General features: G+C 64.3%; 214 protein-coding genes, 7 tRNA genes and 3 pseudogenes (2 of these 224 only partly in view). 73 read left to right on the forward strand and 151 right to left on the reverse strand.

Annotated elements, in window-relative coordinates:
• Positions 1-990, forward strand: partial view of a DNA mismatch repair protein MutS gene (mutS, locus tag NG900_RS07775; RefSeq protein ID WP_252678822.1) — the 3' portion only. The gene continues 1659 nt to the left of window position 1, outside the view; 990 of the gene's 2649 nt are visible here — the last part of the coding sequence; its start codon lies off the left edge, out of view; it ends in the stop codon at positions 988-990.
• Positions 991-994: 4 nt separating this feature from the next.
• Positions 995-2056: a metallophosphoesterase family protein gene (locus tag NG900_RS07780; RefSeq protein ID WP_252678824.1), complete on the forward strand. Its 1062-nt coding sequence runs from the start codon at positions 995-997 to the stop codon at positions 2054-2056.
• Between the two features lie 50 nt (positions 2057-2106).
• On the opposite strand, the gene NG900_RS07785 is transcribed toward NG900_RS07780, so the two are convergent.
• A complete protein-coding gene (locus NG900_RS07785) occupies positions 2107-2634 on the reverse strand; it encodes an FKBP-type peptidyl-prolyl cis-trans isomerase (protein ID WP_252678826.1) in 528 nt (175 codons plus the stop codon).
• A gap of 11 nt (positions 2635-2645) precedes the next feature.
• Here NG900_RS07785 and NG900_RS07790 point away from each other — a divergent pair, with 11 nt between their 5' ends.
• Complete coding sequence (locus NG900_RS07790) at positions 2646-3875, forward strand: ribosomal protein uL16 3-hydroxylase (RefSeq protein WP_252678828.1); 1230 nt, start codon at positions 2646-2648, stop codon at positions 3873-3875.
• Positions 3876-4112: 237 nt separating this feature from the next.
• Positions 4113-4337, forward strand: coding sequence for a hypothetical protein (locus NG900_RS07795; protein WP_252678830.1), 225 nt, complete (start codon positions 4113-4115; stop codon positions 4335-4337).
• A gap of 137 nt (positions 4338-4474) precedes the next feature.
• On the opposite strand, the gene NG900_RS07800 is transcribed toward NG900_RS07795, so the two are convergent.
• From NG900_RS07800 to NG900_RS07835, 8 genes are all read right to left on the reverse strand, one after another.
• Positions 4475-5260 carry an MBL fold metallo-hydrolase gene (locus NG900_RS07800; RefSeq protein ID WP_252678832.1) on the reverse strand — a complete coding sequence of 262 codons (786 nt, stop codon included), beginning with the start codon at positions 5258-5260 and terminating at the stop codon, positions 4475-4477.
• Positions 5261-5294: 34 nt separating this feature from the next.
• Positions 5295-6503 (reverse strand): outer membrane protein assembly factor BamC, encoded by a 1209-nt coding sequence (gene bamC, locus NG900_RS07805; protein WP_252678834.1) that lies wholly within the window; start codon positions 6501-6503, stop codon positions 5295-5297.
• A gap of 70 nt (positions 6504-6573) precedes the next feature.
• Positions 6574-7458, reverse strand: a complete 885-nt coding sequence (gene dapA, locus NG900_RS07810) for a 4-hydroxy-tetrahydrodipicolinate synthase (RefSeq protein ID WP_252678836.1) — start codon at positions 7456-7458, stop codon at positions 6574-6576.
• 118 nt (positions 7459-7576) lie between these two features.
• The gene (locus NG900_RS07815; protein WP_252678838.1) at positions 7577-8140 is read right to left on the reverse strand and encodes a class I SAM-dependent methyltransferase; all 564 of its coding nucleotides are present in this window, start codon (positions 8138-8140) and stop codon (positions 7577-7579) included.
• Positions 8141-8150: 10 nt separating this feature from the next.
• Positions 8151-9353 carry a tryptophan--tRNA ligase gene (locus tag NG900_RS07820; protein ID WP_252678840.1) on the reverse strand — a complete coding sequence of 401 codons (1203 nt, stop codon included), beginning with the start codon at positions 9351-9353 and terminating at the stop codon, positions 8151-8153.
• A gap of 21 nt (positions 9354-9374) precedes the next feature.
• On the reverse strand, positions 9375-10040 hold the full coding sequence (locus NG900_RS07825) for a site-2 protease family protein (protein ID WP_252678842.1): 666 nt from the start codon (positions 10038-10040) through the stop codon (positions 9375-9377).
• A gap of 52 nt (positions 10041-10092) precedes the next feature.
• Complete coding sequence (locus tag NG900_RS07830; protein ID WP_252678844.1) at positions 10093-10716, reverse strand: L-threonylcarbamoyladenylate synthase; 624 nt, start codon at positions 10714-10716, stop codon at positions 10093-10095.
• A gap of 19 nt (positions 10717-10735) precedes the next feature.
• On the reverse strand, positions 10736-11608 hold the full coding sequence (locus NG900_RS07835) for a 3',5'-nucleoside bisphosphate phosphatase (RefSeq protein WP_252678846.1): 873 nt from the start codon (positions 11606-11608) through the stop codon (positions 10736-10738).
• Between the two features lie 150 nt (positions 11609-11758).
• On the opposite strand from NG900_RS07835, the gene NG900_RS07840 reads away from it, so the two are divergent.
• Entirely contained in the window at positions 11759-12832 is a 1074-nt protein-coding gene (locus NG900_RS07840) for an NAD(P)/FAD-dependent oxidoreductase (RefSeq protein ID WP_252678848.1), read from the forward strand.
• A gap of 8 nt (positions 12833-12840) precedes the next feature.
• Here NG900_RS07840 and NG900_RS07845 read toward each other — a convergent pair whose 3' ends face one another.
• Positions 12841-13758: an alpha/beta fold hydrolase gene (locus tag NG900_RS07845; protein WP_252678850.1), complete on the reverse strand. Its 918-nt coding sequence runs from the start codon at positions 13756-13758 to the stop codon at positions 12841-12843.
• A gap of 79 nt (positions 13759-13837) precedes the next feature.
• Positions 13838-14668, reverse strand: a complete 831-nt coding sequence (locus tag NG900_RS07850) for a ferritin-like domain-containing protein (RefSeq protein ID WP_252679821.1) — start codon at positions 14666-14668, stop codon at positions 13838-13840.
• Positions 14669-14783: 115 nt separating this feature from the next.
• Between NG900_RS07850 and NG900_RS07855 the strand changes: the two genes are divergently transcribed.
• The 3 genes from NG900_RS07855 to NG900_RS07865 all read left to right on the forward strand — a co-directional run bounded on the left by NG900_RS07855 (position 14784) and on the right by NG900_RS07865 (position 16830).
• Positions 14784-15311, forward strand: a complete 528-nt coding sequence (locus NG900_RS07855; protein WP_252678852.1) for a gamma carbonic anhydrase family protein — start codon at positions 14784-14786, stop codon at positions 15309-15311.
• Complete coding sequence (gene hslO, locus NG900_RS07860; RefSeq protein ID WP_252678853.1) at positions 15308-16321, forward strand: Hsp33 family molecular chaperone HslO; 1014 nt, start codon at positions 15308-15310, stop codon at positions 16319-16321. The genes NG900_RS07855 and hslO overlap by 4 nt, the downstream gene beginning before the upstream one ends.
• Before the next feature lie 104 nt (positions 16322-16425).
• The gene (locus NG900_RS07865) at positions 16426-16830 is read left to right on the forward strand and encodes a hypothetical protein (RefSeq protein WP_252678855.1); all 405 of its coding nucleotides are present in this window, start codon (positions 16426-16428) and stop codon (positions 16828-16830) included.
• 64 nt (positions 16831-16894) lie between these two features.
• Here NG900_RS07865 and ftsB read toward each other — a convergent pair whose 3' ends face one another.
• The 14 genes from ftsB to NG900_RS07935 all read right to left on the reverse strand — a co-directional run bounded on the left by ftsB (position 16895) and on the right by NG900_RS07935 (position 32397).
• Positions 16895-17230, reverse strand: a complete 336-nt coding sequence (ftsB, locus tag NG900_RS07870; protein WP_252678857.1) for a cell division protein FtsB — start codon at positions 17228-17230, stop codon at positions 16895-16897.
• A 91-nt stretch (positions 17231-17321) separates the two neighbouring features.
• The gene (gene eno / locus NG900_RS07875) at positions 17322-18605 is read right to left on the reverse strand and encodes a phosphopyruvate hydratase (RefSeq protein WP_252678859.1); all 1284 of its coding nucleotides are present in this window, start codon (positions 18603-18605) and stop codon (positions 17322-17324) included.
• A gap of 49 nt (positions 18606-18654) precedes the next feature.
• Positions 18655-18945, reverse strand: coding sequence for a DUF1330 domain-containing protein (locus NG900_RS07880; RefSeq protein ID WP_252678860.1), 291 nt, complete (start codon positions 18943-18945; stop codon positions 18655-18657).
• A 70-nt stretch (positions 18946-19015) separates the two neighbouring features.
• Positions 19016-19870: a 3-deoxy-8-phosphooctulonate synthase gene (gene kdsA, locus NG900_RS07885; RefSeq protein ID WP_252678861.1), complete on the reverse strand. Its 855-nt coding sequence runs from the start codon at positions 19868-19870 to the stop codon at positions 19016-19018.
• 21 nt (positions 19871-19891) lie between these two features.
• The gene (locus NG900_RS07890) at positions 19892-21553 is read right to left on the reverse strand and encodes a CTP synthase (RefSeq protein ID WP_252678862.1); all 1662 of its coding nucleotides are present in this window, start codon (positions 21551-21553) and stop codon (positions 19892-19894) included.
• A gap of 91 nt (positions 21554-21644) precedes the next feature.
• Positions 21645-22466 carry an alpha/beta fold hydrolase gene (locus NG900_RS07895; protein ID WP_252678863.1) on the reverse strand — a complete coding sequence of 274 codons (822 nt, stop codon included), beginning with the start codon at positions 22464-22466 and terminating at the stop codon, positions 21645-21647.
• Positions 22467-22488: 22 nt separating this feature from the next.
• Positions 22489-23391 (reverse strand): proteasome-type protease, encoded by a 903-nt coding sequence (locus NG900_RS07900; protein ID WP_252678864.1) that lies wholly within the window; start codon positions 23389-23391, stop codon positions 22489-22491.
• A gap of 92 nt (positions 23392-23483) precedes the next feature.
• The gene (locus NG900_RS07905; RefSeq protein ID WP_252678867.1) at positions 23484-24320 is read right to left on the reverse strand and encodes a transglutaminase family protein; all 837 of its coding nucleotides are present in this window, start codon (positions 24318-24320) and stop codon (positions 23484-23486) included.
• Positions 24321-24389: 69 nt separating this feature from the next.
• Complete coding sequence (locus tag NG900_RS07910) at positions 24390-25340, reverse strand: alpha-E domain-containing protein (RefSeq protein ID WP_252678869.1); 951 nt, start codon at positions 25338-25340, stop codon at positions 24390-24392.
• Between the two features lie 47 nt (positions 25341-25387).
• Positions 25388-26869 (reverse strand): circularly permuted type 2 ATP-grasp protein, encoded by a 1482-nt coding sequence (locus tag NG900_RS07915; RefSeq protein ID WP_252678871.1) that lies wholly within the window; start codon positions 26867-26869, stop codon positions 25388-25390.
• A gap of 106 nt (positions 26870-26975) precedes the next feature.
• Complete coding sequence (locus tag NG900_RS07920) at positions 26976-29507, reverse strand: DNA internalization-related competence protein ComEC/Rec2 (protein WP_252678873.1); 2532 nt, start codon at positions 29505-29507, stop codon at positions 26976-26978.
• A 9-nt stretch (positions 29508-29516) separates the two neighbouring features.
• Complete coding sequence (locus tag NG900_RS07925; RefSeq protein WP_252678875.1) at positions 29517-30329, reverse strand: TatD family hydrolase; 813 nt, start codon at positions 30327-30329, stop codon at positions 29517-29519.
• A gap of 84 nt (positions 30330-30413) precedes the next feature.
• The gene (lolD, locus tag NG900_RS07930; protein WP_252679823.1) at positions 30414-31142 is read right to left on the reverse strand and encodes a lipoprotein-releasing ABC transporter ATP-binding protein LolD; all 729 of its coding nucleotides are present in this window, start codon (positions 31140-31142) and stop codon (positions 30414-30416) included.
• A gap of 4 nt (positions 31143-31146) precedes the next feature.
• The gene (locus tag NG900_RS07935) at positions 31147-32397 is read right to left on the reverse strand and encodes a lipoprotein-releasing ABC transporter permease subunit (protein WP_252678883.1); all 1251 of its coding nucleotides are present in this window, start codon (positions 32395-32397) and stop codon (positions 31147-31149) included.
• 72 nt (positions 32398-32469) lie between these two features.
• Between NG900_RS07935 and NG900_RS07940 the strand changes: the two genes are divergently transcribed.
• From NG900_RS07940 to NG900_RS07960, 5 genes are all read left to right on the forward strand, one after another.
• Positions 32470-33537, forward strand: coding sequence for a hypothetical protein (locus NG900_RS07940; RefSeq protein WP_252678885.1), 1068 nt, complete (start codon positions 32470-32472; stop codon positions 33535-33537).
• The gene (recJ, locus tag NG900_RS07945) at positions 33538-35232 is read left to right on the forward strand and encodes a single-stranded-DNA-specific exonuclease RecJ (RefSeq protein ID WP_252678887.1); all 1695 of its coding nucleotides are present in this window, start codon (positions 33538-33540) and stop codon (positions 35230-35232) included.
• 169 nt (positions 35233-35401) lie between these two features.
• Complete coding sequence (gene fdxA / locus NG900_RS07950; protein ID WP_252678889.1) at positions 35402-35728, forward strand: ferredoxin FdxA; 327 nt, start codon at positions 35402-35404, stop codon at positions 35726-35728.
• Positions 35729-35827: 99 nt separating this feature from the next.
• A tRNA-Asn gene (locus NG900_RS07955) sits at positions 35828-35903 on the forward strand.
• Positions 35904-35984: 81 nt separating this feature from the next.
• Positions 35985-36075 (forward strand) — tRNA-Leu (locus NG900_RS07960).
• Positions 36076-36572: 497 nt separating this feature from the next.
• On the opposite strand, the gene NG900_RS07965 is transcribed toward NG900_RS07960, so the two are convergent.
• Positions 36573-37676, reverse strand: a complete 1104-nt coding sequence (locus tag NG900_RS07965; protein ID WP_252678891.1) for a YeiH family protein — start codon at positions 37674-37676, stop codon at positions 36573-36575.
• A gap of 92 nt (positions 37677-37768) precedes the next feature.
• On the opposite strand from NG900_RS07965, the gene NG900_RS07970 reads away from it, so the two are divergent.
• Together NG900_RS07970 and NG900_RS07975 are read left to right on the forward strand one after the other, a co-directional pair.
• Positions 37769-38695: a LysR family transcriptional regulator gene (locus NG900_RS07970; protein WP_252678893.1), complete on the forward strand. Its 927-nt coding sequence runs from the start codon at positions 37769-37771 to the stop codon at positions 38693-38695.
• Between the two features lie 39 nt (positions 38696-38734).
• Positions 38735-38810: transfer RNA gene (locus NG900_RS07975), tRNA-Lys, on the forward strand.
• Between the two features lie 136 nt (positions 38811-38946).
• On the opposite strand, the gene NG900_RS07980 is transcribed toward NG900_RS07975, so the two are convergent.
• The 5 genes from NG900_RS07980 to gudD all read right to left on the reverse strand — a co-directional run bounded on the left by NG900_RS07980 (position 38947) and on the right by gudD (position 46326).
• Positions 38947-39885 (reverse strand): aldose 1-epimerase, encoded by a 939-nt coding sequence (locus NG900_RS07980; RefSeq protein ID WP_252678895.1) that lies wholly within the window; start codon positions 39883-39885, stop codon positions 38947-38949.
• Complete coding sequence (locus NG900_RS07985; protein ID WP_252678897.1) at positions 39885-41069, reverse strand: porin; 1185 nt, start codon at positions 41067-41069, stop codon at positions 39885-39887. The genes NG900_RS07980 and NG900_RS07985 overlap by 1 nt, the downstream gene beginning before the upstream one ends.
• Positions 41070-41166: 97 nt before the next feature.
• A complete protein-coding gene (locus NG900_RS07990) occupies positions 41167-43578 on the reverse strand; it encodes a glycoside hydrolase family 31 protein (RefSeq protein ID WP_252678899.1) in 2412 nt (803 codons plus the stop codon).
• Positions 43579-43588: 10 nt separating this feature from the next.
• On the reverse strand, positions 43589-44884 hold the full coding sequence (locus tag NG900_RS07995) for an MFS transporter (RefSeq protein WP_252678901.1): 1296 nt from the start codon (positions 44882-44884) through the stop codon (positions 43589-43591).
• Between the two features lie 71 nt (positions 44885-44955).
• Positions 44956-46326: a glucarate dehydratase gene (gudD, locus tag NG900_RS08000; protein ID WP_252678910.1), complete on the reverse strand. Its 1371-nt coding sequence runs from the start codon at positions 46324-46326 to the stop codon at positions 44956-44958.
• A gap of 86 nt (positions 46327-46412) precedes the next feature.
• On the opposite strand from gudD, the gene NG900_RS08005 reads away from it, so the two are divergent.
• Entirely contained in the window at positions 46413-47168 is a 756-nt protein-coding gene (locus NG900_RS08005; protein WP_252678912.1) for a FadR/GntR family transcriptional regulator, read from the forward strand.
• A gap of 305 nt (positions 47169-47473) precedes the next feature.
• Here NG900_RS08005 and NG900_RS08010 read toward each other — a convergent pair whose 3' ends face one another.
• From NG900_RS08010 to uvrC, 11 genes are all read right to left on the reverse strand, one after another.
• Positions 47474-47725, reverse strand: coding sequence for a GlsB/YeaQ/YmgE family stress response membrane protein (locus tag NG900_RS08010; protein ID WP_252678913.1), 252 nt, complete (start codon positions 47723-47725; stop codon positions 47474-47476).
• Between the two features lie 42 nt (positions 47726-47767).
• Positions 47768-48475, reverse strand: coding sequence for a response regulator transcription factor (locus tag NG900_RS08015; RefSeq protein WP_252678920.1), 708 nt, complete (start codon positions 48473-48475; stop codon positions 47768-47770).
• A 34-nt stretch (positions 48476-48509) separates the two neighbouring features.
• Positions 48510-48710: a hypothetical protein gene (locus NG900_RS08020; RefSeq protein ID WP_252678922.1), complete on the reverse strand. Its 201-nt coding sequence runs from the start codon at positions 48708-48710 to the stop codon at positions 48510-48512.
• Positions 48711-48908: 198 nt separating this feature from the next.
• On the reverse strand, positions 48909-51242 hold the full coding sequence (locus NG900_RS08025) for a CHASE2 domain-containing protein (protein WP_252678924.1): 2334 nt from the start codon (positions 51240-51242) through the stop codon (positions 48909-48911).
• Positions 51235-52914 carry a FecR domain-containing protein gene (locus NG900_RS08030; protein ID WP_252678926.1) on the reverse strand — a complete coding sequence of 560 codons (1680 nt, stop codon included), beginning with the start codon at positions 52912-52914 and terminating at the stop codon, positions 51235-51237. The genes NG900_RS08025 and NG900_RS08030 overlap by 8 nt, the downstream gene beginning before the upstream one ends.
• Positions 52898-53611: a response regulator transcription factor gene (locus NG900_RS08035; RefSeq protein ID WP_252678928.1), complete on the reverse strand. Its 714-nt coding sequence runs from the start codon at positions 53609-53611 to the stop codon at positions 52898-52900. The genes NG900_RS08030 and NG900_RS08035 overlap by 17 nt, the downstream gene beginning before the upstream one ends.
• Before the next feature lie 496 nt (positions 53612-54107).
• Positions 54108-54181: transfer RNA gene (locus NG900_RS08040), tRNA-Cys, on the reverse strand.
• Positions 54182-54273: 92 nt separating this feature from the next.
• Positions 54274-54349 (reverse strand) — tRNA-Gly (locus NG900_RS08045).
• 53 nt (positions 54350-54402) lie between these two features.
• Positions 54403-54478: transfer RNA gene (locus NG900_RS08050), tRNA-Gly, on the reverse strand.
• A 133-nt stretch (positions 54479-54611) separates the two neighbouring features.
• Complete coding sequence (pgsA, locus tag NG900_RS08055; protein ID WP_252678930.1) at positions 54612-55187, reverse strand: CDP-diacylglycerol--glycerol-3-phosphate 3-phosphatidyltransferase; 576 nt, start codon at positions 55185-55187, stop codon at positions 54612-54614.
• A gap of 67 nt (positions 55188-55254) precedes the next feature.
• Complete coding sequence (uvrC, locus tag NG900_RS08060; protein ID WP_252678932.1) at positions 55255-57216, reverse strand: excinuclease ABC subunit UvrC; 1962 nt, start codon at positions 57214-57216, stop codon at positions 55255-55257.
• Between the two features lie 82 nt (positions 57217-57298).
• Here uvrC and earP point away from each other — a divergent pair, with 82 nt between their 5' ends.
• On the forward strand, positions 57299-58492 hold the full coding sequence (gene earP, locus NG900_RS08065) for an elongation factor P maturation arginine rhamnosyltransferase EarP (protein WP_252679825.1): 1194 nt from the start codon (positions 57299-57301) through the stop codon (positions 58490-58492).
• Positions 58493-58614: 122 nt separating this feature from the next.
• Complete coding sequence (efp, locus tag NG900_RS08070) at positions 58615-59181, forward strand: elongation factor P (RefSeq protein WP_252679827.1); 567 nt, start codon at positions 58615-58617, stop codon at positions 59179-59181.
• Positions 59182-59246: 65 nt separating this feature from the next.
• Here efp and nagZ read toward each other — a convergent pair whose 3' ends face one another.
• From nagZ to NG900_RS08185, 23 genes are all read right to left on the reverse strand, one after another.
• Positions 59247-60296 carry a beta-N-acetylhexosaminidase gene (gene nagZ, locus NG900_RS08075; protein ID WP_252678934.1) on the reverse strand — a complete coding sequence of 350 codons (1050 nt, stop codon included), beginning with the start codon at positions 60294-60296 and terminating at the stop codon, positions 59247-59249.
• A complete protein-coding gene (acpS, locus tag NG900_RS08080) occupies positions 60293-60736 on the reverse strand; it encodes a holo-ACP synthase (protein ID WP_252678936.1) in 444 nt (147 codons plus the stop codon). The genes nagZ and acpS overlap by 4 nt, the downstream gene beginning before the upstream one ends.
• Positions 60733-61524: a pyridoxine 5'-phosphate synthase gene (gene pdxJ, locus NG900_RS08085; protein WP_252678938.1), complete on the reverse strand. Its 792-nt coding sequence runs from the start codon at positions 61522-61524 to the stop codon at positions 60733-60735. The genes acpS and pdxJ overlap by 4 nt, the downstream gene beginning before the upstream one ends.
• A complete protein-coding gene (gene recO, locus NG900_RS08090) occupies positions 61521-62342 on the reverse strand; it encodes a DNA repair protein RecO (protein ID WP_252678940.1) in 822 nt (273 codons plus the stop codon). Before recO ends, pdxJ begins: the two co-directional genes overlap by 4 nt.
• A gap of 31 nt (positions 62343-62373) precedes the next feature.
• Positions 62374-63312 carry a GTPase Era gene (gene era / locus NG900_RS08095; RefSeq protein ID WP_252678943.1) on the reverse strand — a complete coding sequence of 313 codons (939 nt, stop codon included), beginning with the start codon at positions 63310-63312 and terminating at the stop codon, positions 62374-62376.
• 8 nt (positions 63313-63320) lie between these two features.
• A complete protein-coding gene (gene rnc, locus NG900_RS08100; RefSeq protein ID WP_252678945.1) occupies positions 63321-64091 on the reverse strand; it encodes a ribonuclease III in 771 nt (256 codons plus the stop codon).
• 1 nt (position 64092) lies between these two features.
• A complete protein-coding gene (locus NG900_RS08105; RefSeq protein ID WP_252678947.1) occupies positions 64093-64461 on the reverse strand; it encodes a DUF4845 domain-containing protein in 369 nt (122 codons plus the stop codon).
• A gap of 62 nt (positions 64462-64523) precedes the next feature.
• Positions 64524-65417: a signal peptidase I gene (gene lepB, locus NG900_RS08110; protein WP_252678949.1), complete on the reverse strand. Its 894-nt coding sequence runs from the start codon at positions 65415-65417 to the stop codon at positions 64524-64526.
• A 35-nt stretch (positions 65418-65452) separates the two neighbouring features.
• Positions 65453-67252 carry a translation elongation factor 4 gene (gene lepA / locus NG900_RS08115; RefSeq protein ID WP_252678958.1) on the reverse strand — a complete coding sequence of 600 codons (1800 nt, stop codon included), beginning with the start codon at positions 67250-67252 and terminating at the stop codon, positions 65453-65455.
• 217 nt (positions 67253-67469) lie between these two features.
• A complete protein-coding gene (locus NG900_RS08120) occupies positions 67470-67745 on the reverse strand; it encodes a glutaredoxin family protein (protein WP_252678960.1) in 276 nt (91 codons plus the stop codon).
• Between the two features lie 14 nt (positions 67746-67759).
• Positions 67760-69253: a DegQ family serine endoprotease gene (locus NG900_RS08125; protein WP_252678962.1), complete on the reverse strand. Its 1494-nt coding sequence runs from the start codon at positions 69251-69253 to the stop codon at positions 67760-67762.
• An 83-nt stretch (positions 69254-69336) separates the two neighbouring features.
• Positions 69337-70443, reverse strand: a complete 1107-nt coding sequence (locus NG900_RS08130) for a MucB/RseB C-terminal domain-containing protein (RefSeq protein ID WP_252678964.1) — start codon at positions 70441-70443, stop codon at positions 69337-69339.
• 11 nt (positions 70444-70454) lie between these two features.
• Complete coding sequence (locus tag NG900_RS08135) at positions 70455-71087, reverse strand: sigma-E factor negative regulatory protein (protein ID WP_252678968.1); 633 nt, start codon at positions 71085-71087, stop codon at positions 70455-70457.
• Positions 71088-71205: 118 nt separating this feature from the next.
• Complete coding sequence (gene rpoE, locus NG900_RS08140) at positions 71206-71805, reverse strand: RNA polymerase sigma factor RpoE (RefSeq protein ID WP_021195369.1); 600 nt, start codon at positions 71803-71805, stop codon at positions 71206-71208.
• Between the two features lie 61 nt (positions 71806-71866).
• Positions 71867-72379 carry a hypothetical protein gene (locus tag NG900_RS08145; protein WP_252678975.1) on the reverse strand — a complete coding sequence of 171 codons (513 nt, stop codon included), beginning with the start codon at positions 72377-72379 and terminating at the stop codon, positions 71867-71869.
• A gap of 30 nt (positions 72380-72409) precedes the next feature.
• Positions 72410-73642 (reverse strand): beta-ketoacyl-ACP synthase II, encoded by a 1233-nt coding sequence (gene fabF / locus NG900_RS08150; RefSeq protein WP_252678977.1) that lies wholly within the window; start codon positions 73640-73642, stop codon positions 72410-72412.
• Between the two features lie 113 nt (positions 73643-73755).
• The gene (gene acpP / locus NG900_RS08155; RefSeq protein WP_021195372.1) at positions 73756-73995 is read right to left on the reverse strand and encodes an acyl carrier protein; all 240 of its coding nucleotides are present in this window, start codon (positions 73993-73995) and stop codon (positions 73756-73758) included.
• Between the two features lie 186 nt (positions 73996-74181).
• Positions 74182-74931 (reverse strand): 3-oxoacyl-ACP reductase FabG, encoded by a 750-nt coding sequence (gene fabG / locus NG900_RS08160; RefSeq protein WP_252678979.1) that lies wholly within the window; start codon positions 74929-74931, stop codon positions 74182-74184.
• Between the two features lie 14 nt (positions 74932-74945).
• The gene (gene fabD, locus NG900_RS08165) at positions 74946-75875 is read right to left on the reverse strand and encodes an ACP S-malonyltransferase (RefSeq protein ID WP_252678981.1); all 930 of its coding nucleotides are present in this window, start codon (positions 75873-75875) and stop codon (positions 74946-74948) included.
• A 31-nt stretch (positions 75876-75906) separates the two neighbouring features.
• Positions 75907-76887: a beta-ketoacyl-ACP synthase III gene (locus NG900_RS08170; protein WP_252678983.1), complete on the reverse strand. Its 981-nt coding sequence runs from the start codon at positions 76885-76887 to the stop codon at positions 75907-75909.
• 37 nt (positions 76888-76924) lie between these two features.
• The gene (gene plsX / locus NG900_RS08175) at positions 76925-77986 is read right to left on the reverse strand and encodes a phosphate acyltransferase PlsX (protein WP_252678985.1); all 1062 of its coding nucleotides are present in this window, start codon (positions 77984-77986) and stop codon (positions 76925-76927) included.
• Positions 77987-78176: 190 nt separating this feature from the next.
• Complete coding sequence (gene rpmF, locus NG900_RS08180) at positions 78177-78356, reverse strand: 50S ribosomal protein L32 (protein WP_009238536.1); 180 nt, start codon at positions 78354-78356, stop codon at positions 78177-78179.
• Positions 78357-78483: 127 nt separating this feature from the next.
• On the reverse strand, positions 78484-79014 hold the full coding sequence (locus NG900_RS08185; RefSeq protein WP_252679829.1) for a YceD family protein: 531 nt from the start codon (positions 79012-79014) through the stop codon (positions 78484-78486).
• A gap of 210 nt (positions 79015-79224) precedes the next feature.
• Here NG900_RS08185 and NG900_RS08190 point away from each other — a divergent pair, with 210 nt between their 5' ends.
• Positions 79225-79821, forward strand: coding sequence for a Maf-like protein (locus NG900_RS08190; protein WP_252678987.1), 597 nt, complete (start codon positions 79225-79227; stop codon positions 79819-79821).
• Positions 79822-79824: 3 nt separating this feature from the next.
• Positions 79825-80556 carry an SAM-dependent methyltransferase gene (locus NG900_RS08195; RefSeq protein WP_252678989.1) on the forward strand — a complete coding sequence of 244 codons (732 nt, stop codon included), beginning with the start codon at positions 79825-79827 and terminating at the stop codon, positions 80554-80556.
• 9 nt (positions 80557-80565) lie between these two features.
• Here NG900_RS08195 and NG900_RS08200 read toward each other — a convergent pair whose 3' ends face one another.
• Genes NG900_RS08200 through NG900_RS08215 form a run of 4 tightly spaced genes read right to left on the reverse strand, consistent with a single transcriptional unit; the run spans position 80566 to position 83787 of the window.
• Complete coding sequence (locus tag NG900_RS08200) at positions 80566-81678, reverse strand: S49 family peptidase (RefSeq protein ID WP_252678998.1); 1113 nt, start codon at positions 81676-81678, stop codon at positions 80566-80568.
• Positions 81679-81724: 46 nt separating this feature from the next.
• Complete coding sequence (locus NG900_RS08205) at positions 81725-82126, reverse strand: Rieske (2Fe-2S) protein (RefSeq protein WP_252679007.1); 402 nt, start codon at positions 82124-82126, stop codon at positions 81725-81727.
• Entirely contained in the window at positions 82119-82778 is a 660-nt protein-coding gene (locus tag NG900_RS08210; protein ID WP_252679010.1) for an HAD-IA family hydrolase, read from the reverse strand. The genes NG900_RS08205 and NG900_RS08210 overlap by 8 nt, the downstream gene beginning before the upstream one ends.
• Entirely contained in the window at positions 82759-83787 is a 1029-nt protein-coding gene (locus tag NG900_RS08215; protein ID WP_252679830.1) for an RluA family pseudouridine synthase, read from the reverse strand. Before NG900_RS08215 ends, NG900_RS08210 begins: the two co-directional genes overlap by 20 nt.
• A 736-nt stretch (positions 83788-84523) precedes the next feature.
• On the opposite strand from NG900_RS08215, the gene NG900_RS08220 reads away from it, so the two are divergent.
• From NG900_RS08220 to NG900_RS08240, 5 genes are all read left to right on the forward strand, one after another.
• The gene (locus tag NG900_RS08220) at positions 84524-87508 is read left to right on the forward strand and encodes an Rne/Rng family ribonuclease (RefSeq protein ID WP_252679012.1); all 2985 of its coding nucleotides are present in this window, start codon (positions 84524-84526) and stop codon (positions 87506-87508) included.
• 192 nt (positions 87509-87700) lie between these two features.
• Entirely contained in the window at positions 87701-88831 is a 1131-nt protein-coding gene (moaA, locus tag NG900_RS08225; RefSeq protein ID WP_252679015.1) for a GTP 3',8-cyclase MoaA, read from the forward strand.
• Positions 88832-88851: 20 nt separating this feature from the next.
• Positions 88852-89466, forward strand: a complete 615-nt coding sequence (gene mobA / locus NG900_RS08230) for a molybdenum cofactor guanylyltransferase MobA (protein WP_252679018.1) — start codon at positions 88852-88854, stop codon at positions 89464-89466.
• Between the two features lie 44 nt (positions 89467-89510).
• Complete coding sequence (gene moeA / locus NG900_RS08235) at positions 89511-90800, forward strand: molybdopterin molybdotransferase MoeA (RefSeq protein ID WP_252679020.1); 1290 nt, start codon at positions 89511-89513, stop codon at positions 90798-90800.
• A 154-nt stretch (positions 90801-90954) separates the two neighbouring features.
• Entirely contained in the window at positions 90955-91239 is a 285-nt protein-coding gene (locus NG900_RS08240) for a hypothetical protein (protein ID WP_252679022.1), read from the forward strand.
• 74 nt (positions 91240-91313) lie between these two features.
• Here the strand turns inward: NG900_RS08240 and NG900_RS08245 are convergent, their stop codons facing one another.
• From NG900_RS08245 to pncB, 5 genes are all read right to left on the reverse strand, one after another.
• Entirely contained in the window at positions 91314-92798 is a 1485-nt protein-coding gene (locus tag NG900_RS08245; RefSeq protein ID WP_252679025.1) for a DNA recombination protein RmuC, read from the reverse strand.
• Positions 92799-92810: 12 nt separating this feature from the next.
• Positions 92811-93812: a 2-hydroxyacid dehydrogenase gene (locus NG900_RS08250; protein ID WP_252679028.1), complete on the reverse strand. Its 1002-nt coding sequence runs from the start codon at positions 93810-93812 to the stop codon at positions 92811-92813.
• A gap of 19 nt (positions 93813-93831) precedes the next feature.
• Positions 93832-95241: a sodium:proton antiporter gene (locus tag NG900_RS08255; protein ID WP_252679030.1), complete on the reverse strand. Its 1410-nt coding sequence runs from the start codon at positions 95239-95241 to the stop codon at positions 93832-93834.
• 155 nt (positions 95242-95396) lie between these two features.
• Positions 95397-96116 carry a LutC/YkgG family protein gene (locus NG900_RS08260; protein WP_252679032.1) on the reverse strand — a complete coding sequence of 240 codons (720 nt, stop codon included), beginning with the start codon at positions 96114-96116 and terminating at the stop codon, positions 95397-95399.
• A 101-nt stretch (positions 96117-96217) separates the two neighbouring features.
• Positions 96218-97387, reverse strand: a complete 1170-nt coding sequence (gene pncB, locus NG900_RS08265) for a nicotinate phosphoribosyltransferase (RefSeq protein WP_252679034.1) — start codon at positions 97385-97387, stop codon at positions 96218-96220.
• Between the two features lie 171 nt (positions 97388-97558).
• Between pncB and prfB the strand changes: the two genes are divergently transcribed.
• The 4 genes from prfB (at position 97559) to NG900_RS08285 (ending at position 101997) form a co-directional block, all read left to right on the forward strand.
• Positions 97559-98663, forward strand: a protein-coding gene (prfB, locus tag NG900_RS08270; RefSeq protein WP_252679046.1) for a peptide chain release factor 2 whose coding sequence is annotated in 2 segments (ribosomal slippage) — positions 97559-97639 and positions 97641-98663 — 1104 coding nt in all. Because the reading frame shifts where the segments join, the coding sequence is not laid out codon by codon here.
• Between the two features lie 22 nt (positions 98664-98685).
• Positions 98686-99426 carry an SDR family oxidoreductase gene (locus NG900_RS08275; RefSeq protein ID WP_252679049.1) on the forward strand — a complete coding sequence of 247 codons (741 nt, stop codon included), beginning with the start codon at positions 98686-98688 and terminating at the stop codon, positions 99424-99426.
• A gap of 24 nt (positions 99427-99450) precedes the next feature.
• Positions 99451-100989, forward strand: coding sequence for a lysine--tRNA ligase (gene lysS / locus NG900_RS08280; protein ID WP_252679051.1), 1539 nt, complete (start codon positions 99451-99453; stop codon positions 100987-100989).
• A 261-nt stretch (positions 100990-101250) separates the two neighbouring features.
• On the forward strand, positions 101251-101997 hold the full coding sequence (locus NG900_RS08285; protein ID WP_252679054.1) for a glycine zipper 2TM domain-containing protein: 747 nt from the start codon (positions 101251-101253) through the stop codon (positions 101995-101997).
• 79 nt (positions 101998-102076) lie between these two features.
• Here the strand turns inward: NG900_RS08285 and iscX are convergent, their stop codons facing one another.
• The 9 genes from iscX to iscR all read right to left on the reverse strand — a co-directional run bounded on the left by iscX (position 102077) and on the right by iscR (position 108030).
• On the reverse strand, positions 102077-102271 hold the full coding sequence (gene iscX / locus NG900_RS08290; protein WP_021195398.1) for a Fe-S cluster assembly protein IscX: 195 nt from the start codon (positions 102269-102271) through the stop codon (positions 102077-102079).
• A 3-nt stretch (positions 102272-102274) separates the two neighbouring features.
• Entirely contained in the window at positions 102275-102613 is a 339-nt protein-coding gene (gene fdx, locus NG900_RS08295; RefSeq protein WP_252679057.1) for an ISC system 2Fe-2S type ferredoxin, read from the reverse strand.
• A 43-nt stretch (positions 102614-102656) separates the two neighbouring features.
• Positions 102657-104522, reverse strand: coding sequence for a Fe-S protein assembly chaperone HscA (gene hscA / locus NG900_RS08300; protein ID WP_252679060.1), 1866 nt, complete (start codon positions 104520-104522; stop codon positions 102657-102659).
• Between the two features lie 19 nt (positions 104523-104541).
• Positions 104542-105069, reverse strand: coding sequence for a Fe-S protein assembly co-chaperone HscB (hscB, locus tag NG900_RS08305; protein ID WP_252679062.1), 528 nt, complete (start codon positions 105067-105069; stop codon positions 104542-104544).
• 47 nt (positions 105070-105116) lie between these two features.
• On the reverse strand, positions 105117-105317 hold the full coding sequence (locus NG900_RS08310; protein ID WP_252679065.1) for a DUF3565 domain-containing protein: 201 nt from the start codon (positions 105315-105317) through the stop codon (positions 105117-105119).
• Positions 105318-105327: 10 nt separating this feature from the next.
• On the reverse strand, positions 105328-105648 hold the full coding sequence (gene iscA, locus NG900_RS08315; RefSeq protein ID WP_252679068.1) for an iron-sulfur cluster assembly protein IscA: 321 nt from the start codon (positions 105646-105648) through the stop codon (positions 105328-105330).
• A gap of 37 nt (positions 105649-105685) precedes the next feature.
• Positions 105686-106087, reverse strand: a complete 402-nt coding sequence (gene iscU, locus NG900_RS08320; protein ID WP_252679075.1) for a Fe-S cluster assembly scaffold IscU — start codon at positions 106085-106087, stop codon at positions 105686-105688.
• A gap of 61 nt (positions 106088-106148) precedes the next feature.
• Positions 106149-107366, reverse strand: a complete 1218-nt coding sequence (locus NG900_RS08325; RefSeq protein ID WP_252679077.1) for an IscS subfamily cysteine desulfurase — start codon at positions 107364-107366, stop codon at positions 106149-106151.
• A 79-nt stretch (positions 107367-107445) separates the two neighbouring features.
• A complete protein-coding gene (gene iscR, locus NG900_RS08330) occupies positions 107446-108030 on the reverse strand; it encodes a Fe-S cluster assembly transcriptional regulator IscR (protein ID WP_252679088.1) in 585 nt (194 codons plus the stop codon).
• A gap of 426 nt (positions 108031-108456) precedes the next feature.
• Here iscR and NG900_RS08335 point away from each other — a divergent pair, with 426 nt between their 5' ends.
• The 5 genes from NG900_RS08335 to rbsK are packed head-to-tail and all read left to right on the forward strand — an operon-like array spanning position 108457 to position 114088.
• Entirely contained in the window at positions 108457-109416 is a 960-nt protein-coding gene (locus tag NG900_RS08335) for a sugar ABC transporter substrate-binding protein (RefSeq protein WP_252679097.1), read from the forward strand.
• Positions 109417-109445: 29 nt separating this feature from the next.
• Positions 109446-111026, forward strand: coding sequence for a sugar ABC transporter ATP-binding protein (locus tag NG900_RS08340; protein WP_252679098.1), 1581 nt, complete (start codon positions 109446-109448; stop codon positions 111024-111026).
• Entirely contained in the window at positions 111016-112014 is a 999-nt protein-coding gene (locus NG900_RS08345) for an ABC transporter permease (RefSeq protein ID WP_252679100.1), read from the forward strand. The genes NG900_RS08340 and NG900_RS08345 overlap by 11 nt, the downstream gene beginning before the upstream one ends.
• Before the next feature lie 18 nt (positions 112015-112032).
• Positions 112033-113073: a LacI family DNA-binding transcriptional regulator gene (locus NG900_RS08350; RefSeq protein WP_252679102.1), complete on the forward strand. Its 1041-nt coding sequence runs from the start codon at positions 112033-112035 to the stop codon at positions 113071-113073.
• Between the two features lie 43 nt (positions 113074-113116).
• The gene (gene rbsK / locus NG900_RS08355; protein WP_252679117.1) at positions 113117-114088 is read left to right on the forward strand and encodes a ribokinase; all 972 of its coding nucleotides are present in this window, start codon (positions 113117-113119) and stop codon (positions 114086-114088) included.
• A 553-nt stretch (positions 114089-114641) separates the two neighbouring features.
• Here the strand turns inward: rbsK and NG900_RS08360 are convergent.
• Entirely contained in the window at positions 114642-116744 is a 2103-nt protein-coding gene (locus NG900_RS08360) for a site-specific recombinase (RefSeq protein ID WP_252679118.1), read from the reverse strand.
• Between the two features lie 168 nt (positions 116745-116912).
• On the reverse strand, positions 116913-119018 hold the full coding sequence (gene uvrB / locus NG900_RS08365) for an excinuclease ABC subunit UvrB (protein ID WP_252679123.1): 2106 nt from the start codon (positions 119016-119018) through the stop codon (positions 116913-116915).
• 344 nt (positions 119019-119362) lie between these two features.
• Between uvrB and NG900_RS08370 the strand changes: the two genes are divergently transcribed.
• On the forward strand, positions 119363-120559 hold the full coding sequence (locus NG900_RS08370; protein WP_252679125.1) for an amino acid aminotransferase: 1197 nt from the start codon (positions 119363-119365) through the stop codon (positions 120557-120559).
• Positions 120560-120775: 216 nt separating this feature from the next.
• Positions 120776-122047, forward strand: a complete 1272-nt coding sequence (locus NG900_RS08375) for a polyhydroxyalkanoate depolymerase (protein WP_252679126.1) — start codon at positions 120776-120778, stop codon at positions 122045-122047.
• Positions 122048-122114: 67 nt separating this feature from the next.
• Here the strand turns inward: NG900_RS08375 and NG900_RS08380 are convergent, their stop codons facing one another.
• Positions 122115-122810, reverse strand: a complete 696-nt coding sequence (locus NG900_RS08380) for a TetR/AcrR family transcriptional regulator (RefSeq protein WP_252679128.1) — start codon at positions 122808-122810, stop codon at positions 122115-122117.
• Positions 122811-122950: 140 nt separating this feature from the next.
• On the opposite strand from NG900_RS08380, the gene rsxB reads away from it, so the two are divergent.
• Positions 122951-123769: an electron transport complex subunit RsxB gene (gene rsxB, locus NG900_RS08385; RefSeq protein WP_252679135.1), complete on the forward strand. Its 819-nt coding sequence runs from the start codon at positions 122951-122953 to the stop codon at positions 123767-123769.
• Positions 123770-123782: 13 nt separating this feature from the next.
• A complete protein-coding gene (gene nth / locus NG900_RS08390) occupies positions 123783-124427 on the forward strand; it encodes an endonuclease III (RefSeq protein WP_252679137.1) in 645 nt (214 codons plus the stop codon).
• A gap of 63 nt (positions 124428-124490) precedes the next feature.
• Here nth and NG900_RS08395 read toward each other — a convergent pair whose 3' ends face one another.
• Both NG900_RS08395 and NG900_RS08400 read right to left on the reverse strand, forming a co-directional pair.
• A complete protein-coding gene (locus NG900_RS08395) occupies positions 124491-125078 on the reverse strand; it encodes a malonic semialdehyde reductase (RefSeq protein WP_252679140.1) in 588 nt (195 codons plus the stop codon).
• Positions 125079-125148: 70 nt separating this feature from the next.
• Positions 125149-126084, reverse strand: coding sequence for a DMT family transporter (locus NG900_RS08400; protein ID WP_252679142.1), 936 nt, complete (start codon positions 126082-126084; stop codon positions 125149-125151).
• A gap of 114 nt (positions 126085-126198) precedes the next feature.
• Between NG900_RS08400 and NG900_RS08405 the strand changes: the two genes are divergently transcribed.
• On the forward strand, positions 126199-126633 hold the full coding sequence (locus NG900_RS08405) for a DUF1841 family protein (protein ID WP_252679157.1): 435 nt from the start codon (positions 126199-126201) through the stop codon (positions 126631-126633).
• A gap of 66 nt (positions 126634-126699) precedes the next feature.
• Here NG900_RS08405 and NG900_RS08410 read toward each other — a convergent pair whose 3' ends face one another.
• Together NG900_RS08410 and NG900_RS08415 are read right to left on the reverse strand one after the other, a co-directional pair.
• Positions 126700-127098 carry a c-type cytochrome gene (locus NG900_RS08410; RefSeq protein ID WP_252679160.1) on the reverse strand — a complete coding sequence of 133 codons (399 nt, stop codon included), beginning with the start codon at positions 127096-127098 and terminating at the stop codon, positions 126700-126702.
• Positions 127099-127109: 11 nt separating this feature from the next.
• Complete coding sequence (locus tag NG900_RS08415; protein ID WP_252679162.1) at positions 127110-127469, reverse strand: c-type cytochrome; 360 nt, start codon at positions 127467-127469, stop codon at positions 127110-127112.
• 300 nt (positions 127470-127769) lie between these two features.
• On the opposite strand from NG900_RS08415, the gene NG900_RS08420 reads away from it, so the two are divergent.
• From NG900_RS08420 to NG900_RS08430, 3 genes are read left to right on the forward strand one after another with little or no spacing between them, the layout of a single operon-like run.
• Positions 127770-128642, forward strand: a complete 873-nt coding sequence (locus NG900_RS08420) for an AAA family ATPase (protein ID WP_252679163.1) — start codon at positions 127770-127772, stop codon at positions 128640-128642.
• A 12-nt stretch (positions 128643-128654) separates the two neighbouring features.
• Positions 128655-129263, forward strand: coding sequence for a GNAT family N-acetyltransferase (locus NG900_RS08425; RefSeq protein WP_252679165.1), 609 nt, complete (start codon positions 128655-128657; stop codon positions 129261-129263).
• A gap of 16 nt (positions 129264-129279) precedes the next feature.
• Positions 129280-130455: a vWA domain-containing protein gene (locus NG900_RS08430; protein ID WP_252679167.1), complete on the forward strand. Its 1176-nt coding sequence runs from the start codon at positions 129280-129282 to the stop codon at positions 130453-130455.
• A 142-nt stretch (positions 130456-130597) separates the two neighbouring features.
• Here NG900_RS08430 and NG900_RS08435 read toward each other — a convergent pair whose 3' ends face one another.
• From NG900_RS08435 to NG900_RS08445, 3 genes are all read right to left on the reverse strand, one after another.
• Positions 130598-131482, reverse strand: a complete 885-nt coding sequence (locus NG900_RS08435; protein WP_252679168.1) for a class I SAM-dependent methyltransferase — start codon at positions 131480-131482, stop codon at positions 130598-130600.
• A gap of 8 nt (positions 131483-131490) precedes the next feature.
• Positions 131491-132249 carry a tetratricopeptide repeat protein gene (locus NG900_RS08440; RefSeq protein ID WP_252679169.1) on the reverse strand — a complete coding sequence of 253 codons (759 nt, stop codon included), beginning with the start codon at positions 132247-132249 and terminating at the stop codon, positions 131491-131493.
• 184 nt (positions 132250-132433) lie between these two features.
• Positions 132434-132943 carry a DUF1993 domain-containing protein gene (locus tag NG900_RS08445; protein ID WP_252679171.1) on the reverse strand — a complete coding sequence of 170 codons (510 nt, stop codon included), beginning with the start codon at positions 132941-132943 and terminating at the stop codon, positions 132434-132436.
• Positions 132944-133166: 223 nt separating this feature from the next.
• Between NG900_RS08445 and NG900_RS08450 the strand changes: the two genes are divergently transcribed.
• Entirely contained in the window at positions 133167-133355 is a 189-nt protein-coding gene (locus NG900_RS08450) for a hypothetical protein (protein ID WP_252679174.1), read from the forward strand.
• A gap of 50 nt (positions 133356-133405) precedes the next feature.
• On the opposite strand, the gene NG900_RS08455 is transcribed toward NG900_RS08450, so the two are convergent.
• The 3 genes from NG900_RS08455 to NG900_RS08465 form a co-directional block, all read right to left on the reverse strand.
• Positions 133406-134287: a PDZ domain-containing protein gene (locus NG900_RS08455; protein ID WP_252679175.1), complete on the reverse strand. Its 882-nt coding sequence runs from the start codon at positions 134285-134287 to the stop codon at positions 133406-133408.
• A gap of 90 nt (positions 134288-134377) precedes the next feature.
• Positions 134378-135646, reverse strand: a complete 1269-nt coding sequence (locus tag NG900_RS08460) for a hypothetical protein (RefSeq protein WP_252679177.1) — start codon at positions 135644-135646, stop codon at positions 134378-134380.
• 290 nt (positions 135647-135936) lie between these two features.
• On the reverse strand, positions 135937-137586 hold the full coding sequence (locus NG900_RS08465; RefSeq protein WP_252679178.1) for a hypothetical protein: 1650 nt from the start codon (positions 137584-137586) through the stop codon (positions 135937-135939).
• A 429-nt stretch (positions 137587-138015) separates the two neighbouring features.
• Between NG900_RS08465 and NG900_RS08470 the strand changes: the two genes are divergently transcribed.
• The gene (locus NG900_RS08470; protein ID WP_252679180.1) at positions 138016-141243 is read left to right on the forward strand and encodes an AfsR/SARP family transcriptional regulator; all 3228 of its coding nucleotides are present in this window, start codon (positions 138016-138018) and stop codon (positions 141241-141243) included.
• Positions 141244-141341: 98 nt separating this feature from the next.
• Here the strand turns inward: NG900_RS08470 and NG900_RS08475 are convergent, their stop codons facing one another.
• Both NG900_RS08475 and NG900_RS08480 read right to left on the reverse strand, forming a co-directional pair.
• The gene (locus NG900_RS08475) at positions 141342-143504 is read right to left on the reverse strand and encodes a hypothetical protein (RefSeq protein WP_252679181.1); all 2163 of its coding nucleotides are present in this window, start codon (positions 143502-143504) and stop codon (positions 141342-141344) included.
• A 347-nt stretch (positions 143505-143851) separates the two neighbouring features.
• Positions 143852-144319: an Lrp/AsnC family transcriptional regulator gene (locus tag NG900_RS08480; RefSeq protein WP_252679183.1), complete on the reverse strand. Its 468-nt coding sequence runs from the start codon at positions 144317-144319 to the stop codon at positions 143852-143854.
• Positions 144320-144463: 144 nt separating this feature from the next.
• Here NG900_RS08480 and NG900_RS08485 point away from each other — a divergent pair, with 144 nt between their 5' ends.
• Positions 144464-145942: an aminotransferase class V-fold PLP-dependent enzyme gene (locus tag NG900_RS08485; protein WP_252679185.1), complete on the forward strand. Its 1479-nt coding sequence runs from the start codon at positions 144464-144466 to the stop codon at positions 145940-145942.
• 33 nt (positions 145943-145975) lie between these two features.
• On the opposite strand, the gene NG900_RS08490 is transcribed toward NG900_RS08485, so the two are convergent.
• Both NG900_RS08490 and NG900_RS08495 read right to left on the reverse strand, forming a co-directional pair.
• Entirely contained in the window at positions 145976-146419 is a 444-nt protein-coding gene (locus NG900_RS08490) for a thioesterase family protein (RefSeq protein WP_252679186.1), read from the reverse strand.
• Between the two features lie 122 nt (positions 146420-146541).
• Positions 146542-146892, reverse strand: coding sequence for an avidin/streptavidin family protein (locus tag NG900_RS08495; RefSeq protein ID WP_252679189.1), 351 nt, complete (start codon positions 146890-146892; stop codon positions 146542-146544).
• A 233-nt stretch (positions 146893-147125) separates the two neighbouring features.
• Between NG900_RS08495 and NG900_RS08500 the strand changes: the two genes are divergently transcribed.
• A complete protein-coding gene (locus NG900_RS08500; RefSeq protein WP_252679192.1) occupies positions 147126-147578 on the forward strand; it encodes a lipocalin-like domain-containing protein in 453 nt (150 codons plus the stop codon).
• Positions 147579-148457: 879 nt separating this feature from the next.
• Here the strand turns inward: NG900_RS08500 and NG900_RS08505 are convergent.
• The 4 genes from NG900_RS08505 to nthA are packed head-to-tail and all read right to left on the reverse strand — an operon-like array spanning position 148458 to position 150677.
• Positions 148458-148925: a DNA-deoxyinosine glycosylase gene (locus NG900_RS08505; protein WP_252679193.1), complete on the reverse strand. Its 468-nt coding sequence runs from the start codon at positions 148923-148925 to the stop codon at positions 148458-148460.
• 18 nt (positions 148926-148943) lie between these two features.
• Positions 148944-149312, reverse strand: a complete 369-nt coding sequence (locus NG900_RS08510) for a nitrile hydratase accessory protein (RefSeq protein WP_252679195.1) — start codon at positions 149310-149312, stop codon at positions 148944-148946.
• A gap of 1 nt (position 149313) precedes the next feature.
• Entirely contained in the window at positions 149314-150009 is a 696-nt protein-coding gene (gene nthB, locus NG900_RS08515) for a nitrile hydratase subunit beta (RefSeq protein WP_252679200.1), read from the reverse strand.
• Positions 150006-150677 (reverse strand): nitrile hydratase subunit alpha, encoded by a 672-nt coding sequence (gene nthA, locus NG900_RS08520; protein WP_252679203.1) that lies wholly within the window; start codon positions 150675-150677, stop codon positions 150006-150008. The genes nthB and nthA overlap by 4 nt, the downstream gene beginning before the upstream one ends.
• Positions 150678-150967: 290 nt before the next feature.
• Between nthA and NG900_RS08525 the strand changes: the two genes are divergently transcribed.
• Positions 150968-151759: a substrate-binding periplasmic protein gene (locus tag NG900_RS08525; RefSeq protein ID WP_252679206.1), complete on the forward strand. Its 792-nt coding sequence runs from the start codon at positions 150968-150970 to the stop codon at positions 151757-151759.
• A gap of 37 nt (positions 151760-151796) precedes the next feature.
• On the opposite strand, the gene NG900_RS08530 is transcribed toward NG900_RS08525, so the two are convergent.
• The 8 genes and pseudogenes from NG900_RS08530 to NG900_RS08565 form a co-directional block, all read right to left on the reverse strand.
• Positions 151797-152780 (reverse strand): MBL fold metallo-hydrolase, encoded by a 984-nt coding sequence (locus NG900_RS08530; protein WP_252679208.1) that lies wholly within the window; start codon positions 152778-152780, stop codon positions 151797-151799.
• Between the two features lie 248 nt (positions 152781-153028).
• Positions 153029-153223: pseudogene (locus tag NG900_RS08535) on the reverse strand (DNA-deoxyinosine glycosylase); the annotation flags it as partial.
• A gap of 139 nt (positions 153224-153362) precedes the next feature.
• Entirely contained in the window at positions 153363-153725 is a 363-nt protein-coding gene (locus NG900_RS08540; RefSeq protein ID WP_252679215.1) for a DUF2726 domain-containing protein, read from the reverse strand.
• Between the two features lie 882 nt (positions 153726-154607).
• Positions 154608-155120, reverse strand: coding sequence for a dirigent protein (locus tag NG900_RS08545; RefSeq protein ID WP_252679217.1), 513 nt, complete (start codon positions 155118-155120; stop codon positions 154608-154610).
• 196 nt (positions 155121-155316) lie between these two features.
• Positions 155317-155610 carry a putative quinol monooxygenase gene (locus NG900_RS08550; protein WP_252679219.1) on the reverse strand — a complete coding sequence of 98 codons (294 nt, stop codon included), beginning with the start codon at positions 155608-155610 and terminating at the stop codon, positions 155317-155319.
• Between the two features lie 521 nt (positions 155611-156131).
• Positions 156132-156635: a DNA-deoxyinosine glycosylase gene (locus NG900_RS08555; RefSeq protein ID WP_252679831.1), complete on the reverse strand. Its 504-nt coding sequence runs from the start codon at positions 156633-156635 to the stop codon at positions 156132-156134.
• A 20-nt stretch (positions 156636-156655) separates the two neighbouring features.
• Positions 156656-158578: a molecular chaperone HtpG gene (htpG, locus tag NG900_RS08560; RefSeq protein ID WP_252679222.1), complete on the reverse strand. Its 1923-nt coding sequence runs from the start codon at positions 158576-158578 to the stop codon at positions 156656-156658.
• Positions 158579-158680: 102 nt separating this feature from the next.
• Positions 158681-160156: an aminotransferase-like domain-containing protein gene (locus tag NG900_RS08565; protein ID WP_420804131.1), complete on the reverse strand. Its 1476-nt coding sequence runs from the start codon at positions 160154-160156 to the stop codon at positions 158681-158683.
• A gap of 131 nt (positions 160157-160287) precedes the next feature.
• Between NG900_RS08565 and NG900_RS08570 the strand changes: the two genes are divergently transcribed.
• The 7 genes from NG900_RS08570 to NG900_RS08600 all read left to right on the forward strand — a co-directional run bounded on the left by NG900_RS08570 (position 160288) and on the right by NG900_RS08600 (position 166670).
• On the forward strand, positions 160288-161007 hold the full coding sequence (locus NG900_RS08570) for an alanyl-tRNA editing protein (protein WP_252679231.1): 720 nt from the start codon (positions 160288-160290) through the stop codon (positions 161005-161007).
• 13 nt (positions 161008-161020) lie between these two features.
• Positions 161021-161962, forward strand: a complete 942-nt coding sequence (locus NG900_RS08575; protein WP_252679233.1) for a DMT family transporter — start codon at positions 161021-161023, stop codon at positions 161960-161962.
• Between the two features lie 41 nt (positions 161963-162003).
• Positions 162004-162474: a RidA family protein gene (locus NG900_RS08580; protein WP_252679235.1), complete on the forward strand. Its 471-nt coding sequence runs from the start codon at positions 162004-162006 to the stop codon at positions 162472-162474.
• A 121-nt stretch (positions 162475-162595) separates the two neighbouring features.
• The gene (locus NG900_RS08585) at positions 162596-163786 is read left to right on the forward strand and encodes an aminotransferase-like domain-containing protein (RefSeq protein WP_252679237.1); all 1191 of its coding nucleotides are present in this window, start codon (positions 162596-162598) and stop codon (positions 163784-163786) included.
• A 46-nt stretch (positions 163787-163832) separates the two neighbouring features.
• Entirely contained in the window at positions 163833-164474 is a 642-nt protein-coding gene (locus NG900_RS08590; RefSeq protein ID WP_252679238.1) for a glutathione S-transferase family protein, read from the forward strand.
• Positions 164475-164565: 91 nt separating this feature from the next.
• Positions 164566-165852, forward strand: a complete 1287-nt coding sequence (locus NG900_RS08595) for an MASE1 domain-containing protein (protein WP_252679239.1) — start codon at positions 164566-164568, stop codon at positions 165850-165852.
• On the forward strand, positions 165849-166670 hold the full coding sequence (locus NG900_RS08600) for an alpha/beta hydrolase (RefSeq protein ID WP_252679241.1): 822 nt from the start codon (positions 165849-165851) through the stop codon (positions 166668-166670). Before NG900_RS08595 ends, NG900_RS08600 begins: the two co-directional genes overlap by 4 nt.
• A gap of 42 nt (positions 166671-166712) precedes the next feature.
• Here NG900_RS08600 and NG900_RS08605 read toward each other — a convergent pair whose 3' ends face one another.
• On the reverse strand, positions 166713-169079 hold the full coding sequence (locus NG900_RS08605; RefSeq protein ID WP_252679243.1) for a patatin-like phospholipase family protein: 2367 nt from the start codon (positions 169077-169079) through the stop codon (positions 166713-166715).
• 272 nt (positions 169080-169351) lie between these two features.
• Here NG900_RS08605 and NG900_RS08610 point away from each other — a divergent pair, with 272 nt between their 5' ends.
• Positions 169352-171028: an L-lactate permease gene (locus tag NG900_RS08610; protein ID WP_252679245.1), complete on the forward strand. Its 1677-nt coding sequence runs from the start codon at positions 169352-169354 to the stop codon at positions 171026-171028.
• 720 nt (positions 171029-171748) lie between these two features.
• The gene (locus NG900_RS08615; RefSeq protein ID WP_252679248.1) at positions 171749-173581 is read left to right on the forward strand and encodes an ABC transporter ATP-binding protein; all 1833 of its coding nucleotides are present in this window, start codon (positions 171749-171751) and stop codon (positions 173579-173581) included.
• Positions 173582-173584: 3 nt separating this feature from the next.
• Here the strand turns inward: NG900_RS08615 and NG900_RS08620 are convergent, their stop codons facing one another.
• The 10 genes and pseudogenes from NG900_RS08620 to NG900_RS26740 form a co-directional block, all read right to left on the reverse strand.
• A complete protein-coding gene (locus NG900_RS08620; RefSeq protein WP_252679251.1) occupies positions 173585-174904 on the reverse strand; it encodes an MFS transporter in 1320 nt (439 codons plus the stop codon).
• 112 nt (positions 174905-175016) lie between these two features.
• Positions 175017-176399 (reverse strand): amino acid permease, encoded by a 1383-nt coding sequence (locus NG900_RS08625; protein ID WP_252679254.1) that lies wholly within the window; start codon positions 176397-176399, stop codon positions 175017-175019.
• A gap of 352 nt (positions 176400-176751) precedes the next feature.
• Complete coding sequence (locus NG900_RS08630; protein ID WP_420804132.1) at positions 176752-177282, reverse strand: chromate transporter; 531 nt, start codon at positions 177280-177282, stop codon at positions 176752-176754.
• Positions 177279-177857 carry a chromate transporter gene (locus tag NG900_RS08635; RefSeq protein WP_252679258.1) on the reverse strand — a complete coding sequence of 193 codons (579 nt, stop codon included), beginning with the start codon at positions 177855-177857 and terminating at the stop codon, positions 177279-177281. Before NG900_RS08635 ends, NG900_RS08630 begins: the two co-directional genes overlap by 4 nt.
• Positions 177858-177874: 17 nt before the next feature.
• The gene (parC, locus tag NG900_RS08640) at positions 177875-180217 is read right to left on the reverse strand and encodes a DNA topoisomerase IV subunit A (RefSeq protein WP_252679260.1); all 2343 of its coding nucleotides are present in this window, start codon (positions 180215-180217) and stop codon (positions 177875-177877) included.
• Positions 180218-180266: 49 nt separating this feature from the next.
• Complete coding sequence (locus NG900_RS08645) at positions 180267-181172, reverse strand: lytic transglycosylase domain-containing protein (protein ID WP_252679262.1); 906 nt, start codon at positions 181170-181172, stop codon at positions 180267-180269.
• 11 nt (positions 181173-181183) lie between these two features.
• The gene (locus NG900_RS08650; protein WP_252679265.1) at positions 181184-183169 is read right to left on the reverse strand and encodes a DNA topoisomerase IV subunit B; all 1986 of its coding nucleotides are present in this window, start codon (positions 183167-183169) and stop codon (positions 181184-181186) included.
• A 148-nt stretch (positions 183170-183317) separates the two neighbouring features.
• Positions 183318-183848 carry an ATP-binding cassette domain-containing protein gene (locus tag NG900_RS26730; RefSeq protein ID WP_420804137.1) on the reverse strand — a complete coding sequence of 177 codons (531 nt, stop codon included), beginning with the start codon at positions 183846-183848 and terminating at the stop codon, positions 183318-183320.
• Between the two features lie 33 nt (positions 183849-183881).
• A pseudogene (locus NG900_RS26735) lies at positions 183882-184193 on the reverse strand (ATP-binding cassette domain-containing protein); the annotation flags it as partial.
• Between the two features lie 201 nt (positions 184194-184394).
• Positions 184395-185297: pseudogene (locus tag NG900_RS26740) on the reverse strand (ABC-F family ATP-binding cassette domain-containing protein); the annotation flags it as partial.
• 115 nt (positions 185298-185412) lie between these two features.
• Between NG900_RS26740 and NG900_RS08660 the strand changes: the two are divergent.
• Complete coding sequence (locus NG900_RS08660; RefSeq protein WP_252679273.1) at positions 185413-185619, forward strand: hypothetical protein; 207 nt, start codon at positions 185413-185415, stop codon at positions 185617-185619.
• A gap of 465 nt (positions 185620-186084) precedes the next feature.
• Positions 186085-186996 (forward strand): amino acid ABC transporter substrate-binding protein, encoded by a 912-nt coding sequence (locus NG900_RS08665; protein ID WP_252679276.1) that lies wholly within the window; start codon positions 186085-186087, stop codon positions 186994-186996.
• A 62-nt stretch (positions 186997-187058) separates the two neighbouring features.
• Here the strand turns inward: NG900_RS08665 and NG900_RS08670 are convergent, their stop codons facing one another.
• Positions 187059-188030: a Kdo hydroxylase KdoO gene (locus NG900_RS08670; protein WP_252679278.1), complete on the reverse strand. Its 972-nt coding sequence runs from the start codon at positions 188028-188030 to the stop codon at positions 187059-187061.
• 141 nt (positions 188031-188171) lie between these two features.
• Positions 188172-188387 (reverse strand): hypothetical protein, encoded by a 216-nt coding sequence (locus NG900_RS08675; protein ID WP_252679279.1) that lies wholly within the window; start codon positions 188385-188387, stop codon positions 188172-188174.
• A gap of 310 nt (positions 188388-188697) precedes the next feature.
• Between NG900_RS08675 and NG900_RS08680 the strand changes: the two genes are divergently transcribed.
• Positions 188698-188772, forward strand: a tRNA-Arg gene (locus NG900_RS08680).
• A gap of 112 nt (positions 188773-188884) precedes the next feature.
• Here NG900_RS08680 and NG900_RS08685 read toward each other — a convergent pair.
• Entirely contained in the window at positions 188885-189073 is a 189-nt protein-coding gene (locus NG900_RS08685; protein ID WP_012435166.1) for a hypothetical protein, read from the reverse strand.
• A gap of 487 nt (positions 189074-189560) precedes the next feature.
• Between NG900_RS08685 and NG900_RS08690 the strand changes: the two genes are divergently transcribed.
• Complete coding sequence (locus NG900_RS08690; RefSeq protein ID WP_252679286.1) at positions 189561-191423, forward strand: DEAD/DEAH box helicase; 1863 nt, start codon at positions 189561-189563, stop codon at positions 191421-191423.
• Positions 191424-191490: 67 nt separating this feature from the next.
• On the opposite strand, the gene NG900_RS08695 is transcribed toward NG900_RS08690, so the two are convergent.
• Both NG900_RS08695 and egtD read right to left on the reverse strand, forming a co-directional pair.
• Positions 191491-192789 (reverse strand): ergothioneine biosynthesis protein EgtB, encoded by a 1299-nt coding sequence (locus NG900_RS08695; protein ID WP_252679288.1) that lies wholly within the window; start codon positions 192787-192789, stop codon positions 191491-191493.
• A gap of 64 nt (positions 192790-192853) precedes the next feature.
• Positions 192854-193900 (reverse strand): L-histidine N(alpha)-methyltransferase, encoded by a 1047-nt coding sequence (gene egtD, locus NG900_RS08700; RefSeq protein WP_252679290.1) that lies wholly within the window; start codon positions 193898-193900, stop codon positions 192854-192856.
• A 498-nt stretch (positions 193901-194398) separates the two neighbouring features.
• On the opposite strand from egtD, the gene NG900_RS08705 reads away from it, so the two are divergent.
• Positions 194399-195091 carry a TerC family protein gene (locus NG900_RS08705; protein WP_252679301.1) on the forward strand — a complete coding sequence of 231 codons (693 nt, stop codon included), beginning with the start codon at positions 194399-194401 and terminating at the stop codon, positions 195089-195091.
• Positions 195092-195097: 6 nt separating this feature from the next.
• Here NG900_RS08705 and NG900_RS08710 read toward each other — a convergent pair whose 3' ends face one another.
• The gene (locus NG900_RS08710) at positions 195098-196099 is read right to left on the reverse strand and encodes a threonine dehydratase (protein ID WP_252679832.1); all 1002 of its coding nucleotides are present in this window, start codon (positions 196097-196099) and stop codon (positions 195098-195100) included.
• 259 nt (positions 196100-196358) lie between these two features.
• Between NG900_RS08710 and NG900_RS08715 the strand changes: the two genes are divergently transcribed.
• Entirely contained in the window at positions 196359-197153 is a 795-nt protein-coding gene (locus NG900_RS08715) for a thymidylate synthase (protein WP_252679303.1), read from the forward strand.
• On the forward strand, positions 197150-197653 hold the full coding sequence (locus NG900_RS08720; protein WP_252679306.1) for a dihydrofolate reductase: 504 nt from the start codon (positions 197150-197152) through the stop codon (positions 197651-197653). The genes NG900_RS08715 and NG900_RS08720 overlap by 4 nt, the downstream gene beginning before the upstream one ends.
• 64 nt (positions 197654-197717) lie before the next feature.
• Here the strand turns inward: NG900_RS08720 and pmbA are convergent, their stop codons facing one another.
• Positions 197718-199091 carry a metalloprotease PmbA gene (pmbA, locus tag NG900_RS08725; protein WP_252679309.1) on the reverse strand — a complete coding sequence of 458 codons (1374 nt, stop codon included), beginning with the start codon at positions 199089-199091 and terminating at the stop codon, positions 197718-197720.
• A gap of 94 nt (positions 199092-199185) precedes the next feature.
• Here pmbA and yjgA point away from each other — a divergent pair, with 94 nt between their 5' ends.
• Both yjgA and mog read left to right on the forward strand, forming a co-directional pair.
• Complete coding sequence (yjgA, locus tag NG900_RS08730; RefSeq protein WP_289813719.1) at positions 199186-199800, forward strand: ribosome biogenesis factor YjgA; 615 nt, start codon at positions 199186-199188, stop codon at positions 199798-199800.
• The gene (gene mog, locus NG900_RS08735) at positions 199797-200444 is read left to right on the forward strand and encodes a molybdopterin adenylyltransferase (RefSeq protein WP_252679312.1); all 648 of its coding nucleotides are present in this window, start codon (positions 199797-199799) and stop codon (positions 200442-200444) included. Before yjgA ends, mog begins: the two co-directional genes overlap by 4 nt.
• Here mog and orn read toward each other — a convergent pair.
• Entirely contained in the window at positions 200441-201088 is a 648-nt protein-coding gene (orn, locus tag NG900_RS08740) for an oligoribonuclease (RefSeq protein ID WP_252679314.1), read from the reverse strand. The two genes, mog and orn, sit on opposite strands and share 4 nt — an antisense overlap.
• A gap of 63 nt (positions 201089-201151) precedes the next feature.
• Between orn and NG900_RS08745 the strand changes: the two genes are divergently transcribed.
• Genes NG900_RS08745 through NG900_RS08755 form a run of 3 tightly spaced genes read left to right on the forward strand, consistent with a single transcriptional unit; the run spans position 201152 to position 203706 of the window.
• Positions 201152-202417, forward strand: coding sequence for a M48 family metallopeptidase (locus NG900_RS08745; RefSeq protein WP_252679316.1), 1266 nt, complete (start codon positions 201152-201154; stop codon positions 202415-202417).
• Complete coding sequence (rsgA, locus tag NG900_RS08750) at positions 202414-203361, forward strand: ribosome small subunit-dependent GTPase A (protein WP_252679320.1); 948 nt, start codon at positions 202414-202416, stop codon at positions 203359-203361. Before NG900_RS08745 ends, rsgA begins: the two co-directional genes overlap by 4 nt.
• 30 nt (positions 203362-203391) lie before the next feature.
• Complete coding sequence (locus tag NG900_RS08755; protein ID WP_252679321.1) at positions 203392-203706, forward strand: DUF2007 domain-containing protein; 315 nt, start codon at positions 203392-203394, stop codon at positions 203704-203706.
• A gap of 23 nt (positions 203707-203729) precedes the next feature.
• Here NG900_RS08755 and NG900_RS08760 read toward each other — a convergent pair whose 3' ends face one another.
• The 6 genes from NG900_RS08760 to rpsP all read right to left on the reverse strand — a co-directional run bounded on the left by NG900_RS08760 (position 203730) and on the right by rpsP (position 207781).
• A complete protein-coding gene (locus tag NG900_RS08760; RefSeq protein WP_252679323.1) occupies positions 203730-204671 on the reverse strand; it encodes a CobD/CbiB family protein in 942 nt (313 codons plus the stop codon).
• 95 nt (positions 204672-204766) lie between these two features.
• Positions 204767-205459 (reverse strand): CoA pyrophosphatase, encoded by a 693-nt coding sequence (locus NG900_RS08765; RefSeq protein WP_252679325.1) that lies wholly within the window; start codon positions 205457-205459, stop codon positions 204767-204769.
• A 107-nt stretch (positions 205460-205566) separates the two neighbouring features.
• Complete coding sequence (gene rplS / locus NG900_RS08770) at positions 205567-205953, reverse strand: 50S ribosomal protein L19 (protein WP_045786360.1); 387 nt, start codon at positions 205951-205953, stop codon at positions 205567-205569.
• A 73-nt stretch (positions 205954-206026) separates the two neighbouring features.
• Positions 206027-206815 (reverse strand): tRNA (guanosine(37)-N1)-methyltransferase TrmD, encoded by a 789-nt coding sequence (gene trmD / locus NG900_RS08775; RefSeq protein ID WP_252679327.1) that lies wholly within the window; start codon positions 206813-206815, stop codon positions 206027-206029.
• A 23-nt stretch (positions 206816-206838) separates the two neighbouring features.
• On the reverse strand, positions 206839-207480 hold the full coding sequence (gene rimM / locus NG900_RS08780) for a ribosome maturation factor RimM (protein ID WP_420804133.1): 642 nt from the start codon (positions 207478-207480) through the stop codon (positions 206839-206841).
• Between the two features lie 46 nt (positions 207481-207526).
• Positions 207527-207781 carry a 30S ribosomal protein S16 gene (gene rpsP, locus NG900_RS08785; protein WP_004629147.1) on the reverse strand — a complete coding sequence of 85 codons (255 nt, stop codon included), beginning with the start codon at positions 207779-207781 and terminating at the stop codon, positions 207527-207529.
• A 145-nt stretch (positions 207782-207926) separates the two neighbouring features.
• On the opposite strand from rpsP, the gene NG900_RS08790 reads away from it, so the two are divergent.
• From NG900_RS08790 to NG900_RS08800, 3 genes are all read left to right on the forward strand, one after another.
• Positions 207927-209000 (forward strand): PQQ-dependent sugar dehydrogenase, encoded by a 1074-nt coding sequence (locus NG900_RS08790; protein ID WP_252679329.1) that lies wholly within the window; start codon positions 207927-207929, stop codon positions 208998-209000.
• Between the two features lie 193 nt (positions 209001-209193).
• Positions 209194-209586: a hypothetical protein gene (locus tag NG900_RS08795; RefSeq protein WP_252679331.1), complete on the forward strand. Its 393-nt coding sequence runs from the start codon at positions 209194-209196 to the stop codon at positions 209584-209586.
• Between the two features lie 164 nt (positions 209587-209750).
• Positions 209751-210206, forward strand: coding sequence for an NINE protein (locus NG900_RS08800; RefSeq protein WP_252679333.1), 456 nt, complete (start codon positions 209751-209753; stop codon positions 210204-210206).
• On the opposite strand, the gene NG900_RS08805 is transcribed toward NG900_RS08800, so the two are convergent.
• The 3 genes from NG900_RS08805 to NG900_RS08815 form a co-directional block, all read right to left on the reverse strand.
• Positions 210207-211331, reverse strand: coding sequence for a PA0069 family radical SAM protein (locus NG900_RS08805; RefSeq protein ID WP_252679335.1), 1125 nt, complete (start codon positions 211329-211331; stop codon positions 210207-210209). It abuts the gene before it with no gap.
• A gap of 82 nt (positions 211332-211413) precedes the next feature.
• The gene (locus NG900_RS08810; RefSeq protein ID WP_252679337.1) at positions 211414-213033 is read right to left on the reverse strand and encodes an alkaline phosphatase D family protein; all 1620 of its coding nucleotides are present in this window, start codon (positions 213031-213033) and stop codon (positions 211414-211416) included.
• Between the two features lie 76 nt (positions 213034-213109).
• Positions 213110-213607, reverse strand: a complete 498-nt coding sequence (locus tag NG900_RS08815) for an Lrp/AsnC ligand binding domain-containing protein (protein WP_252679338.1) — start codon at positions 213605-213607, stop codon at positions 213110-213112.
• Between the two features lie 121 nt (positions 213608-213728).
• Here NG900_RS08815 and NG900_RS08820 point away from each other — a divergent pair, with 121 nt between their 5' ends.
• Positions 213729-215018: a D-amino acid dehydrogenase gene (locus tag NG900_RS08820; RefSeq protein WP_252679340.1), complete on the forward strand. Its 1290-nt coding sequence runs from the start codon at positions 213729-213731 to the stop codon at positions 215016-215018.
• Positions 215019-215088: 70 nt separating this feature from the next.
• On the opposite strand, the gene NG900_RS08825 is transcribed toward NG900_RS08820, so the two are convergent.
• The 7 genes from NG900_RS08825 to NG900_RS08855 form a co-directional block, all read right to left on the reverse strand.
• Entirely contained in the window at positions 215089-216873 is a 1785-nt protein-coding gene (locus NG900_RS08825; RefSeq protein ID WP_252679342.1) for an acyl-CoA dehydrogenase, read from the reverse strand.
• A gap of 178 nt (positions 216874-217051) precedes the next feature.
• Positions 217052-217987, reverse strand: a complete 936-nt coding sequence (locus NG900_RS08830; protein ID WP_252679344.1) for an electron transfer flavoprotein subunit alpha/FixB family protein — start codon at positions 217985-217987, stop codon at positions 217052-217054.
• A 17-nt stretch (positions 217988-218004) separates the two neighbouring features.
• On the reverse strand, positions 218005-218754 hold the full coding sequence (locus NG900_RS08835) for an electron transfer flavoprotein subunit beta/FixA family protein (protein WP_252679346.1): 750 nt from the start codon (positions 218752-218754) through the stop codon (positions 218005-218007).
• 179 nt (positions 218755-218933) lie between these two features.
• On the reverse strand, positions 218934-219734 hold the full coding sequence (locus NG900_RS08840; RefSeq protein WP_252679348.1) for a MetQ/NlpA family ABC transporter substrate-binding protein: 801 nt from the start codon (positions 219732-219734) through the stop codon (positions 218934-218936).
• A 31-nt stretch (positions 219735-219765) separates the two neighbouring features.
• Positions 219766-220419: a methionine ABC transporter permease gene (locus NG900_RS08845; protein ID WP_252679350.1), complete on the reverse strand. Its 654-nt coding sequence runs from the start codon at positions 220417-220419 to the stop codon at positions 219766-219768.
• Positions 220409-221458: a methionine ABC transporter ATP-binding protein gene (locus NG900_RS08850; RefSeq protein ID WP_252679352.1), complete on the reverse strand. Its 1050-nt coding sequence runs from the start codon at positions 221456-221458 to the stop codon at positions 220409-220411. Before NG900_RS08850 ends, NG900_RS08845 begins: the two co-directional genes overlap by 11 nt.
• 167 nt (positions 221459-221625) lie before the next feature.
• Positions 221626-222549 (reverse strand): histone deacetylase family protein, encoded by a 924-nt coding sequence (locus NG900_RS08855; protein WP_252679353.1) that lies wholly within the window; start codon positions 222547-222549, stop codon positions 221626-221628.
• Positions 222550-222681: 132 nt separating this feature from the next.
• Between NG900_RS08855 and mltB the strand changes: the two genes are divergently transcribed.
• On the forward strand, positions 222682-223806 hold the full coding sequence (gene mltB / locus NG900_RS08860; protein WP_252679354.1) for a lytic murein transglycosylase B: 1125 nt from the start codon (positions 222682-222684) through the stop codon (positions 223804-223806).
• Between the two features lie 67 nt (positions 223807-223873).
• Here the strand turns inward: mltB and cysM are convergent, their stop codons facing one another.
• The 4 genes from cysM to rfaE1 all read right to left on the reverse strand — a co-directional run.
• Positions 223874-224776 (reverse strand): cysteine synthase CysM, encoded by a 903-nt coding sequence (gene cysM, locus NG900_RS08865; protein ID WP_252679356.1) that lies wholly within the window; start codon positions 224774-224776, stop codon positions 223874-223876.
• Between the two features lie 109 nt (positions 224777-224885).
• Positions 224886-225203: a ComEA family DNA-binding protein gene (locus NG900_RS08870; protein ID WP_252679357.1), complete on the reverse strand. Its 318-nt coding sequence runs from the start codon at positions 225201-225203 to the stop codon at positions 224886-224888.
• 132 nt (positions 225204-225335) lie between these two features.
• Complete coding sequence (rfaD, locus tag NG900_RS08875) at positions 225336-226331, reverse strand: ADP-glyceromanno-heptose 6-epimerase (RefSeq protein ID WP_252679358.1); 996 nt, start codon at positions 226329-226331, stop codon at positions 225336-225338.
• Positions 226328-227175, reverse strand: the 3' portion of a protein-coding gene (gene rfaE1, locus NG900_RS08880; protein ID WP_252679360.1) for a D-glycero-beta-D-manno-heptose-7-phosphate kinase. The gene runs 94 nt beyond the window's last position; 848 of the gene's 942 nt are visible here — the last part of the coding sequence; its start codon lies beyond the right edge, outside the window — the gene reads right to left on this strand; it ends in the stop codon at positions 226328-226330. Before rfaE1 ends, rfaD begins: the two co-directional genes overlap by 4 nt.

Genomic DNA, 227175 nt, shown 5'->3' on the forward strand with positions numbered 1-227175 from the left:
CACCTGGCCGAGTTCAAGCGCATTGCCGCCGCGCTGGCGCAGGCCGACGTGCTGGCCACGCTGGCCGAGCGCGCGCATGCACTGTCGTGGTCGCGCCCGATGCTCACGGATGCCCCCGGCATCGAGTTGACGCGTGCGCGGCATCCGGTCGTGGAACAGCAGGTCGAACAGTTCGTCGCCAACGACTGCGTGTTGCAGGACGCGCGCAAGCTGCTGCTCATCACCGGCCCGAACATGGGCGGTAAATCGACCTTCATGCGCCAGACCGCGCTGGTCGTGCTGCTGGCGTACGTGGGCGCATTCGTGCCGGCGGAGGCCGCCACCATCGGCCCGATCGATCGCATCTTTACGCGCATCGGCGCGGCCGACGATCTGGCGGGCGGGCGTTCGACCTTCATGGTCGAGATGACCGAAGCCGCCGCCATCCTGCACCGCGCCACGCCCAACAGCCTGGTGCTGATGGACGAGATCGGCCGCGGCACCAGCACATTCGATGGTCTCGCACTCGCCTGGGCGATCGCGCGCCATCTGCTGTCGCACAACCGCAGCCACACGCTGTTCGCCACGCACTACTTCGAGCTGACGCAGTTGCCACAGGAGTTTGCGCAGGCGGCCAACGTGCATCTGTCCGCAGTCGAGCACGGCGACGGCATCGTCTTTCTGCATGCTGTACAGGAGGGTCCCGCCAGCCAGAGCTATGGCCTGCAGGTCGCACAATTGGCGGGCGTGCCGCAGCCGGTTATCCGCGCGGCGCGCAAGCGGCTGGCCTGGCTGGAGCAGCATTCCGCCGACACCGGCGCCACGCCGCAGCTCGACCTCTTCGCCCTCGCCCCCGACACACCGGATGACGAAGACGACGACGCGGATGCCGAGGTGCCCAACAGCGCGTTGGCCGAAGCGCTCGCCGGCATCGACCCCGACGACATGACGCCGCGCGAGGCGCTCGATGCGCTGTACCGGCTCAAGGCGCTGGCGAGCCCGTCAGCCTGATCCAATGATCCCGACCGGCTCGGCTTCACGCACCCTGTATGGCATCGCCATCGTGTTGGCGATGCTGCTGCCAGTGGCCGCGCCGGCCGCCCCAAAGAGCCGTACCGAGACACCACCCGGCTTCACCTTCACGGTGATCGGCAACGTGCCCGAACGCGCCGAAGACGTTGCCCCGGCGCGCGCACTGCTCGACGCGATCGACGCCGAACGCCCGGCCTTCGTCGTCCACCTCGGCAACCTCAAGGGCCGCGACGAATCGTGCTCCGATGAGCTGCTCGAAGCGCGCCACGACCTGCTCGACAGCCTGATCACGCCTGTTGTCTACATTCCGGGCGATCACGACTGGAGCGACTGCCAGCGCCCTGCCGCCGGCAGCTTCGACCCCATCGAACGCCTGCTGCGGCTGCGCGAGCTGTTCTACCCCGACGACAACACGCTCGGCCAGCGCGCCATGACGGTCATGCGCCAGTCCGATCAGGCCAAGTTCCGCAGCTACCGCGAGAACACGCGCTGGACGATGAACGACGTGCTGTTCGTCACCCTCAACGTGCCGGGCGACAACAACAACTACAAGATCGCCGGCGGGCGCAACGGCGAATACGAAGACCGCCTGGAAGCCAACCGCCAGTGGCTGGCGCGCGCGTTTTCCGTCGCGCGCCAACGCAAGCTGGCCGGCATGGTGATCATGATGCAAGCCGACCCGCTGTTCGAAGACGGCTGGGAGCGCCGCCGCGCACCGAACATCTTCGACGGCCTGCTGCGGCGCCGCTCGCATGACGGCTATCTCGCGCTCAAGCGCCAGTTGCGCGCACTCAGCCGTGACTACGACGGCGCGGTACTGCTCATCCACGGCGCCAGCCAGACGTTCGTGCTCGACCGCCCGCTCAAGGACGAAGACGGGCGCCCCGATCCGCACGTGATGCGCGCGCGCACCTACGGCTCACCGGTGCTCGATCGCTGGCTGGAAGTGTCGGTCACACCCGGCCGTACACCTCTGTTCCACATCCGCAGCCGCCGCATCGACAGCAGCCCGGCGCAGGAAGCCACGCCCGCGCCGACGCAATAAAAAACGGGAGCCGAAGCTCCCGTTTCTGTACATCCGAATGGACTTGCCGATCAGTGCAGCGTGTGCGGCTTGTCGTCGTCTTCGTCCTCATCCACCACTTCGAGGCCGTTTTCACCGTGCACGTGGCCGTGCTCGATCTCTTCAGCCGTGGCTTCGCGCACGTCCGTCACCTTCAGTTCGAAGCGCAGCGCCATGCCGGCCAGCGGATGATTGCCATCCAGCACAACCTTGTCTTCCGCCACATCGGTGACGGTGTAGACGATGGCGTCTTCTTCATCACCATCTTCGGGCACGCCCTCGAACTGCATGCCGACTTCGAGCGGCTCGGGGAAGCGGTCACGCGGCTCGATCTTGATCAGTTCCTGATCGTAGTCGCCGAAGGCATCGTCCGGCTCAAGCTGCAGCTTGGTCTCGAAGCCTTGCTCATGGCCGTCGAGCGCTTCCTCGATCTTGGGGAACGTGCCATCATAGCCGCCGTGCAAATACACCATCGGCTCATCGGATTCCTCGATGACGTTGCCCTGCGCGTCGGACAGTTTGTAAGCCACCGACACCACCGTATTCTTCGCGATTTTCAATTGCGCACTCCATGAACGAAGTCCCATTATACGCTGCCGATGGCGGCGTCAAAACCGCCCTTCCGGCGGGGCATCCGGCACAGTTGCTGGGCGGCCTGTCGCCACGCGATTTCATGCGCACGCACTGGCAGAAAAAGCCGCTGCTGATCCGGCAAGCACTTTCGCCCGAAGAGATGCGTGCGCTGCACTTTCCGCTCTCGCCCGAGCGTGTACTTGCCTTGGCGCAGCGCCCCGATGTCGAATCGCGGCTGATCGCGCAATCGCGCGGGCGCTGGTCGTTCAACCATGGCCCCTTTGACGAGCGGCCGCTGCCCTCGCGCAAGACGCGCAATTGGTCGGTGCTCGTGCAGGGCGCCAACCTCGTCGAGCCGGCGGTCGAAGCGCTGATGCAGCGCTTTCGCTTCATTCCCGATGCGCGGCTCGATGATGTGATGATCAGCTTTGCGACCGACGGCGGTGGCGTCGGCCCGCATTTCGATTCGTACGACGTGTTCCTGCTGCAAGCCCACGGCAAGCGCCGCTGGCGGATCTCCGCCCAGGACGACCTCACCCTCGTGCCGGACCTGCCGCTCAAGATCCTCGCCAACTTCCAGCCCGAAGAGGAATTCGTACTCGAACCCGGCGACATGCTCTACCTGCCGCCGCACTACGCCCACGACGGCGTGGCCGAGGGCGACTGCATGACATATTCGATCGGCTTCCGCTCGCCGTCGTATCGCGAACTGGCCGGTCACTTCCTCGGCTTCCTGTCGCAAACGCTGGAAGACGACCCCAATTTCGAAGGCCGCTACGCCGACCCCGACCAGAAGCCCACGGAGCGTCCTGGCGAGCTGCCCGCCGCGATGGTCAAGGCGCTCGCACAGAAATTGAACGCACTGCGCTGGACGCCCGAGTTGGTCGGGGAGTTTCTCGGCGCGTACCTTTCCGAACCCAAGGATCACGTCGACTTTGTCACGCAGCCTCGCCTGGCGCTCGCGCGCTTCACGGCGCGGGCACGTAAGGAAGGGATCGTGCTCGACGCACGAACGCAGGCCCTGTACGACGGGCAACGCTTCTGGATCAACGGCGACACGTTCGAACCTTCGGGTACGTTGCTTGCGTGGCTTGCGGAGTTGGCGGATGCACGCGGCGCAAGTGCGGCGTCGGTCGATGCAGCAGCCGACTTGCCGGATCTCATGGACACGCTGCACGCCTGGTACGAAGAAGGCTGGCTGAGGTTGGCCGGACCTGCGCAGCGATGACTTCACGTTGAAACAGATCGTTACAAAAGCGGTTCAATCCAACGTGCGTCAGGCCCGACTCAGCTACACAGGGTAGGCAAAGGTCGCTATAATCCGACGCTAGCTTGCAGCCTGGGCCGCTCTGGCGGCTCGGTTGCCGGCACAAAAGAAGGTGTAGTACCTGAGCGATAATTACCGGTAATTATTCATCGCCCTTTCTGTTGTTCGCTTTCCATATTCAGTTTAAGGATCGAAAAAATGAAAAAGTCTCTCCTGATCGCCTCGCTGATGGCTGCTGTGGCTCTGGCTGCTTGCGGTAAGAAGGAAGAAGCCGCTGCTCCGGCCGCTGCTCCGGAAGCTTCGGCTCCGGCTGCCGCTCCGGCTGCCCCGGCTGCTTCGGAAGCCGCTGCTGCTCCGGCTGCTTCGGACGCTGCTGCTTCGGCTCCGGCTGCAGACGCTTCGGCCCCGGCTGCCAAGCAATAATCGCGTTTCTCGCGAGACAAAAAAGCCGACCTTCGGGTCGGCTTTTTTCATGGGCGCAAGCCGGGCAACGCGCCTCGCCCGATCGCCATTCAAAGTTGTTTCTGAATCTTACAAGCCGCCCGGTCGGTCAATCGATCTTAGACCGCATGCCAAGGCAGGCCTGCCTCTTGGTCGGCAATCGGCACCTCTGCAATACCGACACCCAGCGGCACAGCAATCGCCCCGGCAGCCAATAGCGGCGTGTTGTTCTGCTTGGACAGATGCGCCGCCACCACGGTGTGCAATGCGTCGTGACGCACGCGCGTCAGGATCGTTGCGGCAATGTCATTGGCCAGGTGGCCGAAATCCCCACCGATACGGCGTTTTAACGACCACGGATAGGCCGAGTTGGCCAACATCTCGCGGTCGTGATTGCATTCCAGCACGAGCGCATGCAAGCCTTCCAGGTGTGCACAGAGGTATTCCGTCGACATGCCCGCGTCAGTCAGCACACCCAGACGCCGCGCGCCATCGTTGAAAACAAACTGCAGCGGTTCGCGCGCATCGTGCGGCACGGTGTACGGCAGGATCTGCAGATCGCCGAGGCTGAATGCATCGTCGGCACGGCAGAAGCGGACGGCCGCACGATCGGCACCACGCAGACTCTCGGTCGCGCGATACGTGCCGTGGCTGGTCCAGACGGGGATATTGAATTTGGCGGCGAACGCATACGCGCTGCCAACGTGATCACCATGCTCGTGCGTGACAAGGATGGCGTTGAGGGATTCCGGCGTGCAGCCCAGACGTTCGAGCCGGCGCACGGTTTCGCGGATACCGAATCCGCAATCAAGCAGGATGCGCGTACACGTCGTTCCGCTGGCGGATTCGACGAGCAGCGCATTCCCTTCACTACCGCTGCCAAGGCTGGCGAATCTCAGTGTCATCGCCCACCCAGGCAGCTGTACTGCATGATGCTGATTACCGCAGTTGCTCGTCGAGCAGCGACAGGATGCGCTTGCCGATATCGCCGGTCTGAGCGGAGCCGTCGTCATTCTGCACCGTGACGGTCGACGAGGTACCCGCATCCTTGACCACCACGCGATAGCGCTTGGCACGCTTGAGGTCTTCGATCTTCGTACCCGAGAACAGGCGCGAGAAGAAGCCCGGTGCGTTGGCTTCGGCGCGGGTATCTGCGTAGCGGACGAAGTACACGCCTTGCGAACGGTCGCGGTCATCCACGGTGAAGTTCACACGGTCCAGTGCAAGACCGACGGTACGCCAGGCACGATCGAACGGCTCCGGCACGTTCAGCACCGGTTGACCATTCGCCTGCGCCAGCAGCGACGGGCCCGTGGTGCGCGCGGTCTGCACACCCTCGGTCGCCTTCGCGCCCTCTTCCACCGGATGCGCTGCCTGCGTTTGCGCAAGCTTCTGCTGTGCGGCTTCCTTGCTGGCGCCCAGGCGCTGCATCAGGCGCGAGAGGAATTCGGCTTCCAGCTCAGGATCGGCCGGGCGCGGCGTCCACACGGTCTGGTCCTTGGACGACCCGACCAGTTGTTCCTGTGCGCCGCGGTGCGAGATATAGACCTCGACCGTGCCGTTCGGGCCCTTTTCGATACGGGTACGGAACTTGTCGCGCTCAGACGTCGAGTACAGGCCGTCGAACACCTTGCCAACCGTGCGGCGGATGAAGTCCTGCGGGATCTTCGCGCGATTCTCGGCCCAGTCGGTTTCCATGATGCCGGTCTCGGGCGAGTCGATCACCAGCAGGAAACCCAGCTCTTGCCAGAACGTGCGCAGGCTCGGCCACAGGGCGTCCGGCGTGGTCTTCACGACCAGCCAACGCTGGTTGCCGTCGCGCTCGATGCGCATGTCGGACACGGCAGGCAGTACGTTCTCCGTACCCGAACCCGGCGTCGTGACCTTCGGTGCGGTCGAGGTGTAGGCGGACAGCGTGGTCGTACCCGTGTCCGGTGCGGCATAGCGGCGGTCAGCCTGGATGCCGGTCAGGTCGGGCGGCACTTCCAGCGTCGGGCCCTTCTTGGCCTGCGACTTGTAATCGATGCGATCCGGCTGCATCGCTTCATTGACGGTATCGCAACCGGAAATCAGGGCAACCGACAACGCGGCCAGCAACAGTTGAGCGGACGTCGCCACAGCCCCGCGACGGGTTTGGTGCAGTTTCATTGACTTGCGATCCTTCAGATAAGAACGATGGCTTAAGGGCCCAGAAGCGTCTGGAGGGGCCTTGAAACAATCAGGAGAGCAGCCCGGCATCCTTCAGCGATGCGCGCACGATCTCGTGATACTGGGGAGCCAGCGGCGTCAACGGCAAGCGGATGCCGCCTTCCATCTTGCCCATGGCCTGAAGCGCCCACTTGACGGGAATCGGGTTCGATTCCACGAACAGGTTCTTGTGCACCGACAGCAACTGCATGTGGATGCGGCGGGCCGTTTCCACATCGCCGCGCATGGCGGCGGCGCACAGCTCGTGCATGGCGCGCGGCGCCACGTTGGCGGTCACGGAAATGTTGCCGTGACCACCCAGCAGCATCAGCGCGATGGCGGTCGGGTCGTCCCCGCTGTAGATCTTGAACGAGGCCGGCGCGCCCTTGATGAGTTGCGCGGCGCGGTCGATGTTGCCGGTGGCTTCCTTCACGCCGATGATGCCCGGCACATCGGCCAGACGCAGCATGGTCTCGACCGTCATATCGGCAACGGTACGGCCCGGCACGTTGTACAGAATGACCGGCAGGTCCACAGACTCGGCCACCTTGCGGAAGTGCAAATAGATGCCTTCCTGCGTCGGCTTGTTGTAGTACGGCACCACCTGCAGCGAAGCGTCGGCACCCACCTCCTTTGCGTAGGCCGTCAGTTCGACAGCTTCGACGGTGGAATTGCCGCCCGTGCCAGCGATGATCGGGATACGCTTGTTGGCCTGTTCGACCGCCACGCGGATCAGCTCACGGTGCTCGTCCACCGACACCGTCGGGGATTCACCGCTCGTACCGACGATCACGATACCGTCGGTGCCCTCGGCGATGTGCCAGTCGATCAACTTGCGCAGCGACGGGAAATCAAGGCTGCCGTCCTCGTGCATGGGCGTGACGATGGCGACAAGACTGCCGGAAATCTGGGTCATGGTTTCGAAAGCAGACAAAAGCGTGAACGTAAACAGTCGGATTGTACCGGATCGTCAGAACGGATTCGCCACATCTGAGACCCGCCAAGAGACGGGTAAGTCGCCGTCCTCAGCAACTTCAAAGTGCGTAGCGCGGAGCGACAGCCCCAGCAGGCTCGCGAACCGCGCAAACCCGCTGCACATAAGCCTCTCGGGGCGATGCGAGAAAACCGTCTTCGTAGCCGACCACGCGCAGTCGACCGCGCACCGCATCGAGCAATTCGCCCGGCGCCAGCAGGAATGCCGGGTTGGACGGCTTACCCACGGTTTCGTTTCCGAGCGCAAAGGTTTCGTAGATCAACCGACCACCCGGCGCGACAGCGGCCAGCAATTCTGGCCAGAGCGGTCGGTGCAGGTAGTTCGTGACGACGACGGCATCGAACACAGCGCCCGAAGGCAACGGCCAAGGGCCGCCCTCGATGTCGGCGACGATCGTTTCCGCGATACCCGCGAGGCCCGACAGCGCAGCCGCGTCGTGGTCAATGCCCGTCACGCGCAAGCCGCGCGTGGCGAGCCAGCGTACGTGGCGGCCGCTGCCGCAGGCCACATCCAGCACGGATGCGCCTGCCGGCAATTCAGCTGCCCAGCGCGCCACCCACGGCGAGGGCGCTGCGAGCGTGTGCGGATCGAACGGGACGGACATCAACAGCCCATCAGCTATAGGACAGGCCCATCGCCTCGCGCACCTCGCGCATGGTCTCTTGCGTGACCTTGCGTGCGTTGTCGCAGCCGTCGGCGATGATGGCGCGCAGCAGGGACGGATCGTCCATGTACTTCTGGGCGCGTTCCAGCATCGGCTGCTGTTCGCGCAGGATGCCGTCGATCACGGGTTGCTTGCACTCCAGGCAGCCGATGCCGGCGCTGCGGCAGCCCTTCTGCACCCACTCCTTGGTGTCCGCATCGGAGTAGACCTGATGCAGCTGCCACACCGGGCACTTGTCCGGGTCACCCGGATCGGTGCGGCGCACGCGCGCTGGGTCGGTCGGCATGGTGCGAACCTTTTTCTCGACGGTTTCCTTGTCCTCGCGCATGCGGATCGTGTTGCCGTACGACTTGGACATCTTCTGGCCGTCGAGGCCGGGCATGCGCGACGCCTCGGTCAGCAGCACCTGCGGCTCGGGCAGGATGATCTTGCGGGCGCCTTCCAGATAGCCGAACAGGCGTTCGCGGTCGCCCAACGAGAGGCTTTGCGATTCGGCCAGCAGCGCGCGGGCCTGCTCCAGGGCCTCGTCTTCGCCGCGCTCCTGATAGGCGGTACGCAGTTCCAGATACAGCTTGGCGCGCTTGCCGCCGAGCTTCTTGGCCGCTTCCAGCGCCTTCTCTTCGAAGCCGGGTTCGCGGCCGTACAGGTAGTTGAAGCGGCGTGCGACTTCGCGCGTCATCTCGACGTGGGGCACCTGGTCTTCACCCACAGGCACGAAGCCAGCGCGGTAGATCAGGATGTCGGCGGCCTGCAGCAGCGGGTAACCGAGGAAGCCGTAGGTGGAGAGGTCCTTCTCCTTGAGCTTCTCGATCTGGTCCTTGTAGGTCGGCACGCGTTCGAGCCAGCCCAGCGGCGTGCCCATCGAGAGCAGCAGGAACAGCTCGGCATGCTCGGGCACGCGGCTCTGGATGAACAGCGTGGATTGCGTCGGATCAACGCCGGCAGCCAGCCAGTCGATCAGCATTTCCCACACGGATTCCTCGATCACCTCGGGCGATTCGTAGTGCGTGGTCAGCGCGTGCCAGTCGGCGACGAAAAAGTAGCACGGGTATTCGGCCTGCAGCCGGACCCAGTTTTTCAGAACGCCGTGGTAGTGCCCCAGGTGCAGGGCACCGGTCGGACGCATGCCGGAGAGAACGCGGTCAGGAAACATGTGGGAAATGGAGTTGGAGACTCAGGAAAACAGCATCAGCAGCGGACTCAGGATCCACTGCAGCAATTGAAGGAGCAGCGCCATGATGGGGCGCATCCAGACGTTGGTGATGACGTTGGAGATGATCAACGCCATCACGATAAAGAAGCCGAACGGTTCGATGCGCGACAGCCCCAGCGCGGCCCGCGGTGGCAGGAGTGCGGCCAGTACGCGTCCGCCATCGAGCGGCGGCAGCGGAAACATGTTGAACGCGGCCATCACCATGTTGACCAGAATGCCAGCGCGTGCCATGCCGTTCAGGAACGGCTCGTTCACGCCGCCCACAACAAGCAGAATGGCCAGCACGCCCCAGAAGATCGCCTGGACAAAGTTGGTGGCCGGGCCCGCCAGCGCCACCCACATGCCATGCCAGCGTGGGTCACGCAGGCGGCCGAAACGCACCGGCACAGGCTTGGCGTAGCCGAAGACGAAGGCGCCCTTGGTCGCGAAATACAGCAGCAGCGGCATCGCGATCGTGCCGATCGGATCGATGTGCCGCAGCGGGTTGATGCTGACGCGGCCCATGGCATAGGCCGTGTCGTCGCCAAAATGCTTGGCGACATAGCCATGCGCCGCCTCATGCAGCGTGATGGCAAACAGGACGGGAATCGCGTAAACCGCGATGTTTTGGATCAGAGTGGGGTCCATAGGCGGGCTATTGTAGCAAGCGCACGCAGCGGCACGCCGCCCGGGTATTGGCCTACAGGCCGACGCGGGCCGGATCGCCCCGGCCCCGGCGCACGAGTTCCGGCTCGCCGCTGGTCAGGTCGATGACGGTGGTCGGTTCGGCCGGAGCCGGGCCACCGTCAATGACGAGTTCAAGTTGTTTTTCCAGCCGCGCGCGAATGGTCTCGGCCTCGTTGAGCGGTGCGTCGTCGCCGGGCAGTTGCAGCGTGGAGGTGAGTAGCGGCTCGCCGAGCTCGGCCATCAGCGCCAGGGGAATCGGATGCTCCGGCACGCGCAGGCCGATCGTCTTGCGTGATGGATGCGAGAGCCGGCGCGGCACCTCTTTGGTCGCTTCCAGCAGGAACACGAACGGCCCCGGCGTGGCCGCCTTCACCACGCGGTACTGCTTGTTGTCGACGCGCGCAAATGTCGCCAGCTCGGACAGATCCCGGCACATCAGCGCGAGATGCTGCCTCTCATCGATGCCGCGCACCCGGCGCAGACGCTCGACGGCCGACTTGTCGTCCAGGTGGCAGGCCAGCGCGTAGCAGGAATCGGTGGGCAGCGCGACCAAGCCGCCGGCGCGGATGATGTCCGCCGCCTGGCGAATCAGGCGCCCTTGCGGCGTGGTCGGGTGGATCTGGAAGAACTGGGACATGGGCGGGGTCGGCGGGTGTTCAGGACATCCACCGGCTCCACACCGGCGTCAAGTTGTCAGGCAATGGCGGCAACTCGCCGAGTTCGATGCGCCCCTCCCCGGGGCCATGGAAATCCGAACCGCGCGAGGCAAGCAGGCCGTAGCGGCGCGCCACGTCGGCGTACAGGGCGTATTGATCCGGCGTATGACTGCCGGTGACGACCTCGACGCCCTCGCCGCCCAGCTCCTTGAATTCATCGAACAGCGCGCCGTGCTCGACCAGCGACAGCGAGTAGCGGCCCGGATGCGCCATCACCGCAACGCCGCCGGCACCCTTGATCCAATTGATGGCGTCGGACAGGCGCGCCCAGCGGTGCGGCACATAGCCTGGCTTGCCGTCGCCCAGATAGCGGTCGAACACCTCGGAGATGTCGCGGCAGTGGCCGTGCTCGACCAGGAAGCGCGCGAAGTGCGTGCGCGAGACCATGTCGGGGTTGCCGACGTAGCGCAATGCGCCCTCGTAGGCACCTTCAATGCCGAGCTTGGCGAGCGCAGCGCCGATGTCTTCGGCGCGCGCGCAGCGGCCGGATCGGGTGCGCTCCAGGCCCTGCACGAGATCAGCGTTGTCCGGATCGATGCCGAGGCCGACGATGTGCAGCGTGCGCCCAGCCCAGGTCACGGAGATCTCCACGCCGGACAAATACGCCATGCCAAGCTCGGCCGCTGCCTCTCGCGCAGCGGCTTGGCCGCCCACTTCATCATGGTCGGTCAGCGCCCACAGCGTCACACCGTGCGCGGCAGCACGCGCGGCCACTTCATGCGGCGCAAGCACGCCATCCGACACCGTCGAATGGCAGTGCAGATCGGCGTTTCGGGCGAGATTGCGAGGGATGGCGGGAGCAATGTTTGGCATTTCGCCATTTTACTGCTGCGCCGCAGGATCTGGGGCCGTCCTCCATCATTGGACGACCGCTGGAAGACCCGACTGCCCGTGGCGGTGTTCGCGGCGCGCCGCTTGCTGCGCGCTATAGTGGCCGCATTGTTTTTCTCTCACTGCTTTGCTATGACTTCCGCCACCACCCTCCCCACCGATTCCGCCCAGCCCGTGGAGCAACGCATCGACGTGCTTGTCGTGGGCGCGGGGCCGGTGGGCCTGTTCGCGGCGTTCCAGGCGGGGGTGCTCGGCATGTCGTGCGTGCTGGTGGATGCACTGGACCGCCCAGGCGGCCAATGCACCGAGTTGTACCCGGAAAAGCCGATCTACGACATCCCCGCGCTGGTGTCGTGCACCGCGCAGGAACTCGTTGACCGGCTGATGGCGCAGTGTGCTCCGTTCGAGTACCCGATCCTGTGCGGCCGTCGCGCCGAGACCGTGGAAACACTGGAGAGCGAGCACGGCCAGCGCTTTCGCGTGACGACCAGCGCCGGCGATGTGTTCGACTGTGCCGCCGTGCTCATCACCGCCGGCAACGGCGCGTTTACGCCGCAACGCGTGGCCCTGCCTGAAGCGGCGGCGCTGGAAGGCCGCCATCTGCATTACGCCGTGCGCGACACCACGCGCTTTGCGGGCAAGCGCGTGGTCATCGCCGGTGGCGGAGACTCGGCACTCGACTGGGCGTTAGCGCTGCGCAAGGTGGCGGCGTGCGTGACGCTCGTGCACCGGCGCGAGGGCTTCCGCGCAGCCGATGCGAGCGTCGCCGAAATGCGTGCCGCAGTCGCTGCGGGCGAGATGGATTTCGTGCTCGGCATGCTCTCCCGCCTCGATAGCACCCCCGACGGCACGCTCACCGGCGTGGCGATCCGCGGGCGCGAAGGCGAAACCGTCCTGCCCTGCGATGAACTGATCGCGCTGTACGGGCTGGTGTCGGAACCCGGCCCGATCGCCAACTGGGGCGTGGATATGCGCGCGGGCCGCATCACCGTGGAGACCACGGCGTACGAGACCTCGCGCCCGGGCGTGTTTGCAGCGGGCGATATCGCGCTGTATCCGAACAAACAGAAGCTGATCCTCTCGGGCTTCCATGAGGTGGCGATGGCGCTGCGCCGCGCTTACCGCTATGCGAACCCCGACAAGACGCTGGTGCATACGCACAGCAGTAACGACGCGAGCCTGCAGAACAAGCTGCACGTCGCCTAGCTTGCCAGTCAGCGCTGCTGGCAGAACTCCTCGATCAGCGCGGCCACTTGCTCGGGCTGATCGTGATGCAGCATATGCCCCGCATCCGCAATCAGCACTTCGCGGAAATCGGGAAACGCCGAAAAGCGTGTCTTGAACTCGGGAATCGGCACATCGCCCGCAATCGCCTTCAGCGTGGGCGAGTCGACTGCCTCGACATGCAGCACCGGCGCGGTGACACGGCGCCAGATCTCCATCACCTCATCCAGCCGATACAGCTGCGGATTGATGATCTTGTGCGCCGGGTCGCCAAGAATTTCCCATCGGCCCTCGGCATTCTGGCGCGACCAGTGCTGCGCCAGGAACGCCGCCTTGTCGGCGGGCAAACGGGGGTTGGTTTTCTGCAGGCGCGCGGCAACGTCGTCGACGGTGGCGTAGGTGTTCAAGCGAGGCTTGTCCTTCAACTCGTCGAGCCAGCGCGCATAGCGGCGCGGCGCCTGCGACGCCTTGGATGCCGACATGCCGAAACCCTCGAGGTCCACCACGCGTTGCACGCGTTCAGGCCGGATACCCGCATACAGGCAGACCACGTTGGCGCCGAGGCTGTGGCCGACCAGCGTCACCTGCCCTTCGGGCTGATAGTGATCGATGATGGCTTCGAGATCGGCCACGTAATCGGCAAACCAGTAGCTCTCGACGCCTGGAGCATCGGTAGGCCGGGCAGTCTGGCCGTAGCCGCGCCAATCCGGCGCCACGATGTGCCAACGCTCGCGCAGCGCATCCACGAGAAACTGGAACGAGGCCGATACGTCCATCCACCCGTGAAACAGGAACAGGATGGGCGCCCCAGGCTCCCCCCATTCGCGAATGTGATAGCGCAAGCCGCGCACAGGCAGATAGGTCGAGCGGGAGACTTGGCGCGTGGCCGGCTGCGTGGTGGAGTCCATGGTTTCCGTCACTGAATATAAATCGAACGATCGTTCTTTTTCAGACGATTATAGCGGCGGACGGACAACGCTGTGGCGCTTAGAACGCGGCTTCCAGCGCAGCAATTTCGTCGTCGTCGAAACCGGCCTGGCGGCGGGCGTCGAGATTGAACGGCCCGCGCAACCGCGGTGCACCGTATTGCTCGGTCAGCAGGCGATACGTCGGCACCGGATCAAGCCCCGCGCGTTCGCACAGCCAGCGATACCAGCGATTGCCCACCGCCACGTGGCCGATTTCATCGCGCAAGATGATGTCGAGGATGCCAGCGGCTTCCATATCGCCCGCCTGCGCCAGCTTGGCCCGGATCGGCGGCGAGGCGTCGAGCCCGCGTGCCTCTAGCGTACGGGGTACCAGCGCCATCCGCGCGAGCGGGTCGGCGGCCGTTTTCTCGGTCATCTGCCAGAGACCGTCGTGGGCGGGGTGATCGCCGTAGCGGCAATCGAGCGTCGCCAAATGGGCCGACAGCAGCGAAAAATGCGTGGCCTCCTCGGCCGCCACGCGCGTCCAGTCCTGGTAGAACGCCACCGGCATGTCGGCAAAGCGCCACACGGCATCGAGTGCGAGGTTGATGGCGTTGAATTCGATATGCGCAAGCGCGTGCAGCAGCGCGGCGCGTCCACGCGGCGTATCGATCGCACGCCGGCGCGGGACTTCAGAAGGCGGCACGAGCCTCGGCGCGGCCGGCCGGCCGGGGACACCACCTACCGGCGACGCGATGGCTTCGTCTAGGCCCCAGCTTGCATCGCTGGCGCGCTTGGCGCGCTCGCCCAGGCGCAAGGTGGCGTCCACTTTGCTGGCAGGATCGGTGAGGCACAAGGCGGCCAAAGCGCTGTAGCGCAAGGAGTCGGCAGGGGGCTGGAAGGCGGTCATCAGCGTACAATTCGGGCTTTCCGGCATTTTAAATCGACGCATCAGCCTCCCCGCCCGGGCAGGCTTGAAGACGCGCACTTTTTCCCCACCTACGAAGATTCTGGAGACCGATCGCATGGCCCTCTACCAACTCGGCGACGTTGCCCCGACCATTGACGAAAACGCCTATGTGGCGCCCGAAGCGACCGTGATCGGCCGCGTGGAGCTCAAGGCACGCGCAAGCGTCTGGCCGGGCGCCGTCATTCGCGGCGACAACGAGCCGATCACCGTGGGCGAGGCCAGCAACGTGCAGGAAGGCTCGGTGCTGCACACCGACCCGGGCTGCCCGCTGAACATCGGCGACCGCGTGACGATCGGCCACCAGGCCATGCTGCACGGCTGCACCATCGGCGAAGGCTCGCTGATCGGCATTCAGGCCGTGGTGCTCAATCGCGCGGTGATCGGCAAGAACTGCCTGGTGGGCGCGGGTGCGATCGTCACCGAAGGGAAGGTCTTCGAAGACGGCACGCTGATCCTGGGCACGCCTGCCAAGGCCGTGCGCAAACTGACGGAAGACGACATCGCCAAAATGCACCTGAACACCGAGACGTACGCGGTGCGCCAGGCGATGTACAAGCAGCAACTGAAACGGATCGATGGATGACTGACGAGCTGAAGAAATTTGTATTCGATGCCGCGCCCGTGCGCGGTGAACTGGTGCGCCTGGAAGGGACTTGGCAGGAGGTGCTGCGCCGCCGCAAGTACCCGGCCCCGGTGCAAGCGCTGCTGGGCGAGATGATGGCCGCCGCCGCGCTGCTGTCCGCCAACCTGAAGTTCAACGGCGCGCTGGTCATGCAGCTGCATGGCGACGGCCCGGTGCGCATGGTCGTGGTGGAGTGCAACTCCGACCTGTCGATGCGCGCCACCGCCAAGATCGCCGAAGGCGCCGAGATTGCCGATGACGCCACGCTGGCCGCGATGGTCAACGCGCATGGCCACGGCCGCTTCGCCATCACGCTCGATCCGCAGGACAAGCTGCCGGGTCAGCAGCCCTATCAGGGGATCGTGCCGCTGTCAGACGAGAACGGGCCGCTTGCCACCATGACCGAGGTGCTCGAGCACTACATGCTGAGCTCCGAGCAGCTCGACACGCGCCTGTGGTTAGCCGCCGATGACAAGGTCGCCTCCGGCATGCTGCTGCAGCGCCTGCCGTCCTACGGCGGCGCCATGGAAGGCCGCCCGGGCAATGAGCCTGCGCAAGTGGGCGAAACCGGCCAGCCGCTGCACAAGGACGTACAGGAGCAGGATCTCGACACGTGGGAGCGCGTCTGCCAGCTCGGCAACACCCTGCGCAGCGAAGAACTGCTCGAACAGCCCATCGATACGCTCATCAAGCGTCTGTATTGGGAAGAAATGGAAGCCGCGGGCATCCGCATGTTCGCTTCGCAGAGCCCGCACTTCCGCTGCTCGTGCTCGCGCCTGCGTGTGGGCGCCATGCTGCGTACGCTCGGCCAGCCCGAAGTGGACAGCATCCTGGAAGAACGCGGCAAGGTGGAAATCGACTGCGAATTCTGCGGCCAGCACTACAGCTTCGACGCCGTCGATTGTGCGCAGCTCTTTGCGCAGGACACCGTCGCGCAGGGCATCCAGGGCGCATCCGACCAGCGCCATTGAACACGGCGACATAGTATGAAGATGCGTGGCACGCGGCACTTGTCGGTGCCGCCCACGCTCTAAGTCGCCAGTTTCATCATCTGCCGCCTGCTGCGGAGCGCACCATGCCCAAGCCCCTCACCCGATCGTTGAATCTCTCCCGCGCTGGCGCGCTGGCGTTGCCGATGTTGGTGGCGCTGCTCGCATCGGCCTGCGTTGCGGTCCCGCGCGGCCCGGGCGGCACGCCGTACACCGCACGCCTGCCGGCCGACATGCAGTCGGCAGCCCCGGCCCCGTTGTCGGCGGAAGAGCGCAAGAAGCTGGACGAGTTGAACGCCAAGGCACTGCGCGAATCCGATCAGGCCGTCAAACGCGATGCCGAGGCGCGTGCCTACGCGGCCACGCCCTACTACGCGCCCTATCCGTACTACGGAAGCTATTCGGTCTACTACGGCAGCGGCTGGCGCCACCGTGGTGGCTGGGGCGTGAGCTACGGCGCCCCCGTCTGGGGCTATCCGTACTACTGGTAAATCCGGGACCGTTGTCAGAAGACGAGCGCGTCATCCACGGCGCGCTCCGACGGCAACTGCAGGCTCAGTGATGGCCCTGCTGGCCTGCGGGAGGAGGAGGTGGCGGTGGCGTTTCGCTGGTTTTCGGCGCCGGTGCGACAAACTGCACGAAGACCTCGTCGTCCTTGACCATGCCAAGCTCATAGCGCGCGCGCTCTTCGATGGCGCCCGTGCCGTCCTTCAGATCCTTCACTTCGCCTTCGAGCTTGGCGTTGCGCTGCTTCAGCTCAGCATTGCGCTGATTCTGTGCCGTCACTTGCTTCTGCATGTCCCACACGCGCAGCCACCCGCCCTTACCCAGCCAAAGCGGGTACTGGATGGCAAGCAGCAACAGCAGCAGGAACAGCGTAATCAGGCGCATAGGGACAAGCGTTGGCGGTACTCAGGCTCCAGATACCACGCGACCGCCAGAGCGGCGGTCGCACGGTCATGCGGAGCGGAACTGCGAGGGATTATCGCAGGTTATAGAACGCCGACTTGCCCGGGTAGCTGGCGATATCGCCCAGGTCTTCCTCGATGCGCAGCAGCTGGTTGTACTTGGCCATGCGGTCCGAGCGCGACAGCGAGCCCGTCTTGATCTGGCCAGCGTTCGTGCCGACGGCGATGTCGGCGATGGTGCTGTCTTCGGTTTCGCCCGAGCGGTGCGAGATCACGGCGGTATAACCGGCGCGCTTGGCCATCTCGATGGCGGCGAACGTTTCGGTCAGCGTGCCGATCTGGTTGATCTTGATGAGGATCGAGTTGGCGATGCCCTTCTCGATGCCTTCCTTCAGGATCTTGGTGTTGGTGACGAACAGGTCGTCGCCCACCAACTGGACCTTCTTGCCGAGCTTGTCGGTCAGCGCCTTCCAGCCAGCCCAGTCGCTCTCGTGCATGCCGTCTTCGATCGACACGATCGGGAACTTGTCGGCCAGGTTTGCCAGGTAGTTGGCGAACTCTTCCGACGACAGTTGCAGGCCTTCGCCTTCCAGGTGGTACTTGCCGTCCTTGTAGAACTCGGACGCGGCGCAGTCCAGCGCCAGCAGCACGTCTTCACCCGCCTTGTAGCCAGCTTGCTCGATGGCCGACAGGATGGTGTTCAGGCACTCTTCGTTGCTGGCGAAGTTCGGTGCGAAACCGCCTTCGTCGCCCACGGCCGTGCTCATGCCCTTGTCTGCCAGGATCTTCTTCAGCGCGTGGAAGATCTCGGCGCCGCAGCGCAGGGCTTCGCGGAAGCTCGACTGGCCGACCGGCATCACCATGAATTCCTGGATGTCCAGGCTGTTGTTGGCGTGTGCGCCACCGTTGACGATGTTCATCATCGGCACCGGCATCTGCATCGCGCCCGAACCGCCGAAGTAGCGGTACAGCGGCAGGCCGGCTTCTTCCGCAGCGGCCTTCGCGACAGCCATCGACACGGCCAGCATGGCGTTCGCGCCCAGGCGGCTCTTGTTCTCGGTGCCGTCCAGGTCGATCAGGGTGCGGTCCAGGAACGCCTGTTCCGAGGCGTCCAGGCCCATGATGGCTTCGGAGATTTCGGTGTTGATGTGCTCGACGGCCTTGAGCACGCCCTTGCCCAGGTAGCGCGACTTGTCGCCGTCACGCAATTCGATGGCTTCGCGCGAGCCGGTGGAGGCGCCCGACGGCACCGCGGCGCGACCCATCACGCCCGATTCCAGCAGCACGTCGCATTCGACGGTGGGGTTGCCGCGCGAGTCCAGCACTTCGCGACCGATGATATCTACGATGGCACTCATGAAAATCCCTCTTGGTGTCTTTAAAGCAGGTGAAGCAAGCGGCCCGGGCTTAAATGCCCTCGACCACAATCATGTTCATCTTCGCGGCCTTCTCGCGCGATGCACGGGCGGCGCGATATTCCTCGCTGTCATGGAAGGCCTTGGCGGCGTCGTAGCTCGGGAACTTGAGCACGACGATGCGGGTGGGGCTCCACTCGCCTTCCAATGTCTCGGTCTTGCCGCCGCGCACGAGCGGCTCGGCGCCATGGACCTGCATGGCCTTGGTCGACAGCACCTTGTATTGCTCGTATTGCACGGGGTCCGTCACGTCCACGTACGCGAGGATGTAGCCAGCGGCCATGTGTCTCTCTCCGGATGCCAAAACGAAAGCGACGACGGCAGCCGATGGGGGCCGCTGGTCGTCGTTGGAATCAGTCGAACTGATTTTCCAGGAAACCGCTGCGCTTGGTGAGCGCATCCAGTTCTTTCAGTACTGACAACAAGTCTTTCATGCGGCGCAGCGGCACAGCATTCGGGCCGTCTGATTTTGCGCATGCGGGATCGGGGTGCGTTTCCATGAACACGCCCGACACGCCCGTGGCAATGGCCGCACGGGCCAGTACGGGCACAAATTCGCGTTGGCCACCCGAGCTGGTGCCCTGGCCGCCCGGCAGTTGCACCGAGTGCGTGGCGTCGAACACCACCGGCGCCCCCGTCTCGCGCATGATCGCCAGCGAGCGCATGTCCGACACGAGGTTGTTGTAGCCGAACGAAACACCGCGTTCGCACGCCATGAAGTTGTCTTCCGGCAGACCGGCATCGCGGGCGGCATGACGCGCCTTGTCGATGACGTTCTTCATGTCGTGCGGCGCCAGGAACTGACCCTTCTTGATATTGACGGGCTTGCCGCTCTGCGCGCAGGCGCGGATGAAATCGGTCTGGCGGCACAGGAAGGCGGGCGTCTGGAGCACGTCCACGACTTCCGCCACCGGCTTGATCTCATCGATCTCGTGGATGTCGGTCAGCACCGGCACGCCCACCTGGCGACGCACTTCCGCCAGGATGCGCAGGCCCTCTTCCATGCCCAGCCCACGGAACGACGTGTCCGACGAACGGTTCGCCTTGTCGAACGACGACTTGTAGATGAACGGAATGGCCAGGGCACCCGTGATCTCCTTGAGCGTGCCGGCGGTGTCGATCGCCATCTGCTCCGATTCAATCACGCAGGTGCCGGCAATCAGGAAGAACGGTTTGTCGAGGCCGACTTCAAAATCGCAGAGTTTCATGATGTTCCCGTGCGCGAGCCCTTAGGCAGCGCGTTGCGCGTTCTGCTGGTGATGTGCCAGCGCGGCTTCCACGTAGGCCTTGAACAGCGGATGGCCGTCACGCGGCGTCGAGGTGAATTCCGGGTGGAACTGCACGCCGACGAACCATGGGTGCATCGACGCGGGCAGCTCCATCATTTCCGGCAGGTTTTCCGACGGCGTGCGGGCAGAGATGATCATCCCGGCCTTTTCCAGCTGCGGCACGTAGTGGTTGTTCACCTCGTAGCGGTGACGATGGCGCTCGTTGACTTCCGCGCCGTAGATCGTCGCGGCCTTGGTGCCCGGCTGCACCGGCACACGCTGCGAGCCCAGGCGCATCGTGCCGCCCAGGTCGGAATCGGCCGAGCGCTTTTCCACCGCGCCATCGCGATCCAGCCATTCGGTGATAAGGGCCACCACCGGGTGTTCGGTCTCGTCGTTGAATTCCGTGCTGTTGGCGTCCTGCATGCCGGCCAGATGGCGAGCGAATTCGATCACAGCCAACTGCATCCCCAGGCAGATGCCCAGGTACGGCACGCCCTTCTCGCGGGCGTATTGAATTGCGCGGATCTTGCCTTCCGTGCCGCGCTTGCCGAAGCCGCCCGGCACGAGGATCGCGTCCAGCGACTTGAGCACGTCCATGTGGCCCGATTCCAGCTCTTCGGAATCGATGTACTCGATATTGACGCGCGTCGAGGTGTGCAGGCCGGCGTGGCGCAGCGCCTCGATCAGCGACTTGTACGACTCGGTCAGGTCGACATACTTGCCGACCATGCCGATGGTGATCTCGTGCTGCGGGTTCTCCAGCGTGTGCACCATGCGCGCCCACACCGAGAGGTCCGCCGGCGGCGCATCAATGCGCAGCTCTTCGCAGATGATGCGATCCAGCCCCTGCTCGTTGAGCATCTGCGGGATCTTGTAGATGGTGTCGACGTCCCACACCGAGATGACCGCGTCCTGCGGCATGTTGGCGAACAGCGAAATCTTCGCGCGCTCATCGTCGGGGATCGGGCGGTCTGCGCGGCACAGCAGCGCGGTCGGCTGCACGCCAATCTCGCGCAGCTTCTGCACCGAGTGCTGGGTCGGCTTGGTCTTCAGCTCGCCGGCGCTGGCAATGAACGGCACCAGCGTCAGGTGGATGAATGCAGCCTGGTTGCGGCCCAGGCGCAGGCTCATCTGACGCGCGGCTTCCAGGAACGGCAGCGACTCGATATCGCCCACCGTACCGCCGATTTCCACGATCGCCACGTCAGCCTTGCCGTCGTGCGATGCCGCGGCACCGCGCTCGATGAAGGCCTGGATTTCGTTGGTGATGTGCGGAATGACTTGCACCGTCTTGCCGAGGTACTCGCCGCGACGCTCCTTGCGGATCACGGACTCATAAACCTGGCCGGTGGTGAAGTTGTTCGACTTGCGCATCTTGGCCGAGACGAAGCGCTCGTAGTGGCCAAGATCGAGGTCGGTTTCTGCGCCGTCCTCCGTCACAAACACCTCGCCGTGCTGCAGCGGGCTCATCGTGCCCGGGTCGACGTTGATGTAGGGATCGAGTTTGAGGAGGGTGACTTTGAGGCCGCGCGACTCGAGAATGGCCGCGAGCGAGGCGGCGGCGATGCCCTTGCCGAGTGAGGACACTACGCCACCGGTAACGAATACGAACTTGGTCATGACCTAGCTTGCCGGGGAAAGCCGGATTATACCAAAGGTGCCCCGTCCGATCCGTGACAGAACGGTGGAATTTCCCCGAGCCCGGTCTTGCCTATGCGGCGTGCCGCATGGCGCCTGCGTTGGCGCGCATTTCGTTGATCAGCTGGCGGATCAACGCGGCGGTCTCCAGGGGCTTTTCCATCGGATACAGGTGACTGCCCTCAATCCACCGCAGCTTGCTGCCGACGATGCGCCGGGTTGCACCCAGACCGACTTGGCGAATCTCGCGCGACCGTGTGCCGGCCACGAAGCTGACCGGGAACGGCGTGCCGCCGGCCACCTTGTGCCCCATGTTGGTCGGCAGCGTGCGGTAGATCTGATATTCGATCTCGCGCGAGAAACGCAATGTGCGCTCGCGGTCGCGGCCGGTCGGCTCGGTACCGTGCTCGACATAGTCGCGCAGCACGTCTTCGTCCCAGCGGTCAAACTTGCGCTTGGCCTTGAAGTGGCTCCAGACGGCATCCAGATCCGGCCAGAGATTGCGGCGATTCTTGGTGGCGGCCGCCGGCGATTGCCGATCGTCAATGTCCAGCCATTGCGCCACGCGTAGCAGCTTGGCCCGCCAGCCGGCAATGATGGGCGAATCGAGCATCAGCACGCCGCGCACCCGCTCCGGCCGACGCAGCGCGGCCATCAGGCTGAGAAAACCGCCCAGCGAATGGCCGACCAGCCAGACCGGTTCGGGCTGCGCATCGATTTCCGCCAGCAACTCTTTCACCAGACCTGGCCACGAGCGCGTTACTGGAAAGCGCGGGTCGTGACCAAAACGCTCCACCGCGCGGATGTCGAATTCGTCACTCAGCACGCCGAGCATTTTTCGATACGTGCCGACCGGAAAGCCGTTGGCATGCGAAAAGAGCATCACGTCGCGCATTGGGCGGATCCTATGAAGGGTTTCAGTGCGACTTCTGCGAGCCGCCGGCGACGCGCTGGATGGTGGAAACCGGCTCAGCCCCAGGACCGGGCGCGCGCTGCGGCCTGGGAGGCACATCTGCGGCGGGGGGCGCAATTCGCACCGGCTCGACCTTGGTCGAGGGATGCCCCTCGCGGCGCAGCGGATGCGCCGGCGAGGTGCCGGTCTCCCAGTCCGGATCCTCAATCTCAGCAAACACCTGGCGCAGGCGCTTGCCCCACGTGCCGCGGATCATGGCGAAATACGGGTTGTCCTCATCGATGGCCACGAAGCGCGTCACGCGCAGCGAATTGGTCTCGTAGACCAGCAGATCGAGCGGCAATCCGACGGAAATATTCGACTTCAGCGTCGAATCCATCGAAATCAGCGCGCACTTGGCCGCCTCGTCCAGCGGCAGGCCGGGACTGACCACGCGGTCGATGATGGGCTTGCCGTACTTGGCCTCGCCGATCTGGAAATAGCAGTTTTCGGGCGTGGCCTCGATGAAGTTGCCGGCCGCGTAGACGTTGAACAGGCGCGGCCGCTCGCCGCCGATCTGCCCGCCAAAGATGATGCTGACGTTGAAGTCGATCTTGGCCTTGGCCAGCGCGGCAGCATCGCGGTCGTAGACCTCCCGCACGGCCTCGCCGACGATGGTAGCTGCCTCGAACATGTCCTGCGCCGTCCACAACGAGCGCGGCTTGTCACGTGCCTCGGTCAACACCTGGCGCACCGCCTGGCTGATGGCGAGGTTGCCGGCCGTCAACAGCACCATGACGCGATCGCCCTCCCGCTCGAAAACGGTCATCTTGCGGAAGGTGGAAATGGCATCGACGCCCGCATTGGTGCGGGAGTCGGACAGGAAGACAAGGCCTGCGTCCAGGCGCATGGCGACGCAATAGGTCATGGGCGAAGCAAGGTACGGAAACGGTGGGTTGGGGGCATTCTAGCGCGCCGATGGCAACGCATCGGTACGCTTGGAAGGGAGACTCAGTTCACTCAGGCAACCTCGGCGGGCAGCGGTTCGATCGAGATGCTGACATCCAGCGTCTCGGCGCCCCCGCCCTGCCGGACGCCCCGAACCGGCGCCGCCGACTGGTAATCACGCCCGACCGCCAATCGAATGTGGCGCCCGTCGGTAAAGCACTGGTGGGTCACATCGATGCTGCACCACGTGTGCGATTCGGCATCGAGGCACACGTCGGCCCAGGCGTGGCTGGCGAGGTCTTCTTCGCCCACGGCATGGAAGTAACCGCTGACATAGCGCGCCGGCACGCCCAGGGCACGGCAGCACGCGACCATCACCTGCGCCTGGTCTTGGCACACGCCAGCGCCCAAGCCGAACGCCTCCGCCGCGGCCGTGCCGACGTGCGTGGTGTTGGGCTTGTAGTGCACGCGCTTGGCAATGGCCTGCGCCAGACGCAGCGCGGATTCGGCATCGCCCGGCACGAGCATTTGCTCACGGGCGAACGCAACCATTTCTGGTGGCGCGGATGTCAGCGGCGTGGCACTCAGGAAGTACAGCGGCGATACGCGATAGCGTCCTTCCCCTGGCGCGTCGACAAAACACTGGCTGCCGGGCGAGCCGGCGGGAAATGCCTCGACAATGCCGAGCGCCTCGATGGTGACGTCGTCGGTGCGATTGCCCAGGGTGAAGTGATGAACGACGTTGCCGAAGCCGTCAGCCGCGCGCGTGAGGTTGCCCGGCGTGTGGATCTGCCAGCTGTCCACCTGTTGCAGCGCGCCGCTGCGAGGCGTCAGCCGCAACTCGTGCACGCTGTGGCGCAGCGGCTCGGCATAACGGTAGACCGTCGTATGTCGAATTTGGTATTTCACGATGACACGAGCGCCGCCCGAAGGCGGCGCTCCAATATGGACAGAATGCCCTGCGCGAATGTCCGCACGTCAAGCCGCCTCGAGCGGCACCAGGAAATCCTGGCTGATGCCGTTGCCGAGATCGCCGATCCGCTCCAGGAAGTTCGTCAGCCACGCATGCAGCCCAACCGAAAAGATGTCCTCGATGCGGGCGTACCGCAGGTCGGCGTGCAGTTTACCAGCGCGACGTTCGGTCTCCGCCGACTGGCTGTTGCGCACGGTGGAAAGAATTGCCACCACCTCGTCCATGCTGGCCAGCAGCGAGCGCGGCATGTCGCTGCGCAGGATCAGCAGTTCCGCTACACGCGTCGGCGTGATGATGTTGCGATAGATCTTGCGATAGACCTCGAAGCCCGACACGGAGCGCAGCGTGGCAGCCCAATGATAGAAGTCACCCTGCTCGGCGGCGGCTTCGTCACGCGTGGGGGTGGACTGGAACTTCACATCCAGGAGCCGCGCGGTGTTGTCGGCACGCTCCAGGAAAGTGCCCAGGCGCATGAAGTGGAACGCGTCATCCGTGAGCATGGTGCCCACCTGCACGCCGCGCGACAGGTGCGAGCGGAACTTGACCCATTCGAAGAATTGCGAAGGATCATCGCGCAGCATGCCGTCGGTAATCAAGCGCTGCACGTCGAGCCACGTGGTGTTGATGGTTTCCCACACCTCAGTTGTGAGGGAGCCGCGCACAGCGCGGGCGTTCTCACGCGCGCCGCGCAGGCAGCTCATGATCGACGACGGGTTGGTCATATCTCGCACCATGAAGTCGATCACGTCGTCGCGCGAAAGCAAGCCATAGCGGTCGGCAAAAACCCGAGTGAGTTCGGAAATATCGAGCATCGCCCACCAGCCCTGCTCCGCCACTTCCGCCGATTGCGGCATCAGCGAGGTTTGGTAGTTCACGTCGAGCATGCGGGCGGTGTTCTCGGCCCGTTCGGTGTAGCGTGCCATCCAGAAAAGGTGGTCTGCGGTGCGGCTGAGCATGGCGTTCCCTTCTACGTATTCGATTTGTCGACTGCGTTGGCGAGCATTCAGCGCTCGAGCACCCACGTGTCCTTCGTCCCGCCGCCCTGCGACGAGTTGACCACCAGCGAGCCCGCCCGCAGCGCCACGCGCGTCAGGCCGCCCGGCACCATGCGGACATCCTTGCCAGACAGCACGAACGGCCGCAGATCGATATGGCGTGGAGCGATGCCGGCTTCCACGTACGTCGGGCAGGTGGACAGCGCCAGCGTCGGCTGCGCAATGTACTGATCGGGGCGAGCCTTCACCACCTCGCGGAACGCGGCGATTTCTTCCTGCGTGGCAGCGGGGCCGACCAACATGCCGTAGCCGCCAGCACCGTGCGTTTCCTTGACCACCAGTTCGCCCATGTGGTCGAGCACGTATTGCAGGTCGTCCGGGCGGCGACACATGTAGGTCGGCACGTTGTTGAGGATCGGCTCCTCGCCCAGGTAGAAGCGGATCATGTCGGGCACGTACGGATAGATTGACTTGTCGTCCGCCACGCCGGTGCCAATGGCGTTGCAGATGGTGACGTTGCCCGCGCGATAGACCGACAGCAGCCCCGCCGCACCGAGCGAAGAATCCGGGCGGAACACCAGCGGATCGAGGAAGTCGTCATCAACACGGCGGTAAATGACGTCGATGCGCTGCGGGCCCTGCGTGGTGCGCATGTAGAGGTGGTCGTCCTGCACGAAGAGGTCGTGCCCCTCCACCAGCTCCACTCCCATCTGCTGCGCCAGGAATGCGTGCTCAAAATACGCCGAGTTGTACATGCCGGGCGTGAGCACCACCACGGTCGGGTCGGCGATGTTCTGCGGCGATACGCTGCGCAGCATGTCGAGCAGCAGGTCGGGGTAATGCGCGACGGGCGCCACACGATTGCGCGCAAACAACTCCGGAAACAACCGCATCATCATCTTGCGGTTTTCCAGCATGTAGGACACGCCCGAAGGCACGCGCAGGTTGTCCTCCAGCACGTAGAACTCGCCCTCGCCGGCACGCACGATATCGATGCCGGCAACGTGCGCGTAGATGTCGCGGGGCACGTTCACGCCCAGCATGTCGGGGCGGTATTGGGCGTTGTTGTAGATCTGGTCGGGCGGAATGACGCCCGCGCGCAGGATGTTCTGCTCGTGATAAATGTCATGCAGGAAGCGGTTCAGCGCATCCACACGCTGGCGCAGGCCGCGCTCCAGCTTGATCCATTCATGGGCCGGAAAGATGCGCGGGATGATGTCGAACGGAATCGTGCGCTCGGTGCCGCTATTCGATTCGTCCTTGTCGCCATACACGGCAAAGGTGATGCCGACGCGGCGGAAGATGAGGTCGGCTTCGTCACGCTTGTTCTGCAACGTGACAGCGGACTGCGCGCTCAGCCATTCGGCGAAACGTCCGTAGTGGCTGCGTACCTCGCCCTGCTGGACGAGCGCTGCCGGGGCCGGTTCGGCGGCGTGGGGACTACGTTCCCCGTGCCAGTTGAGCATTTCATCGTAGAACCGGACTGCCATGCTTTTCTCCCCTGACGGCGCGCCGCACGGTGTGCACGGCACGTGGTTTTTATAGCACAGCGGTTTCGCGCCTCACAATGGGGCCAACCCGTTATGCCACCAAGTTTTACGGCAGCGCGTCAATCGCGTCCGCAGCGTTTGCCAGGGCTTCCACTTCCTGCGCCGAGGACCAGTAGCGCGGCCGCATGGACCGCGCCGTCTGTACCTCGAGCGCATTGCCGCGCGTCTGGATGACGACGGCTCCGGTCTTGTCCGTGCGCAAACCGTCGATATCGCGCGCCACGTAGCGCTGCCATACCTGCGGGTGCGGATGTCCGTACCGGTTGCGGTAGCCGACCTGAAAAATCGCCACCTGCGGAGATACCGCGTCCAAGAACGCGCCGCTGGAGCTTGTCTTGCTGCCGTGATGCGGTACAAGCAAGATGTCTGCCATCAGTCGCTGCGCAGGTTCACTGGCGACCAGCGCAGCCTCTTGGGGTGCCTCGATATCGCCGGTGAGCAACGCGGCATGGCGGCCGTTGCCAATACGCAGCACGCAGCTGCGGGCGTTGCTGCTGACGCGCGCACCGTCTGTGGGCAGTTGCACTGGATGGAGGACCTCGAAGACCACGCCGTCCCACGTCCATGATTGCCCAGCCAAGCAACCGGCAAAGCCAACGCCGAGGGCCTCGGCCTCGGCCCGTAAGGCGTGTTCTGGCGGCAAAGACGCCAACATGGTGCTTACAGGCACCGCGCCGAGCACCGTTTCGGTGCCGCCGGCGTGATCGCTGTCTTCGTGGCTGACGACGAGCGTGTCGAGCACCGCCACGCCGTGCCCTTGCAGATACGGCGTGATGACGCGGGCGGCCGCATCCGCGTGGTCGCCATAGCGGGGGCCGGTATCGAACAGAAGACGATGACTGGCCGTTTCAACCAGCACGGCAGCGCCCTGCCCGATATCGAAGGCCACCACCCGGAACTCGCCGGGCGGCGGCACCGGCACGCGCGCCAGTACCATCGGCAGCAGGAGCACGGCACCCTGCGCACGCCACGCCCAGGCACGATGCGCCCCTGGCACGAGCAGCAACGCGACGCCGCCTGCGGCCAACAGCAACGCCCAGGCTGGCGCGACGGGTGCAACCCACACCGACCAACTCGGCCGGGCCAGCCATTCCAGCCAGATCGCCAGCCACCGAAAGCTCGTCTCGGCCAAGTTCAGCACCGGCTGCGCCACCGGATCGGGCAGCGCCGCGCCGATCAGCGCCAGCGGCGTGGTCACGAAGCTGACAACCGGAATCGCCAGCCCGTTGGCCGCCGCGGAAACCACAGACGTCTGCTGGAACAACAGCAAGGTCAGCGGCAGCAGGCCAAACGTGACGGCAAACTGAATGCGCGTACTGCCGGCCAACCCTTGCTGAATATGGATCCACCAGCTTTCGGTTTCGCCGCTTCGCCGCCCATCCAACGCCATCTGTGCGGCAATGAAGATGATCGCCACCGCGCCGAACGAGAGCCAGAAGCCCGCTGACATGACAGCCCAGGGGTCCACCACGGCCACCACGGCAGCCGCCCAGCACAACGACAGGCTGGCCGGCACATTGCGATCGGTGAGGCGGGCGACAGCCACGGTGGACAGCATCAGCAGCGTGCGCTGTGCCGGCACCCCCATCCCTGCGAGCAAGCAATAGCCGAACGCCGCGAGCATGGCCGCGATGGCACCTGCACGCGGCGCCGGCATGCGCAGCGGCAATGGCGTGCGCAACCAACGCGTCAGCCCGAACGAGCGCCGCCACAACGCCATCCAGACTGCGGCAAACAGACCCGCGATCATGGTGATGTGCAAGCCGGAAATGCTGACGAGATGACTAATCCCTGTACTGCGGAACAACACCCAATCGTCGCGGGCGATGCCGCTCTGGTCGCCGACCACGAGTGCCACGATGACCGGCGCGAAGCGCGCATCGGGCAACGCGGTGAGGATGTGGCGCCGGACGGCCGCACGCCAACGTTCGACGCCGATCCCAAAGCCGCCACCGGCCTCATCCAGCGCAATGTTCTGCGCGCGCTTGCCCGTGCGCACGTAGCCTGTGGCGCGGATGTTGTCGGCCAGCATGGCGTATTCGCCGTCGAAGCCGCCAGGGTTGGACAGGCTGTGCGGGCGTTTGAGACGTAGCGTCAGTTGCCAGCGCTGGCCGGGCCGCAGATCGGGGACGCCGGCACGACGGTCAGGCGCTGCGCTCTCCGCGTCTTCAGGCTTCGCCGTGCCCCAACCGCGTGTGCCATACCAGGACAGGCGCACGCGATGCGGCGCCGCATCGCCTGCATTGCTGGATTCGATCTGGAAGAGAAAGCGCGTGGCGTCATCGCCGATCTGCGGCAGCTCTGCCACCACGCCGCTTGCGATGATGTCCTTGCCCTCCCACGCCGGGCTGAGCACCACAGACATGCGCTGCTGTGCCCGCCAATCGCTCCAGCCAAAACCTGCAGCAATCGTGGCGGCAACCAGCAACACGGCGCACAGCATCGGCCGGCGCCGCACGACCACTGCCAGCAAGAGGCAAAGCAACAGCACGCCAAGCGGTTGCCACACGGGCACCAGCGTCGCCTGCATCTGCAACGCCATGCAGCCGGCGACGAAGCCAACGAGCTTCGAGCGCATGCGCCGGCCTCAGCGCGGCAACAACGAAGCGAGACGAGGAATGGCCTCGATGGTATTGCGGCGCGCCTGTTCGGCCAGCGCCTCGATGGACATGCCGCGCAGCTGCGCCATCGCATTGGCGATGCGTGCCACTTCGGCGGGCGTGTTGCGCGTGCCGACCTGCTCGCTGAACTGGTCGTCGGCGAGCCACGCCGGGGCGAGGTCCGGCGCGTCGGTTTCCAGCACGATGGCTTCGATCGGCATCTCGGCTGCCAGCCGGCGCACGCGGTTGGCGCGCGAGAAGGTGAACACCCCTCCAAATCCCAGCTTGAAGCCCGAATCGACAAAGTGATGCGCCTGGTCGGGGCTGCCGTTGAACGCATGCGCAATGCCGCGCACGCCCGCCTTGGCTGCGGCACTCCGCACCTGGTCCTGTGATTTGCGCACGTGCATCAGCACCGGCAGGTCGAATTCGCGTGCGATGCGCAGTTGCGCGCGGAACACGGCGTTCTGCCGCTCAACGTCGAAATTGGGGATGAAGAAATCGAGTCCGATCTCGCCGATGGCGACAAAGCGCGGATCGTCCATCGACGCGGCCACCTGGCGCCGCAGCTCGACCAGATCATCGTCGCTGGCCTGTGCCGCGTGGATCGGGTGGATGCCGAGCGCATAGCTGCAGCCGGCGTTCCGGTGCACCAGGGTGCGCACCGTATCGAAGTTCCAGCGCGCCACCGCCGGCACGACAATGTGGTTGACGCCCGCCGCATGCGCCTGCGCGACGACCGTGTCGCGGTCGTCATCAAATTCGCGGGCATCCAGATGGCAATGGGTGTCGATCCACATGGTCAGTTCGGCGTTGGGAAAAGCGGCACCGTACCGGAAAGGCGGCCGTTTCGGAATCCGCCGAATCCGATCCTGGCGCCCTCGTCAGCGCTCCTGGTGCAGATGGCCGTCCCGCAGGCGGAAGATGCGGTTGCAGCGGCCGGCCAGTTCGATGTCGTGCGTCACGATCACAAAACTGGTGCCCAGCGTGCGCGTGAGCTCCAGCATCAGGTCGAACACTTCCCCGGCGGTGTGGTCATCGAGGTTGCCGGTGGGCTCGTCGGCCAGCACGCAAGCGGGAGACCCGACCAGCGCACGCGCAATCGCCACACGCTGCCGCTCGCCGCCGGACAGCTCGCCTGGGCGGTGCGCCGTGCGCGGGCCCAGGCCGACACGTTCAAGCATCGCCTGCGCGGTGTGGCGCGCCTGCGCCTCTTCCACGCCGCGAATGCGCAGCGGCATCGCCACGTTGTCCAGCGCGGTGAATTCCGGCAGCAGGTGGTGGAACTGATAGACAAAGCCCAGCGCCTGGTTGCGTAGCGTGTTGCGCTCGCGCTCCTTCATCGCCGTGAACGGCTTGCCGAGCAGCGAGACGCGGCCCGAAGTCGGCTCGTCCAGCCCGCCCAGCACATGCAGCAGCGTGCTCTTGCCCGAGCCCGACGCGCCCACGATGGCGACCTTCTCGCCCACGCCGATGCGGATGTCCACGCCCTTGAGCACATCGACGTTCAACCCGCCCTGGCGGAACGACTTGGACAGTCCCTCCGCCTGCAGCACCACGCCCTGCGGCGCCGCAGCCGGCGCTTCCATGGAAGTCATGACGGCCTCACCCATCGCCTTATTCATAACGCAGTGCCTCCGCCGGGTTCACGCGCGAGGCGTGCCAGCTCGGATACAGCGTCGCCACAGACGCCAGGATGAAGGAAATGATGCCGATGGTCGCAATGTCGTTCACGCGGGGGTCCGATGGCAGTTCGCTGATGAAGTAGATGTCTCTGGGCAGGAATTGCACGTGGAAGAGACGCTCGATGAAGGGCACGATCACGTCGATGTTGTACGCGATGAGCGTGCCGAAGCCCACGCCCAGCAGCGTGCCGATAAACCCGATCGCCACGCCTTGCACGATGAAGATCTTCATGATCGAGCCAGGCTGTGCGCCCATGGTGCGCAGGATGGCGATGTCGGCCTGCTTGTCGGTCACCGTCATCACCAGCGTGGAGACCAGGTTGAACGCCGCCACGGCGATGATCAGCGTGAGGATGATGAACATCATCTTCTTCTCGGTCTTCACCGCCGCGAACCAGTTCTTGTTCTGGCGCGACCAGTCGCGGATGTACAGCTCGCCCGTGAGCGTGCGCGACAGCGCTTCGGCCACCTGCGGCGCGCGGTCCATGTCGACCAACTTCAGCCGCACGCCGGTCGGGCCGTCCAGGCGGAACAGGCGCTCGGCGTCTTCCATATTGACGAGGGCCAGCGAGCTGTCGAACTCGTAGTGCCCCGATTCGAACACGCCCGTCACGGTGAACTGCTTCAGGCGCGGCAACACGCCCGCCGGAGTGATGGTGCCCTGCGGCGCCACCAGCGTGACCTTGTCGCCCTGCTGCACACCCAGGCCGCGCGCCAGTTCCTTGCCCAGCGCGATACCGAATTCGCCCGGTTTCAGGTCGTTGATGCTGCCCGACTTGAAATCCTTGGCGATGTCGGACACCTTCGGCTCATCCGCCGGCGACACACCGCGCAGCAGCACGCCGCGCACCGCCTCGTCGCGCGTGATCATGGCCTGCGCACCCACATACGGCGCCGCACCGATGACTTCCTTGTTCTGCATCGCCTCATTGGCGGTACGCTGCCAGTCGGGCAGGCTGTTCGGCGCCATGACCTCGATATGCGCCAGCACCGACAGCATGCGGTCGCGCACTTCCTTCTGGAAGCCGTTCATGACCGAGAGCACGATGATCAGCGCCGCCACCCCCAGCGCAATGCCGAGCATGGAGATGAGCGAGATGAAAGAGATAAAGCTGTTGCGGCTCGCGCGCTTGCTTGCACGCGTATACCGCCAGCCAATCTGCCATTCGTATGGAAATTTCAAAGGGGGTTCCCCGCGACGTGTGATTTGTCCGGCGCACTCGCCGGCTGGCCGGAAGTTTACAATCTCGGAGCCATGATTCCTGAACTCACCCTGATTGTCCCGTTTTGCGCGCCCGCCGCCGAGGTGGCGGACGACGCTTACCGTCAATTGACCTTGCCGGGCCTGGAAAGGTTGCTTGCGCGCGCACGCGAGACAGAACACGAGCGCCACGACGACGCCTACCTGCCCACGCTACCGCACGAGCGCTGGCTGGCCACGCACGCCGGGCTGCCCATTGCGCCCCTCCCTTCCGCGCCGTACATGCGCCTGGCGGACGGCGGCAGCGCCGACACGCGCGTCTGGGCCTGCCTGCAGCCGGTGCATATCCATGCCGCCCGGGATCATCTGGTGATGCTCGATCCGGCCCAGCTCCGCCTGGAAGCCGTCGACGCCGACGCCCTGCGCGCCGCCATCGCCCCACTGGTGGCCGAGATGGGCATCGCGCTCGACGCCCCGCATGCCGCACGCTGGTACGTCGCCGATTCGCCCTTTGGCGACCTGATTGCCGCCGCCCCGCAGCGCGCGTCCGGTCACAACATCGACATCTGGATGCACAAGGGCGAGCAGGAGCGCGCCTGGCGCAAGTTCCAGAACGAGATCCAGATGACGTGGTACGACCACCCCGTCAACCAGGCCCGAGAGGCGCGCGGCCTGCTGCCGGTCAACTCCGTCTGGCTGTTCGGCCAGGGCGCGCTGCTCGACACGCGCCCGATTGCCGAACGCATGGTCGGCATCGACCCGTTCTTTGCCGGCATCTGCCACGCCGCCAACGCCACCGAGCTGTGCGCGGAAACGCTCGCCGCCCTGCCGTTTGACGACACCAGCGCCGCCGTGCTGCTCGACGCCGCCGGCAAACCGTACCTCTCGGCCGACTGGTACGACTGGATCGAAACCCTGCGCGCCTACGACCGCGACTGGTTCACCCCCGCCGCCGATGCGCTGGCCGATGGCCGCATCGATGCTGTCTCGCTCGTGCTGACCGGCGATTCGCATTACGCGCACTACCGCGCCACCCGCCGAGACTTGACCGGCTGGCTGCGCCGCTTCACGCGCGCCCGCACCCTGCGCGACGCGCTCTCCCCGCTTTCGATGTCTGCCTGAATGACCCGCATCGCTGTCCGTTCGCATTCCGCCGAGGCCGCCACCACGCTGGCCGGCCACGGCATCCATCCTGTATTGGCGCGCATCCTCGCCGCGCGCGGTGTCGGCCGGCCCGACGAGCTGTCGACCGAGCTGGCCGACCTGCTGCCGCCCTCGCAACTCAAGGGCATCGATGAAGCAGCGTGCTATCTGGCCGACGCCATCGCCGCCAACAAGCGCCTGCTGATCATTGCCGACTACGACTGCGACGGCGCCACCGCCTGCGCGGTCGGCGTGCGCGGCTTGCGCATGCTCGGCGCGCAAGTCAGCTACATCGTCCCGAACCGCTTCGAATACGGCTACGGCCTGTCGCCCGAGATCGTGGCGCTGGCCGCGCGCGAGAGGCCGGACGTGCTGGTCACCGTCGACAACGGCATTGCCGATGTAGCCGGCGTGGCGGCGGCCAATGCGCTGGGCATCGACGTGGTCGTCACCGATCACCACATGCCGGGCGCGCAATTGCCCGAGGCGCGCGTGATCGTCAACCCGAACCAGCCCGGCTGCGGTTTCCCGAGCAAGAACCTGGCGGGCGTGGGCGTGATGTTCTACGTGCTGCTGGCGCTGCGGGCAGAACTGCGCAAGCGTGGCGTGTTCACGCCGCAGGAGCAACCGCGCCTGGATGCGCTACTCGACTTGGTCGCGCTGGGCACCGTGGCCGACGTGGTCAAGCTCGACGCCAACAACCGCCTGCTGGTCGCGCAGGGCCTCAAGCGCATGCGGGCCGGGCGGATGTGCCCGGGCATCGCCGCCCTCTTCCGCGTGGCCGGTCGTGAAGCACGACGCGCATCGACGTTCGACCTCGGCTTTGGCCTCGGGCCCCGCCTGAACGCTGCCGGGCGGCTGGCCGACATGTCGCTGGGCATCGAATGCCTGCTCACCGACGACTACGACCGCGCCATGGCCATCGCCGCCGAACTTGACGGCATGAACCGCGAGCGCCGCGAGATCGAGGCCGGCATGCAGCAGGAAGCGCTGGCCATCCTCGACGGCATGAACGCCCTCGATGGCGCGGGCCGCCACACCATCGCCGTCTACAACGAGACCTGGCACCAGGGCGTGATCGGCATCGTCGCCTCGCGCATCAAGGACAAGTTTCACCGCCCAGTCTTCACCTTCGCCCCCGGCGACGATGGGCTGATCAAGGGCTCCGGCCGTTCGATCCCCGGCTTCCACCTGCGCGACGCGCTGGACGCCGTGCACAAGCGCAGCCCGGGCCTGATCGTCAAGTTCGGCGGCCACGCGATGGCGGCCGGGCTCACGCTGCGCGAAGACGGCTTCGATGACTTTGTCGCCACCTTCGAAGCCGTCGGCCGCGAATGGCTGACCGAGGCCCTACTCTCGCGCGTGCTGGAAACCGACGGCGAAGCCGCGCCGGAGTGCTTCACACCACAGTTCGTCGAGTTGCTCGAAACCCAGGTCTGGGGACAGGGCTTTCCGGCACCCAGCTTCTGCGGCGAGTTCGATGTGCTGTCGCAAGCCGTGCTGAAAGACAAGCACCTCAAGCTCAAGCTCGGCCGCGGCAAGCAGCATTTCGACGCTATCTGGTTCAACCACGCCGAACCGCTCGGCGCCTCTGCCTACGTGGCCTACCGGCTCGACAACAACACCTTCAACGGCATCACACGCGTGCAGATGGTGATCGAGCATGCGCAGTAGCGGGTTGGACAAACGTTGCGCCAGCGCATAAACACATGCCAAAACTGTCTGACAGAGCACGGATGACGCAGCGGTTGGGCACGGCGGCTGCGTTACAATGCAGGTTTGCCGGCTCGGCACCCGCCATGACCGCGCTCCCCACGAATTCCTAGCTTCAACTCCAAGCGAAATGACTCACGTCGTTACCGAAAGCTGTGTCCGCTGCAAGTACACCGACTGCGTGGACGTCTGCCCCGTCGATTGCTTCCGCGAAGGCCCGAACTTCCTGACCATCGATCCGGACGAGTGCATCGACTGCGCTGTCTGCGTGGCCGAGTGCCCGGTCAACGCCATCTACGCCGAAGAAGACGTGCCGGCCGACCAGCAGAAGTGGATCGCCCTCAATGCCGAACTCTCGACCATTGGCTGGCCGTCCATCACCAAGACCAAGCAACCCTTGCCCGACGCCGACGATTGGAAGGACGTGAAGGACAAGGAGCAGTACCTCGAACGCTGATCCGCCTTGCCCACACACTTTTTTTCATGCGCCGCAAAAAAGGTGTTGACGGGCAGATCGGAAAATAGCTAGAATTCATTTCTTCGCTGTTGCAGCGATTCCCCGATAGCTCAGTCGGTAGAGCGCCGGACTGTTAATCCGTAGGTCCCTGGTTCGAGCCCAGGTCGGGGAGCCAAATAAAAGAAAACGCCTCGCTTCGTGCGGGGCGTTTTCATTTGTGGCATCGGTGCGTGTATCGTCTGCATCTTCGCCCCAAGCCCGAGTGGTGAAATTGGTAGACACCGCGGACTTAAAATCCGCTGCGCCCTAATCGGCGCGTGCCGGTTCGATCCCGGCCTCGGGCACCAGATCCCCCCTTCGCCTTTCCTCCGCTGCCTGCGTGAACGCATTTTGGCGCGGCGTCCCTCATGCCCCCAAGCCCTCGCTCATACGTTGAGTGCGCACGGAACACGCAGCCGTCGGCGCCCTAGCAGCACGCGCTCACGCCCGGCAGCTCATGAAGGGCGTCCTTACGAACGGGGTGATGTCGCTGTGGTCGACCGAATAGTCGCGAATGTTTCGGGCGAGACGCGCGCGATTGCCATGGCTCACCGCGGCAGCGAACACCACCACCACGAGCGTCGGCCGCTTAGCGTTTCTTGAGGGCTGCGATCATGTCCATCGACGCACAAAGACCGCGACGCATGTCACGCGACGGCGGCTCAGGTGCGCAGCCCCATCGGCATGACTGCCTCTTTCTCCCAAACCGGAAACGCGGGACGCGCAAGCCGCCATTCCGATGCAGCTTGCGCGTCACGGAAGCGCACTAGGCGCTTTCGGGGGAGCCGAACCGGTAGGCGCCGAATCACCCCACCAGCCAACGCACACCAAAGTTGATGAGCGCACCGCCACCCACCAGGCCCACCCACAGCACAGCGGCGCACAGCAGCGGACGCACACCCGACTTCAGCAGCATCGGCACATGCGTCTGCGTGCCGATGGCGAACATCGCGCAAGCCAGCATGGCGGTATCGATAGCATCGATGGGCGCGTGCCATGCGGCGGGGATCGCACCAGCAGAATTCAGCAGTGTCACGATGAGCAGACCCACTGCAAACCACGGCATCGCCTTCCAGGCGTGGCCAGCAGCCTTGCGCAGCGCATCCTGCCGGGAGGTGGCGGCGGTCGCCTGACCCTCAGCGGGCGTCGTGCAGGCCAGCACCACAAGCAGCGGAGCCAGCGCCAGCACACGCACCATCTTGCTCACGACAGCCGCGCTGGTCGCGTCGTCACCCAGCAGGCGCGCCGCCGCAATTACCTGCGCCACTTCGTGCATTGTCGAGCCGATGTAGACACCGAAATGTTCCGGTGCGACCGCCATGCCGGCATGCGCGATGAGCGTATAGAGCCACGGATACAGGAAAATGCCGACCGTGCCGAACAGCACAACGCTGGCGATCGCCACGGCCGTTTCGCGCGGCGACGCCTTGACTGCCGGCGCAACCGCCAGCACAGCTGCCGCGCCACACACTGCGCTGCCCGCAGCCACCAGCACAGCCTGCGAGCGCGCCAAGCCAAACCAGCGGGTGCCGATCCACGTGCCGGCGAGCATCGTCGCGGCCAGCACGACCAGCGGGATCACCACGCCCGACGTACCCAGGTCATGGATCTGCGCCAGCGTCAGTCGGGCGCCGTAGAGGATCACCCCCGCCCGCAACAGCGTCTGGCGTGCAAATTGGATGGCACCCGGCGTCAGCCAGCGCTGGTGTCCGGGCACATGCCCCACGGCCATGCCAAGCAAAATGGCGAGCGTCAGCGCGCTCAGGCCCAACCGCCCCGCCCACGGCATCCCGCCAAGTGCCACCGCCACGCCGGCGCACCCGAACAACACCACCACACTGGCGAGCGTCCGCCCGTCGAAGCTCGACACCACAATGGGGGGCGCCACCTGTTTTTGTGCAATCGTCATCACATCCGCCTTACTTATTCGCTATGCGCATAACGATATGCGGCACGTGATAACATGTAAAACAGGTAATTTTCGTAATTCCAACCACTTTTATGGATAACAAAGCACCCCGCGTGACACTGCGGCAATGGGCTGTTTTCGCGGCCATCGCTCAGAGCGAGACGACCACCGCTGCAGGCGATGTCCTGGGCCTGTCACAGTCGGCCGTCAGCGCGGCACTGGCAGAGCTGGAATCCACGCTCGGACATCCGCTGTTCGATCGGCATGCGCGGCGCCTGCACCTGAACGCGCTGGGCCGGCAACTGTTGCCGCAGGCGCAGGCGCTACTCGATCACGCCGATGCACTGGAACACGCGACCGCGCAGCCCAACGTACGGCTGAAGCTGGCGGCCAGCAGCACCATCGGCAACTATGTGCTGCCTGCCCTGCTGGCGAGCTTCCGGCAGCAGATCGCGCCTGACAGCCAACTCGACGTACTGATCGGCAATACGCAGGATGTGGTCGACGCCGTGCAGCGCTTCGAGGTCGACATCGGCCTGATCGAAGGCACCTGCCGCGGCGAGGCGCTGGAGATCGAATCTTGGCTCGACGATGAAATGGTGATCGTCGCCGCCCCAGGGCACCCGCTCGTTCAGGACGTAACAACCGTCTCGCACGCCGCGCTGCGCGAAGCGGGCTGGCTGATGCGCGAGCCCGGCTCCGGCACGCGCGAACTTGTCGACAGCCGTATCGCCTCGGTAGTGGGGCCCCTGCATGTGGCACTCGAACTCGGTCACTCCGAGGCCATCCAGCGCACGGTGGCAGCCGGCTATGGCATCAGTTGCCTGTCACGCCACGTCGTGGCCGATGCGCTGCGCGATGGGAGACTGGTGGAGGTGAACAGCGGCCTGCCGCGCATCGCCCGCCCCCTGCTGATCGTGCGCCATCGCGACAAACATCCGACGCACGGCCTCACGCAATTCATCGACGTCCTGCGCAGCCACGCAGACGATTCGAAAAAAAATCGCGCAAAGGACTAGCGCAGCCTGAAAAAGGTTGATATAGTCTCATTTCTTCGCGGGGCGTTAGCTCAGTTGGTAGAGCAGCGGACTCTTAATCCGTAGGTCGAGTGTTCGAGTCACTCACGCCCCACCAGAACTCGCGTAGAAAGCCCAGTCCTCACCGACTGGGCTTTTTGCTTTCTGGCACGCGATCGCTGAAACAAAAAAGGAGCGCTTGGCTTGTTGCGCCACAGCGCCCTCCTCTCGCCAAACAACCGATCCTGTCGATTTCAGTCGGCGTCACGGATCCTGAGTTGCATCCGTAACCGCATCGTCTCGCCCGGGGCAAGAGTGCGCAGGCCTGTGCCACCCCACCCTTGCTCGGCGAGGTTGATGGCATCCGCCACGTGCGAAACGGGTTCCAGGCAAAAGTACGGCTGCCCCTGCGGCGCGTGCAAGATGAAGTGGTCCAGCGGGTCGTCTGCGTTCACCGTGAGCGCGGCACCGTCATCGTGCGAGACCACCGCCTGCCGGTTCCAATCACTGTAGTAGACGCTCAGTGCGTCGTCCGGCAAGGCACGCGCCACGCAAAAGTCTTCGCGCGCGGTGGCAGGCTCGCGCCGGATGGCGACTTCGCCTGCGTCGGTGGGCCACATGGTCGGCGCATCGAATTGCACACGCATGCCGGGTGTCCGCACGAAGTACGGGTGAAAGCCACCCCCCGCGGGCATGTCGCTCTCGCTGTCGTTGCGCAGGGTGATGACGGCGTCGAGCCCCACGGGGCTCAACGTCAGCGCCTGCGTAGCGGTGAAGGGCCAGGGCCAGTTGTCCGTTTCCGGCACGTAGCGCAAGCCCAGCACGATGGACGATGCAGTCAACTGTTCCACCGTCCAGGGCCGCGCATGCGCCAGACCGTGCATGGCGTGCGGCTGCCCCGGATGCGGCGCAAGACGGATCTCACGCCCACCCCACTGGAAGCGGCCATCGCGGATTCGGTTGGAGAACGGCAGCAACGGATAGCAGCCCGTCTTGGGCCACGCCAGCCCATCGAAGCCGTCACGCAAGCAGGCCTCGGACATCGGCGCCAGCCAGTCGATGCGCTGACCGCCCTCGCTGACCGAAGCCAGCGAGGCGATGCGGCCACCGGCTGCCGGCGCCACGTCCATCGTCAGCCCGCCCGCCTGCAGCCGGTGCACCGGGCCAGGCGCCAACCATGCTGCCGGCGTCATCAGAAGAAATGACGGATGCCAACCATGCCGACGAACTGGCTCGGGCCGCTCGACGGCGTGCCGTTTTGCGAATCGCCCACCGACGCCACGGCATTGACGATGCTGCCCGTCGCGCTCAGCGTCTGGCCGCTCGCCTTCTGATAGGCCTCAATCGCATAGAGCGCCGTGCGCTTGGAGAACGAATACACCTGCTCCATCGTGAACTGGTGATAGCGCGCAGCCTTGTCGACGCCGTTGCGCTTGTTCTCAGCGGTGTAGCTGTAGCCGGCCGCCACGGTCAGTGCGGGCGTGAGCGCATAGGTCGCAATGGCGCCGAACGTGTTGAAGCTCGCCGTCTGTGCAAACCCTGCCGGCGAGGTCGCGCCCGGCTTGTACTGCACGTTGGAATAGTTCAACCCCATCATCAGGTTGCCGATGGTGTAACGGGCTGCGGTACCGATGATCTGTGCGCTGTCAGCGGTGGCGTAGCCCTTGTTGATGGGCGCGTTGTTCGCAAAGTCACCGCTGTTGCTCTGGAAGGTCGGGACATTCTTCAAGCGGATGTAGCCAGCCGACCACGCAAACGCCTGATAGTCATAACGCAGCGCCGCGCTAAAGGCGCTGCCGTTGGACATGCTGCCCGCCTGCTCGCCCATGCCGTATTGCAGGCCGGCCTGGAAGCCACCAAGCGTGGGCGTCGTATACATGATGGAGTTCGGCACGCGCAGCGTGGTATCCATCGCATCGACATCACCCGGGTGCGCACCGACCGCGCCCGTCAGCACGTTGGTCGGGCCAAGCGCACCAACGTACTGGAAGTACGGCGTGTACTGACGGCCCATCGTGATCTGGCCATAGGTCTTGTTGGTCAGGCCAACATAGGCTTGGCGGTTGAAGATGAAGTTCGCCTTGCTTTGCGCGCCCGTGTCGGCCGCAAAGCCGTTCTCTAGGCGGAACAGCGCCTGAGTACCGCCACCCAGGTCTTCCGTGCCATACAGACCGAACTTGCTGGCAGCCAGCGCGCCGGAGTTCATGTAGACGTTGGAATGCCCGCCCTGGTTGCTCGAATAGGCGATGGCGTTATCGACCGTGCCGTACAGCGTCACGGTGCTTTGCGCCGATGCGTGCATGGACAGTCCTGCGGACAACAGCGCGACGCACGCGCAAACCGGCTTGATGGTGAACATGGCTCGTGTGGTTTTCATGGTTTTCATCGTTCTCTGTGGTGATCTCCAACACCGGGGAATCGCGCAACGGCGAAGCTCTCCTCGCCTCGCCAATGCGCACAGGTAGGCAGTGTGGTTACGGCCGCAACTGCAAGGTTAGCCGACGCCATCCGCCCGAAACAGTCTGCCCGACAACGCGGGCCTGCGGAGTCTGGAACTGCCGCGTTTCCGCAGCAGGCAGATGAATTTCAACGGTATCCGCTTGCGTGGGCATCCGGCCTTCGCACGTCACGTGCAGCACCACAGCTTGCGCATCCGATACGGCACGCACGTTCCAGCGGCCCTGCTCGCCATTGCGCCAGGCTTCGGTCTCACCGTCGTCTTCGATGCTGCCGCCAACGGCCTCACCGGAACCTGCCACCGGCACAACCAGGAAGCCGCGTTGGTCAGCACGTTGATCGAAATGCTGCTCGGCAACGTTCAGGGCGATCACACCGCCCTCGCGGACCAGCATCGCTGGTTGATCCCATGGCGCAGGCAACGTCACGGTCTGGCCGCCCTCAAACGCCTCGCCGCTCCAGTACGACACCCAGCGCTGGCCAGCCGGCAAATATACAGTGCGTTCGGTCTGTCCTTCTTCCACGGTCGGCGCCACCAGCAGCGACGTACCGAGCATGAAGTCGTCGCATTCGGCGTAGCAGCGGCGGTCTGCGGGGAATTCGGCAAACGTCGGACGCAGCACCGGCTCATATGCCTGCGTAGACTGCCACAGCAGCTCATACAGATACGGAATCAGGCGATAGCGCAGCTTGATCAACGACGCGATTTGCGACGTGACCTGCGGATACATCCAGGGCTCGTTGACGGTCTTGTCGTCGTTCCATGAGTGGATGGAGAAGCGCGGCATGAACACGCCAAACGCCACCCAGCGCACCAGCAGCTCCGGCGACGGCGACGGGCCGGCAAACCCGCCGATGTCGTGGCCGATGTTCGACACGCCGGAGAGCGCCAGCCCCAGGCCCATCTTCAGGTTGTAGCGCAGCGTTTCCCACGAGGTGCAGTTGTCGCCGGACCACGTCTGCACATAGCGCTGCATGCCGACGCCGCCCGAGCGCGACACCAGGAACGGCCGACGCTGCGGCGCGTATTCCAACTGCGCTTCGCGCGACGCACGCATCATCAGCATGGTGTGCAGCACCTTCGCCTCGCGGATCGGCGCCTTCTTGCCGAAGCCGTGTGCGAAAGCGTTGGGCGTCCAGACCTCGAACTCGTTGTTGTCGTTCCAGGTGGAGGCCATGCCGTAGTCGAGCAGTGCGCTCTTGACGTTGGCCTTCCACCAGTCGAGCGTCTTCGGGTTGGTGAAATCGAGATACGCGCCCACCTCATCCCAGAACTGCACCCAGGCCGGTTCGCCCTTGTCATCGCAGATCAACAGGCCGGCTTCCTTCGCCTCGGCAAACTTCGGGTGGTCCTGCAGCAGGCAAGGCTTGATGTTCGGGCACAGGCGGATGCCCGCATCCAGATAGCTCTGGACGAAGCCGCGCGCATCGGGGAATTTGTCCGTGTTCCAGTTGAACACGTAGCGCTTCGGCCCAATGGAGGTGTAGCCCGACGACAGGTGGAACGAATCGCACAGGATGTCGTGTTCACGGCAGCCCTTGATGAACTCGCCCATCTGTTCCTGCGCGTTCGGCGCGTCGGTGTACGTCATGGTCGAGCCGGAATAGCCCAGGCCCCACTTCGGCATCCACGCCGGGCGGCCAGTCATCCACGTGAAGCGGCGGGTGGCATCGAGCGGCGTGTCGGGCGAAGCGATGAAGTAGTAGTCCAGATCGCCGTGCGGCGCGACAAAGTAACGATAGAGACCGTGGTAGTTGTCCAGCTCGCGGCCCATGTCGAAGCTGCAATCGGACAGCGTGTCGTAGAACAGCCCGAAGCCAGTGCCGTTCTCCGGATGCCACGTCACGTAGAACGGGATGTGCTTGTACAGCGGATCGGTCGTGCGCGCGCTGTAGCCCATCGCGTCGATGTTGCGCATCTCGTAGCGCTGATGCGCACGGTTCGTGTCACCGGCGCGCTCGCCCAGGCCAAAGTACATTTCGCCCGGTTCGCGACGCACGTAGTGGTAGACCTGTTCGTCCCAGTAGCGGAAGTTGTAGGCCTGTGTGGCGCGATCGTGCAGCACGGCCTGCCATTGCCCGGCGCGGCGGATTTCCCAGTTGCAGAAGCCGCCGGCCAGAGCAACCGTCAAACGGATCTTGCTGGTTTCAACGCGTAGCGTGGTGGCATCCGACTGCAGCTCGAACGCCGGCAGCGAGAAACCGCTGAGGTCGCGACGATCACGCCCTTCAAGCGGCGTATCGTCGCTGCCCGGCGCGATCGACCACGTGGCCGGGCCGCGCAGGTCGCCCTGCGGCAGCACCAGTACGCGAACGATGTCCTCCTCCAGCACGAAGAGTTCAATCGCAGCGCCTGCGCTGCTGGTCAGGCGCAGGCGGTTGCCTTCGCGCGCTTGAAGTTCAAAACGGGGAGGATGCAACATGGACATCGTTTTCAGCTCAATTTGAAGCAGACAAATTCATCTTGCGCGCAGCACGCTCTTCCGCCGACTGGCCGCGAATCAGCACGATCAGCAGCACGGCAGCAATCACGTCAAACGCACCCAGCAGGCCGAACAGCGGGCCATAGCCGACCGTGTCGGCCAAGGCGCCCACCACGGCGGTGAAGGCCAGGCCGCCAATCCAGCCGGACATACCAGTAAAGCCATTGGCGGTGCCGACTTCCTGCGGGTCGAACACGTCCGCACTCAGGGTGTTGACCGACACGGAGATCATCTGGTGCGCAAAGCCGCCCACGCAGAACAGCGCAATGGCCGTGTACGGCGACGCCACCAAGCCCACGCATGCCGGGCCGATCATCATCAACGCGCCGAGCACCACACCGCCCACGCGCGACCAGATCAGCGGCAGCTTGCCGAACTTCATCAGGAACGGCGACAGGTAGCCGCCGGCCATCCCGCCCAAGTCTGCCGCCAGGAACGGCAGCCACGCAAACATGGCGATCTGCTTCAGATCCATGCCGCGCTCCTTGAAGAAGTACAACGGGATCCAGAAGCTCAACGTCTGCCACGCGGGTTCCGTAAAGAAACGCGCCAGCGCAATCGCCCAGAAACGGCGCGCACCGATGATCTTGCCGATCGAGCGCTTCTCAGCCGGCTTGTCGCCCGCCGAACGCAATTGCCCGTCTCTGATCTTCGTCAGCTCTTCCTTGGACAACCGGGGATGCTGTTGCGGCGAACGATAAAACGCAAACCACAGCGCCGCCCAGAAGAAGCCCAGCGCGCCCGTCACCACAAACGCGGACTGCCAACCATGCCGCATCGACAGGAACAGCACCAACGGCGGCGCCAGCATGGCCCCAAACGACGTACCCACGTTGAACCAGCCCGTGGCCACGGATTTTTCCTTGTCGGGGAACCACTCCGCCACCGCCTTCATGCCGGACGGAATGGCCGCGGCTTCCGTCAACCCCATGAACGCGCGGAAGCCCGCCAGCGACAGCCACCCCGTCGCACCCGCATGCAGCACACCGGCAAACGACCACAACACAGCAAAGAGCGCAAAGCCGATGCGCAAGCCGATCAAGTCGACGATAAAGCCGCACACCGGCTGCATGAGCGTGTAGCCGAACTGAAACGCCATCACCACGTAGCCATACTGCTGCGTGGTCATGGAAAGTTCTTCCTTGAGCGTGGGCGCCAGTACACCCAGAGAATTGCGCGCCAGGTAGTTCATGATCGTGCCCAGACACACCAGCACGATGATCCACCAGCGCAAGCCCTTAATGGTCTTCACGGTTTCGTCTCCAACATCTTTTTTATTGATGTGTGCAAGCGACACGATATGCAACGTGCCGCCGCGTCAGCTCAGCGCACCATGCAGGGGCGCTTGTTATCGAACTTCCAGTTGGGAATCAGTTGGCCCATGGCAATCGCATCGTCGCGCGCGCCCAGGCCGTGCTGCTTGTACAACGCGTGCGCTTTTTCGATCTGGTCCATGTCGATCGTCACGCCCAGGCCTGGCTTGGCCGGCACATCGATCTCGCCGCCGACGATCTGGAACGGCTCGCGCGTCAAGCGCTGACCGTCCTGCCAGATCCAGTGCGTGTCGATGGCGGTGATGTTGCCCGGCGCGGCTGCGGCCACGTGCGTGAACATCGCCAGCGAGATATCGAAGTGGTTGTTGGAGTGGGAGCCCCAGGTCAGGCCCCAGTCGTCGCACATCTGCGCCACGCGCACCGAGCCCTGCATCGTCCAGAAGTGCGGGTCGGCCAGCGGAATGTCGACCGAGTGCAGTTGAATGGCGTGCCCCATCTGGCGCCAGTCGGTGGCGATCATGTTGGTGGCTGTCGGCAGGCCCGTGGCGCGGCGGAATTCGGCCATCACCTCGCGACCGGAGTAGCCGCCCTCGGCGCCGCACGGGTCTTCGGCGTAGGCCAGCACGTCGCGCTTGTCGCGGCACAGGCGAATGGCTTCGGCCAGCGACCACGCGCCATTTGGGTCCAGCGTGACGCGGGCATCGGGAAACGCCTCGGCCAGCGCGGTGGTCACGACCATCTCGTCATCACCGCTGAGCACGCCGCCCTTGAGCTTGAAATCCTTGAAGCCGTAGCGCGCATACGCCGCCTTGGCCAAGCGCACCACCGCTTCCGGCGTGAGCGCTTCCTCATGGCGCAGGCGGGTCCAGTCGTCGGTAGCGTCGCTGCCGTCGGCGTAATCGAGGTCGGTATGCTTGCGGTTGCCCACGAAGAACAGGTATCCGAGCACCGGCACCTTGGCGCGTTGCTGGCCCTGCCCCAGCAAGGCCGCCACGGGCACGCCGAGGTGCTGGCCCAGCAAATCAAGCAGCGCGCTTTCCAGCGCGGTCACCGCATGCACCGTGGTACGCAGATCGAAAGTCTGCAGACCACGGCCACCGGCGTCGCGGTCAGCAAACTGGCGGCGCACGGTGTTGAGCACGTTGTTGTAGGCACCGATGGGTTGTCCGACCACCAGCGGTGTCGCATCTTCAATGGTTTTGCGGATGGCCTCGCCGCCCGGCACTTCGCCTACGCCGATGTGGCCTTCGGAGTCTTCGAGGATGACGATGTTGCGCGTGAAGAACGGGCCGTGGGCACCGCTCAGGTTAAGCAGCATGCTGTCGCGCCCCGCCACGGGAATCACCTGGAGGCGGGTGACGTGCGGCGTGCGAGTCGGGGTTTCGGAGGCTGGGTGATCCATGGTCTTCACGTATGTCATCAGTCGTCGTACAACATGGAAGGCGACTATAATGGACACACCCCTACCGATCCACCCCTGGTAAACCCGCACCACCCGGAGACCGCATGCCCACCGCCAGCAGCCCCGCAACGCTTGTGCGCCGTACTCAAAGCCTGGCGGACGTGGTGGTGGACCACGTCAAGGGGCGCATCGCCACCGAGTCCCTCCGCCCTGGCGACAAGCTGCCGACAGAATCCGCGCTGATGGAAGCGCTGGGCGTGAGCCGCACCGTGGTCCGCGAAGCCATTTCGCGGCTGCAGGCGAAGGGGCTGATCGAAACGCGCCACGGCATTGGCAGCTTCGTGCTGCCGCCGCGCGCTGACAACAGCATCCCGCTGGGCGATGCGTCCACGCTGCACGACATCCTGAGCATGCTGGAACTGCGCGTCGCCATTGAAACGGAATGCGCTGGCCTGGCCGCGCAACGCATCACGCCTGCTGAGATCGATGCCCTGCGCACCGCGCTCGAAGCCATCGAGCAGGATCAGGCCGACGGCAACGACAGCGCCACGTCCGATCTGCAGTTCCACCTGAGCATTGCCCGCGCCACCGGCAACGAGCACTTCGTGGGCGCCCTTGCGCAGCTCGGCAAGACGCTCATCCCCCGCACGCGGATGGGGCTGGCGCAGGTTGGATACTTGAACGCACCGGAACTGCGCGCCACCGTCAACCGGGAGCATCACAGCGTCTTCGAGGCCATTGCGCGCAAAGACCCGGAAGCCGCGCGCGCCGCCATGCGCATGCACCTGTCCAACAGCCGCGAACGGCTGCGCCGCGCGCACGAAGCGGCGGCCAAGCAGACGCCGCAAACCCCGGGCTGAATCCCCGCGTGCAGCGGTCCAGTTGTACGACGTCCCATCAAAAGACGGCAATCCCGTGCAACCAACCATCACCCGTGTTGATAAAGGTTTGCATTTGCGCGTGCTCAGCCACGTAACCTGAGGATGCACCGACCCCTCGTGGGTGCGCTCCGGTCGCGGAAGAGAGAGCCGCGGCCTTCTTGGCCCTGATGCTTGTCCCGAGCATCAGGGCTTTTCTTTGGGCGACGACAACTCGGTGGCGTCCTTCCCTTTCCCACGAAAAAAAAGCCCCGGTGCGCGGGGCTTTTTATTGTGGCGCGACGCAGCTAGCGCCCCCGAACCACCAGATGATGGCCGGCCAGCAGGAGGATTGCGCCGATCACCGAGCCGACAAACCCCGCCGACTGCCCCGGCTCATACCAGCGCAGCAACTGGCCGAAAAAGCTCGCTGTCAGCGCCCCTGCAATGCCCACCATCATGGTGAGCAGAAAACCGCTGAACCCGCGTCCGGGCGTAATCCAGCGCGCGACGAGTCCAGCCAGAAAGCCGATGAGGACGGTCATACAAAGCAGGTGCATGGCGCGCTCCGTAAGAGGATCAACGCGGCAACGCAGAGCGCGTCAGTCGACGGCCACCGGGTCCATCACGCGCTCCAGGCAGAAGCCCTGCCCATAGATCGCGCGCAGGCGCAAACCGTTCTCGGCGCCGAGCAGCAGCTTCTTACGCAGCCGCGAGACGTGCGTATCCAGCGTGCGTGAATACGGGCTCAGCTCTCGGCCCCAGAGCGCCAGTTCAATGTCGGCACGCGAGAGCACGCGCCCCGCGTTGGCAAACAGCAGCAGCGCCAACTCAAACTCGCGCGCGTGCACGGACACCAACGCATCGCGCAGCCGGATGGAGCGGTTCTGCCGGTCAAGCGTGTACGGGCCCAGTTGGATCTCGGAGGCGCGCACCGCCCGGCTGACCGCAAAGCGGCGGATCAGCGCATCGAGCCGTGCGAGCAGTTCAGGTGGACGGATATCGCCCTGGAAGCACAGGTCGGCGCCATGGTTGAGCGCATCGGCCGTTTCGGTATCGGCCTGGCCATCGGCGAGGTAGACAATCGCCATGCCGGGGCCCACGCGATCGCGCACCGTGCGCACCAGGGACAGGCCCGGCATGTCGTGTGCCTGTGTGCCCACCATCAGCAGGTTGATGCCGTGCACGTCGATGGCTTCAAACACCTGGCGGGAGAGAAACAGCGGCACGCATTCGAAGCGCGTGGGCTGCAGCGCGGAGTGGATCGCCTGCTGGCGAGCGAGATGCGTATCGATCAGACCGACTTTCATGGCTCGGTTTCGTGGATGGCTGCGCGCGGTGCAATCAAGCGGTGGCGTGGCGGTCGGGTCGCGAAAGGCTTGCGTTGCCACCCTCGTCGTGCCACACGGAGATATGCCGACCAGCCAGCCAGAGACGCTCGCCCCGCGGCGGATTCCCGTCGCCATGCAGGGCGTGATGCAGCTGCACGCGAACACGCTCGTAATCGCACTCGCTCAGCACATCGGTTGCGGTCTGGCTCAACATACGTGGCGCCTCGGAGGTGTCGTTGCTCGGCTTTTTTCCCAGGTGCCGTCGTCTCTCGACCGGTTGTTCACCGGTGCATGCTGTGCAGGTCGGCACTTGAACTGTAGGGCGCCCTTGCCCCCCGATTGCAAATGATTGCAAACACAAAGTGAAAATGACGCAGTGGGCTTGCCCGCCTGACAGTCATCCGCGCAGGCGTCAGGCGTCGTGGCGATGCGGCCCGCGCGGCAGCCACAGCGTGAAGGTGGAGCCCAGTCCCGGCGTGCTCTGTACGGCAATGCGACCGCCATGCCGATCGACCACCGTCTTCACGAACACAAGGCCGAGTCCGCTGCCCGATGGCGCATTGGGCATACCCTCATGCAGGCGGTGAAACGGCTGGAACAGCCGTGGCTGATCGGCCAGGGCGATGCCGGCACCCTGGTCGGCGACCGCCACCGTGAACATCGTCTCGTCCTGCTCGACCGACACCGTCACCACCGAGCCCGCCGAGCTGAACTTGATGGCGTTGTTGAGCAGGTTCACCAACGCACGCACCAGCAGGCGCGGCTCGCCGCGCACCGGTGCCTCGATATCGGCCACCACGCGCACTTCCACCTGATGCTGATTCGCCAGCGGCCAGACCTCGTCGGCTGCATCGAGCACCAGGCCGACGAGATCCACATCCACCAGCTTCAATGCCTGCGATTCCGCGCGCGCCATGTCGATAAAGGCATCCGCCAGTTCCAGCGTACGCGAAGACAACTGACCGATGCGCGAGAGCAGCACCTCGCGATCCAGCGCGCGCGAGGCATCGCGCTGCAGCTCGATCAACGCGAGGATGGCGCTCTGCGGCGAGCGCATGTCGTGCGAGATGAAGCGCAGCGCCTCTTCGCGGTGGCGTTCCGCCCGGCGCACCGGCGTGATGTCGGCAAAGCTCACGATGATGTCGATGGGGCGACCTGCGTCGTCACGCAACGCAGCGGCGTACATCAGCAATGAGCGGCCGTCGTGCGTTTGCAGTTCCGCGGGCTCGAGCCCCCTCGGGTCGGTCAGCCAGCGCGCCCAATAGTGCTCGCCCGGCGTGGGGTCGGGAAACGCGCACGTCAGCAAGGTCGGCAGGTCGTGCAGCGTGGCGGCACGGGTCTGCCCCGGCGGCGCCAACTGACGGGCCAGGTCGGCACTGCGGCCGTTCGCGAGGCGGATCGTGCCATCGTGGGTACAGATGACCGTGGCGTCGGGCAGGCTTTCCAGCGCATCGGCCAGGAAGCGGCGCAGGCCACGCAGCTTGTCGGTGAGCGAAGCGACGGCGTCCATGTGCGCGCCCAGCGTGCGGCCGGTGCGGGCCAGTGGGGTGGCGTCTGGCAGCAGGCCCGGCTCGCGTGTCAGACGCTGCATCTCGTCACGCAGAAAGCGCAGTGCCGCCTCCTGCTGACGCCAGCTCCAGAGCGGATACAGCACCAGCGGCCCCACCAGCGCCGCAAACGGCGGCAACCAGCGATTGGCAAACACCAGCGTGCCGATCGCACCCAATAGCAACACCGCAGCCCCTGCCAGCGATACAGCGAGCGCCATGCGCGGGGTGAGCCACCGCACCGCGCACGCGGTCATCAGCAAGGGCAGCAGCGTCATCGCCCAGAACACGCCGGCCGGCACCGGCAGGATGGCGCTACCGTCGAGCACCGTCTGCGTGGCGTTGGCCAGCACCTCCACGCCGCTCATCGTGCGCGACGACGGTGTCGCAAAAATATCCGATACGCCCGAGGCCGTTGCCCCGATCAGCACCAGCTTGCCGGCAAAGGCATCTGACGCCACGCGGCCATTGAGCACATCCAACGCGGGTACATGCCGGTACGTGCCCGCCGGCCCTGCAAAGTTGAGGCGAACCGGGGCCTGCCGTGTCCAACCGCCGGCATCGGTTTCGGCGTCGAGCAACGCCGGCACGGAAGCCGGTGGACGCGGCGCCTGCCGTGCGAGCTGCACCGCAAGATGGTCGAGCACATGCGCGCGCGGCCCTTCGGCGAGATACACCCCGCGCACCACGCTGTCCGCATCGGGTGCGGCATTGATATGCGCAACGGTGGCGTTGATCCCAAGGAACGGATAGTGGTACACGCGCCCCTGCTCCGTGCGCTCGGGCAACGCGGGCAGGATGACATGCCCCGCCTGCGTGATCGCGGCCGTCAATGCGCGATCGCCTTCGGGGTGCGCGAGATCCGGCTCGATCAGCAGAATGTCGACGCCAATGGCGCGCGGCCGCGCCTGGCCCACGCGTGCGATCAGGTCTGCCAGGCGGCTGCGCGGCCACGGCCAGCGCCCCACCGCGTCGAGGCTCTGATCATCAATCGCAACGATGACGATGTCGTCCCGCGGTGCGTGCCCGTGCAGCGTGATCACCGTGTCGTACAACGCCGCATCGAGCCGCGTGACCAAGCTCCAGTGCACCGCCCCCACCGTGAGCAACGCAGCCACCGCCACCAGCACGACCCACTCCACCAGCGAGCGCAGCCCAAGGCGTCGCACGGCTGGCACGGCGGGCGCGTGTTCAGTCATTGAGCAGGAGATTGCCGCCACCGCTCTGCACGGGGCTGTGCCTGGAGTCGCCGACGAAGGCGCCAACGTCGATGCGTTGCGGCTTGGCATAGACCACCGATGGCGCATCGCCCAGATCCACGCCCGTTCGGATGTAGTACACACCAGCCGGCGGCTGCGCAATGGCGGCCTCGGTGCCTTCGCTCACAATATCGGCGATGGGCGTGGCGAATGTCGGCTCACTGGCCAGCTGCACGCGCGTGCGCGCACCAGATGCCGCCAGCTCAGGTGCCAACGCAGACCAGTGGGCGTGCAGCTTGCCGTCATTGCCGGCATCGACCCCGGCCGTCGGCACGGCATCCGGCGGGATGTCCAGCACACGGAAGCGCAGCGCATCGCTCCACGGGCCGGTCTTGCCATCGGCGGCCACCGAGCGCACGCGCCACCACCATGTGCCGGTATCCAGCGGCTTGCTCACCCGCACATCCTGGCCATGCTGCCGCACAACCGGCGATGCAAACGTCTGCGCGCCGGCGATTTCCATGTCGTAGCTCCTAGCATCGGACACGACGGCCCATGCGAATGCCACTTCGCCGCTACGGTAGGTCTTGCCGTTGGCAGGCTGGATCGTGTAAGGCGCCTCCGGATGCAGGCGCACGGTAAACGGCCGCGTGGCGGACTTGCTGGTCAGCCCAAGCGCATCGATGCTCTGTACGACCAGCGTGTAGTCGCCATCCTCATCGCCACACAGGTTGGCACCGGGCGTCTTGGCGGACTGATAGGCACTGAGTTCGGTCAACGCGGCATCGCGCGCCACGGCGGCGCGATATCCGACCGCCCCCTTGACCGGTTGCCACGTCGCGCGAAAGCACGGCGTCTGCACCAGCTCGGGAATCGCATCCAGCCGAGGAGCCGCAGGCAGCGTCGCGCGCTTCAGCCGCCCGCCCGACGCCTGCACGCCAAACCCCGCTTTGATGGCCTGCGACTGGCGCCCCGCCTTCGCGGCCACCTCGCCTTCCAGCACGGAACTTGTCGACGCGGAGTCGCTCGCCTGCACGCGGAAACGCGTGCCACGCACGCCCGTTACCAGTGCCGGCGTAGAGATTTCGTAGCGGCCCACGCCCGTCTTCTTTGGCGAGACGCTCGATTCGGTTTCACCTTGCTTGACCTGCACGCGCACGTCGATCAGCCCGGCACGCGCAAATGCCCGCACGCGCGACAGCGCCACGCGGCTGCCAGGCGGCACCGTCACACGCGTACCGTCATCGAAGGCCAGCGTGACGGCACCCTTGTCGCCCGTATCAATCTGCGCGTCTTCCGCGAGCTTCATGCCGGCTTGCAGCGGCTTGCCCTCGGTGATCGCATCGCGCGCAAACACCACGTGCGCCGTAGCGGGCACCACCGGAATGCGATCGAACGGAATGCGCAGCAGCAAACCCGGCTGCAACCGGTACGGATTGGCCACGCGGTTGCGCTGCTGCAGCAGGCGCCAGCCTTCCACACCATCCATGTAGCGGTCTGCCAGGCTGATCAACGTGTCGCCCTGTTGCACGCGGTAGAGGAAATCCGTGCCGTCGGCGCCGGAAGGCTGTGCCATGGCGCACTGCCACGCACCGCCAAAAACAATGAACGCGCCGACAAACGCGGCGCGTCCAATCGAACCACTCCAAATTGCGTCAGCTTGCTTCGCCATCTTCTTGCGTGGTTTCCAGCCGATAGCCATGCGAATACACCGAGACCAGTCGCACGCCATTCTTCTGATTGAGATCGAGTTTGAGTCGCAGCTTGGAGATATGCGTGGCCAGCGTGCGCGAATCAGGGCCGATGCTGCGCCCCCAAACCGCCTGCTCAATGAGCTCGCGCGGCACCAGCTTGCCGACATTGCGAAACAGGTAGAGCCCAAGGTCAAACTCGCGCGGCGACAGCTCGACCTGGGAGCCGTTGAGTGTGAGTACACGGCCCACTGGGTCCACCGCATACGGGCCCACGCGAATACGCTCCAGCGATTCGCTCGTGCGCGGGGCTGCGCGTCGCAGCAGCGCACCCACGCGCGCTACCAGTTCGGCGCGGCGTACTGGTTTGATGACGTAATCGTCTGCACCGGCGGCCAGCCCGCGCACCACGTCGTCTTCAAGCGAACGATTGGTCAGGAACAGCACCGGCAGCGCGGGGCCAACCGTTTGCCGCACCCAGCTTACAAGCTGGATACCGCTGATATCGGGCAACTGCCAATCGAGCAGCAGCAGATCGAACGTGCGATCCCGCAGTGCCTTGACGAAGGCATCGCCGTTACTGAAACACTCGCATTCGTATCCGGACGAAACCAGGATCTCGCGAATCAACTCCGACTGCGCCTGGTTGTCTTCTACCGAGGCAATTCGTATCGCCATCTGGACTGCCCTTTCCCCGTACCGGGGCCGGCCATCGCTACGCGGGATGCCGGCTCACTCCCTTGTCGTTGTGATCGGGGTCCCGGACCGGCGCATCGTGTTCGATCCGCCAGTCACCTCCGGCGCGGCTCCAACCTCCCGCGCAAGACCTTACCTACGCCCAGCCAGCGCGTTTCGCATGCTGACTTGAGCACAACTCATCCTAAAAGGCCGCTCTTGTCATATTGCAAACAATTGTGAAAACCTAAGCGCGGAGCCGGGTTTTTATGGCGTTCTATCATTTTTCATCGCGCCATTACAAGACACACGCGTTTGAAAAGTATAGGAACCGGTCGACTGGATAGCAGGTGTACCGGCTATACGCTGCCCTGGATTCAGCCGCTTGGGCGCCCCGTCACCGGCATGGGACATCAGCACGCGAGCACCAGGATCGGAAACGGATATCGCGCGCCAACGAAAAAGCCCCGAACGAATCGGGGCTTTTTTCTTGACGTTCTGGAGGCGGAGGCCGGAATCGAACCGGCGTACACGGCTTTGCAGGCCGCTGCATAACCACTTTGCTACCCCGCCAGGGGTTCAGCACCGCATTGTAGCAATTCGTAGCGAACCGCGTCTGTGCCGTGCCGATAAAGAAAAAGGGAAGCATGGCTTCCCTTCGGGATTGGAGCGGGAAACGAGGCTCGAACTCGCGACCTCAACCTTGGCAAGGTTGCGCTCTACCAACTGAGCTATTCCCGCGTAACCGGTTATGCCGCCGCGCCAACACTCCAACACGGCCACACATTTCAAACTGGAGCGGGAAACGAGGCTCGAACTCGCGACCTCAACCTTGGCAAGGTTGCGCTCTACCAACTGAGCTATTCCCGCATTTTGGCTACCAGCACTGCCGTACAACCTTTGTGCTGCCAGACCGTTTCGTCACATCGCTGCAACGAGAACGAGATTATGGCAAAAAAGAATCTGGCTCGTCAACACCTTTGCGCAAGAAGTTTTTAGAGGCTCACTTTGCGCGCTCGCGAATCTGCGGCCACGCGAGCTTCATGTAGTACGCCATCGACCACAGCGTGAGCACCGCCGCCACGTAGATCAGCCACGTGCCCCACACCTGCGCGTCGATCACGCCGAGCAGCCTGTCTTGAAATAGCAGCAGCGGAATCGCGATCATCTGGAAGGTCGTCTTCAGCTTGCCGAGGAAGTTGACGGCCACGCTCTTGGACGCGCCGATCTGCGCCATCCACTCGCGCAGGGCGGAGATGGTGATCTCGCGGCCAATGATGACGAGCGCGATGACGTCCGACACGCGACCCAACGCCAGCAGCACCAGCAACGCGGCCGCCACCATCAGCTTGTCTGCCACCGGATCGAGGAACGCGCCGAAGGCCGAGGTCTGGTTCCACCGGCGCGCGAGGAAGCCGTCAAACCAATCGGTCAGGCTCGCAACGATGAAGAACACCGCGGCCGTCAGGTTCTTGGCGGGCAGCGCCATCCAGGTGTCCGGCACGTAGAACACGCCCACCACCAGCGGGATCATGGCCACACGCAGCCAGGTCAGGAGGATCGGGAAGTTGAAAGGCATGGCAAATCGGGAGGACGACTGCCGCGAGAGCCCCAGCCCGCGCGGCAAGATGCGGCATTGTCGCCGATCAGTGCAGCTGGCGGTAGATTTCTTCGGCCAGGGTCTGAGAGATGCCCTCCACCGTGGCCAGCTCATCGACGCTCGCAGCCATCACGCCGCGCAGCCCGCCGAAGCGCGCCAGCAGCCGCTGCCGGCGCTTGGCACCGATGCCCTCGATCTCTTCCAGACGCGAGGTGTTGCGGGTCTTGGCCCGCTTGGCGCGCATGCCGGTGATGGCGAAACGATGCGCTTCATCGCGGATCTGCGCGACGAGCATCAGCGCGGCGCTGCCCTGCCCCAACTCCAGCGAAGGACGGCCATCGGCAAAGACGAGCGTCTCCAGGCCGACCTTGCGACCCTCGCCTTTGGCCACGCCAACGAGCAGGCCGATGTCGAGTCCGAGTTCTTCAAACACCTGGCGCGCGACCTCCACCTGGCCCTTGCCACCGTCGATCAGCACGATGGTGGGCATGTTGGGCGTGTCTTCGCCGGCCTGCTCGACGATCTTCTGATAACGACGCGTAAGCACCTGGCGCATGGCCGCGTAGTCGTCGCCGGGGGTGATGTCCTGGATGTTGTAGCGGCGGTATTCGCCGTTCTGCATGGCGTGGCCGTGGAAGACCACGCATGAAGCTTGGGTGGCCTCGCCGGCGGTGTGGCTGATGTCGAAGCATTCGACGCGCAATGCGGCGAGGTCTTCGAGGTCGATGCCGATGGTCTCAGCCAGCGCGCGCGTGCGGGCTTGCTGGCTGCCTTGTTCGGAGAGCCTGCGCATGAGCGACAGCTCGGCGCCCTTCTCGGCCATCTCCAGCCAGGCGCGGCGCCCGCCCTGCGGTTGACGCACGACGGACACGCGGCGCCCGGCTTGTTCGGCCAGCGCGTCAATCAACTCCGTGGCGTGAATGGGGTGGCTGACCACCAGCACCGGTGGCACGAACTGATCAAGATAGTGCTGCGCGACGAAGGCCTCAAGGATGTCGCTGGCCATGCGTTCGGCATCGCGTGGCGATTCCGTTGCCGCCTCGGCATCAGCCTCGACGTCCACGCCGACAATGGCGGCGCCCTCTTCCACATGCGTGGGGAAGTACGCCTTGTCGCCCAGATGCCGGCCGCCGCGCACCATCGCCAGGTTCACGCAAGCGTGGCCGCCCTTGATGGCCACGGCCAGGATGTCGATGTCGCTGGCGTTGCCGACCTCTTCCACCGACTGCTGCTTGAGCACCGTCGACAGCGCGCCGATCTGGTCACGCACGATCGCGGCCTGCTCGAACTGCAGCGCCTCGGAATAGCGCTGCATCTTGTCCTGCAGCGTCTGCATGACTTCGTCCTGGCGGCCCAGCAGGAACCCCGCGGCGTTGGCGACGTCGCGGGCGTAGTCCTCCGCGCTGATCGCCTGCACGCACGGGCCGCTGCAGCGATGGATCTGGTGCAGCAGGCAAGGGCGCGTACGGTTGTTGAAGACGGTGTCTTCACATGTGCGCAGCTGGAACACCTTCTGCAGGATCTGCATGCTCTCGCGCACCGCATGCGCACTCGGGAACGGGCCGAAGTACTGATGCTTGCGGTCCGTCGCGCCGCGGTAGTACGCCATGCGCGGATACGCATGCTGCGTGAGCTTGAGATACGGATACGACTTGTCGTCGCGGAAAAGGATGTTGTAGCGCGGGGCCAGCGCCTTGATGAGGTTGTTCTCCAGCAGCAGCGCCTCGGCCTCGCTGCGCACGACGGTGGTGTCGATGCGCGCGATCTTCGCCACCATCATTGCAATGCGCGGCGACAGCAGCGTTTTGTTGAAGTAGCTGGAGACGCGCTTCTTCAGGTCACGCGCCTTTCCCACGTAGAGCACGTTGCCTTGCACATCGAAATAGCGGTACACGCCCGGCAGGTTCGGCAAGCGGGCGATGTGCGCTTTCGCATCGAATTCCGGCGGGCTGGACTCGGCGCGCTCGGGCGTCTTGGGGAGATCGGGTTGCGTGGGGTCGGACGACATGGCGTTCGCAGGATCAGAGGCCGCCAGTGTAGAACAAGCTGCCGACTACAATGTCGGCCCATTGCCTCCTCCGCTTTGCCGCATGCGCACCATCACGTCCTGGGATCTCTTCTGCCGCGTCGTCGACAACTATGGCGATATCGGCGTGTGCTGGCGCCTGGCTCGGCAGCTCGTGCAGGAACACGGGCATACCGTGCGGCTCTGGGTGGACGATCTCCGCTCGTTCGAAAAACTCTGCCCCTCCGTTGATGTGACCGCTCAAGCCCAGCGCGTATCTGGCGTCGACATCCGCCACTGGGGCGACGACGCCCAGGTGGCTACCCTGCTTGCCGCCGACACGCACCCCACGCTGCATGACGTGGTGGTTGGCGCCTTTGCATGCCCGACCCCCGAACCGGTGCTGGCGCTCATGGCCGAGCAAGCCACGCACGGCACGGCGCCGGTCTGGATCAATCTGGAGTACCTGAGCGCAGAGAACTGGGTGGCCGAGCACCACGCGATGCAGTCGCCACATCCGCGCTTGCCGCTGGTCAAGCATTTCTTCTTCCCGGGCTTCGCCCGCAACACGGGTGGCGTACTGCGCGAATCGCACCTCGGCGCCCAGCGCGCAGCGTTCGAGGCCGGCCCCGCGGCCCACCAGGCGTTGTGGCACCGTCTCCGGGTGGACGACTTGATGCGCGCGCAACCTGACGCCCTGCGCGTGAGCCTGTTCGCCTATGCCAACCCGGCACTGCCCACGCTCGTCGCCCAATGGGAAGCCAGCCCCCAGCCCGTCATCTGCCTAGTGCCCGAAGGTTTAGCGGCCACGCAGATCGCCGAGCTACTGGGCGACGTCGGCGCCGCAAGAATCGGTGCCCGCTGGACGCGCGGCAACCTGACCGTCGCCGTCGTGCCGTTCGTCCCCCAGGAGCACTACGATCCACTCCTGTGGGCGTGCGACATCAACTTCGTCCGCGGTGAAGACTCATTCGTCCGCGCCCAATGGGCATTGCGGCCGTTTATCTGGCACATCTACCCGCAAAGCGACGATGTGCACCTCATCAAGCTGGACGCCTTTCTGGCCCGCTACACGGCCGCCCTGCCGCAAGCCGACGCCGATACGCTTACCGCTTTTTGGCACGCCTGGAACGGCGCACCCGCCTCGCTCAACTGGCCGGCTCTTGTGGCCGCCATCCCGCGCCTGCGCATACGCGCCGTCACATGGGAACAAGGCTTGATGCAGTTGGGCGATCTCGCCGCGAATTTGGTGGCATTTTGCGAAAAACAGGTAAAATAGCGGGCTGATCTCTGTATGCGGCCCCGGCTTTGACCTGGTTCGCGCGACCCGAGGGTATCGCGCGGTGCTTCGTTGCTTGGCGCGCATCGAACCCTCTTACTCTCAGGAACTGTGAAATGGCTTTGAAAATCGCGCAAGAACTCCGCGCTGGCAACGTGTTCATGATCGGCAACGACGCCATGGTCGTGCTCAAGACCGAGTACAGCCGCTCGGGCCGTTCGGGCGCCGTGGTCAAGATGAAGTACAAGAACCTGCTGACGGGCGCAGGCGGCGAGTCGGTGTTTAACGCCGACGACAAGATGGACCAGGTCATCCTGGACAAGAAGGAAGCCGACTTCTCGTACTTCGACGGCACGATGTACGTGTTCATGGACCCGGTCACCTTCGATCAGTACAACGTCGAGCCGGCAGCCATGGGCAACGCGCTGAACTACCTGCAAGACGGCATGAAGGTCGAAGTGACCTTCTACAACGAGAACGCCATCTCGGTGGAACTGCCGACCACGGTCGTGCGCGAAATCATCTACACGGAACCGGCCGTCAAGGGCGACACCTCGGGCAAGGTCCTGAAGCCCGCCCAGATCAACGACAACTCCGATTTCGTGATCCAAGTGCCGCTGTTCTGCAACACCGGCGACAAGATCGAAATCGACACGCGTACCGACGAGTACCGCAGCCGCGCCAAGTAAGCTGGCGCCGCACCCACAAAAAAGGCAGCTTCGCGCTGCCTTTTTTGTTGCCTGAAGTGTGTGCTTTACGCGATCAGCCTGGCCTCACGCAGCGTGCGCAGCGCCTGGCGATATGCCGATTGCTGCTGCAGCTTTGTCCAGTCCTTCGAGGCCCGGCCGCCAAACAAGCGCCGCACACGCCGCTGCGACGCCTTGCTCATCGGCACATCCAGCTCGCCGAGCAACTGGTCGGCCTTCTCGGGCGCATTGCAGATCAGCACCATGTCGCAGCCGGCGGTGAGCGCCGCACGCGCGCCATCGACCACCGTGCCGGCAACGCTTGCGCCTTCCATGCTCAGGTCGTCGCTGAAGATCACGCCGTCGAAGTTGAAATGCGCGCGCAGCATGTCCTGCAGCCAGAAGCGCGAGAAACCCGCCGGGTTCGGGTCCACCGCCGGGTAAATGACGTGCGCCGGCATCACCGACTGCAGGCCGATGCCCATCCAGCCGTAGGGCTGCGCGTCGTCAGCGAGGATCGCTTCCAGCGGGCGCTCATCCACCGGCACAGCGATGTGCGAGTCGGCCTGAACAAAACCATGACCAGGGAAATGCTTGCCGCAGTTGGCCATGCCGGCCAGCCGCAGGCCGAGCGTCAGGTGGTTGGCGAGCATCGTCACCACGCGCGGATCGCGGTGGAATGCGCGATCGCCGATCACGCTGCTCGTGCCGTAGTCCAGATCGAGCACGGGCGTGAAGCTGAGATCGATGTCGCATGCGCGCAGTTCGGCGGCCAGCACATAGCCGCAAGCCGTGGCGGCGCGCGTGGCGGCCAGCACGTCGGTATCCCACAACTTGCCCAGTGCGCCCATAGCCGGCAGATGCGTGAAACCATCGGTCTTGGCACGCTGCACACGACCGCCTTCATGGTCGATGCAGATCAGCACGTCGTCGCGCACCGCGCGAATGGCCTGCGTCAGCGCCGTCAACTGCGCTCGCGATTCAAAGTTGCGCGCAAACAGGATCACGCCGCCCGTCAGCGGATGGGCAATGCGGCGGATGTCATCCGGACCGAGTTCGAGACCGGCAACGTCGAGGACGATCGGGCCGGGGCGCTTCTGCTTCTTGGCTTGAGTCATGCGGAGGGTTTCGTTTGCAACTCGGCGACGGCAAAGGCGACTGCGTAATCGCGCTCGTCCGTCACACTGATCTGAATATGAAGGCCGTGCTGCGCGATCCAGTCGGCCAGTTCACCGCTATAGCGCACCACCGGCTGGCCGGAAGGCAGGTTGAGCGTCTGCACCGCACGCCACGTCATCGGCCAGCGCATGCCCAGGCCGATGGCCTTGGATACGGCTTCCTTGGCGGCAAAGCGCGTAGCGAGAAACGCCAGGCCGCGCCGCTCGGAGCGCGCCTTGCGGGCATGGTAGACACGCAGCTCGTCGGCCCCAAGCACCTTTTCGGCGAAGCGGCCGTTGGTCCGCTGCATCACGCCTTCGACGCGCTCGATCTGGATGATGTCGGTACCGATGCCGTAGATGGCACCGGACACCGAGGCAGCTGCGGCCGGCGCGCTCATACCGGCACGCCGGGGTGCGCGGCGGCGGGCGTCGTGGACGACAGCCGCGCTGCGACCATGATCGCCTTCATCTCGCGCACGGCGTTCTGCCAGCCGGCAAACACGGCATGCGCGACCACGGCGTGGCCGATGTTCAACTCATGGATACCGGCGATCGCTGCAATCGGCTGCACGTTCGTGTAGTGCAGACCGTGTCCGGCATTCACGCGCACGCCCCAGCGGATGCCCTCTTCCACGGCGGTTTCGATGCGCACGAGTTCGGCTTTCAATTCGGCATCATCGGTGGCTTCGGCATAGCGGCCGGTGTGCAGTTCGATGACGGGTGCGCCCGCGGCGGCGGCGGCCTCGATCTGCGCCGCATCCGGATCGATGAACAGCGACACGCGAATGCCCGCATCGGCCAGTTGCTTGCAAGCCGCCTGCACCTTGGCAAAGCCGCCCACCACATCCAGACCGCCCTCGGTGGTGACTTCCTGGCGGCGCTCCGGCACGAGGCAGACGTCCTGCGGGCCGATGTCGCACGCGATGTCGAGCATCTCCTGCGTGACCGCGCATTCGAGGTTCATGCGCGTACGCAGTTGCGGGCGCAGTGCGCGCACGTCGGCGTCCTTGATGTGGCGGCGGTCTTCGCGCAAATGCAGCGTGATGAGATCGGCGCCAGCCTCTTCGGCCAGCAGCGCCGCGGCGATCGGGTCCGGGTAGGTGGTGCCGCGCGCGTTGCGCAGCGTGGCGACATGGTCGATGTTGATGCCCAGGTCGATGACCCCCGGCGAGGCATGAAAGATCATAGTTTCTGCAAGTCGATGAGGATCTGGCGCGTCGAAAGCGGCGTGCCATGCAAATGATAATGCAGCAGGAAACGCATCAGGCTGCGGCTCTGCTGAGCGGTCGTGGGGCGCGAGGCGTAATCGTCGCGTTCCATGTCGAGCAGCGTCTGGCCGCTCAGCACGGGCCAGGACGACGGATCGCTCGGCAGCGTGCGTCGGATGCCGCGTTCCGGGTGATAGACGTACTCGCCATCGGCTTGCACCGGCTCGCCATCAATGCAGCGGTCGAGCTGGGCAGCGAAGCCTGTCTCACGCAACAGCACGCGCTCAAACGCGCGCAGCGTGAAGGCCGCAGGCTCTCCATGCGCCAGCTTGTTGAGCGTTTCGACGTAGTGCGCAAACAGCACCGGATGCCCGTCTTCGCGGGCGACGAATTTGACGAGCAGTTCGTTCAGATAGAAACCGGAAAGCAGCCCTTCTCCGCCCAGCGGCAGCATGCCGCCCACCCACTCGGCACGCGTGAGCGTGCGCACGTCACCGCGCCCACTCCAGGAGACTGACAACGGTTGAAACGTCTGCAGCACCGCGCGCAACGCCGAATGGGGTCGCTTGGCGCCCTTGGCAACCAGCGCCATGCGCCCATAGTCGGGCGTGAAGACGTCGATGATGAGGCTGGTTTCGCGGTACGGATAGCTGTGCAGCACAAAGGCCGGCTGTGCCGCAACCCGCGTCTCCGAACGTCCGGCGGGAAAACCCTTGCGCGGCGCGGCGCCGGCAACGCCTTCCTCGGCCAGCCATTCCGCCGCCTCGTCCGGAATCGGATCGGATCGTCCCGCCATCGAGCGTGTATGGAGTGGCGTGGCTGCGTGGTTACTCGTAGCCGTAGGCGCGCAGGCCGGCTTCGTTGTCGGCCCAGCCGCTCTTGACCTTGATCCAGACCTCCAGATACACCTTGCCGTCGAACAGCTTTTCCATGTCCATACGGGCTTCGGTGGAGATCTGCTTGAGCTTGGCGCCCTTCGCGCCAATGATCATCGCCTTGTGCGCGTCGCGGTCGACCAGGATGGTCACGAACACGCGGCGCAGGCGGCCTTCGGTCTCGAACTTGTCCACGACGACGGTGCTGGAATACGGCAACTCATCGCCCGTCCAGCGGAAGACTTTCTCGCGAACGATCTCGGCGGCCAGGAAACGCTCGCTGCGATCGGTCAGGGCTTCCGGGTCGTACATCGGCTCGCCTTCCGGCAAGTACGGCCGCACGATGCCGAGCAGGCGGTCGATGTCATCGCGGTTCTTGGCAGACATCGGCACGATTTCCACAAACGGAAACACCTGCGCCATGTCCTGCAGGAACACAGCCACCATCTCGGCACGCGTGTACGCGTCGAGCCGGTCGACCTTGTTGACGATTAGGATCACGGGCGTTTCGCGCGGCAGCAGCGAGAGTACCTTCTCGTCGTCCGGGCCATAGCGGCCGGCTTCCACCACGAACAACACAGCATCCACCGACGTGAGCGTCGACGTGACGGCGCGGTTCAGCGAGCGGTTCAGTGCCGTAGCGTGGCGCGTCTGGAAGCCCGGCGTATCAACGAAGACGAACTGCGCGTCTTCCGTCGTCTGGATGCCGGTGATGCGATGGCGCGTGGTCTGCGCCTTGCGCGATGTGATGCTGACTTTCTGGCCCACCAGGGCATTCATCAGCGTAGATTTGCCGACGTTCGGCCGCCCAACGATGGCGACCATGCCGCAGCGGAACCCCTCCGGCGCGCCGGATTCCGGCTGCGGAGGCTGCAATGGGGTGTCGCTCATTTACCTGATTATTCCTTCAACCTGAGAGACAACTGCGGATCGGGCGGCGTGGCCTGCTTGCGCGTCTTGCCGGTGCGCTCGGCGCGGCTGCGCTTGACGAGCTGCGGCACCAAGCGATGCGCTTCTTCCAGAGCCAGCTTGGCCGCCGATTGTTCGGCCGCGCGCCGCGATGCTCCGCTGCCGGAGACGCGAATCTCCAGCTTCGGGATCGCGCACTCGACCTCGAACTGCTGATTATGCGCCGCGCCGTGGGTGGCAACCACCGTGTACAGCGGCAGCGCAATCTTGTGACCTTGGAGGTACTCCTGCAGCAGCGTCTTGGCATCCTTGCCAAGCGTGCGCGGATCAACCTGCTCCAGGATCGGGATGTACAGCTTGCGGATCAGCGTACGGGCAGCGTCGAAACCGCCGTCGAGGAACACCGCTCCGAAAATGGCTTCCAGCGCATCGGCGAGAATCGACGGCCGGCGGAAGCCGCCGCTTTTCAACTCGCCCTCACCCAGACGCAGCGCGTCGGGCAATTGGAGCATCTGGGCGATCTCGTACAAGGCCTGCTGCTTGACCAGATTGGCCCGCACACGCGAGAGATCACCTTCATCCAGCTTGCCAAACATGCCGTAGAGCATGTCGGCGACGGCGCAATTCAGGATCGAATCGCCAAGAAATTCCAGGCGCTCGTTGTGCATCGCGCTGTGGCTGCGATGGGTGAGCGCCTGCTGCAGCAACTCCGGTTTGCTGAAGCGGTAGCCAAGACGTTGCTGCAATGCATCCAAATTCATGTCAACGCTGGGTCCCCGAATAGGTGATCACCATGCTAATGGGGCCGTACAGCGGAATCTCCCGCTTGTACGAGAAATGCACGGCCTGAATGGAGCCGCCGCTGTCCAACACTTCCAGATCTTGCCCCCTGATCGACGTGATGTCGTCGATCGTAGCCTGCTTGTCGAAGGCGCTTACCACCTCTTCACGCGTGTTCGCACGATCGCGCGCCAGCTTCACAGCATGGGTGATCGCCTGGTATTCGATCAGGCTCGGAACCGCCCGGATGGCCGGCAGCACCGCCGTAATCAGCACGATGATGCCGATCAGCATGCCGAACATCGTAATCCCGCGCGACTCGCGTTTGAGACCCGCCTGACGAATCCGCATTGCATTTCCCCCGTTGTGCAATTGCTGACACCTAATAAGAGATTGATAAATCACTCAGCGGATCAATGGAAGCTGCCGATCCGCTTGAGGTCACCCAGATTCATCCAGATGAAGAACGCCTTCCCAACGATGTTCTTGTCCGGCACGAAGCCCCAGTAACGGGAGTCCGCGCTGTTGTCGCGGTTATCACCCATCATGAAATAGTGACCTGCAGGTACCATGCAGGTAAAACCGGTCTGATTGTAAGTGCAGTTCTCGCGGAACGGAAAATCGTCCGGACCCGACACATACGCCGGGCGATCGGCATCGTTCAGAATGTTGTGCGACACGTTGCCCAGCGTTTCCTGATACTGCTTGGAGTACGTCAAGCGCTCGCCGTCGAGGTAGTCGGACTGCGGTGCATAGGTGGCCGGCTGGCCATTCACCGTGAGGCGCTTGTTGCTGTACGTCACCACGTCACCCGGCACGCCGATCACGCGCTTGATGTAGTCCATCGACTCGTCTTTCGGGTAGCGGAAGACCATCACGTCGCCGCGCTGCGGCTGATTCAGCTCGACGATCTTCTTGTTCACGATCGGCAGGCGGATGCCGTACGTGTACTTGTTGACGAGGATGAAGTCGCCGATCTGCAGCGTCGGGATCATCGAACCCGACGGAATCTTGAACGGCTCGATCACGAAGGAGCGCAGCAGGAATACCGCGGCGATCACCGGGAAAAAGCTAGCGGTGTACTCGAGCCACCATGGCTGGCGTAGCTTCTCTTCGGCCAGTTGCAGACGTGCTGCGCCGATGTCGCCAGCGCCGCCATATTGCGCCTGCACCTGGGCGCGCGCATCGAATTCAGCCAGCGCAGTTGCCGCTGCGGCTTGACGCTGGCGCTGGAACACGAGCTTGTCAGCCACCCACGCAATACCGGTGAGGACAACAAGAACAAACAGAATCAGGGCGAAGTTCATGGAGAGAGAGGCGCAAGAAGCGCTGTTCGTCCGGGTTATTTTTCTTCGACGCGCAGGATCGCTAGGAAGGCCTCCTGCGGAATTTCAACGGTACCGACCTGCTTCATGCGCTTCTTGCCCTCCTTCTGCTTTTCGAGGAGTTTCTTCTTGCGCGAGATATCGCCGCCGTAGCACTTGGCCAGCACGTTCTTGCGCAGCGCCTTGACGTTCTCGCGCGCGATCACGTTGGCGCCAATGGCGGCCTGGATGGCCACGTCGTACATCTGGCGCGGAATGATCTCGCGCATCTTGGCAGCCACTTCGCGGCCACGGTAGGCGCTGTTGGAACGGTGCACGATGATGGACAGTGCGTCGACCTTGTCGCCGTTGATCAGGATGTCGACCTTGACCACGTCAGACACGCGGTATTCCTTGAACTCGTAGTCCATCGACGCATAGCCGCGCGAGACGGATTTCAGCCGATCAAAGAAATCCAGCACGATCTCGCCCATCGGGATTTCGTACGTGAGCTGGACCTGGCGACCGTGGTAGCTCATGTTGATCTGCGAGCCGCGCTTCTGCTCGCACAGCGTGATCACGGCGCCCACGTAATCCTGCGGCATGTACAGGTTGACGGTGACGATCGGCTCGAGGATCGCCTCGATCTTGCTCGGGTCCGCCGGCATCTTGGCGGGGTTCTCCACCTGCACCATGGTGCCGTCGCGCTGCTGCACCTGATAGACCACCGTCGGCGCGGTGGTGATCAGGTCCATATCGAATTCGCGCTCCAGGCGCTCCTGCACGATCTCCATGTGCAGCAGGCCCAGGAAGCCGCAGCGGAAGCCAAAGCCCAGCGCCTGCGAGACTTCCGGCTCGTACTGCAGCGACGCATCGTTCAGCTTGAGCTTTTCCAGCGATTCGCGCAGCGCTTCGTACTGGTTGGCCTCGACCGGATACAGGCCGGCGAACACCTGCGGCTTGACTTCCTTGAAGCCGGGCAGCGGCGCCTCAGCCTTGCGCGGCGCCACGTGGGTGATCGTGTCGCCCACCTTGGCGGCCTTCAGTTCCTTGATGCCCGCGATGACAAAGCCCACCTGCCCCGCCGACAGCGACTCACGCGGAATCGACTTCGGCGAGAACACGCCCACCTGCTCGACCAGGTGCTGTGCGCCCGTGGCCATCAGGAGGACCTTGTCCTTGGCACGCAGCGTACCGTTCACCACCCGCACGAGCATCACCACGCCGACGTAATTGTCGAACCACGAGTCGATGATCAACGCCTGCAGCGGCGCGTTCGGATCGCCCTTGGGCGCCGGCACCTTGGCGATCAGTGCCTCGAGCACGTCCACCACGCCCACGCCCGTCTTGGCCGAGCAGCGCGTCGCGTCCGCGGCATCGATGCCGATCACATCTTCGATTTCCTGGATCGCGTTGTCCGGGTCGGCGGCCGGCAAATCGATCTTGTTGAGCACCGGCACCACTTCCACGCCCAGTTCGATGGCGGTGTAGCAGTTGGCCACCGTCTGCGCTTCCACCCCCTGCGAGGCATCGACCACCAGCAGTGCGCCCTCGCAGGCGGACAGCGAGCGGCTGACTTCATAGCTGAAGTCGACGTGCCCGGGGGTATCGATCAGGTTGAGGTTGTAGACCTTGCCGTCCTGCGCCTTATAGGACAGTGCGGCAGTCTGCGCCTTGATGGTGATGCCGCGCTCCTTCTCGATGTCCATCGAGTCCAGCACCTGGGCTTCCATCTCGCGGTCGGAGAGGCCGCCACACAACTGGATGATGCGATCGGCCAGCGTCGATTTGCCGTGGTCGATGTGGGCGATGATCGAGAAATTGCGGATATTGTCCATCGAATGCGTCGAAAAGCGCGCCCATCCCGGGCGCGTCTGCCGGGGGCCTGAAGCGGTTCCGGCATGGCCGGCGCACGGTAGACGGCGCCAGCGGGAGGTATTGGGTTCAAACCGAGGCTGCCGCACAAAAATCGTGCGATGCAAAAATCGGCGCTAACAGGCGATTTTACCGGATTTCAGGGGGCTTCCCGCGGCTCTTTTTGCGGCAGCATCGCGTCTAGTTGTGCGCTGCCTGCGTCTTCAGCCACATCTGCACCGCAGGCGCATCCAGGAAATAGTGGCATAGCTCCTGGGTCTCATCAGGTGATGCATGCGGCGCACCCGTCATCAGCACGGGCACCAGTTCGCCAAACCGCTCTTCCAGCGTCGGATCGCTATCGACATCCACTTCGTGCAGGACAAACGAAAAACCGCGCCGGAAAGGCTCCAGCGCGTTCTTCATGTCGTCGCACAAATGGCAGTAGGTGCGCCCGTAAAGCGTCAGTTCAATCACGGCGGCCCTGCGGCTCAGCGTGCCGTGCTCGGACGCAGCGTGACCACCTGCGTGGCATCACCGCGGCGCACGAACACGGCAACCATGCGGTTCTTGTCCAGCTTGGCCACCACGTCGTTGAACTGCTTGGCGTTGGCGATATCGGTATCGCCGACACGAAGGATCAGGTCGCCCGGACGAATGCCGACGCGTGCCGCTGGCCCTTCAGAAACCTGCACCTCGACGCCGTTCTTGGTCTTGAACTCGCGCTGCGCGCCTTCAGACAGGTCCGCAACGACCAGCCCCAGTGCATTCGGCTTGCCGGGGCCCTGCTGCTTGCTATCCGGCTGGGCACCCTTACCACGCTGGGCGGTCTTGGTATCGGCCGGCAGTTCAGCCACGGTGACGGTCAAATCGCGTGTCGCGCCCTTGCGCCACACCTGCACCGTGGCGCGCGAACCCGGCTTGGTCTCGCCAACCTGGCGTTGCAGATCGCCCGCCTTTTCAATGTCACGGCCGTTGTACTTCAGAACGATATCGCCGGCTTCAATGCCCGCCTTATCGGCCGGACCGCCCGACTCGACATTGCCCACGTACGCGCCGCGCGCACGGCCCAGGCCGAGCGACTCCGCTGCGTCCTTCGGCACGTTGTCGATCGCCACGCCGATACGGCCGCGCGTCACGCGGCCCGACGCCTTGAGCTGCTCGGCCACCCGCATCGCCTCATCGATCGGGATCGAGAACGAGATGCCCATGTAGCCGCCGCTCTGGCTGTAGATCTGGTTGTTGATGCCGATCACCTCGCCGCGCAGGTTGATCAGCGGACCGCCCGAGTTACCCGGGTTGACGGCCACATCGGACTGGATGAAGGGCAGGTAATCGCCCGTATCGCGCCCCTTGGCGGACACGATGCCCGCCGTGACCGTGTTGTCCAGACCAAACGGCGAGCCGATCGCGAGCACCCACTCGCCCACGCGCACCTTGTCGGAATCGCCCAGCTTCAGGCTCGGCAGACCGGTGGCATCGACCTTGACCAAAGCGACGTCGGTGCGCTTGTCCAGGCCGATCAACCTGGCCTTGAACTCGCGCTTGTCGATCAGCGTGACGTAGATCGTTTCCGCACCTTCAACGACGTGTGCATTGGTCAGGATGTAGCCGTCACCTGAGATGATGAAACCGGAACCAACGCCGCGGCTCTGCTCTTCTTCTTGCTGTGGTGGCGCATTGCGGCGTTTCTGCCCTTGGCCCTGGCCCGGCATCGGCACACCGAAGAAGCGGCGGAAAAATTCGGCCATGTCGTCGTCACTCGGGCCGCCGTTCTGCATGCGCACTTTCTCGGTCGTGCGGATGTTGACAACTGCCGGGCTCACCTTCTCGACCAGGTCGGCGAAATCCGGCAAGCCGTACGTGCCGGTGGCCACGCTGCCCGTGGCGTTCTGCGCGTGGGCCGGCACGAGTGCACCCCCAATCGCCACGGCGGCGGCAACACACAGCAGACGCAGGGCGTGAACGGATCGAGCGGTACCCATGAAAGCTCCCCGGAACAAAGACGAATAGAGAAATGGCGCTGCGCGAACACGCCGCGCAGCCAGGACGTAGACGCCAGCGACGACTACTGCGGCGCGCTGGCCGGCTTATTGGTCGCGTTAGCCGCGTTGGCGGAGACAGGCTTGTAGTCCACCGCCGCGCCAAACTGCTTGATGGTAGCAAACGGGACTTCGCCCACCACGGTCAGCCAGAAATCGGCAATGCGCCGCACCATCACGTGCGTGGCCCCTTGCGAGATGAAACCCTCGCGGCGGGTGCGCTTCTCTGAGACCGGTTCAATGAAAAGCGATAGCCCCGCCAGCCCGTCGCTGAACACGACCTGCTGCACCTCAAAACCAGTGCCATGCTTACCGGCCGGCGCAATATCGCCCAGCGGACGGCGCACCTCGCGAATCTTCTGGAAGCCCTTCACAGGAGTGCCGATCGTCCAGCCTTGCTCGGCCAAGTTGGTCGGTTGCGTGACGATCTCGTACTGGTTCCAACCGGAGAGGTTCTTGAGCGCCGCAACGATCTTCTGCTTCTCCGACGGCACACCCAACTCCACCTGGGAGAACGCGACCTGCTCAAGCACCTTGCCATCTTCGCCGATGGTCTGGGCCCGCAGCAGCAAGCCGCTGTTGCGCTCCGCCCAGATACGGTAGGCGTAGCGGAAGCCATCCTTCGGATCAAGCTGGAAGACCTCGCAATCCATGCCCGCGACCCGCTCAGCCGGCAGGTGACGCATGTCGTATTGGTCGAGAACATCGCCATTGGTGGTGGCGAGCAGCGCGGGGAAGCTGTCCTTGTGCTCCTGCTTCTCCGTCACAACGAGTTTGACGTCGTAGATCAGGTTCCGGACGACATCATTCTGGCGCAGCATTTCACGCTGCTTGCCGTCCAGCGCCTCAACACGCTCGTACTCGTTGTTGAAGAGGTCCGCGTAATGCTGGATGCGTGTGGAATGCATGCCGGTGCCACGCTGGTAGGTCAGCGTGCCGACATAGTTCTGTTTGGCCGCAGCGCGATGAATCCTGGTGAGCCAGGAGGTGGCTTCCTTGCGCGGCATGGGCTCGGGCTGCGACTGCGCAGCCGTCGCCAGCGCCGATACACACAGAAGAAGAAATACCGACCGACGAACGGCCTGCAGCTTGCGGGCGCCTGCCCCGGCAACGGGGTGCCACACCTTCGACATGGATGCCCGCATTATTCCTGATTGGAGTCCTGGGTGTTTGCCACCCCGTTGGCCACTGCACGCAGATACGGAGCCACCACACCATTGGTCGCGGACTGGCGATGGGCGCTCAGATATTCGTCCAGACGGGCATCGCGGATCATCGGCGTGTTGTCAGTCGCGGCTACAGTCAGCGCTTGTGCGCCAACGCCTTGCGTCGCCTTGGCGACCAGAGCGGGAGAGCTGTCAGCACCGTCAGCAGGGCCGCGCAGTTGCGGCACGACGACCCAGCTAACGGCCGCCACCGCTGCCGCCACAGCGGTCGAAGGCATGATCCGGCGGACCCAGGCGGGGCTGACCAGGAATCGGTGCCTCTCTTGGCTTTGCGCACGCTGCGCCACGGCCGGCACCAGCAGATGCGGCTCGGCCTCGAGCGTTGCCGAGAACCGGCTGAGGAAATCTTCCGAGGAACGGGTGTTCAGCAGATCCTCTGACCGAAGTACGTCGCCGATCAGTTGATACTCGCGCCAATGCGCCGCGCCCTCGCCATCCTTGGCGAGCTCTACCGCCGACGACACTTCATGCGCTGCAATTTCACCGTCCATCAAGGCAGAGATGCGTTGCGCGAACTCCGCTTCTGCCGTCTGCATTTGAGCCTGACCCATTTCCCGACCCCAAAAACTCCAACGTCCAATCAACGATCCGAGAGAAGACTTCCCGAGGTTTCACCGTTTGCTGCCGGCGGGTTTGCACCCGCGGGCGCCGGCTTGTCATATCGGCTGGCTACCACCGTTTGCCCTCCACTGTTCCCAGCAGGGGACGCAATTTCTCGGCAATCGCCTCGCGAGCGCGGAAGATCCGCGACCGGACCGTCCCGATCGGGCACTCCATCGCTTCGGCGATTTCCTCATAGCTCAGACCCTCGATCTCCCGGAGAGTGATTGCAGTACGCAATTCCTCTGGCAGCGCTTCCATCGCGCGGTTGACCGTTTCGGCCACCTGCTTGGTGTGCAGCATGGAGTCCGGCGTATTGATATCCCTTAGTTGCTCACCATCGGCAAAAGTTTCAGCCTCTTCGGTGTCGATATCGCTGGACGATTCAGGGCGCCGTCCCTGGGTCGCCAGGTAGTTCTTGGCCGTATTGACGGCGATGCGATACAGCCACGTATAGAACGCGGATTCACCCCGAAACTGGGGCAACGCACGGTAGGCCTTGATAAAGGCATCCTGTGCCACATCCTCAACTTCGGCCGGGTCACGGATCAAGCGCGAGACGAGGCGGATGATCTTGCGGTGGTATTTGACCACCAGCAGCTCAAACGCCCGCTTGTCGCCTTGCTGGACGCGCTCGACGAGGATCTGGTCGGCTTCGCGTTCACTCACGGATTCTTCACCTGCAGTGTATCGCCTTGAATTTTTGTGACTTCGAAACGTTGTATTTTACCTACGACACACCGCCTGCCTGGCAAACCGCCGGCGGCGGCCCCAGGCGCAACACAGTTCGCATCCAGCGTAACGTCGCGGCGCCAAACCATGGCGGCATCAGCACGAAGATCTGCGGACACCATCCTTGGCCAGCGACTCCGAGCACGAGAACGCGCTCGCCGAGCGGCCACGACCATAGCAGGGGTGCATTTCGGGACGATTGGGCCATCTTCAACCGGAGTTGCCAGATGGGCTCGCCCGGTTCCCCATCTTCTTTGAGACGGGCGCGCCACATCAGTTCCATCTCGAGCGGCGAACGGTTCACCGCCAGCGGCACACAAGCAAAGGCGGCCAACCCGCCGACCACCGCCCAGGCGATAGGCGGCAGGACCGTGCCCCACGCGGCGAACAGCCAACACAGAACGACGCAAATGACACCGGCCATACTGATTCGACCGACTGCACACAGCCGCCGATACGGCGTCGGGAAAACGACGTGTTGAACAATCAAGGCAAAAATGAAGCGGCACACGCGGCCATGGCCACGTGTGCCGCCTTGCCTTTACGGACGCTTGAACACCAGCGTGCCGTTGGTGCCGCCGAAGCCGAAGTTGTTCTTCACGGCCACATCAATCTTCATGTCACGCGCGGTATTGGCGCAGTAATCAAGATCGCATTCGGGATCTTGATTGAAGATGTTGATGGTCGGCGGCGAGACCTGGTTGTGCAGCGCCAGCACCGTGAACACCGACTCCAACCCGCCCGCGCCACCCAACAGGTGACCCGTCATGGATTTGGTGGAGTTCACGACGACCTTGCCAGCGTGATCACCGAAGGCTGCCTTGATGGCTTCGGATTCGTTCTTGTCGCCCAGCGGGGTAGAGGTTCCGTGCGCGTTCAGATAATGAACCTGATCGGCGTTGATGCCGGCATCGCGCAGTGCGTTGACCATGCAACGGCGGGGGCCGTCCATGTTCGGGGCGGTCATGTGGAAGGCGTCGCCGCTCATGCCAAAGCCGGCAAGCTCTGCATAGATCTTGGCACCGCGCGCCTTGGCCGACTCGTACTCTTCGAGCACCATCACGCCAGCCCCTTCGCCGAGCACAAAACCGTCGCGGTCCTTATCCCATGGGCGGGACGCGGTGGCGGGATCGTCATTGCGCGTGGACAACGCACGGGCCGCCGCAAAGCCACCGATACCGAGCGGTGAAACGGTGGACTCGGCGCCGCCGGCCACCATCACGTCAGCATCGCCAGCCTGGATCAGACGCGCAGCCAGACCAATGCTGTGCAAGCCCGTCGTGCAAGCCGTGACGGCAGCCAGGTTCGGCCCTTTCAGACCGTGCATGATGCTCAGGTGACCCGAGATCATGTTGATGATCGAGCCCGGTACGAAGAACGGCGAAATGCGGCGCGGACCGCGATCGACGTAGGTCTGGTGCGTCTCTTCGATCATCGGCAAACCGCCAATGCCAGAACCGACCAGCACACCGATGCGCTCCGCGTTGGCTTCGGTCACTTCCAGCCCGCTGTCTTTGAGCGCTTGCACGCCGGCAGCGATGCCGTAATGGATGAAGGTATCCATGTTGCGGGCTTCCTTCGCGGGGATGTACTCCTCCGCGTTGAAACCCTTCACCTCGCCGGCAAAATGCACGGCCAGGTTGGACGGATCGAATTTGGTGACGGTGGCGATCCCGGACTTGCCGGCGACCAGATTGGTCCATGCTTCGGCGACCGAGTTTCCTACCGGAGAGACCAGCCCCAGGCCGGTTACGACTACGCGACGACGGCTCACTATGCTTTCCTGCAACTCTGTATCAGCGACAAAGGCCACAGAAAGCGCGCCACCCGGTCAAACCGGACAACCGCCCTTTCTGTGGCCCGCGATGTCAAGAGATCGATTGACGCTTACGCCTTGACGTGGGCGGTCGCGTAGTCGATGGCTTGCTGCACCGTGGTGATCTTCTCGGCTTCTTCGTCCGGAATTTCCATACCGAACTCGTCTTCCAGCGCCATCACCAGCTCAACCGTATCGAGCGAATCCGCGCCCAGATCGTTCACGAACGACGATTCGTTCTTGATATCGCCTTCAGCGACGCCGAGTTGCTCAGCCACGATCTTCTTGACGCGTGCTTCGATGTTGTCCATTTAACCCTCCAGGGAAGTATTCGACAAAAAGTGCGCGCATTCTAGCAGGTTTGCGCGGCGAAAAACCGCGCCGGAATCCATGCAAAAACTGCGCCCAACATGATCCTAAAAGCCTGTTAATTCGGCGATCGCGCAAAATCTTGCGCAGGCGCAAGACTCAGCACAATCACCGCCGGGACGGCTTCCTTATCCCATGTACATACCGCCGTTGACGTGCAGCGTCGAGCCCGTAATGTAGCCCGCCGCCGGTGACGCCAGGAAGGCAACCGCGCTGGCGATATCCTCGGGCGCTCCCAGGCGCCCCAGCGGAATCTGCGCTTTCAGCGCGGTATGTTGCTCTTCCGACAGGACCTTCGTCATGTCGGTATCGATGAAGCCCGGCGCAATGCAGTTGACCGTGATGTTGCGGCTGCCGATTTCGCGGGCCAGCGCACGCGCCATGCCTTCCACGCCAGCCTTGGCCGCCGCGTAATTGGCCTGCCCCGGGTTGCCGGCCGAACCGACTACCGACGTGATGTTGATGATGCGCCCACCGCGCGCCTTCATCATCGGGCGCAGCACGGCGCGCGACAGGCGGAACACCGCGGAGAGGTTCGTGTCGATGACCGACACCCACTCCTCGTCTTTCATGCGCATCGCCAAGTTATCCTGCGTGATGCCGGCATTGTTGACGAGGATGTTCAGGCCGCCGTGCGTTTTGATGGTTTCGTCGATCACGGCTTCGCAGCGCGCGGCGTCATTCACGTTGAGCACCACACCGGTACCCTTCACGCCGGCTTCGGCAAAGTAAGCCGTGATGGCCTGCGCACCGGATTCCGAAGTCGCTGTGCCGACCACCGTCGCACCCTGGCGCGCCAGCTCCAGCGCGATGGCACGACCAATGCCGCGCGAGGCGCCCGTAACAAGCGCGACCTGGTTGTTCAATGCTTGGGTCATACGAATCCCGTTGATTATTTGAGTTGGCCCAGCACAGCTTCCAGCGAAGCCGGATCGAAGATCGCGTCGCCGGTGATCTCGCCATCGATGCGCTTGGTCAGGCCGGCCAGCACTTTGCCCGGGCCGCATTCGACCACGCGAGTGATGCCATCGGCTTTCATCTTCTGAATCGTCTCGACCCAGCGCACCGGAGCAGCAGCCTGGCGTACGAGCGCGTCCTTGATGGCAGCCGGATCGCTTACGACAGCGACATCCACGTTGTTGATGACGGGGATACCCGGCGCGGTGACTGTCACATTTGCGAGGTACTCACGCAGGCGATCCGACGCGGGCTTAAGCAGCGACGAGTGGAACGGCGCCGACACCGGCAGCGGCAATGCGCGCTTGGCGCCCTTGGCCTTGGCGATCTCGCAGGCCTTCTCGACGGCCGCCTTGGCGCCGGCAATCACTACCTGGGCCGGGGCATTGAAGTTCACGGCTTCCACCACGCCTGCCGCCGAAGCTTCGGCACATGCCGCGCGCACGTCGTCGTCCGACAGACCGAGGATCGCGGCCATGCCGCCCTCGCCCACCGGCACTGCTTCCTGCATCGCCTTGGCGCGGAAGCGCACCAGCGGCACGGCGTCCTTGAACGCGATGGCGCCCGCAGCGACCAGCGCCGAATATTCGCCCAGGCTATGACCCGCCACGACAGACGGCGTGGGGCCACCGGCAGCCTGCCATGCACGATATACAGCGACGGCCGCCGTCAACATGACGGGCTGTGTGTTGGTGGTCAGGCTCAGCTCCTCAGCCGGACCTTCGGCGATCAGCTTGCCGATGTCCTGGCCCAGTGCGTCGGACGCCTCGGCCAACGTGGCCGCCACGGCCGGGTGATCGGCAAATGCATTGAGCATGCCGACCGATTGCGAACCCTGGCCGGGAAAGACGAAAGCGAATGTCATGGCTCGTATCTTTGTTCTGAAAATTCGTCGATCAGAAGCGCAGCAGCGCAGCGCCCCAGGTAAAGCCGCCGCCCACGCCTTCAAGCATCACGTGCTGACCGCGCTGGATGCGGCCATCGCGCACCGCGACGTCGAGCGCCAGCGGAATCGACGCAGCCGACGTGTTGCCGTGCTCGTCAACGGTCACGATCAGGCGCTCGTTCGAGAGGCCCAGCTTCTTTGTCGTGCCCTGCATGATGCGGATGTTGGCCTGATGCGGAATCAGCCAGTCGACTTGCGAGGCGTCCAGTTCCGCCGCGGCCAGCGCTTCGCGGGCCACCTTGTCAAGCACCGTCACCGCCAGCTTGAAGACGGCCTGACCATCCATGTACAGGAAAGCGCTGCCCTGGATCGCGCCCGCGGCCACGTTGCCCGGCACGCATAGGATGCTGGCGTGGCTACCGTCGGCGTGCAAAGCCGTCGACAGGATGCCCGGCTCATCGGAAGCCTGCAGCACGACCGCGCCGGCACCATCGCCAAACAGCACGCAGGTGGTGCGATCGCTGAAATCGATGATGCGCGAGAAGACTTCGGAGCCGATCACCAGCACGTTGCGATACGCACCCGAGCGGATGAACTTATCGGCCGTCGCCAGCGCGTACACGAAGCCGGAACACACGGCCTGCACGTCGAACGCGGCGCAACCATTGGTGATGCCCAGCTTCTGCTGCACGAGGCAAGCCGTGCTCGGGAACACGAAATCCGGCGTGGACGTTGCCACCAGAATCAGGTCGAGCTCAGAGCGATCGATGCCGGCGGCCTCAATGGCGCGCTCGGCGGCCTTCACGGCGAGATCGCTGCAGGTGACATCGGGCTCGGCGAAATGGCGCGCGCGGATGCCGCTGCGCGAGACGATCCATTCGTCGCTCGTCTCGATGCCCTTCTCGGCCAGTTGGGCCGCCAGTTCGTCATTGGTGACCCGCTTGGGCGGCAGGTAGCTGCCCGTACCGATGATCCTTGCAAAACGTGTCATGTGCGGTGGGGTGAAATCTGACTCGGCGACGACGCGTTCAGGCTGCGTCGGCGGCCGGAGTGGAAGTGGAGACCGGCGCAGCGCCCGCTGCGTCATGGTGCGATTCGAACGCCTGCGCAATGCGGGCGATCACGCCGTTGGCCGCGGCGTCATAGGCACGCTTGATGGCCCATTCAAACGCGTAGGCATCGGCCGAGCCGTGGCTCTTGATGACCAGACCGCGCAAGCCAAGCAGCGCGGCGCCATTGTAGCGCCGATGATCCACGCGGCGTTTGAAACGCGTGAGCACCGGCAACGCCACGATAGCGAGCAGCTTGGTAAACCACGAACGGCTGAATTCCTGGCGCAGCATCTCGCCAATCATCTTGGCGAGGCCTTCGGTGCTCTTGAGCGCCACATTGCCGACAAAGCCGTCGCAGACGACGATGTCCGTGGTGCCCTTGAAGATGTCGTTGCCTTCGACGTTGCCGAAGAAGTTGAGATCGGAAGCGCGCAGCAGCTCACCGGCCTGCTTGACGACCTCGTTCCCCTTGATGACTTCTTCGCCGATGTTGAGCAGGCCCACCGTCGGCCGAGGCTTCTGCTCGACCACCGACACCATCGCCGAGGCCATCTGCGCGAACTGCAGCAGATGCTCGGGCTCGCAGTCGGCATTGGCACCAAGATCCAGCACCGTGGTGCCGGCGCCCTTCTGGTTCGGGATGGCGGTAGCGATCGCCGGGCGGTCGATGCCGTCCAACGTCTTGAGAACGTAGCGCGACACGGCCATCAGGGCGCCGGTGTTGCCGGCGGACACACACGCCAGGGCGGCGCCTTCCTTGACCTGATTGACGGCCACGCGCATCGAAGAATCTTTCTTCTTGCGCAGCGCCACCTCGACCGAATCGTCCATCGACACCACCTCGGAGGCGGCGACAACGTGAACGCGAGGGTTCGCGGTGGCGTTGAGTCGCTTGAGTTGCGCTGCGATAGCATCGGGCTGCCCGACGAGCAGCATTTCGACGTCTTCGTGCGCGGCGAGGAAATGGATCGCTGCAGGGATTGTCACGCCAACGCCGTGATCACCACCCATGCAGTCGATGGCAAGCTTGATGGTCATGCGAGTCTGAGTTGCGGTTTCACGTGCGGCTCCGGCCGTTGGCGCGCGTATGGTACACAAACCCGTACACGCATTGCCGAATTTCGCTCAACAAAAAAGCGGCAAATTGGCTTGCCGCTTTTTCGCTTGCATCATGAACCTATGCGCTCAGACCAATCCAACACGCTTGCCAGAGGACTGGCAGAACGCATCAGTCGTTCTTGGTCTTCACAACCTTGCGGCCGCGATAGTAGCCGTTCGGGCTCACGTGGTGACGCAGGTGCACTTCGCCGGTGGTCGGCTCGACAGCGATCGGGGCCGCCGTCAGGAAATCGTGGGAACGATGCATGCCGCGCTTGGACGGCGACTTCTTGTTTTGTTGAACAGCCATGACTGACTCCTAAGCAATTTGATCGATTTTATCACATCACACGGAGCCGGAGCGTAGCCATTCCGGTAGGCGTGTGAAACGTACTGCGTGAATACACAACATCGGCGGGCGCCAGGCTCACGCACGCCTAATGTTTGGTCTTCAGGTTGGCCAGCACCGCGAACGGCGACGGCTTCTTTTCTTCTTCTGCCGGCAATACTTCATCCGGGCAGACTGCGTGACGCGGCGACACGGGCAACGCCAGCAACAACTCGTCTTCGATCTGGGCGATCAGGTCAAAGTTGCGCGAGCCGACAATGACATCCGCCTCGTCATCATCCAGTGGGGCCGCATCGGCTTCGGCCTCCGAGCGCATCACTTCCAGGCGCGTATGCACCGGCAGGGGTTGCTCGTAGGCTTTCAGGCACCGCTGGCATTGCAGCCAGATCGAGCCATCTACCTGCAGATCAACGAAAAGACGCTGTTGGGCAGACTGGCCCGCGGTGGCCTCTTCATGCACCGCACCCTGCATTTGCCAACGAAACTGCCTGTTGGCATCGGCCGGAGCATCGGCAGCCTGCTCGGCCAGCAACCGAGGCATGTCGGTCAGGCTGACCGTGCCGCTTGCCGGCTCACCCGCGCGGATGAACGCGAAAAGATCGAATGCACGAAAATCCACGGATCGAACCTGCTGAACGCGTTGCCTTGACTCGGCACCGTCGGTGCACGAAACCGGATGTGACCGCCCTGCAGTGCCTCCTGCACCTTGCGCCTGGGCGCCCGGTTTGCGACACTGCGCGGCCAAACCGCGAAACGCGGGATTATAGCGGGCAAAAACCTCTGGCGTCAAAAGGTTTTCGCTCAAAATCCACTGCATCTTCAAGCACTTATGACTTCTGCCTCGCGTCCGCCGCTGATTCTCGCCTCAAGCTCGCCGTATCGGCGGGAATTGCTCGAACGCCTGCGCCTGCCGTTCGAGATCGTGGTGCCCAATATTGACGAGACGCCCGCGCCGGGCGAGTCGCCCGACCAGACCGCGCTGCGCCTCGCCCAGCAAAAAGCCGAGAAGGTCGCCGCCGGTTACCCAGGCGCGCTCGTGATCGGCTCCGACCAGGTCGCCACGCTGGATGGCAAGCAGGTCGGCAAGCCCGGCGACCACGCCCGCGCGCTGGCACAATTGCACTGGATGCGTGGCAGAACCGTCACATTCCACTCGGCGTTGTGCCTGTACGACGGCCGCACCGGACAACACCAGAGCGAAGACATCCGCACACTGGCGACCTTTCGCAATCTTTCCGACGAAGAACTGGACGCCTACCTGCACCTGGAGCACCCCTACGACGTGGCTGGCAGCGCCAAGTCCGAGGGCCTGGGCATCGCCCTGCTCGAACGCGTGGAATCTTCGGACCCGACCGCGCTGGTCGGTCTGCCGCTGATCGCGCTGACCAGCATGCTGCGCAACGTGCACTACCCGCTGTTCGTGTAAGCCATGGCCGGTACGCTCTACCTCATTCCCAACACGCTCGGTTTGCGCGACGCGGCCGACCCGCTGCCTGACGTTATTCCGACCGGCGTGCAGCAGATCACCGCACGACTCGACTACTTCGTTGCCGAGCACGCCAAGACGGCGCGCGCGCTGCTCAAGAAGCTGGCCGAGACCGCGCCGCTCGCACGCCCGCTGCAGGAAATCACCATTCGCGAGCTGAACGTCAAGACACCGGAATCGGAACTGGAAGCCCTGCTGGCCCCGGTGATTGCCGGGCAAGATGCCGGGCTGATGTCGGAAGCGGGCGTGCCGGCGGTGGCCGACCCGGGCGCGAACCTTGTGCGCCTCGCACATCGGCATGGCGTGCGCGTGAAGCCGCTGGTGGGGCCGAGTTCGATCCTGCTGGCGGTGATGGCATCCGGCCTGAACGGCCAGAGCTTTGCATTCAACGGCTACCTGCCGGTCGATGCGAGCGAACGCAAGACCAAGCTGCGTGCGCTGGAGCAACTCTCACGCGCCGCCGGGCAAACCCAGGTGTTCATCGAAACGCCCTACCGCAATGGCGCGCTACTGGAAGCCATCCAGGCGGCGTGCGCGCCCGGCACGCTGCTGTCGATCGCGGCGGACCTGACACTGCCCACTGAACAGGTCGTCACTCTGCCCGTGAGCGACTGGCGTGCCGACCGCATGGACTTGCACAAGCGGCCGGCAATCTTCTCGCTGCTAGCGAGATAACTCCGCGCGTTACTCCTTCATCAGCAGCTTGAGCTGGCCCGTGGTGGCCAGCGCCTTCACGGCGCCCGCGCCCATCGCCGTGCCGAGCTTGCGCGCCACGCGCGAAGCGAAGTTTTCCTTCACGGTGTAGTCGACCACGTCCGGCGCCTTGATCACGCTGCGCGCCACAAAGTCCGAGCTGCCGATCGCATCGGCCAGCCCCAGATCCACCGCCTTGGCGCCCGTCCAGAACAGGCCGGTAAACAACGTCGGATCGTCCTTCAGACGGTTGCCGCGCCCTTGCTTGACCACGTCGATGAACTGCTGGTGCACCTGGTCGAGCATCTCCTGCGCGTATTGCTTCTGCTGCGGCGACACGGGCGAGAACGGATCGAGCATCCCCTTGTTCGAACCGGCGGTCAGCAGGCGGCGCTCCACGCCCACCTTGTCCATCAGACCGGTAAAGCCGAAGCCGTCCATCAGCACGCCGATCGAGCCGACGATGCTGGCCTTGTCGACATAGATCTTGTCGGCGGCGGCGGCCACGTAGTAACCGCCCGAGGCACACATTTCTTCCACCACGACGTACAGCGGAATCTTCTTGTACTTGGCACGCAGGCGGCGGATCTCGTCGTTGATCATGCCTGCCTGCACCGGCGAGCCGCCCGGCGAATTGATCTTCAGGATCACGCCGACCGTGTTGTCGTCCGCAAACGCAGCCTGCAACGAGGCGTTGATGTTCTCGGCACTGGCGTTCGTGTTGGCGGCAATTTCGCCGTCGAGCGTGATGAGCGCCGTATGGCGGCCCGTGCTGACGGTTTCGCCCTCTAGGCTGGCAAATGCAAAGAGCAGCAGCCCGATGATGCCCAGCGTCACAAAGCGGAAGAAGATGCGCCAGCGGCGCGCGGCGCGTTGCTCGCGAATCGTCGCCATCAACACCTTTTCGAGCACGTCGCGCTCCCAGCCGCTGGCCTGCCCGGATGCCGTCGATGCCGTGGCAGCTGCCGGCCTGCCTGCCGCCGAATCACGCAGCTCGGCTTCGAGCGGGTGATCGGCATGCTGCGTCACTTCCAGCGCTTCTGGCTTGCCTGCGCCCTCGTTGGGGGCGTCTTCTGTCCCCTTCGGCGGAATCGAATCGGTCATAGACGAGAGGAAAAACGATCGAGGAGAAAAAAAAACCGTGCCGCCATCAGGCCGATGGTGTCGGCGCAGGTGCGGGGGTCGGCGCACGGAACAGGGCATCCGGCTGCCACCACACCGTACCGTCACGCTCAGCAATGTCGAGCTTGGACAAGTGCGAACCCCGGCACGGCCCGCCCACGCATCGGCCGGAGTCCGGCTCGTAAAGGGCGCCGTGCGTGGCGCACATCAGATACAGGCCGGAGCTTTCAAAGAACCGGCCTTCCTGCCAATCCATTTCCATCGGCACGTGCGCGCACTGATTCAGATAGCCATGCACGCCCCCGGCATAACGGACGACGAATGCGCTGACCAACCGGCCCCGAAGCTCCACCTGAAAACGCACGCCCAAGCCGCCGTCTTCCAGTGCGGCGCTTTCGCAAACGCGAACCAGTTCCGCCATCTCAGGCATGCTGCGTCAGCCAGTTGTGCAGGTCAGGCACCGACTTGGCGCAGTACAGCGGCGTGAGCGTGTGCAGCACGTCAGCAGGATGCGCGCCGTATGTGACGGCCACACCGGCTGCGCCCGCGTTGGCGGCCATCTGCAAGTCATGCGTGGTGTCGCCGATCATCACTGTGCGCTCGACGTCCATGCCGAGATCGCGTGTGAGCTCCAGCAGCATGGCCGGGTGCGGCTTGGAAAACGTCTCGTCAGCACAGCGTGTGTTATCGAAGACGCCGGTGAGGTTCGTGGCCTCCAGAGCACGCTGTAGGCCGACGCGCGACTTGCCTGTCGCCACGGCCAGCAGATAGTTCTCGCGGCGCAGCGCTTCCAGCATCTCGCGCACGCCGGGAAACAGCACGAGATGCGCGTCGCGGCTGAGGTAATGAAAGCGATACCGCTCGGCGAGCTTGCCGTAGTCGGCGGGATCGAGCGTCGGAACGGCATATTCGAGCGCGTCCCGCAGCCCGAGGCCGATCACATGGCTCGCGCGCGTGTCGTCAGGCACCGGCAATTCGAGATCCCGGCACGCCAGCTGGATGGATCGCGTAATGGCCGACGTCGAATCCATCAGCGTGCCGTCCCAGTCGAAGACGATCAGATCAAAGCGCTGCTGGGGCATCGGGAACGGGGTCCTGAGATTGGAAGGCGTTGAGGAAGTCTGCGCACTCGGCAGGCAGCGGCGCATTGAAAGTGACGATTTCGCCGCTTTGAGGGTGCATCAGCGTCAGGCGATGCGCGTGCAGGAACATGCGCGGCAGCCGCGGCGAGGCGTTTGCGCGCGATAGCGCCTTGTTCAGCGTGAAATCGCCGTACTTGTCGTCGCCCAGAATCGGGAAACCGGCGTGCGCCAAGTGCACCCGGATCTGGTGTGTACGGCCGGTCTTCAACTCGGCCTCCAGCAACGTGTACGGTCCGAACACGCCCACCTTGTTGAAAATCGTATGCGATGGCTGACCGTCGGCCTGCACGCGCACACGGCGCTCCCCTTCTGGCGTGGTGAATTTGTGCAGCGGCGCCTTGATATGCTGGCGCTTGTGCGGCCACAGGCCCTTCACGGCTGCAAAGTAGCGCTTGTCGAGACGGCCTTCGCGGATCTGCTCATGCAGCGCCACCAGCGCCGAGCGCTTCTTCGCCAATAGTAGGACGCCCGACGTTTCGCGATCCAGGCGGTGCACCAATTCCAGGAACTTGGCTTCGGGGCGTGATTGACGCAGCTGTTCGATCACCCCAAAAGCCACACCCGAGCCGCCATGCACCGCCACCCCGGCGGGCTTGTCGATCACCAACAGATGCGTATCTTCATGGAGGATCGTGAACTCAGCAGCGGGAATCGCACGCGGCGTTTCAGCCTGCTGAGCGATCCGCAGCGGCGGAATGCGCACCAGATCGCCAAGTTTGAGGCGATATTCCGCATCGATGCGCCCCTTGTTCACCCGCACCTCGCCAGAGCGCAGGATGCGGTAGATATGGCTCTTGGGCACACCCTTGGCCAGTCGCATCAAAAAATTGTCGATGCGCTGTCCTTCGGCGTCGTCGCCGATTTCCACGTAGGCGACGGATTTGCCGTCGAGTGCGCCACGCACGGCCTCTTGAATGCGGCCATCAAATGGATGGCGTAACTCATTCATTTTCAATATAATTTTCTCGCTGGACAGTCGTTTAAGCGCCAGCAAGAGCCGGTCGGGACGAACAACAGGTATTGTACACAGCCACCGTTTCCGTCCGGAACGTACCGATCTCTGGTCCACTTGTGCTACAAAGCTAGACACGTGACCGGCCAGATCGGCACGAAAGCAGCACGCACCGCTGTCTCACCTGCGCAGGACGTGAACCAAAGATCACGTCGGCAAGGTCGGCCAGCGTAGAACGAGCAGCTGGTAGAACAGAATTCAAAGGCGGGCGCCAATGGAACTCCATACGGCGCCCGCTTGGTGAAAGAAGCCCTTGCCGCACCAAAGTTGGTGCCGGCCGGCTGGATATCCGGTTACCGCGTTGCCATGGCGGTCCGGCGGCAAAACTCTAACAAGCAGCACGCCGCCCGATTTGCCCGCCGCGGGTTTCGTCCGGACAAGCCGTCCGTCAATTCGCTCTTTGTGGTCGCTTCACGCGACTCGCCGCCGCCGGCCCACCCGCACAACGCGTTGGGCTCGCAGCACGAGTGACAGGACGCGCAACACGGCGCCGACCGCGCCGGCAAATCCATCCTGTCACCCACGGTGACGCGTGTAATGCCCTCATTTCTTTCGCCCGTGCCCCGTCGCGCCTTTTTTGCCGGCCGACACCTAGGCAATTCGTTGACCACCCGCTCCGCCTTCGCGTGCTCCATGAAGCGCCGTGCTTGCACGGCATTGGAGTGAGGTTGCAATGAAACGCATGTTGTTCAATGCGACGCAGCAAGAAGAATTGCGCGTCGCGATTGTCGACGGTCAGAAGCTGATCGACATCGACATCGAAACCGCCGGGCGCGAACAGCGCAAAGGCAATATCTACAAGGGTGTCATCACCCGCATCGAACCGTCGCTGGAAGCGTGCTTCGTCAACTACGGCGAAGAGCGGCACGGTTTTCTCCCCTTCAAGGAAGTCGCCCGCGCCTATTTCAAGGACGGCGTGGACGTGCGCAATGCGCGCATCCAGGATGCCCTGCGCGAAGGCCAGGAGCTGATCGTCCAGGTCGAGAAGGAAGAGCGCGGCAACAAGGGCGCCGCCCTGACCACGTTCATCTCGCTGGCCGGCCGTTATCTGGTGCTGATGCCAAACAACCCGCGTGGTGGTGGCGTGTCGCGCCGCATCGAAGGCGAAGATCGCCAGGAACTGCGCGAAACCATGGCGCAGCTGGAAGTGCCGGACGGCATGAGCATCATTGCCCGCACCGCAGGCATCGGCCGCTCGGCTGAAGAACTGCAGTGGGACTTGAACTACCTGATGCAGCTGTGGAAGGCCGTCGATGGCGCCGCCGTCGACAACAAGGCCCCGCTGCTGATCTATCTCGAATCCAGCCTGGTGATCCGCGCGATCCGCGATTACTTCCAGCCGGATATCGGTGAAATCCTGATCGATACGGACGATATCTACGATCAGGCCCGCGCCTTCATGAGCGTGGTGATGCCCGACAACATGAATCGGGTGAAGAAGTACCGCGACGACGTTCCCCTGTTCTCGCGCTTCCAGATCGAACACCAGATCGAATCGGCGTATTCGCGCATGGTCATGCTGCCGTCGGGCGGCGCGATTGTGATCGACCACACCGAGGCGCTGGTCGCCATCGACGTGAACTCGGCACGCGCAACCAAGGGCGCAGACATCGAGGAAACTGCCGCGCGCACCAACCTCGAAGCCGCCGACGAAATCGCCCGCCAACTCCGCCTGCGCGACCTGGGCGGCCTGATCGTGATCGACTTCATCGACATGGAGTCGAGCAAGGCCCAGAAGGACGTCGAAACCCGCCTGAAAGACGCGCTGCGCCACGACCGCGCCCGCGTGCAGATGGGCAAGATCAGCCGTTTCGGCCTGATGGAACTGTCGCGCCAGCGCCTGCGTCCGTCGCTGTCGGAAGGCTCGCACGTCACTTGCCCGCGCTGTAACGGCACGGGCCACATCCGCGATACCGAATCGTCGGCCCTGCAGGTGCTGCGCATCATCCAGGAAGAGGCGATGAAGGAAAACACCGCCGCGATCCACTGCCAGGTGCCGGTGGAAGTGGCTGCGTTCCTGCTCAACGAGAAGCGCCCGGATATCAACCTGATCGAGACGCGCTTCAAGGTCAATGTGCTGCTGATCCCGAACAAGCATCTGGAGACGCCGCACTACAAGCTGGAGCGCCTGCGCCACGACGATCCGCGCCTGGACGACAACAAGGCCAGCTACAAGATGGCCGAAGAGGCCGCCAAGGAACTGGAAGCCGACACCGCCTACAGCACCCGCAAGGAAGCTGCCAAGCCGCGCCAGGAAGCCGCCGTCAAGGGCATCACGCCGGAACAGCCGGCCCCCGTGTCGGTGCCGCGCGCTGAGCGTCCGGCCCGCACTGAAGCTGCGCCTGCTCCGCAAGCGCCGGCTCCGGTGCCTGCCCAGGGTGGCTTTGTTTCGTGGCTGAAGTCGCTGTTTGGTGCCAAGCCGGCTGAGCCGGTGGTCGCTGCGCCGGTTGATGCACCGAAGCAACGCACCGAAGATGGCAACCGCCAGGGCCGCGGCAATCGCCCGGACCGTGGCGGCCGTGGCCAGCGCGGTGAACGTGGCGAGCGCCAAGGTCAAGGTCAGGGCCAGAATGGCCGCGACGGCAATCGCCAAGGCCGCGACCGCAACGAAGCCCGCGATGGCCAGCAAGGTCAACGTGAAGGCCAGCGCGGTAACCGCGATCGCAGCCGCCAGCCGGCGCAGGTCGAAGGCGCCGTTCGCGAAACCGCTGAAGCCCGCCAGCCGCAGCAAGGCCAGGAAGCCCGCACCGAGGGCCAAGGCCGCCGCGAGCGCAACCAGGAGCGCCGCGAACGCCAGCCGCGTGAGAGCCGCGAAGGTCGTGAGCCGCGCGAACCGCGTGAAAACCGTGAGCCGCGTGAAGGCCGCGAGCGCGATCAACAAGCCAAGGAAGCCGCAGCCGCTACCGCGCCGGTAGCAGCCGAGAACCTGATCGACCAAACCGCTGCACCGCAAGTGCCGCAACCGCTGCTCGACACCACTGCCCCGGCAGAAGGCGCTGCGGCAGAAGGCGTTACCCCGGGTGCGGAAGGCAACGGTGAAGGTGAAGAACGCCGTCGCCGTGGCCGCCGTGGTCGCAACCGCTATCGCCGTGACCGCGAAGGTGCGGATGGCATGCGTGCAGAAGGTGAGGCCGAAGGTGCAGAGGGTGCAGAAGGTGCCGACGAAGCCATCGCTGAAATGCCTACGGAGCCTGCCGCGCCTGCAACCGTGACCGAGCCAGTGCACACGGCATCGTTCGCGCCAGTCGAGAACCCGGCTCCGGTCGTGCACGAGCCCGTGCATGCAGCCGAGGCTGTGGCGCCTGTTTCAGCCCTGCCGCCGGTGCAGCCGACGGAACCCGTCGTTGCCGCAGCACCCGCCAAGGAAGTGGCCGAAGAGGCCATCGTGACGGCGTTTGCTGAAGTGCCGGCCCCGGTCAGCACGGTCGCCAAGGGCTCGCCGCTGCCGATCGAGACGCTGCAAAGCGTGCTAACCAACGCAGGCATGACGTGGGTCCACACGGATGCACAGAAGCTGCAGACGGCACAGGAAGAAGCTGCCCGCACCGTCACGCCGCCACGCGTGCCGCGTGAGCGCAAGCCGCTGCCGCCGATCCAGCAAGGCCCGATGGTTCTGGTCGAGACCAGCCGTCCGGCAGGTGGTACGGACCAGCAGTAAGCATCACATCGGCGGCGGGTAATCCAAACCCACGCCGATGCCTTGCCTGAGGGCGGCTTCGGCCGCCCTTTTTCCTGTGCGCGACACGCGGAGTCTGAACTGTGCTCCCCGCATCAAACAGGGGCTGCGCTACACTCGACCTGTATCGAGCGCGAGCGCCCTGTCCTGTGGATTGATGCGCCGCACCACACCATGACCGAAACCGTCATCCCCCTCTACGATCTGCGTGACATCCGTGATGGCCAGCACCACCGTGCCACGGTGCCCGCTGTGCCGGACACGCTCGTCCCAGCACAGGGCCTGCTGACCGACACGCGTGGCCGCCGACTGCACGATCTTCGCATCTCCGTCACGGACCGCTGCAACTTCCGCTGCGTGTACTGCATGCCGAAGGACGTGTTCGACAAGGACTACCGCTTCCTGCGTCACTCGGAGCTGCTGTCGTTCGAAGAGATCGAGCGCATGGCGCGGCTGTTCATCGAGCACGGCGTCGAAAAGATCCGCCTGACCGGCGGCGAGCCACTGCTGCGCAAGGACATTGAGCGTCTGGTCGAAATGCTGGCGCGCCTGACCACGACGCAAGGCAAGCCGCTGGACCTGACGCTGACCACCAATGGCGCCCTGCTCGCACGCAAGGCGCAATCACTGAAAGATGCGGGCCTCACCCGCGTGACGGTGAGCCTCGATGGCATCGACGATGCGACGTTCCGCCGCATGAACGACGTCGATTTTGCCGTGAGCGAGGTGCTGCACGGTATCGAAGTCGCACAGAAGGTGGGCCTGGCGCCACTGAAGGTCAACATGGTCGTCAAGAAGGGCGACAACGAAGACCAGATCGTGCCGATGGCGCGCCACTTCCGGGGCAGTGGGATCATCGTGCGCTTCATCGAATACATGGACGTGGGCACGACCAACCACTGGGACATGCGCTCCGTCGTACCGTCGGCCGAGGTGGTCAAGCGTCTGTCGGCGGAGTTTGCGCTCGAGCCAGTGACGGCCAACTACAGCGGCGAGACGGCCGAGCGCTGGCGCTACGTCGATGGCGCGGGCGAGATCGGCGTGATCTCCAGCGTGACCCAGGCGTTTTGCCACGACTGCACCCGCGCGAGGTTGTCGACCGAGGGCAAGCTGTACCTCTGCCTGTTCGCAACCGAGGGTTTCGACCTGCGCGCGTTGCTGCGCGGCGGCGCGAACGATCTGGAACTCTCCAACGCGATCCGCACCGTCTGGCAGGGCCGAGCGGATCGCTACTCCGAACTGCGTGCCAGCGGTCAGGCTCAGCCGGCCGGGAGGCGCATCGAAATGTCCTACATCGGCGGCTGAGCCCGCCCGTGTCCAAATCAATGATCCCAACATCCGACATCACCGGCCTGATCCTGGCTGGCGGCCGGGGCAGCCGCATGGGCGGCGTCGACAAGGGCCTCCAGACATTCCGCGGCGCGCCGATGGCGATGCACACATTGATGCGCCTGTCGCCCCAGGTCGGCCACGTGCTCATCAACGCCAATCGCAACCTGGCCGCGTACGAATCGTTCGGCGTGCCGGTCGTGGTGGATTCAGTGCCGGACTTTGCCGGGCCGCTGGCGGGCATCCTGGCCGGGCTGGAGCAATGCCAGACGCGCTATCTGCTGACCGCTCCGTGCGATTCGCCGTTCGTGCCGACCGACCTCGCCGCCAAGCTTTCGCAGGCCATGGAAGACGCCAACGCACGCATCGCCATGCCGGTAACAATGGAACCGGATGCGCATGGCGATGCGCGCCGTCAGGTGCAACCGGTGTTCTGTCTGATCGACACCCTGTTGGTCGATGATCTGATCGCCTACCTGCAGAGCGGTGGCCGCAAGATCGAAACCTGGACGGCCCGCCACCCGACGGTGGACGTGCTGTTCGACGACAGCGCCGCCTTCGCCAACATCAATACGCTGGAAGAACTGCACCAGTTGGCCGAGCGCCGCTAGAGCGCCGTCAGAGCACCAGCGGCCATCCGATTCCCACCGACGTCATGACCACCCTCGCCTCCGTCGTCTCCTGCCTGTCCGATTACGATCCGAACGCGCTGCCTGTGGCACAGGCGCAAGCCATCATGCGCGGCTTCGTGCAGCCCGTAAGCGGCGTTGCGCGCGTGCCGATCCGCAGCGCACTCGACCGCGTGCTGGCCGAAGATGTGCTGTCGTCCATCGACGTCCCTTCGCACGACAATTCGGCCATGGACGGCTTTGCCTTTGCGAGTGCCGAACTTGCGCTGGGTGATGGGGATCTCTCCCTGCGCGTGATCGGCACGGCGTACGCGGGTGTCGCCTTTGATGGCGCGCCGGGTGCGGGCGAAGCCGTGCGCATCATGACCGGCGCAGTCATGCCCACAGGCTGCGATACCGTCATCCCGCAGGAATTCACGCAAAGCAAGGATGACGACCGGTCTAGCGTTCGCTTTGCCCGCGACGCCGTGCGCGCCGGCGACAACCGCCGCCTGCGCGGCGAAGACCTCGCCCGTGGCAGCGCCGCGCTGTCTGCCGGCCGCACGCTGCGTCCCGCCGATATCGGTCTGCTCGCCTCGCTGGGTATCGCCGAGGTGTCGGTGCGACGCAGGCTGCGTGTGGCGTTCTTCTCGACCGGCGACGAACTGCGTTCCATTGGTGAACCACTCGACGCCGGCTGCGTGTATGACTCCAACCGCTACACGCTGCACGGCATGCTCTCACGACTGGGCGTGGAGCTGCTCGACATGGGCGTCGTGCGCGACGACCCGGCCGCGCTGGAAGCGGCCTTCCGCACCGCCGCCGAAAACGCCGATGCGATCATCACCTCAGGCGGCGTGTCCGTCGGCGAGGCCGATTTCACCAAGCAGATGATGGCCAAGCTCGGCGATGTGACGTTCTGGAAAATCGCCATGCGCCCAGGCCGGCCGATGGCCTTCGGCCGCATCTCCTCGAACGGCCGCAGCGCGTTCCTGTTTGGCCTGCCAGGCAATCCGGTGGCGGTGATGGTGACGTTCTATCACTTCGTGCGCGGCGCGCTGCTCCACATGATGGGCGCCACCGACGGCGGAGCACCGCTGGTGCCGGCTGTGAGTGCGACGCCGATTCGTAAACGCCCGGGCCGTACGGAGTATCAGCGAGCGATCGCCGCGCTAAACGATCGCGGCCAACTGGAGGTGCGCCTGACCGGGCAGCAAGGCTCAGGCGTGCTGCGTTCCATGAGTGAAGCAAACTGCTTTGTTGTCCTCACCCACGAACAGGGCCAGGTCAACGCGGGCGATCCCGTGCAGGTACTCCTGTTCGATGGCCTGATCTGAAGGGCTGGCGATCGCCGCCCTTGCGCGGGTTGCAACACCGCATGCTGTCGGTTTTTTGCGTCACCCACGGGGCGCGGGTATCGGCGCCTCGGTCGATTCGCTACACTTTGCGCCAGTTTGAATGCTTTAAGCTTGCCCGAGCTTACGTAATGCCATGATGAAAAAGGAGATCGTGTACCTCCACCCCGCCCACACCGCGCGTGCGCTGATGTTGGTATACCTGTGTTTCTCGCTCCCCATCGTGGGATTGTTCTTCTTTACCGGCTTCGTTCGCACGGGCGAATTGCCAGCCATTGCCATTCTGAGCGGCTTGATCCTGAATGCGCTGATCGGCTTTGGTGCGCTTTGGCTGGCATGCCATGCGTATAACTGGGTGGCCGCGCGCTTTGGCGGCATCGAGATTGCGCTGCGCGACGTGCCGGAAGAATCGGAAGCCTGACGGGCCAATGCGATCCAGAAAGAAGGGGCGGAAGATTCCGCCCCTTTTCTTTTGCCCTCGCCTGCGCCGGTGACTTATTCAGTCTCCGCCTCATCATCCTGCGCCACCGTGGTTTCCAACCCCAGCACGTTCTGCGCGGATTCGCTCGGCAACGCCTCCACGGCCTTGAGCTTGCGATTCATCTGGCGCGTGCGTACCTCGGCCTGCTCAATGTTGCTGACGGCCCGCTCAAGCGTCTTCTTGGTTGCAGCCAGCACGTCGCCGAACTTGCCGAACTCGCTCTTCACCGCGCCCAGCACTTGCCAGACCTCGCTCGAACGCTTCTCCAGCGCCAGCGTGCGGAATCCCATCTGCAGACTGTTCAGGATGGCGGTGAGCGTGGTCGGGCCCGCCACCGTCACCCGGAACTTGCGCTGCAGCTCGTCCGTCAGGCCCGGGCGGCGCAGCACTTCGGCGTAGAGGCCTTCGGTCGGCAGGAAGAGAATGGCGAAGTCGGTCGTGGCCGGCGGCGCGATGTACTTCTCCTGGATGGTCTGCGCCTCCTTGCGCACCGCGACTTCCAGTTCGCGGCTGGCGGCGGTAGCGGCTTCTGCGTCGGCGCGCTCCTGCGCATCGAGCAGGCGCTCGTACTGCTCCTTGGGGAACTTGGCATCGATCGGCAACCAGACAGTGGCGTCGCGGTCGGCGTCGGTCTTGCCGGGCAGGCGGATGGCGAACTCCACCCGCGCCCCGGTACCACGCACGGTTTCGACGTTCTTGTCGTACTGCTCGGGGGTGAGCATCTGCTCCAGCAGCATCTCGAGCTGGACTTCGCCCCAGGTGCCACGCGTTTTCACGTTGGTCAGCACCTTCTTCAGGTCACCCACGCCTTGCGCTAGCGCTTGCATTTCGCCCAGACCGCGGTGCACCTGTTCCAACCGGTCAGACACCAGCTTGAACGACTCGCCCAGGCGCTGCTCGAGTGTGGCGTGCAGCTTCTCGTCGACGGTGCGGCGCATCTCGTCGAGCTTGGTCGCGTTGTTGGCCTCGATGTCCTTGAGCTTCTGCTCAAGCGTGGCGCGCACCTCCGCCAGGCGGCGCTCGTTGCCCTCGCCCAATTGGGCGAGCTGCTGCTGCATCGTCTCGCCAAAGCGGCGCAGCGCGTTGCCCTGCTCTTCGCGTGCCTGCTGGGCCTGCTGCTGCAGGCTCTGGCGCACGGCTTCAAGTTGGTGGGTGTTGGTCTCCGTCAGCTTGGTGAGCTGTTGCGCGAAGGTGTCGATCTGGTTGTTCTGCAACGTGGCGACGCTGGTGAGCTGCGTGGCCAGCACCTGCTGGAACTGGCCGAGTTGCTGCGTCACATCACTGCGACCAATGCGGGCGGTTTCGGCAATCTCGCCGCGCAGTTCGCGCTCGATGCGTTCGTTGCCGCGCACAAGCTCCCGCATCAACCCGTCCTGCAGTGCCGCGAGCATCGGCGACACGTCATTCGCTGCGGGGCGTGACACGCCACGCCAGATCAGCGCGCACAGCGCGGCCACCACAACCACGCCCAGCAACGTCAGTAAAGCCATCCAATCCATATCAGCGTTCGATCAAGAAGACGCGCGCTGCGTCAGCGCGTCCGGGTTCAACAGGTTGGGCGGCTGCCCAGCGCACGGGCCGAAGCCGAGCGCCGCAATCAGGTTGTCGGCGGCCAGGTTGGCCATGCCAAGGCGCGTGCCGAACGTGGCGCTGGCGATGTGCGGCGTGAGCGCCACACGCTCCGCTTCCAGCAGCGCCGGGTGCACGGCCGGTTCGCCCTCGTACACATCGAGGCCCGCGGCGAAGATGCGTTGCTCGGCCAGCGCCTGCGCCAGTGCCGCGTCATCAACGATGCCGCCACGCGCAAGGTTGACCAGCGTGGCCGTCGGCTTCATCTGCGCAAGCTCTGCCGCGCCGATGGCGTGGTGGCTTTCCTTGGAATACGGCAGCACCAGCACGAGGTGATCAGCCTGCTTCAGCAGGTCTTCCTTGCTGACATAGGTGGCGCGCGTGTCCTGCTCGACTTCGGGAGAGAGCCGGCTGCGGTTGTGATAGATCACGCGCATCGAAAAGCCGCTCGCACGTCGCGCCAGCGCCTGGCCGATGCGGCCCATGCCGAGAATGCCCAACGTGCTGCCATATACCTCTGCGCCGAGGAACGCGTCATACGTCCAGCGCTTCCATTGGCCGGCGCGCAGCCAGTGCTCGGATTCGGTGACGCGGCGCGCGGCAGCCATCAGCAAGGCCCAGCCGAAATCGGCCGTGGTCTCGGTCAGGATGTCGGGCGTGTTGGTGGCCAGGATGCCCGCGCGCGTCATCGCAGCCAGATCAAAGTTGTTGTAGCCGACCGCCATGTTGGCCACCGCACGCAGGGTCGGCACACGGGCGATCAGATCGGCGTTGATGGTGTCCGCCGCATTGGCAAGCAACCCGACACGGCCCTGCAGGCGCTCGGCCAACGCTTCGGGCGGATAGACGACATCCGCCTGGTTGTCGATCACATCGAAGGTTTCGCGCAGGCGCTCCAGCACTTCGGGAAACATCGCGCGAGTGACAAGGATTCCGGGTTTCATACGCTCAGCACACGTTCGGTTAGCGGAAGAAGACAAAGGTCATCAGCACGAAGATCGGCACGAGAATGCCCACCGACCACAGCATGTAGCCGAAGAAACTGGGCATCTGCAAGCCACGGCTTTCGGCGATGGCCTTGACCATCAGGTTGGGCGCGTTGCCGATGTAAGTGTTCGCGCCCATGAACACCGCCGCTGCGGAGATGGCCGCCAGCGTGGATGCGCCCTCGCTCATCAGCATGCGGGCGTCGCCGCCGGCGGTGTTGAAGAACACCAGATACGTTGGCGCATTGTCGAGGAACGATGACAGCAGCCCCGTTGCCCAGAAATACATCGCATTGTTCGGCTGGCCCGCGCTATCGTTGACCAGATGCACGATGCCCGCAAACGGGCCGTCCACACCCGCCTTCAGCATCGCAATCACCGGGCCGATCGTGATGAAGATGCCGGCGAACAGCTTGGCCACCTCCAGGATGGGCTCCCAGTTGAATTCGTTGCCGGCACGCGCGCTGCGCGGCGTGAGCCACAGCGACAGCAACGCGATCAGGATCAGGCCGATATCGCGCACGACGTTCTGCAACAGCACTTCGGTGCCCATCACGTGGAAAACGATGCCTGGCTTCCACAGCCCGCTCATCAGCACGAGCCCCAGGATGCCAGCAAGCAGCACGAAGTTGACGTTGCCTTCCAGGCGCAGCGGGCCGGCATCGTCAGGTGTGGCGTCGGTGATGTTGGGCAGCTCTTCCTTGCCCGTGCGATAGAAATAGCTGTCAATGACGAAGAAGATAGCCAGCAGCAGTACCCACATCACCAGTGTCTGGCGCCAGAGATACTGGGTAGTCCAGAAGAAATCGACGCCCTGCAGAAAACCGAGGAACAGCGGCGGGTCGCCCAGTGGCGTAAGCGCGCCACCGGCATTGGCCACCAGAAAGATGAAGAACACGACGACGTGCGCACGGTGCCGGCGATCCTCGTTCGCACGCAGCAGCGGGCGGATCAGCAACATGGCGGCGCCGGTCGTCCCCATGATGCTGGCGAGGCCCGTACCCAGTGCGATCAAGCCCGTATTGAGCTTGGGTGTGCCGTGCAGATTGCCGCGGATGCAGATGCCGCCCGCCACCACGTACAGCGCGGCGATCAGCGCAATGAAGGGGATGTACTCCGCAAGCGCGGCATGGTTGATGGACGCAATGGCCGATTCCGCGCCGAATGCCATGCCAAACGGCACTAAAAACGCCAAGGCCCAACCCGCCGCGATCTTGCCGTAATGCGCGTGCCACAGCTTGGGTACCACAAGCGGCGCAATGGCAATCGAGAGCAGGATGCCCGCAAAGGGCACTCCCCATAGCACAGACAACTCCGCGCCGTTCACATCGGCGGCGCGCGCCAGGCCACAGACAAACAGGAAGACAAGGGGCCAGAGGCGTTTCACGTAGGCGTTCTCCTAAGCGTTGGCGCACACCGCAAACGCAGTCGCGCCACACAAACAAAGACGCCAGTGTAAACGCCTGAGTCCTGTCGCCCCACAAACGTCCACACATCTTTGACAGGGCAACCGGCCCCGTGCGAGCCGCCTCGACAAGCCGATCAGGCTCCCGTCACGACAATCACGTGCACACGATACGGGCCGTGCGCGCCCAGGACGATGGTCTGCTCGATATCCCCCGTGCGCGACGGCCCGCTGATGACGTTGGTGGCGCGCGGCAGTTCGCCCCGCTCCGCGCGCATCAGCGCATACGCCGCTTCCAGATCGGCGACGATGCGCGACTGCGGCACCACGGCGATATGCGTCTCGGGCAGCAGCGCGGTCGAGGCAACGTTCTCTGGCCCCGACAGCAACATCAGCGAACCCGTCTCGGCAATCGCGCAAAAGCAACCCGTCACGCCGACCAGATCACCATGTTCCCGATCGGCCTGCGGTTCGCGCTGCGGTGGGCGGAATTCGACGCTGATGCCGGCAGCCGCCCAGTCGAGCGATTGCAGCGTGGTCCAGGCTACGGCCTGCGGCTTGAGGCTCAGGCCCGACAGATAGCGGCCAACGGCGGCCGGAACGTCGGCCAGCGCGGCGACCGTATCGAGGGTGGACGCCATCTTCAGCGCCTGCTCGGCGAAGTGAGCCGCGAGATCTTCCGGCACCGGCGGGCGCGGACCGGCCGGATGGCGCGCCAGATAGTCGGCGACGGCGTCGCGTTCACCCTGCGTCGGCTGCTCGGGACGATGCTGCGCGTTGCGGATGCGCGCGAAGATGGCATCGCGTGCGCGGGTCGTGTCGAGCGGGTCGGCGGGGGTGTCCGGTCGTGTATCCATGGCGGCTCCGAAAGATCGGTCGATTATACGAGCCGCCCCACCTGCCAACCCCGCCGCCGCCCGCCGATACAGTTGAAACTTATTGCGCAGCCGCGTGAGCCTTATTGCACCCCAAAAACCTGCTTGAGATAGGTGAGATAGGCCGGGTCGTCACACATGGTCTTCTCAGGCGCATCCGACAGCTTGGCGACCGGCTGGCCGTTGCAGCGAACCATCTTGATGACGATCTGCAGCGGCGTGTAGCCAAGATCGTTGGTCAGGTTGGTCCCCACGCCAAACGCCAGCTTGCAGCGGCCATGAAAGCGCTCGTACAGGGCGATGACCTTGGGCATGTCGAGGCTGTCGGAGAAGATCAGCGCCTTCGACTTGGGCTCGGCGCGCATGTCATCGTAGTGCTGGAGCATGCGCTCGCCCCACTCGAACGGGTCGCCGGAGTCATGGCGCACACCGTCGAAGAGCTTGCAGAAGAACATGTCGAAATCGCGCAGGAAGGCGTCAAAACCGTAGGTGTCCGACAGCGCGATGCCGAGGTCGCCGCGATATTCCTTGGCCCACGTTTCGAGCGCAAAGGTCTGCGAATCGCGCAGGCGCGGGCCGAGCGCCTGGCAGGCCTGCAGGTATTCGTGCGCCATGGTGCCCAGCGGCGTCATGCCGTGCTTCATGGCGAAGTAGACGTTGCTGGTGCCTGCGTATTGGGCGCCGAGTTGGGCGCGCGTCTCCAGCAGAACATGCTCGTGCCACGTATGCGAGAAACGGCGCCGCGAGCCGTAATCGGCGATGCGGCACGCCTCCAGGTCCGGCCGCCTGAGTGAGGCCAGCTTCTCCGTCAGGCGGCGCTCGCCTTCGTCCCATTGGGGCTGCGTCTGCGTGCGGCTGAAATAGACCTCGTTGACGATGGCCAGCACGGGCACCTCGAACATGATCGTGTGCAGCCAAGGCCCCGCGATGACGATCTCGATCTGCCCATCGTTGCTGGGCGCGGCGCGCACGTCGATGTATTTCTCGTTGAGGTGGAACAAGCCGAGAAAATCGACGAAATCGCTTTTGATGAAACGCAGCCCGCGCAGATAGTCGAGCTCGGCCTCGGTAAAGCGCAATGTGCACAGATGGCGGATTTCCGCGCGGATCTCGTCGATGAACGGCACCAGGTCGACGCCCGTGTTGCGGCATTTGAAGCGGTACTCGACGTGCGCGCCGGGAAAGTGATGCAGCACTACCTGCATCATCGTGAATTTGTACAGATCAGTATCGAGCAGCGAGCGGATGATCATCTGGGCAACGCCAAAAACCACGGGAAGTGGGCGTCATGCTAACCGAAGCCCGGCCGGGCGCCAGATGGTGCTCACAAATCTCTTCCAGAACGCGGCTTTTACCGGCCCGCGCAGGCGGGGAACCCCTTGATTCCGCTATAATTTCCGGTTTCCGACCGGATTTTTTGCACCATGGAAGCAGAACGCCTCAATGCCATCCAGAACACGTTGGCCGACCTGAAGACGCGCGCCGACGACCTTCGGAGGTATCTTTGACTACGACGTCAAATCTGAACGTCTAGTTGAAGTCGATAAAGAACTCGAAAACCCCGAGGTCTGGAACGACCCCAAACGCGCCCAGGATCTGGGCCGCGAGAAGAAGTCGCTGGAAACCGTCGTACTGGCCCTGACCAAGCTCGACGCAGACCTCACCGGCGGCGCCGAGCTGTTCGAGCTGGCCCGTGAAGAAGGCGACGACGACACCATCGAAGCCATCGAAGCCGACACCGCCGGCATGCGCGCCATTGTCGAAGACATGGAATTCCGCCGCATGTTCTCCGGCCCGATGGACGCCGCCAACTGCTTCATCGACATCCAGGCCGGCGCCGGCGGCACCGAGGCGTGCGACTGGGCATCGATGCTGCTGCGCCAGTACCTGAAGTACTGCGAGCGCAAGGGCTTCAAGACCGAAGTGCTGGAAGAGTCCGAAGGCGACGTCGCAGGCATCAAGAGCGCGTCGATCAAGGTCGAGGGCGAATATGCATTCGGCTTCCTGCGCACCGAGACCGGCGTGCACCGCCTGGTGCGCAAGTCGCCGTTCGACTCGGCGGGTGGCCGCCATACGTCGTTCTCGTCGATCTTCGTGTACCCGGAAGTGGATGACTCGATCGAGATCGAGGTCAACCCGGCGGACTTGCGCGTCGATACGTACCGCGCGTCCGGCGCGGGTGGTCAGCACATCAACAAGACCGATTCGGCCGTGCGGATCACGCACATCCCGACCGGCATCGTCGTGCAGTGCCAGAACGACCGTTCGCAGCACCGTAACCGTGCCGAGGCGATGACGATGCTGAAATCGCGCCTGTACGAACACGAGCTGCGCAAGCGCCAAGCTGCGGCCGACGCGCAGGAAGCCGCCAAGACCGACGTGGGCTGGGGACACCAGATCCGCTCGTACGTGCTGGACCAGAGCCGCATCAAGGATCTGCGCACCAACGTGGAAATTTCCAACACGCAGAAGGTGCTGGACGGCGATCTTGACGCCTTCATCCAGGCCAGCCTGAAGCAAGGCGTCTAACCCCGCGACGGAGCCGATCCTCATGGCAGACACGTCCCTGTTCATCCTGACCGGTGCCTCGCGCGGCCTGGGTGCCGCGCTGGCCCAGGCGTTGATGCGCCCCGGCCATCGCCTGATCTGCGTGGCACGCAGCGACAACGCCGAGTTGCACGCGCAGGCCGCCGCTGCAGGCGTGACGCTCGACTGGCACCAGGTCGACCTGACCGACGCGCACGCCGCCGAGGCCTGGATGACCAAGACGCTGGCCGCCCTGCCCGCTTTTGCGAACGTCACGCTGGTGCTCAACGCCGGTGCGGTCGAGCCGATCGGCACCATCGACACGCTGCGCGCCGACGCGCTGCTGCCGCATCTGCAACTGAACCTGGCCGGCCCGATGGCGCTGACCGCTGCCTTGCTGCGCGGCACCGCCGGCTGGGGTGCACAGCGCCGCGTGCTGGCGATCTCGTCGGGCGCTGCGCGCCGGCCGATCGCCGGTTGGGCTGCGTACTGCACGGGTAAGGCCGGGCTCGACATGTTCGTGCGCGCCATCAACGCGGATGGCGACGCCAGCGTGCGCGCCGTGGCGCTGGCCCCGGGCGTAATCGACACCGACATGCAACGCACCATCCGTGGCGCCGACTTTGCCGGCGTGCAGCGCTTCCGCGATCTGCACGCGCATGGCGAGCTGGTCTCGCCGCAAGACGCCGCCGCGCGCATCGCCGCTTACCTCGTCCGCCCCGACTTTGGCGCGACCGAAATCGACGACCTGCGCAACTACGCCTGATACGACATTCCTTTCATCACCACCATGACCGAACAGAACAACCCGGCCGAATCGAACGCCGCTGTCCCCGCGCAAGATGACAACAAGATCATCGCCGAGCGCCGCGAGAAGCTGGCCGAGATCCGCCAGCAAGGCGTCGCCTTCCCCAATGATTTCCGCCCGACGCACCACGCTGGCGATCTGCACGCCAGGTACGACGCGCTCGAACAGGCTGCACTGGAAGCCGAACCGGTGCAGGTTGCCGTGGCCGGCCGCATGATGCTCAAGCGCGTGATGGGCAAGGCCAGCTTTGCCACCGTGCAGGACAGCACCGACCGCATCCAGTTCTACATCAGCCGCGACGCGGTGGGCGAAGACGTCTACGCCAGCTTCAAGAAGTGGGACCTTGGCGACATCGTGGCCGCGCGCGGCACGCTGATGAAGACCAAGACGGGCGAACTGTCGGTGGCCGTGACGGAACTGCGTTTGCTATCGAAGAGCCTGCGCCCGCTTCCGGGCGACTTCTATGGTTTGGCCGATCAGGAAGTGAAGTATCGCCAGCGCTATGTCGACCTGATCGTCTCGAAGGAAACGCGCGACACCTTCCGCGCCCGCACCAAGGCCATGGCCTCGCTGCGCAACTTCATGGCCGGCAATGGCTTCATGGAAGTTGAAACGCCGATGCTGCACCCGATTCCGGGCGGCGCCGCGGCCAAGCCGTTCATCACGCACCACAACGCGCTGGACATGCAGATGTTCCTGCGCATCGCGCCGGAGCTGTACCTCAAGCGCCTGATCGTCGGCGGCTTTGATCGCGTGTTCGAAATCAACCGCAACTTCCGTAACGAAGGGGTGAGCCCGCGCCACAACCCCGAGTTCACGATGATGGAGTTCTACGCGGCCTACACGGACTACCGCTGGCTGATGGACTTCACCGAACAGCTGATCCGCCAGGCCGCCATCGACGCCTCGGGCACTGCCACGCTGACGTATCAAGGCCGCGAACTGGATCTGTCCAAGCCGTTCCACCGCCTGACGATCTGCCAAGCGATCCAGAAGTACGCGCCGCACTACACCGACGCGCAACTGGCCGACGTCGACTTCCTCCGCGCCGAGTTGAAGAAGTTCAAGATCGACACCAATGCGCCGCAGTTCCTGAACGCCGGCGTGGGCACGCTGCAATTGGTGCTGTTTGAAGAGACGGCCGAGTCGCAACTGTGGGAGCCGACCTTCATCATCGACTACCCGGTCGAGGTCTCGCCGCTGGCGCGCGCATCGGACACGCAGCCGGGCATCACCGAGCGCTTCGAGTTGTTCATCACCGGCCGCGAAATCGCCAACGGCTTCTCGGAACTGAATGACGCTGAAGACCAGGCCGAGCGCTTCCGCAAGCAGGTCGAGCAGAAGGATGCGGGTGACGAAGAAGCCATGTTCTACGACGCCGACTACATCCGCGCGCTGGAATACGGCATGCCCCCGACGGGGGGCTGCGGCATCGGCATCGACCGCCTGGTCATGCTGCTGACCGACAGCCCGAACATCCGGGACGTGATCCTCTTCCCGCACCTGCGCCGCGAAGACTGATCGTCGGGAAATCCGGACAGCAAAAACGCCCCTTCGGGGGCGTTTTTTTATTGGGCGTACGGGCGCAATTCACGCGCCTACCCCCGCGATTTGTAACATCCCCCCGGTTTCACAATGCGTATTGAAACGCCCTAACCGACTGATTTTTAATAGAAAAACCGGACTACAGATGCTTACAAATTAAAACGGCATCCGTCTGGGTGATGGACCACACTGTGATCATCAAAGGGCCGAGCCAATCACGGCCGCAGGAGAGCGACGATGAACAACAACATCCAATCGAATCAAGGTCAGCAATATGGCGGCACGTCGCCGGGGCAGGTGCCTCCGTCGTCGCGACGCATGCATCCGCTGATGACCGCGGCAGCCGTCGCCGTGATCATCGCCAGCCTCACGGCGGTGGCCGCCATCACGGGCGTGTTGCCGACATCGAAGGCGACGCAGGGTAGCACCGATCCGAATGTCGCCGCGCAATCGGCAACGGCGGCGCCCGGCCCTTCCACGGCGCCGATGGCCTTGGCCGCGCCAGGCCAGACGACGCAGCCAAATCAAGCCGCACCGTATCCGGCACAGAACGTGGCACCGCCGCCCTCGCCTGCGCGCCAGCCGGCTTATGCAGAACGCGCTCCGTCGACCAGCCCGCATTACGCACAAACGCAGCCGCGCCAATCGGCCAGTCCGTATGCCGGCCATGTCACATCGATCACCCCGATCACGACGCAAGGCAAGGAAACTGGCCTGGGCATGATCGGCGGTGCGGTGGTGGGTGGCTTGCTGGGTAACCAGATCGGCCGCGGCAATGGCCGCACGCTGGCCACGGTTGGTGGCGCGGTGGCAGGTGGCTACGGCGGCCATGTGGCGGAAAACTACTACAGCCGTGACACCCAGTACCGCGTAAACGTGCGCATGGACAACGGCACGAACCGCAGCTTCACGTACAAGGCGGCACCGGGCTTCCAACCGGGCGAGCGCGTGCATATCGAGAACGGCACGCTGGTAGCCGGCTGATCCAGCATCGGCTTCGCCCCAAAAGAAAAACCGGCCTTCGGGCCGGTTTTTTCATGCGTGCGCAATGCAGCAGGCGCGCTTATTCCGCTTCATCGATCCACGCTTGCTGGATCGCTTCGAGAAACTTCTCGCCACCGCGCTTGTGGTCGTCGTCAAAACCGTCGAGGCTGACGACCTTGTTGTGCAGATCGACGAAGTTCAGGCGCGTCGGGTCGACGTCGGGGTACTTGTCGTACAGCGCTTCCGCGATCTGCTGGATGTCGTTCCATTTCATGGCTCAATGACCTTCCTTGGCGTGGTTGATCGTGTACTTCGGGATCTCGATGGTCAGGTCTTCGTCCGTCACCTTGGCCTGGCACGACAGGCGCGAGTTCGGCTCCAGGCCCCACGCCTTGTCGAGCAGATCCTCTTCCTTCTCGGAGGCCTCATCCAGCGAATCAAAGCCTTCGCGCACGATCACGTGGCAGGTGGTGCAGGCGCACGACTTTTCGCACGCGTGTTCGATCTCGATGTCGGCGCCCAGCAGCGCGTCGCAGATGGTCGTGCCGGTCTTGGCTTCGATCACGGCCCCTTCCGGGCAGTATTCGACATGAGGAAGGACAACGATTTGTGGCATGCAGAAACTCGTTCGATAAGTGTGTTGGGGGCGCGATCGGCGATCAGCCGAGCTCCTCGATTCGTTTGCCGGCGAGCGCCTTGCGGATGCCGCGGTCCATGCGGCGCGCGGCGAATTCGTCGGTGCCGTGCGACAGCGCATCGACGGCATCCTTGATGGCGCGGTGGTCTTCGCCCTGCATGGTGGCACGCAGTGCGGCGATCTCGGTGTCGATGGCGGCGCGCTCTTCCGCCGAAAGCAGATCGCCATCGGCCGCCAGCGCCTGCGACAGCGCTTCGAGCAGGCGTTCGCCCTCGACGCGCTCCTCGGCCAGCGCGCGGCGGCGCATGTCGTCTTCAGCCGATTGGAAGCCTTCCTGCAGCATGCGCGCGATGTCGTCATCAGCGAGCCCGTACGACGGCTTCACGGTGATCGACGCTTCCACGCCCGACACCGTTTCACGTGCAGCCACCGACAGCAGGCCATCGGCGTCCACCTGATACGTCACGCGGATGCGGGCAGCGCCGGCCACCATCGGCGGAATGCCGCGCAGCTCGAAACGCGCCAGCGAGCGGCAGTCGCTCGCCAGCTCGCGCTCGCCCTGCAGCACGTGGATCGCCATGGCGGTCTGGCCATCCTTGAAGGTGGTGAACTCCTGCGCGCGCGCCACGGGGATCGTGCTGTTGCGCGGGATGATCTTCTCGACCAGGCCGCCCATCGTCTCCACGCCCAGCGACAGCGGGATCACGTCGAGCAGCAGCCAGTCTTCGCCCGGCGCACGATTACCGGCCAGCAGATTCGCCTGCATGGCCGCGCCGATGGCGACCACCTGATCGGGGTCGAGGTTTGTCAACGGTGTACGGCCGAACAGTTGACCGACCGCGCGGCGGATGATCGGCATGCGCGTCGCGCCACCCACCAACACCACACCCTTGACCTCTTCTACGGTGACCCCCGCATCGCGCAGCGCGCGGCGTACCGGCGACAGCGTCTTCTGCACGAGAGTGGCCGTCAGCTCAGCAAACGTCTCGGCGCTCAGCTCAAGATGCACAGTCTCGCCGGTGGAGAGCATCGCGTCGATCTCGGTGCTGTCGGCGCTGGAGAGCCACTCCTTGGCCGCGCGCGCCTTGTTCAGCAGCAGGCGGGTGTCTTCGGCAGACAGCGGCTGCAGGCCGGCCTGCTCGACGATCCAGCACACGATCCGCTGGTCGAAGTCATCACCGCCTAGCGCGGAATCGCCACCCGTCGACATCACCTCGAATACGCCCTTGGTGAGCTTGAGCACGGAGATATCGAACGTGCCGCCACCGAGGTCATACACGGCGTAGACGCCCTCGGCCGCGTTGTCCAGGCCATACGCGATGGCCGCGGCGGTCGGTTCGTTCAGCAGGCGCAGCACGTTCAGGCCGGCCAGCTTGGCGGCGTCCTTCGTGGCCTGGCGCTGCGCATCGTCAAAGTACGCCGGCACGGTAATCACGGCGCCGACGAGCTCATCGCCGAGCGTGTCTTCGGCGCGCTGGCGCAACGTGGCCAGGATCTCCGCCGACACCTCCACCGGGCTCTTCACGCCGGCCACGGTCTTCAGTTGCACCATGCCGGGCGCATCGACAAAGTCGTACGGCGTGTTCTCGATGTGGGCAACGTCCTTCAGGCCACGGCCCATGAAGCGCTTGACCGAGATGATGGTGTTTTTCGGATCACGCACGGCCTCGGCCTGGGCCTTGTAGCCGATATGCGCACCGCCGGCGGCCAGGTAGCGCACCACCGAGGGCAGCAGCGGACGGCCCTGGTCGTCGGGCAGCACTTCCGGCACGCTGCTGCGTACCGACGCCACCAGCGAGTTGGTTGTACCCAGGTCGATGCCCACCGCCAGGCGGCGCTGGTGCGGTGCAGGCGATTCGCCCGGTTCAGAAATCTGCAGTAAAGCCATGGGGTCTCTCGTGTTGGTTCTAGTCTTCCAGACGGTCGATGGCCTCGGCGGTGTCGCGCTCGATCTTCTCGATGAACATCAACTGGCGTACGGCGTCGGCGGCTGCAGCCTGATTGCCGTCGCCATTGAGCAAGCCAGCCAGTGCGGCGTAACGCGCGCGCTTTTCTTTGCGCAGCATGCCGAGCAGGTCATCCAGCGCATCCACGTTGCGCTCGGACTTGGCGTCCCCCAGTGCTTCGCGCCACTCCATCTGCTGCATCAGGAACGCAGGCGGCATGGCCGTGTTGTTCTCGGCCTGCACATCGATACCGCGCAGATGCAGCAGATACGTGGCGCGCTTGAGCGGGTCGCGCAGCATCTGATACGCCTCGTTGGCACGCGTGGCCCATTGCATGGCGACACGGCGCTCGGCGTCGCCCGCGTGTGCGTAGCGATCCGGATGCGCCTGCGACTGCACCGTGCGGTACGCAGCGTTCAACGCGTCGTCGTCGACCTCGAAGTGCTCGGGCAGGCCGAAGAGGGAGAAATGCGTATCGCCTGAATTCATGAATAAAAAAAGCGGCCGTGCCGCCTCGTGTTCCTTACCTGATCGGCTCACCCTCGCGGCTCACCCCGATCGCACTTCAGGCATTCCACCACCACGCCGATCTTGCTGGCACGCCCGGCTTCGGTTTCAGTCCAGGGCCGCTGCTGCCAGGGCGGATCGTGGCGCATGTGCTGCCCGTGTCCGCAAGCGAGACGGGCGACCCAGTGGCCCTCCTCGTCCCGCTCGAAACCGACAATCGACTGCTTCAAATGGCCCCGCTCACACGCGGAACGATTCACCGCAGCCGCACTCGTCCTTCACGTTCGGATTGTTGAACTTGAAGCCTTCGTTCAATCCTTCGCGTGCGAAGTCCAACTCGGTGCCATCGATGTACGGCAGGCTCTTCGGATCGACGATCACCTTGACGCCATTGGATTCGAACACCTGATCTTCGGGGGCAATCTCGTCCGCGTACTCGAGCTTGTACGCCAGGCCCGAGCAACCGGTGGTCTTCACGCCCACGCGCAGGCCCACGCCCTTGCCACGGCGGGTCAGGTAGCGGGAAACGTGCTGCGCGGCCTTGTCGGTCAGGGTGATCATGCGACTTCCTCTTCTTCTAACCTTCTAACGATCCGGCTTAAGCGACTTTCTGCTCGGCCGTGCCGTGCTTTTCCTTGTAGTCGGCCACGGCCGCCTTGATGGCGTCTTCAGCCAGGATCGAGCAGTGGATCTTCACCGGCGGCAGGGCCAGTTCTTCGGCGATGGCCGTGTTGCGGATCTCCAGCGCCTGGTCCAGCGTCTTGCCCTTCACCCACTCCGTCACCAGCGACGACGAAGCGATGGCCGAGCCGCAGCCGTAGGTCTTAAACTTGGCGTCTTCGATCACGCCCTGCTCGTTCACCTTGATCTGCAGCTTCATCACGTCGCCGCAAGCCGGTGCGCCGACCATGCCGGTGCCGACCGTGTCGTCGCCCTTCTCGAACGAACCGACGTTGCGCGGGTTTTCGTAGTGATCCAGAACTTGGTTGCTGTAAGACATTTCACACCTCTTTCAATCGTTGGCTGGCGCGGGGGCGCCTTTTATTGGTCAAACGCCGCGCTTAGTGCGCCGCCCATTGAATGCTGTTCAAGTCCACGCCGTCCTTGTACATCTCCCACAGCGGGGACAGGTCGCGCAGCTTGCCGATCTTGCTCTTGAGCAGTTCGACCACGTAGTCGACTTCTTCTTCCGTAGTGAAGCGCCCCACCGTGAAGCGGATCGAGCTATGCGCCAGTTCGTCGTTGCGGCCGAGGGCACGCAGCACGTACGAGGGCTCCAGCGAAGCCGACGTGCAAGCCGAACCCGACGACACGGCGACGTCCTTGACCGCCATGATCAGCGACTCGCCTTCCACAAAGTTGAAGCTGATGTTGAGGTTGTGCGGCACACGGTGCTCCATGTCGCCGTTCACGTACACCTCTTCCATCGTGTTCAGGCCACGATACAGGCGGTCGCGCAGCATGCGGACGCGCTCGTTCTCGGTCGCCATTTCTTCCTTGGCGATGCGGAAGGCCTCGCCCATGCCGACGATCTGGTGCGTCGCCAGCGTGCCCGAACGCATACCGCGCTCGTGGCCACCGCCGTGCATCTGCGCTTCGATTCGGATACGCGGCTTGCGGCGCACGTACAGCGCGCCGATGCCCTTCGGGCCATACGTCTTGTGTGCCGAGAACGACATCAGATCGACCTTCAGCTTCTGCAGATCGATCTCAACCTTGCCCGTCGCCTGCGCAGCATCCACGTGGAAGATCACGCCCTTCTCGCGGCAGATCTCGCCCAGCGTTTCAATGTCCTGGATCACGCCGATCTCGTTGTTCACCATCATCACCGAGGCGAGGATGGTGTCGGGGCGGATCGCTTGCTTGAAGACTTCGATGTCGATCAGGCCGTTGTCCTTCACGTCCAGATACGTCACTTCAAAGCCCTGACGCTCCAGCTCACGCGTCGTATCCAGCACGGCCTTGTGCTCGGTCTTGACGGTGATGATGTGCTTGCCCTTGCTGCTGTAGAAGTTGGCTGCACCCTTGATCGCCAGGTTGTCAGACTCGGTGGCGCCCGAGGTCCACACGATCTCGCGCGGGTCGGCGTTCACCAGCGCAGCGACTTGCTCGCGCGCGGTCTCGACAGCCTTCTCGGCTTCCCAGCCAAACGGGTGGCTGCGCGATGCCGGATTGCCGAAGCTCTCGCGCAGGTACGGGATCATCTTGTCGACCACGCGCGGATCCACCGGCGTCGTCGCGGAATAGTCCATGTAGATGGGAAGTTGCAGGGTACTCATTGTCTTGTCTGCCTTTTGTGGGGGGCGATGTTCTCTCTAATCGGGACCGGCTTCTTGGCCGGGCCTCAAGCCGTCGCAATCACGATTGCGCGAGGCTGAAAACGGAGTTGACCAGCGGTGCACGCTTGACCGGCTCGGCAGCCACCGAAGCGGCGGGCGTATCGACCGTACGGGCACGGGCCGGCGTACGCTCGCGGCGCGCCGGACGCGCTTCGCGCATGTCCTGCAGCACTTCGGGCTGGCGTTCGCGCTGCTGGTCGACCAGGTTCTGCAGCGACACCGAATCGAGATACTCGACCATCTTCTGGTTGAGCGTGGCCCACAGGTCGTGCGTCATGCAGCGGCCGGCGTGCCCGCCATGCTCTTCGCCACAATTGCCCTTGCCGCCACACTGGGTGGCGTCCAGCGGCTCGTCCACGGCGATGATGATGTCGGCAACGGTGACGTCGTCGGCGCGGCGCGCGAGGCTGTAGCCGCCGCCCGGACCGCGCACGCTTTCCACGATTTCGTGGCGGCGCAATTTGCCGAACAGCTGCTCAAGGTACGACAGCGAAATCTTCTGGCGCTGGCTGATGCCGGCCAGCGTGACCGGACCCTGCTCTTGGCGCAGCGCCAAGTCAATCATGGCGGTGACCGCGAAGCGGCCTTTGGTGGTCAATCTCATGGGCGTCGGGGAAATACCTGATCGTTTTTCTCAAGTATAAAGGAACCCGACAAAATCGGTCAACTAAGGTGTCGGGGGATTCCGCGCCGCAGCAAGGGGATTTGCCGGACCCAGCGGACTGAGCAGCCGCGCGGCAGGCCGTATTGTGGACTAAAACAATCAACTACATCGGATAGGGCTATCGGGCCACTCCCGCAGTGCACCTTGCGAGCGCCATGCGCGAGGACGCCACACCGCGGGTTTCTCCTTATGCGATGCAAATCACAAATCTGTTGACTTCTGTTACGCGGTAGCCGAGACTGTCAGATACGCAAACGTTTGCGAAGAGCGAGGCGCGATTGCCCTTAGGAAGGCCTTATGGCGCGACCGGGCGACGACGCCCTCCCCCAAACCGCCCCCGACACGCCTCTTCCTGGAGGAGACACCATGGATATCCGCCGTCGCCGCGCCCTGCAACTTGGCGCGGGCTCTGCTGTAGCTGTAGCGCTGCCGTTCCCGTTTTCCCTGGCGCACGCCGCCAACCAGCCGCCCAAGGTGGCACTGGTGATGAAATCGCTGGCCAATGAGTTCTTCCTGACCATGGAGACCGGCGCCCGCAAGCATCAGAAAGAACACGCATCGGAATACACCCTGCTGGCAAACGGCATCCGCGACGAAACCGACACCGGCGGCCAGATCCGCCTGGTCGAGCAGATGATCGTCTCGCGCGTGGATGCGCTGGTGCTGGCGCCGGCCGATTCCAAGGCGCTGGTGCCGGTGGTCAAGAAAGCGGTGGACGCGGGCATCCTCGTCATCAACATCGACAACCGGCTCGACCCGGAAGCGCTCAAGGAAAAGGGCCTGAACGTGCCCTTCGTGGGGCCGGACAACCGCAAGGGCGCGCGGCTGGTGGGCGACTTTGTCGCCAAGTCGCTCAAGCCGGGCGATGCGGTGGCCATCATCGAGGGCATCCCGACCACGACCAACGCCCAGCAGCGCACCGCCGGCTTCAAGGACGCCGCCGAAGCGGCCAAGCTGAAGATCGTCGGCGTGCAGTCCGGCGAGTGGGAAATCGACAAGGCCAACCGCGTGGCCGCCGCCATGCTGCGTTCGCAGCCCGATTTGAAGGCGCTGCTGTGCGGCAACGACAACATGGCGATCGGCGCCGTGTCGGCGGTGCGCGCGGCGGGCAAGCTGGGCAAGGTGCGCATCGGCGGCTACGACAACATCGCGGCCATCAAGGCGATGCTGGCCGACGGGCGCGTGGTTGCCACGGCGGATCAGCATGCCGACAGCCAAGCCGTCTATGGCATTGAGACCGCGCTGAAGGCCCTGGCCGCCAAAACGCCGCAGGCGAAGTTGTCGGGTGTCGTCGAGACGCCGGTCAACCTCGTCACGCGCACATAACGCAACAGACAGGCCAGCCGCCGCCAGCCATGTCTTCCGCCTACGAACCACGCCCGCCCCTGCTGCGCGTCTCGGCGCTGAGCAAGCACTACGCCGCCCCCGTGCTGCGCGAGATCGATCTCGACGTGCACGCCGGCGAGGTGCTCGCGCTCACGGGCGAGAACGGCGCGGGCAAGAGCACGCTATCGAAGATTCTCTGCGGGCTGGAGACGGCGACGTCGGGCGCGATGTCGTTGGCGGGCACGCTGTACGCACCGGCTTCGCGCTGCGCAGCCGAAGCGCTGGGCGTGCGCATGGTGCTGCAGGAACTGAGCATGGTGCCCACGCTCACGGTGGCCGAAAACCTCTTCCTCGGTGAGCTGCCCCAGCGGCTGGGCTTTGTCGATCGGGCGGCCCTGCAGCGCCAGGCCGAGCAGGCGCTCGCGCGCGTCGGCCTGGACCTCGACCCGTGGACGCCCGTGCACACGCTAGGCATCGGCCACCGACAGATGATCGAGATCGCCCGCGCACTGGCCAGCGCCTGCCGCGTGCTGATCCTCGACGAGCCGACGGCCATGCTCAGCGCACACGAGAGCGCCACGCTGTTCGAACGCATCGAAGCGCTGCGCCGCGAGGGCGTGGCCATCGTCTATATCTCGCACCGACTGGATGAGCTGGCCCGCATTGCAGACCGCATCGTCGTGCTGCGCGACGGCAAGCTCATCACCGACGCACCGGCCGCCACGGTCACGCAAGAGGCACTGATCCAGGCGATGGTCGGGCGGGAGGTCGCAGCGGCGCCCGACACTGAGCACGCAGCGCGCGAACGCCGTTCCGGCGGCGGCGAACCGGCACTGCGCGTCACGGGCCTCTCGCGGGCGGGCGCCGTGCGCGACGTGAGCTTCGAAGTGGCGCCAGGCGAGATCTTCGGCATCGCGGGCCTGGTCGGCGCGGGGCGCACGGAGCTGCTGCGGCTGATCTTCGGCGCAGACCGTGCGGATGCCGGCACCATCGAAGTGGGCGTGCCGCTGGTGCCCGTGCGCATCCATTCGCCCGGCGATGCGGTGCGCCACGGCATCAGCCTGCTCACCGAAGACCGCAAGGATGAAGGCCTGATGCTCGGCCTGCCCATCGCCACGAACATCGCGCTGGGCAACATGCCGAGCGTGACGCGCCACGGCTGGCTGCAACCGGCCCGCGAACGGGCGCTGGCGCAGCAGCACATCCAGTCGATGCGCATTCGATGCGAGGGGCCCGAGCAGCCCGTTGGCGAGCTGTCGGGCGGCAACCAGCAGAAGGTGGCGATTGCCCGCTGGCTCGAGCGTGACACACCGGTCCTGCTCTTCGACGAACCCACACGCGGTGTCGACGTGGGCGCCAAGTTCGACATCTACGCCCTGCTCGATGCGCTGGCCGCACGCGGCAAGGCACTCGTCGTGGTCTCCAGCGACTTGCGCGAACTCATGCAACTGTGCGATCGCATCGGCGTCATGCGCGCCGGGCGGCTGACACGCATCTTCCAACGCGACGGCTGGAGCCAGGACGCCCTGCTCGCCGCCGCATTCGGTGAGTCGGGCGCTCCGGAGTCGCCGGCCACCGCATCGTCTTCGGAGACCGCGCATGCGCTCTGATTCCACCCTGCCGCCTGCCGCGGCGCAGAGCACACGCGCCGCGCTGGGCATGTCGCTCGGCACGGTCGGCGGGTTGCTGGCCGCGCTGGTTGCCATGCTGGTGCTCTTCGGCACGCTCTCGCCCACGTTCCTCTCGCTGCCCACGTTCACCACCATTGCCAACGAGATCCCCGATCTGCTGGTGATGGCCGTGGGCATGACCTTCATCCTGATGATCGGCGGGATTGATCTCTCGGTGGGTTCGGTGCTGGCGCTGGCGGCCTCAGTGCTGTCCGTCACCATGACCCAGTTCGGCTGGGGCGTGCTGCCCGCGGCGCTGGCGGGCGTGGCGCTTGCCACGGCGGCGGGCACGCTCACGGGCGCGGTGACGGTGCACTGGGGCATCCCGTCGTTCATCGTGTCGTTGGGGGTGCTGGAAATGGCACGGGGCCTCGCCTACAGCCTCACCGACTCGCGCACGGTCTACATCGGCAGCGCGGTCGACTGGCTTGCCAACCCGATCGCGCTGGGCATTGCGCCTGCGTTCCTGATTGCGATTGCCGTGACAGTTGTCGGCCAGATCGTGCTGGTGCGCACGGTGTTCGGCCGCTACCTTGTCGCCATCGGCACCAACGAAGAGGCCGTGCGGCTCGCGGGCGTGAACCCGCGCCCGTACAAGATTGCGGTATTCGCGCTGATGGGGCTGCTGTCGGGCCTGGCCGCGCTGTTCCAGGTCTCGCGCCTGGAGGCCGCCGACCCGAACGCCGGCGAGGGCATGGAACTGCAGGTGATCGCCGCCGTGGTGATCGGCGGCACGAGCCTCATGGGTGGGCGCGGCTCGGTCGCGCGCACGCTGTTCGGCGTGCTGATCATCTCGGTGCTCGAATCGGGCCTCGCACAGATTGGCGCCTCCGAGCCCACCAAACGGATCATCACGGGCGCGGTCATCGTCGCGGCCGTGGTCATGGATACCTACCGCACCCGGCGCAGCCGCATCAAGCCACACTAGAAGACAGAGGAGCACCACATGGCAACCATCAAGGACGTAGCCGCACTGGCCGGCGTTTCGTTCACCACCGTCTCGCACGTGATCAACAACACGAGGCCGGTGAACTCCGAGACCCGCAAGCGCGTGGAAGAGGCCATCCGCGCCACACGCTACGTGCCCAGCGCCGTGGCCCGCTCGCTCAAGCACCGCACCACGCGCACGATCGGCGTGCTGGTGCCCACCGCCACCAACCCGTACTTTGCGGAACTGGCGCGCGGCATTGAAGACGTCTGCGCCGCCGCCGGCTACAGCGTCATCCTCTGCAACTCCGACGACGACCCCCGCAAGCAGCGCGACTACCTGCGCGTGCTGATGGAAAAGCGCGTCGACGGCATCATCGTCAGCAGCGCAGGCCCCGACAACGCGCTGACCGAAGCCCTGGGCGAATCGGCGCTGCCCGTGGTGATGGTCGACCGCCCGACCGAAGGCATCCAGGCCGATCAGGTGCAGATCGACCACGAGGAAGGCGCCTACCTGGCCACCAAGCACCTGCTGGAACTCGGCCACCGCCGCATCGCCTGCATCAGCGGGCCGTCGGCGCTGAGCGTGACGGCCGGGCGCCTGGCGGGCTTTCATCGTGCGCTGCGTGAAGCCGGCGTGCCGGAAGCGTCCGCCCGCATTGCCGAGGGCGATTTCACCAGCCCCGGCGGCTACAGCGCCGCGCGCCAATTGCTGACCGAAGGCGAGATGCCCACTGCCATCTTCGCCAGCAATGACCTGATGGGCATCGGCGCGCTGCGTGCGGCAGCCGAGCTGGGCATTCCGGTACCGAAGTCGCTGTCCATCATCGGCTTTGACGACATCGAACTCAGCCGCTACGTCTACCCGGCGCTGTCCACCGTTGGCCAGTCGATCCGCCAGTTGGGCGAAACCACCGCGCAGACGCTGCTCGAACAGCTCGGCGATGCCGCCCTGCGCCATCCGGTTGAAGAACGCCAGGCCCGCCGCATCGTGCTGCCGCCGCGGCTGTCGCTGCGCGAGTCGACCGCCGAACCCGAGCGTCCGGCCCGCGCCGCCTGATTCCGCATTCGCATGCCTTCCACGCTTTCAACGTAGTCCCGCCATGGTGGCCAAGCGCCCTTCCGCCTCTTCCGCCCACCCGGCTGCCGACGTCCTGATTGTCGGCAGCCTGAACATGGACCTCGTCATCCGCACACCGCGCCTGCCCCGCCCCGGGCAAACGGTGGTGGCCCCCGCCCTGGAGACCATTCCAGGCGGCAAGGGCGCCAACCAGGCCGTGGCGGCCGCACGGCTTGGCGCGCGGGTCGCCATGCTCGGCTGCGTGGGCGACGACGCCTATGGCACCGCGCTGCGCGACGGCCTGCGCCGCGAGGGGGTGGACACGTCGATGGTGTCGGCGCACAGCGGTGCGGCCACCGGCATTGCGTGCGTGACGGTGGCCAACAGCGGGCAGAACACCATCGTCATCGTGGCCGGCGCCAACGAACTGCTGACGCCCGCCATGATCGAAGCGCAGCGCGCCGCGTTCGAGCGCGCACGCGTGATCGTTTGCCAGTTGGAATCGCCACCGGATGCGGTGGAATGCGCGCTCAAGCTGGGGGCGCGTCTGGGCAAGACCGTGATCCTGAATCCGGCGCCCGCCATCGGGCCGCTGCCCACGCCGTGGCTGGCCGCGTGCGACTACCTGATCCCCAACGAAACCGAAGCGGCCTTGCTGACCGCCCTGCCGGTCGATTCGCCGGAAACGGCGTTGGATGCCGCCGTCGACCTGCATGCGCAAGGGGCTCGGCACGTGATCGTCACACTGGGGGCGCGCGGCGCGGCGTATGTCGATGCCGACACGCGCCGGCTGATCCCGGCTCCCACGGCGCGGGCCATCGACACCACCGCTGCGGGCGACACCTTTGTCGGCGCCCTGGCGGCCGCGCTGGCCGAAGGCGCTGCCCCCGATGCGGCCCTCGCGTTCGGGCAGGCGGCGGCGGCCCTGTCGGTCACGCGGCTGGGCGCGCAGCCGTCGATTCCCTTCCGCAGCGAGATTGGCGCGCTTCATCACCCGGAGTCGTTGGCCGAGTGATGAGGTCCGGAACACCGACGCCGGTGTTCTGAACACCGTTCGCGGCGCGGCAGACTCCGACGGTGAAGCTCTGACCGTCGCGCACACCCCTTTCAGGTGCAACGCCGGAGCTTTGACCTCCATTGCCGGAGGTCCGAACGCCAACGCCGGAGCTCAGACCCTCGCGCATGCCCCTTTCAGGTGCAACGTCGGAGCTTTGACCTCCATTGCCGAAGGTCCGAACGCCAACGCCGGAGCTCAGACCCTCGCGCATGCCCCTTTCAGGTGCAACGTCGGAGCTTTGACCTCCATTGCCGAAGGTCCGAACGCCAACGCCGGAGTTCAGACCCTCACGCATGCCCCTTTTAGGTGCAACGTCGGAGCTTTGACCTCCACCGCTGAAGCTCTGAGCCTCAACGTCGGACCTCGAACCCTCACGCGTGCGCCTCCGAGGGGCGCCGCCGGACCTCCGGGCTCCACTGCCGGGCCTTTCATCTCCGCCGGTGAGGCGCACAGCCCCACAGACGATGCCGCAAGCTCCAGCCGTGAGGGCAAAAGCGGGGCCCGGCCGGCACTAGGCCGGCGTACTGGTGCTGCCGGGCGGGTTCGATTCCGTCGGGGCGCGCGGCACCAGCAGGCACAGCGGGTCGCGCACAATGCGCCGCAGCACCGCGCCTGTGATGCGCCAACGGTCCAGCCGCGGCAGATTGCGCGAGCGCATTGCCATGATGAACGCCAGCGCAAACGACACCAGCACGTTGAGCACACCCATGAGCGCAATGCCCGCCACGGCCAGCCAGAACGGGGCCGTATGCATCACGCCGGAACCCAGCACGCCCACCGCCGTGGCCACCGCACCGGTGGACAGCGTGACGTGGCGCACTTCCACATGGGGCCCGAAGAACGAGACGATCTCCGGCCCCAGCCCCAGCATGAACCCCAGCGACACGTTGGCGACGACGCCCGACAGATTGCGCTTCCAGAAATCGGCAATGCGAAGCGCCCGGCGCTCGCCCACCATGAAGCGCAGGCGCCGGTGATAGCTGATCACGTCGTGCACGTGGTGCAGCGCGAACCAGTTGTCGGCCCACCCTGCGGCCAGGCTCGACGCCCACAGCAGCACCCCCGTGAAGATGGCGTACAGCGGCGTCGGCCCCAGGATGGAGAACGAATCGATGGTCGCCACCGCCTTCTCGGTCGAGATCAGGTGGCTCTGGAAGACATGCCCGGCCACCCACTGCACCAGAAACGCCACCGGAGCCACCGCCACGAGGTTGCCGGCAATGGCCGCCGCGTTGGAGCGGATCATGGCGACGGTGTCGTCGACAAAGCGATCCAGCCCCTCGGGGCGGCCCACCTGGTCGAGCCGGTGCGCCAGCGCGGGGGCCGTCATGGCGGGCTGCTTGGTGGCCAGCGTGAAGTGGGCGAAATGAATCGCCAGAAAGCTTGCCGCGTAATTGAGCGACGCGAAGAACCCTTCGGCCACCCGGCTCATGTGCGCGCCGGTGATGAAGAACTTGATGTACACCGTGGCCGCCGTGAACAGGCCGCCACCTGCCGCCGCCTTGACCATCGCGCCGTATTCCTTGCCGTCGCGGGTGATGTAGTGCTCGCCGGTTTCGGCGGAACGCTCGACCACCTTGCGGGCCAGGTCGGCAAACGTGGCGCGGATGAGATAGCCGACGCTGCGGCGGTGCTGGCTGGCGGACACGAGCTCGGCCGTCAGGTGCACGAAGCGGCGCGAGGCACGTGCATCGGCCCACGCGGTGAGGAGCAGGTCGATGCGGCCGAGCCACGCCTTCATGCGCTCCACCTGGAACACGACCTCCACCGACACGCCGTTCTCGTCCAGGTGCTGGTAGACGCTGGCGGTGGCGGCTCGACACTGGTCCAACACCGCGCGCAGGTAATTGAGTTGCTGCGGGATCTGCTCAGGGCTGGGCAGCGCCCCGTCCGGGCGCTCCAGGAAGATGGCGTTGGCGGCATCGGCCAGCCGGTAGAACGGCAGGTCCGTCACGTCCACGTGGTCCAGCCGGGTGCGGATGGCGCGCGACAACCCGGTCGCCCGCACCTGGCTCACGAGAATCTGGATGCTGATGCCGAGACTGCGTTCGAGGCGCGTCTGGGCGGCGGCGTCCTCAGTATCGGCAGTGGCGGCGTCGTTCAGCCCCGTGCGGAACAGAGCGTGCAGGCGCGTGACGAGTTCATCGTCCAGGCCATCGACCCAGGCGGCATCGTGCGGGCCGACGAACAGCAGCGCAAACAGCGCGGCCAGTTGCGGCTGGTTGGGCGTGGGCGGCAGGAAGCGGGCCTGCCAGCGGTCCACCAACTCGCCCCAGAAACCCGAGCGCGACGACAGCCCCGTATCGCACAGCAACGACACCGGGTCGTTGTCTTGCACGATGGAGCGCACCGTTTGCCCGACACGTTCAGCCAGGGCCGGGTTGTTCTCGAGCACCTGTAGCAGGTAGCGCAGCCGTGCATAGCGCCACGAGGTGGACGTGGCCCCGGCGGGCCGATCGGCGCGGCGCAGCCAGTACGCCAGCTCGATCAGCCATTCATTGCGCTCAGCCAGGCTGCGCGTGGGGGCGAACTGCGCCAGGATGGCATCGAGCTGGTGGCTGGCGTGCCGTGAAGCGCGCCACTTGCGCCACGGGTTGAGCAAAAATTTGAACATCGGACTCCCTTGATGGCGGACACATGCGCCTGACGGCTGCATAACGTGCCCGCACCCCTGTCAGGCGACACGCAGCGCCTGAATTTGATCTGAAATTGTGTCAACGGCAACCCGCCGCCTGGCTCGCGCCGTGCGGCAGGCGTCTGACCACCGAAGCGGCCGCGCGGTTCAGGCAGCCGGAACGATGTGGTCTTCGCCGCTCGCCCCAAAGAGCTGCGACTTGAGCTTGGCCAGTTGATCGCGCACCTGCGCCGCCTTTTCGAATTCGAGGTTCTTGGCGTGGTCGAGCATCTGCTTTTCGAGCCGCTTGATTTCCTTGGACGCCTGCTTCTCGCTCATGTCTTCGTACTTGGCGGCCTCTTGCGCGGCCCTCAGCTCGGCGCGCGCGTCGTCGACGTTGTACACGCCGTCGATGATGTCCTTGATGCGCTTGACCACGCCGCGCGGCACGATGCCGTGCGCTTCGTTGTGGGCGATCTGCTTGGCACGGCGGCGTTCGGTTTCGCCGATGGCCTTCTTCATCGAATCGGTCATGCGATCCGCATAGAGGATGGCGGTGCCGTTTACGTTCCGTGCGGCGCGGCCGATGGTCTGGATCAGCGAACGCTCGGCGCGCAGGAAGCCTTCCTTATCGGCATCGAGAATCGCCACGAGCGACACCTCGGGAATGTCCAAGCCCTCGCGCAGCAGGTTGATGCCGACCAGCACGTCGAACGTACCCAGGCGCAGGTCGCGGATGATCTCCACGCGCTCCACCGTGTCGATGTCCGAATGCAGGTAGCGGACCTTGACGCCGTTCTCCGACAGGAACTCCGTCAGCTGCTCGGCCATGCGCTTGGTGAGCGTGGTCACCAGCACGCGCTCGCCGGCTTCCACGCGCAGGTGGATCTCCGAGAGCAGATCGTCGACCTGCGTCGTGGCCGGGCGCACTTCGATGATCGGATCGACCAGACCGGTGGGGCGCACCACCTGCTCCACCACTTCGGTGTCGCCCACCGTCTTCTTTTCGTAATCCCCCGGCGTGGCGGACACGAACGTCACCTGCCGCATCTTGGTCTCGAACTCGGCGAACTTGAGCGGCCGGTTATCCAGCGCGGAAGGCAGGCGGAAGCCGTATTCGGCCAGCGTTTCCTTGCGCGCGCGGTCGCCGTTGTACATGCCGTTGAGCTGGCCGATCAGCACGTGCGATTCGTCGAGGAACATCAGCGCGTCGGGCGGCAGGTAGTCAACCAGCGTGGGCGGTGCTTCGCCCGGTGCCGCGCCAGATAGATGCCGCGAGTAGTTCTCAATGCCCTTGCAGAAGCCCAGTTCCTGCAGCATCTCCAGATCAAAGCGCGTGCGCTGCTCGAGCCGCTGCGCTTCGACCAGCTTGTTTTCCTTGTAGAAGAAATCGAGCCGCTCGCGCAGTTCCACCTTGATGGTTTCGATGGCCTTCAACACGGTCTCGCGCGGCGTGACGTAGTGGCTCGACGGGTAGACCGTGAAACGCGGAATCTTCTGCCGCACGCGCCCGGTGAGCGGGTCGAACAGTTGCAGCGATTCGACCTCGTCATCGAACAGTTCCAGGCGTACGGCCATCTCCGCATGTTCAGCGGGGAAGATGTCGACCGTGTCGCCGCGCACGCGGAAGGTGCCGCGCTGGAAATCTGTTTCGTTGCGCGTGTACTGCATGGCGATCAGGCGCGCGATCACATCACGCTGGCTGACCTTGTCGCCCGCGCGCAGCGTCAGGATCATCTGGTGGTATTCGCTCGGGTTGCCGATACCGTAGATGGCCGACACGGTGGCCACGATCACCACGTCGCGGCGCTCCAGCAGGCTCTTCGTCGCCGACAGCCGCATCTGCTCGATGTGCTCGTTGATCGACGAATCCTTCTCGATGAAGAGGTCGCGCTGCGGCACGTAGGCCTCAGGCTGGTAGTAGTCGTAGTAGGAGACGAAGTATTCGACTGCGTTGCGCGGGAAGAACTCGCGGAACTCCGAATACAGCTGCGCTGCCAGCGTCTTGTTGGGCGCAAACACGATGGCCGGACGCCCCACCCGGGCGATCACGTTGGCCATGGTGTACGTCTTGCCCGAGCCCGTCACGCCCAGCAGGGTCTGGTACGAGAGGCCGTCTTCGATGTTCTCGACCAGCTGGCGGATCGCCTCCGGCTGGTCCCCGGCCGGCGGATACGGCTGATACAGCTGGAACGGCGAGCCCTCGAACGTGACAAATTTCGACTCGTCGTGCGAGTTGTCTTGCGGATGGGGGACTTGGCTCAGATCGGTCATGGCGGCGGGTGGGAATGGCAGCGCAAATCGCCAACAAAGTGACTCGTACGCCCCAGACAGATGGGGCCGACGGCGGCAATTGCAACCAATCGTCTAGTGTAGCGTGCCATCCGGAGGGCCCGCGGCAATCGTTTGGATATCCGGATTGGCGCCCTCTGTAGCGGCTGCCAGCATGCTTTAGACGCCTGTTCTGCAAGGTTTTTTCGGGCGATTAGAGCCTGTATTCGGTACAATTCGGTCTTGTGCCCGCTTCATGCATTCGGCGTCGGCAGCCCTGCCGACCGCTTGCGGCGCACCGCCTGCAGCACTCCACCGAATTCCGAACCAACCGATCGAGACATCTCATGTCGCTTTTCTCCGCCGTCGAACTGGCCCCGCGCGACCCCATCCTGGGCCTGAATGAAGCTTTCAACGCCGATACCCGCAGCACCAAAGTGAATCTGGGCGTGGGCGTGTACTTCACCGACGAAGGGAAAATCCCCGTGCTGCGCGCCGTGCAGGAAGCCGAAAAGGCCCGCCTGGCCACCATCGCCCCGCGCGGCTACCTGCCGATCGAAGGCATTGCCGCCTACGACCAGGCCGTGCAGAAGCTGCTGTTCGGCGCAGATTCCCCGCTGATCGCCGAAGGCCGTGTGGTCACGGCGCAAGCCCTGGGCGGCACCGGCGCACTGAAGATCGGCGCCGACTTCCTCAAGCGCCTGTACCCGAACGCCAAGGTTGCCATCTCCGATCCGAGCTGGGAAAACCACCGCGCGCTGTTCGAGTCGGCCGGCTTTGAAGTCGTCAACTACACGTACTACGACGCGCCGTCGCACGGCCTGAACTTCGCCGGCATGCTGGAATCGCTCAACAGCTACGCCCCGAACACCATCATCGTGCTGCACGCGTGCTGCCACAACCCGACCGGCGTCGACATGACCGCCGACCAGTGGAAACAGGTCGTTGAAGTGATCAAGGCCAAGAACCTGATCCCGTTCCTCGACATGGCCTACCAGGGCTTTGCCGACGGCATCCAGCAAGACGGCCTGGCCGTGCGCCTGTTTGCCGACTCGGGCCTGCCGTTCTTCGTGTCGAGCTCGTTCTCGAAGTCGTTCTCGCTGTACGGCGAGCGCGTCGGCGCCCTGTCGATCGTGACGACCAGCAAGGACGAAGCCACCCGCGTGATGTCGCAGGTCAAGCGCGTGATCCGCACGAACTACTCCAACCCGCCCACGCACGGCGGCACGGTGGTCGCCACGGTGCTGAACAGCCCCGAACTGCGCGCCATGTGGGAGCAGGAACTGGGCGAGATGCGCGACCGCATCAAGTCGATGCGCAACGCGCTGGTCGACAAGCTGGCCGCCAAGGGCGTGAAGACCGACTTCTCGTTCGTGAAAGCCCAGCGCGGCATGTTCTCGTACTCGGGCCTGACCTCGGCCCAGGTGGATCGCCTGCGTAACGAGCACGGCATCTACGCGGTGTCGACCGGCCGCATCTGCGTGGCTGCGCTGAACACGCATAACATCGACGCCGTGGTGAACGCCATCGCCGATGTGCTGTAAGGTGCGTTGACCGCCACGCCTGCGGGGCAAATGCAAAAAGAAAAGCGGCTTCGGCCGCTTTTTTGCTGCATATAAGTAGACTGACACGGGCGCATCATGAAAGCCGCGCCACACTCTATGTACCAAGAAGTATCAGGGTTTATGCTGCGTCGCAGTACTATGCATCGAGGCGCATAATCAGTTGCGTTGATCCCGTCACTCCGAATCGGTCCAGCCATGCTTTACCAGCTCCACGAATTCCAGCGCGCCCTGCTCAGCCCCATGACGGCCTGGGCCCAAGCGACCGCCAAGACCTTCACCAACCCCTTGAGCCCGCTGTCCCTCATGCCCGGCGCACAACGCTACGCCGCTGGCTACGAGTTGCTGTACCGCCTAGGCAAGGAATACGAGAAGCCGGAATTCGGCATCCGTTCCGTCAGGTCCAACGGCCGCGACATTCCGATCGTCGAACAGACCATCATCGAAAAGCCGTTCTGCCGCCTGATCCGCTTCAAGCGCTACGCTGACGACGCCGAAACCATCAAGCTGCTCAAGGACGAGCCGGTGGTGCTGGTGTGCGCGCCGCTGTCGGGCCACCACTCCACACTGCTGCGCGACACCGTGCGCACGCTGCTGCAGGATCACAAGGTGTACGTGACCGACTGGATCGATGCCCGCATGGTGCCGACCAACGAAGGGGCGTTCCACCTGGCGGACTACATCAGCTACATCCGCGAGTTCATCAACCACATCGGCGCCGACAAGCTGCACGTGATCTCGGTGTGCCAGCCGACCGTGCCGGTGCTGGCCGCCATCTCGCTGATGGCCTCGGACGGTGAGAAGACGCCGCGCACCATGACCATGATGGGCGGCCCGATCGACGCGCGTAAGAGCCCGACCGCCGTCAACTCGCTGGCGACCAACAAATCGCACAGCTGGTTCGAGACCAACGTGATCTACACGGTGCCGGCCAACTATCCGGGCCACGGCCGCAAGGTGTATCCGGGGTTCCTGCAGCATGCCGGCTTCGTCGCCATGAACCCGGACCGCCATCTGTCGTCGCATTACGACTACTACCTGAACCTGATCGAAGGCGATACGGAAGACGCCGAAGCCCACGTGCGCTTCTACGACGAGTACAACGCCGTGCTCGACATGGCAGCCGAGTACTACCTTGAGACCATCCGCGACGTGTTCCAGGAATTCCACTTGGCCAACGGCACGTGGGTGATCGATGGCAAGCCGGTGCGCCCGCAGGACATCAAGGGCACGGCGCTCTTTACCATCGAAGGCGAGCTGGACGACATCTCCGGCAGCGGCCAGACCGAAGCCGCGCACGGCCTGTGCACCGGCATCCCGAAGGCGCGCAAACAGCATCTGACGGCACCCAAGTGCGGCCACTACGGCATCTTCTCGGGCCGCCGTTGGCGCGAAGAGGTCTATCCGCAACTGCGCGATTTCATCCGCCAGTACGACCAGAACGCGCCGCGTATCAAGGCCGTCGCCTGATCGATTAGGCCCCAAAGAAAAAGCCTCGCAATCGCGAGGCTTTTTTGTTTGCCGACGCACTGACCGGTCAATCCTTGGGTCGCTCCAGATACGCCAGCAGCATCTTGATATGCAACTGCGCGAAGGCCTCGTGCTCATCGGCCGAAGCAATGTCGCGGCCGACCACCGCGCTGATCGTGTAGCGGTTGGACAGCACGTAGTAACCCAGCGCCGAGATCGTCAGGTACAGGCGCGACACATCAATGTCGTTACGGAAGATGCCGGCGTGCTGACCGCGCTCCACTACGCCGCGCAGTACGTCGATGACAGGGTTGACCAGCTCGCCCAGGTGCGGCGACGTCTTCAAATGCCGTGCCTCGTGGAGGTTCTCACTGTTGAGCAGGCGGATGAACTCGGGGTTCTCGTAATAGAAATCCCAGACAAAGCGCGCGAGCTGGATGACCGCCTCGCGCGGGTCAGACGATTCGATCTGCACCTGCTCTTCCGCCTCTTTAAAGCGGAAGTACATGTGCTCGAGCACGGTCAGGAAGAGCTTTTCCTTGCTGCCGTAGTAGTAGTACAGCATGCGCTCGTTGGTTTCGGCGCGGCGGGCGATGGCGTCGACGCGGGCCCCGGCAAAGCCCCCTCGCGAGAACTCTTCGATGGCGGCGGCGAGAATGCGCCGGCGCGTGCCGGCGGGGTCGCGGCGCACGCGAGGTGCGGCGAAGTCGCCTTGGGGCTCAGCCTCGATGTCATCAGGCGGCGCGGCTGGGTGAGACGGCATGGCACGTCGGTCCGTTTAGAACCCGGCGATTATGTCATAGGGCTAAGCAAGGCCCGCCGCATGCATTGTCAGGGCATGCACGTCTTGCGTGGCAGCCAAATCGGCGATAATGGCAGGCTATTCAAACGACAAGTCCCATCGTGGTTTCCTTGGCCCGGTCTTTGGCTGACCAGCTCGAACATCTCCTGCCGCAAACGCAATGCACCAAGTGCGGCTACAACGGCTGCCGCCCGTACGCTGAAGCCATGGCCAGCGGGGAGGCGCTGCCCAACCGCTGCCCGCCGGGCGGTGCGGAAGGTATCCGTCGCCTGTCCGACGCGCTTGGCCGCACGGGTGAATTGCTGCCGCTGGACCCCGCCAACGGCATCGAACAACCACGCGCCGTGGCCGTCATCGACCCGGAACGCTGCATCGGCTGCACGCTGTGCATCCAGGCGTGCCCGGTCGACGCCATCGTCGGCGCGCCCAAAGCGATGCACACGGTGCTCGAAGACTGGTGTACCGGCTGCGACCTCTGCGTGCCGCCCTGCCCAGTCGACTGCATCGACATGGTCCCCGTCACCGGAGACCGCACGGGCTGGGATGCCTGGAGCCAGGAGCAGGCCGACGTCGCACGCGACCGCTATGTCTTCCGCAACGTACGCCTCAAGCGCGAACAGGCGGAGAACGAAGCGCGGCTGGCCGCCAAGGCCGCCGCCAAGCTTGCCGCCGTGAGCGCAGAACAACCCGCGGATGACGCCGAACTCGCCGCGCAGGCACGCAAGAAGGCGATCATCCAGGCCGCCATCGAGCGCGCGCGCCAGAAGCAGGCGGAGATGGCTGCGCGCGGACAAGGTCCACGCAACGTGACCGACGTGTCAGCGGATGTTCAGGCCCAGATCGATGAGGCCGAGGCCCGCCGCAAGCGCATCGCTCACCAGGTCGAACGCAGCGCCAAGCCCGACGCAGACCAATCCTGATCCCTGCCTGACGATGAATCCCGCCAAGCGCTACGCCATCTTCGAGACCCTGCGCGAGAACAACCCGACGCCGACCACCGAGCTGGAATACACGACGCCGTTCGAACTGCTGATTGCGGTGTTGCTCTCTGCACAGGCCACCGATGTGGGCGTGAACAAGGCGACGCGCAAGCTGTTTCCGGTGGCCAATACGCCGGCCAAGATGCTGGCGCTCGGTGAGGAAGGCATCACCGAATACATCAAGACCATCGGGCTGTACCGCACCAAGTGCAAGCACATCCTGCAGACGTGCCGCATCCTGCTCGATCAGTACGGCGGTGAGGTGCCGCGTGACCGCGATGCGCTGGAAGGCCTGCCCGGCGTGGGCCGCAAAACGGCCAATGTGGTGATGAACACGGCCTTCGGCGAGCCGACCATTGCGGTGGATACGCACATCTTCCGCGTGGCCAACCGCACCGGGCTGGCGCCGGGCAAGAACGTGCTGGAAGTCGAATTGAAGCTGCTGAAGGTGGTGCCCGAGGAATTCCGCCAGGATGCGCACCACTGGCTGATCTTGCACGGGCGCTACGTGTGCAAGGCGCGCAAACCCGAATGCTGGCACTGCGCCATCGAGCCGCTGTGCGAATTCAAGCCGAAAACGCCGGCGCCGAAGGAATAAAAAAACGGGGACCGCAGTGTCTTGTGCGAGTCCCCGTTTTTCTTTGCGCAGCGCGCAGACCCATCAGAGGATCTTGCAGGCCTCTTCGAACGACAGGCGCGGGTTGCGCGGGTGCAGCTTCTCCGCATCGCCGTAGCCGATGTTCATGATGAAGTTGACCTTCCACTGGCCATCGGGGAAAAACGTCTGGTTGACCTTGTCGGCGTCGAAGCCGGCCATCGGGCCGCAGTCCAGGCCGAGAGCACGCGCGGCGAGCACGAGGTAGCCGCCTTGCAGCGAGCCGTTCATCAGTGCGGCGGCGTTGATCTTGGCCTGGTCGCCGGCGTACCACGAACGTGCATCGGTATGCGGGAACAGCTTGGGCAGTTGCTCGTGGAATTGCGTGTCGTACGCGACGATCACGGCCACGGGGGCTTGGCGAGTCTTCTCCTGATTACCGGCCGACATGCACGGAATCAGGCGTTCCTTGGCGGCGGCGCTCTTGACGAACACGAAGCGGGCCGGGGTGCTGTTGGCGGCGGTCGGGCCGTACTTCACGGTGTCGTACAGCGTGTGCAGCAGTTCATCGTCGACCGGCTTGTCCAGCCACACGTTGTGGGTGCGGGCTGCGTGGAACAGTTGGTCCAGCACGGACGGTTCAAGCATGGGCATTGCAGGGCGCTCCGAGAAATAGGTTGAGGAGCGCATTGTAATGGCGGCCCGCCTTCGCGTCAGGCGACGCTCAGGCCATATCGTCTGGCTGGTGCCCCGCGGGCCGTGCATCGGCACGCGTCAGCCACAGCACGCCAGCCAGGATCAGCACGCCGCCGGTCATCTGCATCGGCGCGATCGATTCGCCCAGCAACAGCGCGGCCAACAGTACCGTGACCACGGGCTCCAGCGTAGACAGCATCGACGCCTGCGCCGCCCCTAGCTTCTGCAGGCCGGCAAAGAACGTGAGGATGGCCACCACGGTGGAGAGCCCCGCAATCGCCAGTGCTGCCGCCCAGCCCCCAAAGGTGCCTGGCAATTGCGCCGGCACGCCGGCCAGTGCCATGCCGGTGTACACCACCGCCGCCGCGGTGCAGATGATCGTCGTGCAAGCCAGCGGGTCCACTCCGCGTGTCACGCGTGCACCTACGGTGATGTAGACCGAGTAGATCGCCGCCGAAGCCACGCCCAGCGCAATGCCGAGCATGCTGCCGCCGGCCAGTCCCGCACCGCCCACCGTCAGCCCCGCCCCGACCGAACACAGTACGAGCGCAATGATGGCGGTCGTGATCAGCCGTTCGCGCAGGAAGATCGCGGCCAGCACCGTCACGAACATCGGATACAGATACAGCAGCAGCGCCACAAGGCTGGCCGGTGCGTAGTTCAACGCCGTGAAGAACGCGAACGACTGCCCCGCATAGCCGATGCCGCCCATCGCCGCCAACCCGGCCACGCGGGACCACGGCGGCATGCCGATGCGCCGCGCGCGCATCACCACCATCAGCGCCGCGGCCGCGAGTACGAAACGCACCGCCAACAGCCCCACCGCGTTGGCCCCGCTGGCGTAGGCGTAGTGCGTGAAGATGGCCATCGCCCCGAATGACGCGGCGGAGATGGCGATCAGCAGCACGCCGAGCAGCTTGTCGGCAGCGCGCGCAGCGAGGGTGGAATCGGTGGCTTGTCTCATGGCATGCGGCGTTTCTGTTCGATCGCCGTCTGGGGTGCGGGGGCGCCATTGTAACGTCGGCGTCGCCTGCGCTCGCGGGCAGGCATCCGGGCGCGCCGGTACAATGCCGGGATCATGTTCAATCCCTCCCGCGACGAAGTCCGCCAATTCTTTTGCGGCGCCTGGCGCAAGCACCGCCAGGCCGAAATCCTCACGCCGCTCGAAGCCATGGCGGTCGACTGGATGCAGCAGCATCCCGAATACCACGACACGCTGGAAGCCGGCGAAGAGGCCCTCGCCCGCGACTACACGCCCGAAAGCGGCCAGAGCAACCCGTTCCTGCACCTGTCGATGCACCTGTCGATCAGCGAGCAGGTGTCGGTGGACCAGCCGCGCGGCATCCGCGCCGCGTATGAGGCTTTGGCCCAGCGGCTGGACTCGCCGCACGAGGCGCAGCATCAGGTGATGGAATGTCTCGGCCAGATGCTGTGGACGGCCCAGCGCACCGGCCTGCCGCCCGATGGCGAGGCGTACATCGAATGCGTGCGCAAGCGCGCCACGGCCCGCTGAAGCGGGGAACTAAAGTCAAAAAAAACCGCTCCGAAGAGCGGTTTTTCTTTACCTGCAGAGACCCGATTACTTCTTGAGCACCAGCGAACCCGGCAGCGATTCGATATAGGCAGCGATGTCCTTCAGCTCGGCCTCGGTGAACGGACGCGGCTTGCCGTCTGCACCCATGGTGGCGGGGTTGCTGTTGACCTGACCGGCCATGATGGCGTTGCTGCGGCCGACCAGCGGGTTGCTGCTGGTCTGATAGGCACGCAGGGCGTGAAAGATGTAGTCGCCGTGCTGGCCAGCCAGCTTCGGGTAGTCCGGGGAGATCGGAGCATTCAGCCCAGCGCCGTGGCAGGCAGCGCAGGTGCCCTTCTCCACCAGTTGCTTGCCCTTTTCCAGATCAGCGGCCTGCGCCGACACGGCAGCACCCAGGATCAACGCGCCAAGACTGAACGAGGTTGCGAGCGAGATCTTCTTCATATTCTTCCTCGTCACTTCTGGGGGTTGTTCTGGGTAGCAGCCGTCTGCTGCGCGTAGTACGCCGCCAGGTTGGCGATGTCCTGGTCGGTCAGCGACCCGGCGATGGCACGCATGGTCGGGTGCTTGCGGTCACCCTTCTGGTACGCATGCAGCGCGCTTTCGATGTACTTGGCGTTCTGGCCGCCCAGATAGGGCACGCGATACACCTCGGGGAACGACGTCTTGTAGTCGGGAATGGCATGGCAGCCGATGCACATGGCGACCTTGTTCTCGGCGGCTGCCGCGTTGCCCTGAACGTCGGCTGCGGCGGCGGTGTCGGCCAGTGCGCCGAATGCGCCAAGCGCGGCCACCATGGTGAGGATCTTTTTCATCTCGTTCTTAAGCGTGGAGTTTCAGAATCCTGCTCGCCCTGCCGGCTTGGCTCGTATCAGCCGGCTGTCTCGCTGGGCGCATTCACCCGCCGTTGGCAAGAAGCCAGAGGACGGTCGTTTGAGGTGCGTCAAACCGGCGCATTGTACAGCACCGTTTTTTTGCCAGTCCAGTTAGGGCTCCCGTGACTTGACAGCAAGGAATGGCGCGGCGCGCCCGCCCCGAAGCTGCCCGGCGGCAAACACGGAAATGCTCTTATACTGGCCGTTTCCCAATCTTTTACCGCTCAGTAGGCTTGCACGATGAACACCACCACCTCGCCTGCCCCTGCCACACGCTTTGAAGGCTCGGACCAGTACGTCGCCACCGATGACCTGAAACTTGCCGTCAACGCATCGATGACGCTGCAGCGCCCGCTGCTCATCAAGGGCGAGCCGGGCACGGGCAAGACCATGCTGGCCGAGGAAGTGGCCGCCGCACTGGGCATGCCGCTGCTGCAGTGGCACGTGAAGTCGACCACCAAAGCCCAGCAAGGTCTTTACGAGTACGACGCCGTCTCCCGCCTGCGCGACTCGCAGCTCGGCGACGACAAAGTCCACGACATCCGCAACTACATCGTCAAGGGCGTGCTGTGGCAAGCCTTCGAGGCCGACGAACCGGTCGTGCTGCTGATCGACGAGATCGACAAGGCCGACATCGAATTCCCGAACGACCTGCTGCGCGAGCTCGATCGCATGGAGTTCTACGTGTACGAGACGCGCGAAACCATCCGCGCCAAGCACCGCCCGCTCGTCATCATCACGTCGAACAACGAGAAGGAGCTGCCCGACGCCTTCCTGCGCCGCTGCTTCTTCCACTACATCAAGTTTCCGGATGCGGAGACGATGCAGGCCATCGTCGACGTGCACTACCCGGGCATCAAGCCGGCGCTGGTCAAGGCCGCGCTGGACGCGTTCTACGAGATGCGCAACCTGCCGGGACTGAAGAAGAAACCCTCCACGTCGGAGCTGATCGACTGGCTCAAGCTGCTGCTGGCCGAAGACATTCCGCCGGAATCGCTGCGCAGCCAGGACAAGAACGCTGCCATTCCGCCGCTGCACGGCGCGCTGCTCAAGAACGAGCAGGACGTGCACCTGTTCGAGCGCTTGGTCTTCATGAACCGCGCGAACCGCTAACGGGGCTGCACGATGCCGCGCCTGATCGAGCCCGTCACCCTGTCCGGCCAGCACGCCTGGCTGGAGCCGCTCGGCCCCGAGCACGTGGATGAAGTGCGCACTGCAGCCGCTGACGGCGAACTGTGGAAGCTCTGGTACACGTCCGTGCCCGCGCCCGAGAACGTGGGCGACTGGCTGGCCATTGCGCTCGACATGCGCGAGCGCCTGGGTGCCATGCCGTTTGTCGTGCGCGAGATGCACGATGGGCAACCAGGCAAGGTGATCGGCGCCACGCGTTTCTTCAACGTGGACGAAGCCAACCGACGGCTGGAGATCGGGCACACGTGGTACGCAAAGTCCGTGCAGCGCACAGCCATCAACACGGAATGCAAGCTGTTGTTGCTCACGCACGCGTTCGAGACGCTGCGCTGCATTGCCGTGGAATTCCGCACGCATTGGATGAACCACCAGAGCCGCGCCGCCATCGCCCGCCTGGGCGCCAAGCAGGATGGCGTGCTGCGCAATCACCAGCGCATGCCGGACGGTAGCTTCCGCGACACGGTGGTGTTCTCGATCATCGAATCGGAATGGCTGACCGTGAAACGCCATCTGCAATACAAGCTGGAGCAGCCGCGCGGCTGAACGCCGGAGGATCCCCATGCTCATCGATTTCTTCTTCACCCTGCGGCACGCCAAACTGCCGGTCTCGGTCAAGGAATACCTGACGCTGCTCGAAGGGCTCAAGCAGCAGGTCATCGCCCCCTCGCTCGACGAGTTCTACTTCCTGGCGCGCATGACGCTGGTGAAGGACGAGAAGCATTTCGACAAATTCGACCAGGCGTTCGGCGCCTACTTCAAGGGCGTAGAAGGCGCGGTCGACTGGCGCGCAGACATTCCATTGGACTGGCTCACCAAGAAGCTCGAACGCGAGTTGTCGCCGGAAGAGAAAGCGAAGATCGAAGCCATGGGCGGCCTCGACAAGCTGATGGAGCGCCTGAAGGAACTGCTGAACGAACAGCATGAGCGCCACGAAGGCGGCAACAAGTGGATCGGCACCGGCGGCACGTCGCCGTTCGGGCACGGTGGCTACAACCCGGAAGGCATTCGCATTGGTGGACCGTCCAAAGGCAACCGCACGGCAGTCAAGGTGTGGGAAGCGCGCGCGTACAAGGACTACGACGACACCGTCGAACTGGGCACGCGCAACATCAAGGTGGCGCTGCGCCGCCTGCGCAAGTTCGCCCGCGACGGTGCCGACATCGAGCTGGACCTGGACGACACCATCCACTCCACGGCCGCCAACGCGGGCATGCTCGACATCAAGATGCGCCCCGAGCGGCACAACAACGTCAAGGTACTGATGCTGATGGATGTGGGTGGGTCGATGGACGACCACATCAAGCGCGTGGAAGAGCTCTTCTCCGCGGCCAAGACCGAGTTCAAGCACCTGGAGTACTACTACTTCCACAACTGCGTGTACGAACACTTGTGGAAGAACAACCGGCGCCGTCACGCGGAGCGCTTCTCCACGTGGGACGTCATCCGCAAGTACCCGCCCGACTACAAGCTGATCTTCGTGGGGGACGCGACCATGAGCCCGTACGAAATCCTGCAGGCCGGCGGCTCGGTGGAATACAACAATGCCGAAGCCGGTGCGGTGTGGCTCAAGCGGTTGATTGAGCAATTTCCGAAGTTTGTCTGGCTCAACCCTGAACCGGAAGGCTTGTGGGAGTACCGGCAGTCCATCTCGGTCATCAATCAGATCATGAAGACGCGGATGTATCCGGTGACGATTGCTGGGCTGGAATCGGCGATGCGGTTGTTGTCAAAATAGGGGGCATGCTTTTTTGGGTTTTGGCCTGTGGTCCACTACCCTTTCGTGCCCTGCCGGCCCCGACTCACTTTCTTTGTCTTGCCAAAGAAAGTAGGTCAGCCCCGGCAGAGAATGAAACAAGCGATGCACCAGAAGCAAAAACTCAAATCACCAACGCCTCTTCTTGCCCGGCATTGGCGTTACGCAGCCCCTCAGCCCACCCCTTGGTCGGCAACTTGAGCGTGGCCTGCAGCGCAGCAGCCCGCTCCTTCACCGCATCCCAGCTCACCTGCAACGGCGGCCCATTGAACGCCAGCGCAATCACATTCCCGTCATGCACTTCGGGGAAGACCAGCACCCGGTTATCAAATGCATCGCAAATCCGCTCGATATTGCGCGGAAAGCTGGTGTGGTCACCAAACAGGTTGATGGTCATCACACCCGGCGAGCGCAGCACTTGGCGACAGGCCTTGTAGAACGCAGGCGTATCGAGCACGGGGCCGCGCGCCGTGGCGTCGTACAGATCGATTTGCAGCGCGTCGACGGTGCCGTGGTGGCTGGCGTCCATCACCCAGTCGTAAGCGTCCTGCTCCAGCACGCTCAGGCGTGCGTCGTCGAATGGCATGTTGAACATGCTGCGCGCCGCAACGATGACCGACGGGTTCAACTCCACCGCCGTCACCTGCGCAGGGGCGAGCTGGCGATGACAGAACTTGGTTAGCGCAGCAGCGCCCAGGCCAAGCTGCACGACATGGAAATCCGGCCGCGAAGCTGGGTCGAGAAACAGCAGCCACGCCATCATCTGCTGGGCATATTCCAGCTCGATGGCATCGGGCTTGGACAGGCGCATCGCGCCCTGCACCCACTCGGTGCCGAAGTGCAGGTAGCGCACGCCAGACAGTTCGGAGAACGTGACCGGCGCAAAGCGCGGGGCCATACGCTTCGGTTCATCGTCATGGTCGTTGCGATCGAGGCGGTCTTCGCGCTTGGCGCGGGCCGGACGGCGCGAGGCCACGGCCTCGATGGATTTACGTTTCAACAGCGTCATAAAGCGGATCAACGGGAAGAAGACTGGGCGGCGGCTGCGCGCTGCAGCCATTCGCGATTGTGGTCTTTGGCGTAGCGCGTCCAATGCTTGGCGTCGCGCAGGATGTCGTCAAAGAGGGATTGGGCGCGCTGCTTGTCGGCATCGTTGTTCTGGGCGAGCAGCCATTCACCGAACAGGCAGCGGGCAGCGGCATCGTTGGCGCAGGTCAGGGCCTGCTCGAATGCCTCGCGCGTATTGGGCGCGCCCGTGGCAGCCAACGCGCGCGCGTACAGCAGCGTCGGATCGGGCTGCTGGCGCGTCACGCGGTGCGCCTCGAACAGCCTGTCGAGTGCCTCCTTGGCGAGCGCCGCATCGCCGGTGGCGAACTGCGCGCGTGCGAGGCCGAGCAGCACGGCCGGGTCGCTCGCAAACGGGCCGGTAGCAGCCTGCTCAAAGTGCTGACGCGCCTCCTTGGCATCGCCCGCTTCCAGCAGCGCTTCGCCCAGGCGCAAGCGATGCTGCACGGTCGGCGCGCGGTCGAAATCGTTGCGCGCTTCGCGCACGGCGCGGTTGGGGTCGATCAGTTGCGTGACTGCCCGGCTCGCCACGCGGGCGCCGCGCGAGTGGCGCATCTCCGGCAGGTAGATCGCGAAGAAGTACACCACGCTCCCCAGCAGCGGAAACGCGAACAGGATGAACAGCCAGACCATGTTCTGGTGGCTGCGCACCACGTGCACGGCAAAGAACAGCGCGACGATGACGTGAAATCCGATTCCGAGAAACGGCATGTGCAAACCCGAAAGTGAAATGCACCGGCATCCTCCGCGCCGGCCATGGGCGCGATTGTGACAGATGCGCCGGGACGCGCGCATCGTCAGCGCCCGCGCGGCCACCGCTCAACGGAAATCCCAATGAAAGACGCCGGCGCCTGTCATCAGACAGCCGGCGTTGTATCTGCCACAAGGTGCTCGGTCAGGGGCGGCCGAGAAAATCCAACTTGCCGATCTCCACGCCGTTGTGGCGCAACAATGCATAGGCCGTGGTGACGTGGAAATAGAAGTTCGGCAGCACGAAGCCGCGCAGGTAGTCGAGGCCACTGAAGTGCAGTTCGCGTGATGGCGTCTTCAGCGTGATCGGGCGATCTTCGCTGCCGTTGAACGCGGCGGGGTCAATGCTGTTGATGAAATCCAGCGTTTTCGCAATGCGTGCCTTCAACTCGGCAATCGTGGCTTCCACATCAGGATGCGATGGTGGCTCCGCCCCGGAAAGGCGCGCCGCGGCGCCCTTGGCGGAGTCGCATGCAATCTGGACCTGGCGGGTCAGCGGATACATGTCCGGCGCCAGGCGCGCGGTCAGAAGGTTGGCCGGGTCGAACTTCTTGGCTTCTGCATGGGCAGCCGCCTTGTCGAGCAGCGTCGAGAGGTTGCCCAGCATGCGGTTCGCGGTCGGCACCAGAAACTCGTACATCGAAGGTGTGGTCATCGGAAGGCTCCCCTTGGTATCAATCGATGGTCATCGGCAGTCACGTGGTCCCGATCTGCCGGGCTTCGCGCTCTCGCGCAGGGCACAGTGTAGGCCCGACTGAGCGATGCCTGCTCGGCGGCGGCACAGCGCCCATGCCGCACCGCGATGCCCGGCACGCGCCTCACGTTGACGCATTTGGCCGAGATCGGTGCGGTAAGGCATATTCACGGCGGCGCGGGCCATGCTCACCTCCGCGCCGCAGAACTCGGCGGCGGTCCGCAGCGGACCGCAACCGGCCAACACGCAGTGGCTGTTCTTCGCCGAGGCGCTCGGGCAGACGGAGGGTACGCGCGCAGAGCAGTTGCGCAACGTTGCCGCGACGAGCGAGCGGATTCTTCAGGTGATGGATGATGTGACGGGGCTGTACTAGGGGCTACCCAGGTCATCCGCCATCCTCATCCAGCATCCCCGTGGACCTCCCTATTTCTTCTTCTGAGCGGCCTTCCCCGAAGCGGTGGCAGGCTGCGACAGATTCGCCAGCATCTGGCGTGCGTAGTCGGCAATCTGGCCCTGTGGCTGGATGTCGATGACGCGCTGATAGGCAGTCTTGGCTCCGGCCGCGTCGTGCATTTTGTCTAATGACTGCCCAATGAAGTACCACGCCAGCGCATCGTTGGGGTTCTGTTTGACGACCTTCTGATACTTCTTGAAGGCGTCAAAATAGCGGCCCGCATCAAAATCGCCGGCCGCGGCCTCCATCACCAGGTCTGTCGTTGGCGGCGCGCCGTTCGTTGATTCTGCCGAAAGATCGACGACATAGTCTTTTACGCTGCGATTGCGCCAGATCTGGACGTTCGTCTTTGCGCCGACGCCTAGCTGCTTGATCGCTGCAAGCACCTCGTCCGGCGTTGCAAGCTTTTTCCCATCCATACCGAGAACAACGTCCATCTTCTCGATGCCGGCTTTGTCGGCGGGCAGCCCTTTCATGACGTCGACGATCAGCGCCCCGCTGGTGGAACTGAGCCCCAGAGCCGTGGCCAACGAAGCAGGAACGGGAGCCACTTGAATGCCGATCCGTGGCCGCTGGGCGACAGCCCCGCCGGAATCGCCACAGTGCTTTTCAGCGCGCGCCTGATTGACCATGGCGGCGTGCTCTCTCCACATTTGTGCAGCTTGATTCTGTGGCGAGCCGGTCAATGCACGATTGAAAAGCGCATCACGTTCTTTCAGCGTATTGCAGTCAAGTTGGCGGTATACGTTCAGAACAGCCCCGTTGTTTTCCGGTGCAGTCGCGCAGCCCGACAAGATTCCAGCCGCCGCCAACACTACCGTGGCGCATTTCCTTGGTAACAAACCCAGCATGTCACGTCCTTGATGTTCTGATTCGACCGCCTGTGTCGGAGCCCATCGTGTCCGACGCAGGCAAGGCGCCCCTGCGGTTGCGAACACGGATCAGCCGCCGCAACCTGTCACGCTGGACACCTGCACCCGAACCTCGGCCGGCTTGCATGCAGGCGTCGGCGCAACTTCCGCGGCATCGCCGAAGAAGCAGTCGGTCGATTCCCCCATGAATGTCTTGATGACTCCCGAGGTTCCCGCGCCGGAACCCGGGCACGCCGCGGTGTAGTGGACGTCGATGCATTCCACTTCACGCGGCTTGATCTTGGGCATCACCCCGACCAGGTAATGCTTGCCTTCGCCGTCCGGGCAATGACGCGCCTTTAGCTTGAGCGATTGCGCGACGGCCTGCAGATAGTCCTGCTTCTTTTTATCGACTGCCGCTGACGCAGCGGATGCGCTCGAGGCATCGGCTTGCTTGGTGTTGCCAAGGGCGGCGACTGGCTTGGCCGTGTTTGCCGGCTGCGCCTGGGCTGCAGGCGGTGACGGGTTGATGGGGATCGTCTGTGCGGCGCGTTGTTGCCGCAGGAGTTGGGATTGCGTCATCACCGGAGCACCCTGCCCGGCGGGCGGTTGCTGCGCAGGTTGCGCGCCATTGATGGGCAGCGTCTGGCTCGTCGGCTGCACCGTTTGGGGAATCGGGATCGTCTGTGCGCCGCGCTGCTGTGGCGGCAGTTGAGATGACACCGTCGGCAGCGGAGACCCTTGGCCGAGCGACTGTTGCTGTGCCGTTTGAGGCCGAATCGTCGGCAACACCGGACCACTCGGCTGCGTCGGCGTGGCCGGGCTGGTTTGCGCGCTGCGTTGCTGCTGCGGTGCCTGGGATTGCACGGTTGGCAATGCTGAACCTTGCCCAAGCGGCTGCGTCTTGGCAGACGACCGCTCCTGTGTCACTTCACGCCGGCGCTCCTGTGCCGCAGCGTGTTGGCGCTCCGCGTCTTGCTGCCTGCGCTGTCGTTCCTGGGCTTCCTGCTGCTGACGCTGCTGCTCCTGCTGACGCTCGCGAGCCTCTTGCTGGCGTTGACGTTCCCGCGCCGCTTCCTGCTCACGTTCACGCTCCCGCTCGCGTTCTCGTTCTCGCTCCCGTTGCTCACGTTCACGTTCGCGCTCTCGCTCGCGGTCTCGCGCCTCACGTTCGAGGCACTGTTCCTGCAGCGACGACGGCTTGGTTGGCGGGCAATACGCCGATGCCAAATTGGGCAGGATCAACAATGCAGCGCACAACAAAGACGGCCTGAATGATGGCTTGCTCATTGCACTCCCCCGGTGACGGGCATTCTCGGATGCCCCATGTATTTTTGAATCGTCCGTGGGCGATTGCATGATCGCCACACCATCGCGCCATCGACGCGGCGTAAGGCTGTCGCGCCCCATTCAACAGAACGGACTTGTATCGCAATGCGTAGAGGGGGGTCAATCCAGACAAGCCCTCTGCGGAGCGCGCCGCGAGGGTGGCAATCAGCGCGCATTCACGGGATCGAACACGAACTAAAAAAAATGCGCTGGCACCGGCTCGCGATGAGCCGGTGCCAACCTCCCCGAATGCGGCGGCGGCGCCGGGCGCTCGATTGGCGCCCTGGTCGTTGCCGCCTTTGATTGACGGCTTTTTTTGATTAGTTACCGGGCTTGTTCACCGAGAAATTCACCTGATACTTGCTAGGCGTGACCGACGGGGAGCCATACCATGCCAGCGTCAACCCACCCAACGGCAGTTGCCAGACCTCGGCGCAAGTGGTGGCTGTGGTGCCGTCCGTCGTCGTACAGGCATCCTTAGCGCGGTGACGCAGGCCAGCGAACGGATCGTTGTAGCTGACCTGGTTCGTATGGCCATCCGCATAGGTGCGGGTGACGGTCGAGCCGTTCACGGCCGAGATGGTGTGGCTGTCTTCCGTGACTGCCTGCAGGCCGGTAGCCGTGACAGTGGTTTGCCAGAAAGTGCTGACGGTGCCGACTGCAGGCACGGCCAGCGTCGTCTGCGGCGCGAAGATACCCACGCCACCACCTTGGCTGGCGTCCAGCGCGGCAATCAAGATGAGATTGCCCTGCGCGTTCTGGAAGCCATAGGCATGGGCCTCGACGGTGCCGGCCGAGGCGCCATCGTCCACCCAATCGGCGCCACCATCCGACGTGGCGGCCAAGTGCCCGTACGGCGCGTTGTTATCCACCGCGCAAGGGGAACCCACCGCGCAATTCGTGGCGGCCTTGACGACGCCGTTGACGTAGGTGTTCGTACCGTACCCGCCTTGTGCGCCCCCGCTCAGGAAGGCAATGTTGTACACGCCGTTGACGGCGTTCGGGTCGATGGTCTGCTTGGGCATCGACAGCGACAGCGTGCCCGTGTTGCCGGTACCGTTGGCCCAAACCGCCATGCCCGACTTGGCCACCAGCACGCGCGTCGCGCCCGTGTCGTTCAACGAGAAATCGCAGGCCGTTGCGCCTTGGGTGAGCTGGTAGCTCGACCCGCCCATCGCGACTGTCAGCTTGGTGGCGTCGATGGTCACCACTTGCGCGGAGCCATCGGAGAACTTGATCAACCGGTGATCGCCGCTCTTGAGCGCCGGGCACGCCGAATTGGCCGGTGCCATGACGGTGCCGATGGTCGAACCCGCTGCGGTGCTGGAGCTGCCGCTGGTGCTGGCAACCGCCGTGCTCAGGTCGGTCAGGGTGGCACCTGCGGCGGTCAGCGTCGATTGCAGTTTGTCCAGCACCCCGTCGTAGCCTTGGCCGCTGCCCGCGGCGATCGAGCCGCCCAGGAAGTCGCTGATGCCCGACGCATCGAAGCCCGCGCCCTGGAGGACCTTGACCAGGGCCGATTGCGCAGCGCTCACGTCGCTGGCGTTCACGGTCGTGGTCGAGGTGAACGCGGCCACGTACTTCGCCGGATCCTGCCCCGCCAGCTGCGCGAGCAGCAGTTCGGTCAGCGGCGTGACATTGGCCGTGGCGCCGCTGCTGATCGATCCGGAACCGGCGATCAGGGAGTGCAACACCGTCTTGCTGTCAGCGCTGGTGGCTGTCAGCACGCAAGGCAGGGTGGCACTGCTGACCGGCACCGAATAGCTGCCGTCCGCGCCCGTGGTGGCCGTGCCGGAACCCGCCGAGCAGGTGACATTGATCGTCGCGCCGGACAAGGCTGCGCCAGTGGCAGCGACCCCGCTGATCGTCTGTGACTGCGGGCTGTTTTGCTGAGGCGCGGAATCTCCGCCGCCGCCGCAAGCGGACAGGACAAGCGCCGCAGCGCCGATTGCGATAGGTGCAAGCTTCATGATTTCCCTCCCTTCTGAGCCGTTCTAGTGTGGTGTTGCCTTGCGTCGATTCTTCTCAAGCCCAGGCAACCGATCATCATTCAAATGAATGAAAATCGGCCGCCCGGGGCTTCTTTTGCGATGTTTTATGCGAAGGCATGACACCACATCGGCACTTACCGATGACTTACCAATGCGACGCCATCCGGTTGCGTGCCTGGCCAGGCGGGCGCGGAGCACACCCCACGAACGAGGGGATGCCGCATGCGTTCCGGTCGATGACATTGTCAAAAGCGGCCCTTCCGGGCAGCCAGCGCTGCTGACAAGCGCGCGCAGTCAGGCATGGCAATTGAGGGAAACACCCGAACCCGAGCCAAGGCCATCAGAGCAATACTTCGAGAGCTGCCGCAACGCTGGCTTGCGTGCGGATACCCGCCCCATACTGAAACGTTGATCTCCTCGTCGATCCTCTCCAAGCTCAACCGTCCGCAATCGGGCGGCATCGTGCCGCGCCCGCGCCTGCTGGACCTGATCGGCCAGCGTCACGAGGCGAGCCCCATCGTCTGGGTCAGCAGTGTCGCCGGCTCCGGCAAGACGAAGCTGGCCGCCAGCTACCTGGATGCCACCGCGTTACGGCCGATCTGGTACGAGGTGGACAGCGGCGATACCGACCCGGCCAACGTCTTCCACTACTTCGGTTTGGCGTGCGGCATGCACTGCCCCGCAGCATCGCTACCGCCCTTCACCGGCGATCACCTGTTCGATCTGGCGACATTTGCCCGTCGATACTTCCGGGCGCTGTTCTCAGCGCTGACCCAGCCCACCCTGCTGGTGATCGAGAACTACCACGCAGCCGAGGCCGAGCCGAGTTTCAACCTGATCATGCGCGAGGCACTCTGCGCCGTGCCCAAACACGTGCGCGTTCTGGTGCTCAGCCGGTTCTCGCCACCGGCAACGCTGGCCCGGCTCCAGGCCAACCAGGAGCTCGCGCTGCTCGATTGGCAACACCTCAAGCTGACCGAGGAAGAAACGCGCGCAATCGTCGCGCGCCGTATCGCTACGTCCGCCGTGTCCGCCATGTCCGCAACCACGCAGGCGCTGGCGCCAGACGCGCTGCACGAACTGGCCCGCCAACTCCATGCGCGCAGCGGCGGCTGGGTGGCGGCCATCGTGTTGCTGCTGGACCAGATTGGCCAGCACGACGTCAACCATCTTGCGCGCCTGGACTCGCGTGACGTGCTGTTTCCGTACTTTGCGCAGGAGATGTTTGGGGAAGCCACGCCCGAGCTGCGCCACTTTCTTCTGTGTACCGCGATCCCGCCGAACTTCGATCTGACGGAAGCGCGCGCGCTCACCGGCAATGCCGACGTGGATCGCTTCGTCACGCCAACCCATCGTCAGCAATACTTCATCGATCAGTTCGGCAGGGGCGACGGTGCGGCCTACCAATATCACGCGCTGTTCCGCGAGTTCCTGCTGGCGCAATTGCCCCACGCCTTTTCCGCGGAGCAACGGCAGCGGCTGATCATCGATGCCGCTGCCATGCTCGCGGCCCGTGGCGACCTTACCGGTGCGGGCGAGCTGTTGGCGCGCGCCGGGCTGTGGACTGAACTGGCAACGCTGGCGCTGCAGCAAGCGCCAACCCTCATGCAGCAGGGCCGCTACCGCACCTTGAGCGACTTGCTGACGCCGCTGCCCACCGGCATCCGAAGCAACGATCCGTGGCTATTGTTCTGGTCTGGGTGCTGCCGCATGGCACTGGATCCGGCCGCGGCCCGGCAGTACTTCGAGCCCGCGCTGGCACTGTTTCAAGGCCAGGACAACGCAACCGGCTGCTTCCTGGCGTGGTCGAGCATTGTCGACTGCATCTATTTCGAATCCCGGGACTACCGGCCGCTTGACCACTGGCTTGAAGTCCTCGACACGCTGCGCAGCCGCTACCCCGTTTTCCCCGACGCCCAAACCGAGGCGCGCGTGCTGGCAAGCGTGCTGGCCGCACTCGCGTTCTATGCCATGGAGCACCCGGATCGCGCCGCCTGGACAGATCGCGCCCACGCCTTCATCGGCGCCGTGGACGTGCAGACACAAGCGTCGCTCGGCTTCATGCTCACGGTCTACCACCTATGGACGGGCGATCTCGAGCGCGCCCGCGTGGTGCTCCAACTGATGCGAGCCGCCTTGGCAGCCCCGGAGACCGGCGACCTGCTGCGGACCACCATTCTGACCACCGAAGCCATGGGGTACTGGTTCTTCGGTGACAACGACGAGTGCATCGCCCTGGTCGACCAAACCGAAGCCCTGATGCACACCAGCGGCATCCACCTCTGGAAGCATGCCTTGTTGGACCACGGGCTGGCCGCCGCCATCTCCGACGGCAAATGGGCTGCGGCGGAAGCCTTCCGCGCCAAAATGGCGGTGGACATCCACACGGGGCGCCCGCTCGACCAGGCGATGCATCATTTCGAGTGTGGATGGCTGGCGCTACAGCAGCATCAATTGCGCGAAGCCGAGCTCAAGATCGAATTCGGCCTGAGCGGTTTTCGCTCGCTGGGTTTCCGCTTTGGCGTGGCATTCAGCCTGGCCACCTCCGCCTACGTCAACCACGTGCTCGGCCACGATACGCGTGCGGATGCCCTGGCCATGGAGGCCGAAGCACTGGCTCGCCAGATCGACAGCAAGGTCGCGCTGTTTCAAGCGCTGGCGGTACACGCTGCGATTGCGCTGGATCGTGGTCAGTCAGCCAACCCATGGCTGGCTGAGGCCCTGGCACTCGGCAAGCGTTTTGGCGTCACCAACTTTCCCGGATGGCATGCCGGCATGATGGCCAGCCTGGCCGCACACGCTTTGGCGGAGGGCATCGAAAGCGAGTACGTGACGGCCCTGGTGCGCAAGCGGCGCCTTCAGGCGCCAACGACGCGGCTCAAGCATTGGCCATGGGACATCGATATCCGCGTGCTTGGCACCTTCCGCGTCAGTTGTTCCGGCAAGCCACTCGCACAAAGCGGCAAGGGCAACCGGCGCACCCTCGACACGCTCAAGGCGATCATCGCGTACGGCGGGCGCGACGTTGCCATTGACCACCTGACGGCTGCGCTGTGGCCCGACGCAGATGGCGACACCGCAAAAGGCGCATTCGACGTGGCCATCCACAGGCTGCGCAAACTGCTCGGCAACACAGAGGCGATCCAGGTCGGTAATGGCAAGGTCAACCTCGATACACGCCTGTGTGGTGTCGACCTATGGGTCTTCCAGGCCGCCTGCGAAACCGTGCTCGACATGGCCGCGACAGCCGAGCCCGATGCCGACACGCTGTTGGCAGCGGCAATCGACATGCTGGCGAGCTACCAAGGAGACTTTCTTGCAGACGAGCCCGAAGAGGCGTGGCTCTTGCCCATGCGAGAGCGCTTGCGCGCCCAGTCCGTGCGCGCCGCGCTGGCAGCCGGTGAACGGTTCGAAGCACGCCACGCCCATGGGCTGGCCGTGACGTTGTACCAGCGTGCCGTGGATGTGCATCCGACGGCAGAAAGCCTGTGCAAACGTCTGGTGGAGCGCCTGTGGGCGGACGGGCAAGCCGCGCAGTCCAAGGCATTCTTTGCGGAATGGAAGCACACGCTCAAGGCGGTCTATGGCGCAGAGCCTTCTCGGGCTTTAGCTGCGATGCTCGAGCAGCTTCAATAGACCGCTGCCATGCATGCGCACCGCGAAAAAAAATCGGGTGTCCCAGCGCCCGAACACACAGGCAACTGGCACACCCGACCCGCAGTTGAATCAGCGGCTTAGTAGTTGTAGGTGTAGACCGCCGTCTTGTTGCTGTTATCGAGCATCCGATAACCAAACAGCAACGCGCGTCCGGCCGGCCCGGTTGCCGGGAACGCCGGCACCGGCGTGGGCGGCGTGTCGGTTGCGGAGGTTGCGCCCTTCGGCACCACCGTTCCGACATCGAAATTGGCGCCCTTGGTGTCGGTCGTGACCTCAATGCGCCCGATCTGCTCGGCAGACGGGTTCTGCGCCCAGTCCAGCGTCAACGAGGTTTGCTGGCCGGCCAGGCTACCTGTCGGGTTGAGCGCGTTCAGCGATTGCGGACCCGGCGTGTTCCACGCCAGATTCACACCTTGCGTGGCCTGCACGAGATCGGTGAGCAACGTCTTGGTGATCGTCTTGCCGGCAACTGGCGTCGCGCCCGGTGCACCGAAGAACAACTCGATCGTGTACGACGCCCCCTTGACCACCTTGGTCATGTCGGCGCCGGAGTTCGGCTGCGCCCACACGATGGACGTAGAGTTGCTCGCCAGGGTCGTGGCGCCGCTGCCGCTCACGTCAACCGTTCTGCTGAACCAGAAGTTCGGGCAATCGAAGAATTGCTGGCTCGGCGACGGATTGGCGGGCGTGCCGCAGCGCGAGTTGATCGTGGGCAAGCCCGACGGGATCGTGCCGCTCGCATTGAGCACGTCCATGTAGACCTGGCCCGGTTCCCCCGTGCTGTCCGGCGCAACGTAGACAATGCCGTTAGTGGGCAGGCCCGGCCCCTTGACGCGGGCATACGTCAACGGGTTGTTCCCGCTGTCCAGGCTGCCCGGGCCCGTCGCATTGATCCAGAACTGGATGCCGTTCTGGAAATGGCTGTAGTTGTTGCCGATGCCCGACGGCGGGCTCGGGTTACGCTGCTCGACGCGGCGGATCAGCGTCTTGGACGTGCTGTCGATGGACTGCTGGTTGCCCGTGACCCACCAATTGGAGGGATGCGCGCCGGTCGCTCCGTTGGCGATATAACGCGCCACCGTAATGATGTTGCCCGGGTTGCCGGCGTTGTCCAGGTACTTGATGTTCAGCACCGCGCGGTCCGGCTGATTGGTCGCACTATCCGCCGGATAGAACGCCATCACCTCGGGGATGGCGAACTGCGCGTTGGTCATGCTGTCGCTGTTCAGGATGCCGTAGAACGCCTGCCCCGCTGAATAGCCGTTTTGCAGGTAAGCGATGCCGGCGGCGCTGCTGCTCGATGCGACCATGTCCTGACAGGCCGCGCCCATCGACGTCACGCTCGGGCCACCCTGCGCGGCGGGAATCGTAGAGTCCGCGGTCAGCACGCGTTGGGCAGTCGGCAGTGCGAAGCACGCCGCAAACTGCTGCGCCACGAGTTGTGCGCCCTGCGGCAGCGATGCAACGTTGGCAGCCGGCGCCTGAAGCGCTGTACCGGCGCTGGCGTCGGTGGCCATGGGCGTCGGCGTCGGATTGTCCACCGTGGCCAACGTCGGCATTCCGGTGGACAGATCGCGCCCGATCTTGACGACATCAAGCACCTGGTCCGCCGTATTGCCCGTCGCGGACGACGTGCCCGCAGAGATGGTCGTGCTGAACGGGTCATAGCCGGCAGGCGCGCCAATCGCGTTGAGCACACTGGTGATCTGCGCAACCACGGCAGCGGTGATGGCCTGCAGCTTGGACGCCGCCACCGTTCCGGAACTCACCACATTCAGCGGATTGCCCGTGCTATCCAGCGCCGCGACGATGGCCGTCGTCAGCGGCGTGGCATTCAGCGTGAGTGCCGAGCCGGCGGGCGGCGTGGTGGTGGTCACGCTCACCAGCGGCGCGGTATTGCCTGTGGGGTCGGTCACCACAACGAAGAACGGCGCGGCTTCGCCGATTTTCAACGTGCAGGTATAGGTGCCCAGCGCGGTCGTAGTGATGGTGGCTTCCACGCAAGGGGAATTGCCCGCGCTGTCGGTCACCGCGACGTTCGCGTTGGCCAGCGCGCTACCGGTGGCCGCCGTGCCCGTCAGCGATGCAGCGGCCGGCGTGGCGGGGGGTGTAGTGGGGCTACTGCCATCCGAGCCGCCACCGCACCCTGCCATCAGAACCGCGGCTGCCACCGATAGCGCGCCCGCGACCGGCGCCGCGCTCAAGCGCTGACCCGCGCCCTGTTGTTTCGTCTTCTTCATTTGCATACCCCCCTGGGCGTTCTGTTATTGGCAAACGAGCGCGCCCGAAAGGAAAGCCTTCACGGACGCTCGACGATCATCCGCATTTCGGCCAGCAGCCGCATCCTCAATATTGTGGATAGGCAGGCAATGACATGCGCGGCTCAGGGGGAGCCAGCCGCGCCGCGTCAGGCGCCGACCACCTGCTCCCCATGGCCATTTCGTCGAGATAAGCACGTGTTTCCGTGGGGCGCAAACGATAGCGTCGCCACGCTTCGCGCCGGGGAAATCACCGACCTCGGGTGGGGTTCAGGTCAAGCACATGGTGAGAAAAGTCGAGGCCCCCACCGAAGAGGGGGCAGCCCATTTCACGCCTTGGCACCGTCGCGCACCGGCAACGCGGTCGAATATTTGATCTGCTCCATCGCAAACGACGCGCTCACATCGGACAGCGGCACCGCCTTGATGAGCTGCTTGTAGATGCGGTCGTAGTCCTCGATGCCCGTCACCGCGACGCGCAACATATAGTCGATCTCGCCGCTCATCCGATAGACCTCGACCACTTCCGGCATATCGCGCACCACTTGCGTGAAGCGCTGTGCCCACTCCTCCGTGTGCTGATCGGTTCGTATCGCAACGAATACCGTTGTACCGACCCCCAGCTTGCGTGCGTCGCACAGCGCCACCTGGGCCCGGATGACGCCGGTGTCCTTGAGCCGCTGCACCCGCTTCCAGCACGGCGTCTGCGAAAGATTCACGCGCTGGGCGAGCTCCGCGATGGGCAGTGTCGCATCGGCCTGCAGCAACGTCAGGATCTGGCGGTCAATGGCGTCCATTTCTTGTGAAAGAATCAATTTCTATAGATTCCCAATTTTAAGGAAAATTTCTCCGGTCATCTGGCCAATACGAAGGAATTTTGAATTATTTTTCTCGACCATCCGCCGTATCATTTCCTTGCCCCCACCGCAGCAAGACATGAAATGAGCGACAGCAACACCCTGCACTACCTCGACTACGCGGCCACCACGCCCGCAGACCCCCGCGTGATTGCGGCCATGACAGCCTGCCTGGGCATGGAAGGTGCGTTCGGCAATCCCGCGTCGAGCTCGCACGCCACCGGCCGTGTCGCGCGGAACAAGGTCGAGCGCGCACGCGAACAGGTTGCATCGCTCATTGGTGCCGATGCCGACGAGGTCATCTGGACGTCCGGCGCCACCGAATCCATCAACCTCGCGCTGAAAGGCTACGCAGACAACGCAACCGGCAAGCGCCACCTGGTGACGAGCCGCATCGAACACAAGGCCACACTGGATACGATGGCGGCCCTGTCGGCCCGCGGCTGTTCGGTGACCTACCTGTCGCCGACGCCCGGCGGCGAAATCACCGCCGACGCCGTGGCCGCGGCGATCGGCCCCGACACCGGCCTGGTCTCCCTCATGCTGGTGAACAACGAGCTGGGCACGCTCACCAACGTTCGCGCGATCGCCCAGATCGTGCATGCAGCGGGCGCGCTGTTCCACGTCGATGCGGCGCAGGCGCTTGGCAAAACACCCATCGATGTGCGCGCCCTCGGCATCGACATGCTGTCGATGTCGGCCCATAAGTTCTATGGCCCCAAGGGCATCGGCGCGCTTTACGTCCGCCGTGAGATCGCCTCGCAGATTGCCCCGCAAATACACGGCGGCGGGCACGAGCGCGGCCTGCGCTCGGGCACGCTGGCAACACACCAGATCGTCGGAATGGGGGTCGCGAGCGAACTCGCAGCGGAAGAACTCCCGCAGGAAGCCGCGCGAATCTCGGCGCTGAGCCAGCGGCTGAAAGCGTCGGTACTGGCCCTCGGCGATGTGGTCCAGAACGCTGACGTCGCCCTGCGCATTCCACATACCTTGAGCCTGACGGTGAATGCACCGGGCTTCTTCCCCTTCATGCTGGGCGATGCGCTGGCCGTGTCATCAACGTCTGCCTGCAACTCCGCAGCGGGCATGCCGTCGCATGTGCTGTCGGCCATCGGCCTGGAAGCGGACGCAGCGGGCCGCACCGTGCGCATCAGCCTCGGCCGCTTTACGACCGAACAAGACATCGACGCGGCCATTGGCTGCTTCCGGCAAGCCATCGAGCAATGCCGGTCCACGGCGGCCACCGGATTGACCACTTCGCGGCAGATCGCACCGTCTGACATGAAGGCCATTCGCGACGCGGGTTTCCGCTCCGTGATCTGCAACCGCCCTGACGGTGAGAGCGTCGACCAACCCGCGTTTGCGGAGATTGCCGCCGCTGCACACGAACTGGGGCTGGAAGCGCGCTACCTGCCTGTCGAGCCAAATGGCATCGGCGATGCGCAAGTCGATGCGTTTGGTGCCTTGGTGGACGCCTTGCCCAAACCCATCCTCGCCTATTGCCGAAGCGGGAACCGCGCCGGCTTGCTCTGGAATCGCCTGGCGGATCAGCGCAAGGCCTAAGAACAGGAGCGCGGTGTCCGATCAGCCGGGTGGTTACTCCACCCAGTTCACCTTCGGGAACCGGCCCGCAAACCCTTGCGGCATCGCCGCCACCTTCTTGCCCACGTAGTCGAAGAACACGAAGCCCGACTTGGCCATGGCGATCAGCGTGTCGTCGGCCGGGCGCGTGATGCGGAAGATGATGTCGCCGCCGTATTTGTTGAAGTCCATCACCCCGACCTCGAACAGCAACTGGTCGCGCGCATGCGCCTCGTTGCGGTACATGGTGGCGAGGTCGGTCACGATGATGCCGCCGCCTTCCTGTTCCACATCCTCACTGGCGAACTCGTACAGGAAACGCGCCCGCGCCTCGGAGATCATGGAGATCATCGAGTCATTGGCAAGGTGGTTGGCCGAGTTGATATCGGTGACGCGCACGGTCAGGTGCGTGGCATAGCAGAACTGGTCGGCAGGCAGGTCGAGTTTGAGGCGGGCCATCGTGGAATCAGCAGGAAGAATGTGAGCGCCGCACTGGCCGGGCGGCAAGGCGCTCATCATACGCGCCGGCTCGCGCGAGGCACGCGCCAGCCTCGCGCCGCTGCGGTTGCGAGACTGAACCGCTATCCCTGCATACGCTCGAACGTGTCGGCGTTGGTCATCACCGCGTGCGGCCAGGCCCGCTTGCCATCGGCGCCGGCGGCCTTGTCCGACACGACATGCCACACGGTCTGCATCTTGCCTTCGCGAAGCACGCCCGTGAACGCGCACACCATGTCGCCCTTGGGCGTCGGCCCCGCAAACGCGAAGGCAATGCACTCACCATGGCAGGTGCCGACGACGTCGTAGTCTCTGCCAAAGAAGCCGCTGTCGCGCAGCGCGGTGCGGAGGGTGCCGAAGAGGCGGCCGCCTTCTTCAGTCAATGTCACGACGGAGCCGTACTGGTTTCGCCAACTGCCCGTCCAGGTTGCCATCTCGCCTCCTCCTGCCGAATCCCTCGACAGCAGCACAGCAGGGCGCGTACCTGCGCGCGTCACATGGTGGCAGTGGTCGGCACCCACCAGCTCCCGGAATCCGAACAAGCTGACATCGGTTCGTGATGAATCACCCGAATATCTGAGCACTTTTTTCGGCTTCGCCTAACATGGGTGTACCCGAAGCCAAGCATTGAGCGTCGCGCCATCCCGCATCGGGTAAGGAGCCGCTTATGTCAGCCACGTCCCCCGCAGAAGTGTCCCTGGCTGAATCGATTCTCGGTACATGGCGCATGTTGTCGTGGACGCGAACGCTACTATCGTCCGGTGAAACATCTGACGCGCTTGGACCGAACCCATTCGGATACATCAACTACGCACCAGATGGGCGCGTTATGGTTTTTGTTCTGCGTCGCGGGCGAGCCAGACCGAGAAGTAATCCACCGTCCGATCCGGAAAAAATTGCGCTATTCGACTCCATGTTCGCCTACGTGGGCACGTACGAGGTTCAGTCAGACCGGGTCATCCACACCTTGGATGGCAGTTGGAACGAGTTGTGGACGGGAACGCAGCAAACCCGCCTGCTCAGTTTCGAGCTCGGTCGCCTCGTGTATCGAACCCATGAAACCGTCGACCCCATGGACGGAAAGCGCTGTACCTATACGGTCGTATTTGAACGGGCCTGAACTGCAACCACGCGTTTCTCCACTCAGTGGCAGTTCGGCTCCCCCCCAAAAAAAGACGGGCCTGTTTTGCGAGTACTTGTTGGCCCGTCGATGGACAGTTGTGCAAACGTCGGTTTCGCTTAGCGCGGAGCCGTACTGGTGAACCCAGTGGCTGCTCCGCTCGCGCTACCGCTTGTGCTGGTGCCGGTCCCATATCCCGGTTGAGACATCGAGCTCGTCCCAGGCGTCACACTCCCTGAACCTGCAGCCGAACCCGTTCCGCTACCGGCGGCAGTACAGCCAGCTAAAGCGCAGGCGATGGCAAATGCAAGCGCACTGATTGAAGTTGTCTTGCTCATGTGGTCCTCCATCTTTCGGGTGATCAGACTTCCCCCGGGGCACTCAGGCGGGATTCGGGGGCTGTTCCGACCCAGGAGCAAACGCCGTTCCAACGCTTCCCCTCACTTCCGTAACGACAACCTTGTTCGGTTGCAGGAGTGAAGGCGAAGAACGAGCGCAAGGCATACCGATGGAGCATGCAGTGCGATCGCACGCCACGTTGATCGGCTATGAAATGGACAAGACACGGGCGCAGCCGGACTGCAAGAACCAAATGCAGTGGCCTTGGCGGCAGCGCTTGCTGCCTTGGCTGTATTCGCTCAGACGCCGCTGGCGCCAATGACCGAATCGGATTCCATGGCTACGACAAAAAACATCCCTAGCGCTGAGCGGCGGTTAAGCCTCAAACAGGATGGAGCGGTGCTGGTAGGGAGTCTCTCTTCCGCCCTCTCGAACGTACGCACAGTATTTGCGCCCCACGCACGCCCACAGAGGCAGCTCCTGAATGTTGTAGCACTTACGCACAGACCGAAGCGTTGACACTGCAAACATCAACCTTCGTCAGTCAGGCATATCCAGCCATGATCGCAGTTGCCGCCAAACCTGCAGCTTCTCGGAGTACGGAGCCGTATGCGCTGGACTACTGGAAGGAAGCCGCAGGACGTGATGCCGATCACCATGCCGCCCCAGAGCCTTCAAACCCATGCGTTCAGCAGTCCCACCATTGAAAGCAATCACAACCAGATTCGGTAGCGATTCGATCAAGCCCAGCAAATCATTGCCAGCGTGGTCGCGGATCTTGCTGTCGAGACTGCCTTCGCGTTTCGCTTCTGCCACCACGTCCCACAGTCCGACGTGATGCACCAGCAGCGTTTGCAGCCGCGCGGCATATTGCATGCCGCGCAGGTCCTCGCCAATGACGTCACCCACAAGTTCCCAGAACTTGTTGGTGTTTTGGTCAATTTGACACCCAAGCCGTAGGCCGATCTCCCGCCATTTCGAGAACCCCGACGACGACAGTTGCTGCATTACGGCAATCCACCGTGTTCACGGAAGCTCAATCGGCATGCCATGCGCGGTGTGTCGGGCCGCCTCCTGCCAAGCATTCTGACGATGCAGCAGCAGGTCGCCCGTGAACCACTGTTTTTGCAGCACCAGACGTTCGAGCGCCGTCAGCCAGTGTGCATAGTAAGTGTCGCCATGATCCGGATCGCCGGCTGCTCGCGCGCTCTGTATTGTTGAACTCAAACAGGTCGTCCACTCGGACCAAGTGAACAAACCACGCTCATGCAACGCAAGCGTCATGGCGAAAGCTGCGGCTTGCCAGGGCGCATCAAAGACCGGTTCTGCGTGCTCGCGAGGAGATTCCAGCAGGCTTGTATTGCATTTGGACTCAGGGACTCCAGCAGGCGTCATGTCAGCCCCCTGCACTCGTACGATCCAGATACGGTTCCCAGCAATCAATGCAGACGGAGGACGCCGTGGTATTCACGCCCCAAAGTTCGGCGGCTTCAAAACACACGGTATATAACCATTGAGGCTGCTCACCCTGGCCAATCGCGTTGGTATCCGGGAACACGTGCGCACCATGCAGCGCAATGATCCGGCCTCGTCTGCCTCTGCAGTAGCGTGGCAAGCGCGTGTGAGTAAGAGGATGCATCTGCCGCGCACACACGATGTCACCAACAGCGAAGCGCGCCGGGCCAGATGCTGTGCGATTGACAGGATTGCCGCGCAACAGTGCGGCCGGCACCTGACTGGCTGTCAGTACCCGTTGAACCGTTAACGGCGTTAGCGGCGTTAGCGGCGTTAGCGGCGGCGCCTTCGACATTCCGGCTTCGATTTCCTCTTCCGTTGCCAGACCGGTCGCAATCAGCATCTTCTTCAGGCCCGCAAACCAGATCTCGTAGTAACTGCTCGCCAGATATTGGGCAGGTGGCAGGCTTTCACGCGCTGCACGGGACATGTCGATATTCCATTTGCCGGATGCCCCCATGGCGATCGTGATTGCGAAAACGCGCTGCTCCCAATCGGCATGAAAACGCGGCTCGTCGCGTTCAGGCCGAACGGGGCCGAACGACTGCATGCCGCCGAGGTCTTGTGCACCATTCATACACACCCCTCTTGCTGTTCGCCAGGCACCCTCGGCAATCCCGTGCCAATCATCGAGTCACGCGTAACGAGTTGGGCAAGCGCCTCTTCACTCATGCCACGCGTACCGGGCGGACACATCGGCAAGACAAGATAGCGGACTTCGGCGGTGGAGTCCCACACACGTATTTCAACGTCGGGAGACAACGTGACGCCGAACTCCGTAAGCACGCCACGCGGGTCAATCACCGCACGTGAGCGATAAGGCGCCGACTTGTACCAGACGGGCGGCAACCCAAGCACGGGCCATGGATAACATGAGCAAAGCGTGCAGACCACCATGTTGTGAACGGTTGGCGTATTTTCCAACGCCACCATATGTTCACCCTGCCTCCCGGTGTAGCCTAAAGACGCAATGGCCGCGGACGCGTCGTTCAGCAACCATTGCCTGTAATGCGGATCTCGCCAAGCTCTGGCCACAACACGAGCCCCGTTATGCGGCCCGACCTTGTGCTCATACGTCTCGATCAGCACATTCAGTGCGGCGGGATCAACATATCCTTTCTCGACGAGCAGAGATTCCAGGGCGCGAACACGCACGTCCATCTCTGAGAGAACGCTGCCTCCATGATGGTGGTCTTCGTCCGGTTGATGCTTGGTCCGGATTGCTCGCGGGTCGTCATGGCTCATCGCGGGTCGCCAGAAAGGAATGCGAAACGCAAGCAGTATGGTTCGCGACAAGCGCCAAGGCAAGGCGGTAACGTGCTTCACGTATGTACGACCCGCCATCATCCACCGGCCGTCTAGAGCGCCGCCAGGGGCGATCCCCACCACTTGGCACGGTGCCATTCGCAGGTTGTTTCATCCTTGAGCGAATTGGGCGTGAACGTCGCCTTGCTGCTGACCTTGCCCCCCCCAAAACTCCTGCTGTACCAGCATCGGTATGGTTCTTGCAGATTTCCACGGATGGGGCGTCGCCCATGGCAGCGATCGCCTCATCCGCTGCGGAGATCTTCATGAAAACGTTTTTGGCTACGGCCACGGCTGCATTTGTGCTCCTGACGCTTTCGGCACCCGGTTCTTCATCTGCGCAGCAAGTGCTGAGAGCGGGCAGCACCGTAGCTGGACAACCCATGTCCGGCCTGAATCCGCAAACCAAGCAGCTTGAAGGGATCTCGGTGGAGTTACTTCAGGCCATTGCGAAGGATGCTGGACTGCAGATCGAGTTCAAGCCGATGACCTTCGCAGAACTGCAGCCAGCCCTGCTGGACGGAACGATCGACATCATTGCAGCTTCCTATGGCGTCACGCCTGCGCGACAGAAGCTCGTGGATTTCACCAACGTCTACGGGTCGTACCGGGACAAGCTGCTCATATCTGTCAGTGACACGAAGACGTACCGATCAGCGGCAGATTTCAAGGGGATGACGATCGCGATTCCCAAAGGAAGCGCATACGTAGATGGCTTGAAAGAAGCCGGGGCCATCCTGACCTTGGTCAGCACGCCGCCAGAAGCGATCGACGAACTGGAAGCCGGTCACGTAGCAGGCGTTGTCGATAATGGGCTCCAGATCATGTATCGCATGCGGAACAATGCGCACCCCATGCTCAGGGTCGTTGATTCGTACCACCCCATCCAGGAAGGCATGCTGGCTTTTGCTGTAAGGAAAGGCGATGCAGACCTGCTCGCAAAACTCAACGCTTCACTGAAGAAGCTGCAAGCAGATGGCACGGTCAGGGCGATTTACACGCGGTGGGGGCTCGATCTGTGACCACACCTGCGACGCGCGGAACTGAGCGGACATGGGCTCAGAACGCCATCAGGTCCCTGGCCACCACCACTGTTCCGGAAAAGAATTTCTTCACCTCGGGTACATAGCGCTGGTAATCGTCATGCTCATTGACCGTCGGTAGCAGGTGAGTCAGCACCACCGTCTTGACCCGGGCGTGCGCCGCCATCTTCCCGACCTCATCCGGCGTCAAATGCTCCTCGACGACATGCCGCATGAACGCCGCCTGTTGCTCCGGTGTCATCCCCTGCCAGGTACCGTTCTGAATCAACACCTGCTTCACGTCTTCGCTGGAACCGACCTCCGACACGAGGGTGTCGGCATTCTTGGCTAACTCAGTCACCGCGTCGCTGGGGCCGGTATCGCCAGTGAAGACAATGACGCGGTCGGGGGTCTGAAAACGATAGGCATAGGACTTGTACTTGCCGTAGTACGGGCTGCCCTCCGGGATATGGAAGTGCGTGTTCTCGACAGCAGTCACCTTGATGTTCTGATCTTGGTAGATCAACCCTGGCGCAACATCATGGCCGACGAAGACATCGGCAAGCGGTGTGCGCCTGCCTTCGGCCCAGCGGATTTCCGCATTCACCGTGAAATACTGAATGGCTCCTTTTACCAGCGCGACGGTCCCGGGCGGACCATAGACGGCGATTGGGTCGTGGCGCTGAAAATCCCACGCAACAGACATGAGTGCGCCCAACCCCGCGGTGTGATCGTCGTGGCAGTGGGTGATAAACACATGCCCGATCTGCCGGAAATTGGCCCCAGCCTGCGTCAACCGGCGCAGCACACCATCGCCGGCGTCTATGAGGTAGTACGTCCCGTTGACGACCAACAGATTCGATGACTGCGCCCGATCCTTGGCGGGAATCGGGCCGCCGCGCGTACCGAGCGTGATGAGATGTGTGCCGGTTTGCGTCTGCGTTGCCTCTCCGTTCGCCGGCTGCACAGAGAGGATGATGACGGCAACGATGCCCGCAAACAACGTCCGGTAGATCTGCATCGCCTTCTCCGTCAAACGCCATGCGGCAGCCTCGCATTGCCGGAGAAAAAGCGGAGCATCTAGCATGCCATCAGTCGGAACAGGCGATGAGACAGGCGTCAACCATTAACGCGGCACAGAGACGCGTGGTGAAACCCAAAAAATGTTTCACTCCCGCAACAAGCTTGTCGAACAAAAGACGATTGGCACCATGCGGGATCGCGCTGAAGATGTGGCGCGACAGCTCGAATGAATTGTCTCCGCCTCCGTCAGGCAGACTGGGCAAGCCAACTCCGCAATGCTTGCCACGCAAGCAACTTCTCCGCATACGGCATCGTATGCGCCAGACTGCTCGACGGAAGCCGGACGATACGAAGGCGATCGCCATGCGAGCCAAGCGCCTTCAGCCCAATCCGCTCGGCGGTCCCGCCATTGAACGCAATCACGGCCAACGCCGGCAGTGACCAGAAGAACATTTCCCGTGAGCGCATGAACTCGCGAACTTGCTCTGTCCGCTTCTGGTAAATCCTGCCGACCGCAAGCCCGAGAACCACTCTAGTCTGTTCATTCGCCATTCCGGCGTCGATCAGATCCTGCTTAAGCCTAGCAAGGACGATGGATCTGTATCGCTCGGCGGTGAATAGCTTCATACAGCGGCTTGAGCGTACAGCGTTCGCAAACCAGGAAGTCGACGTACTTTTGCGCGAACGAATTGCGCCCACCGTTGCGTCTCTTCGCTTCCTTGAGGAAGGCAGACATTGCAACCTGCGGGAAGACGTGTGAGGCCCTCAAGGCAACAACGAGACGCTCATACAACTCAGCTTCCCATTTGTCCATGAGAGCGGGTTTGGACACCAACGATGCGACCGGCGTATTTGTATTGCTTGCGCCACGTTTTCCTTCCACCGCAGCCGCGAGCACAGCCAAAACAACCACAACACCCAGCAGCACAAGAGCCAGTCTCATACCTCTCTCCACCCGTATCAGCGACGATGCCAAAGCCAAAGCTCAGGCAACTACAGCAGCTACTGACGTAATTAAGAGCACTCCCGATGTGGACAGCCGTAGCAAACAAATGCAGCAGATGCTGAAGCGTAACCAGCTATTCGGGTGCTCACAGGCCACTCGCCTAGCGGAGATAGCTGAGGACCTAATTATTTAGCTGCGCCATTTGCTGAAGCAACACATTAATTCATGAAAGTTACATACATTGCTTCATCAATGAATCAAATTGTCGTAGGCGCGAAGGAAATCGCATATCTAAGAACTGTGAAATATAGTGGGTAAAGCAAGAGCGAATGATTATGTTTTGTGCTTGCGGAGTTTATTTTATGCTCGGGCAATCATTAACGGGAGGCAGATATGCCAAATCGTTTGCATGTCCACCCATTCACGGTTTCGTTGACGGGGCTGGCATTACTATGCGGCAGCGCATCGGCGCAGGTGGTCGCGCCGACGAGCACCAACACGAGTTCGGCCGTGCCCGCCGAAGACACTTCTGCAGACCCCTCTATTGAGGACGCATCTCTCGCGGTCCTGCCTACCCATGTCAAGAGTGGTGCTGCCTCAGTCCGTGGTGGATTCGAGGTCGAGCGCTGCAGAGAAGTCAACGCAACCACAGGAAAATGCGTGGATGCGATGTGCGTCGGTTACACAGACCAAGGAGTCCGGAGCGAGCACTTTGAATGCGTGCCTTGACGTTCCATTGGTTGCAGAAGGGCCTTGAACCTTTTTTTGGGCTGCTTATAGCCGCAGGCTGTTCTGTCGGAGGTGTACCCAAGCATGGCCGGATATTCAGCTAGCGAATGCCTGAACCTGGCCGCTCGCAGACTTGAGCAACCCTGGTCGCTACTTATCGAACCAGTATTCGAACTCGGTGCGGTTCTGGTTGAAGGACTTGGAGTCGGCAACTGTTTCCGCGCGTACGATGCCCCGAATGTTGCGGAATTTGCCAGTGCCACCTGTGATATCCAACTCGGTTAGGTTCTTCAGGCGGTCGCTGCCCTGCAGCTTGTGATTGAGGACGTATCCGCGCGCAAAAATCTTGTCGCCATTCTCCATCCTGTATTCGACATAGCTGCGGCCGAGCCCGTTCAAGTCGGTCAGGTCGCTTGTGGCACGGATGATGGCCTCTTTGAGAACGATGCCCTCGATTCTCTGGTCTTTGCCGCCGTAACTGCGCACTAGCTCGTATAGTCGTAGCTTGTGCTCAGGCACGTCACCGACTTCAAGAATATGTTGCTGCGTGTACTTGTTTCCGCTCGCTGGTGCATCAAACGAGACGACATGCTTTTCCTGCGCAACAGCGATTGTCGAAGCGAAAAGCACGCTCCATAGCGCTGCAAACGTTCTCAGTTGCATGGCCTTCTCCCGGCGGGGAACTGGCTGCACTCTAGCAAGCCCGCATGGACCAACGCAAGACGACAGGTTGGAGGTGTCGGCGGAGCTGAAGTGAATCGAACGCCCGCTTCTGGCCGAGAGCGGCCCGACGCCGAGCACAATCGAGCGTTCCTCCTGGGCGCTGGTATCTGTCCCAGGATTTAAGCAAGACCAGCGACTACCTTGCGAGCTCGTTGTAGATTTCGGACTCGGAAGGCTTTGCGAGCAAACCCTCCGGCGTGGGGCCGGCCTCCTTGCGAAATGCCGGCATGACGACTTTCAAGTGGTTGGCGTAGGCGCCCTCCGATTCGTACACCTCGTACCAAAGGAACGTGATTGGCGTCTTGGTGCTGCGATGCAGCCGAAACGTGGCGCCGGGCTCCGCCTTGCGCAGATACTGGATGCGCTTCAGATATTGAGCTTGTAGCTCGTCTTCACGTCCTGCTGCAGGAAACACCTTCACCAGCACCACAACGGGTCCGTCAGCGAACGCAGCAGTGACAGGAGCGAGAGCAGAAAACGCAAGGACTGTCGAAGTCAGAGTCTTTCGTAGGCTGTGCACGGCATCTCCATTAACGAACTGAACGAAATGATGAGCACCGGGAGGATAGTCAGCATACCCGGGTCGTAGGCTCGCCACTCCCCTCAGAAGGGAGAGACGTGGTCCCTCGCTCGGCACGACGCCCTCGATGCTGGGTGGCCGCTCCTGGCCGCGGATTCAACCGGTCGATGCAACAGATTGATGGAATCGTTCCGCCGGCATATCGGCCAGCGACTGCCTCCTCAGAGGCCCCTGACAGTTCAGGACGCCGCCAGGGACATTTTCCAGTCTCGGCCAGCAGATCCATACATGCCAATTACCCTGGATGCCCTGACGCCGTAGATCGCTGACAGTCCTGAGTATGGTCAGCCAGCATCGGCCGGTGCCAATAGGCGACGCGTAGTACTTACCACCAATCGACATGTATTGACACCGCGAGCGTTCAAGCGTCGTCAGCCACGCTTGTCCAGCCATGGCCGCAACTCCCGCCACGCATGCAGCTTTTCCGAATATGGCACGGTATGTGCCGGACTGCTGGAAGGAAGCCTGAGAACGTGATGATGATCCCCGTGCTGACCGAGCGCCTTCAATCCAATGCGCTCCGCCGTGCCGCCATTGAACGCAATCACAGCCAGCTTCGGCAGCGATTCGATCAAACCCACCAGATCATTGCCGGCATGGCCGCGAATCTTGCTGTCCGAACTACCTTCGCGCTTCGCTTCCGCCACCACGTCCCATAGACCCACGTGATGAGCCAGCAGCGTTTGCAGACGCACTGCGTAGTCCACGTGCACCAAGTCTTCGCCCAGGATATCGCCAACCAACCGCCAAAAGTGATTGTGCTTGTAGGCGTAGTACTGCGCTTGCGCAAGCGATGCTTCGCCGGGCAGGCTGCCCAGGATCAACACGCGCGTATGCGTGTCGACCACAGGAGGAAAGCATCGCTTGAGCGTCACTGCAGTGGACGAATCGCTGATCAAGCCAGCAGGCGGTTCACACGCTGCACATAGGCCGCCGGGTCCGTCAGCGAGCCGCCTTCGGCCAGCAGCGCTTGATCGAACAGCACGTGCAGGCGATCTTCAAACGCGGCGCGATCGGCTTCGTTGCCCGTGACAGTTTCCAGCAGCGCAAGCTTGCGCACGAGCGGATGCGTCGGGTTCAGCTCCAGCACCGGCTTGCTCTCAGGCGCTTGCTGGCCGGCTTGCTTGAGCAGACGCGCCAGCGTGCCGCTGATGTCGCCATCGTCTGCCACCAGGCACGACGGCGAATCGGTCAGGCGGTGCGTGATACGCACGTCCTTTGCCTTGTCGGCCAGCACCGCCTTGGCGCGCTCGACCAGCGCCTTGAACTCGCCTTCCACCTTGGCGTGCTCGGCCTTCTCGGCTTCGTCTTCCATGGCACCCAGGTCGAGATCGCCGCGCGCCACCGACACCAGTTCCTTCTCTTCGAAGTCGTGCAGGAACGAGAGCATCCACTCGTCCACGCGGTCGGTCAGCAGCAGCACTTCCACGCCCTTCTTGCGGAAGATTTCCAGGTGCGGGCTCGACTTGGCGGCCTGCCAGTTGTCGGCGGTCACGTAGTAGATCTTGCCCTGGCCTTCCTTCATGCGGCCGATGTAGTCCGTCAGCGAGACGGTCTGCGCACTGTCTTCGTTGTGCGTGGAGGCAAAGCGCAGCAGCTTGGCAATGCGGTCCTTGTTGGCGTGGTCTTCGCCAATGCCCTCCTTCAGCACCTGGCCGAAGTGCTGCCAGAACGTGGCGTACTTCCCCTTTTCAGCCGCGTCATCCGACTCGGCCATCGATTCGAGCATGCCCAGCACGCGCTTGGTCGAGCCCTCGCGGATGGCCTTCACGTCGCGGCTTTCCTGCAGGATTTCGCGCGACACGTTCAGCGGCAGGTCCGCCGAATCAATCACGCCCTTCACGAAGCGCAGGTAGCCCGGCAGCAGTTGCTCGGCGTCGTCCATGATGAAGACGCGCTTGACGTACAGCTTCAGGCCGCTGCGGCGTTCACGGTCCCACAGGTCGAACGGCGCGTTGGTGGGCAAGTACAGCAGTTGCGTATATTCGCTGCGGCCTTCCACGCGGTTATGCGTCCAGGCGAGCGGCTTGCCGTTTTCGTGCGCGATGTGCTGGTAGAAAGCGATGTACTGCTCGTCCGTCACGTCGGCGCGCGGGCGGGCCCACAAGGCGCTGCCCTGGTTGATGGTTTCCCATTCGTCCTGGGCGACCATTTCCTTCTTCTCTTCGTCCCACGCTTCCTTGCGCATCTGGATCGGCAGGGAGATATGGTCCGAATACTTCTGCACGACCGACTTCACGCGCCAGGCATTGAGGAAATCGTCCTCGCCCTCGCGCAGGTGCAGCGTGATGGTGGTGCCGCGCTCGGCGCGCTCGATGGTGTCGACCGTGAATTCGCCGTCGCCGGTGCTTTCCCAGCGCACGCCTTCATTGGCGGCCACGCCGGCGCGGCGCGATTCCACCGTCACGCGGTCGGCCACGATGAAGGCCGAGTAGAAGCCCACGCCAAACTGGCCGATGAGGGCGGCGTCTTTCTGCTGATCGCCCGAGAGCTGGCTGAAGAACTCGCGCGTGCCCGAGCGGGCGATGGTACCGAGGTTGCGGATGGCCTCGTCGCGGCTCATGCCGATGCCGTTGTCGGCAATGGTGATGGTGCGTGCGGCGGCATCAAAGCCGATGCGGATGCCCAGCTCGCCGCCGCCTTCGAGCAACGACGGGTCGGCGATGCCCTCGAAGCGCAGCTTGTCCACCGCATCCGACGCATTGGAAACCAGTTCCCGCAGGAAGATTTCCTTGTTGCTGTACAGCGAGTGGATCATCAGATGCAGAAGCTGTTTCACTTCTGCCTGGAAAGCCATCTTCTCGTGCGGTGCGCTCATGGTGTGCGTAAAAAGTCAGAAAAGTGGAAAGAGAAGCGGGCTACACCTTACGCGTGCGCCCGCATGAATTTGTGAAGCTAGATAAGGCGGATGGCCCGGTTTTCAAGCCCCGCGATCGAGCTGCTCGGCCAGGAAGCGGAGCATGTCCGGATCGGCGCTGGTGGCAATGTTGAAGCGCATCCACGTGGAGGGCATCTGCGACGGCGAGAACAGGCTCCCCGGCGCAAACACGTAGCCCTGCTCGTGGCCGGCACGGGCGATGGCGTTGGTGTCCTGCCCGGTATCGGCCCAGAGGAACATGCCCGCGCCCTGCTGGGCAAACAGCTTCAAGCCCATGCGCTCCAGATTGCGCTGCACGCCGTCACGGGCGCGATCCAAGCGGCTGCGCACGCGATCGACGTGCTTGCGGTACTGGCCTTCGGTGAGGATCTTGTACAGCACCCGCTCGTTGATCTCGGGCGTGGTCAGCCCCGCCAGCAGCTTGCTGTCGGTCAAATTCTTGGCCAACTCCGGATGGCACGCGATGAAGCCCACACGCAAGTTGATCGCCAGCGTCTTGGAGAAACTGCTCAGGTAGATCACGCGGCGCAACTGGTCGAGGCTTGCCAGGCGCGTGCCTTGGTGCCCGGGTGGGGCAAGGTCCCCGTAGATATCGTCTTCGACGATCAGGAAGCCGTATTGCTCGGCCAGCCGTAACAGCTGGAACGCCTTCGCGGCGGAGAGCGACGTGCCCGTCGGATTGTGCAGGATCGAGTTGATGATCAGCAGCTTGGGCCGACGCACCTGCACCAGCCCCTCCAACGCGACGAGGTCCGGCCCCTCGGTGGTGTAAGGCACGCCGATCACCTGTGCGCCCTGTGCGGCGAAGCGGCCAAACATCAGGAACCACGCCGGGTCAGCCACCAGCACCGTATCGCCGGGCTGCACGTACTGGCGTGCAATCAGGTCGAGCGATGAAGTGATGCCCGAGGTCATGACGATCTGGTCGGGCCGCGCGCCGATCTCCAGTTCCGCAAGGCGGGTCTGCAATTGCTGGCGCAGCGGCAAAAAGCCTTGCGGCAAGCCGGGCGCCAGAAACTGGCTGCCGTTTTGGCGGCCCAGTGTGCGCAGTGCGTTGGCAATCAACTCGCCATCCAGCCAGCCGTTGGGCAAGAAGCCCGTTCCTGGCGACTTGCGCGGCTCGGCCGACAGAAACATGTTCCGCAGCAGCCAGGTCACATCGACCTTGCGCCCAACCGCCAGCGGTGCAACAGGCTCCTCGGGCAGCGGCGTGTGGCGCTCCTTCACATAGAAGCCCGAGCCCCGGCGCGATTCCAGATAGCCCTGCGCCACCAGCCGCTCATAGGCCTCGACCACCGTGAAGCGCGAAATGCTCTTCTCCTGTGCCAGTTGCCGGATCGAGGGCATGCGCATGCCGGCGCGGAAGACGCGCTCGTCGATGCGCATGCGCGCCCACTCCGTCAGCTGGTCCACGAGCGTCATCTGCGCCGACGGAATCGGGTCGGGCAATTGCTCCGCGGCCGGCCGGGCGGCAGCGCGCCGGGCATCCAGACTGACGATTTGGGAGGAAGCGGTCATGACGGGGGGAGCAAAAGAAGGCGCCGAAAACTGTACAGAAAGCGCCACGACAAAGTGTACAGGTACTGTACAGACACACTTCGGTAGGATCAAGGTCAGAAATCTGCAACCCGTCAATCGGAGACCTCACCATGCCCACGCTCAAGCGCTTTGACGAAGACGCCTACCGCACCACCTGCGACGCCACCGTCATCGCCGTGCACCCGGAGGGCATCGAGCTGGACGCCACGGTGTTCTACGCCCGCAGTGGCGGCCAGGCGGGGGACACCGGCACGCTGGTCCTGGGTGACGGGCAAGCCGTGGCGATTGCCGACACCGTCTATAGCCCGGATCGCCAGACCGTGCTGCACGTGCCGGCCGAGGACGCGGACCTATCCCGGCTCGCGCCCGGCACGCCGGTGACCGCCGCCATCGACTGGGAGCGCCGCCACCGGCTGATGCGGCTGCATACGTGCCTGCACCTGCTGGGCTCGCTGATTCCTGTGCCGGTCACGGGCTGCGGCATCTCGCCGGATTCCGGGCGCGTCGATTTCGATCTGCCCGAATCGACCCTGGACCGCGACACGCTCACCACACAGCTCAACGAACTCATCAGCCGCAACACGCCGGTGCGCATCGACCTGATCACGCCGGAAGAACTGGCCGCGCAGCCTGAACTCGTGCGCACCGTCGGCGCGGCGCCACCGGCGGGCGCGTCGGCCATCCGCATCATCCATATCGACGGCATCGACCGCCAGCCCTGCGGCGGCACCCACGTGCGCGCCACCGGCGAGATTGGGCGCGTGGTCGTCACCAAGATCGAAAAGAAGAGCCGCCAGAACCGCCGCGTTGCTGTGGCATTTGCGGACTGAATGGACGCCCGCCATGAGCAAGTCAGCCACCCTGCCCCTGCACCACACACCGGACCACGCTGAACGCCGCGGCCTGCTGCTCGGCTTCGTCGGCGTGGCCATCTTCAGCCAGACACTGCCATTCACGCGCATGGCCGTGGCCGAGTTGGATCCCACGTTCGTCGCACTGGCGCGGGCTGTACTGGCGAGTGTGCTGGCGCTGGGTCTGCTGGCAGCCACGGGCGCGTTCTCTGCCGCCAAGCGGCCACGTGGCGGCCAATGGTGGCAACTCGCTGTCACGGCGATGGGCGTGGTGGTGGGGTTTCCGCTGTTTTCATCGCTGGCGATGCGCGATGTGCCGGCCGCGCACGGCGCCATCATCACCGGCCTCCTGCCGTTGACGACAGCCATCTTTGCTGCGTGGTTCGGGCGTGAGCGGCCTTCGAACGGGTTCTGGCTGTGCGCGGTGGCGGGCAGCGTGCTCGTCGTCTCGTTTGCGCTGCTGCAAGGTGCGGGCGCACTCCATCGCGCCGATTGGCTGCTGTTCGCCGCCATGGTGACCGGCGCCCTGGGGTATGCGACCGGCGGCCGGCTCGCACGCGAACTGGGCGGCACGCAGACAATTGCCTGGGCGCTGGTCATCTCGCTGCCCGTGCTGCTGCCGATGGTGGGCGCGCTGGCGTGGTTGCCGTCCACGCACCAGGCCGAAGCGCTGGCGCATGCATCGGCCCGCGCCTGGGTTGGGCTGGGCTATGTGTCGGCCTTCTCGATGTTCATCGGCTTCCTGTTCTGGTATTCGGGCCTGGCCGCGGGCGGTGTTGCGCGGGTCGGCCAGATACAATTGCTGCAACCTTTCATGACGTTGATCGGCGGCTGGCTGCTGCTGGGCGAATCGCTCGATGCGCCCACCGTGCTGTTTGCGCTGGCAGTGATTGCCGTGGTCGGCATCGGCCGGCGGACATCGGTACGCCGATAGCGTCGTGTTCCATATTTGTTCACCCAACACAAGGAGTCTTCATGTCCGCCTCGCACGACGCCCAGGCCAAGCTCAAGCAACTCGGCATCGAACTGCCCGCCGCCGGCGCCCCGGCTGCCGCCTACGTCATGGCCGCGCAGACCGGCAACCAGGTCTTCCTGTCCGGCCACATCGCCAAGAAAGACGGCAAGCCCTGGGTCGGCAAGCTGGGCGCCGACATGACCACCGAAGAAGGCAAGGCCGCCGCGCGTGCCATCGCCATCGACCTGCTGGCCACGCTGAACACGCACCTGGGCGGTGATCTGGGCCGCGTCAAGCGCATCGTCAAGGTGATGAGCCTCGTCAACTCCACGCAGGAGTTCACCGAGCAACACCTGGTGACCAACGGCGCCTCGGAGCTGCTGGCTGAAGTGTTTGGCGACGCAGGCAAGCACGCCCGCAGCGCCTTCGGCGTCGCGCAGATCCCGTTCGGCGCGTGCGTCGAAATCGAGCTGATCGCCGAAGTCGCTTAAGCGTCGCATCGGTCGGGCCTCACGCCTTTTGAAGCCGAGACCCGGCCTGCTATCCTCGCTGTTTTTCCCACCTGTGGTGCCCGCTCACGAGGTGGGTACCGCGCAACACTAGGACCACACCATGGACCACACCGCCTGCACCTTCTCCCACCGTGCTCAAAAACTGACCAGCTCGGCGATCCGGGAAATCCTCAAGATCACCGAACGTCCCGAGGTGATTTCGTTTGCCGGTGGCTTGCCCGCCCCGGTCACCTTCCCGGTCGAGGCGATTCAGGCGGCGTGCGCCCGCATGTTTGCAGACAATCCGCAGGCCGCCTTGCAATACGGCCCGACCGAAGGGCTGTCCGGCCTGCGTGAATGGATCGCCCAGCGCCATGGCACCACGGCCTCGCGCGTGCTGATCACGACGGGCTCGCAGCAGGGGCTGGATCTGCTGGGCAAGATCTTCATCGACCCGCAAAGCAAAGTGCTGGTGGAAACGCCCAGCTACCTGGGTGCGTTGCAATCGTTCTCGCTGTTCGAGCCGGCATACGCGTCGGTGCCCAGCGACGATCAGGGCCTGCTGCCCGAGGCGCTCACGCCCGAACTGACGGCCGGTGCGCGCTTCTTCTACACCATCCCGAACTTCCAAAACCCGACCGGCCGCCGCCTGCCGCTGGAGCGCCGCCAAGCCCTGGTGGCCCGCGCGAAGGAACTCGGCGTGCTGCTGGTGGAAGACGACCCGTATGGTGAACTGAGCTACACCGGCGACCAACTGCCCTCGCTGCGCTCGCTCAATCCGGACGGCGTGGTCTACATGGGCTCGTTCTCGAAGATCCTGGCGCCGGGCATGCGCCTGGGCTACATCATTGCGCCCGAGCACATCCACTTCAAACTCGTGCAGGCCAAACAGGCTGCCGACCTGCACACGCCCAGCTTCACGCAGCGCGTGGCGTATGAGGTACTGAAGACGGGCCTGCTCGACACGCACATCCCGACCATCCGAGACCTGTACGGCAAGCAGTGCGAGGCGATGCTCGATTCGCTCAAACGCCACATGCCGGCCGGCGTGCACTGGAACCGCCCGGAAGGCGGCATGTTCATCTGGGTGGAAGTGCCGGAAGGCATCGACACGATGGCGCTGCTGGAAAAAGCCGTCGCGCGCAACGTGGCCTTCGTGCCGGGCGCGCCGTTCTACGCCAATGCGCCGCGCCGCAATACCCTGCGCCTGGCCTTTGTGACCGTGCCGCCGGAGCGCATCGAACAAGGCGTGGCCGTGCTGGGCGAACTGCTGGGCGCGGAAATTGCGGCGCTCACGCCCAAGGCTGCCTAACTCAAGTCGTTCATCACTCAATCCATCAAGAAAGGAGCCGTCGTCGATGTTGCGGATCTGGGGAAGACTCTCTTCGGTCAACGTGCAGAAAGTGGTCTGGTGCGCGCGCGAGCTATCACTGGACCATGAGCGCATCGACGTCGGCGGCGCCTTCGGGGGCGTCGACACGCCGGAATTCAAGGCGATGAACCCGAACGGCATGATCCCCGTCATCGAAGACGGCTTGAATGATTCGGGGGATACACGCTTCGTGCTGTGGGAGTCCAACGCCATCGTGCGGTATCTCTCTGCGCGTTACGGCCCGGGCAACCTCTACCCGCTCGAACTGCACGAACGTGCCGATGCCGACCGCTGGATGGACTGGCAGACCACGTCGTACAGCCCGTCGATGGTCGATGCGTTCCTGCAGCTCGTGCGCACGCCCGAAGACCAGCGCGACGCCGAACGCATCGCGCGCTCGCGCCAGGCTGCCGAGCGCAGCACCGCCGTGCTCGAAGCCGTGCTGGCCAAGCAGCCCTACGTGGCCGGCCAGCGCTTCACCATGGCCGACATCGTCTGCGGCTGCGCCACGCACCGCTGGCTGGGCTTGCCCATGGACCGCCCGTCCCGCCCGAACCTTGAGCGCTGGATGGCCGAATTGCGCGACCGGCGCGCAGCGCAGGAAGTGTTGGCGCTGCCGGTTGTGTAAGCGCCAGACAAAACAACTGCGGTAGCATCCTCAACCGCGCACGGGACCTCCATCCCGGCGCGGTTTTTTGTTTTCACCGAGGGAAACCCGGATGCCATTGAACCGACCTTCCACCACCGTCGCCACGATCCTGTGGGGCGCGCTGTACCTGGTTGCCGCCATCGTGTCGCACCGGCTGAACGGGCCGGTCGACATGACGGGCTATCTCTGGCTGCCGGCGGGCGTGACCATGGCGGCATTCATGCTGCGGCCATACCGCGAATGGCCGGGGCTGGGCGCGGCGTTTGCCGTGGCGCAACTGGCGCTGGCGGCCATCGAACACACCAACCCGGCCCACGCGATGCTGTTCGTGCTCGACGAGGCAGGCAGCGCGGCGCTGGGCGTGGCGCTCGTGCGGCTGGCACGCGTGCCGCTCGAAGGGTTGTACTTCGTGCGCGCGATGCTGGCGGCTGGCGCGTTCAGCGCGGTGTTGGCAGCGCTGTTCGGCGCGGCGTGGTTTGCGTGGTCGCAGGGCGGTGCGTTCGGGCATGTGCTGCGCATCTGGGCCGCATCGGACTTTCTGGGCGTGCTGATCGTCACGCCTGTGCTGGCCGCGTGGTCGCGCTTTCGCGCATTCCGCTCGGGCGGCACTGACCGCACCGATTTCCTGCTCGGTCTGGCCGCCTTCATTGCGCTGGCGCTGGCGTCGTACCTGATCTTCGATGGCAACAGCGTGGCCAAATTCGGCGGCGGCATCGGCTTTGCGATGACGTATGTGCCGCTGTTCTTCGCCGTGGTGGTGGCCCTGCTGTGGGGCGGGCGCGGCGGCTCGGTGGCGGTGCTGCTGCTGACGCTGGTGGCACTCACGCAAACCGCAGAGGGCGATGGCCCCTTCGCCGCGCTGGATCAGCACTACGGCCAATCGCTGCTGGAAGCGCAGCTGTACATCGGCATCGCGGCGCTGCTGGTGCTGCTGGTGAGCGCGCTCAAGACCACGCGCGAGCAACTGCACGAGCAAAGCGCGCAGTGGCAGAACCGCGTGGAACTCGCGCTGGCGGCATCGAACCAGCTGGTCTACACCATCGACCCGGCCAGCGGCCGCATCGAGTGGGGCGGCGACGTGGTCCTCGCCTTCGGGCACGAGGCGGCGAGCATGGCGTCAATTTCGACCGTGCTGCAGCTCGTGCATCCGGACGACCGCGATGCGCTGCGCGCGCGCTGGCTGGGCGCTGCGCCGCTCGACGATGACGCCATCGCGCCCGCACGGCGTCAGCGGCTGCGCATCACCGCGCGCGACGGCACGCTGCACACAGTGGTGGATACGGGCGGCCCGCTGGCGGACGCCCTCGGCAACACGGCGCTGGTTGCCGGCACCTGGTCGGTCGAGTCCGCACGGTGACCACCGGGCAAGGCAGCACTGCGGTGCTGCTGATCCACGGGCTGGGCGGCACCGCCTACGACCTGGGCGTGCTGCAGAAAGCGCTGCGCAACGCCGGTGCCATCACGCACGTCCCGACCCTGCCCGGCCACGGCACACGCCCGGATGACCTGGTCGGCATGACGGCAGAGGCTTGGCTTGAAACGCTGGCGCAGGCGTATCGGCAGCTCGTCGCCGAGCACGCCACGGTGCATATCGCGGGCATGTGCATGGGCGCGCTGCTGGCACTGGTGCTGGCGCATCGCGTCCGGCACGGCATCGACCACGCGCAAGGCCGGCTGGCGCTGCTGGCCACGCCCATCCATATCGATGGGTGGTCGACCCCGTGGTATCGGGATCTGCGGCACGCGGTGTACCGCATTCCGGGCATGGCTGCGCGCATGCGTGTGGAAGAGGACGAGCCGTTCGGCATCAAGAACCCGCTGTTGCGGCGGATCATCAAGGCCAAGCTCGCGCGCGGCGACAGCTTCCACTATCCGTGGGTGCCGCTCGCGTGCATTCGTCAGGTGGATCGGCTGCGGCGCTGGGCAAAAGCGGCCATGCCCGAGACGCGTTGCGAAACACTGGTGATCCACGCCCGCGACGATGAACAGACCAGCCTGCGCTCCGCCGAGACATTGCAGGCCACCCTGCCCCGCGCCCGCACCGTGGTACTGGAAAACAGCTACCACATGATCTGCGTGGACAACGACCGAGAGCAGGTCGCCGCCGAGGTACTGGGCTTCTTCGGGTTCGATCCGGCAACGGCCAAGCGCAAGCGCGCTGCCACCACCGGATGATCGGGCGGCCGGCCCTGCATACGCATGGCCTGCAATGCCGCCTCAGAATACGCGGCCGAGCTGCAGATAGAAGTTCCACACACCCTGCGGCGCCGCTGCAAAACCGAAGTACAGCGGCCCGATCGGGCTATTGCCGCCGACGAACACGCTGCCGCTCTTCAGGTAACCGCCGCTGCCGAAGTTGTTGCGCAACTGCCAGACGTTGCCCGCCTCCGCGCTCAGGCCAACAACCGGCGCACGCAGGCCGAGCAGATCGTCGATGCGCAGGTCATAGAGATACGTCAGGCGCCCATACAACAGGTACTGGCCGTTGAACTGATCCTGCGCATAGGCCGACAGATGCTGGAAGCCGCCGAGGAAGAAGCCCTCGTTGGCGCCGCTGCCGCTGTTGCCGCCGTTCTCCCGCGTCGGGCTGTTGGCACCAAACTGCCCCGCACCCTCCAGGGCGACGTTGAACGTATGCCGCCCATAGCTCGTCGCCCACAACCCCTTGGCCTGCGCGGTGTTGTACTTTTTCTCCTGCGAGCCGAAACCGGCTTCCACGCTGCTGAACAGGTAATAGCCGCTGCGCGGGAACAGCGGATCGTCGAGCTGGTCCAGCGTCAGCTGCGCGCGGAAGGCAGGCTGACTGACGCGCAGATCGGGCAGGCTGGTCACGTTCACCGGGTTACCGGATGCGTCGGTCTCCAGCACCAGATAGTTGAACGTCGCCTTCTTGGTCACGTAGTTCGCGCCCAGACGCAGCTCGCCCTTGCGGCCCAGTGGGATGCCCAGGTCAACCCCGCTGCGCGCGGTCTCAATGGTCAGGTTGTTGAACGGCTTGGAATCCCGGGTGGGCGCCTGATCATCGGTATAGAAATCCGAGCGCCGCCGCGAATACTCCGCATATGGCGCAACGTAAAAGCCCTGCGCCTGCCACAGCGGCTGCCGCAGTTCGGTGTGCAGGCTCGCCCGGTTGCTGCCCAGCACGATGTCATTGCGCCACTCCAGCCCATTCTGGGTGAGCCACGGATACCGATGGCCAAGGTTGACGTTGAACGCGCCGCGCCCATCGAAGTTGGTCGACATGCCCATCCCGAACAGGAAGAACTGGTTGCCCCAGGACTTCTCGTGCGCGTCGATCTTGAGCACATGCACGCCGTTCTCATCCACCAGCCGCTGCGTCACGCTCTCGAAGTCGCCCGTGGTGGACAACGCCGAAAGGTCGCGGTTGAGCGCCTCGGCGTTGTAGGTGTCGCCCTCGTGCACGTTGAGCATCTGGCGCACACGCGCAACGGGCACCCGGCCGCTGGTGGTCACGTCGATGACGTCGATGCGCGCGCCTTCGGCCAGCACGCCGTGCGGCGTGTGCGCAGCGCGATAGGTCGCATAGGCCTGCGGCGACAGCGACAGCGCCGCCAGCTTGGCCATGGCGCCCTCCGCCGCCTTCTCGCCCTGCAGGACGCCCTGCGGGCCCTTGGCGAAATCGGTAAATGAAAGCTCGGAGAGCTGCGGCTCGATCAGCACGTCCTGCCCCCGCAACAGTGCCTTCTGCGCGCGCACGTTCTGGCCCACCAGGATGGTGATCATCTGCTGCGTCACCGCCGCCGGCGAAGCGAGGTCAGCCGGCCGCTGCAGATCCGTCCCGATGTTGACTGCAACGATGACGTCGGCCCCCATGTCGCGCGCGAGCTGCACGGGCAGGTTGCTCACCAGGCCGCCGTCCACCAGCGTGCGCCCTTCCACCTCGATGGGCGCGAACAGGCCCGGCACCGCCATGCTGGCGCGCATCGCCATCGGCAGCGAGCCATGGTCGAGGACGACCGCATCGCCCGTCGCAAGGTCGGTCGCCATGGCCTTGAAGGGGATGGGCAGGCTTGCAAAGCTGATGTTGTCGGGCCACTGCGCCGTCCAGTTCTTGAGCAGCGCCAGCAGGCGGTTGCCCTGCACCAGGCCCGCGGGCAGCCGCAGGTTGCCGTCGGCATAACCGGCGGACAGGCCGATCGGATACTGAAAGTCATCCTCGCGCAGCGATTGCGGCAGCTTGGCGCGCTCGTTGCGGTCAAACGCGATGTCGCTCAGGTTCACCTGCGAGAGCCGCGCCTCCAACTCATCGGCACGCAGGCCGCTGGCGTACAGCCCGCCCACCACGGCGCCCATGCTGGTGCCGGCAATCACGTCCACAGGCACGCGCATGCGCTCCAGCATCCGGAGCACACCGATGTGCGCATAGCCCCGCGCCCCACCGCCCGAGAGCACGAGGCCGATGCGCGGGCGCGTCGATTCCGGACGCTGCGGCTGTGTCGACACGGCCGCAGTCTGGCCGTACGCGATGAACGGTAGCGTGGCCAGCGCCACGAACAGCGCAAGCACGGCGGCAGGCAGCCGGGGGCCGTGGCGGCGAAGCGAGAAAGCCGTCAGGAAAGCCATGGAATGAAAACGAAATGGAGTGTAGGGGCGGCGTTGCAGGCGCAATCATTCCACAACCCGGATTTACCCGGTGCAATTGCCCCACGCCCCGCCATATGGCGCCCAAGCGGGGCACGCGGGCCGATGAATACTTTTCAGGGCGAAAGTGACAGAATATTGCCCGGACATCGACACGCTTGTTCCTACAATCCGCGTTTGCCCCGTCGCGCGGGCAACAGAAGACGTTCGGTATCGCCAAGAACTGAAACGCCCAGAAACAGGAGGAGATCAAGATGTGGAATCAAGTCTATGACCCGCTCGGCAACGCCCTGTGGTCGACCCTCGCGGCCGGGATACCGGTGGCGGTGCTGCTGTGCTCGCTGGCCTTCTTTCATATGCAGGCCCACCTGGCTGCGGGTCTGGCACTGATTGTCGGGATCGGCATTGCCTCGTTCGTGTTTGGCATGCCGGCCGCCATGGCAGGCAAGGCAGCGGGCCTTGGCATCGTCTCCGGCCTGTTCCCGATCGGCTGGATCGTTCTCAACATCATCTTCCTGCACCGGCTCACCACCTTGAACGGCTCGTTCAAGGTCTTGCAGAGCTCCATCTCGGGCATCACTGAAGACCGCCGCCTGCAGCTGCTGCTGGTGGCGTTCAGCTTTGGCGCGTTCTTCGAAGGCGCAGCGGGCTTCGGCACGCCGGTGGCCGTGACGGGCGCCATCCTGATCGGCCTGGGCTTCTCGCCGCTGGCGGCCTCGGGCCTGGCGCTGATCGCCAACACCGCGCCGGTGGCCTACGGTGCGCTGGGTGCGCCGCTCATCGGGCTGGCTTCGGTGACGGGGCTGGACTTGCTGCAGCTCTCGGCCATGGTCGGTCGCCAGTTGCCGTTCTTCTCGGTGCTCGTGCCGTTCTGGCTGATCTGGGCGTTTGCCGGCTTCCGCGGCATGCTGCAGATCTGGCCGGCGATCCTGGTGGCCGGCGTGTCGTTCGCCATTCCGCAGTTCCTGGTGTCGAACTTCCACGGCCCGTGGCTGGTGGACGTGATTGCCGCGCTGGTGTCGATGGGCACGCTCACGCTGTTCCTGAAGGTGTGGAAGCCCAAGACCATCTGGACGTCGACCGCCCTGCGCAACCGTGAAGACAACTCCCGCGTCGACCCCGAAGCCGCCGCCGAAGCGCGCGATGCCACCACCGCCACCGACGGCAAGATCAGCCGCATGCAGGCCTGGCTGCCGTGGGTGATCCTGACCATCTTCGTGTTCATCTGGGGTGTGCCGCAGTTCAAGGCCATGGTTGATGGCATCTGGCAGTTCAAGTTCCCGATCCCGGGCCTGGACAAAATGGTCGTCAAGGGCCCGCCGGTGGTCGCCAAGGAAACGAAGGAAGGCGCCGTATTCCTCTTCAACGTGCTGTCGATGGCGGGCACGGGCATCCTGGTGTCGGCCATCGTGGGCGGCCTGCTGATGGGCTACTCGGTGCCGCGCATGGTGAAGGAGTACTGGAACACCATCAAGCTCACGCGCTATTCGCTGCTGACCATCTGCGCGATGTTCGGCATCGGCTACCTGACCCGCTACTCGGGGCTCGATGCCACGCTGGGCCTCGCGTTCGCCCACACCGGCGTGCTGTACCCGCTGTTCGGCACGATGCTGGGCTGGCTGGGCGTGGCGCTCACCGGGTCGGACACGGCATCGAACGTGCTGTTCGGCGGCCTGCAGAAGACCACGGCCGAGCAGCTCGGCCTGTCGCCGATCCTCATGTCGGCGGCCAACAGCGCGGGCGGCGTGATGGGCAAGATGATCGACGCGCAGTCCATCGTGGTGGCCTCCACCGCCACCAAGTGGTACGGCCACGAGGGCGACATCCTGCGCTACGTGTTCTTCCACTCGATCGCGCTGGCCTTCCTGGTGGGGTTGATGATTACCCTGCAGGCCTACGTGGAGCCGTTCACGCGCATGGTCGTGCATTGAGATCGCCGCACTGTCTGCACAAGGAGCCGCTCAACCGAGCGGCTTTTTTCATGCCGCCCTGCCGCAACCGGCCCCCAACGGACTTCGCACACGCCGAGCTCTGCACTCCGAGCACTGAGCAAAATCACTCGCACGCCGAGCACTGAGACCCGATCGCCGAGCAAAATCACTCACGCGCTGAGCTCTGAAACCCGAACACCGAGCAAAAACACTCGCGCGCCGAGCTCTGAGACCCGAACGCCGATCAAAAACACTCACGCGCCGAGCCCTGAGACCCGAGCGCCGAGCAAAATCACTCGCGCGCCGAGCTCTGAAACCCGAGCGCCGAGCAAAATCACTCACGCGCCGAGCTCTGAGACCCGAACGCCGAGCAAAAACACTCGCGTACGCCGAGCTCTGAGCTCCGATCACGGACAAAAAACACGCACGCGCCGGACGCCGTGCTCGAAACGCCGAGCAAAAACACCCAAACGCCGGGTTCTGAGCCCCGCACGTCGAGCAAAATCACCCACGCACCGGGCTCTGAGCTCCGCACGTCGAGCAAAATCACCCACGCGCCGAGCTCTGAGCTCCAAGCGTCGAGCAAAAACAGCCGCGTGCCGAGCTCTTCGCTCCGAATGCCCAGGCTCAGGCAAGGGTTCTTTCCCGCGCGTATCATGGGCCGCTCTCTTACGCGCACGCCCCGCCCTGGGGCGTCGGTCTCCTTCCCCCCGATCCGACATGCTGCTGCGCCGCCTGGAAAAGCTCATTGATCCGTTCCGCCCCCTGCCCGACAACCAGCCGCCGGGCGACGTGTGGCGTTTCTATGCCCACTTCCTGCGCGAGGTCCGTGGCGTCTTCGCGTTTCTGCTGCTCGTGGGGCTGCTGGGCGCGCTAATCGAGGTGGCGCTGTTCGACTTCCTCGGCCGCATCGTCGACATGATCCAGGCGACACCCGGGGATGTGTTCTTTGCACGCCACCGCAACGAACTGCTGTGGATGGCTTTTGTCGCGTTGATCGCGCGGCCGGTGATCTTCGGCCTGCACGATGTGCTGGTGCACCAGGTCATCAACCCGAACCTGTCGAACCTGATCCGCTGGCAGAACCACCGCTACGTGCTCAAGCAAAGCCTGACGTTCTTCCAGAACGACTTTGCCGGCCGCATTGCCCAGCGCATCATGCAGACCGGTTTTTCACTGCGCGACTCCGCCGTGCAGTCGGTGGATGCGCTCTGGCACGTGGTGATCTATTCGATCAGCGCGCTGGTGCTGTTCGCCAAGGCCGACTGGTGGCTGATGGTGCCGCTGCTGGCGTGGATCGGCTGCTACATCGCCGCGCTGAGCTATTTCGTGCCGCGCGTAAAGGCGCGTTCAGTCATCGCCACGGAGTCGCGCTCCAAGCTGATGGGCCGCATTGTTGATGGCTATACCAACATCACCACGCTCAAGCTGTTCGCGCACACGCAGCATGAAGAGGCGTATGCGCGCGATGCGATGGCCGAGCAGACCGACAAGACGCGCCTCTCGGGCCGCATGATCAGCGGCATGGATTTCACCATCACCGCCATGAACGGGCTGCTGATTGCGGGCACGACGGCCCTGGCGCTGTGGCTATGGAGCCAGGGCCGCGTGAGCGCCGGCACCATCGCGCTGACCACGGGGCTGGTGATCCGCATCAACAACATGTCGGGCTGGATCATGTGGGTGGTCAACGGCATCTTCGAGAACGTCGGCCAGGTGCAGGACGGCATGCAGACCATCGCCCTGCCGCGCACCGTAACGGACCGCCCCGACGCCAAGCCGCTGCACGTTACGCGGGGTGAGGTGCGCTTCGAGCACGTGGGCTTTCACTACGGCAAGGGCGGCGGCGTGATCGAAGGGCTGGACCTCGTGGTGCAGCCGGGTGAACGCATTGGTCTGGTGGGCCCGTCAGGCGCGGGCAAGTCGACGCTGGTCAATCTGCTGCTGCGCCTGTACGACGTGGAGCGCGGCCGCATTCTGGTGGATGGCCAGGACATCGCGGCGGTGACGCAGGAAAGCCTGCGCGAGCAGATCGGCATGGTCACGCAGGACACGTCGCTCTTGCACCGCTCGATTCGGGAGAACCTGCGCTACGGCAAACCGGAGAGCACCGAGGCGGAACTCATGGAAGCCGTGCGCCGCGCGCGTGCCAGCGAGTTCATCCCGCACTTGTCTGACGCGCAAGGCCGGCGCGGCTTCGATGCGCTGGTGGGCGAGCGCGGCGTGAAGCTCTCGGGCGGGCAGCGCCAGCGCATTGCCATCGCGCGCGTGCTGCTCAAGGATGCGCCGATCCTGATCCTGGACGAGGCGACGTCTGCACTGGACTCCGAAGTCGAAGCCGCCATCCAGGAGAGCCTGGAAACGCTGATGCAGGGCAAGACGGTGATTGCGATTGCGCACCGGCTCTCGACCATCGCGCGCATGGACCGGCTGGTGGTGCTCGACGGCGGCCGCATCGTGGAGAGCGGCACGCATGCCGAACTGCTGGAACATGGCGGGCTGTATGCCCGCCTGTGGGCGCACCAGACCGGCGGCTTTGTGGGCGTGGACTGAGCGTTACGACAGACGGCGCCCCAGCGTTTCGGGCACCATCGCCAGGCCGATCAGCGACACCAGCCCGCACCCGATCACGTACAGCGCGGGCGCATTGGCGTTGCCGGTGAGGTGGATCAGCTCTGTCGAGAAGAACTGCGCAAAGCCGCCGAAGATGGCGATGGCCACGCAGTAGGCGATCGACAGCCCGGTGGCGCGCAGGCGCTGCGGCAGCACCTCGCTCACGAGCACCATCGAGGCGGGCGAGGTCATCGACATCGGCACCGACAGGCAGCCGACCACGATCAGCAGCCGCGCAAGCGACGGCTCTGCATTGATGAGCGCGAAAGCCGGATAGATCATCACCAGCAGCGCGACGCGCGACCACAGCACCACCTTGCGGCGCCCGACCTGGTCTGCGAGCCAGCCCGCGAACGGCGACAGCAGCACCTGCACGAGTGCCGCGATGCACGCCGCCCAGATGCCCAGCGACAGCGGCATGTGCAGCACGCTCACCGCGTAGTTGCTGAGGTAGTAGACGATGATGTACGTCGACGAAGCCACGCCGATCATCAGCAGGATGCTCGCCACCAGCGCGCGGCGGTGTTCGCGCAGCAGCGGCAGCGTTGCATCGGCTTCACGCGTGCTCGGCGGTGCGGCAGTTTCCTCCAGGCGGCGGCGGATGATGAGGCCGACCGGGATCACGAGAATGCCGATCAGGAACGCGAGCCGCCAGCCCCACGCCTCCAGCGACGCCGGCGCCAGTACGTTGCTCAGCAGCAGGCCCACCAGCGCGCCGAACAGCGCCGCGAGCCCCTGGCTGAACGGCTGCCAGCTCGTGTAGAAGCCGCGCGACCGATCGTCGGCGTATTCGAGCAGCAGCGCGGTCGAGGCGCCCATCTCACCGCCGATCGCGAAACCCTGCACGAGGCGCGCGAGCACGACGAGCACCGGCGCGAGGATGCCAATCTGCGCATACGTGGGCGTCACCACGAAGATCAGGGACGACAGGCCCATCAGCCACAGCGTGAGCGTCACGGCCGGCTTGCGGCCCGCGCGGTCGGCGTACATGCCGATCAGCAAGCCGCCGAGCGGCCGCATCAGAAAGCCCACGCCAAACGTGGCGAACGACATCAGCAACTGGCCCGTGGCGTTGCCGACGGGGGAGTACAGCCGGCCGATCAGCGTGGCGAAGAAGCTGTAGACCACGAAGTCGTAGAACTCGAGGCCGTTGCCGATGGTGATGGCGACAATCGCGCGCGTGCGCGACAACGGGCGCTCGGAAGCGGTCGACTGCGCGCCAGTGGCGCGGTCGTACGCCGGGGCGGTGACATGGTTTGACATGGGGTCTCCTTGGGGAATGGCTGTCCGGCGACGTGGAGCGACTCTCCTCTTTCCGCATGCCGGAGGGAGAGCCGTCGTGACGCTCTTTTAGGTCGGGTTCAATCGGCTGAACTCAGGCGCCGCGTGCTTCTTCTGCCAGGGTGCCCGCTGCGTCCGGCTTGACGCGGAGATACCACGCCGCCGACATCAGCACCACCCAGCCGGCACCGACGTACAACGCCACGCGGGTGTCTTCCACATAGCCCAGCACGCCGATCACGAACAGCATGAAGGCGATGGCAAGCGCCGGACCCACCGGCCACAGCGGCACCTTGAACTTGAGCGCGCGCACTTCCTCGGCCGACAGCCGGCGGCGCATGGCCACCTGCGAGAGCAGGATCATCAGCCACACCCACACGGTCGCGAAGGTGGCAATGGACGCGATGATCAGGAACACGTTCTCCGGAATCAGGTAGTTCAGCACCACCCCACCCAGCAGCGCGCCGGCCATGGTGAGCACCGTCACCCAGGGCACGCCGTGGCGCGACGTGGCGGCAAAGATGCGCGGCGCCTGGCCCTGCTCGGCCATGCCATACATCATGCGGCCCGCGCCGAAGATGTTGCTGTTGATGGCCGAGATGGCCGCCGAGATGACGATCACGTTGAGGATCGCCGCCGCAGACTTGATGCCCAGGCCCGAGAAGATCTGCACGAACGGGCTGCCCTGGCCGTCGATGCCCGTCCACGGGAAGATCGCCATCAGCACGCACATCGTCAGCACGTAGAACAGCAGAATGCGCGCGGGCACAGCGTTGATCGCCTTGGGGATGACCTTGTCGGGGTTCTGCGCTTCACCGCCGGTGATGCCGATGATCTCCACACCGCCGTAGGCAAACATCACCACCGCCAGCGCGGCGACGAGACCGCCGACACCATGCGGCAGGAAGCCGCCGTGCGTCCACAGGTTGCTCAGGCCGGGCGCGTGCTCGCCGTTCATCTGCACGCCGAGGAACAGGATCGCGATGCCGCCGACGATCATCGCGCCGATCGCCACGATCTTGACCAGCGCGAGCCAGAACTCCATCTCGCCGAACACCTTGACGTTGCACAGGTTCAGCGCGCAGATCAGCATGACGATGCCGAGCACCCAGATCCACTGCGGCACATCGGGAAACCAGAAGCCCATGTAGATGCCGAAGGCGGTCACGTCGGCCAGGCAGACGATCACCATTTCCAGGATGTACGTCCACCCGGTGAGGAAGCCGGCGAGCGGCCCGAGGTTGTCGCGCGCATAGCGCCCGAACGAGCCGGAGACGGGCTGGCGCACCGCCATTTCGCCCAGCGCGCGCATGACCATGTAGACGGCCGCGCCGCCGATGATGTACGCCAGGATCACGGCCGGCCCGGCGAGCTGGATGGCCGATGCGGAGCCGTAGAAAAGGCCCGTGCCGATGGCAGAGCCGAGCGCGAGAAAGCGGATGTGCCGCGCGCGGAGGTTGCGTTGGAGGTGTTTCAATCTGTCTCCTGGACTGGATGGGGCGAGAACTCCCCGGAGCCGTGGTCACGGCGTGCGGATCTGCGTCCGCTTCCGCACCGGTGCGGCGCGAGGCCCGATCTGCCGTAGCACGGTGGTCGGCGCTTTCCCGGTGACGCGATGAAAACGTCAGCCGATGCATGGCAATCACGGTACATACAACATATCGAGAGTGCGGATATTCTTGTATATACAAGTTTACAAGAATTAGGGAATTCCCCAGGTTTTGGGAAATGCGAAGCCGCCGTCACCTGCGTTGTTCAGGTTGCGTGGAAGGAAATGAAAGAGATCAAACCGCCTGCGGGAGCGCCAAGAAGCGCTTTGGCGGTACGTTTCAGACCCAGCCCAGCCCGCCGACCAGCGCGCCAAGCCCCACCAGGATCAGCGGATGTACGCGGGTGAAGGTGCAGGCCACCACGGTCGCCACCGTCAGTGCGACGGTGCCGAAGCTGTTGTCGGCGCCACGCGCCAGAATCCAGCCCGTGGAAAACAGCAGGCCGATGGTGAGCGGGGCCAGGCCGCGACGCACCAGCCCGATCCAGCGCGCATCGGGCGAGCGGTGCATCACCCGCGCGATGACACCGGCAATCACGCACGACGGGCCGCAGATGCCGACCAGCGAGGCAATCGCCCCGCCCAGCCCTGCCGCCTGCCAGCCGAACAGCTCGACGAAGAGCACATTCGGCCCGGGTGCGGCCTGCGAAATGGCGTACATGGCGCTCAACTGCTCGCTGGTCATGTAATGGCGCGTATCGACCAGGAAGCGGTGCATGTCGGGCAGCGTCGAGCTGGCCCCGCCGATGGCGAGGAACGACAGCACCAGGAAGTGCCAGAACAGATCGAAGACGGTGGTGAGGTACGTCACCGCGTGGCCCTCCACTCCAGCACGAGCGCGAGCGGAATCAGCACCAGCATCACCGGCAGCAGCGGCCACTGCAGAACACCGATCGTCAGGACCACGGCCAGACCGATGCCGATGGCGCGCCACGTGCGCGACTGCCCCTGCGCCAGCTTGACGGCCGTCGACAGCACCAGTCCCGCCGCCACCGCCGCCATGCCCTTGAGCAGGTTCTGCACCAGTGCCAGCGCGCTGAAGTGGTCGTACAGCATGACGATCAGCAACAGCACCACGGCGGGCACGAGCACCAGCCCGCCCATCGCAGCCGCCGCACCGCGCACACCGTGGTAGCGGTAGCCGAGCATCACCGAGAGGTTGACGATGTTCGGGCCCGGCAGCACCTGGCCCAGGCTCAGCAGCTCGGCAAACTCGGCGTTGGACAGCCAGCGATTGCGGTCGACGATGCCGGCGCGCGCAAATGGCAGCACGCCACCGAAGCCCGACAGCCCCATCCGTGCAAACTCGGTGAAGAGCTTGCGGCAGGAGGGAACGTTTGCGACTGCGTCAGCAGCGGCGGCGGGCTCGGCGTACGGGTCGCTCATCGGGTCAGGTGGTGAAATCAGGCAGCTTCCGGAGCGGGCTTGGGCAACGACAGCTTCGGATCGCGCAGCTTGGGCTCCAGCGTCTTGCCCTTGCGTGCGCGCTTGCCGGCGTACGGCTCCTGAGTGCGGGTCGTCATGGTCTGCTCGACCGCCTTGCCGCCGCGCGGGCCGGTGCCCGAGAGGACGAAGCCGGCCGCACCGAATGCCAATGCCTGGAGCAGCGATTCGTTCTTCTCCAGCTCCATCAGGATCACGCCACGGCCACCGCTGGCGAGGGTCTTCAGCTCGCTGATCTGGAACAGCAGCATGCGGCCGCCTTCGGACAGACAGGCCACGCCATAGGCATCGGCCGGCGCCGGTGCGGGCTTGTTGGGCTGGTCGCCCTCATCCAGCGTGAGGAACGCCTTGCCGGCCTTCTGGCGGCCGACCATGTCGCCCACCTTGGCCAGGAAGCCGTTGCCGCCGCGCGTGGAGATCACCAGGTTCTGCTCGACATGGCCGGCGAACGTGTGGGCGATGTGCGTGCCCGGTGCGAGTTCGATCAGCGTGGTCAGCGGCACACCGTCACCGCGGCCGCCCGGCAGGTTGGCCACGGCCACGGAATAGACGCGGCCCGTGCCCTTGTCGTCGCGCGTGCCGAAGATCAGCAACGCATCGGTGGTGCGGCATTCAAACGTGTCGTACAGCGTGTCGCCTGCCTTGAAGCCGAACTGCGTGGCGTCATGGCCATGGCCCTGACGCGTACGTACCCAGCCCTTCTGCGAGACGATCACCGTCACCGGTTCGTCGACCACCTTCACCTCGGCGGCGGCACGGCGCTCTTCCTGGATGAACGTGCGGCGATCGTCGCCGTATTGCTTCGCGTCGGTCTCGATCTCCTTGATGATGCGACGGCGCATCATGGTCTCGGACTTCAGCAGCACGTCCAGTTCGCCCTGCTCTTCGCGCAGGCTCTTCAGCTCCTGCTCGATCTTGATGGCTTCCAGGCGCGCGAGCTGGCGCAGGCGGATTTCCAGGATGTCCTCGGCCTGGCGGTCGCTCAGGTTGAAGGCCTGGATGAGCGCGGCCTTGGGCTCGTCGCTCTCGCGGATGATGCGGATGACATCTTCGATGCGCAGCAGCACCATCTGCCGGCCTTCGAGGATGTGGATACGGTCTTCCACCTTGCCCAGGCGATGCCGCGTGCGGCGCGTGACCGTGGCAAAACGGTAGGCGATCCACTCGCGCAGGATCTCGGCCAGGCCCTTCTGGCGCGGGCGGCCATCCATGCCGATCATCACCAGGTTGATGGCCGCGCCCGATTCCAGCGACGTGTGCGCCAGCAGCGCGTTGGCAAATTCCTGCTGGTCGAGGTTCTTGCTCTTGGGCTCGAACACCAGACGCACCGGCGCGTCCTTGCCCGACTCATCGCGCACCGCATCGAGCAGGCCGAGCATGGTCTGCTTCATCTGCAGCTGATCCGGCGACAGCGACTTCTTGCCCGTGCGCACCTTCGGGTTGGTCAGCTCTTCGATCTCTTCCAGCACCTTCTGCGACGAGGTGTTGGGCGGCAGTTCGTTGACCACCAGTTGCCACTGGCCGCGTGCGAGTTCTTCGATCTTCCAGCGTGCGCGCACCTTCAGGCTGCCGCGGCCGCTTTCGTACACCTGGGCGATATCCGCCGCCGACGAAATGATCTGCCCGCCGCCCGGGAAGTCCGGGCCCGGCATGTACTGCATCAGGTCGGTGCTGGTGAGCTTGTCGTCGCGGATGAGCGCCACAGCCGCGTTGGCGACTTCGCGCAGGTTGTGCGACGGAATCTCCGTCGCCATGCCCACCGCAATGCCCGATGCGCCGTTGAGCAGCACAAACGGCAGGCGTGCCGGCAGCAGCTTCGGCTCGTCCATCGAACCGTCGTAGTTGGGGACGAAATCTGCGGTTCCCTGGTCCAGCTCTTCGAGCAGCAGGCGCGAGATCGGCGTGAGGCGCGCTTCGGTGTACCGCATCGCGGCAGCGCCGTCGCCATCGCGCGAGCCGAAGTTGCCCTGGCCGTCGATCAGCGGGTAGCGCAGCGAGAAATCCTGCGCCAGGCGCACGAGCGCGTCATAGGCCGATTGGTCACCGTGCGGGTGGTATTTACCCAGCACGTCGCCCACTACGCGCGCCGACTTGACCGGCTTGGCATCGGCGCGCAGGCCCATCTCGTGCATCGCAAACAGGATGCGGCGCTGCACGGGCTTCTGGCCGTCGGCCACCTCGGGCAGCGCACGGCCCTTGACCACGCTGATGGCGTAGTCGAGATAGGCGCGCTCGGCGTAGGCGCCAAGCGTGAGCGCTTCGGCCGGCTCGCTGGGGTCGAAGAGGATGTCTTGTTGTTCCATGGAGGCTCAAGCGAAAGCGGCGCGCTTCAAAGGTGCGGCGCCGCCAGAATCAATGTTGTGGGATGTTGGTGGCCACGCCGGTGGCCGGGTCCAATACGAGTTCGATGCGCGCCGGGCGGCCTGTGCGGCCCGGCTTGCGCGTAGCCATGACGCCGTTGGCGCTCACGTTCACGAAGCCCGCAGGTTTGGCAACTGAGGCAGCCATCGGGTTGTAGTAACGGTAGAACTGCAGCACCGTCTTCACGTAATTCTGCGTCTCGGCATAGGGCGGAATGTCGTTGCCGTGCTTCTGCACCGCGCCCTCCCCGGCGTTGTAGGCGGCCAGCACGAGTTCGAGGTTGCCCGAGAACATGCGCAGCAGATCGCTCAGGTAGCGCACACCGGTGGTGATGTTGGTCTTCGGGTCGGCCAGCTTCTGCGCGGCTGTGCGGCGCGCGTCGCCGGTCACGCCGTAGCGTGCGCCCGTGTCCGGAATCACTTGCATCAGCCCGATCGCGCCCTTGGGCGACACGGCCTGCGGGTTGAAGCCGGATTCGGCGGCAATCACCGCTTTCACCAGCGCTGGGTCGATGCCGTGCTTGTTGGCAGCCTGGCGGATCAGCGGCTCGACCGTCGGTACGTTCGGGTGCTGCAGCACCGCGCGCACGAGGCGCTGACGCATGCCGGTGCCGTTGTCGAGTGCATCGCGCTTGCTGGCGTTGAGGTAGGCATCGGCGTCGGGCAGTTCCGTGGCGGGCAGCGCGATGGCGGTGTCGGCCCTCTCGTCTGCCTTGTCCGCCTTGCCGGCTACTGCGGCGCCCTTCATGAACAGCACGTAGCGATCATCCACGCGCTCGGAGGCGAAATGCGCGAGACCATTCTCGTCGATGTAGCCGTAAACGTCCGCGCGCGCCGGCTGGCTGGCCAACAGGGCCAGCGCCATCAATGCGAACGCGAAACGTCGGAATAGCTTCATCGTGTCGGCTATCAGATATCGGCCTCAACCTCGTTGCCGCGCGCTTCCAGCCATGTGCGGCGCGCGCCGGCTTCGCCCTTGCCCATCAGCATGTTCATCACGCCGATGGTCTGCTCTTCGCCCAGCTCGCCCAGTTTCACGGGCAGCAGGCGGCGCGTGTCGGGGTTCATGGTGGTTTCCCAGAGCTGCTCGGCGCTCATTTCGCCGAGGCCCTTGAAGCGCGAGATCTGCCAGGCGCCTTCCTTCACGCCGTCCTTGCGCAGCTTGTCTTCAATGGCTTCGAGTTCGCCGTCGTCCAGCGCGTAGAGCTTCTGCGCGGGCTTCTTGCCGCGCGCCGGCGCATCGACACGATACAGCGGCGGCCGGGCCACGCATACATTCCCGCGGTCGATCAATTGCGGGAAGTGCTTGAAGAACAACGTGAGCAGCAGCACCTGGATGTGCGCGCCGTCCACGTCAGCGTCCGACAAGATGCAGATCTTGCCGTAGCGCAGGCCGGAGAGGTCGATCGTGTCGTTCGGCCCGTGCGGGTCCACGCCAATGGCGACCGCAATGTCGTGCACTTCATTGTTGGCGAACAGGCGGTCGCGTTCGGTTTCCCACGTGTTGAGCACCTTGCCGCGCAACGGCAGGATGGCCTGGTATTCCTTGTCGCGGCCCATCTTGGCCGAGCCACCGGCGGAGTCCCCTTCCACCAGGAAGAGCTCGTTGCGGGTGATGTCGTCGGATTCGCAATCGGTCAGCTTGCCGGGCAGCACGGCCACGCCGGAGCCCTTCTTCTTCTCGACCTTCTGCGCCGCGCGCGTACGCGCCTGCGCTTGCTTGATGACGAGTTCGGCCAGCTTCTTGCCGTGATCGACGTGCTGGTTCAGCCACAACTCCAGCGCGGGGCGGCTGAAGGTGGAGACGAGCCGCACCGCATCGCGGCTGTTCAGACGCTCCTTGATCTGGCCCTGGAACTGCGGGTCCAGCACCTTGGCAGACAGCACGAACGAGGCGCGTGCGAACACGTCTTCAGGCATCAGCTTGACGCCCTTGGGCAGCAGCGCATGCATCTCGACAAAGCTCTTCACGGCCTGGAACAGGCCTTCGCGCAAGCCGGATTCGTGCGTGCCGCCAGCGGGCGTCGGGATCAGGTTGACGTACGACTCGCGCACCGGCGAGCCCTCTTCCGTCCATGCCACCACCCAGGATGCGCCTTCGCCATAGGCGAAACCTTCTTCGCCGGGCTTGTCGGGGTCGGCAAAATGCTCGCCTTCAAACAGCGGGATCACCGGCTCGGCGCCGCTGCCCTGCGCGAGCGATTCCACCAGATAGCCGCGCAGGCCCTGGTCGTACTGCCATTCAACCGTCTCGCCGGATTTTTCCAGCGTGAGTGCAACCTTCACGCCCGGCAGCAGCACGGCCTTGCTGCGCAGCAGGCGTTGCAGCTCGGCCTGCGGGATGTTCTCGGAATCGAAATACTTGGCGTCGGGCCACACGCGTACACGCGTGCCGTTCTTCTTCTCGCCGCGCTCGGCTTTGCGGGTGGTGAGCGCCTCGATGACGTCGCCGCCCGAGAACGTAAGCGTCGACACATTGCCGTCGCGCCAGACCGTCACTTCCAACCGCGTCGACAGCGCGTTGGTAACCGACACGCCCACGCCGTGCAGACCGCCGGAGAACGCGTACGCGCCGCCGCGCCCCTTGTCGAACTTGCCGCCCGCGTGCAGGCGCGTGAAGACGATCTCGACCACCGGCACACCCTCTTCCGGGTGGATGCCGACAGGAATGCCGCGCGCCTCGTCTTCCACGCTTACGCTGCCGTCCTTGTGCAGCGTCACGGCGATCAGCTTGCCGAAGCCGCCCAACGCCTCGTCGGCGGCGTTGTCGATCACTTCCTGCACGATGTGCAGCGGGTTGTCGGTGCGCGTGTACATGCCCGGCCGTTGCTTGACCGGTTCCAGGCCCTTGAGGACCTTGATCGACGATTCGCTGTATTGGGAGGTTTTGCTCATGGAAGGCGGAAAGACTGGCGGGCTCAGGGTCTGCCCTGAGCACCGGAATGCAGCGCGCATTGTAAAGGAAGCTGCCTTTGACAATGCGGAGGGATTGTCAGCCCCGGAATGCGACGCACAGTCGACATTCCGCTGACATGTGGGTGCTTTATGCGGTGCCGGCGCGCTTGCCTTCGAGGGCTTCCCAGCGTTCCAGCGCCTCCAGCAGCTCCAGCTCTATCGCTTCGTGGCGTTCGGCCAGCTTTTGGGCGCGCTCGGGGTCACGTCCGTAGATCGTGCCGTCTTCCAGTTCGGCGCCGAGCTGCTTTTGCTCCGCCTCCAACGCCTCGATCGTGGCGGGCAACGCATCCAGCTCGCGCTGCTCCTTGTAGCTGAGCTTGACCGTGGCGCGCTCGCGCGGCTTGGCGGCTTCGGGCTTCTTGTCTTCGGCGACGGGCTTGGCGGCCTGCGCGATCTGCGCGGCACGCGCCGATTGCGTCTGCCAATCCGAGAACCCGCCCACGTATTCGCGCCAACGGCCCTCCCCTTCGGCCGCGATCACCGAAGTGACGACGTTGTCGACGAACGCGCGATCGTGCGAGACCAGGAACACCGTGCCGCTGTATTCCTGCAGCAGTTCTTCCAGCAGTTCCAGCGTGTCGATGTCCAGATCGTTGGTCGGTTCGTCGAGCACCAGCACGTTGGCCGGGCGCGCAAACAAGCGCGCCAGCAGCAGGCGGTTGCGCTCGCCGCCGGAGAGCGATGCCACCGGGGAGCGCGCACGCTCAGGCGGGAACAGGAAGTCGCCCAGATAGCTCATCACGTGCTTGCGCTGGCCGTTGACTTCGATCCAGTCGCTACCGGGGCTGATGGTGTCGGCCAGCGAGCGGTTCAGATCCAGCTGCGCGCGCATCTGGTCGAAATACGCGACTTGCAGGTTGGTGCCATTGCGCACCGTGCCCGAATCGGGCGCCAGTTCGCCCAGGATCAACTTGAGCAGCGTGGTCTTGCCGACGCCGTTGGCACCGAGAATGCCCACCTTGTCGCCGCGCATGATGGTGGCGGTGAAGTTGTCGACGACGGTTTTGTCACCGTAGCGCTTGGTCACGTCGATCAGCTCGGCGACGATCTTGCCGGAGCGGTCGCCCTGCGACACCTCCAGCTTCACGTTGCCCTGGACCTCGCGGCGTGCCTGGCGCTCCACACGCATCTGCTCGAGCCGCGCCACGCGGCCGACGCTGCGCGTGCGGCGGGCTTCCACGCCCTTGCGAATCCACACTTCTTCCTGCGCGAGCAGCTTGTCGAAGCGCGCGTTTTCCAGCGCTTCGGCTTCCAGCTCCTGCGCCTTGCGCTCCTGATACGCCGTGAAGTTGCCGGGGTACGAGCGCAGCTTGCCGCGATCCAGCTCGATGATCCGCGTGGCCACGCGGTCGAGAAACGCGCGGTCGTGCGTGATGAACAACACGCTGCCGCGGAAAGCGAGCAGCAGATCTTCGAGCCAGCGGATAGAGTCGTAGTCGAGGTGGTTGGTCGGCTCGTCCAGCAGCAGGATGTCGGGCGCGCCCACCAGCGCCTGAGCGAGCGCGACGCGCTTGGTCAGCCCGCCCGAGAGCGAACCGATGCGTGCGTCCGGTCGCAGGCCGAGTTGGGCGATGGTCGTTTCCACGCGTGTGCGCAGTTGCCAAGCGTCAGCGGCGTCGAGTTGCGCTTGCAGGGCGTGCAGCTTGTGCAGCGCCTCTTCGTCATGCGAATCGCCCATCGACGAGACGAGCGCTTCGTATTCCGCCAGCAGGCCGGCGGCATGCGGCACGCCCATCGCCACGGCCTCGGCCACGGTCTGGTCGGGATCGAATACGGGCTCTTGCGGCACATAGGCCGAGGTGACACCGCTCTGGCGGGCGATCAGGCCGTCGTCGGGGGCCGTCGTGCCCGCCACGATCTTGAGCAGCGACGACTTGCCGGTGCCGTTGCGGCCGATCAGGCCGACGCGCTCGCCGGCTTCCAGCGAGAAATCGGTGTGGTCGAGCAGCGCCACGTGGCCGAACGCCAGTTGCGCATCGGTAATGGAAAACAGGGCCATGCTGGAGTGAACAAGGATGCGGGCCGCGTGCGGCCAGAAGGCGCGTATTGTAGTCGCCCCGCACTGCATCCACGCGCCGGCCGACCGGCATCATTGCGGTTGCACATGCGAGTGCTATAACGCTTGTGCCGCCGGACACGCTTTTCCGGCACTCCATCCACACCATGACCCAAGGGGAACATTGATGCGCGGACTGTTCGGGCTGTTGATCGTATTGATCGTGGCAGGCATTCCGGTGCGGCAGATTCTGCTGCGTACCGGTTTCTCGCAGTGGTGGACGCTGCTCGTGCTGGTGCCGCTGGTGAATCTGGTGGCGCTGTGGATCTTCGCGTTCTCGAACTGGCCCCGCCAGTCGTCGCAGCCCGGCAACGTGCTGCCCGATCAACGCTAAATGCACGCGCGCACCAAAGAAAACGGCCCGCTTTCGGCGGGCCGGAAGAGTCTCTCCTCGATGCCTTGCGAACAAGACATGGCCGGAGCATAGCGCCCCTTGTCCGTCTCGGGCAGTCAGGACAAACCCGGTAGGGAGAAACCCATAACGCCAAGCCCCGTGCGGCTTCGCACCGCAGCAACGCATGCTGCACCGAGCATGCACCGAGGGCGCGTGCGCCGCACCAAGCGCAGGGTAAAGGCGGCGCCGTCAGCGCACACCGTATGTGCACGACGCACCACCGCGAGGCGGCTGTCACAGCCGACGCTAGAACCGCCCATTGAGTCTTGCGGCCTCCTTACAACACCGGAAAAGCACCACCCTGCACGTTGTTGCACTGCGCCTTATCATGCGGCAGGCCCTCCGGCCACAAGCCGGACATAACGACAAGGCGGGCCGCTATTTTCTGTCCCGGGGGATACAACCATGCTGTGCTTCAAGCGCACGCTGCCGATCGCAGCGCTGCTTTCCATCTCGCTGTGCATCTTTGCGCCGGCCTCCGCCGTGGCCTCCACCACACCCGTACTCGATCGCATCCGCAACACCGGAACCATCCGGGTGGCGCACCGCGAGAGCTCCGTGCCCTTCTCGTTCTACGACGCCGACAAGAAGCCGGTCGGTTACGCAATGGACCTGTGCCTGCGCGTGGTCGACAAGCTGCGCACCGATCTCAAGCGCCCCGACCTCAAGGTGCAGTACGTGATGGTCACGTCATCAAACCGCATCCCCGCCATTGCCGAGGGCAAGGCCGACCTCGAATGCGGCTCGACCACCAACAACCGCGAACGCCGCGAAAAGGTGGCCTTCACCGTGCCGCACTACATCGCGGGCATCCGCATGATCGTGAAGACCTCGTCGGGCATCCGCAAGTGGGACGACCTGCGCGGCAAGACCGTCGTCACGACCAAGGGCACCACCAGCGTGGCGGAGCTGCGCAAGATGAACGACGTGCGCGTGCTGAACATGAAGTTCATTGAAGCGAAGGATCACGCCGAGTCGTTCGCGATGGTGGAAGCCGGCAAGGCCGACGCGTTTCCGATGGACGACGTGCTGCTCTACGGCTTTCGCGCCAACACCAAGAACCCGGGTGACTATGCCGTGGTCGGCGACATGCTGACGGTCGAGCCGTACGCGATCATGCTCAGCAAGGACGACGCCGAATTCAAGCACCTCGTCGATCGCGCGATGACCAACATCATCCTCGACTACGACGCCGACAAGCTCTACAGGAAGTGGTTCCAGCAGCCGATTCCGCCCAACGGCGCAAAGCTCGATATTCCGATGAGCTTCCTGCTGCGCGATTCGTTCAAGTACCCGAGCGACAAGGTCGCCGACTGAACCACGCCGCGTGAGTGAACAACGCCGCCGCCTTGCACGGCGGCGTTTTTCTTTGGGCGCGATTAACGCTGCGGCAGCATCGGCTTGCCTAGTAGGCGCGAAAGCACCGCTTCGGGCGAATGCGTGCGGTCGGCAATTGCGGCCGGGTCCAGGTAGAACGTCTGCTCCATCATCGCGCGACCACGCATGGCGGCATGCAGCGCCTGATCGCTGAAGACCACCCACGTGGCGCCGGGCGCGAATTCGAACGTCTGCTGCGGAGCACTGCGCTGATACGCCAGATCGGCCTTCGCCAGATCATGGAGCTGCAGCATGCGGTGGTCGTATTCCGAGCGCGGACGCTTGGTGATGCGCAACGCATGCATCAGCCACGATTGGCCCGGCAGCATGCCACGCGTTTTCGACACGAAGCGCTGGGCAAAGTCGGCGAACGGCTCGCCGATACGCCAGACGCGCGACGCATCCGGGTCGACGTTGTGAAACACGCGCAAAAGACGCTGGCCATGCAACGGGTTCGACGGAAACGAATCGACATGCAAACGGGTATCGTCCTTGCGCCAACTCACGGGCCGCCCCGCGATCTCGGCCGGGCGCAACGACGTGCCGGCGCGCTTCAGGTGCGGACCATAGTCGGGAAACAGTGTGAGGATGAGCCGCTCCGCCGCATCGGCATAGCGGCGGATCAGCGTGGCGAGATCACGCAGATCGGCCGGTTCGCCGACTGCACCGCGCACCGTCGTCTCATTGACACGCAGGTTGATGTTCTTCGTTTTGCCGTCAGACCAGCGCGCATCGAGAAAGCGCTGCTCGCGCGCGTCCAACGGAAAATCGAGGTCCGGAAAATGCAGGACATTGCCGCGCTCGAGTGCGCCGCGCATGGCAACTGATTCGTTGGGCGTAATAGCCGGCCGCCACTCGCGCACCGGCCAAGGCACCACCATGTCGATGGCGGGTGGCGCTACTCCCGCTTGCTCGCCCGGGTGATCGCGCTGCACCGGCGGCTTGCCCGGCACCAGCCCTTGCACACTTTTCATGAACTTATCAATCGCTGTTTAAAAATAATGGCGAATGATAAAACGCTCACCAACTCAGTGCATCCTCAGGAACACAACACTGCATGTCGTACGGCATGTGACCAGGTGTCGCCGCCTACCGCCGTGAACAGAGAAATAGGCTTACAGGAAGTGCTTGACGACCTGCTCTTCCAGGCCGACAAAGCGCACGAGCTGGCGCGAGCCGTCAGGAAACTGCTTGATGACGTGACCGTCGGGGGTGTCGGTATGACGGAAGTAGATCGGGCGATCCACCGTCCCGGGCCGATGCTTGGGTAGCAGGCTTTCCAGCGACGACTCCACCGTCCACGGATCGTCCCGCTCTTCGGATGTCAGCATGTTGGTCGCCTAGGGGAATTTCTGGAATGGTGTGAAAGGATAACTTCCGTGAACAACCATGCAAAGTTCGTAATACTTAATTCTGATTCTTTGACCGATCGTTCGTTTTATTTAGCGTTTGCTTGATCGAATCCACGCCCTGTTTGTTGGCGGCAACCTACAGAACCGATGACGTCATCATCGTTTCATGTGGCTTCGGTAGCGGTGTCGGCGCCGGCCGGTCACGCCTGACGCCGGCTGGTTTTGGTCTGGCAAATTGCGTAGAATCGCGGCTCGCTCGGGTGGCCGTCTGCGTCACCCGGGTGGGTTGCTCGCCGTAGCACAATGGATAGTGCACGCGCCTCCTAAGCGTGAGATACAGGTTCGATTCCTGTCGGCGGGACCACCAGACACGACAAAGCTAGGCAACGCGCCTGGCTTTTGTTTTCCGGCCACCCAGAAACGAAGAGGCCCGCCATACGCGGGCGGGCCTATGGCTGCGGATGGCCCGAGGCCATCTAGGTCAACACCGGCAGCGCTTCGAGCACGAGCAGCCCGATCAGCACCCCGATGATCGTCAGCAGCACGCGGATCCCTACTCGCGCACCTCGGATCACCAATGGCGCAGACGCCAGTCCGATCACGCCCGCAACGCAAACGGCGAGCAACAGGTATAGGTTGGAGAAGGCCATCGGGAATTCCATCATCCGCCCCTTTCCGGCCCGTGAGCATGGCCGGTCTCTGGAGTATAGGTCGCGCGCCCGATCCGGCAAGCAGCGACACATATACTTTGACGCACTGCAAAAATTCGTGCTATAGTTCGTTGCTTGGCTGCTTACTGCCGTATTTTTCGGTCCGCGGTTGGCTGATGTGCTGGTTTCGATACCAGTGCCCATCACCTGAATCCCGCCCGTTGCATGCGCAGCCGATTGCCATTGTGCTTGGCATCGTCTCCGATCTCCCGCGTGGATTCACATCACGCCGCAGGGACCGCCGCCCTACCTCGCTGATCCATGTGATTCACATTCAGCCTGAGGCCGGCCCACTCCCCCGTCTGTCCGTTCTGCAGCCCGTCTGTCGAACCGGCCTTATCCGATTGGCGCCGACGCCCGTGATTAACCGGTCGCCGTATCCCATTTCCGTCGCCTGCTTCATGTGTTGCAGTCGGCGCGGCAGCCTTACTACCTTTTCGACATGACGCAGCCTCAAGACGGCAGCGGCGCCATTGCGCACGCTGAAACCATCAACACCAATACCGACAACCTCCTCGCCGAAGCGGCCACCCGCGCCAGCGCCTTTGCCGCGCTGGGCCTGGACGACCGCATCGTCCGCGCGCTCGGCGAAGTGAACTACACCACGCCGACGCCGGTGCAGGCGCAAGCCATTCCGGCCTGCCTGTCGGGCCGCGACCTGCTGGTCACGAGCCAGACCGGTTCGGGCAAGACCGCCGCCTTCATCCTGCCAGCCATCCAGCGCATCAGCGAGCAGCCCGAGCCGCAGCGCCCGCGCATGGACGGTCCGCCCCAACGCATGAAGGGCCGCCGCCCCCGCCCGGCCCCGGCCAAGCCGTCGCTGCTGGTGCTCACGCCCACGCGTGAACTGGCCCTGCAAGTGACGACCGCTACCGCACAGTACGGTCGCCATCTGCGCCGCATCGTCTGCGCGAGCATCCTGGGCGGCATGCCCTATCCGAAGCAGCTCGACATGCTGGCCCGCATGCCGGACATCATCATCGCCACGCCGGGCCGCCTGCTCGACCACATCGACTCGGGCCGCATCGACCTGTCGGCGCTCGACATGCTCGTGTTTGACGAAGCCGACCGCATGCTCGACATGGGCTTCTCGGACGACATCGAAGCCATCGTCGGCGCCACGCCGGCCACGCGCCAGATGCTGATGTTCTCGGCCACCATGGACCGCCGCATCGAGCAACTGGCCGAGCGCATGATGCGCGACCCGCAGCGTATCGAAATCGCGGCCGCCAAGGTTGACCAGAGCCACATCGAAGAGCGCCTGCACTTCACCGACGACATGTCGCACAAGCAGCAGCTGCTGGACCACCTGCTGCGCGATGCGTCGCTCAAGCAGGCCATCGTCTTCACGGCGACCAAGCGTGATGCCGACTCGCTGGCCGAGCGCCTGACGGAGCACGGTTTCTCCGCTGGCGCCCTGCATGGCGACATGCACCAAGGCGCGCGCAACCGCACGCTGACGGCACTTCGCCGTGGCCAGTTGCGCGTGCTGGTGGCCACCGACGTGGCCGCCCGCGGTATCGACGTGCCGGACATCACCCACGTGGTCAACTTCGACCTGCCCAAGCAAGCCGAAGACTACGTGCACCGCATCGGCCGTACGGGCCGCGCCGGCCGCAGCGGTGTCGCCATCAACCTGGTGAACCACAACGACACGTTCCAATGGCGCCGTATCGAGCGCTTCGTGGATCGCCGTATCGACGCGTCCGTGGTGGAAGGCCTGGAGCCGAAGCGCTCGCCCAAGCCCCGCACCGGCGGCCCGCGTGCCGGCGGCGACCGTGGCGGTTACCGTGGCAACAACGGTGGCGGCGGCTATCGTGGCCAGCGTGAAGGCTACGGCGCACGCCAAGGTGGCAACGGCGGCACCAGCGAAGGCCGCTTCCAGCGCAGCTTCGGCGGCGACCGCGACGGCTTCGCCCCGCGCCGCGATGATCGCAACGGCAGCGGCGGCTACCAAGGTGGCCAACGCGAATGGAACCGTGACGACCGCGCCCCGCGTCAGTCGTACGGCCAAGGCCAGCAAAACCGTGGCGACTGGCAACAGCGCCCGGCCCGCACGCAAGACGGCAACCGTGGCTACGGCAACAGCGCCGGCGGCAACGGCGGCGGCTATGGCAATCGCGACGGCAACCGCGAAAGCTATGGCAACCGCGAAGGCGCCCCGCGTCGCTTCGGTGACAACAACGGCGGCAGCCGCTTCGGCAACGACAGCACCAACGGTGCCCCGCGCCGCAGCTACGGCAACCGCGATGGCAATCGTGACAGCTACGGCAGCAAGGGCCGCTCGCGCGATTTCGATCGCTGATCGGCTGAACGCATCGCCCCTGTGAAAAAGGCCCCGCAAGGGGCCTTTTCTTTTACCGACGCCGGGTTCACAGCGCGCAGGTCCGGAAGCCGATGAAGATGTCGTCGCGCTCCGGCAGCACGAAGCCGCGGAAACGTGGGTGACGCGCACGCTGCGGCGTATGCGCTGCGGCGCCTCGCACCGTCTGCATCGTCATGAAATGCGGCGCCGACAGGCTGGCCACCCTGCCGCGCGGCACACCCGGCACGAAGTCCGGATACGGCTCGAATGGCGATGACGTCCACTCCCACACCTGCCCCCAGTGGAAGCCGGCGCGGCCCTGCACCGCGGCCATCTCCCATTCGTCCTCGGTTGGCAGGCGGCGGCCCGCCCAGCGGCACCACGCCTGCGCCTCGTACAGGCTCACATGGCGCACGGGCTCGTCACGGTTGAGCGTGCGCGCCTGGCCGTAGCGCAGCGCCTGCCACGTGCGCGTGGCAGGGTCACGCTGCCACCCCAGTGGCGCCGAGCGCTCCTGCATCATCAGCCACTCCATGCCTGCCGGCGACCACCACTGAGGATGGTCGTAGCCACGGTCTTCGATGAACTCGAGGTACTGACCGTTGGTAACCGGCTGCGCATCGATCTCGAACGCCGGCACGTAGGTGCGGTACGGCGGACACTCGTTGTCGAAGAAGAAGCCATCGGCATCGGGCCAGCCCATCTGGAAGCGGCCACCTGGCAAGGCCAGTGTCTGCGCGGCTGGCACGGCAACGGCGGCCAGCGGTGGTTGTCCGGCAGGTTGCAGGCCGAGCAACTGCAGCAGACCATGCAGATGCTCGGCGCGCAGGTCTTCATGGAAGACCGCCCAGCGGAACGGCTCGAGCGCCGCATCGTCATCGGTACCCAGCGTGGCGAGCTTGCGCAGCGCGCGATCGAGCACGTCGTGGGCGTACTGCTTGATCGCTGCAATGCCGGGCAGCGTCAGTTCCCAGCACGCATCGGGCGGCATACGGTCCATGTCGAAGAACGCGTCGGCGCCTTCCAGCGCTGCGGGCAGCGTGGCTTGCCAAAGTGCGAGGTCCCACTCGGTGCCGGCGCCGTCTTCGATGGTGTCGCTGCCGTTGCGGCGCGGCTCGCGCAGGCACCAGAACTCGGCAAACCAAGCTAGCTGGCCGAGCGTCCAGAGCGGCGGCGCATGGTGCGGCACACGCTCGATCTGCCAGCCGCGCTGTGTGTCGCCAAACGCGGATAGCAACGCAAGCGTGCGGTTGCGTGCGTCGACAAGGCTGTGCGCGATACCCTGGCGCGGCAGGCGACGACCGTCGGTCCAGTCGGGAAGCGATCCGATGAAGGTCGGATCGGGGAGCATGAAGAATTCAGCCATCGCGGCAAACCTCGGGCGGGAATCGGTCCATTATCGCATCGCCCCACCGACACGCCGCCCGGGCCTAACGCCCCACGCTCGCGTGGCAGACGGCGAAGTCGCAGCCAACGTCAGTCCAGGCGTGCAGGTCTTCAAACCCGGCATCGGCAAACATGGCCTGCAGGCGCGGCAGATCGTATTTGACGGAGTTTTCGGTGAGCATGCGCTCACCGGCGGCGAAGGCGCGCGCGTACTTGCCCCAGCGCACCGTCACATCGCGCCGGGCCTCGAGGTGCATCTCGACGCGATGTGATTCGGCGCGATACAGCGCGACATGGCGCCAGTCGCGCACGTCGAAATTGGCGCCCAGCAGACGGTTCAGATTGCGCAGCACATTCAGGTTGAACGCGGCGGTCACACCTAGCGGGTCATCGTAGGCCGCTTCGAGCCGGCGGGTGTCCTTGATGAGGTCGATGCCGATCAGCACGCTGTCACCCGGCGCAGAAGCCTCGCGCAGGCGGGCGAGGAACGCCCCTGCCTCTTCCGGCGTGAAGTTGCCGAGGCTTGAACCGGGGTAGAACCACACACGGCGGCCGTCGCCCACGGCATCGGGCAACACCAGCGGCGCGCACAGGTCCGCACCGATACCGACCATCGGCAATTTCGGGTGCTGACGCGCAAGCCCACGCAGCGTGTCGCGCAAAAAATCCGCCGAGATATCGATGGCCACATAGCGCGACGGCGCCAGCGTGCGGAACAGGCGCGCGGCCTTCTCGCAATTACCGGCACCCAGATCGATCAGCGTGGCACCTCGCCCCACGCGCAGGGCGATCTCTGCCCCGTGCAGACTGAAGATCGCGGCTTCGGTGCGGGTCGGATAGTACTCGGGGAGATCGGTGATCGCCTCGAACAGGCGTGAGCCAAGCGCGTCGTAGAAGAACTTCGGGCTGATGCTGGCTGCCGTGGCGAGCAAGCCGGTCTCGGCCTCGGCTCGCAGAGCCGCGTCGTCTTCGGTAAAGAGTTGGTAGAACGTCAAGCCTGCGCCGACGGCGTCGACGGTCGGCTGCGGCTGGATCAGACGGGCCAGCGCGCGGTGGGCATAGGCATCGGCGGACGGCTTGGTGGCCTGCATGGTGTCTCCGTTGTGGGTGGAACGGCACGGTACTGCATGAAGGCCAGTGGCAGCGAGAAATGTGCCATGGGCTCCGCACGGGTGATGCGCTCAGAAAATTGCAGCGTAGGCGCCGCTTTGTGACAACGCCACCGTTCTTTCACCTGAGTGCGCTGCAATGCTGCATGGCGTCGAACGTAAAAATCACCCGCGCCGCTGAAAAACAGCACACGCCGCCATAAGACGTGGGGGTTGCGCTTTTGCGCCGCAGCAATCACCGCGTGCGCTATAATGCTGGCTTCCCAAAGGGGAGTAGCTCGGGGGTTCTTCAGCCCCAGGCGCGATCGTCAAGACGAGGCAGAAAATCGCCTCCGGTCGTGCCGGCACCAGCAGGTTCCCCACCTGTTTGTGTCGAGCAAGACCTTTGCAACCGGATTTCATGGTCTGCAAAGCGTCACGCCCTAGCACTCCATGCAGTTCGGTCAACCGATTTTTATTGTTGTTTGACCTGGAGCCACCATGGAATGGTTGTCTGACATCTTCACCATGCAATTTGCTGCCGCGCTGGCATCGATCATCGTGATCGACCTTGTGCTGGCGGGCGATAACGCCATCCTTATCGCGCTGGCCGCGCGCAACCTGCCTCCCGAGCTGCAGAAGAAAGCCATCATGTGGGGGGCGGCAGGCGCCATCGTCGTGCGCGCCCTGATGACGCTTGCGGTGGTGTGGCTGCTGAAGATCCCGGGCCTGATGCTGATCGGTGGCCTGGCGCTGGTGTGGATTGCGTGGAAGCTGCTGGCCGACGACGGCCAGGCCGGTGACGAACACGGCGCCGCCAGCACCACGCTCATGGGAGCGATGAAGACCATCATCATCGCCGACGCGGTGATGGGTATCGATAACGTGCTTGCCATTGCCGGCGCCTCGCACGGCAGCTTCCTGCTGGTGGTGCTGGGTCTGCTGATCAGCGTGCCGGTGGTGGTGTGGGGCAGCGGCGTGGTGCTGCGCCTGATCGAGCGCTTCCCCGTCATCATCTACGGCGGTGCGGCGGTGCTGGCCTACACGGCAGCGCACATGATCGTGGCGGAACCGGTCCTCAAGCCGTTCTTTGCTGAACAGCCGCCGCTGGCGTGGGCTGTGTATGCGCTGGTGTTCGTGGTGGTGCTGGGCGGCGGCTGGCTGGTGCAGCGCCGCCGCCAACAACCGGCTTAAGCTCCGTCACGCGCAGATAGGCTGACCGGCGAGGACTTGCGCCAGCAAGGCGCGATCGATGTTGCCGCCGGTCAGCGGCAAACCGACACGCAGGCCGGCGAGCCGCTCGCGCTGCTGCAACGCACCCGCCAGGGCCGCGGCGGCAGCGCCCTCGGCCACGTTATGCGTGGTCGAAAAGTACAGGCGGATGGCCTCAGCCACCTCGTCGTCCGTCACGGCAACAATCTCGTCGACGCCGGCGCGAATCACCTCCAGTGCATCCGCGTCGGGCGTGCGGACGGCCAATCCATCGGCCAGCAGTGTTGACACCGGCGCCGACACCACAGCCCCGCTCGCGAATGCGTGCTCGTAACAGCGCGCATGCGCCGAGACAACACCCACAATGCGCGTCGACAACCCCAGGGCATCGCGCACTTGCACCGCCGCGCAGATGCCCGAGCCCATACCAATCGGCACATACAGCACGTCCAACGGCGTCGCCTCCAAAAACTCCAGCCAGTAGCTCGCCACCCCCACGACCAGATCTTCGTGGTACGAAGGCACGTAGTGCAGGCTACGCTCGGCTGCCAGTTGGGCAGCCACCTCACGGCTGGACTGGAAATCCTCCCCCGCTTCGATCAACTCGGCACCGAGCGCTCGCATGGCGGCGTTCTTCTCCACGCTATTGCCATATGGCACGACGATGGTGGTGCTCATCCCTTTCCGGCCCGCCGCCAGGGCAATTGACTGACCATGGTTGCCGCGCGTCGCAGCGATCACACCACGCAATGACGGCTCACGGCGACGCAGCGCGTGCAGATACGTCAGCCCGCCTCGCACCTTGAATGCGCCCACCTCCGTGTGATTTTCATGCTTCACCCACACAGCGGTGCCCAAGGCTTGCGATAACAACGGCCAACAGTACTGTGGCGTCGGCGGGACCACCGCGTGGACGACCTCGGCAGCCGCGCGCAGGCGGCGCAGTTCGCCGGCACGATTGAGCGAGGCGGCGGTGATGATGGACGACATGGCAATCTCCGGCAGACAGTTGGAAGCGATGGCCTCATCTTGCTCGTCCACATCGCCCGTGAACATCGACAATTCCGCGAGTTACCAGCCCAACTGTGTCGCCCGTTGGACCGGGCCAGTTCTCTGACACTACCCGCATAGTTGGCACGTCGAGCACCGCCCTGAGTAGTGCCCGGCTGCTTCCGGCACGGCACGTTACAATGCGGTTCGATCTTGTTTGGATCCTTTTTTAGATATTTTTTCGGTCCGCCGAGCCGCAATGCAGCCCTATCTCGACCTGATGCGCCATGTCTACGAACATGGCACCGACAAAGCCGACCGCACCGGCACCGGCACGCGCTCCGTGTTCGGCCACCAGATGCGCTTCAACCTGCAGGACGGCTTTCCGCTGGTGACGACCAAGAAGGTCCACATCAAGTCCATCGTCTATGAACTGCTGTGGTTCCTCCAGGGCTCGACCAACGTGCGCTGGCTGCAGGACAACGGCGTAACGATCTGGGACGAATGGGCCGATGCCGACGGCGAACTGGGCCCCGTCTACGGCTCCCAGTGGCGCTCGTGGCCGACGCCCAACGGCGAGCACATCGACCAGATCGCCGAACTGATCGCGCAGATCAAGCGCAACCCCGATTCGCGTCGGCTGATCGTCTCGGCCTGGAACGTGGCCGACATCCCGCGCATGAAGCTGCCGCCCTGCCACGCGTTCTTCCAGTTCTACGTGGCCGACGGCAAGCTGTCGTGCCAGCTATACCAGCGCAGCGCCGACATCTTCCTCGGCGTGCCGTTCAACATTGCCAGCTACGCGCTGCTCGTGCACATGGTGGCGCAGCAGACCGGCCTGGACGTGGGCGATTTCGTCTGGACCGGCGGCGATTGCCACCTCTACAACAACCACTTCGAACAGGTCGAGACGCAACTCGCGCGTGAGCCGCTGCCGCTGCCGAAACTGGTCATCAAGCGCAAGCCCGAGAGTATCTTCGATTACCAGTACGAAGACTTCGAGATCGTCGGCTATCAGAGCCATCCTGCAATCAAGGCCCCTGTCGCCGTATGACCCTCCTCACGCTCATCGTCGCCCGCGCCCGCAACGGCGTCATCGGCCGGGACAACACGCTGCCCTGGCGCTTGCCCGAAGACCTCGCGCACTTCAAGCGCACCACCATGGGCGCACCCATCGTCATGGGCCGCAAGACGTACGACTCGATCGGCCGTCCGCTACCGGGTCGTCGCAACATCGTCGTCACGCGCAATGCCAAGCTGGAGCTGCCGGGCTGCGAGATTGCTTACTCGCTGGAAGATGCACAGCGCCTGTGCGTGGGCGTCGAGCAGATCTTCCTGATCGGTGGCGCACAGCTGTATGCGGATGCCCTTCCGAGTGCGGATCGCCTGATCGTCACCGAGATCGATGCGGATTTCGAAGGCGATGCTCACTTCCCTGCGCCCGACCCGAAGGTCTGGCACGAAGTTGCACGCGAGACGCATCACGCGGCCGCGCCCAACGATTTCGACTACGCCTTCGTCACGTACGAGCGCCCGCCCTCGAACGAGCAGTAACCGGCGGCAAGCAACAAAAAACGCGCTCAGTTTCGAGCGCGTTTTTCATTTCGGCTGCGGCGAATTACTCGCCGGCAATCGTCATCTGTTCGATCAGGATGGAGCCGGTTTCCTTCGTACCGCGCACCAGTGCATCTGCGCCGATCGCGACGATCTGGTGGAACATCTCGCCCAGGTTGCCAGCAATGGTGATCTCTTCCACCGGATACTGGATCACGCCGTTCTCGACCCAGTAGCCCGATGCGCCGCGCGAGTAGTCGCCGGTCACGTAGTTCACGCCCTGGCCCATGAGTTCAGTGACTAGCAGGCCCGTGCCCATGCGGCGCAGCATGCCGGCAAAGTCATCCTCGGGCTGCGTCTTGTCGGAGAACAATGTCAGGTTGTGCGAGCCGCCAGCGTTGCCGGTGGTCTGCATACCCAGCTTGCGTGCAGAATAGGTCGACAGGAAATAGCCCTCGACCACGCCGTTCTTCACCACATCGCGGCGTTGCGTACGCACGCCTTCTTCGTCGAACGGCGCGCTGCCCATGCCGCCCAACACATGCGGGTCTTCCTTGATCTGCACGTGCGGCGCAAACACTTCCTTGCCGAGCGAGTCGAGCAGGAACGTCGACTTGCGGTACAACGCACCACCCGACACGGCCTGCACGAACGCGCCCAGCAAGCCTGCCGCCAGCGGCGCCTCGAACAGCACCGGGCACTTGCGCGTGGTCAGGCGCCGTGCACCCAGACGTGCCAGCGCGCGTTCCGCGGCGTATTTGCCGATGGCCTCAGGCGCGGCCAGGTCCTTCGGCGAGCGCTTGGACGAATACCAGTCGTCGCGCTGCATATGCGCGCCCGATCCGGCAATCGGCGCGGCCGAAATGAAGTGACGCGAATACGGATAGCCCGCCATGAAACCGCGCGAGGTCGCAAGCACGAAGTGCGAATGCTGCGCCGAGATGCTCGCGCCATCGCTGTTGCGGATCTTCGGGCTCACGGCAAAAGCGGCGGCTTCAGCGGCCCGGGCGATTTCGACGGCCTCCTCGGCATCGATCATCCACGGGTGATAGAGCTGCATGTCGCGCGGATGCTTCTCCAGCAGCTCTTCTTCGGCCAGGCCGGCAGCGTCGTCATCGGCCGTAAAGCGGGCGATGTTGTACGCGGCCTCCACCGTGGAGCGCAACGCCGCCGGCGAGAAATCCGACGTGCTGGCGTTGCCGCGCTTCTTGCCCAGCATGACCGTCACGCCGACGATCTTGTCGCGGTTCTGCTCGATGGTCTCGATCTCCCCCTTGCGCACCGTGACCGACAGGCCCTGGCCTTCGGAGATTTCCGTCGCGGCATCGGTGGCGCCGAGCTCGCGTGCAATGCGCAACACATCGGTGGCCATCGCTTCGAGCTGTTCGCGGCGGTAGGCAAACACGGGGGCAGTCTTGGAATCGAGCGTTTGAGACATAGGCAATCTGGAGGGGAAAAACGGAGGCCGCGATTTGGCCAAATCGGGCCAAAACGGGCGGAAGCACCCATCATAGCAAGATACAATGCGCGCCATGAGCCGAGCATCCCGACACAACCCCACGTATCTGCAACCTGTCGTGCGCACCGACATCGGTGACGAGGACGATCCGGATACGCCCAAGAGCAAATCGCAGCGCAAGCGCGAGGTGAACGCCCTGCAAGACCTGGGTGCGGCGCTCGAAGCGCTGCCCAAGGACAAACTCGCCAAGGTACCGCTGCCCGAGAAGCTGACCGACGCCCTGCGAGAAGCCAAACGCACCACAGCCCATGAAGGCAAGCGCCGCCAGATGCAGTACATCGGCAAGCTGATGCGCGCCCTGACCGACGAGGAAGTCGAAGCCATCCGCCGCGTGCTGGCCTCCTTCGTGGGGGCGTCCAAGGCGGAAACCGCCCGTCTGCACGCCATCGAGCGCTGGCGCGATCGCCTGATCGCCAGCGACGACGCCGTCACCGAGTTCATTGCTGCGCACCCGGACACCGATGTGCAGGCCCTGCGCACGCTGGTGCGCAACGCGCGCAAGGAAGCGCAACTGGCCAAGCCGCCCAAGTCGTCGCGCGAGATCTTCCAGATGGTCAAGCACGCGCTGGATGGCAATAGCCGTGATGACGAAGCCGATCAACCCGAAGCCGAAGACGACGAAGCATGACTGCCCCCGCCACTTCCTCCCCGCTCACCCGCCGCCATCCCGACGAACTGATCGTCGGTTTTGTGTCGATTTCGGACCGCGCCTCGGCTGGCACGTATCAGGATGAGGGGATTCCAGCGCTGCGCGACTGGTTTGGCGCCGCACTCACGTCGCCGTGGCAAGGGGTGGAACGGCTGATTCCGGATGACCAGGCCACGATTGCCGAAACGCTGATCGACCTGGTCGACCACGCGGGCTGCGACTTGGTGCTCACCACCGGCGGCACCGGTCCCACGCGCCGCGACGTGACGCCCGAGGCCACGCTGGCCGTCGCCACCAAGGAAATGCCGGGCTTCGGCGAGCAAATGCGCCAGATCAGCCTGCATTTCGTGCCGACGGCGATCTTGTCGCGTCAGGTGGCGGTGATCCGTGAAACGCCGTCACGTGCCACGCTGATCATCAACCTGCCCGGACAGCCACGCGCCATCAAGGAAACGCTGGAAGGCCTGAAGGATGTTGAAGGCCGCCCCACGGTGCCAGGCATCTTTGCCGCCGTGCCCTATTGCATCGACCTGATCGGCGGCCCGTACGTCGAAACGAACGACAGCGTGGTCAAGGCCTGGCGGCCCAAGCACGCTGTCCGTGCCAAGCCGTTGCAGGCTTAGGGAGCGACCGAGGAGGCCAATGCTTCGGCCTCCGGCGTCTGCCGTTCGTCGCGGATAAAGTGCTCGCGGTAGTAACGCAGCTCTTCGATCGACTCGATGATGTCAGCGAACGCAGTGTGCCGCTGGTGCTTGGTAAAGCCCTTGGCAATCGCCGGTTGCCAGCGCTTGCACAGTTCCTTGAGGGTCGAGACGTCCAGGTTGCGGTAGTGGAAGTACTCCTCCAGCTTGGGCATGTAGCGCGCCATGAAGCGGCGGTCCTGGCAGATCGAGTTACCGCACATCGGCGACTTGCTCTTCGGCACCCACTTCTTGAGGAATGCCAGCAGTTCCGCTTCGGCTTCGGCTTCCGTGGTGGTCGACGCCTTGACCTTGTCGATCAGGCCCGAGCGGCCGTGCGTGCCCTTGTTCCAGGCGTCCATGCCGTCGAGCAGCTCGTCGGATTGATGGATCACCAGCACCGGGCCTTCCGCCAGGATGTTCAGCTCCGAATCCGTCACCACCACGGCCACTTCGATGATGCGGTCGTTTTCGGGGCTCAGGCCGGTCATCTCCATGTCGAGCCAGACCAGATTGTTGTCGCTCTTGGCGGCAACACGGCTGGGGGTCGCGGACGATGCGGCTGGCTGGGGTGCAGAAGTACTCACGGAATGCCTTGAGAAAATGACTGAAGGCTATAATTTTCGCATATCTGATAGGTGTTTCCCCACATGCCCGCCCCGACCGTCTTTAGCGTTGTCTTCCTGATCGCCCTCGTGCTGATGTCCGCCACGCGCCTGTGGCTGGCCGCGCGGCAGATCCGCCACGTGGCGCGCCACCGCGATGCCGTACCCGCGCAGTTTGCCGAATCAATCACGCTGGACATGCACCACAAGGCAGCCGACTACACCATCGCCCGCACCCGCTTGGCCATGCTCGAAGTACCGGTGCAGGCCGCCTTGCTGATCGCGCTGACGCTGTTCGGTGGGCTGAACTGGATCAACCAGGCATGGCTGGGTGTCTTCGGGCCGGGTTACGTGTATGGCGTGGCGCTCATCGCGTCGGTCATCGTCATCAGCAGCGCGATCGAGCTGCCGTTCTCGCTGTACGCGCAGTTTGTCGTCGAAGAACGCTTCGGCTTCAACCGCATGACGTTCAAGCTGTGGGCGCTCGATCTGGTGAAAGGCATCGTCATCGGCAGCGTGCTGGGCCTGCCGCTGCTGCTGGCCGTGCTGTGGCTGATGGACAAGATGGGCGCGTACTGGTGGCTCTACACCTGGATCGTCTGGATGGCGTTCATGCTGTTTGTCCAGGCGATCTACCCGAACGTCATCGCCCCGCTCTACAACAAGTTCACGCCGCTGGAAGACGAGGAAATGCGCACGCGCATCGAAAGCCTGCTCAAGCGCTGCGGCTTCGCCAGCAAGGGCCTGTTCGTGATGGACGGCAGCCGCCGCAGCGCACACGGCAACGCGTACTTCAGCGGCTTTGGCGCCACCAAGCGCATCGTCTTCTTCGACACGCTGCTCGCACGCCTGAATGCGTCCGAGATGGAGGCGGTGCTCGCGCATGAGCTGGGGCACTTCAAGCGCCATCACATCACCAAGCGTATCGCCGTAACGTTCGTGCTGAGCCTGGGCGCGCTGGCGCTGCTCGGCTGGCTGATGACGCGCACGTGGTTCTACCTCGGCCTTGGCGTGGCGCCCAACCTGTTCTCCGACAACCACGCGCTGGCGCTGATGCTGTTCTTCCTGGCGCTGCCGGTGTTCACGTTCTTCGTGTCGCCGGTGGCCAGCCTGTCGTCGCGCAAGGACGAGTACGAAGCCGACGCTTTCGCCGCCGAGCACGCTGACGCCAAGCAACTCGTCTCGGCGCTGGTCAAGCTGTTCCAGGACAACGCTTCCACGCTCACGCCGGACCCGGTCTACTCGTCGTTCTACTACTCGCACCCGACCGCGTCGCAGCGCGTAGAGCGCCTCGTGCAGGCCCGCGCATGACCCGCGGCAAACCGGGCCGCGCCCAGAAGCAAGCCACCGCCGGCGAACACGGGCTTGTCATCGCGGCGCACGGCCGTCACTACCTGGTTGAGCGCGAAGGCGGCGGCTATCTGCAATGCTTCCCGCGCGGCAAGCGCAGCGAATGCGCCGTCGGCGATCGCGTGGTCTATGAAGCCACCGCCGTCGACCAGGGCGTGGTCGTGCGCGTGGAAGAACGCCGCAACCTGCTCCACCGCTCCGATCAGTTCAAATCGAAGATGCTGGCCGCGAACCTCGACCAGGTCGTCATCATGCTCGGCACCGAGCCGAGCTTCTCCGAAGATCTGCTCGGCCGCGCGCTGGTCGCCGCTGAATCGCTTGCCATCACCCCGCTGATCCTGCTCAACAAGATCGACCTGACCGCGCGGCTGGAAACCGCCCGCTCGCGCCTGGCGCTGTATCGGGAACTTGGCTACACGATCGTGGAACTGTCGGTGCATGGCGCGCCGGAAGCGGCGCACGCTGCGCTGGAACCGCACGTCGCCGGGCGTGCATCGATCCTGATCGGGCAGTCGGGCATGGGCAAGTCGTCGCTGCTGAACCTGCTGATTCCGGGTGTCGATGCGCAGACACGCGAGATCTCCGAGAAGCTTGATTCCGGCAAACATACGACCACGTTCACACGGCTCTATCACCTGCCCTCAGATTGGGGCCGGGGCGGTGTGCTGATCGACTCACCGGGGTTTCAGGAATTCGGCCTGCACCACCTGAGCGAGGGCATGCTGGAACGTGCCTTCCCCGAATTCCGTCCGCGCCTGACTGAATGCCGCTTTTACAACTGCCGGCATCTGCAAGAGCCTGGCTGTGGCATTCTGGGTGCGATGGCCGAAGGCAAGATCGATCCGCGCCGGCACCAGCTCTATGCGCAACTGCTGCACGAATCGGAACAGCAGAAGCCCTGGTAGCGGCTTCGCAACACGTTCGGGGAGGCTGAGATGAAGTTGCTGATCAGCAGTCCATCGCTTGGCATGGCGGCGCACTGGCAGAATGTGTTGTCCGCTGCCGGCATCCGCACCGAGCTGCGCAACATCTACCTGAGCAGCGTGGCGGGCGATGTGCCGCCGCAGGATTGCGCCGCGCAGGTGTGGCTGGTGAATCCGGCGCAGGAAGCGCAGGCGCAGGCGCTGCTCGATCAGGCGCGGCATCCGCCCACCGGCCCCGCCTGGCGCTGTGCGCATTGCGGAGAGACACATGAACCCCAGTTCGCCCAGTGCTGGCGCTGCGGCAAAGACCGCGAGGACGCGGCCTGACCAACGCTAGACGGTGTGCCGCATCAACCCAGCCACACGGCGATCGACAGCATCGCCAGCAGCAGCATCCACAGCACCACCGCACGCCACACCAGCCCCACGGCCGACTGCAAGGTGCGCACGTTTGGCTCTTGCCCGACTTCCACGGGATAGGAGCCGTCCTCATCGGCAAGGCTCTCTGCCGAATCCCGCTGCGCAATCGGGGTCCCCAGACGTACGCCCAGGGCACCGCCGCCGGCTGCCAGCAGAATGCCGTTCACTTCGTCGCTCCACTTTGCAGCACGATTGCGCCAGGCGTACACCGCGTCTTCAAAGTTGCCGACGATGGCGAAGCCAACCGCCGTCAGGCGCGACGGGATGTAATCGATGACAAAGAACGCCTGCCGGGCGAACAGGCCCAGCGCGGGGCTGCGCTCCATCGACGTGTCGCTCCAATGGCGAGCCAGGTATTCGGCGCCGCGATACAGCACCACTCCCGCCGGACCGATCGGCACCAGAAACCAGAAGAACACGCCGAACACGTGACGGTGCGCTGCCACGATCGCGCATTCGAGCGTGTGGCGGACGATCTCGTTGACCGGCATATCGGTCGTATCCAAGCCCGACCATTCGTTGAGCAGCAGACGCGCGGTGACAACGTCATCGCTGCGCAGCGCCTCGTGGATATCGGTGAAGTAGTGGCTGAACTGGCGGAAGCCGAGCGTCAGGTAGACCATCAGCACGTTCCACAGGAACGCCAGTCCAAGGCTGATCGACGACAGCAGGTAGTGCACCAGCGCCACGACCAGCACCATTGGCAGCGTGACCACACACCAGGCGAGCACCGCATCGCGGCGATGGCCCGTGTCGAACCATTCTTCTGCCCGCGCGGCCAGGGCGCGTACGACGTCGTAGATCGGGTTGTCTCGGCTGAGCGCACGGAATTGCTCGAGGATCAGCGCGCAGAGTACGGAGAAAAAAGTCATTGGAGGGCGTTGCGAAGGCGTGGATCACGCCGTGAATGCGATGAGCAAGACGATAGCACACGGCGTGCGCGCAACAGCGCACCGTGACACCCGCGCTACGCTGCCAGCAGGTGATAGAGGTTGCGTAGCATGCCGGCTGTCGCGCCCCAGATGAAGTGGTAGCCCGCCTCCGGTTGCCCCGACGCGGGATATGGCATCGCGTAGAAACGCCGCACGCGATCTTCCCAGCGCAGCTCACGCATCTGGTGGTTGGCCGGATCCATCAGAAAGGCGAGCGGCACCTCGAACACCTCGGCCACTTCGCTTGGGTCCGGCTGCAGCGTGAAATCGGGCATCAGCAAGCCCACAACAGGGCTCACATGGAAACCCGTACCGGTTATGTAGTCCGGCAGGTGCCCGACCACCTCGATATGGCCGGCATCGATGCCGACCTCCTCCATCGTCTCGCGCAGCGCCGTGTCGACCATGTCACGGTCGAAGGCTTCACGCCCGCCGCCAGGAAAACTGACCTGACCCGCATGTTGGCTGAGCGACGCATTGCGTTGCGTCAGGAGCACAGTCAATCCGGTCTCGCGCTGCACCAGCGGCACCAGCACAGCAGCCTCACGCAGCTTGAGCGAGGCGTCGATCAGGCGCGATTCATCCGTTTGCTCCGGTTGCCACTCGGGTTGCGTGCGCAATCGCTCGCGCACGAACCCGGCCGTCAGCCGCGCCGCCTCGAGCGCCGGCAATGGTGCCTCGATCGGCACGACCGGCAACTGCTCTGGATCGAATACGGGACGGCGCATCGGACTGGGAACGGATTGGTCGTGAACGTAAGACACAGGTGGGGGCAATCTTCCGCCCCCAAAGAGAAAAAAGGCACCCGAAGGTGCCTTTTCGCAACGCCCGCAGATTACTCCGCAGCGGCTTCCTTGCGCTTGAAGGTCAGCTTCTCCTTGATGCGAGCCGACTTGCCCGAGCGCTCGCGCAGGTAGTACAGCTTCGCACGGCGCACATCACCGCGACGCTTCACTTCGATGCTGGCCAGCAGCGGCGAGTACAGCTGGAACGTACGCTCCACGCCTTCGCCCGAAGAGATCTTGCGAACGATGAACGACGAGTTCAGGCCACGATTGCGCTTGGCAATCACGACGCCTTCATACGCCTGCACACGCTTGCGGTTGCCTTCAACGACGTTCACGTTGACGATCACGGTGTCGCCAGGGGCGAACGGGGGGATCGTCTTGTTGGCCGTCAGGCGCTTGATTTCTTCCTGCTCGATTTGCTCGATGAGATTCATCTTTTTCTCCTTGACCATCATGCCGGCGTTTTGCCCGGTCGATTGACCGTGGCCCCGGTAGAGGATGGGAACTTCACTTGGCCGAGGCTCCCGGTGTGGAAGCTTCCGACCCCTTTGCCGTTATCGCCGCGGCAGCGAGGAAAACCTCATCGCTGCGGGACAACAAACCTTGCTTGCGCGCCGCCTCGATCAGATCAGGGCGTTTGTGCATCGTATTCAACAGCGCCTGCTGACGGCGCCACTTCTCGATCTCGGCGTGGTGGCCGCCCAGCAGCACATCGGGCACACGCACGCCTTCGTACTCTTCCGGCCGCGTGTAGTGTGGGCAATCCAGCAAGCCGTTGACGAAGCTGTCCTGCACTGCCGACTGCGCATCGCCCAGCACGCCGGGCAACTGCCGCACCACCGCGTCGATGATCGCCATCGCCGCAATCTCACCACCGGAGAGGACGAAATCGCCAAGGCTGATTTCCTCATCCACACGGCGATCAACCAGACGTTGATCAATCGCCTCGTAGCGTCCGCACAGCAGCGTGAGCGCCGGCAACTGCGCCAATTCCATCACCCGCTTGTGCGTGAGCGGCTTGCCTTGCGGCGACAGCAACACGACGTGCGAAGCGGCAGGAGCCTGCGCCTTTCCAATCGCGTCCAGCGCCGCTTCCAGCGGCTTGGCCAACATCACCATGCCGGGGCCACCGCCGTAAGGCCGGTCGTCCACGGTACGGTAATTGTCCGTCGTGAAGTCGCGTGGGTTCCAGGTGCGCAACGTGTACACCTGCTGTTTGGCTGCGCGGCTAGTGATGCCCCAGTCCGTCAGCGCCCGGAACATGTCCGGAAACAGCGAGATGACATCGAACTGCATCGCCGAATTCTCCGGCCGCATGTTCAGTAATCCAGACCCCAGTCGACGACGATGCGCTTGCCAGCCACATCCACCGACTTCACGTACACCTCGACAAACGGCACAAGCCGCTCGACCGCATCTTCGCCCACGATACGCAGGATTTGATGCGCACCGTTGTCGATGAGGCCGGCCACCGTGCCGAGGGTTTCCTGCTGCTCGTTGACGACCGTGGCGCCGATCAGATCGACCCAGTAGAACTCGTCATCATCCGGTTCGGGGAAGTCGGCCCGGCTGACCCACACGGCGCAGCCGCGCAACGCCTCGGCGACATTGCGATCGGGCGCGGCAGGCGAACCTGCCACTACCGTGCCGCTATGCTCGCGCGACGTGCCCACGGGAAACACTCGCCAGTCCGTCGACGTTGCCAGCACCCCCGCCGCCGGCTTGAGCCACCAGACGCGCGCGTTCAGCAGCGCGTTAGCGTCGCCGTGCGGCTGGACCTTGATCCAACCACGAATACCATAGGCGCCACCCACATAGCCCACCTCGACGAGATCGTCTGGGAGCGTCGGGTTCGCGCCCGTGCCCGGACACATGGCCTGCAAGCGTTCGGCAACCTTTTGCAAGGTCGCCTGCGTTGCGGCAGCCACAGGGCCGGGCCGTGTCGATGCAGCGCGCGTCACGGCAGGAAGTGCACGGACGGCACCGTCGATCGACGCATGCTAAAACTTAGGCAGCTGCCTTCTTGGCGCCTTGCTTCACCAGACGGGCAACCGTCGGCGACAGTTGCGCGCCCACGCCTTCCCAGTAGGTCAGGCGGTCTTGCACGATGCGCAGACCTTCTTCGCCTTCACCGGCGAGCGGGTTGTAGAAACCGACGCGCTCGATGAAACGGCCATCACGGCGGTTACGCGAGTCGGTCGCAACGATATTGAAGAACGGGCGCTTCTTGGAGCCACCGCGGGCCAGACGGATCACGACCATGGATCTTTTCCTTGAAAAACTGGGTATGCGTACAGAGAAACACGCAAGTATAGCGCAATTTTGCCGGCCAAACAAACACTTAGACCCGACGCGCGCGTATCGCGGCCGGCGCGCGTGGGGTGGGCAGTACGCGCGGGCCGCGATTGTGCTCGCAGCGTGGCTCGGGCTGGCGCACCCGACCGCGGCCAAGCTGCCTGTCGAAACGCTCCACGTTCCGCCCGGCTTTCACGTCGATGTATTGACCGATGCGATGCCGGACGCACGCGAAATGGCGCTCTCCCCGTCCGGCATGCTTTATGTGGGCAGCCGCGCGGGAAAGGTCTATGCGATGTCGCTGCAGACGCCGAATGCGCCGGTGCACGTGGTGGCGTCAGGGCTGCAGCTACCCGTGGGCGTGGCTTGGCGTGACGGCAACCTGTATGTGTCTGCGGTATCGCGCATCGTGCGGCTGGATGGTATCGACAAACGCGTCACCCACCCTCCGGAACCCGTCGTCGTAAATGACAAGCTGCCGACCGAGACGCAACACGGCTGGAAATTCATCGCATTCGGGCCGGATGGCAAGCTGTATGTGCCGGTGGGTGCGCCTTGCAACATCTGCCGGCCCGACGAGAACCGCTACGCCAACATCATGCGCATGAACACCAACGGCAGCGGCCTTGAGCTCGTGGCGCGTGGCATCCGCAACACGGTCGGCTTCGACTGGCACCCGGTCACGCACGAGCTGTGGTTCACCGACAACGGCCGCGACATGATGGGCGACGACGTGCCGGATGACGAACTCAATCGCATCTCCCGGCCGAACCCGCACTTCGGCTATCCGTTTTGCCACGCTGGCGACATCCCTGACCCTGAATTCGGCGCCGGACATCCATGCAGCGACTATGAGCCGCCCGCTGGCAAGCTGGGGGCGCACGTCGCGGCGCTCGGCATGCGGTTCTATACGGGGAGCAGCTATCCGGCGGAATACCGCAACAATGTCTTCATTGCCGAGCACGGGTCGTGGAATCGATCGTCCAAAGTCGGGTACCGCGTGGTGCGCGTGGTGCTCAACGATACCGGCAAGGTGGCAAAGCAGGAGCCTTTCGCACAAGGCTGGCTGCAAGGTGAACGCGCATGGGGCCGCCCGGCCGATGTGCTTGTCGCACCCGACGGCAGCTTGCTCGTATCGGACGATCTGGCCGGGGCGGTGTATCGCATTCGCTACACAGGAAAATGACGCAGGCGCCGCCTACCGGGTGGGCAAAGCGTGCGGGAAACATCTCGTTACATGGGTAACGTTCGGACAGTGGATGCGTGGTAGGTGAAGCCTTACATTGACAGACATGAACACGCGCCGCCGACCTCTCTCTCACCCCCCTGAAGCAGGCGGTGCGTGGCGCTTTCGAATCCTTGCCCGACAGGAGAAAGTCATGCCGATCCGCGCATTGCTTCGCCCCCTGGCGGCAGGCGTTCTGATCGTCGCCTCTGCGGGCGCTCTGGCTGCCAACGCATCGGCGCGTCAGGCCGCCGTCGCCTTTGCAGAACCCGCCATGCCAGCGTGGACACAAGCCGACGCTGCGCGCCCCGCACGTCCGCTGGTGGCGCAGATGTTCTTCGTTGAATCCCGAGGCGAACAGGCCGCCCGCATCCGCGCGCAGATGGAACGCATGGAAGCGCGCGCCCGCGCGGACGATCGGCTCAATGGGCGTGTGCAGCCCCACGAGGGCGGGGGGCGCGGCGACTGGCAACAGCAGGAACGCATGCGCCAGGAGCGCGGCAACGGCGATCAGGGCGGCAACTGGCGCGGCTCGCGCCGGGGCTAAACAACCTATTCGCCACGCCCGGCTGCAATTTGGCGCCCCTTCTTCCCTTTGCTGATGCGTCTTTAGGACGCGCTCCCGACGTCGCGATCTGGCTGCGTGGCGCTTCGTGTTGGGCGTAGAATGCGCGGCGCTGTGTTGTCTTGCCGTGTGTTCTACGCCCTGCCATGTCTACGACCGCTCTCCAAAAAAAATCCAAGCTCCTGACCGTATTGCTCGCCTTCCTGTTCGGGAGCGTGGGCGCGCATCGCTTCTACCTCAAGGGCGGACGCGACTTCTGGGCGTGGTCGCAGGTGCTTGCCATGGTGCTCGGCGCGATTGGTGTGGCGTTGCTGTGGTCCACGCAGCGTGCGAGCGTGCCGGGTTGGGTCTGCGCGATCATCGGCGGGGCTTCGGTGCTGGCGGGGTTTCTATCGGCGCTGGTGTACGGGCTTCGCCCTGACGACAAATGGGATGCGCAATTTAATGCCAACGGCACGCCCACGCGCTCAGGCTGGCCGGTCGTTCTATTGACCATCCTCACACTGATGATCGGCACCGGCATGCTCATGGCCGGCCTCGCCATCACGTTCCAGACCTACTTCGAAACACAGGTACAGGCGGCGAAGGAGCTGTCGCAGTAATCAGAACAAACTGCCCTGGCGCTCATCGACAGGCTTTCTCGGTTTGGCAGCGCGTGCGGGCGGTTTGAACTGAGACGTGTCGAGCACGAGTTCGTTGTAGCGGTGGTAGTTGAAGCCGAGCTTGTCGGCCGTCTTGTAGAAGCGCTGCCGCAGCAGGTCTGCCCAGATGCCGGTGCCGCGCATGCGCGTGGCGAAATCCGCCTTGTAGTCTTGGCCGCCGTGCAGATCGCGGATGCGGTTCATCACGCGTTGCGCGCGATCTGGGAAATGCGCCGTCAGCCAATCCTGGAATACGGCGTTCAACTCATTCGGCAGGCGCAGCACGATGTAGCTAGCGTAGGTTGCGCCCGCCTCGCGCGCGGCTTCCAGAATCTGCTCCATGTGGTCGTCGGTGATGAAGGGGATCATCGGCGCCACGCTCACCCCTACCGGAATGCCCGCTTCCGCCAGCGTGCGGATCGTGCGCAGGCGACGCGATGGCGTGGCCGCGCGCGGTTCCAGTTTGCGCGCCAATTCCGAATCGAGTGTGGTGATCGTCACCGCTGCGACGACGAGGCTCTTGGCGGCCATCGGTGCGAGCAGATCGATGTCGCGTTCGATCAACGATGACTTAGTGATGAGCCCAACCGGGTGATCGCAATCGTGCAGCACCTGCAGCACATCACGCGTGATGCGCAGCTCGCGCTCGATGGGTTGATACGCGTCGGTGTTCACGCCGAGCGCGATCGCCTCACACCGGTAGCCGGGCTTGGCCAGCGTTTCGCGCAGCACCTCGGCGGCATTGGTCTTGGCGAATAGCTTGGTCTCGAAATCCAGCCCCGGTGACAACTCCAGATACGCATGCGTGGGCCGCGCAAAGCAGTACACGCACCCGTGCTCGCAACCGCGATACGGATTGAGCGACACACCAAACGGAATGTCCGGCGATTGGTTGTGGCTCAGGATCGACCGCGCACGCTCGATGGAGACGCTCGTCTGCAGGCGCGGTGGCGCATCGTCGGTATCCAATTGACCAACGAGCGGCTGCCAGCCGTCATCGACGCGCGTGCGTTCGTCGCGTTCAAAACGACCTTGTAGATTGGAAGTGGCGCCGCGCCCCTTGCGAGGAACGTGGCGGTCGGACATATCGGGCAAAGCGCAGTGGAATCGGATGCGAGGGCCTGTCGATGCTATCGCATCCGCTTCCGTTCCGCTGGCGTGGCGCCGACTACGCTTCGGGGTCGAGCTTCACTTCCCAGAGCGATTTTCCGTCGAGGTCGTGCAGCGACACATGCATCGTGCGCGTGGCCGGGTCGATCTTCGCGCGGCCGTAGTACTGCTGCAGCGCGGCGGGGGACTGGTTTTGCGGATTGTCCTTGGGAATGCTGATGTAGCGCAGGTCCGGCCCGAAGGTCTGGTCCACTTCGTTCGGCCCAAACGTGCCCGCGTTGATCGGCCCACCAACGAATTCCCAGAATGGCTTGAATTCCGTGAACTTGGCGCGCGACGGGTGGTAGTACGTGGCCTGCGCGTAGTGCACATCAGCAGTCACCCACACCACGTTCTGGATGTTCTCCTGCTTGATGAAGCGCAGGATCTCGGCCAGTTCCAGCTCGCGGCCGGACGGTGCGCCGTCATCGGCATTGGCCCACGCTTCATAGGTGCCTTTGGGCACGTCCGGGTTCAGGTCGGGCACCACCAGCGAGATCGGCATGTCGCTGGCAATCACCTTCCACGTCGCCTTCGACTGCTTGAGCGATTGCTTGAGCCACGCCGTCTGCTTCGGGCCGAGGAAGGCGGCGTCGGCATCCAGCGTGGTCTGACGGTTCGGCGAGTTGCGGCCGCGATAGCTGCGCTCGTCCAGCATGAACACGTCGAGCAGCGGGCCGTACTGGAAGGCGCGGTAAATCTGCTCCGGGTCAACCGGGTTGAAGCGGAACGGGTTGTACTCGAACATCGCCTGCTTCGCGCGGGCCGCCAGTACCGTGGCACTGCGCTCCTGATAGCGCTTCTCTTGCGGGCCGATCTGCTGCCCGGGGTACCAGTTGTTGCGCACTTCGTGGTCGTCCCACTGCACGAGGAACGGCACTTCGGCAGCAAAGCGGCGCTTGTTCTTGTCGAGCTGGTTGTAGGCAAAGGCGCCGCGGTAGTCATCCAGCGTCTGCGCGACGTGCGACTTCGCTTCGGTGACGAGGTTGGTCCACAGCGAGCCATCCGGCAGCTTCACCTCGGCCTGGATCGGGCCATCGGCGTAGATCTGATCGCCGGAGTGGATGAAGAAGTCGGGCGATTCGCGGCGCATCGCCTCGTACAGGCGATAGCCGCCGAAGCGCTCGTTGATGCCCCAGCCCTGCCCAGCCTCATCGCCGGAGAACACGAAGCAGATCGGGCGATTGGCTTGAACGGGTGCCGTGCGGAAGCGGCCGGTGATGGGCTCGCTGAACGCCTTGTTGTGCACCGAATCCTGGAAACGCACGCGATAGAACAGGTCGGCACCGGCAGGCAAACCCGTGAGGTCGACACGTGCGGTGAAACCGCTGGCTTCAGTGGCCGCCGGGCCAACACGGCGCACGACTTTCTTGAAGGCGGCATCGGTCGAATACTCGACGATCGTGCGCGCGAGGCGGTCGGTGCGGCTCCACACGATGGCGCTGTCGGCGGTGATATCGCCGCTCATCACGCCACTGGGCAATTGCGGGCGCAGGCGCTCGGAAGTCACCGCAGCGGGCGCTACGCCTTGCGCCAACACCTCGCCGATGCGCGAGCCGAGCAGCGCGGCGCCCCCGGTTGAAACGATGCCCTTGATGAGCGTGCGGCGGGTCGACTTGAAGATCGGCTGGTCAGACATGGGGGCTCCGGTACGGGTGGAAACGTCGCGGGCCAGCCTAAGTGGTTTTCGTGACAGCGTTAGGTCACCAACCCGGTCACGCGTCCGCTTCCGTCACGTCGATGGCGAGCGTCTCCTTGATCTCTTCCATCACGATGTAGCTCTTGGACTGCACCGCGCCCGGTAGCTGCAGCAGGATGTCGCCGAGCAAGCGCCGGTATTCGCTCATCTCGCGGATGCGCGCCTTGATGAGGTAATCGAAATCGCCCGAGACGAGGTGGCACTCCAGCACCTCGGGAATGCGCAGCACCTCGCGCCGGAACTGCTCGAACATATTGCCGGCCTTGCTGCCCAGGCTGATCTCTACAAACACGAGCAGTGAGGCGCCCAGCATGGCCGGATTCAGCCGCGCGTAGTACCCAAGGATGAAGCCCTCGCGCTCCAGGCGTTTGACGCGTTCGATGCACGGGGTGATGGTCAAGCCGACCGCCTCGGACAGGTCTTTCATCGACAGTCGACCGTCCTTCTGCAGCAGGTCGAGGATGCGGCGGTCGAGCTTGTCGAGGGCCCGGACGGGCTTGCGTTGGGTTCGCATGAGGCAAAACGCTCCAAAACCAGAGTTATTGCTGTTTCAATGAAATATACAGAAACAATGACTGGCTATGTGCGAATACGATAGCGACATCTATCGTATATGCATCTCCGGGGAGTATCACATGCGCGTGCTCGTTCTTGGTAGCGGCGTGATCGGCGTGACCAGCGCCTATTACCTGGCCCGCGCGGGCCATGAAGTCACCGTCGTCGACCGCGAAGCCGGTCCGGCGCTGGAGACCAGCTTTGCCAACGCTGGCCAGATCTCCCCGGGCTATGCATCGCCGTGGGCCGCGCCGGGCGTGCCGCTCAAGGCCATCAAGTGGATGTTCCAAGAGCACGCGCCGCTCACCATCCGCCCCGATGGCACCCTCTTCCAGCTCAAGTGGATGTGGCAGATGCTGCGCAACTGCGACGCCGCCAGCTACGCGCAAAACAAGGAGCGCATGGTGCGCCTGGCGGAATACAGCCGCGACTGCATCCGCGACCTGCGCGCCGACACCGGCATCGCCTACGAAGGCCGCCAGCAGGGCACGCTGCAAATCTTCCGTACCCAGCAGCAGCTCGACGGCGCCGCGAACGACATCGCCGTGCTCGAGCGCGCTGGCGTGCCCTACGAACTGCTTTCGCGCGAAGACCTCGTGCGCAGTGAACCAGGCCTGGCCTCGACCCGCCACAAGCTGGCCGGTGGCCTGCGCCTACCCAATGACGAAACGGGCGATTGCCAGCTCTTCACCACGCGCTTGGCCGCGATGGCTGAACAGTTGGGCGTGCGCTTCCATTTCAACCGCACCATCAATAGCCTGATCTTCAAGAACGAGGCCGTGCGCGGCGCGCTGGTCGACGGGCAGCCGATGGAAGCCGACCTCGTGGTCGTGGCGCTGGGCAGCTACAGCTCGCCGTTCCTGAAGAACCTGGTGAACGTGCCGGTGTATCCGCTCAAGGGTTTCTCGATCACCGTGCCGATGACGGATGCTGAAAAGAGCCCCGTCTCCACCATCCTGGACGAGACCTACAAGGTGGCCGTGACCCGCTTTGACGACCGGATCCGCGTGGGCGGCATGGCGCAGATCGTCGGCTACGACAAGCGCCTGGACCCGGGCAAGCGCAAGACGCTGGAGTTTGTCGTCAACGATCTGTTCCCGGGCGCGGGCGATGTGTCGCGCGCTTCGTTCTGGACGGGCCTGCGCCCCATGACGCCGGACGGCACGCCGATCGTCGGCCAGACGCCGGTGCGCGGCCTGTGGCTCAACACGGGCCACGGCACGCTGGGTTGGACCATGGCGTGCGGCTCGGGCAAGCTGCTGTCGGATCTAGTGTCGGGCCGCTCGCCGGCTATCCGTGCGGACGATCTGTCGGTATATCGCTATATGGGCGGTGCTCCGATGCCTGCAGGCAAGCCTGCGCTGGCCTGATCAGCGACATCACCGCACCAAAGAAAAAGGGAGGCTTCGGCCTCCCTTTTTTCATATCCGCCGATGCGGCTTAGAACTGCACTTCCGGCACCGCGCCGATGGTCTCACCACCGGTCAGCACGCTCTGCGCAATGCCCGGCGCCTGCGTGAGCAGCACGTCCGCAAACACGCGCGCCGTGGCGATCTTCGCGCCGTAGAAGTTCGGGTCTTCGCTCTCGCGGTCGATGGCCACCAGCAGCGCGCGCGCCATCTGCCAGCCCGACAGCACGATGCCGCACAGGCGCAGATACGGCACGCTGCCCGCGAACACGGCGTTCGGTTGCGCCTTGGTCTGCGCGACCACGAAGCGCACCACCGATTCCATGGCCTCGCGGCCCGCGGCCAGACGGACACGCATCGCATCGCAATGCGCACCACCCTTGGCAGCCAGCGCGGCTTCCACCTTCGCGATTTCCGCGCAGATGCCCAGCGCCACAGCACCGCCATCACGCACCGTCTTGCGGCCGATCAGGTCGTTGGCCTGGATCGCCGTGGTGCCTTCGTAGATCGGCAGGATGCGCGCGTCGCGGTAATACTGTGCGGCGCCCGTCTCTTCGATGAAGCCCATGCCGCCGTGCACCTGCACGCCCAGGCTCGTCACGTCGATCGACATCTCGGTGCTCCAGCCCTTCACGATCGGCACCAGGAATTCGTATAGCGCTTCGTTCTGCTTGCGCGCGGCATCATCGGCGGCATGGTGGCCGGCATCGCACGCGGCAGCGGCCACGTAGGCCAGTGCGCGAGCGCCTTCGGTCATGGCACGCATCGTCAGCAGCATGCGCTTCACATCCGGGTGATGAATGATCGCAACGGCCTTGGCGGCGGATCCATCCACCGGGCGGCTCTGTACGCGCTCGCGCGCATAGGCCACGGCCTTCTGATATGCACGCTCCGACACGCCGATGCCCTGCATGCCCACGGCATAACGCGCGGCGTTCATCATGATGAACATGTATTCCAGGCCGCGATTCTCTTCGCCGACCAGCGTACCGATGGCGCCGCCGTTATCGCCAAACTGCAGCACCGCCGTCGGGCTCGCCTTGATCCCCAGCTTGTGTTCGATCGACACGCAATGCGCGTCGTTGCGCGCGCCCAGCGAGCCATCTGCATTGACGAGGAACTTCGGCACCACGAACAGCGAGATGCCCTTCACGCCTTCCGGCGCACCCGGCGTGCGCGCCAGCACGAGGTGGACGATGTTCTCGGCCATGTCGTGCTCGCCCCAGGTGATGAAAATCTTCGTGCCGAAGATCTTGAACGTGCCGTCGCCCACCGGCTCGGCACGCGTGCGCACGAGTGCCAGGTCGGAACCGGCCTGCGGCTCGGTCAGGTTCATCGTGCCGGTCCATTCACCCGAGATGAGCTTGGGCACGAACAGTTGCTTCTGCGCTTCAGTGCCGGCGGTGAGCAGCGCCTCGATGGCGCCGTCGGTCAGCAGCGGGCACAGCGCAAACGACAGGTTGGCCGAGTTCAGCATCTCGATGCAGGCAGCGGCAATCAGCTTGGGCAGGCCCTGGCCGCCGTATTCCAGCGGGTGCTGCACGCCTTGCCAACCGCCTTGGCCGAACTGCGCGAAGGCCTCCTTGAAACCTGCGGTGGCCGTAACGACGCCGTCCTTCCAGCTGCTCGGGTTGCGGTCGCCTTCCACGTTGAGCGGCGCGACGACTTCACCAGTAAAGCGTGCGCTTTCTTCCAGCACGGCTTGTGCGGTGTCAGCGGTGGCGTCTTCAAAGCCGGGCAGCTTTGCAACGTTGTCCAGACCTGCGAGTTCGTTCATCACGAACAGCATGTCTTTGACGGGGGCTTGATAGGTCATGGCTCTCTCCAGTCATTCGTTAAACGTGATCAGGACGAAGTGTCAGCGTGTCCGCGCCGTCCTGATAACGCTTGCGCTCGCGTATAAAAAAGCCGTTTCCAAACGAGGTCGGAAACGGCTTTGCGTGGGGCCGCATTGTCCATTCGGGCGCACCGGGAAGATGCGCCGCCCGGTTCGATCAGCCCAATGCGCTCACCAGCTCCGGCACGACAGCGTTCAGATCACCCACGAGGCCGTAGTCGGCCACCTGGAAGATCGGCGCTTCCGGATCCTTGTTGATCGCCACGATCACCTTGGAATCCTTCATGCCGGCCAGGTGCTGGATCGCGCCCGAGATACCGACGGCGATGTACAGCTGCGGCGCGACGATCTTGCCGGTCTGGCCGACCTGGTAGTCGTTCGGCACGAAGCCGGCATCCACTGCAGCACGCGAGGCACCCAGCGCGGCGCCCAGCTTGTCGGCCAGCGGCGTCAGCACCTTGGTGTAGTTCTCGCCCGAGCCCACGCCACGGCCACCCGACACGATGATCTTGGCAGCGGTCAGTTCCGGGCGGTCGCTCTTCGTCACTTCGCGCGAGACGAATTGCGAGATGCCCGCGTCAGCCACGGCGGTCAGGTTTTCGGTGGCAGCCGAGCCACCGGTCGCTGCAGCCGGGTCGAATGCCGTGCCACGCACGGTAATCACCTTCACCTTGTCGGCCGATTGCACGGTGGCAATCGCGTTGCCAGCGTAGATCGGGCGCTCGAAGGTGTCCGGGCCGTCGACCTTGGTAATGTCGGACAGCTGGGCCACGTCCAGCTTGGCAGCCACGCGCGGCAGGATGTTCTTGCCGTAGGCGGTGGCGGGCGCCAGGATGTGGCTGTAGTTGCCGGCAATGGCCAGGGCCTGCTCGGCGACGTTTTCGGCCAGACCATCGGCAAACTGGGGCGCGTCGGCCACCAGCACCTTGGTCACGCCTGCGATTTGCGCAGCGGCCTGTGCAGCAGCGCCGCAGCCAGCGCCGGCCACCAGCACGTGGACGTCACCGCCGCACTGGGCGGCTGCCGTCACGGTGTTCAGCGTCGCGGACTTGATGGATTGGTTGTCGTGTTCAGCAATAACGAGTGCAGTCATGTTTGTTCTCCCCGCGCTCAGATAACTTTGGCTTCGGTCTTCAGCTTGGCGACCAGCGTGGCCACGTCGGGCACCATCACGCCGGCGCTGCGCTTGGCGGGCTCGACCACCTTCAGCGTCTTCAGGCGCGGAGCGACGTCCACGCCCAGGTCTTCCGGCTTGACCGTGTCGAGCGGCTTCTTCTTCGCCTTCATGATGTTCGGCAGCGTCACGTAGCGCGGCTCGTTCAGGCGCAGGTCGGTGGTGACCACGGCCGGCAGCTTGACCGACAGGGTCTCCAGACCGCCGTCTACTTCACGCGTGACCGAAGCCTTGCCGTCGGCAACCACGACCTTCGAGGCAAACGTGGCTTGCGGCAGGCCGGCCAGCGCAGCCAGCATCTGACCGGTCTGGTTAGCGTCGTCGTCAATCGCCTGCTTGCCGAGGATGATCAGTTGCGGCTGTTCCTTGTCGACCAGCGCCTTGAGCAGCTTGGCAACGGCCAGCGGCTGCAGCTCTTCGTTGGTCTCGACCAGGATGCCGCGGTCGGCGCCGATGGCCATGGCGGTGCGCAGGGTTTCCTGGCACTGCGTCGGGCCGCACGACACGGCGATCACTTCGGTAGCGACGCCCGCTTCCTTCAGGCGGACCGCCTCTTCCACGGCGATCTCGTCGAACGGGTTCATGCTCATCTTGACGTTGGCAAGATCCACACCGCTGCCGTCCGTCTTCACGCGGACCTTCACGTTGTAATCGATCACGCGCTTGACTGCGACCAGGACTTTCATGCGCTCACTCCACTAATTGATAAGACGATTTTGCAAAACGCTGGCCATTATAAGGGGGGCCAGTCGCCCGCGTAATTTTTCCGAACGGTCGTGCTATTTTAACCGCGAAAATTTGCCGGACGCCAGTCAAACGTCCGGCAATCGGTTGGGGAAAACCCTCTAACCGTGTGTAAAAGTGCTTACCAGGCCACGATCACCGCGTCTTTGTACTTCGTCTTCACAAAGGACTTCACGGCGTCCGAGTGGTAAGCCTTCACGAGTTTGGCGACCCAGGGCTGATCCTTGTCCGCTGCGCGCACGGCCAGCACGTTGGCGTACGGGCCCTTCGGGCTTTCGATGGCGATGCCGTCCTTGGTCGGGTCCAGGCCGGCCTTCTCGGCGTAGTTGCCGTTGACGGCGGCAGCGTCCAGATCATCCAGCGAACGCGGCAGCTGGGCGGCGTCCAGCTCGACAAATTTCAGCTTCTTCGGATTCTCGGCCACATCGCGCGGCGAGGCCTTGAAGCCGGCGTTCGGCTTGAGCTTGATCACGCCCTGCGATTGCAGCAGCAACAGCGCGCGGCCGCCGTTGGTCGGGTCGTTTGGCAGGCCGAAGCGCGCGCCGTCCTTCAGATCCTTCAGCGACTTGATCTTCTTCGAGTAGATGCCCATCGGGAACGTGATGGTCTGGCCGACGCTCACGAACTTGTAGCCGCGCGTGGCGATCTGGTCGTCCAGATACGGCTGATGCTGGTAGCTGTTGGCGTCCAAGTCACCGGCGGCCAGGGCGGCGTTCGGCTGGATGTAGTCGTTGAACTCGACGATCTGGAGCTTCAAGCCTTCCTTCTCGGCGACCTTCTTCACTTCTTCCATGATCTCGGCGTGCGGGCCGGCGGTCACGCCGATCTTGATCGGCTTGCTCTGCGCCATTGCGCTCCCGGCAGTCAGTGCCAGTGCCGCACCGAGGCTCGCGGACCATTGCAGCAGTTGACGACGATTCATGAGGTTCCCCCGTATTGATGTCGATGAATGATTAACGATGGCTCAGGCGGCGCACGAGCCAATCGCCCGTCGATTGCACCGCCTGCACAAAAACGATCAGGATGACGACGACCGCCAGCATGATGTCCGATTCATAGCGTTGATAACCGTAGCGGATACCCAGATCGCCCAAGCCGCCACCGCCGATGGTACCGGCCATGGCCGAGTAGCCGACCAGGCTGACGAAGGTGATCGTCAGGCCAGCGAGGATGCCAGGCATCGCCTCGGGCAGCAGCACCTTGTAGACGAGCTGACCGGTGGTCGCGCCCATCGACTGCGCGGCTTCGATCAGGCCGCGATCCACTTCGCGCAGCGCGGTTTCCACCAGGCGCGCGACAAACGGAATCGCAGCGATCGTCAACGGTACGATGGCCGCTGCAGTACCGATGGAAGAGCCCGCCAGCAGGCGCGTAAACGGAATCACCGCCACCAGCAGGATGATGAACGGCACCGAGCGCACGGCGTTGACGATCAGGCCCGCGATGCGGTTGAACGTCGGCGCCGACAGCACACCACCCGAGGCCGTCAGATACAGCAGCACACCCAGCGGCACGCCAAACAGCGCACCGATGCCGCCGGACACGCCCACCATGGCCAGCGTTTCCCAGAAGGCCGGCAGAAACAGATCGGTCAGGTCAGACCACATGGTTGATCTCCTCGACCACGACGCCTTGTTCGCGCAGGAAATTCATTGCGTTGTTGATGTCAGCCGTTTCGCCCGTGGCCAGGATCGCCAGCGAGCCGAAGGCCTGGCCCTGGATCTCGTCGATATGGCCGTGCAGGATGTTGAAGTCGAGCCCGTAGTGGCGGATCGCCTGGGCCAGCACCGGCTGGTCCACGCCCGCGCCGGTGAAGGCCAGACGGAACAGGTGGTCGCGCCCGCCGTGCTCGCGCGCAACGAGGCGGCTCTCCACGCGCGCCAGTACCGAGGGCGGCAACTCTTGCGAGATGACCTCGCCGATGAGTGCGCGCGTCACGTCGTTCTGCGGTTTCAGGAACACGTCGATCACGCGGCCCAGCTCCACCACGCGGCCGGCATCGAGCACCGCCACCCGGTCGCACACCTGCTTGATGACTTCCATCTGGTGCGTGATCAGCACGATGGTCAGGCCCAGCTCGCGGTTGATCTTGCGCAGCAGGTCGAGGATCGAACGCGTCGTCTCCGGGTCCAGCGCAGAAGTGGCTTCGTCGCAAAGCAGCACATCGGGCTGGCTGGCCAGCGCACGCGCAATGCCGACGCGCTGCTTCTGGCCGCCGGAGAGTTGTGCCGGATAGCGGTCCTTGAACGCGGCCAGGCCAACGAGGTCCAGCAGCGGCAGCACGATCTCGCGGATGCGCTCGCGCGGCGTACCGGCCAATTCGAGCGGGAGTGCCACGTTGTCGTACACCGTGCGTGACGACAGCAAATTGAAGTGCTGGAAGATCATGCCGATCTTGCGGCGCGCCTGGCGCAGCCCGTCGGCATTCAGTGCAGTGAGCTCCTGCCCCGCCACGGTGACGGTGCCGGCGGTCGGCCGGTTCAGCAGGTTGATGACGCGCACCAGCGTGCTCTTGCCTGCGCCGCTGCGGCCGATGATGCCGAAGATCTCGCCGCGGTCAATGGTCAGGTCGACGTCGCACAGCGCGTGGACGTCGTTGCCGCCCGCCCCCCGAAAGTGCTGCGATATCCCCTTGAGTTCAATCATGCGTACATACAAAAACGGCAACCGCCCCCGAATCCAGGCCGTTGCCGTCTCTTTATTGTTTGGAATGAGGCGCTAGTGTAAGGCAGCCGCTACATGCGAGGAACGATTCTTTAACGATGTCTTTATTACTTTTTAGAATGTCATCGGCGATTCGTCATCATCCACGTCTACAACTCGGCCAGCGCCTTGACGTGCGCCACCACGCTACGGCCCAGCGCGCTCAGGTTGTAGCCGCCTTCCAGACAACTGACGATACGGCCCTTGGCATGCACGCGCGCCAGTTGCATGAGTTGCTGCGTGATCCAGGCGTAGTCGGCTTCGACCAGGCCCATCTGGCCGAGGTCGTCCTCGCGGTGTGCGTCGAAGCCAGCAGAGATGAACAGCATCTCAGGCTGGAATGCGTCCAAGCGCGGCAACCAGATCGTCTCCACCACTTCACGCACCGTCAGACCATTGGTGTACGCCGGCAGTGGGATGTTGACCATGTTGGCCGCTACCGCCTCGGTGCCCGAATACGGATAGAACGGGTGCTGGAAGATACTGCACATCATCACGCGTGGCTCATCGCGGAAGGCCGCTTCGGTGCCGTTGCCGTGATGCACGTCAAAGTCGACGATGGCCACGCGCTGCAAACCGTGGTGCTCCAGCGCGTGACGCGCCGCCACGGCCACGTTGTTAAAGAAGCAGAAGCCCATCGCGCGACCGGGTTCGGCATGGTGGCCCGGCGGGCGCACACTGCAGAACGCGTTTTCCAGCTCGCCCGCGATGACCTTGTCGGTGGCATCCACCGCCGCACCCGCGGCCAGCACGGCAGCCATGTAGGTGTGCGGGTTCATCGAGGTATCGGGGTCGATCGGCATGTAACCTGCGATCGGCACGCTGGCCACCAAGTCGCGCAGGTATTCCGGGCGATGCACGCGGCACAGCTGCGCTTCAGTGGCGGGCGGCGCCTCGCACGGGACAAGCAAATCTTCGATGCGGCTGGCGATGAGCTGGTCTTCAATCGCGCGCAGGCGGTCCGGGCATTCGGGATGGTGCGGGCCCATCTCGTGCCGGAGGAATTCGGGATGCGTATAGAGGCCGGTCGCCATATTGATGTTGTGATCCGGGTGCTTCAGTGTCTCCAGCCGCTACGTTAGCACGGCTATGCGACAACGCCGCGCGCGCAGGCGATCCGACAGGCGCATCCGCTACAATGCCCCGATCCCGTTTGAAGCCTGCCCATGAGCCAATCGCCCTCTTCCCGTCGTCCCGTATTGCGCGCCCTGGTGGCGGGCGCCGCGCTCTCCGCGCTGTCCTTCCCGGCATTCTCGCTGGCCGCCAAGAAGGCCGCCAAATCGCCCAAGCGCCGCGTTGCGGTGCATGAGGAAGAGATCGATCCCGACCGTTACCGCAACAACCCGCAGACGCAGGCCTTCATCGGCATGCTGGTCGGCCAGTACAACTTCGATCGCGCGTCGCTCGATACGCTGTTTGCGAGCACCGCCTATTCCGCCACGGTGGCGCGCCTGATCCTGCCGCCGGCCACGCCCGCGCGCCGCAGCTGGACGGCCTATCGCGGCCGCTTCATCGAGCCCATCCGCATTAGCGCCGGCGTGCGGTTCTGGCAGCAATACGGCGACACCCTGCGCCGTGCAGAGAAGGAATTCGGCGTGCCGGCCGACGTGATCGTCGGCATCCTGGGCGTGGAGACCATCTACGGCCGCGACATGGGCAACTTCCGCGTGATCGACGCGTTGTCGACACTCGCCTTCGATTACCCCGACACGCCCAACCGCGAAGACCGCAGCACGATGTTCCGCAACCAGCTCAAGGACTTCCTGCTGTGGTGCCGCGACACCGGCACGGATGCGTTCTCGGTGCTGGGTTCATACGCGGGCGCGGTCGGCATTCCGCAGTTCATGCCGACCAGCATCCGCGAATACGCCGTGGACTATGACAAGGACGGCCACATCGACCTGCGCAACAGCGCGGTGGACGCCATCGGCAGCGTTGCGCGTTTCCTGCAGATGCATGGCTGGGAGCCGAACCGGCCCGTGATGTGGAATATCGCCGGCGACACGGACAGCCAGGGCATTGCGGCGGCGGCGGCCGACGGACAGCCGTATCCGCGCATGACGCTGTCCAAGCTCACGCGTGCGGGCCTTGCGCTGGCGCCGGGCGTCGATGCCGCCCGCGAGCAGGAAACCGATGTGCTGATGATCGACCTGCCCACTCCCGGCCAGCCGACCGAATACCGCGTCGGCCTGCGCAACTTCTACGTGCTCACGCGCTACAACCGCAGCTTCTTCTACGCCGCGGCCGTGTACGAACTGGGCCAGGCCGTGCGACAGGCGATGCAGGGTTGATCCGCCGCCGACGCAAACAAAAAGCGCAGCCGAAGCTGCGCTTTTTTCATGGCGGCGCCGAGTCTCGTCAGGCCGGAAACACGCCCGTCGACAGGTAGCGGTCACCGCGATCGCACACCACGAACACGATCGTCGCGTTCTCGACTTCTTCAGCAATCCGCAGCGCCACGCACAGTGCGCCCGCCGCCGAAATCCCGCAGAAGATGCCCTCTTCGCGCGCCATGCGACGGGCCATGTGTTCGGCGTCGGATTGGCTCACGGGCTCGGTGCGGTCAATGAACTTCGGATCATAGATCTTCGGCATGTACGCCTCGGGCCACTTGCGGATGCCCGGAATGCGCGAACCCTCTTCCGGTTGCGCGCCCACAATCTGGACGGCCGGGTTCTGCTCTTTCAGGAAGCGGGAGACGCCGGTGATGGTGCCCGTCGTGCCCATCGCCGAAACGAAGTGGGTGATGCGGCCTTCGGTCTGCTGCCATAGTTCCGGGCCAGTGGTCTCATAGTGCGCGAGCGGGTTGTCCGGGTTGGCGAACTGGTCGAGGATGACGCCCTTGCCTTCCTTCTCCATTGCATCAGCCAGGTCGCGTGCGTATTCCATGCCACCCTTGACGGGGGTCAGGATGATCTCCGCGCCGTAAGCCGCCATGCTCTGGCGGCGTTCCACCGACAGGTCTTCCGGCATGATCAGCACCATCTTGTAGCCGCGGATGGCGGCCGTCATGGCCAGCGCAATGCCGGTGTTGCCCGACGTGGCTTCGATGAGCGTGTCGCCGGGCTTGATACGGCCGCGCGCCTCGGCGTGCTTGATCATGGACAGCGCGGGGCGATCCTTGACCGAGCCGGCCGGGTTATTGCCCTCGAGCTTGCCGAGGATGACATTGCCGCGGCGCGCATTGGCCTCGCCGGGGATGCGCTGGAGCTGAACCAACGGCGTGTTGCCAATGGTGTCTTCGATGGTGAGATAAGCCATGATGCAAGCGGGAAGAGAATCAGGCCATTGTAATGCAGCATGAAAGCCCTGCCCGGCACATGGCAAAACGCCCCGCTTCAAGCGGGGCGTCGTCACTGCGCTGAACTGCTTACTTCTTCTTCGGATCCTTGGCGTCTTTCTTCGCTGCGGCCGGCGCAGCCGCTGCCTTGCCAAACGTCAGCCCTGCGCTTTCGAGCTTGGCCAGCGTCTTGTCGCCAATGCCGGGCACGCGGGCCTTGAAGTCGGCGGCATCTTTGTACGGGCCGTTCTTGGTCCGTTCTTCAACGATGACTTTGGAACGCTTCGGGCCGATGCCGGACAGCGTCTCCAACGCGGCATGGTCCGCCGTATTCACATCCACCGCCGCCCACGAGACCGACAGCATGGACAGCGACATCAACGCAACGGCCAACAGCTTCTTCAACATGTGCTCCTCCTGAGTTCAGAGATAAAAAAACCGCCACAAGGCGTGGCGGTCTCGACACATCTTAAAGAGCATCACCGGGATGCGGCAGCAGACTCACAAAAAGTCACGCGCTGTCTTATTGCTGGCGATCGGTCAGACCGGCTGCTTCAGCAACCATTGACAGTAGCGCTCGACGCCTTCCTGCACCGTCAGGAACGGTGCCGTGTAGCCCGCCGCGCGCAGTCGCGATTGATCCGCCTGCGTAAAGCACTGATATTTCCCGCGCAGCGCGTCCGGAAACTTCACGTATTCGATCAGGCCTTCCTGTGCCAGCTCTTCAGTAGAGAGCACCGGTTTGCCTTCGGCTCCACGCAGCGTATTCACCACCGTCGTGGCGATGTCGTTGAAAGGTTGAGCGCGGCCGGTGCCGAGGTTGAAGATGCCCGACTTGTCCGGGTTGTCGAAGAAGAACAGGTTGACCTTCACCACGTCTTCCACCGACACGAAGTCCCGCATTTGGCCGCCTTGCGGGTAGCCGTTGTACTCGCCGAACAGCTTGACGGTGCCTTCGCTGCGGAACTGGTTGAAGTTGTGGAACGCCACCGACGCCATGCGCCCCTTGTGCTGCTCGCGCGGGCCGTACACGTTGAAGTAGCGGAAGCCGACGATCTGCGACAGCGCCGTCGGCATGACACGGCGTACCACCTGATCGAACAGCAGCTTGGAATAGCCGTACACGTTGAGCGGGCGCTCGAACTCGGGCTCCTCGCGGAAGGTTTCCGAGGCGCCATACGTGGCCGCCGACGACGCATAGAGGAACTGCACGCCCTGGTCCAAGCACGCGCGCATCACCGCCAGCGAGTAGCGGTAGTTGTTCTCCATCATGTAGCGGCCGTCGGTCTCCATGGTGTCGGAGCACGCGCCCTCATGGAAAATCGCGCGGACCTTGCCGAACTCGCCGCGTGCAAAGCGTTCAACGAACTCGGTCTTGTCGAGGTAATCGCTGATCTGGCAGTCGACGATGTTCTTGAACTTGTCGGCACGCGTGAGGTTGTCGACAGCAATGATGTCGGTCTCGCCGCGCGCGTTCAGGCCCTTGACGATGTTGGCGCCGATAAAACCTGCCGCGCCGGTAACGATGATGGTCATGATGCTTGGGAGAAAAGTTCTGCGTGAGTGACGACCGCTGTGCCCAGCTTGCCGACCACGATGCCGCCCGCGCGGTTGGCGTACTGCACGGCTTCCTTGATGTTGGCGCCGGCGCCCAGCAGCGTCGCCAGCGTGGCGATAACGGTGTCGCCCGCACCCGACACGTCGAACACCTCGCGCGCCTGGGCCGATACGTGCAGCACCTCGTGCTCGGTGTAGAGCGTCATGCCCTCTTCCGAACGCGTGAGCAGCAGCGCTTCGAGCTGCAGCTCACGACGCAGATTCTGTGCGCGGATGGTGAGGTCCTGCTCCGACTTCCACGTGCCGACAACCTGGCGCATCTCGGCGCGGTTGGGCGTGATCATGGTTGCGCCCTTGTAGCGCGAATAATCGTCGCCCTTCGGGTCGACCAGCACGCGGCGGCCCGCCTGGCGGGACACCTCGATCATCTTGCCCACGTGGGTGAGACCGCCCTTGCCGTAGTCGGACAAGACCACCACGTCGTGCTGCGGTGCCAACGCGCCAAAACGATCGAGCACCGACATCAGCACTTCGTGCGTGGGCGGGTTCTCGAAGTCGACGCGGATCAACTGTTGCTGGCGCGCCAGCACCCGCAGCTTGATCGTCGTGTTGACGGCCGGGTCGCGATGCAGGTGGCCGGTGACATGGCTCTCGCCGAGCAGCGTTTCGATGCTGCGGCCGGGCTCGTCGTCGCCAACCACGCCAAGCATGCCGGCCTGTGCACCGAGCGCCGCCACGTTGCGCGCCACGTTGGCAGCACCGCCCAGACGCTCATCCTGCCGCTTGATCTGCACGACAGGCACCGGCGCTTCCGGCGAAATCC

It is taken from the genome of Ralstonia soli, assembly GCF_023955655.1.
Classification (GTDB): domain Bacteria; phylum Pseudomonadota; class Gammaproteobacteria; order Burkholderiales; family Burkholderiaceae; genus Ralstonia; species Ralstonia soli.

Excerpts from the sequence above, each read along its gene's own strand:
- ftsB (WP_252678857.1), bottom strand. The coding sequence starts at position 17,230 with ATGCGCCTGATTACGCTGTTCCTGCTGCTGTTGCTGCTTGCCATCCAG.
- fabD (WP_252678981.1), bottom strand. The coding sequence starts at position 75,875 with ATGACATTCGCTTTCGTCTTTCCCGGCCAGGGTTCGCAATCGGTCGGC.
- NG900_RS08285 (WP_252679054.1), top strand. The coding sequence starts at position 101,251 with ATGAACAACAACATCCAATCGAATCAAGGTCAGCAATATGGCGGCACG.
- rnc (WP_252678945.1), bottom strand. The coding sequence starts at position 64,091 with ATGAATTTGGATGCATTGCAGCAACGTCTTGGCTACCGCTTCAGCAAA.
- NG900_RS07925 (WP_252678875.1), bottom strand. The coding sequence starts at position 30,329 with ATGTGGATCGACACCCATTGCCATCTGGATGCCCGCGAATTTGATGAC.
- iscX (WP_021195398.1), bottom strand. The coding sequence starts at position 102,271 with ATGAAATGGAACGACATCCAGCAGATCGCGGAAGCGCTGTACGACAAG.
- NG900_RS08350 (WP_252679102.1), top strand. The coding sequence starts at position 112,033 with ATGGCAACCATCAAGGACGTAGCCGCACTGGCCGGCGTTTCGTTCACC.
- NG900_RS08830 (WP_252679344.1), bottom strand. The coding sequence starts at position 217,987 with ATGACTGCACTCGTTATTGCTGAACACGACAACCAATCCATCAAGTCC.
- nagZ (WP_252678934.1), bottom strand. The coding sequence starts at position 60,296 with ATGACTCAAGCCAAGAAGCAGAAGCGCCCCGGCCCGATCGTCCTCGAC.
- NG900_RS08025 (WP_252678924.1), bottom strand. The coding sequence starts at position 51,242 with ATGACTGAACACGCGCCCGCCGTGCCAGCCGTGCGACGCCTTGGGCTG.
- NG900_RS08820 (WP_252679340.1), top strand. The coding sequence starts at position 213,729 with ATGCGCGTGCTCGTTCTTGGTAGCGGCGTGATCGGCGTGACCAGCGCC.
- NG900_RS08415 (WP_252679162.1), bottom strand. The coding sequence starts at position 127,469 with ATGAAAAAGATCCTCACCATGGTGGCCGCGCTTGGCGCATTCGGCGCA.
- trmD (WP_252679327.1), bottom strand. The coding sequence starts at position 206,815 with ATGCAGTTCGATGTCATCTCGCTGTTTCCGGACATGTTCCGGGCGCTG.
- NG900_RS08675 (WP_252679279.1), bottom strand. The coding sequence starts at position 188,387 with ATGCTGACATCCGAAGAGCGGGACGATCCGTGGACGGTGGAGTCGTCG.
- NG900_RS07915 (WP_252678871.1), bottom strand. The coding sequence starts at position 26,869 with ATGGCAGTCCGGTTCTACGATGAAATGCTCAACTGGCACGGGGAACGT.
- NG900_RS08345 (WP_252679100.1), top strand. The coding sequence starts at position 111,016 with ATGCGCTCTGATTCCACCCTGCCGCCTGCCGCGGCGCAGAGCACACGC.
- NG900_RS08405 (WP_252679157.1), top strand. The coding sequence starts at position 126,199 with ATGTTCAATCCCTCCCGCGACGAAGTCCGCCAATTCTTTTGCGGCGCC.
- NG900_RS08375 (WP_252679126.1), top strand. The coding sequence starts at position 120,776 with ATGCTTTACCAGCTCCACGAATTCCAGCGCGCCCTGCTCAGCCCCATG.
- NG900_RS08455 (WP_252679175.1), bottom strand. The coding sequence starts at position 134,287 with ATGCTGGGTTTGTTACCAAGGAAATGCGCCACGGTAGTGTTGGCGGCG.
- rpmF (WP_009238536.1), bottom strand. The coding sequence starts at position 78,356 with ATGGCTGTTCAACAAAACAAGAAGTCGCCGTCCAAGCGCGGCATGCAT.
- egtD (WP_252679290.1), bottom strand. The coding sequence starts at position 193,900 with ATGCAGGCCACCAAGCCGTCCGCCGATGCCTATGCCCACCGCGCGCTG.
- nthA (WP_252679203.1), bottom strand. The coding sequence starts at position 150,677 with ATGAGCCATGACGACCCGCGAGCAATCCGGACCAAGCATCAACCGGAC.
- NG900_RS08530 (WP_252679208.1), bottom strand. The coding sequence starts at position 152,780 with ATGCAGATCTACCGGACGTTGTTTGCGGGCATCGTTGCCGTCATCATC.
- NG900_RS08035 (WP_252678928.1), bottom strand. The coding sequence starts at position 53,611 with ATGGCGATACGAATTGCCTCGGTAGAAGACAACCAGGCGCAGTCGGAG.
- NG900_RS08745 (WP_252679316.1), top strand. The coding sequence starts at position 201,152 with ATGCCCGCCCCGACCGTCTTTAGCGTTGTCTTCCTGATCGCCCTCGTG.
- NG900_RS08250 (WP_252679028.1), bottom strand. The coding sequence starts at position 93,812 with ATGAAACCCGGAATCCTTGTCACTCGCGCGATGTTTCCCGAAGTGCTG.
- NG900_RS08645 (WP_252679262.1), bottom strand. The coding sequence starts at position 181,172 with ATGAAGCTATTCCGACGTTTCGCGTTCGCATTGATGGCGCTGGCCCTG.
- NG900_RS08570 (WP_252679231.1), top strand. The coding sequence starts at position 160,288 with ATGCCCACGCTCAAGCGCTTTGACGAAGACGCCTACCGCACCACCTGC.
- NG900_RS08765 (WP_252679325.1), bottom strand. The coding sequence starts at position 205,459 with ATGCGCCGTCCCGTATTCGATCCAGAGCAGTTGCCGGTCGTGCCGATC.
- NG900_RS07855 (WP_252678852.1), top strand. The coding sequence starts at position 14,784 with ATGGCCCTCTACCAACTCGGCGACGTTGCCCCGACCATTGACGAAAAC.
- NG900_RS08835 (WP_252679346.1), bottom strand. The coding sequence starts at position 218,754 with ATGAAAGTCCTGGTCGCAGTCAAGCGCGTGATCGATTACAACGTGAAG.
- iscA (WP_252679068.1), bottom strand. The coding sequence starts at position 105,648 with ATGATCACCCTGACCGACAAGGCCGCGCAGCACGTTTCCCGCTACCTG.
- NG900_RS08710 (WP_252679832.1), bottom strand. The coding sequence starts at position 196,099 with ATGTCGTCCATCATCACCGCCGCCTCGCTCAATCGTGCCGGCGAACTG.
- NG900_RS08015 (WP_252678920.1), bottom strand. The coding sequence starts at position 48,475 with ATGAAAGTCGGTCTGATCGATACGCATCTCGCTCGCCAGCAGGCGATC.
- gudD (WP_252678910.1), bottom strand. The coding sequence starts at position 46,326 with ATGACATACGTGAAGACCATGGATCACCCAGCCTCCGAAACCCCGACT.
- NG900_RS08460 (WP_252679177.1), bottom strand. The coding sequence starts at position 135,646 with ATGCAATCGCCCACGGACGATTCAAAAATACATGGGGCATCCGAGAAT.
- NG900_RS08135 (WP_252678968.1), bottom strand. The coding sequence starts at position 71,087 with ATGGGTCAGGCTCAAATGCAGACGGCAGAAGCGGAGTTCGCGCAACGC.
- kdsA (WP_252678861.1), bottom strand. The coding sequence starts at position 19,870 with ATGAAACTCTGCGATTTTGAAGTCGGCCTCGACAAACCGTTCTTCCTG.
- plsX (WP_252678985.1), bottom strand. The coding sequence starts at position 77,986 with ATGACCATCAAGCTTGCCATCGACTGCATGGGTGGTGATCACGGCGTT.
- recO (WP_252678940.1), bottom strand. The coding sequence starts at position 62,342 with ATGGCGGGACGATCCGATCCGATTCCGGACGAGGCGGCGGAATGGCTG.
- NG900_RS08430 (WP_252679167.1), top strand. The coding sequence starts at position 129,280 with ATGCTCATCGATTTCTTCTTCACCCTGCGGCACGCCAAACTGCCGGTC.
- rplS (WP_045786360.1), bottom strand. The coding sequence starts at position 205,953 with ATGAATCTCATCGAGCAAATCGAGCAGGAAGAAATCAAGCGCCTGACG.
- bamC (WP_252678834.1), bottom strand. The coding sequence starts at position 6,503 with ATGAAACTGCACCAAACCCGTCGCGGGGCTGTGGCGACGTCCGCTCAA.
- NG900_RS08690 (WP_252679286.1), top strand. The coding sequence starts at position 189,561 with ATGACGCAGCCTCAAGACGGCAGCGGCGCCATTGCGCACGCTGAAACC.
- NG900_RS08130 (WP_252678964.1), bottom strand. The coding sequence starts at position 70,443 with ATGTCGAAGGTGTGGCACCCCGTTGCCGGGGCAGGCGCCCGCAAGCTG.
- NG900_RS08870 (WP_252679357.1), bottom strand. The coding sequence starts at position 225,203 with ATGTTGAAGAAGCTGTTGGCCGTTGCGTTGATGTCGCTGTCCATGCTG.
- NG900_RS08215 (WP_252679830.1), bottom strand. The coding sequence starts at position 83,787 with ATGAATGAGTTACGCCATCCATTTGATGGCCGCATTCAAGAGGCCGTG.
- recJ (WP_252678887.1), top strand. The coding sequence starts at position 33,538 with ATGACCCGCATCGCTGTCCGTTCGCATTCCGCCGAGGCCGCCACCACG.
- NG900_RS07890 (WP_252678862.1), bottom strand. The coding sequence starts at position 21,553 with ATGACCAAGTTCGTATTCGTTACCGGTGGCGTAGTGTCCTCACTCGGC.
- acpS (WP_252678936.1), bottom strand. The coding sequence starts at position 60,736 with ATGAGCGCGCCGGCCGCAGCTGCCTCGGTGTCCGGTGCCATCTACGGC.
- NG900_RS08480 (WP_252679183.1), bottom strand. The coding sequence starts at position 144,319 with ATGGACGCCATTGACCGCCAGATCCTGACGTTGCTGCAGGCCGATGCG.
- NG900_RS08445 (WP_252679171.1), bottom strand. The coding sequence starts at position 132,943 with ATGACCACACCTTCGATGTACGAGTTTCTGGTGCCGACCGCGAACCGC.
- NG900_RS08170 (WP_252678983.1), bottom strand. The coding sequence starts at position 76,887 with ATGACACGTTTTGCAAGGATCATCGGTACGGGCAGCTACCTGCCGCCC.
- NG900_RS07815 (WP_252678838.1), bottom strand. The coding sequence starts at position 8,140 with ATGTCCGTCCCGTTCGATCCGCACACGCTCGCAGCGCCCTCGCCGTGG.
- moeA (WP_252679020.1), top strand. The coding sequence starts at position 89,511 with ATGACCACCCTCGCCTCCGTCGTCTCCTGCCTGTCCGATTACGATCCG.
- NG900_RS08580 (WP_252679235.1), top strand. The coding sequence starts at position 162,004 with ATGTCCGCCTCGCACGACGCCCAGGCCAAGCTCAAGCAACTCGGCATC.
- NG900_RS07800 (WP_252678832.1), bottom strand. The coding sequence starts at position 5,260 with ATGACACTGAGATTCGCCAGCCTTGGCAGCGGTAGTGAAGGGAATGCG.
- NG900_RS08615 (WP_252679248.1), top strand. The coding sequence starts at position 171,749 with ATGCTGCTGCGCCGCCTGGAAAAGCTCATTGATCCGTTCCGCCCCCTG.
- NG900_RS07910 (WP_252678869.1), bottom strand. The coding sequence starts at position 25,340 with ATGCTCAGCCGCACCGCAGACCACCTTTTCTGGATGGCACGCTACACC.
- NG900_RS08360 (WP_252679118.1), bottom strand. The coding sequence starts at position 116,744 with ATGTTCAAATTTTTGCTCAACCCGTGGCGCAAGTGGCGCGCTTCACGG.
- fdxA (WP_252678889.1), top strand. The coding sequence starts at position 35,402 with ATGACTCACGTCGTTACCGAAAGCTGTGTCCGCTGCAAGTACACCGAC.
- NG900_RS08475 (WP_252679181.1), bottom strand. The coding sequence starts at position 143,504 with ATGAAGAAGACGAAACAACAGGGCGCGGGTCAGCGCTTGAGCGCGGCG.
- NG900_RS08565 (WP_420804131.1), bottom strand. The coding sequence starts at position 160,156 with ATGACCGCTTCCTCCCAAATCGTCAGTCTGGATGCCCGGCGCGCTGCC.
- NG900_RS08410 (WP_252679160.1), bottom strand. The coding sequence starts at position 127,098 with ATGAAGAAGATCTCGCTCGCAACCTCGTTCAGTCTTGGCGCGTTGATC.
- NG900_RS08010 (WP_252678913.1), bottom strand. The coding sequence starts at position 47,725 with ATGCACCTGCTTTGTATGACCGTCCTCATCGGCTTTCTGGCTGGACTC.
- NG900_RS08195 (WP_252678989.1), top strand. The coding sequence starts at position 79,825 with ATGGCCGGTACGCTCTACCTCATTCCCAACACGCTCGGTTTGCGCGAC.
- cysM (WP_252679356.1), bottom strand. The coding sequence starts at position 224,776 with ATGGCTTATCTCACCATCGAAGACACCATTGGCAACACGCCGTTGGTT.
- NG900_RS07980 (WP_252678895.1), bottom strand. The coding sequence starts at position 39,885 with ATGACGCCGGCAGCATGGTTGGCGCCTGGCCCGGTGCACCGGCTGCAG.
- mltB (WP_252679354.1), top strand. The coding sequence starts at position 222,682 with ATGAGCCAATCGCCCTCTTCCCGTCGTCCCGTATTGCGCGCCCTGGTG.
- NG900_RS08420 (WP_252679163.1), top strand. The coding sequence starts at position 127,770 with ATGAACACCACCACCTCGCCTGCCCCTGCCACACGCTTTGAAGGCTCG.
- fdx (WP_252679057.1), bottom strand. The coding sequence starts at position 102,613 with ATGCCACAAATCGTTGTCCTTCCTCATGTCGAATACTGCCCGGAAGGG.
- NG900_RS08205 (WP_252679007.1), bottom strand. The coding sequence starts at position 82,126 with ATGCCTGAGATGGCGGAACTGGTTCGCGTTTGCGAAAGCGCCGCACTG.
- NG900_RS08755 (WP_252679321.1), top strand. The coding sequence starts at position 203,392 with ATGAAGTTGCTGATCAGCAGTCCATCGCTTGGCATGGCGGCGCACTGG.
- NG900_RS07865 (WP_252678855.1), top strand. The coding sequence starts at position 16,426 with ATGCCCAAGCCCCTCACCCGATCGTTGAATCTCTCCCGCGCTGGCGCG.
- NG900_RS08855 (WP_252679353.1), bottom strand. The coding sequence starts at position 222,549 with ATGGCGACCGGCCTCTATACGCATCCCGAATTCCTCCGGCACGAGATG.
- NG900_RS08610 (WP_252679245.1), top strand. The coding sequence starts at position 169,352 with ATGTGGAATCAAGTCTATGACCCGCTCGGCAACGCCCTGTGGTCGACC.
- mog (WP_252679312.1), top strand. The coding sequence starts at position 199,797 with ATGACTGCCCCCGCCACTTCCTCCCCGCTCACCCGCCGCCATCCCGAC.
- NG900_RS08575 (WP_252679233.1), top strand. The coding sequence starts at position 161,021 with ATGAGCAAGTCAGCCACCCTGCCCCTGCACCACACACCGGACCACGCT.
- NG900_RS07830 (WP_252678844.1), bottom strand. The coding sequence starts at position 10,716 with ATGTCCCAGTTCTTCCAGATCCACCCGACCACGCCGCAAGGGCGCCTG.
- NG900_RS08845 (WP_252679350.1), bottom strand. The coding sequence starts at position 220,419 with ATGTGGTCTGACCTGACCGATCTGTTTCTGCCGGCCTTCTGGGAAACG.
- NG900_RS08595 (WP_252679239.1), top strand. The coding sequence starts at position 164,566 with ATGCCATTGAACCGACCTTCCACCACCGTCGCCACGATCCTGTGGGGC.
- rfaD (WP_252679358.1), bottom strand. The coding sequence starts at position 226,331 with ATGACCATCATCGTTACCGGCGCGGCAGGTTTTATCGGCGCCAACATC.
- NG900_RS08005 (WP_252678912.1), top strand. The coding sequence starts at position 46,413 with ATGCCCACCGCCAGCAGCCCCGCAACGCTTGTGCGCCGTACTCAAAGC.
- parC (WP_252679260.1), bottom strand. The coding sequence starts at position 180,217 with ATGGAACAACAAGACATCCTCTTCGACCCCAGCGAGCCGGCCGAAGCG.
- yjgA (WP_289813719.1), top strand. The coding sequence starts at position 199,186 with ATGAGCCGAGCATCCCGACACAACCCCACGTATCTGCAACCTGTCGTG.
- NG900_RS08850 (WP_252679352.1), bottom strand. The coding sequence starts at position 221,458 with ATGATTGAACTCAAGGGGATATCGCAGCACTTTCGGGGGGCGGGCGGC.
- NG900_RS08505 (WP_252679193.1), bottom strand. The coding sequence starts at position 148,925 with ATGCAGCAACTGTCGTCGTCGGGGTTCTCGAAATGGCGGGAGATCGGC.
- NG900_RS08815 (WP_252679338.1), bottom strand. The coding sequence starts at position 213,607 with ATGCGAACCCAACGCAAGCCCGTCCGGGCCCTCGACAAGCTCGACCGC.
- uvrC (WP_252678932.1), bottom strand. The coding sequence starts at position 57,216 with ATGTCGTCCGACCCCACGCAACCCGATCTCCCCAAGACGCCCGAGCGC.
- NG900_RS07845 (WP_252678850.1), bottom strand. The coding sequence starts at position 13,758 with ATGGACTCCACCACGCAGCCGGCCACGCGCCAAGTCTCCCGCTCGACC.
- NG900_RS08810 (WP_252679337.1), bottom strand. The coding sequence starts at position 213,033 with ATGTCTGACCAGCCGATCTTCAAGTCGACCCGCCGCACGCTCATCAAG.
- nth (WP_252679137.1), top strand. The coding sequence starts at position 123,783 with ATGAATCCCGCCAAGCGCTACGCCATCTTCGAGACCCTGCGCGAGAAC.
- rbsK (WP_252679117.1), top strand. The coding sequence starts at position 113,117 with ATGGTGGCCAAGCGCCCTTCCGCCTCTTCCGCCCACCCGGCTGCCGAC.
- NG900_RS08665 (WP_252679276.1), top strand. The coding sequence starts at position 186,085 with ATGCTGTGCTTCAAGCGCACGCTGCCGATCGCAGCGCTGCTTTCCATC.
- NG900_RS08335 (WP_252679097.1), top strand. The coding sequence starts at position 108,457 with ATGGATATCCGCCGTCGCCGCGCCCTGCAACTTGGCGCGGGCTCTGCT.
- NG900_RS08635 (WP_252679258.1), bottom strand. The coding sequence starts at position 177,857 with ATGAGCGACCCGTACGCCGAGCCCGCCGCCGCTGCTGACGCAGTCGCA.
- fabG (WP_252678979.1), bottom strand. The coding sequence starts at position 74,931 with ATGACCCAAGCATTGAACAACCAGGTCGCGCTTGTTACGGGCGCCTCG.
- NG900_RS08240 (WP_252679022.1), top strand. The coding sequence starts at position 90,955 with ATGATGAAAAAGGAGATCGTGTACCTCCACCCCGCCCACACCGCGCGT.
- earP (WP_252679825.1), top strand. The coding sequence starts at position 57,299 with ATGCGCACCATCACGTCCTGGGATCTCTTCTGCCGCGTCGTCGACAAC.
- hscB (WP_252679062.1), bottom strand. The coding sequence starts at position 105,069 with ATGAATTCAGGCGATACGCATTTCTCCCTCTTCGGCCTGCCCGAGCAC.
- NG900_RS08605 (WP_252679243.1), bottom strand. The coding sequence starts at position 169,079 with ATGGCTTTCCTGACGGCTTTCTCGCTTCGCCGCCACGGCCCCCGGCTG.
- NG900_RS07965 (WP_252678891.1), bottom strand. The coding sequence starts at position 37,676 with ATGACGATTGCACAAAAACAGGTGGCGCCCCCCATTGTGGTGTCGAGC.
- rsgA (WP_252679320.1), top strand. The coding sequence starts at position 202,414 with ATGACCCGCGGCAAACCGGGCCGCGCCCAGAAGCAAGCCACCGCCGGC.
- htpG (WP_252679222.1), bottom strand. The coding sequence starts at position 158,578 with ATGAGCGCACCGCACGAGAAGATGGCTTTCCAGGCAGAAGTGAAACAG.
- NG900_RS08275 (WP_252679049.1), top strand. The coding sequence starts at position 98,686 with ATGGCAGACACGTCCCTGTTCATCCTGACCGGTGCCTCGCGCGGCCTG.
- NG900_RS08210 (WP_252679010.1), bottom strand. The coding sequence starts at position 82,778 with ATGCCCCAGCAGCGCTTTGATCTGATCGTCTTCGACTGGGACGGCACG.
- NG900_RS07825 (WP_252678842.1), bottom strand. The coding sequence starts at position 10,040 with ATGGACCCCACTCTGATCCAAAACATCGCGGTTTACGCGATTCCCGTC.
- NG900_RS07850 (WP_252679821.1), bottom strand. The coding sequence starts at position 14,668 with ATGACCGCCTTCCAGCCCCCTGCCGACTCCTTGCGCTACAGCGCTTTG.
- NG900_RS08105 (WP_252678947.1), bottom strand. The coding sequence starts at position 64,461 with ATGCGGATTCGTCAGGCGGGTCTCAAACGCGAGTCGCGCGGGATTACG.
- NG900_RS07780 (WP_252678824.1), top strand. The coding sequence starts at position 995 with ATGATCCCGACCGGCTCGGCTTCACGCACCCTGTATGGCATCGCCATC.
- NG900_RS08760 (WP_252679323.1), bottom strand. The coding sequence starts at position 204,671 with ATGACTTTTTTCTCCGTACTCTGCGCGCTGATCCTCGAGCAATTCCGT.
- eno (WP_252678859.1), bottom strand. The coding sequence starts at position 18,605 with ATGAGTGCCATCGTAGATATCATCGGTCGCGAAGTGCTGGACTCGCGC.
- lolD (WP_252679823.1), bottom strand. The coding sequence starts at position 31,142 with ATGGGTGAGGCCGTCATGACTTCCATGGAAGCGCCGGCTGCGGCGCCG.
- NG900_RS08450 (WP_252679174.1), top strand. The coding sequence starts at position 133,167 with ATGCTCACCTCCGCGCCGCAGAACTCGGCGGCGGTCCGCAGCGGACCG.
- NG900_RS08245 (WP_252679025.1), bottom strand. The coding sequence starts at position 92,798 with ATGGATTGGATGGCTTTACTGACGTTGCTGGGCGTGGTTGTGGTGGCC.
- acpP (WP_021195372.1), bottom strand. The coding sequence starts at position 73,995 with ATGGACAACATCGAAGCACGCGTCAAGAAGATCGTGGCTGAGCAACTC.
- NG900_RS07820 (WP_252678840.1), bottom strand. The coding sequence starts at position 9,353 with ATGTTTCCTGACCGCGTTCTCTCCGGCATGCGTCCGACCGGTGCCCTG.
- NG900_RS08510 (WP_252679195.1), bottom strand. The coding sequence starts at position 149,312 with ATGACGCCTGCTGGAGTCCCTGAGTCCAAATGCAATACAAGCCTGCTG.
- NG900_RS08620 (WP_252679251.1), bottom strand. The coding sequence starts at position 174,904 with ATGTCAAACCATGTCACCGCCCCGGCGTACGACCGCGCCACTGGCGCG.
- NG900_RS08800 (WP_252679333.1), top strand. The coding sequence starts at position 209,751 with ATGTCTACGACCGCTCTCCAAAAAAAATCCAAGCTCCTGACCGTATTG.
- NG900_RS07880 (WP_252678860.1), bottom strand. The coding sequence starts at position 18,945 with ATGGCCGCTGGCTACATCCTCGCGTACGTGGACGTGACGGACCCCGTG.
- iscR (WP_252679088.1), bottom strand. The coding sequence starts at position 108,030 with ATGAGATTGACCACCAAAGGCCGCTTCGCGGTCACCGCCATGATTGAC.
- NG900_RS08220 (WP_252679012.1), top strand. The coding sequence starts at position 84,524 with ATGAAACGCATGTTGTTCAATGCGACGCAGCAAGAAGAATTGCGCGTC.
- NG900_RS08425 (WP_252679165.1), top strand. The coding sequence starts at position 128,655 with ATGCCGCGCCTGATCGAGCCCGTCACCCTGTCCGGCCAGCACGCCTGG.
- NG900_RS08500 (WP_252679192.1), top strand. The coding sequence starts at position 147,126 with ATGTCAGCCACGTCCCCCGCAGAAGTGTCCCTGGCTGAATCGATTCTC.
- NG900_RS08030 (WP_252678926.1), bottom strand. The coding sequence starts at position 52,914 with ATGGCGAAGCAAGCTGACGCAATTTGGAGTGGTTCGATTGGACGCGCC.
- NG900_RS08380 (WP_252679128.1), bottom strand. The coding sequence starts at position 122,810 with ATGCCGTCTCACCCAGCCGCGCCGCCTGATGACATCGAGGCTGAGCCC.
- NG900_RS08695 (WP_252679288.1), bottom strand. The coding sequence starts at position 192,789 with ATGGCTGAATTCTTCATGCTCCCCGATCCGACCTTCATCGGATCGCTT.
- NG900_RS07920 (WP_252678873.1), bottom strand. The coding sequence starts at position 29,507 with ATGCGCTCGAAGCTCGTTGGCTTCGTCGCCGGCTGCATGGCGTTGCAG.
- NG900_RS08540 (WP_252679215.1), bottom strand. The coding sequence starts at position 153,725 with ATGAGACTGGCTCTTGTGCTGCTGGGTGTTGTGGTTGTTTTGGCTGTG.
- hslO (WP_252678853.1), top strand. The coding sequence starts at position 15,308 with ATGACTGACGAGCTGAAGAAATTTGTATTCGATGCCGCGCCCGTGCGC.
- NG900_RS08650 (WP_252679265.1), bottom strand. The coding sequence starts at position 183,169 with ATGAGCAAAACCTCCCAATACAGCGAATCGTCGATCAAGGTCCTCAAG.
- NG900_RS08585 (WP_252679237.1), top strand. The coding sequence starts at position 162,596 with ATGGACCACACCGCCTGCACCTTCTCCCACCGTGCTCAAAAACTGACC.
- iscU (WP_252679075.1), bottom strand. The coding sequence starts at position 106,087 with ATGTCTTACAGCAACCAAGTTCTGGATCACTACGAAAACCCGCGCAAC.
- NG900_RS08705 (WP_252679301.1), top strand. The coding sequence starts at position 194,399 with ATGGAATGGTTGTCTGACATCTTCACCATGCAATTTGCTGCCGCGCTG.
- NG900_RS07940 (WP_252678885.1), top strand. The coding sequence starts at position 32,470 with ATGATTCCTGAACTCACCCTGATTGTCCCGTTTTGCGCGCCCGCCGCC.
- NG900_RS08490 (WP_252679186.1), bottom strand. The coding sequence starts at position 146,419 with ATGGCCCGCCTCAAACTCGACCTGCCTGCCGACCAGTTCTGCTATGCC.
- lepB (WP_252678949.1), bottom strand. The coding sequence starts at position 65,417 with ATGAACTTCGCCCTGATTCTGTTTGTTCTTGTTGTCCTCACCGGTATT.
- NG900_RS08825 (WP_252679342.1), bottom strand. The coding sequence starts at position 216,873 with ATGACCTATCAAGCCCCCGTCAAAGACATGCTGTTCGTGATGAACGAA.
- NG900_RS08325 (WP_252679077.1), bottom strand. The coding sequence starts at position 107,366 with ATGAGTACCCTGCAACTTCCCATCTACATGGACTATTCCGCGACGACG.
- NG900_RS08805 (WP_252679335.1), bottom strand. The coding sequence starts at position 211,331 with ATGTCCGACCGCCACGTTCCTCGCAAGGGGCGCGGCGCCACTTCCAAT.
- pncB (WP_252679034.1), bottom strand. The coding sequence starts at position 97,387 with ATGATCATCCGCTCGCTGCTCGATACTGATCTGTACAAATTCACGATG.
- NG900_RS08125 (WP_252678962.1), bottom strand. The coding sequence starts at position 69,253 with ATGGGTACCGCTCGATCCGTTCACGCCCTGCGTCTGCTGTGTGTTGCC.
- nthB (WP_252679200.1), bottom strand. The coding sequence starts at position 150,009 with ATGAATGGTGCACAAGACCTCGGCGGCATGCAGTCGTTCGGCCCCGTT.
- NG900_RS08495 (WP_252679189.1), bottom strand. The coding sequence starts at position 146,892 with ATGGCAACCTGGACGGGCAGTTGGCGAAACCAGTACGGCTCCGTCGTG.
- NG900_RS07970 (WP_252678893.1), top strand. The coding sequence starts at position 37,769 with ATGGATAACAAAGCACCCCGCGTGACACTGCGGCAATGGGCTGTTTTC.
- NG900_RS08545 (WP_252679217.1), bottom strand. The coding sequence starts at position 155,120 with ATGCAACTGAGAACGTTTGCAGCGCTATGGAGCGTGCTTTTCGCTTCG.
- era (WP_252678943.1), bottom strand. The coding sequence starts at position 63,312 with ATGAGCGACACCCCATTGCAGCCTCCGCAGCCGGAATCCGGCGCGCCG.
- dapA (WP_252678836.1), bottom strand. The coding sequence starts at position 7,458 with ATGACCCAGATTTCCGGCAGTCTTGTCGCCATCGTCACGCCCATGCAC.
- pdxJ (WP_252678938.1), bottom strand. The coding sequence starts at position 61,524 with ATGATCTTTCATGCCTCGCCGGGGGTCATCGACCTGGGCATCAACATC.
- NG900_RS08370 (WP_252679125.1), top strand. The coding sequence starts at position 119,363 with ATGTCGCTTTTCTCCGCCGTCGAACTGGCCCCGCGCGACCCCATCCTG.
- NG900_RS08840 (WP_252679348.1), bottom strand. The coding sequence starts at position 219,734 with ATGAATCGTCGTCAACTGCTGCAATGGTCCGCGAGCCTCGGTGCGGCA.
- NG900_RS08400 (WP_252679142.1), bottom strand. The coding sequence starts at position 126,084 with ATGAGACAAGCCACCGATTCCACCCTCGCTGCGCGCGCTGCCGACAAG.
- NG900_RS07900 (WP_252678864.1), bottom strand. The coding sequence starts at position 23,391 with ATGACCTATTGCGTCGCCATGCGCCTGGACGCAGGCCTTGTCTTCCTG.
- uvrB (WP_252679123.1), bottom strand. The coding sequence starts at position 119,018 with ATGACCGATCTGAGCCAAGTCCCCCATCCGCAAGACAACTCGCACGAC.
- NG900_RS07990 (WP_252678899.1), bottom strand. The coding sequence starts at position 43,578 with ATGTCCATGTTGCATCCTCCCCGTTTTGAACTTCAAGCGCGCGAAGGC.
- lepA (WP_252678958.1), bottom strand. The coding sequence starts at position 67,252 with ATGGACAATATCCGCAATTTCTCGATCATCGCCCACATCGACCACGGC.
- NG900_RS07985 (WP_252678897.1), bottom strand. The coding sequence starts at position 41,069 with ATGAAAACCACACGAGCCATGTTCACCATCAAGCCGGTTTGCGCGTGC.
- NG900_RS07790 (WP_252678828.1), top strand. The coding sequence starts at position 2,646 with ATGAACGAAGTCCCATTATACGCTGCCGATGGCGGCGTCAAAACCGCC.
- NG900_RS08340 (WP_252679098.1), top strand. The coding sequence starts at position 109,446 with ATGTCTTCCGCCTACGAACCACGCCCGCCCCTGCTGCGCGTCTCGGCG.
- NG900_RS08660 (WP_252679273.1), top strand. The coding sequence starts at position 185,413 with ATGCGCGGACTGTTCGGGCTGTTGATCGTATTGATCGTGGCAGGCATT.
- lysS (WP_252679051.1), top strand. The coding sequence starts at position 99,451 with ATGACCGAACAGAACAACCCGGCCGAATCGAACGCCGCTGTCCCCGCG.
- rpsP (WP_004629147.1), bottom strand. The coding sequence starts at position 207,781 with ATGGTCGTGATCCGTCTGGCCCGCGGTGGCTCCAAGAAGCGCCCGTTC.
- NG900_RS08440 (WP_252679169.1), bottom strand. The coding sequence starts at position 132,249 with ATGCCGTTTCTCGGAATCGGATTTCACGTCATCGTCGCGCTGTTCTTT.
- NG900_RS07895 (WP_252678863.1), bottom strand. The coding sequence starts at position 22,466 with ATGCGCGACGTGATGCTCTTTTCGCATGCCAACGGCTTTCCGGTCGGC.
- NG900_RS08525 (WP_252679206.1), top strand. The coding sequence starts at position 150,968 with ATGGCAGCGATCGCCTCATCCGCTGCGGAGATCTTCATGAAAACGTTT.
- NG900_RS07835 (WP_252678846.1), bottom strand. The coding sequence starts at position 11,608 with ATGCCAAACATTGCTCCCGCCATCCCTCGCAATCTCGCCCGAAACGCC.
- hscA (WP_252679060.1), bottom strand. The coding sequence starts at position 104,522 with ATGGCTTTACTGCAGATTTCTGAACCGGGCGAATCGCCTGCACCGCAC.
- NG900_RS08260 (WP_252679032.1), bottom strand. The coding sequence starts at position 96,116 with ATGGATACACGACCGGACACCCCCGCCGACCCGCTCGACACGACCCGC.
- NG900_RS08590 (WP_252679238.1), top strand. The coding sequence starts at position 163,833 with ATGTTGCGGATCTGGGGAAGACTCTCTTCGGTCAACGTGCAGAAAGTG.
- NG900_RS08485 (WP_252679185.1), top strand. The coding sequence starts at position 144,464 with ATGAGCGACAGCAACACCCTGCACTACCTCGACTACGCGGCCACCACG.
- NG900_RS08435 (WP_252679168.1), bottom strand. The coding sequence starts at position 131,482 with ATGACGCTGTTGAAACGTAAATCCATCGAGGCCGTGGCCTCGCGCCGT.
- NG900_RS08720 (WP_252679306.1), top strand. The coding sequence starts at position 197,150 with ATGACCCTCCTCACGCTCATCGTCGCCCGCGCCCGCAACGGCGTCATC.
- NG900_RS08465 (WP_252679178.1), bottom strand. The coding sequence starts at position 137,586 with ATGAAGCTTGCACCTATCGCAATCGGCGCTGCGGCGCTTGTCCTGTCC.
- NG900_RS07840 (WP_252678848.1), top strand. The coding sequence starts at position 11,759 with ATGACTTCCGCCACCACCCTCCCCACCGATTCCGCCCAGCCCGTGGAG.
- NG900_RS08395 (WP_252679140.1), bottom strand. The coding sequence starts at position 125,078 with ATGCCCATGCTTGAACCGTCCGTGCTGGACCAACTGTTCCACGCAGCC.
- NG900_RS08685 (WP_012435166.1), bottom strand. The coding sequence starts at position 189,073 with ATGATGGAATTCCCGATGGCCTTCTCCAACCTATACCTGTTGCTCGCC.
- pmbA (WP_252679309.1), bottom strand. The coding sequence starts at position 199,091 with ATGTCTCAAACGCTCGATTCCAAGACTGCCCCCGTGTTTGCCTACCGC.
- NG900_RS08020 (WP_252678922.1), bottom strand. The coding sequence starts at position 48,710 with ATGTTGAGCCAGACCGCAACCGATGTGCTGAGCGAGTGCGATTACGAG.
- moaA (WP_252679015.1), top strand. The coding sequence starts at position 87,701 with ATGACCGAAACCGTCATCCCCCTCTACGATCTGCGTGACATCCGTGAT.
- NG900_RS08670 (WP_252679278.1), bottom strand. The coding sequence starts at position 188,030 with ATGAAAAGTGTGCAAGGGCTGGTGCCGGGCAAGCCGCCGGTGCAGCGC.
- pgsA (WP_252678930.1), bottom strand. The coding sequence starts at position 55,187 with ATGCCTTTCAACTTCCCGATCCTCCTGACCTGGCTGCGTGTGGCCATG.
- NG900_RS08715 (WP_252679303.1), top strand. The coding sequence starts at position 196,359 with ATGCAGCCCTATCTCGACCTGATGCGCCATGTCTACGAACATGGCACC.
- mobA (WP_252679018.1), top strand. The coding sequence starts at position 88,852 with ATGATCCCAACATCCGACATCACCGGCCTGATCCTGGCTGGCGGCCGG.
- NG900_RS08190 (WP_252678987.1), top strand. The coding sequence starts at position 79,225 with ATGACTTCTGCCTCGCGTCCGCCGCTGATTCTCGCCTCAAGCTCGCCG.
- NG900_RS08795 (WP_252679331.1), top strand. The coding sequence starts at position 209,194 with ATGCCGATCCGCGCATTGCTTCGCCCCCTGGCGGCAGGCGTTCTGATC.
- NG900_RS08200 (WP_252678998.1), bottom strand. The coding sequence starts at position 81,678 with ATGACCGATTCGATTCCGCCGAAGGGGACAGAAGACGCCCCCAACGAG.
- NG900_RS07795 (WP_252678830.1), top strand. The coding sequence starts at position 4,113 with ATGAAAAAGTCTCTCCTGATCGCCTCGCTGATGGCTGCTGTGGCTCTG.